The organism is Halorientalis pallida (assembly GCF_049605515.1).
Lineage (GTDB): Archaea > Halobacteriota > Halobacteria > Halobacteriales > Haloarculaceae > Halorientalis > Halorientalis pallida_A.
In genome coordinates this window covers 2576459-2795540 of record NZ_CP187158.1, presented here as the reverse complement: position 1 = coordinate 2795540, position 219082 = coordinate 2576459, and the positions used below count along the sequence as shown (strand labels likewise).

Below are 219082 nucleotides of genomic sequence, written 5' to 3'. Positions count from 1 at the left end.
TTTTCGGACGTGCCCGACGACGAGCGCGCGGCTATCGTCGCGGCCGTCGAGGACCGGCTCCGACCGGACCTGTTCGACGGCGAGACGTGGACGGCGGACTACCGCCGACTGCGATTCCGCGCCGTCCGCTCAGAGTGAGAGCAGTGTCAGGGCGTTGAGCGCGACGGTGAGCACGGAGATGACGGCGAAGCCGGTCAGGACGAGTTCCGCCGGCCGGTCCGGGAGGTAGTGCCAGGTGACCACGAGGACGACCAGCGCGGCGAACTTCAGCAGACCGATGCCGGCGTCGCCGTAGGTCGTCAGGAAGGCACGCGCGACCCGGTTGCCCTCCTCGAACCCGACCGAGAGACCCGCGAGCGTCGTCACCACGTCGAACGCCGCCGCGACGATGATGACCGTCCACAGCACGGCGTGGGATTCCGGTAGCTCCCGCTCGAAGCGTTCGAGCGCGTCGCGACTGTCGTCGGGCGGCGACCCCGATTCCGACCCCATCCTACCGGCGGAGAGACGGGCCGGCCACATAACAGTCCCCGCGGTGTCAGCGCGTGAGTCGTCCGGGCCGCCGCGTCGGCAGGCAATTCTTGATGGTGTAGTCCCTACTGCTGGTGACGGCACCGACCATGCCGCTGATCCCACCGCAGACCGACGAGATTCGCGCCGAGATGTCGAAAGATCACCGCCGCTTGCTCCACTGTCTCGACTGTGGCGGACAGGTCGTCGCCATCCGCCACGGCGGCTCCTGCATCCTCTGTAGCTCCGAGGCCGTCGTGGTCGAGGAGTGGGACTAATAGCCGTGCCGCTCAATCCCCGGGTCGATGCCCACGCGTGACACCGGCGACGACGGGGCCGACGCCGCCGACGCCCTCTCGGTGGTGGCCCACGAACTCCGCCTGGAGATTCTCCGGGCGCTCTGGGCGGCCGAGGGCCACTCGCTGTCCTTCTCGGACCTCCGGAGCGCCGTCGGCGTGCGCGACGCCGGGCAGTTCAACTACCACCTCTCGCAGCTGACCGGCCGGTTCGTCGCTCACGTCGAGGACCGCTACGAACTGCTCTACCCGGGCCACCGGGTCGTCGACGCGATCCAGAGCGGCGTCTTCCACCGGGATCTCGCCGGAACCGAGATCGACGTGTCCGGCACCTGTCCCGACTGTGCGGGGTCGCTCACGTTCACGTACGCGGAGTTCATCGCCCGGATCGAGTGTCCGGACTGCGGGGAGACGGTCCTGGGCTATCCCTTCGACCCGGGCGGGTTCGAGGGCCGCGACGACGCCGGCGTCGTCCGGGCCTTCGACCGCCGGACGCGGCGCTACTGGCTCTCGGCGACCGACGGCGTCTGCCCGGTCTGTGCCGGTCCGACGGACGCGGCGCTGGTGACCGACGCCACGACCCTCCAGGCGCTCGACCGGTACGACAAACACTTCGCGAGCGACCAGCCCGCCCTCGTCGCCACCGACTGCCAGCACTGCAGTTTCTACAGCTACGTCCCCAGCGGCGTCGTCTTGCTCTCACACCCCGCCGTCGTCGGCGCGCTGTACGACCGCGGCGTCGACGTGCGCGAGGAACGGCTCTGGACCCTGCCGTTCGTCGTCGAGGCCGACCGCGTCGCACTCGCCGGGTCGGACCCACTCGAAGTCACCGTCACCGCCGGCCCCGACGACGAGCCGATCACCGCCACGGTCGGCGCGGACGCCGCGATCGGGTCCCTCGACAGCTAGTCGCCGGCGGCCGGCGCGGGCGTCGACGGACAGTCCGGGTAGGCGGCGACGTTGGCGTACGCGACGAGTTCCCGCCCCAGTCCCGCGACGCGTTCGGCGACGGCGTCGTCGGCGAATGCTCCCGCGTCGGTCAGCGCCGAGTGCGAATCCGGGACCGCGACCTGGGTGGGGAGCGTCCACGCGTCCAGCGCCCGACAGACCGTTCGCAGGTGTTCGAGCGCCGGCAGGGGGAACCCGCCGCCCGAGACGGCCAGCAGGCCGACGGTCGTGTCCTCGAACTCGTCGAACCCGCAGTAGTCCAGCGCCGTCTTCAGCGGCGAGGCGTACGAGCCGTGGTACATCGGCGTCGCCAGCAGGACGGCGTCGGCCTCGCGGACCCGGCGACGCACCGCCGACGCCTCGCCCGCGTCGGGCCGGTCGGAGTCGAAGGTCGGCAGGTCCCACTGCCGGAGGTCGAGCAGGTCCGTGGTCGCGCCCGCACTGCGCGCGGCGTCGAGGGTCCGTTCGGCGGCGACTCGCGTCACGCTGTCGTCGGCCTGACTCCCGCAGATCGCGACGACGTGTGCGTTCTCAGTCATGTATCGAGTGTATCCAAACACACGCCCCACACCGAGATAAGCGATTGGTGAAGGCGTTTTCAGTAACGGAACTGATACTAAAGCGTGATGCAGACGGCCCCGGCGACGACGAGTGCCGCGCCGAGGACGAGGCCGCGCGTCACACGCTCTACGTCCCGGAGGAGGACGGCGGCGAAGACGGTGGTAAAGAGGGGTGCCGTCGCCGCGAGCGAGTCGACGATGGCGACCCGTCCGGCCTCCATGGAGAGCGCCGTGAAGAAGGATAGCAGGGCGACGGCCGTGATGAGGCCGCTCCCGGTGAAGTACGTGTACGACTCGCGGGGCGTGTCGAGCGGATCGGTGCCTCGCGTGACGAGCGCGTAGGCCGCGAGCGCCACGAGCGCCGCGGTCTCGTTGATCGCGACGGCCTGCAGGGGTGTCGCCGCGGTGTCCCCGAAGCCGAACCGCCGGAGGACGTTGCCCGCCGCGAACACGGCCGCCGCGCCGACCGGAAAGAGCAGGTCGCGGGGTTTCCAGCCCGACACGTCCCCGCCCTTGGAGTAGGTCAGGACCACGAGTCCCGTGACGAGGACGACGATGCCGACGCCCGTGAGCGGGCCCAGCGGTTCGCCGAGAAAGCCCAGCGCGAGCAGGGTCGCAAAGAGCGGGCGCGTGCTGATGCCGGCGCTGTTGATGCTCGCCCCGACCCGGTGGACCCCGGCGAACACGAGGATTCGGCCCATCGCGGTGCCAAAGAGGCCGGCGACCGCGAAGACGGCGACGAGATCGACCGTCAGCCCGGCGAAGGGGTCGGGCCAGGAGGTCACCAGCAACGCCAGCCAGTACAGCACCGAGTCCACGACCACGACGACGATGGCGGCCTGGGTCGCCGTCCCACCGGCGTCCATCCCGCGCTTGTCGAAGATCGGCCCGAGACCCCAGAGGACGGCCGGCAACAGCGCCAGCGCGTACACGACCAGCGGCGTCCCCGTCACCGACGATCCGCTCCTGTCACGCTCCCCGTTCGGGGTGGCCGCCCCAAGTGGCTTCCGTTCACTTCCGCCCCGCTCCCGTGTCCCTTTTGCCCCCACCCGGCCAAGCCGGTGGCATGTCCTCGAACCGGAAAGGCGACAGACGGGAGCGTGAACTCGTCAACGCCCTCGACGAGTCCGGGTTCGCGGTGATGCGCGCGCCCGCCAGCGGGAGCGCCACCGAGCGGGAACTCCCGGACGTCCTCGCCGGCGACGGCGAGGCCTTCTACGCCATCGAGGCCAAGTCCTCCAGCGGCGACCCCATCTATCTCGACGGCGAGGAGATCGAGGCCCTGCTGTACTTCGCCCAGAACTTCGGCGCGAAACCGCGCGTCGGCGTCCGCTTCGACCGCGAGGACTGGTACTTCTTCCACCCCGGCGACCTCTACACGACCGACGGCGGCAACTACCGCGTCAAAAAGGAGACCGCGCTCGCCGACGGCACCGACTTCGCGGAGTTCGTCGGCGACACACAGAAGGTCACGCTCGCGGAGGCGGCCGAAGCCGCCGAGGACGAGACGGACGAAGACGACGAGGCCGTCCGCGATGTCCTGGCGGCGCTGGACCGGGGCGACATCTCGGTCGAGGACGCCGTGGAGATGCTATAGAAGTTCTGCGTCCTCGACCTGCCGGAGTCGCGAGTAGGGGAACGCGTACACGCGGGGGTCGTCGTTGCGTAACTGATCGCCGAGGTAGACGGCTTCGACCACCAGGTCGTCGGCCGGGTAGTCCTCGTTCGTCTCGTGGTCGGCCACGGACCTGCCGGTGGCCTCGATCACGTGTTCGTCGGCGCGGTCCGGCAGGACCCGCCGGACGACGAGGGTGTCGGCCGTCTCGCGGTCGACGGCCACGTCGCCGTCGTCGAGCCGACAGTCCGCACACAGCGGGACCGCGGCGGTCTCGGAGACGAACGACTCGTGGCCACAGCGGGCGCAGTCGGCGCGGCGCTGGCCCGGGGCGGGGATGCGCTCCTGCGTGATCTCGATGGCGACCCGGCGGCGGTGCTTGCAGTGTGCGTGTCGGAAGTGGTAATCCGGACAGGTACAGCGGTGGCCGGGCACGTCGACGGTGTAGGTGTCGTCGTCGGTGTCGACCCGGTAACAGCCGCCGCCAAGCGGCGTGACGGCCATCGGCTCGGTCCATGCGCGAACGGTGCGCTCGTCACAGTCCCGGAGGTCGGGCGCGAGCGCGGTCTTTGTAGCTCGTGACATCGGCGATCAGGACGCTGCTAGTTTCCGGCGCGTCCGTCCGGTCGTAGGTGCCCGAGCCACCTAAGTGATACGCCCGATCCGGCCAGAATCCACGAGGGAGACGGGCTGTGGCGGCAGTTCCCGCCGTTCTCCAGCGGGGCGAAATCGCCGGCGTCCGGCGGCATCGAAGCCCTTTTGCACGGGCCGGTGAAAGCCGCGCACATGGATATCGAGCGGGAGACGGTCGTCGAAGCGGGCGTCTCGTTCGCGGCAGTACTCGTCTTCATCGCGGCCGTCATGGGCGTCGGCACGACGTTCGGCACCAACGGCAACCTCTCCGGAACCGGCGGCCTCGCCGTCCTCGGTGCGGTCGCACTGTTCATCGTCGTCATGACCCTCGTCGGCTACTGGCTCTCCTTCCGGGAGTGAGCGGCCCGAGCCGGTGACACGGGGCCGTCAGGCCGCGTCGCCGTCCTCGTCTTCGTCGCCTTCTCTCCAGTCCACCAGTTCCTCCTCGTCGGCGTCTTCCAGCCGGTGTTCGTAGTAGTTCAGCGGGTGTGACTCGTTGATCACGTCCTCGCAGATGTCGTCTTTGTTCACGCAGTCGCCGTAGGACTGCATCGTCGCACACGCCGGCGCGGAGTACTCGGTGGGGCTGGTCTCTCCCCGGATGTGATCGACCTGGTAGCGGGTGGCCTCCTCGCCGAACCCGGGGTTGACCTGGAACAGCTCGACGATCTCGTCGGTGGTCATCCCGATACTCGTCAGGAAGGCGGCGATGGCGAACCGGGAGTGGTGTTCGAGGTGCTCGCCCTTCTGGACCTTGTCCAGCAGGTGGCGCATACACGGCGGGAACAGGTCCGGAACGACCGTGTCGATGTCACGGGTCAGGTCCAGATCCGCGAGCACGTCGCGGACGTGCTCGGCCTCCTCGTCCAGTTCCGTGGCGATGGCGTCCGGCACGGAGAGCGGGAGGCCGTCCTCGACGCGGCGACGGACGGCCTGGCGGACGAGCAAGAGCAGTTCGTCCTCGTCGATGGGGACCTGGCCGTCGGCGAGCGGGCGGTTGACCAGCCGCCACTCGTCACCCCACTGGCCGGCCGTGTGTTCGAGGTAGGTGCCCACGTCCACCCGATACGCCTCGTCCTCGCCCGCGACCGCGTGGACGTGGCCGGCGAGATCGAATTCAGCGAGGAGGTCCCCCAGGTCCAGTCGTTCGGTGCGGGTACTCTGGAACTCCGCCGTCGCGGTCAACTCCTCGGAGAAGCGGTCGTAGGCCGTCGCCGCCTCCGCGCGGGCGTAGCGGCGCAACAGGATGTGTTCGTCGACCAGCGACACGAGGACTCTGGCGACCGGGTAGGAGAGCAACTCGACGCGGGTGCGGCGGTGTGGCTCGCCGACGGTGCCCTCGGTGACGGCCCACTCGACGCGCTCCAGACCGCGTTCGACCGCCGCCGAGTCGCTGGCGACCAGTTCGGCCAGGTCGACGCCGGCGGTCTCGACCGCCTCCCGGGCGGCCGACAGAAACGGGTAGCGGGCGTGGAGCGCCTTCATCGACGCCTTGGTTGCCGCCGGGTCCGAATAAACCCGACGGTCCGGGGAGTGAGTCGCCGCCGCTCACCGCTCGTGGCGGTGTTCGATCTCGGTCACCACGTCCTCGTTCTCGGGACCCCCATCCGCCAGCTTCGACCGGTACTCCTGCAGTTCGGCGGGCGTGACCTCCATGCGGCGGGTCTCGCCGCCCTTCTCGATCTCGAGCGTGACGGTGCCGTGAGGGTCGTTGCGCCGCCGGAAGTTCGCGACGGCGACGAAGACGTACCAGAGCGCGACGAACGCGCCGACGAAGTAGACGACGGCCGTCTCGAACACCAGCGGGTCGGCGGCGTAGAACCAGCGGTCGGGGTAGGCGACCGAGAACAGGTAGACGCCGGCGACCGAGACGAGCGATCCGGCGACGACCCCGAGTTGCTGGCGGCGCTTCGAGGGCAGGACGGCGACGACCCCGAGCAGGACGGCCGGGCCGCCCAGCCCCGCGAGAACACCACCCAGGTGTTTGGCGGCGATGGCGTCGGTGGCCCCGAGGAGGTCCCCGAGCGGCGTCGTCACCACGAGCAGGGCGGCGACGAGCGCGACCGCGCCCGACAGCGACACGGCCGCACCCAGCGCGATCCGGCGTGGATCACGCTTCCCGCGGTCCCGTCGGTCGGTGTAGGCCTCCGAGAGGCTCGGCATGGTTCCGTATGGTCGCTCCACCTACAAAACGATGCGTCAGACACGCGTGTGACGGGGCGAGAGAGCAGAGAGATCGACGCGATTCCCGGCCGGCTCAGTCGCTCTGGATACGGGGTGCGAGCATGTAGGTGACCGTCCCGTCGCCCTCCGCGATGTCGAAGTGCATCTTGACGGGGAACTCCTCGCCGAGTTCCATCTCGATCTCGGCGTCTTTCGGGATGGCCTTGTTCATGTCCTTCAGATAGTCGAGCGAGAACAGCGAGTGGGCGTCGCCCGCCACGAGGTCGATGAGGTCGTCCCGGCCGAGTTCGAAGTGAACGTCGTCGGTGTCGCCCTCGGCGTCGACGTAGAACACTTCCTCGTCGGCGTCGACACCGAGCGCGATGTGATCCGAGACCATGTCGGCGGCGGTGACCGCGCGATTGATGTCTTTCCCTTCGAGGACGACCGTCGCGGGCAGGTCCAGATCGGGCAGGTCGGGTTCCTGCCGGATCGAATCCGGATCGATCAGCGCCAGCGTCCCCTCCAGCCCGTCGATCTGGACGTGGAGCTTCCGGGTCTCCTCGTCGAGTTCCAGCTGGATCAGCTGGCCCGCGTCGGCCATGCCGGCGAACTCCTCCAGCCGCGAGAGATTGACACCGATGATCCCCCCGTCGGTCTCGTAGGACTCGAAGGCCGAGGCGTCGAGCCGCAGGTCGACCATCCCGACGTTTGCCGGGTCGACCGCCCGGATCTCGATGCCCTCGTCCGTGAGGTGGATCTTGCACTCGTCCACCAGGACGCTCACGGAGTCGAGCGTCGCCCGGAGCGTGTCTGCACTCACGATGGCGTTGAACATCTTGACCCGGGCTACGCCCCCATCTCTTAAAAAGTCCCGTCTTTCCGTTCCCGGTCGGCGGCGACCGGACGAACTGGACCGACGGGCCGACAGTCCGACCCCGGAGTCCACCGGTGCTTGCACGAGCAAGGCCAAGACTCAGGACCGCCGCCGGCCGAGCCACGACGATGGCACCGCACACGGGAGTCTCACGGCGGACGGTCCTCGCTGGGCTGGGGTCGGCTGGCCTGCTGGCGGCGACCGGAACGGCGGTCGGCCAGGCACAGTCGGAGGGGATCACGACCCGCGCGGCAGTACCCGAGGCCGAGGAGTACGACACCGCGTCCCTCGCGGGCTTTTTCGTCCACGTCGACACCGACCCGGACCCGATCCAGGCACCGCTCGCCGAGGAGTGTGGGTACGCGGACTGGCCGCGCGACGAGACGATGGCCTACGAGGTGCTGTTGATCGACCGCAAGGACACCGATCACTTCGCGACGGAGACGCGGGTGTACGTCCCGGACGACCGCTCGATCCCCAGCGGCGGGCTGTTCGTGATCAACGAGGTCGAACAGTGCCCCGGGAGTTACGTGGGCGTCGAACTCGAACAGATCGCGGCCGACGCGTCGGTCCTGGACGACGTGACCCCGGGCGGCGACGCGGCCGCGGACCCAGGTGCCACCGGGACCACGGCGGCCGACGGGCCAGGGCTGGGCGTTCTAACCGCTCTGAGCGGCTTGGCCGGGGCCGGCGCGCTCGCCCGGTGGGTGGACGGCGACGAGTGAGACCGCGCGTTTCTGATCACGAGCCCACCCCGGAAGTTTCGTGTCCAGCCACCGAATCGAGTGGCATGAGTGAACAGACACCACACGAGTTGATGGAGTCGTACGCGGAGCTGGCGGCCGAGGAGGCGAAATTCCGTCGGGAGAAAGGCGACGTGCTCGACACGGTGAGCGAGCGGCTGGCGGCAGGTGTGGCCGACGCGGTCGACGAGGCCGGGGTCAACGTCGAAGTGGCCCACACGTCTGCGGACGGGACTCACCATACCCTCCGGCCGCGGTTCGACCGCGCCGCGCTGGTCGCCGCCCTCAACGATCACCTCCCCGCCGGGTTCGTCGTCGAGCACGTCAACGAGGACGGGACACTGACGGTCCAGTGGGACGAACGCGAGACCGTCCGGGAGCGCCGCCATCACGGCGCGATCCTCAAAGCCATCGTCGCCGAGGAGACCGAGATCGACGGCGACGGCCTCATCGAGTCGGTGCCGAGTCGCGAGCGCGTGCTGGCGCGGGCGGTGGACCTCGGCGTGGCCGAAGACGCGGCCGCGGACCGGCTGGCGAGACTCGCCGATCTGGACGTGGTGGACCTCGCCGACGGCAAGGTCTACCCCGACACCAACTTCTCGAAGTTCTGAGCGAGCGCGAACGACACGGGTAAACGGCTCGGCGGGCTACGCCGAACAATCAGATGACACGCAAAGACGAGTACTACAACAATACTTGCCGAATTGTTATGAGTACTAATTCTCTCACAGCCCCGGTATTGCTCAAACGAAAAGATAGCTTTTAAATACAATCAGAAATCACAGTATCGTACGATTTTGGCACTCTGAAGCCTTCTAAGAAGCAAACGAGATGACGGGATTTATATACTCTTCAGGGCACAGTCCAATATGCAATGGCGATGTCAGAAACGGCGCATGGAACGGTGAATAGCGCGAAAGGATACCTGTACCGCGATAGGGAGTTGACGCGGCGCGTCCGCGACTACGCGAATAGTGTCGTGTACGGATTCGAGTGGCCAATCGACCGTACAGATGTTGACCTATCGAAAGTCGTGTTTGCTGTCAACGGTCACGCGACGTGGCGTCACGGTCAGGCAGGTGGCATCCCGAAGTATCGTGACCACAAGTACGACGACGCTCCGCGAGCGGCGAAGCAGTATCTTGAAATTTCGAAGAATACGATGCAGTACGACATTCGATGGCGGCAAACAGTCCGACATGAGCTGGTACATATTTATCAGCGTCAGACAGACGATGTCGAGACTGGTCACAGAGAGTCGTTCCGTGAGTGGGTTGAGCCCCTGAATTTGGACGGTCGCACTTCCGCCGCGCGTTACTATCTTACGCTTGAGCAGGCGGCGGAGTACTGGCAGTATCCGATGTACTGCATCACCTGTGACGAGTTACGACTTGGGAAGCATCGGTCTTGTCGGGCAGTGAGGTCGGCTGCGAAGGGATATCGCTCCTGTGGTGATTGTAGTTCGCCACTACACATTATGCGTGAGGATAGGGCGCTGCTGAGTCACGACCATGCGTCTTCGGTTAGCGATGTGGATAGCTGGATGGAGAGTCGTGACAAGACAGGTGTGTTTGACTACGCTCAGAAAAACCAAGCTCTGCAGTATTAACAAGGTGACAAAACATGACTGAACTAACAAACTGGACGCATATGAGCGAGAGGAGTCCTGAAGGTGTTATAAAATCGATGTGGGGTCTGAGTACATGGCGTCACAATGAAGCGCCTGTGCTACAGGCGATGTACACCCCAGAGGACCTACTGTTCCTAACCGTTGAACCAAAGGTACATCCCGAAGAAGGAGATGACGAGGGCTTCCCAGTCGAAGTCTTTCGGGATATCTCAGACGAAGACGAAGCAGAAGAGAAGCTGGCGGAAATCAACGCTGTCGAGGTGTTGGCAGACAGCTACGTCAGGGTAGTTCAGAAGGCGGCGGAGGGCGATTTTGACTGACGAATCGCAATCCAACTACCCAGCACCGTCTCGGTTCGAACACTCTGTTCTCTCGTGCTTCGTAACTTGTGAAAGGGTAGCAGGAACTGGTATCTGTTCTTGCTCGCCCTCGAAATCGACATAGACCTTGTGGCCGCAGCGGATGCAGCGATACCAGTTAGGGTCGTCTGGGTCTTGCTCGTAATGGTCGTTGATAGCGTCTATAACGTCGCTAGCGCTCCAGTTAGATTCAGATATATCAGACACATTATATATTATATTAATTTCTTGCTAAAGGTGTATGGAAGATTTTCTGACGCAGTTAAGTAGCAAAACCGTAGCGCGGGCGTATGGGTTCTGAGAACGACGATAACAGCGATAATGGTAGTTCTTCAGCGAACCGAAGCAGACCGAACGAGGTACGGCTACAGGCTGGTCGAATCGAAGTTGAGGTTCAGGGTTTCGCTTCGGAAGAGGAGTTGGTGGAACTGGCATCGGAGCAGATGCAAGACCAGATGCGGCAGTGGGTTGAGGTCGACCGTCAGGTGGTTAGCACCGAGCCAGAGACAGTGCTGTTTGGGGGTGAGCGATGAGTCTGTTCGACGACGATGAGCAACAGAACTGGTACTACGAAGCGGAGACGGAGTTCGATGAGAACGTCCTGAAACACGCGTCGCAGAAGGATATGCATGCGATGGTGTATCTACTTCGGACGATGGATGAAGCGCTGGAGACTCTGCAGCGGTTTTCTGAGCAAGACCCCCAGCTGAGTAAAGCCGATAGAATCGCAATCGAATCAGATGCCGAGGAAGCGTCTCAGGCGCTGTCTCGGGCGTGTAACATCATCCCAGAAAAGAATGACATCGACAACTAGCGTCAACTTCGGCTGTCCAGCCAGTGGCTGCGGTCGTACTCACACGGCTATCGTCAAGAGCAGTGGGCACGACCGAGCAGAGACAGCGTGCGCAAGCTGTAGGAATAATGTCATCGTGAAGCTCCACGATGGGGACCTCGTTTCGACGGAGGTATTGTGATGTTCGGAACCGACGACCCTACTCAGGTCGGGTATTTCAGTGCGGACTCGGAGTACGGTAAAGCTGTTCTGCGGCAAGCGCAACGCACTGACACGCACGTCTACCGTATACTCTCTGGTCGCATTGTGCTGGATGCCAGCCAGCTCAAAGAGTTCGTCTCACAGGATGATAGGTTAACTGGACAGACGCAGCAGCGCGTCGACCAGCGCTGGCGACTCGGGTCTAACGAAATGATGAACGTGTTTCAGCTGCTCCCTGACGCGGCTGACGAGTCCGATACGGTCGACAAAGTAGCCGAGGAACTGGTTCGAATGGATAAGCAATGAATCGACGCGACTACATCAAAACTGTCGCTGTCGGCGTAGCGACACCGTACAGTGTTATATCTCAGTCGCAGAGAGATAGTGACCTCACTGAAGAACGATATCTGACTGCTGTACTCGATAGTTACGCCAACGAGACGGGTCGTCTGCTGAAGTCGTACGAAGTCCATCACCAAGGTCAGACGCGCATTCAGTGGGCGCTGGAAACAGTCGACGGCGACACGCTGTTCGAGACTGAGTATCCACTGTCGCAAATAGCAGAGGAATACCACGATGACGCTGTCGTTCTGACCTACTACTCTGAGCCACCTGACCGCAGGACGCGAGGTCGTACGTATATCGACGTCTGGTCAGACCACGTCTATCATAAGCACATCCGCGGTCGGCAAGAAGTCGTCACGTATCGAGAGAATATCCATACAAATCAATACGAGAGGGTAGAATGAAACGACGCGACTACCTCCGAGCCGTCAGCAGCACCGCACTCCTACCAGTCGTCGCTACTGAGACATCCGAAGCAGCGGAGAAGCCACAAATCGATGAAACGTGGTGGAAAACATCGCTAGATGACACCAACCAAATTCTCACAATCACTACGACAGAACCAGTTGACAACGTAGAGCTGCGACGGTATACACTAAACGACCTACCAGCAGAACCGCGATACAAGCGCATCACCGACACGAAGCACGAGGTCATCTTCGAGAGCCCGACAACTCTCATCGGGATGCATGGGATAGCCAAGTACCGAGACGACAAGGTGGTCGCCGAAACCCTGCTCGACCTCACTCCTGACCTCATCACCCGCCACGTAGAAGTTGGGTCACCAAACACAGCTAGAGTTGCAGTTCGAAACAAGGGGACGGCCCCAGTCGCGGCTCAGAACCGAGCTGTCGTCACCGCCAAGAAGCAACAACCTGACTGGGGTAGCGTCGAGTGGTGGAACAACAAGCGCCACATCCCCATGTTAGCCGAGACGACCAGCTACGTACAGGCACACGTCACCGACGATGCAGAGGACGCGATGCGCAGGCATCAAACCGTGTGGGTGTGGGCGAAGACCGAGACTGGGGCTCTGCTCCCTGCAACTGTAGATTTCCGCAAGTACGACCCAGTCGAAGTCTACGACATCCACGGAATCAGAAGGTACTGATGTGTAGTGTTCTCGTTTATGTCGGCGCAATCGCAGGGCTGATATCGCTTATTGTCACTGTTAAGCGACTCTGAAGTGTTCGTAGATGCGCTCCGTGGTGGTGATTGAGGTATGTCGAAGTCGGTTTCTGACGTCGACCAACCGAGCGTTCTCTTCGGCTAACATTCTGTAAGCGACGCTGTGGCGGAGGTGGTGGGGTGTCAGGTCGGATGGGTCAGCTCGGCCTCCGTCCACTGTGTATGGCTGTATCCCTGCTCTCTCGGCCAGTTTTGAGACGACATTACGAGCTGCTTGGTTAGTTATTCGCGTTCCTTTCTGTGTGATGAAGAGTGCATCGTGCTCGTCGTCTCGTCGGTTCAAGTATCGACGGAGGGATGCAACTGCGCCTGTCGTCGACTCTGGGTCGATACTGATACGAGCGGGAGATGGGGAGCCACCTGTTGGATACTGTTTCTGAACGTGGGTTGGAAAGTAGTATTCGGCGTCGTCGAGTCTAACCATGCTATGGTTGAAGGATGTGGCTTCGTTGATACGTGCTCCTGAGTCGTACAGGAAGGTGACGAGGGCGTGGTCTCTATCCTGAAGATGGACGTGTGTACCAGATTCATATGCTGCGCCCTGAAGCTGCGAGAACTGGTTTGGTTTAATCCAGAGCTGTGCTAAATCGCTGTTAGAAACTTGGGAGTTTGTATCAGAGCTCATAGTGTGTTGGTGTAGATGCTGAGAAGCCCGAAAATAGGCTTCTGAGAGAATATAGGTAAGACAAGAACAAAGAAACTTTGGAGTCTGTGAGAAGAATCCAAAGTTATTCTGAACTACTAACACACTAGCTGTTCAGAGTCAGTCTGGCCGAAACCCTCTGAGGAGTACACGCGCGACATGCTTTTGATATTGAATCAACAAGCAAAACAAAATGCAAGGATTCCCGATATCCCCTGATGGCCTCGTCAACGCTGGCCAGTCCTTACTCGAAAATATCTGGAACACCGTACTCGATACTATCTGGAGTGTTGTCTCGCCAGCGCTCTCCCCACTATCTCAACTTGGCAAAATCGGGCTGCTGCTCGGTATCGGTGCTCTTGCCCTCATTGGCTTCCAGAGCTATCGACAGGGCTACGAGGGGCGAGTTACCCAAGCGACCGCGGTGATGGGCTTCGCCTCGACCTTCCTCGTGATTGCTGATTTCATCCCCCCACGAGTTCTCAAAGGCACTGTTGCGTTCATCGCGGTCGCTGGAGTCGTCGGTGTGTACAATATGAAAAGCTACGTCGCTGGCGACACCGAATCAACCGACTGGTACGACACGTATCAGCGACTCTTTGGCTCCCTCACCCTTGCTGCTATCCTGCTTGTCCTCACACTGGAGTATGTTGTTGGAGTAGACCTTCCTATACTGCCATAGTCTATCCAGAGAGGGTCGCAGGTGTTTGAGGCGTGGTTCTCGGGGTCTTGCAGAGGAGCTATTCGGCTTCTTCTAAAACGGGGCGAACACAACTGTTAATCCACTGAATAGCGAGGTCTCCATCCAATCGAGTATACCTGTCCACCTCACCCTCTTCCTCGTACTCTCGGCGGTATGCTTCGAGATTCTTTAGATGATGTTCAACATCGTCTTCTTCTGGGAAGATGTCATCGAAGTTTGCCCAGTGTGTTGTGATGATTGTTGAAGCTTCTTCTGCGGAGATATACTCTAATTGTTTTCTGTTTCCGATATCAGAGCCGTCCCCATTTATACGCTGGTTCACACTCTGGACGACGCCCGACGGGAGTACATCCCAGTATGAGTCTCCGTGTTCCTCCTGTAGGCGGTTATGTGCGACTTCCCTGACCATCTCTTCAGCTTCCTTCATTCGCTGCTCAGGCGTCTGGTCTTGGAAGTTGAGGTCTGCGGATTCGCCGACAAGTTCCTGTATTTCTTCCATAATGAGCGTCGCTCGCTGTTCGAGGAACTTGTCGTAATCGTTAGTCCAGATAGCGGATTCGTCTCCGTACGGGATAATGTGCGAGAACATAACGTCCTCAAAATCATCGCGTTCACGGAACTTCTCGAAGTATTCCGATGGGGCCGTACTTCCGATTTCGTTGTTGACCTTCTTTGGGAGGAAGGTAATATCAACCAGACTCTTTCGTTTGTCTTTGTCGACGTTGCGGTCGAGTAAGAAGCTGTTCGGGAAGATATGGTGTTTTTCGAGTTTGAAATCGACGAAGTGGTCGTTTTTTAGGTCGATGTCGGTTCCGTCTTCTGGGTTGAGTGGTCGCTTGTTTGCGAGAACGCAGAGGAAAGCATTCCTGACACTCGATTTTGAGCGTTTGATGTTCCCATTAATGAGTCGGTCTGGTGTGATTGCGAGCGGGAAATTCACATCCGCGTCATATCCAGCGATTATCTCGTCGATGATGTCTGTGTCCTGTCCTATCGTCGTTTGACGCATAGACTCCCAGTGGTCCGAGACAACAACTCGCCAGAAGTACTGGTCTACTTTCTCCTGATGTTCAGAGATGACTGTCTTAGTCTCAGCTTTGTACATATAGTACGTTAGAATAGCGATTAGACTCTCATACGGTAGAAATTCGACGCGCTGGATGTTGTAACGACCTCGGATATAGCGGACGGCATTGAGAAAGGCGTCTCGAAGGTCATCCCAATTCTGGCTGACTTCGTGTGCGTCGAGATTCTTCTGAACGTTCGTCGTACACTGACCTTCGAGACAGAGTGAAATGGCTTGAGCGACTGTATCTCGCTCTATCGTTCCGAAATCATTCTCTTCCAGTCGTTCGACAATGTCCTTATCAATCCGCTGACGGAGGTTGAAATCTCCCGTCCAGACGTTTGCGTTGACAATATCGAAGCGGTCGAGGTCGCGGCCTTTCTGGTTGATACGCTCGAAGATGTCGATGACGCTGTCGACCTCCTCGGACTCGACCTCGATGAGTGGTAGCTTGTAGTTCCGTAGTCGCGTCGAACACTGTTCGATACGTTGCTGTCTTTCCTGTGACATCCCTTCTGCGATATCGAAGAGGCTCTTGCTTTCGTCCCAGATATCTGCAACACTGATTAGATGGTCAGCACTGGCTTTCCCTAACGTGAACTCCTCAGCGTCGATATCAAAGAGGATTCGGGAGTAATCATAGTCCTTGAACTCCAATCCTTTCAGAGCGACATAAAGAGATGTGAGACGTTGTTGGCCGTCGAGAACGAAGCTGATTTGGTACGAAGTGTCTTGGATACTTGGCTGTCCCAAGTCCCGCATATCACGGAAGTAGTTGTTCATCTCTTCAGGAACTTCCCAGAGAAACAGGCTCCCGACTGGATAGCTATTATATATGCTGTCGAAGAGTTCGGTGACTTCGCTTGTTTCCCAGACATACTCGCGTTGGAACTCTGGGATTCGATATCTTCCTTCCTCCATACGACTGATTATCAGCGCGAGGTCGGCGTCGTCAACATTGAGATTGACCTTCTCAGACATAGTCACGTATGAGGGTGGAGGCGCTTTAAAAACAGGGGTGAGAAATGACAAGACGGTAGTCCCTGATTAATTCGAATCCATAGAACAGTCCATCACAGCATCAATCCGAACACTCACAAAACAGAAACCTACTATACCCATCCAAATGGTTGAGTTCTCGAAGGAGGACCTCATATTCCTTGCTGCAGCAGTTCTCGCTCAGGGATACATCACCCCTCGACTCCCAGACTTACCTGAAGGAGGCCTTCTTTCAATTCTGAACGACCCAACGACGCGGTCTCTCCTTATTATCGGAGTAGTCTTTCTCGTCCTACACAGTGCTTGGGAGTACGGTAAAGAACTTCTCTCGAAAGACGAGGAAGGAGGAGGTGTCGGTTTCGAAGTGTTTTCAGGTCCGCCATCAAAGACGCTCTACGCAGCCGCGATTAGATATCAAGATATCGATTGGGAGGGTCAATTTGGTACAAGCAGAGGGGATGAAGTGACCTATGTCGAAGGGCCGTACTGCCCGCGTTGCGAGACTGAGTTGAGTATTCAGAACAAAAGTCGAAGAATCAGGTCGAAACAGAAGTTGTGGCGGTGCCCATCCTGTGATTTCAGTACATCAAGGAAGACCGACACCCGAGACACTCAGCGGGATATGGTCGGGAAAATCATCGAGAACGAGGCTGATGATGCGATAACTAATCTACTCGCACAAGACGAACCCGAGATACAGGACACAATTGAGGAAATCGCTGAGGCCGCGGCTGAGAAAGAATCGGACGTTGAGAACTTTATAAACGACCCAAGCCCAGAGACCCACAGTGAGGAGGTTCAGGACGCGATTGAGAAGGCTGTCGAGGAGGTGGTTGGTGAGGAGAAAATCAGGCAGGACCCGACGTTGCGTGTTGTGCTTCGAAAGGGGCTCGGCTATTCTGTATCTGGCGACGACCGTAATTATGAGATTATGGACGAACAGGTGTTTGAAGATAAAGTGCGTCGACGTAGACGCTGGTAGGTGATATCCTCGCCCATTCAACCACGGCAAGTGTGCGCATAGGCTCGTATGACCGAAGTTTGTGTGGAGTGACTGCGTTGCCATCCTCTATTTCGATAGAGCAAAATTGGCTTTTTATACTGTATTGGCCTACCCGAGGGGTGTCGTAGGTGTGAAGAACAACAGATACACTACGGTAGTATAGACGGCCAATAGACCGATTGAGCGCTTGTTCGTCGTAATAAACTGGTCGAACCGCAGGGTTCCGAACGCGATATAACTGAACCCGACGATATGCTTAGTCACACGCATCGTCACGAGTGCCAATGCTAGCGACCCGAACGTTCCCAGTATCAGTGACAGACCCCACACAACCCCGCCGAAAACGGGTAACACGACAACCGCCGAGATAGCAAACGTCCCGACGATACCCAAGTTTCGGCCACCACTCTTCAGTTTCTCTACCTCCTGTACGAACTCGTGTAGCTCGTCAATGTACTTGTCTCGTCGGTCTGGAATCGCATTACGGAGTACGTAGTAACCAATCTCCAAATACATCCGCCCCAACACGGTAATGATGAGTAATCCGAACAGCGCACCGACGGACTCAATTCGTTCAATAACTTCTTCAGCTGAGTTTAAGTCGCCCATCTTTTCTGCTGCATTCCGATATCGGAGATAGAACAGCGAACCCCAGCCAAGCTGGTAGGTGTGAAATACCAATTCTACGAACACTATGAACACGACGGTACCGAGAACTGAAACTAGCGTCGTCGCCTCTGGTACTGATAGCGACGCTAACTGACTGATATTTTTTGCGCCGTAATGGAACAGCTGTACTACGCCGATAATCCCGCAGAGTTCGACGGGTCGAACTGTTTGTTCAATGAATAGCTCCTCGTTTGCAAAGCGACCAGTGAACGTGAGCCATCGGAGGAACGCCATTACAACCAACCCGACTACCGCCGCGATGATGATTGCACCCTGAATCCCATCTGGCGTCATTAACCCGACCACAGTAGCAAGCAGGGGTGCGAACCCAAGCTCAAACTGGAGCTGTTGCTTTCGGGAACGCTGGAAGATTATTTCCGTCAGGTATTTAGAATCATCATCTGGCATTCCTACACTAATATTATAATTTATCTCGAAGGTTTTCCAATCGGATTAGAAGCTCTCGGAGGTCTGCTGTCGACTCTGCGTCTTCATATAGTGTGGTTAGCTCCTCGTCCCAGATTCCGCGTTCGGCGAACCCATCTCGAACTTCAGCGAAGGAAGGCATCATAGATTTACCCTCAGCGTCTTCATATACCTTTTCGATGGTTTCGAGGTCGTGCTCTCGCTGTTCCAGAGCGGATTCAAGTGGATTCTCGGGGTCAATTACGGGGCGGTAGCTGGCCTCGTCACGGTTGTGAAGTCGACGTGCGAGAGTGGTGCAGAACTGCTCGGTGATATAGTCAAGCTCTTCATCGGAGATAGAGGTTTCAGATACAACAAGCTGTGAGGCGGTGATTTTGGAAGTGAGTTTGGTAGCAGCTTGGTCACCCAAACTGGTGACAACGCCTCGCAGAAACCAAATGACGCCGACAGTAAGAGCCCCAGCAACTGCGAATCCAAGGTTGCTGAGGGATACCATCACGAAAAGCTAATCCCGCGAGTCTTAAATATCCGAACGAAATTGTAGCAGCCACTGGACTATGGGTATATTTACCAGCAATAGCAGGAGTTATTCTCCGTCGCGGAGCTCGTGCATCAGTCGGTCGCGCTCGTTTTGATTGAGTATGAGTGCGATGACGCCGACTGCGAGGGACATGACGACGTACGCGCCGAGCAGTATGATGTCAGAGACCAGTTTGTCGGTATTATATTCGAATATTGATATTACGGGTTATGGTATAATAATAGCTCCCTAAACCATACCGCCCGTCAGACCAGCAAGAAGAATTGTTGAGCTGCTGTGCTGCTATCGATAGTAATTTCAGTTGACTATATGAATGCGAGAATAACTAACATGGTATCGCACAAGCTCGTCCCATACTGGTTTCGAATGCATGAGGCATACTACGCTGACGAGGACGATTACTGGAATCTTCAAAATCTGACCGACGAGTATGACGAGTTTGACGATGACTCCCTAATTGACATTCTAGACGGATTCTTCGACGAGTACAGCGATATCGACGACGATGACGACCGCAAGAGAACCTTCGAGGTTAACCGTTACGAATCTGATGGTGACGTTATCGAGGGAGAAATCAAGCTCGGAGAATACGGCATCGAGGCAGACGTCTACGATACTGTTGAGGGAGAACGCATTCACAGCCATCGAAAGGAGCATCACTCCGAGGAGACACCGTTCTATTTCCTCTTCTACGTACCGTCGACGGACAAGACCCGCGCAGTAGCTGTGCTGAAGCAGTATCGGGCGAGAGGGGTTATGGGTGAGCTGTTCCGTCGCCTCAAAGAGTATATTTCGCAGTACGATTCCGACGATGAGGATACGAACGACATCGTATGCGAGATGAAGCCCGTCTATACTCAGGATGCGGAGGAGAGAATTACCAGAGCAGACGACTTCAAGCGGCTGAAATTCGAGGGCACACAAGAACTGACGCCAGTTGAAGAGCATGCCGATAATGAGGGAGCAACTGACGTAGACCGTCAGAGAGTCAGCCGAACCTACGAAATCAAGCCGACATCCGAGAGTAGATGGTCGCCAGATTTCGTCCAGTCCTTTATGCCAGATGGGAACTGGAAGTACGGCGAACTGCAGAAGGACGAGTTCGATGACGTCAAGCTGGAGGTTGAGGAGGACGGGTCAACTATTACTTTCTCCCTGTGGAACGCTAACATACGAATGCGCAGGGAGCTCGACCCGAGCAATCTGAATATGAATGGTGGGCATCCAACTGCGGATTCACTTTCCCCCAAGGCCAGAGAGGTCGCTGATATCGTTTTACCGCCTGAATCTGATGGCCCAGACGACGGAACAATCCTTTGAGAACATGGTCAGAAGACCCATAACCAACAAGCTCGAAGTAATACACCCCTGAACCAGCGATGAGCATACTGAGAATCTTCAATCCAGCTCCCGTAATCCGCGACCATTACGGGACGCTGTGGTATGATTCTCAGCACCCGCTTGGATATATGCTCATCCTCATCGGTGTACCGCTACTACTGGCTGTCATCGTCGGACAGTTCCTGACTGTGACTCTCGGTATCGTTGGGTTCCTTACGGCCTTCTTCGGGGCTGTCTTGGCGCTCTCGGCTCGGTCTTGGTTCAACATCCCGAGCATCGGGGACGACGACGGTGAGCGAAAGAGTGCAGCCCTCAATCAGCTGCGACGCAGTGCGATGTACGCCGTTCTGTTAGGACTGGTTTCGTTTGGAGTGTCGGCTCTCATCGCTGCTGGCCACTTCATTACCCGACAGAATCCGTCGCTCATTACGGAGATACAGTCAGCTGTCTCGCAGCAAATTTTGTCTTTGGCTATGACTGCTGCTTCGACAGTCCTCATCTTCCTCTTCCTGCACTACCTGCTTACGCTCGGTGTCGTCCTCCGCTGGCTGTATCTGATGAGTGAAGCAGGTTCACTGTAATTCGTCTCTTTGAACTTCCCAAATCAGCGTATTTCCTGCCTCAGAAGAGGTTATGATGCCATCTTCCTCAAGCTCGGTGAGTCGCTCATGCGCAGTAGTCCGATGACAGTTGAGAGCGTCGGCTACCTCGGACGTCGATAGACGGGTCCCGCGAAGGGTGTCGAGGATATCGTCTCGGCTGTAGACCTCCTCGAAGAGGCCCGTTTCCTTGTCGCGTTTCCGCGGCACTATCGTCCAATTCGAGTCTATTGGTTGATAAACCCCCACAGCTCAAGATAGAAACACTTACAGTCCATCCTACGTAACGTAGGTTGGATACTGTCACCCGATTATCGACCTGTTCTGAACAAACGACACCGAACACTGAACAACTAAGACATGGCACCGATAACATCCGAACCAGAGAAAGATAGACTGATGAATGAGGATTCCGCCGTCACTACGCTAATCGACTCTGAGGCCGCTTATAATAGCGACCTCGGTTCCGCATTTCAGGGGGACAGCCGCGAGCTTCTAGAACAACTACCTGACAATAGTATCGACCTGATAGTCACTTCTCCGCCGTTTGCGCTCCAGCACAAGAAAGAGTATGGTAATGAGAGTCAGGAGGGGTACAACGACTGGTTCATGGAGTTCGTCCCCGAGGTGCGTCGGGTCCTCCAACCGCATGGGTCGTTCGTCGTTGAGATTGGCGGAGCGTTTAAACAGGGATACCCCGAGCGGTCGCCATACCAATTCCAACTGCTGAACCGCCTCGTCGACCCCGACGAGGGTGGGATGCACCTTGCGCAGGACTTCTACTGGTATAATCCCGCCAAGCTTCCGAACCCGATTGAGTGGGTGAACGTCCGCAAGATTCGGGTTACGGACGCTGTGACGCATATCTGGTGGTTGACGCCAGAAATCAACAAGGATTCGGCTGTTGAGGAGGGCGAGCATCCGCATCCAGAGGCGAACAATCAGCGCGTCCTTCAGGAGTACTCGGATTCCCAGAAGCAGTTGATGGAGTCGGGTGAGTTCAACGACGGCAAGCGTAGTTCAGGCTGGAATATCGACTCGGAGGCATTCGCCAACGACAACGACGGCTCTATCCCCGACAATCTGCTTGAAGGTTTCCAGTCAGGGGATATCCTCGACCGACTGGACGAGTTCTCCGCGAAGGAGTTCTTGGAGATGGTGTCCAACGAGGATATCGGCGACCTGTCGGCTGGTGAGATGCTTCGGATGCTCGGGATGGGTGGCAACACCGCTGACAACGTTATCGAAGCAAGCAACACTGCATCGAATACCCATTACCTGAAGATGTGCCGCGAGTTCGATGTAGACTCACATCCCGCCCGATTCCCGCGGCAGATTCCAGAGTTCTTTGTTGACTTCCTAACCCCGAATCCTCCCTATGACGACTGGGAGCAAGGTGCGCTCGACCGACCTGTTGTCCTCGACATCTTCGCTGGGAGCAACATCACTGGCCAAATCGCGGAACAGAAGGGTCGGTACTGGATGGCGTTCGAAAAGGAACAAAAGTATCTCGACGCTAGCCAGTTCCGATTCCTTACCGAAGAAGAAATCCGCAAGCGATACAACAGCGACCAGTCGGACTTCGGTGACTTCGCAACGTTGAGCGAGGATTAGCTAAAATCGCTCAGGTCGCCTTGTGACTCACCGCGAACGTCTTCGATTTCATCAGCGAACTCCTCCAGAGCCTCTTCTTCTCGCTCAATGAGGTCGTATTCCTCATCGCCCTCGACCTCCTGTCGGTCGAGGCGCTTGAGGTTATGAATACGACGAGCTTCTCCCCGCAGGACTGTCAGCAAGTGGTCGGCATCCTCATCTAAGCGTTCCACGTCTTCACCAGTGAGGAACAGGATTGCGATATTCTCGTGTCGCATCACCTGATTCGCGTACTGGCGTGCATCCGAGGAGACTCCGCCCCGAGCAATCATCAATATCGTGTTGGTCTGGAGGATGCGGGCAATCCCGACTTCCCGAGCGACGTACTTCGATTCCAACTGGCTTTGGATGTTCTTACACTGGATTTGCCAACGATTGAACGTGGTATCAATCTCGTCCATCACGACGTCAACCTCTGAGCCACCAGTCTTACGCCCTCGAACCCGCCACCCCACGAAATCCAACCCCAACAAGCGCCCCGTCTTGACAGCGAGCGTTTCCAGAGCGACACCTTTCTCGTGTGTCGAATCAGAATCGAGGTCTTCCAACACTCCCTCGAACGAGAGGCGAAGAACATGGCGAGGAACTCCCGTGCGTTCTGCGAGGTCGTCGAGAATAGCTTTCAGAATATCAGCATCAAATCCGTCGGTCACTCTGATGAGGTTCGGCTTGCCAGAGACGTGCTCCCACTCAATGTATCCTGCCTCCTCTAGAGGGTCGAGGGTTCGTCGGCTGATATTGGACTGGCTGATATCGACTCCATAGGCGTTCTCCGCGATTCGCTTGACTGTACGGCTTTTCACCTCGTCGTTTGGGTCAATGAGGGTGAGGGCACGAAGGAACGCCTGCTGCTGGTCATTGAGCCCGTCCAATTCAACGATATCCTCTGAGTCGACGCCAATCAGTTCCTCAATTCGAGCACGGTCAATATCGTAGTGATGAGTGCCCGTGTTCACGACTCCTGCTTCCGCCATCCACGCCCGCATCTGCGACCAATGATTCGAGGTCTCGTCAATATGGAAGCCGTACTGCTTCTGGAACTCCTCCTTCACGTTATCGTTGACTGGCTTCCTTCCCTCTGCCCGAAGGTCTTCAACGATTTCGATGCCCTTCAAGCCGTGTAGATTACGAAGAATGTGCTTTGCAAAGCGCTCGTAAAGCTCGTCAGGGTCATCACGAAGCTCGTACAGTTCCTCCCCAAGTTCTGTGAACTGAAAGTCCTCATCGGTGATGCCGTATCCATTCGGTTTCAGTCCTAAACGTACGTTCTTAGACCGCGTGGTGTCATCATGGTCAGGAAAGAATATCCGCCGCATCTCTTCATCGAAGGCATCTTGCTCCCCTTCGTACTCTTTCGCCTTCTCCAAAACTACGACCAGTTCTGGCGGTTCATCGTCATCGGTGTGTAGCTGTTTCGGAGAGAAAGCATCACCAAAGGGCAAATCTGTATCGTGACGGGCCATACTACGTATTGAGCTCAGAGCTCTTGCCGCACCAGAAAAAAGCTGGCGGTCTCTCTAACCCCTCTCAATCCATCCGAAATGGGTGAGAGCTTATTACTTACACAGATGGTGTATAGTCTACCTCAACTCTCAGATGATAAAGATGGCACCAGCTACAACTGCAAATACTACCATCGCCACGGTCGCTCGGAGTGACCACCGCAAGTGGGTATATTTTTTCTCTGCAACTTTGGCGAGAGAGTAGTTCTCCTTGTTTAGTGCCTCTATCGCTTCGTCATCATCAAGGGAGGTAATCGCCTCGTGAAAATCGTCATCAGAGCTGTGCTGAGTAATATTCCCCCAGTAAATGTATCCTTCAGAAGGACTCGGCGTACGCGGATATATTACGACGACAGCGAGCAGGACAGCAAGAACCCCGAAAACCGCCGTCGCAATCACGAACCAACGAAACCAACCAGTCGGAACTTGACTAAGGTTGCTCAACGCAGTCGCAGTCAGCCCGAGGAAAGCGAACTGTCCCGTAATCAGAATTGACGCCTTGCGGTCAGCAGCAATAATATACTCGTTGAGGTGGTCTTGCGTGCCCTCGGCCAACTCGGAAGAAGTGAAATCAGACATATTATTACAGGTTACTGCTCTCTGTATCCGCCCAAACCCCACTAAAACTGTAATAATGAGCATCCTCCCATCCGTCGGAGTCATTTCCCCACCGATAGCTCCCAAACGACCCCTCGTCAGTGAGATGGCTTGCCCACATGCTATCCCCCTCGTGAGCGTACTTATTGATTCCGTGGTTGACAAGATACTCGTTGCTGTCTGCCTTGTCTTCAAGCTTCGAAGCTACATTCGCTGTTGTACCGACAGCAGTCCGACGGTTGAGACTGTCCACACCGATGCGAGAAATATAGATACCACCTAATGAAGCGCCTGCCTTGATTGAAATCGGCTCAACTCCGAAGTCTTCCAGAGTCGGGTTCACATAGTCGGCTAATGTCGTTTTGACCGAGGCGATATATTCGAGGACAGTATGCGCGATGTCTGTATCATCGTCACCTGCACCAAAGTATGCGAGAATCCCGTCGCCAGTGTTCTTCTCGAAGTACCCGTCGTAATCACGAACGAGTTCCATCACTTCGGGAACAAATAAATTCAACATAAACAGAACGTCCTCATCATCCTCATTTCCAGTGTACTCCGTGAAGCCAGCAATATCGATGAATACCGCACCCAGACGGAACTCTTTGGCCGTCCCTATGGTCATATCTTCTAAATCTGGCATACTGTAGCTGTTCGGTATATGTTCTAATCTGTCCTCAACGTCGTCCGCACGGTCTTCTATTCGTTCTTGAACTTCATCCCTGCTGAACGACATACCATCACATTCGATGGGCCATCCCTAAACAATTGGTAAGTAGAGGTAGAAGCCAGACTCAGCGAGTATATGTCCCCGACACCCGACGAAATCGAAACCCGCGTTAACGAACAGGCGGCGACAGTCGAGGAACGTCTGGAACACATTCCAGACAGCTACAGCATGCCCGACTTGGAGGATATGACCCTCCACACAGCCAAGAAATTCGACCTTGGTATCGTCTTCATCGATATCAACGACTTCACCGACTACACAGACAGGAATGACTACGACGAAATTCTGTTCATGCTCAACATGTTCATCCCAGAGGCAATGGAACTCGTCCGCGACTACGACGGGTACTTCGAGAAGAACACAGGTGACGGTGTAATGGCCTACTTTGGCGCGGGAGAAGATGACGAAGAGACTGCCGAACTCGTCATTGAATACCTCTCAGCCCTCAAGTACGCCCTCGCCAATCACATCAACCCCAGTCTAAGCGACCACGGTATCGAACCAATCAGCATCAGCGCGGGCGCGACGATGGGGAAAGCCTACATCTCCCGTATCGGAGTCCACAGTCTCAACCGACGGACGGCTATCTCTGTCGCTGCGAACGTTGCGTCAAAACTAGAGAACGCCTCTAGTACAAACGAGTTCTACGTCGGGGAGGGAATCTACGAGTATACGCACGAATCTTTCGATGAGGACCCCTTCGAGAAACTCGGCCACTTCTCACCGTACGTCTGGGAGAACGAAGAGACGGGTGAACGAATGCCCTACCAGCATTACAACTTCGTCGGCGGTTGGGAGGGCACAAACTGGGAAAACCTAGAGCCAGCAGGATAGTTACTGTCTCACTCAAGCCCAGCTACGACGGTTCCACACTCTGAACACGCAATGTGGTTGGATTTGAACACAGGCTTCTTCTCTTCCAGATGCTCACCACACTCAGGACACTCGCCCTGAATCTCTGCTGCTGATGCGGTTGCCAGTACGTCGATGAACCTCTCAAGCTGGTCAATCTTCTCTTGCTGCTGTTCGAGCTGCGCTTCGAGCTCCTCGACGCGTTGCTCTGGAACAAGCCCGAACGCACTGGGCTGCTCAAGGATGTCGTGGACGAGTCCTTGTGTGTTCTTCGCGTGTTCACTCACAGGGATTGGGTCGTCGAGGTAGTCCACCGAAACCATCGGTTCAGCGCTTCTGCTGGTGTCGTCAGTGCCTGACGAATCGTGATTGTCTGGCTTCGTGATACGCATTTGTACTCGTATGGGAGGTGCGCGGGGAAGTGCCTAACCCTCGGTCGTGAGCCGCACGCTCGTATGCTGGTACACGGTCGCCACGCGTAAACTAGGCCGTACGTCACGAAATGAGAGGCTGATGAGCGAGATTGGATTTGGGGAAGTGCAAGGTGTACTAATCTGACGGCTCTCCTTCGACCCGAATTGTAGCCTCTGCATTTGGCAGCGAGAGTCGTCCCACTTCTGAATCTATAGCTACTTCATCAGCTTCCTCAAGTCGACGAAGAACACCAGCCAAATCCATACGGGAAAACCCAGTAAGCTTCCGTAACTCCTGCAGAGACACTTCAGAGCGCGATTCAACGATGTCACGAACCTGCTGAGTCAGTTCGCCCCGAATCAGACTATCATTCCCACTCATCTCTACCGCGCTCTCCACGTCTTCGACTGCGTCCCCAATGTCTTCGAGCTCCCGCCGAATCTGCTCCAGTTCGTCTTTCTGTTGCCACTCCATTGCCCCCGCGACACGCCCGTCAATAGCCCCAATGATATCGATATCCTCCTGAAACTCATGGGTGTTTCCGAGTGCATCCTCGCAAGTTGCCTCGTAGTGGAGAATACCATCCGAGTCCGCCAACTCATCGCGGAACTCCTGCTCCGCGTGCAGCATTCCCTCATTGCCCTCAGTCTCTTCATCATCCTCTATTCGGACAGCGAAATTGTGCTGTTTCTCTGGTGCAATATGCGGAATCGACCACGTACTGGTGTGTGGATAATCATTCATCTGCCACTCCGCCTCAACATCGTGAGCAGCTCCCTTTCCCGTGTTGACGATAGCGAAATCATAGTACGAGACGGGTTTGTAGACTATCGCACCCTTGAGAACAGGCCTAAATTCGGCCTCCCTGTTCTTACGCATCTCGGCAGTATGCTGCTTCGTTTCAGTGTAATACTGGTACGTGACATACGCGAGAACTCCCGCAACGACGACCGACGCGAGGCTGATAGCAATCTGAGCCTGTGCAGTCGTGACGACCATACGAACCCAGAGTGAGGCGAGATGTAAAAAACAGCATAAGAATGTGCTAAAACACCCTGTACACGCTTATCTGAATACTCCCATACAGGATGTTTATGGAAAATCAATCGACTGAGGATGTCCTAATCGCAACTTATTCGACTTCTGTCGCGCGTCGATTGACGCTGGATGTGTCACTCTCAAGGGAAGCCGAAGCACGGCGAACAGTGCAGGATTGGTTGGATAGGTACGAATCTTCAGACACTTAGTTGGTCAGTTTAATCTGCGTAGTGCCTGCTCCGTCCACGAAGTGAATTTCGACACGTCGGTATTCACGACCACGCGGTGGTTGCTGGTCCTCGCGGGTAGCCCGAACCTCAACCGTCTGTCCAGCCAGTTCGTTGGCGATATTGTTGACTGCAGCTCGTCTGAATCCCTCACCACCCTCACGGAATTGGATAATACTGGAGAGATTGAGGGCAAGCTTCCCGAGCACGTGACCAGCTGCGACGGTGTATTGTGGCCAGTCTTCAGTTCCAGCTTTGGTCACGATTTCTCTGTCATCCAGTCGAAGGCCACAGATACGGTTGCGATGCTTATGTTCAGCGTCTGCGACCACAGTTTCGGCCATTTTTTCGGCTGCGACATCGAGTTTGAGTGGCTCGCTTGATTGTCCGCTAGGTGAAAAGCCAACGGTACAGACGTTACCGATAGTTTGAGTACAACTGTTTTGAGTATCACCTCCACTAGTTTCTGGTTGGTTGGTGGATGTGCTGCCAGCAGAGCTTGTATCTGTCATAGCATCCTATCATATTTAGTACAATAATGAAGGTTTTCCGTCCACATTGGGTGGGGCATACGTCGGGTCTTGGATTGCTTGCTCCAGATTTTCCTTGAGCCTCATGAAATATCATTTCTACTGACAATTGCAAAAGCTCTGGTTCGAGCTATCATCTATCGGGAATGAGACAGCCAGCGTACCCGTGTTGTGTCTCATCCCCTGACTCATTAACGCAATACCACCCGATACGACTACACCGTTCACAACGGTATCGCTCAACCCACCATTCGTCGGCATCCTCTGGGTCTGTGCCATCAAGCAGAATAAGTGACGCTTCTATGCCACAGTATTCACACTTCACGACACATCACCCGCTTCGCGCTGCGCATCTGCCTCCTCTGAAACGAACTTACGGAGGTTGTCGAGACCTTCGGAGAACTGGATACTATCAACACCGACGATGTCGTCTGAGGCGTACAGTGGGACTCTGAAGTTGAAATGTGGCCCACCCATATCACAGACCCAGCTGACATCTCGTTCCCTGCCAGCAAACTCGATAGAACTGTACTCGGCCACGATTTCGTATCCTATCGCTGGAGGGATATTTGCGACAAGCGAGAGGGTTTCTGGCCGACTGACCTCCTTCTCAACAGCGATGGCCGCTGCACCTGCATTCACGAGCTGCCTCAGCAACGTCTCTAGATTAGTCGTCTGAGGCTCGATTGGGAATCTACTGGTCGGTGAGGCACTGAAATCGTAGTCTCGAAGATTAGTCAGGCCACGGTTTCTCTCAACTTGGTCAATCTCGGGAACGACCTTTCCAGATGAATACACGGGAACACGCGCCCCGAAGTGTGCCTTCATTGGCCTCATGTTGACGCCTCTTGTAAATGGTAGAGGATGACCGTCGACGGTCACGACATCGAGGCCCTGAAGATATTGTGTAATGGCCGAATCATCAGTGTCCCTTGATGCGAGCCAGACTATACTACAGATGCCGTAAGCAAGCAGGTCTTCGGGCACAGCAACAAACTCTGCCCCATTATCGATGAGATAATCTATGACCTCCTCTGCTGGGGCTACATTGCCAACAGACTCGGTAGACAGGTGCTGTGGTTCACGGTATTTTTCAATAAAGTCTGATACAGCCCCCACGGCGGTCGTAACGGTCTCAGCTCGTCTATACTCGACAGGGTACGGAACCATGCCGAAACTGCTAAACTCACGATGATGCGTCGCAACCACGGCTAATGTACCATCGTATCGAGGGCCAACCTGTATGTCGACAGCAGACGGCTCATCACGGGAGAGAACAGCATATCGGGAATCATCGGGTTGCTGTACATTCCAGTCTGGTGGTGTCGTTGACTGGAGGTTTTGAACAAGCTCTTTGTCCAGTTTCATAGTATCAGATAATATGATATTGGTTCGTAAAAATCTATTGAGCAGCCGCTTCAATCCGTAATGGGCTAATACAATAAAGTGGAATTTCTTATATTTCCGCTCGTGTGAAATCGATTCACAAGATGACCTACTGTGACCGTCTGTCAGTCACTAATAGGGTTTATTCGTATTCCTCAACCTCGCCGTATACCTCAACGCTCTCGTCAGTGATATCCTCAAAAGCGGCTTCAAGCCGACGAACGCGAGCGAGAACTTCGCGCATCCACGGAAATGCACCTTCCATCATGTCCTCTAACTCCACAATACGCTCAGATAACTCTTCGACCTGTTCTTCCGCCGTCTGTTCAATTTCCTCCTCGGCGGTCGCACCCTTTGCAATGATTGCTCGTCCCTTGTCCGTCAGCTCCGCGACCTTCATCGGACTGACGTTGACGGGAGTTCTGTCTTTGTCTCTGTGAATTTCTACCGTTCCGAGACGCTGATGTCGGTTGTGCCGATATCGTACTGCACGGTCATCCCAACTGTCGACTCGTTTGCGGAGTTCCCTCGTGCTTGCCCGTCCATCAAGTGCAGCAAGCGCTGCCAGATACTTTCGGTCACCATCCGTGAGACGTGTGCTATCATCCATAATATCTGATATAACATCATTCCCTATTGGGCTACTGGGGGCAACATAGCCCGACTACTGTACGCACACGCAGGCGGGAGTTCGCGGCCCGAGTTGTCGGCAACTGTAGGGGACTCACCGTTGCTCCGACACGGTTCCATTGGGACGGGGTGGTCAAATCCCGAGAGTAGAGAGAGTGCTGAACCTCTCTGTGAGATAGAAAGAGCGGGGAGAGAGGTGGAGCGAAGAAGACCGAGAGGCAAAGAGATAGGAAACACCGAAATCTGAAAAAGGAAACCAAGTCCGAAGGGGTCAGAATAGCGAAGGAGGCCTCAGGGCCGAGTGAGCGGCTGTCGGGCAGTTCAGGTCGACCGCACTGGCTACTGCTCTGTAGAGTGACGAACCCACTGTTGGACGAGTCGGTGTAGTTGCTTTTCAGCTACCCAGCTGCGACTGCACTCTCAAATCTGTTGCACTTCTCCACCAGCGTTTCCCGCCGCTCGTCTAATCCCATCTGTTCTGTTAGTGAGACGGCTTCCTTACAACACTTAATCGCCTGTTCAACGTGCCCTAGTCGCTCGTAGATAGTCGCCAGCTGTTCTAGTCCATCCAAGACGAAATCTTGTGCATTCGCTTCCCGAGCCTGCTCAACTGCTGCCTCTGTGTGTCGTTTTGCCTCTTCCAGTTCGTCCGTTTCCATTGCCACCTCACCCAGCCGACGCAATGCAGCAGCCTCTCGTCGTGGCTCCTCGTACTCACGAAACTTCTCCAGTGCCTCACTGAGCAGATTGCGGGCAGTGTCGTAGTCGTCGCGTTCGAGATGGACAATCCCGAGCGAGTGGATGTCTCGGTACATCCGCCGCGTATGGTCGGATTCTTTGCGCAACGTCCGTGCCTTTTCGAAGTACTCCTCAGCCGTGTCGAGGTCGCCTTGTTCACGGGCAGACTCGCCCAAATTGTGATACGATGCCGCCTGTCCGTTGGTGTCGCCTATCTCTTCGTAGATATTCGCTGCTGACTGCTGATACGAAATCGCTTCGTCATGCTCTCCAGCCATCGCATACGCACGGGCCAGATTATTGAGACTGTTCGCTTCCCGATGCGTGTCGCCGACGCTACGAGCGAGTTCGACACTCTGCTGGAACTGAGTGATTGCCGCGTCGAGCTGTCCTTGTTGTGCTGCGATGGTTCCCAAGGCGTTTCTACACCGTGCCTCGTCGTTGCGAGAGTTGAGACGCTGGAAGAGTTCGAGCGCAGTTTCAACCTGTTCGCGGCCCTGCTCTGGATTCCCTTGTCGATGCCGAAGGATACCGAGTTCCAGCAGGCACTCGGCCTCGCCACTCTCGTTTCCGAGCTCTCGATATATTTCAAGAGCCTCTTCTAATCGCTTTTGAGCGACGTCAAGTTCACCCTTCGTCTTTGGAATGTATCCTCGCTCAACGAGTGTATCTGCAACCCCTCTGGAGTCTTCCAGTTCTCGATATAATTCCTCAGCCTCAGCGAGCGCATTCATTGCGGCAGAGAGTTTCCCCTGCTCACTCAGCGTCCGACCAAGCCGATTGTGCGCATCAGCTTGGATACGCGAGCGTTGTTCTTCATCGATGCTCGCAGTCTCGACTTTCTCAATCAGATATTCGTATTCGTGCTGTGCGCGGTCAAAGTTGCCTGCCTCTTGATTCATCTTGCCACGCCACAGCGAACACCGCAGGCGGGTCTCCTCGGAGCAAGCATCGGGAAGCGAGAGGCGAGAGTAATCGGACTTTCCGAACAGGGGAGCGAGTGCGGGACGTTTCAGTCCGAGGCTAAACAGCTGTTCGACGATGGTATCGCACCACTCCGTCGGATTATCAGCAATAGCATCGAGGCGGTCTCGTCGTCCCTCGAAGAACCACTCAACATCGGCTCGACGCTCAGGCTCATCCGCTAACGACAGCACCGCTGACATACAGTCCGCGACGAGACGATGTGCGCGACGCGAGGACTGTGAGTCCAATAATTCAATCAAGAACTCTGCTGACCACGATTCGTGGACCGCTTCTCTCGGAGCGATACAACTGTCCGAGCCCTCTCCTGAAAAGAAGACTGACCCCTCTATGGCTTCCAACTGCCGTTCGACGGTTTCGTGGTCGTCAGCGTCGGCAACTGCGTGGATATACTCTGGATAGACGCCGATTTGGGCTGCGTTGAGTAGGTTTGTAAGGACGCCAATGGTGAGTGCGTATGGGGTGTCGTTGTTCTCTAGTCGCTGGTACGTGCGCTGTACGTCTTCCAACAAGGCTGTAGATGTGTGTTCATCGACATCGGCCGAAGGCTGGGCGTATCGTGCCAGTCGATGGAAGAGTAGCAGCACCTCTCCGCGACGTGTCTCACCGTCGTTGGTCTCGCGGCGAATTTCATCAAGCAGCTTCTCCGCGTCCGTCGGGACTGTTGTGGCAATGGTTTCTTCGAAGTGGTTCAGGAAACGCGCACACTCAATCTGGTCAAGTTCAGGGAGACGGACAGTCTGTAGCGCGCTTGCTCGATATGAATCCAGTCGCGCATCGACGGGGAGTGCGTCAGGGTTCTGCCACTCAGATTCCCGCGCGTCGAGCAGAAAGGTGACACTGTCGCTCCCGTCGAACTGCCGTGCGAGGGTAAAGATAGCATTAGCATCGGTGCGGACAGCATCTTCAACGACGACAAGCGTGTGCCCAGCCTGTTCCTCGATGGTTGCCTTGAGTTGCGCAACCGATTCGAAGGGGTCTGTTTCGCCACTCTCTCGATAGAAGACCCTACCCAGTCCCTGTTCGTACCATCGGCACCCGATGGACTTACAGACCGTACTCTTCCCAGCGCCCAATGGCCCGAGAACGATATGGTCTGTGCCATCTTGTAGGTCTTCGAACAGCGAATCAGTTACGTTGACCCGCTCTCCGTCCTGTTCACGCGTTCGGTCGACAGCGTACCCAGCGTTGACGTCAACGAGGCGAAGTCCCGTTCGCCAGCATGTCGCTGGGTCGTTCGCTTCTCGTTGCTCGAAGTAGTCCTGACACAGGTCTACGAACCCTTCCGCTTCGAGTTCGACAGGAAGTGCCGATGATGCGGGCGGTAAGGAGCCATCGGATGTGGCTTTGATAATAGTGTTACCGTCAGCGATTGGGGATTCAGGAGCCTCTGAGGCTGGTTCCACCTGATGGAATGACGACGTGACCTCCGTAGCATCGGTGAGAACGTCTTCGTACAACCCCTCAGCCCATCGGACTGCATCAAGCGTGCCTGTATGGACAACCGCATGGACGGAGCCAGTCTCCGTGTACACAACGACAGAAACCGTCGTGACGCCCTCATTATCGGCCAACAGCAGGCCGAATGGAGGGACTTCCGCCTCATGTGCAGCGAACGAGTCCTGTGTCGACATCTGCTGACAAATGGTGGGGAACTGCTCTCTTAGCCTGTCTGCTAACTCAGGAGAGACGACCATTTCGACATCCACCCCTTCTCGAATCCGATTCCGATACAGTTCGACGAAGCGAGAGTCAGCTATGTTCGGGAGAAGAGCTCGAATCTCTGTCGCATCTGAAATCGCAGATTCAACAGGCTGGAGAGCAGCATAAGGGCGAGGTTCCTCTGTGATACTAACCGATGCACCAACGACCATAGCAGGGTCGAGACGCGTATCTGGCGGGAGAGGACGCAGTGCCTCGTGAGCCGCGCGGATATCCGCCGATTTGTCGATGTGAGCGCGATATTGTTTCACCGCGAGGACGCCCGTGGCAGTTGTCTCGTACGTTCCATCCTCGTAACAGACGAGCCCAACGTCCTGTAAGTCAGCGAGTGCACGGTCGACTGTCGAACGCGATACGTCAAGGTCGTCGATGAGGTCGCGCTTCTGTGCGGTGTTCTCACACAGATATTCGAGGAACTCTGCTCGCTGCCCGACGAGACTCATATACTCGACAATTTCAGAAGGGCCTTCCTCGATATCGCCGCTATCCATCTTTGTCGATTTCCAAGGCTTCTACGGTATTTATGATTCGGATTATCTTTCAAATCTATAGAGTAGAAACTAACGCTAAAGCTACCACTATCAGGTGACGCTCACGGTGTGATGACGGAACGCGGGACGTGACCTATTGAAGGTCTACCTCCTATTCGTGGTATGCTCCGCACAGCGAACGACTCACAGGGTATCCACGGGTGAAAGGATGAGTAGGGTTGCATGCTCCCATTGCGGGCACAAGCACGATTTGGATGCGACAGAGGTTCTTGAGACGAGGACGGTTGGCGTCACTGACGATTGGGAGACATGGGAGACGCTCAAATGTGAAAACTGTGGTCAAGAGTTCATGTACCGTACGGAGTAGTTCGTCGCCGCCTGACCACAGTGTGCAAACCGTGGGTTCGACAAGTACGCGCTGAACCGTAGTAGCCACGGGATGTGGATACGGTTGTATGAGACGGCGCAAGATGCTCGCGGCCCTCGGGAGCGCTGGCTTGATTGGAATCGCTGGGTGCAGTAGCAATGGTTCGGAAACAAGTGGTCAGGATACGACCGACGAGACACCAACACCGACACCGACCAGCTCAAGCAGTGATGGCGGAACAACCCCTACCGAAACGCAGTCTGACGAAACAACACAGACGGCTACGGAAACAGAAACTGCGACCGACGTCACAGATAGTCCGACCAGTACCCCGTTGAATCTCACTAATTACCCATCCTGTGTCCCAGTAAACGACGAGGGGACAGCAACGGAGATTTATGACTTGTTACCAATCGGGAGAGAAGAGACTGGGGACTTTGCCGACATACAGAACAGCATCTCTGGTTTCGAGAATATCGAAACACCCGAGAGTAACGGTAGAACATACAGAGAGCCAAATGGGGAGGGGCTTGCTGAACTCAGCATTCTGAAATACTCTAGTCAAAACGTGGCTGAAGAAAATATTCAGCAGGTTCGACAGACGATGGCTAGTCGTACCACTGACTATCCCGCAATCGGTCTTCTTTTATCAAATAATATGGTGGTTGCAGTCGGAGCGTCGTCAGAATCAAGAGCAAAATCGCTAATTGACCTGTCTGGTATTGAATGTCCTGATAATTTTGTATTCGTCGAATAGATGCGACGCCCCCCGTGTTCATCGGACTATGAACACAGTGTGCAGGCAGTGAGTTCTGCGGGCCTGCGGTGAACTATCGGGGAATCCTGTCTTCATGATAGACCGTATGAGGCGTCGGAAGATGCTTGCCGTCATCGGGAGTATGGGCGCGACAACACTCGCGGGTTGTAGCGGCGGTAGTAGTGGAGATGAGTCGGATGGGAATGCCACAACTACAACAGGTGGAGATGGCAGTGGCGGAGGCGGTTCGGACGGAAGTGATGCAACTACGACAGCGGAAGAGTCCGATGTTGGAATGCCGATTTGGGGACAGCGCAAGGCGAATGCAGCAGGGACTGGAGCCGTCGACGCTCAAGCTATTACTACAGGAAACCCGTCGTCATACAGCGTTAGCCTTCCTGTCAACCGTGATGTCGAATATCACCCGTTCTACGACCCAGTATTCACGGGGAACGCGTTGATACACAGAGGGGAAATCCGTGACAAGTCAACAGGCGAGACCGTGCGAGAGCTACCTGCCACGGAAACAGCCACCCCTGCTCTCAGGGACGGCCGTCTCTACATGGTGGCTGGCGCAGATGTCATCGCAGTCGACATCGAGAGCAACGAAGAGCTGTGGCGCGAGACCACGGGTAAGAATGGAATAGGAATCGTGGCAACGAGTGACCACGTATTCATCGCGCTCGGGGACGGAATCACGGCGTTATCGGCGTCAGATGGCAGCAGAGAGTGGAACGTCTCAACAGGAGCGCTGAACGATAAGGAAAGAGGAATCTTTGCCGTAGCTGACGGTCGGTTATATGCCTCGACACCCCGCCAGCGTGGTACAACAGTCCACGATATCTCTGACGGGACACAATTGTGGTCAGTTGACGGGAGGGGCGTGTCGCAACTGGGGCCACAAGGAACGCTATATTTCAACGAAGGGGGCGCGGTCGATTCTGGCACGGTGACAAGATTCGACAGTGAGGGAAGTCAAATGTGGGAGACACGGCCGTCGGGGTCGACCTCCCCCGTCGCAGCCGAGGAGGACCGTGTATATTTGTCTGATAATGACTCACCGATGGTTACGACAGTCAGCGCCGAGGATGGGTCGGAGCAATGGACTACTGAACTACCACAAGGTATTGCCGACCTTGCAGTGGGTTCTGACCGAGTCTATGCCCTTGGAAGCGGAAGAGATGATACGACCCGCCTATTCGCGCTCAACAAGCAATCTGGGGAGCAAGAGAACATCTATGCGTTAGATTCAGATGCGTCGACGCCCCGTGGTGCTGGTGGGGTGACCGTTGGCGGCGGCGTAGTTTCGTTGATGCGCAGCAATATCAATAGTAACCGTATGCAGGTTCTCACAGACAACTAGCTGGTCGAGTATCTGGTTTTCCCACGAGTTATCCAGATACAAGCCAAGCACGATATCGTGTAGCCCTTCGGCTGTTATATCAATCAAGTCGAGTTCTGTTGTTGTACCCAGCCCGCTTCGCTGAACAGCTCTGTTCCCACGAACACTATCTCGTCTTGTTTTTTGTACAGCCACCAAGCCAAATCCGTAGCCTGCTCAATTGGTATGAGTGGGGAGTGGCGAGAACACTCAATAACATCATCATGGGAGGCAACCCAGTCCGCACCCGTGACCACCGCGACGTCTTTCCCGTCATACTGCCGACGCGCAGGCTTGATTACGACCGCTGAATCTGGAGTCTTGTCGCGGGGCTTGATACCGTCCTCAGTGAGTGTGACGTAGTCGTTATCCATTGTCCACCACCCCGTAGCCTGCTTGGTTACGCCAGAGAACGCCGTTCTGAACCGCGAGGTCGAGTGATTCTACAACCTTCGGCTGTGTCCATTCATCACCCAGTTGGTTCTTAGCAACCGTCCAAATCTGCTCCTCATCAACGGCATTCGAGGGAGCGAGCGAGAGTGCTTCCTCAACTAGTTCCTCAGCAACTTCAATCATCTCGCGTTGGTCAGCACTCGGCCCAGCAGTTAGGAGGTCAGCATCAAGTTCGTCGTCCTCTGAAATCATGCGTAGAGAGGTCTCAACGATATCCTTCCCCCGACGAACGTCCTGTACCTCAACCTCATCAGAGAGGCGTAGTCGAGCCGATGCCTGTGCCAGACGGTACATCGCGTCCTGATGCCGCGTCGTCACTGAAACCGTATCCTGAGACGATTCTTGACGGAGTTCGACCCATATGTCTTCGAGATGCTCGGCGGCACTCTCGGTCAACTCTGGGTCGTATTCGCGGGCGACAGCAATGTACTTCCGAACGAACTCCTCGGTGAACTCTGGCCCTTTGTTATTGCTGACTCTGTCTTTGAAACGGCTCGCTTTTTGTCGGTTAGCAACGTCATCAAGTGGGTCATCTTCGAAAGGTACGACGACATCAAACCGACTCCAGAGCGCATCGGGAATCGGAATCTGCTCCTTCAGGTCGCTATTCTTGTCGAACCGCTGCTTTTCAGGGTTACAGACAGCTAGAATGGAAGTCCGCGCTTCGAGGTCAGTATGGATATTCGCCTTGTCGATACGGACAATCCCATCCGACATCGGGCCATGCAGTGCCTTCGCGTCATCCGCATGCGCCTTATCAAGTTCATCAGCAACGACAATGCCACGGTTAGCGGACGCAAGCGCACCCGTACTGACAGTCCAACGGTTAGTGTCGAACTGTTCAACGCGCTGCACACTGCCTTTCAGTCCCACCGCCGACGCAGACTCCATGTCGACATACCGCGAGTTCGGAAAAATAGCATTCACTCGCCGCGCCAGCCGCGTCTTACCTGTCGATGGGTCGCCAGCGAACGCAATGTGAATCGTTCCTCGAATGTCTTGGTCGTCAAGATTCGTCTCATCGAGTGGTGGACGCAGGTTCGCTCCAGCCAGCTGGTGGAGAAGTGCCCTTCGGGCCAGCGTATACTCCTCACCACCTTTGATGTCAGGAGCGACGGACTCTGCGAGTCGGTCTACAATATCATCCTCGTTCGAGAGTTCCTCGATGCGCTGCCGCTCTCTATCACTCACATCTACCTCATCGAATCGTTCCTCGTCGCGGTCGTGACCGACAATCTGCAGGTAGTGTTGCGCTCGTTTTTCGCCATCTGACGTATCTCGCCTGACGACCGCCGCGATACGAACGCGCTCGCCAGCCTCGAACTCATGGATGTGGTTGGTGTTGACCTCGGCCGTCACCTGTTCCGTATTAGTGTGGCCAACGCGGCTCGGCAGGTCTTTCAGCAGCAGTTCCTGCTTGGTGTAGTACAGTCGCTCAATATCAGTGGTGGCCGTCTGAGCAGAGTGATTGTTGCACTCCTCGGGCTCGTCAACACTTGATGCAAATCTATCCTGCCAGACAATGGTCTGTTCGTTACAATTGTGATTATCACAGACCCCAACCACGCAGTAGCATTCGTCGTCCTTCTTCGACCGTGTATCGACCAGCACATCTACAACTACCAGTTCGCCTTCATCGCGGGCTCGGAGTGATTCGATAGTCCGAAGCTCGTCGTCTGGAAGGTCGGTTAAACTAAGACAAGCCCGCGGGTCTCCACTCTCAATCCGCAGTGCTTCTTCGGCGGTGCGTAGTGTGCCAAGCGAGTCATAATCGAGTTGTTCGAGAAGCCAAGGCCAGTTGTTTCGGAGTTCCTCGTAACTGACCTGACTTTCGTCCTGCTCGTTCCAGTACGCTATCCACTCTCGTAGGTGGATATTCTGAACATCCTCGCCTTCACCAAGGCCGACTTGGTCTTCAAGATACTCCAGATAAGCTACGTCAGCTACAGCGTCATTGAATGTTTTCAGGCGCTCTTCTCCGTATACTTCAGGCTCTGACGAGACTGGGAGTCTGGATACACTCGAATCAATGTCCGTTGTGTAGTTCTCGTATTCGCCGAGAGCGATACGGCCGATGTACCTGTTCTTTGGGATGTCAGCTGCGTCTACTTCTTGGAACTGTTCACTATTATCGTCACCCCCGTCTTGAGGGCTTGGGCTATCATTGGCCTGAGTCATGGTGACTCGCTCTAGAATTTGTCACCGATGTATAAACAAGTTATCCGAAGAATGATAGTTTTACCATACAACACAGCCAAGGCTTGTCGAAATTAGAACCCGATGAAGGAAAGGAGATGATGTCCGAGACTCAGGCCAATGAGCAGGAACATCACCCTGCATTCTATCATTAGCAGCACAGGAATTTAGTTGTTGCCTCCGCCAACACACCACCACAAACAGGGTATAAAAAGGGAAGGACAAAATTCTATCACCGTCTGTTGATTCCGCGGTTACGGGGGGTGGGGGGCCTATTCGAGAAAGAGGGTATCTATTGACTCTGTTGTTTGTATTGTACGTTTAGGATTTTGACCTATTTACTTCAGTTCCTTTCCCCCTCTCTTTCGAGAGGCCCCCCGCCCCCACCCCCTGAACACCGCATGGAATTTTTTCGGCGACGGGAAGGCGATACAAGATACGGCTTTTTATACTCTCTCAAATACCAGAGCCGTACTGTCCTTTTATCGGGCACGGTGTGTTTGGAGAACATATGACTGATGTTGAAGACGTCCAGATTCTGATTGACCCTCCGTCAAAAATCGATGAGCAAGCGAAGTACGACTACATCGGGACGGACTTCACCCGCATCGACGAGTACGACACTCCCATCACGATTTACCGCAGATACTCCGTCGATGTTGAGGAGCTGTCAGAAGAGAGTGCAGAGGTTCGCGTGGATATCGACGAAGAGTTCTACGAGGGCATGGAGGTTCGACTCAGCGTGGTTGATAACTTTACCCCGTTCAAGACGAACGAGTACGAACTGAACTTCGAGGTCGAGATTCCTGACTACGTCGAGTTCCCGTCGAAGGAGGTTCAGTCGTCGGCGCGTGAGCGTATTGAGGAGTGGCATGCTGAGAACCCGCCGACCTACGAGTAGAAGCGCATTAACGCGCATATCGTATAAACAAGAAATGCGTTAGAGTATGCCACCTATTGCTTCGTCAACGTTCTCTTCAGCGTATTCCTCTAGCTGGTCCTCGAAGTCGATGACGCATTGAATAGCAGTCAGCAATCGTGGGTCAGCGACTTAGATGGCGAAACTCGGGGCGCTGGTACACCGTCGATAGCATTTATTATACAATGATGGCCAGTCTACAGGAGGTCTTTCTGCTCAGCCATTTCCTGAAGTTGGTCGACTGTCAGTCCTAACGGATTGATATCTCCCTTGTCATTGTTTTGGCTGGCCAGCTGGTAGAGTTCTGGCTGTCTCGCGTAGTGTTCGACGTAGACGTCTTCGATGTCGCTGAGGATGTCTTCCCATATTTGATGCCCTTCCTCGACGCTACGAGTGTCCATATCCCACTGGTTGGCAAGCTTCTCTGCATCTTCGTGGTCGCTCGACAGTGCGTCTGCTTTCATAAGGATATCAGCGACGTGGTCGAGGCGTTGTTTGTTTAAATCTGCAAGCGGTGGCACTGCTGTCGGGACATCAGCGTATTCTTCCACAATAATATCTCCGTCAGGGGCGACTTCTCTGTAGTGATTGAACCAGTCTCTAACGGTGTCATCAAGGCGGAGGGTGCAGGTAGCGCAGTATTCACTATTTGGTAGATTCTCCGCACCGCACCGTGGGCATCGGATGTGTTCATCACCTCCATCATTCACGTCCTGACCTTGTGCTTTGGCCAGCGTCATCGCCTCTTCGCGGTTGGAGGCGTGGGTATATCGTTGGTGCATCGGGGTTTCCGAGACCCAGTCCATGACAGTCTCGATGTCTCCTTTGTCGTAGCGATTATCTGTGCGCATATTTGTCGCTCGGGTGTGTCTCAAGATATGAGGATGCACCTTGTCCTCGTCAATGCCCTCAGTACGCTTCGAGAGTCGGCGGAGCATCGTGTAGACCGAGTGGCTGCTGAGACGTTCGCCTTCGTCTTGTGGACGGATAGAGCAGAAGAGCGGTGCGTCGGGGTCGTCACCGTTGGGATGGGCAGTCAACCATCTGTCTAAGTGCCCTGCACTAAACGTAATTGGGATGATGTTGCCCGCAGCGGTCTTAACGCCCTGTCTATCGGGAATATAGATACGGTTCCACCCGCCCTCGGTTCTGTAATGTCGAACATCGAGTTGTATGAGGGCTGTGCGCCGCATCGCAGCTTCGTACATGACACTGAGCAGGGCTTTGTCCCTCTCGCGTGTCGCGGCGTTGATTAGCTTACCGACCTCAGCGGCGTCGAGTACGTCCTCGTCTTTGATTGCGTCATGGTTCACGGGAGGGGCGTCGATGTTGTCAGTATCGTCAACGGTAGAGTAGTCACGGTGTCGGCAGTAGGCACGGGCGGCGTAGCAGGTGTTGCGCTTGGTTCCATTGCCGATTCCGCGCTTGGCCGCTATTGCGTTGATTTTGCTGTTCCAGTCTTTTGCTGTCCAGTTGTCGGGGTCTTCATCGCGGTTTTCAGCGTACTCGAATATGATGCGAAGTTCGCGGAGGTAGTTTCGTGCGGTTGATGCCGCCATATCCCCCGTATCGTGCCTGCTGTAGATGAACGTGGTAAGCCGCTCGGCATACTCCTCGGAGAGCGACTCCTTCACTTTTTCACGCTGCTTCTCTAAGTACTCTTCATGATAAGTATCGAAATCGTCTGTTGCCATCGATATGGCACCTGTGGAGGCATTAGTATTCGTGTCAGGTAAAGACTCGTACTACAACCGGGCCAAACAGGAGGGGTACCGCTCCCGGTCGGCCTACAAGCTCAAACAGCTCGACCAGACGGCGAACCTGCTCCACGAGGGCGCGACCGTCGTGGACCTCGGGGCCGCCCCCGGCGGCTGGCTCCAGGTCGCCCAGCAGGAAGTCGGCGAGGCCGGCACCGTGGTCGGCGTCGACCGCCAGCGGATCGACGCGCTGGACGGCGTCGAGACGGTCCGTGGCGACATGACCGAGGATTCCACCAAGGACGAGGTTCGCGAACTGGTCGGGGAAGCGGACGTGGTCTGCTCGGACATGGCCCCGAACATGACCGGCGAGTACGACCTCGATCACGCCCGCTCGGTCCACCTCGTCCGGCAGGCGCTGGAGGTCGCGCTCGACCTGCTGGCCCCGGGCGGCGACTTCGTGGCCAAGGTCTTCGACGGCCAGGACCTCGACGACCTGAAAGCCGACATCGAACCGGAGTTCGAGTACGTCCGCGAGGTCCGACCCGACGCCTCCCGGGAGTCTTCCTCGGAACTGTTCCTGGTCGCGAAGGGCCGACTCACCGCGCCCGTCGCGGAGGGCGACACGGTGACCGTCGAGATCGTCGACACGGGCCACGAGGGGGACGGCATCGCCAAGGTCGAGGGTTACACGCTGTTCGTCTCCGGTGCAGAGACGGGCGAGGAAGTCGAGGTGCGGATCGACGAGATCAAGCCGAAATACGGGTTCGCACAGCCCGTCGAGTGATCAGCGGGGCTCGCTCCCGGCCGAGATGACTGGCGCGTCGCGCGACCGGACGAACCCGACGACGGCGTAGACGAACGGCGTGTCGACCAGCGCGATCAGGAGTTTCAGGAGATACTGCCCCACGATCAGGCTGACGATGGCGGGGAGCGGGAGGACGACGCCGACGCCGAGGACCGCGGGGACGACGAGAAAGCCGAGCGTCACGAAGATCACGGTGTCGAGCAACTGGCTGGAGGCCGTCGAGGCGATGTTGCGGAGCCAGAGTGCCTCGCCATCGGTGGCCTCCCGGAGCCGGTGGAAGACGATCACGTCCCAGTTCTGGCTGACGATGTAGGCCGCCAGACTGGCGATCACGATGTTCGTGCTCGCGCCCAGCACCTGCCGGAACTGGGTGGGGTCGATGCTGGTCGGGGCCGCCGGCGCGAGGATCGTACTCCAGACCAGCGCCAGCAGGACGAAGTTCATCACGAAGGCGACGTTGACCATCACCTGCGCGGCCCGTTTGCCGTACAGCTCGGCGTAACAGTCCGAGGCGAAGAAGGTCAGCGCGTAGGCCAGCGCCGCGCCGGGCAGGGAGAGCGTGGCCCCCGTCACCGGCAGGGAAACGGGGAGCGAGAACGCCAGAATCTTCGCGGCCGTCACCTGCGCGGTCACCAGCGCCGTGACGAACAGCGCGATCAGACCGACCTGCGGGACGGCGAGCGGCGCTGTTCGCTCACTCATCGTCGAGTCGACCCTGCCGCTGGTCGATCTCGTCCAGCAGGTCCAGCGTCTTCCGGATCGACGCCCGGATCGCCTCGCTCCGGTTGACGAACTTCCCGTCCTCGCCGACGTGATCGTCCAGATCCGTCAGCAACTCCTCGGGCACCTCGACGCTTATCTTGGGCATACTGTGATAATACCGCAAGCGCGGCTTAACGGTTTTCGTCGGTCACTCCGAGGGCAGGCCGTCGGCGATCTTCATCAGCGAGACGTTGCCGTCCTGATCGAGGGTGATGCGGTAGCCGGCGTAGGAGAAGGCGAGCTGGGCCTGTGCCTCCGGGGAGGGCGGGTTCTCGTACATCTTGGTCACGAGGTGGTCGATCCGGTCGTAGATCGGCGGGAGTTCGGTCACGTCGATCCCCTCGACCTCGGCGATCAACTGCAGGAGCCGGTAGTCGGCGTCGCCGGGTTCGGGTTCGATCCGCCGGTGAACGATCCGGTCGTCGCGGTCGTCTCCCTCGTCGCGATCCGCTCTGTCGTCACTGTCGGCCGGGTCGTCAGTTCCCATGCGAGGTGATTGTTCACGCCGATAAAAGTGGCAATTGTCGTGCTGGTTTCGGGATGGGGTCCCGAACTCCCGGATCTGCTTGCGGCTCACTCGACGCTTGCTTCCGGGGGTTGCGGGCGACCCCGACGGCCGCCGAGGGTGATCAGCCACAGCAGTCCCAGGCCGGCGAGATAGGCCAGCGCGGCGGGGATCGCCATCAACAGCATGGTGAACACGCCCCGCGGGGAGATGAACGCCGCCAGCGCGAAGATGGCGACGACGACCTCCCGCCAGTACTTGCGCTGGGTGTGGTAGGAGGCGATCCCGCCGACGTGGAACAGCGCCATCGAGACGGGTACCTCCATCAGCAGGCCGATCCCGACGGTCGTGTAGATGACCAGCCAGCCGAAGTTGTTGATCCGGTAGGCGATCACCATGTTGGCCTGGATGGCGTCGGCGGCCAGCCAGGAGATGACGGCGGGCGCGACGAAGAGGAAGCCGACGATGCTCCCGACGATCAGCCCGACGATCAGCGACCCACCCCAGACGAGCATCACGCGAGGGTCGCCCCGGACCCAGCCCCGCTCTTTCAGCGACGGCCAGGCGTAGTACAGCAAGAGCGGCAGTGTCGTCACGATGGCCAGCAGGGTCGAGAACTTGATCTGGAAGATGAGCGCCTCGACGGGGTGGAGCGTGACGATCTCGATGCTCCCGCCCACGTCGGCGGGCACCTTGCTGAAAAAGAGGTTCTTCACCGTCCGGATCCCGCCCTGGTAGAGCCAGATGAACGACCCGGCCAGCACGGCCATGAACAGGCCGACCAGCCGGAAGGCCTTCGAGGTCAACGACTCCAGAATGAAGGCGATGTCGTAGTAGTAGCCGCCGATGTCCTCCTCGGTGGTCTCGTCCTCGGTGAAGGCGTTCATCATCCCGGCGGCGGTCTGGGTGGCCGTGCCGGCGTCGTCCTCGTCTTCCTCGTCGGCCTCGGCCGCCTGCTCGCGGGCTTCGAGCTGTTCCTGCACCTCGTCGTATCGGTCGAGGATGGCCTGTGCCTTCTCGTGGTCGTCCTCGTCCATGGCGGCCCGGGCCTTGGCGACGGCGTCGTCCTCCGAGAGGTCGGCGAAGGCCTCGGGCGGGGCCGCTCGCACGCCGCCCGCGTCGAGCGTGTCGAGGCTGATATCGGAGGGCGCGCCGGCGCTGGCCGGAGCCGGGCCGGATCTGGCGCGGTCGGCCGCGCCCAGCGCCCGCGAGAGGAAGACGAGCAGGGCGACGCCGGCCACGAACAGCGCGACGACGAGGCCGAGTATCGCCGCCGCCACGTCGTCGGGGAGGCCGACGAGCTGGGAGGCCCGGGCCACGCGGAACGACGTGTCGAACGGCATCGACGCGATTGCTCGGTTGGCCGCACCGACGCCCCCGCGAGTGAAGAAGCCGTAGACGGCGACGCCGGCGACGAACGCCACGCCCGCCAGGACGTTCCAGTTGGCGCGGGCGACGCCGGGCACGTCGATCTCGCTCCCGCTCCGTTTGGCGATGACGACGATCTTCGTCAACTGGAGGGAGAAGGCATAGAGGATGATCAGCGGGATGGCCCACATGATCTGGGTGAACGGTTCGGGCGGCGAGAACAGCGCGCCGAAGATGAAGATGGCGACGACGGCGTGGCGCCACTTGTCGCGGAAGGTCTCGTAGGGGACGATCCCGGCGTAGGCCAGCGCGCTCATCGCCAGGGGCAACTGGGCCGCCAGGCCAAAGGAGATGGTGAGCAGGAAGACGAACTCGGCCCACTTGACGATGGAGTAGGTGGGCTGGAACCCGACGTTGTAGGCGTTGGCCGCCAGGAAGTCGAACATGACGGGGAAGAAGACGAAGTAGCCGTAGGAGACGCCGACGGCGAGCAACCCGACGGACATGAGGACGATCAGGGCGATCTTCCAGCGGGCGACGCGCTCGCCGGGCCACAGCCCGCGCTGTCGGAGGCCGTCCCGCGAGTACCAGAGGAAAAGCGGCAGGGCGAGCAGGATCCCGACGGCGAGGCCGATCTTCACCTGCAGGAGGATGACGTCGAAGGGCGTGCGGGCGACGATCTCGGTCGATTCGAAGGCTTCGGGATGCTTGGCTGCCAGTCGGGAGAACAGGTCCCGTTTCAGGATCGCCCAGCCGAACTCCCGGAGGGCGTAGATCGTCCCCATGAGGCCGAGGACGGCGACGATGAACACCTTCTGGAGGTGTGATTGGGCGGCCGACAACATCGCCCCGATGGTCTGCCGGCCGCTATTGACGGCTCGGCGGGTGTCGTCGTCGATCGCCCCGGACATTATCGTGCGGTGATTGCCGACAGCCCGTTATCAACCTTTTCGATGCGCGTGGCCGCGCCGGGGCCGGGAAAAGAAAGTTTACAACACCCCACCAGCTACAGGGCCCCACATGAGCGACGGCGAACCGGGGCTCTACTCGGAGATGGACATCGAGGGCCCAGACCGCCCGGAGCCGGACCCGACCCCGCCCGGTGGCGACCCGCCAGGCACGGGGACGGGCACCGGCACACCCGGTGCGCCCGACGACGAGGAGATGCCCCTGACGGAACACATCGAGGAGATGGTTCGCCGGCTGGGCGTCGTCGTCCTGGCCATGGCCGTCGTCGCCGGCATCGCCTTTCCCTTCGCCGACCGCCTGATCACGTTCCTCTGGTTTTCGTTCCTGCCGGGCGTGGCCTCGCAGTGTCCGCCGCCGGCGGGCGCGACCGCCTCGTCCTGTCCCCGGGTCTATCACCCGCTCTCGCTGATGATCGCACGGCTGAAGGTCTCGACGCTGGCCGGGTTCATCATCGCGCTCCCCATCTTCGTCTACGAGACGTACCTGTTCATGCGCCCCGGACTCTACCCCCGCGAACGGAAGTACTACCTCGCGGCGGTCCCGACGAGCCTGATCCTCGCGGGCGTCGGCGTCGCCTTCGCGTTCTTCCTCGTCTTGCCGGCCATCTTCACGTACTTCCTCTACTATTCTGAGAGCGCCGCCGTCATCGCCTTCGGCCTCTCCGAGACGTTCAACCTGATGGTGATGATGCTCGGCCTCTTTGCCTTCATCTTCCAGATTCCGCTGTTCGTGATGCTCGCGATCATGATGGGCATCACCACCCGCCGCTGGCTCGAAGCGCGCCGGCTCTACTTCTGGGGTGGCTTCCTCACCATCGCCTTCTTCTTCAGCCCCGATCCGACCGGGATGGCACCCATCCTCGTGGCGGCGACGATGGTCACGCTGTTCGAGGGGACGCTGGCCCTGCTCCGGTGGACCGGGACGGACTCGCGGACCGCCGCGGTCGATCAGGTGGCCGCCCTGCGCCCGCTCCTGTACACGGTCGTCGCCGCCGTCGCCTACGTCGTCAGCCCGGCCCCGATGCCGACGGGCTACTTCGGCCAGCTCCCGCCGGCCGTGATCGACGGGCTCGCCTATCTGGGACTGACCTCGGCCACACCGATCATCGTCGGCCTCGCCATCATCGGCGTCTTCGAGGGCATCAATCGCCTCGTCCGCCGGGTCACCTACGACTACCGCGTCCGGAGACTGCTGGCCCGCGCTCGGGTCCCGGTCTGGCTCGGCGCGGTCGTCGTCGGCTACCTCGCCAGCCCCGATCCGAGACTGCTCCAGCGGATCGACGTGACCTACCTCTCGACGACCGAGACGGCCCTCGCCGTCGGCGCACTGCTCGTTCTCTACGAGGGTGGACTGGTGCTGTGGCGCTGGCGGCGCGGTCGGTAGGAAACCTGTACACTCTTTTCGGCCCCCGTCGAATCCCCGGTCGATGACGACGGTCGTGGTCGTCCGACACGGCGAGACCGAGTGGAACCGCGAGGGGCGCATCCAGGGGTGGGCCGCCTCGCCGCTGAACGAGCGGGGGCGCCGCCAGGCCCGCGCCGTCGGCCGGCACCTCGCCGACAGCTACGACCTCGATGCCATCCTCGCCTCCGACCTCCGGCGCACCCGCGAGACGACCGCCCACCTCCGCTCCGCGGGCGAGTTTCCGGAACCCGAGTTCACGGAGGGCTGGCGCGAGCGGTCCTTCGGCGCGTTCCAGGGCCTGACCTACGAACAGGTGTTCAGCGAGTTCCCCGAACACCGGGCCTCCTTCGGCATGGTCGGCCTCGAAAACACGCCCGAGCGCGGCGAGAGCCTGCTGGCGGCCCGCGAGCGCGTCCTCGGAGCGTGGACGGACCTGCTGGAGGGGGCCGCCCCGGACGAGGAAGTGCTGGTCGTGACCCACGGCGGGCCGATCTACGTCCTGCTGGCCCACCTCCGGGGGCTGGACCTGCCGACGGCGCTGACGAACTTCTCGCAGAGCAACTGCGCCGTCAACGAACTCGAACACGATCAGGAGACCGGCGAGACCGAGATTCTGCGGGAGAACGCCGTCACGTACCGCGAGGCCTGAGGCGGCACGGCGAAATCGTTATTCCGACGGCCGCACTCGCTGGGCGTGAATGGGCACACAGCTCTGGCCGATCGAACTCCGCCTGTTCGCCGCGTTGCTGGCACTTCTGGGAGTCGTGAGTGTGATCTGGCCGATCCGGGTCAACCGGCCGTTCGCACGGGGCGGACTCGAACGCCTGCTGTACGCCGATCCGGGCGCGATCAGGGTGGCGCTCCTGCGCCTCTTTTTCGTGTACTGGACGGCCGTCTGGGGCTGGTTCGCCCTGTTCGGAGACGTGCCCCCGTACTTCCCGTAGTGACCGCCCGCCGGCTCACTCCCCGGTCGGGTAGTCGGCGTCGAACACGTCCTCGACCAGCGGTTCGTCGTCCTCCTCGTCGGGGCTGACGCTCCCAGTTCGATAGCCGTGGAGGTCCAGCGTCACGTGGTCGAACCCGAGGTCGCCGATGTGGTCGCGAGCGGCCCGCACGAAGTCCGGGTCCAGCGCCACGTCGAGTTCGTCCTCGGCGACCTCGATGCGGGCGAGGCCGTCGTGGTCGCGCACGCGGAACTGCTCGAATCCCCACGTGCGGAGGAGGCGTTCGGCCTTCTCGATGCGGGAGAGGCGATCCTCGGTGACCTCCAGGCCCGTGGGAATGCGCGAGGAGAGGCAGGCCATCGAGGGCTTGTCGGCGACCGAGAGGTCGTACTGGCGGGCGATCTCCCGGACCTCCGGCTTGGTGATGCCGTGTTCCAGCAGGGGCGAGTAGGCGTCGAGTTCCTCGACGGCCCGCAGGCCCGGACGATGCCCCTCGCCGGTGTCGGAGGCGTTGGTGCCGTCACAGACGACGCCGATGTCGAGTTCGCGGGCGTGATCGTACATCGCCGAGAGGCGCATCGACCGGCAGTGATAACAGCGGTCCTCGCCGTTGGCGACGAACTCCTGACTGTCGAGTTCGGAGAACTCGACGATCTCGTGGCGGATGCCGATCTCGTCGGTCACCCGGCGGGCGTCGTCCAGTTCCTCGGCGGGGAGGGTCTCGCTTTTGGCTGTGCAGGCGACGGCGTCTTCGCCCAGGGCGTCGTGGGCGAGCGCGGCGACGACGCTGGAATCGACGCCGCCGGAGAAGGCGATCAACACGCCGTCCATCTCGGCCAGGTCGTCGCGGACGGCCGCGATCTTGTCCGAGACCGCGTCCGCGTCGACACTGGTGTCCTCGGCTGCCATGGCCCCGCCTTCGCCGTCGTGGCGCAAAAGCCCGTTGTCTCGCGGCCGACACCGGCGACGCTACTTAAACTGCCGGCAAGTAACGGCAGCGCTTATATCAGCCGAGCGGATCGTGAAAGGAACGATGGGGGACGGTGTCTACGCGATCGCCGGCGGCAAGGGAGGCGTCGGCAAGACGACGACGGCGATCAACCTCGGCGTCGTACTGGGACAGGCCGGCTACGAGGTGGTCGTCGTCGACGCGGATCTGGCGATGCCGGACGTGGGTCGGCAGTTACACCTCGGCCGCGAGGGAGGGCTCCACAGCGTACTGGCCGAGGAGACGGCGGTCCGGGAGGTCGTCGTCGACGGGCCGGGCGGCCTCGCGGTGATTCCTGGCGACCGGGACCTCGCGTCGTTCGCCGAGGCGGACCCGGCACGGCTCCGGAAAGTCTTCAATCTGCTCGGCATCGCCTACGACGTGGTGCTGGTCGATACGGCCCCGGGGCTGCAGAACGAGGCGGTCATCACGTATCAGGAGGTCGACGGCGTCGTGCTGGTGACGACGCCCGAACCGAACGCCGTCGAGGACATGGAGAAGACGGGGCAACTCGCCGCCGACGTGGGTGCGGACCTGCTCGGTGCCGTCGTGACCCACGGCGAGGGACGACGGGCGAGAGAGGCCGCCAGCGAACTGGACGGCGACCTGCTGGGGGTCGTCCCGCACCACTCGACCGGGGGCCCGATCACGGCCGCCGCACCCGGCGACGCGGCCGCCGACGCGTACCGACGGATCGCGGCGGCCCTCCCCGCGGTCGACGCCGAGGCCGTCGTCCCCGACGGCGTGCCGGACGTGGCGCGGACCGAACCCGGTGCCGACGGGACTGTCAGCGCCGATTCCGACACTGACGACACCGACGCGGAGCCGACGGCGGCCGGCGCGAGCGAGAGCGACGGTCCCGACGCCGATACCGACGGCCCCGCCGGGACCGCGGACGACAGCGACGGGACCGAACCGGTCGTGGACGGGGACCGAGCCGGGTCGGCCGACGCCGAACCGGACGAGCGGGTGGAAGACGCGGACGGAGCCGACGCCGTCGCCTCTGGGACCGACGACGACACCGAGGGGGCAGATCCGGACACGGCGGAGACTCGACTGACCGCGGAGATTCCGAAGGCGACGGCGGTGGCCGGCGACGGCCCGGACGAGACGGACGGGAGTCCGACCGACGAGGGCGACGACGTGCTGGAACTCGTCGACGACGCGGTCGAGAAGGCCCAGGACGTGGACGTGGACCACGTCGACGAGGAGATCGAGTCGGCCGCGGAGACGGCCGACGCGGACGACCGGGGCACGGCTGCGGACCTGGACGACGAACCCGACGGTTTCGATCTCGGCTCGAACGGGTCCGGGTCCTGAGCGCGTCGCTGTCGTGCTGACCCGGGAACGCTTTTGCCTTCGGGTTCGGTAGGACGGGTCGATGGATCTGGAAGCGATTCCCGGGGTCGGCGCGAAGACGGCCGAGCGGCTGGCCGAACTCGACGATCCCGAGCGTGCGCTCCGGGAGGGGGACGTGGCCGCCATCGCCCGCGCACCCGGCATCAGCGAGGGGCGAGCGGCCCGGATCGCTCGCGGCGCGATCAGGCGCGACCACGACGATCCCGGCGGCTTCCTCGGGACCGACCGTGCCAGCGAACTCTACCGCGAAGCGCTCGCCTTGCTCCAGGAGCGGACGGTGACCGACTACGCCGCCCGGCGACTGGAGACGATCTACCCCAGCGCCACCGAGTCCCGGATCGAGGAGGTCCGGGCGTTCGCGACGGCGGCGATGGACCGCGACCCCGACCCCGCGGTCCGGGACGCACTCGCGGGCGTGGAACCGCTCGACGCACCCGGAGACGTGCGGATCCGCGACCGCTGTCTGGCGACCGGCGACGCCGAGACCTACGCCCGGGCCCAGGAGGCGATCCCGGAGGTCAGCGTCGAACTCGTCGACGACGCCCGGAAGCTGTCGGAACTCGCGCGGGGCTACGCCACCGTGATCGCGCTCGACGAGGACTTCACGGGCGTCGAGGTCGACGGCGACGTGCGCGTCGAGCCCACAGCGCTAGAAAACCCGGCCGAGGTCGTCCCCGAGCGCGTGCTGACCTTCTTCGCGCGCAACCGCGACAGCCTGCGAGCGGCCGCCACGGTCGCCCAAGAGGCCGACATCGAGGTCGACTGCGATCTGGACGCGCTGGAGGACGCCCTCGATCAACTCGACGACGACGGACAGGTCCGGGGCGACGAGGAACTCGACCGGCTGACGACGGCCGTCGACGACCTCGACGCCGCGGTCTCGACCGCCGAGTCCGTCGCCAACGACCGGCTCCGCGAGGCCATCGAGGAGCGGGACGTGACCATCGAGGGCGCGGACCTGCTCACGCTGGTCGAACGCGGCGCGGGCGTGGACTCGCTTCTGGGCCGGGAACTGGCCGACGAGTACGCCGACGCCGTGGCGGCCGCCCGGGACCACCTCGTGGACGCGCTCCAGTTGCGCGACACCGAGAGCATCGCCCGCCAGACGTTCCCGGACGAACCCACGTTTCCGGTCGAGCGCGACGAGTCCGTCGTCTCCCGGCTCCGCGAGGAGTTGACCGCGGCCCGCGACCGGCGGGCGACCCGGCGCAAGCGGGAGCTGGCGGGCGAACTGGCCGACGCGCGCCCGGCCGCCGAGGAACTGGTCGACGCCGCGCTGGATCTGGACGTGGAGCTGGCGGTCGCGCGGTTCGCCCGCGATTTCGACTGCACGATGCCGACGCTCTCGACCGATCCCGGCTTCGAGATCGAGGGCGGCCGGTCGCCGTTGCTGGACGTGCCCTTCGAGGCCGTCGAGCCGGTGGACTACGGCGTCGACGGCGTGACGCTGTTGTCCGGCGTCAACAGCGGTGGGAAGACCTCGACGCTGGATCTCGTGGCGCTGATCGTCCTCCTCGCGCACATGGGGTTGCCGGTGCCGGCGGAGGAGGCCCGCGTCGAGCGACTCGCCGAGTTGCATTACCACGCCAAGACACAGGGGACGCTGGACGCGGGGGCCTTCGAGTCCACGCTCCGGGAGTTCGGCGGCCTCGTGACCGGTGTGGGCGACGAGGACGGCGAGACGCCGGCCTCGGCCCGGAAACTCGTGCTGGTGGACGAACTGGAGTCGATCACCGAACCGGGCGCGAGCGCGAAGATCATGGCGGGCATCCTCGAAGCGCTGGACGAGCGGGGCGCGACGGCGGTGTTCGTCTCGCACCTGGCCCGGGAGATCCGAGCGGCCGCGGACTTCGACGTGCAGGTCGACGGGATTCAGGCCGTCGGACTCGAAGACGGGGAGCTTCGGGTGAACCGGTCGCCGGTCAAGGGCGAACTGGCGCGCTCGACGCCGGAGTTGATCGTGGAGAAACTGGCCGAGGACGGAGACGAGCGGTCGAGGGCGTTCTACGAGCGGTTGTTGGCGAAGTTTGGGTAGGGAGGACGAGCGAAGCGAGTCCTCCGAACGAGCGAACGGCGACCGCAGGGAGCCGTGAGCAGGGAACACGAGCGGAGCGAGACCACAGGACAACGAACGGATCAGACGAGATAGATACACGCGCCGAGTTCGAAGTCCAGGACGACGGTGAAGATCGCGCCGACGACGACGGGGAAGACGGCGCCGGCGGTGACCTGGAGCGCGCCGATCATGGCGCGTCGGCCCTGGCGCTGGCGGTCGGCGCGGGCGGAGCCGAGTTTGTCGAACGCGACCGTCGCGGTGATCGCACCCTTCACGATGTGGAAGACTGCGAGGGCGGCGATGGCGAAGGTGACGAGGTCGCCGACGCCGAGCTGGCACGCGACCGTCCCTACCTGATCGGCCGCGCTCGCGCTGGCCGGCCCGACGAACAGCGGGACGGCGACGACCGGTGCAGTCGCTCGTGCGGTCGTGCTCGCCCGGTCGCGAACGAGCGCACACAGTGCGATGCCGACGGCCGAAACGACGAGTTCCCAGTGCATTGCTCCCCCACGTCCCCCCGGACGTACTGTCGGGTATCGCCATCGTTTCGCCGTCGTCGTGTTAACTCTTTAGAAAATCGGCCGCGGCGCAGCTGTCCCCGGTTCGTGATCCTGTAGTATCGCGTTTCGAGCGTCGACGACGCAGGTGAACGACCTCGCCGACGGGACCGGGCGGCCCGTGCTCGAACCGGCCGAGCAGTAGCCGTCCGTCGGAACCCGGCGGCGTGGCGTCGGTCCGGAGCGTGCGGGCAAGTTGGCGTCCGAACCGGGCAAAAGCGTCATGTGCGGGATCGACGTAAGTCGCAAGAATGACGGGTGAGGTAGATTACCGGTCGCTCTTCGAGCACGCCGCCGACGCGCTCGTCGTCTTCGATCCCGATACCGGTGAAATTCTCGACGCCAACGATCGGTACTGCGAGTTGCTGGGCTACAGCAGGGACCGAGTGGACGAGGTGACGCTATCGGACGTGACGGCGCCGGACTGGGAGTGGCCGGCGGGCCCCGACGAACTCGTCGCACGGGCACGCGAGCAGGGGCCGACGACGTTCGAGTGGTACAGCCAGCACAGGGACGGCACACCCTTCTGGACGGAGGTCGCCCTCTCGATCATCGAGTCGGGCGACGGGGAAGCCGTCTGTGCCAGGGTCAGAGACATCTCGGACCGCAAGGATTCGGAGCGAGAAGCCACGCTCTACGAGACCATCGTCGAAAACGTGAACGACGGGGTGTACGTCTTCGACACCGACGGAACCATCGAGTACGTCAATCCGCGGATCGCCGCGGTGACCGGCATCGACCGGGAGCGCTGGATCGGGAACACGGTGCGCGTCTTCGCCGAGGAAGGGATCGCTGGCGAGGAACCGGTCGCGGAGTTCGAGCGGGCCTTCGAGGCGTTCGTCGAGGGCGGCGACGAGCGAACGCAGATCGACATCGAGTCGCCGACGGGCATCCTCGACGTGATCGACATCCGGCTGTCCGCGGTCCGGTACGGCGGGGAGTTACGGAAGGTCGTCGCGACGGTTCGGGACATCTCCGAGCGGGTCGAACACCAGCGACGGCTGGCCGAGCGGACCGAGCAGCTGGAGGTCCTCAACCGCGTCGTGCGTCACGACATCCGCAACGACATGACCGTCGTCCTCGCGTGGCTGGAGGCGCTCGAAGCCAACGTCGACGAGGCGGGCAGGGACGCTTTCGAACGGATCGAGCGGGCCAGCGAACACGTCGTGGAACTCACCGAGATCGCCCGGGACCACGTCGACGTCGTGGTCGGGGACAGGGAGATCGAACCCGAGCCGACCGATCTCGCCGACACGCTGGAGACGGAACTCGCGAAGCAGCGGGAGTCGTATCCGAACGCGACCGTCGAGGTCGAGGGCGAGTTACCCGATGCCCGGGTCGCGGCCGACGGGATGCTCCCGTCGGTGTTCCGGAACCTGCTGAACAACGCGGTCCAGCACAACGACGGGCCGTCACCGACGGTGTCGGTCGGGGCCGAGCGCGACGGCGACGTGGTCCGCGTTCGCGTGACCGACGACGGGCCGGGCGTCCCCGACGCACAGAAAGAGACGATCTTCGGGAAGGGCGAGAAGGGACTGGACAGTCCGGGGTCGGGGATCGGCCTGTACCTCGTGTACAGCCTCGTCGAGGGCTACGGCGGCGACGTGTGGGTCGAGGATCGGGCCGACGGCGAGTCCGGGGCCGTGTTCGTCGTCGAGTTACCGGTCGCCGAGGCCTGAGCGCTGGCGAACAATTAAGTCCTGTGGGGAGCGTGGTGAAAGTGATGACCGACGACCCCGAGGAGGGGATGCTCTCGTGGGACGAGTCGGTGTTCCGGAACGAACACGTCTTCGAGATCGACTACCTGCCCGAGACGTTCCACCACCGGAGCTCCCAGATGGAGAGCCTGAAGTACGCGCTCCGCCCGGCGGTCCGGGGTTCGCGGCCGCTGAACGTCATCGCCCGCGGCCCGCCCGGCACGGGCAAGACGACGGCCGTCCAGAAGCTGTTCACCGAGTTGCGCGCCGAGACCGCCGACGTGCGGGCGGTCCGGGTCAACTGCCAGGTCAACGGGACCCGCTATTCGGTCTTCTCCAGGCTGTTCGAGGGGATCTTCGACTACGAGCCACCCTCCTCGGGCATCTCCTTCAAGCGGCTGTTCGAGCAGGTGACCGACCGACTGGTCGACGACGAGGAGGTCCTCGTGGTGGCCCTGGACGACGTGAACTACCTCTTTTACGAGAACGAGGCCTCCGATACGCTGTACTCGCTGTTGCGCGCCCACGAGGAACACGCCGGCGCGAAGATCGGCGTCATCTGTATCTCCTCGGACCTCGATCTCGACGTGATCGAGGAACTCGACGGCCGGGTCCAGTCGGTGTTTCGCCCCGAGGAGGTGTACTTCCCGAAGTACGGCGAGGCCGAGATCGTCGACATCCTGCAAGAGCGCGTCGACCGGGGCTTTCACGACGGCGTGATCTCGCCGACGGTGCTGGATCGGGTGGCCGAACTCACCGCCGAGTCCAACGGCGACCTGCGGGTCGGCATCGACCTGCTCCGGCGGGCCGGACTCAACGCCGAGATGCGCGCCTCCAAGGAGGTCAGCGTCGACGACGTCGAGGAAGCCTACGACAAGTCGAAGTTCGTCCACCTCTCGCGGGCGCTCCGTGGGCTCTCGGACAGCGAAGCGGCCCTCGTCGCGGTAATCGCCGAACACTCCGGCGAGCAGGCCGGCGAGGTCTACGAGACCTTCCACGAGCGCACCGACCTGGGCTACACCCGCTACTCCGAGATCATCAACAAACTCGACCGACTCGGGATCATCGACGCCACCTACACCGACGTGGACGGCCGCGGTCGCTCGCGGGAGTTGACGCTGAACTACGACGCCGACGCCGTGCTGGATCGACTGGAGACGTGACCGCCCGAGCCGAGAACGGGTGCGGAAACGGCCGGGCCGGACCGCTCGCTCACGTCGCCGCAGAACGACCGAACAGCCGCCCCGCTACCGACCGGCCCCGCCTGCCGGATCGCCCGGCACGCGCCCCGCCGTGATCGGAGAGAGCCGGATTCTTCCGGGCGTATTTCAATATATCCGGGGAAATCTTCGGCCATTGATACCCGGTTTAATAAAAATTTAACCGGTATATTGGTGGAACTATCGAGTACGATGGTCGTCCCGAAGCCAGACAGCGGCATACTGAACAGGCTCTACGCGAACCTCGTCGGCGGGAACGGCGTCGTCTCGCTGGACGTTCCCGAGAAGGTGTTGAAGCGGCTGTACACGTACGGGAGTCTGACCAACACCGACGACGGCGTTCGCTTCGAGGTGAAAAACAGGTTGCAGGACGCGGAGTTCGGGGGCCTCGAACGGCTGGAGATCAACGGCGACGAGGTCATGCCCAGCGACGTGACCCTCGAAACCTCGGAGGGCGAGACCTACGCCCTCACCGAGGTCGACGAGGACGATCCGCTGGGGTTCCCGGTCGGGCGGACGGTGTACGTCACCGTCGCCGGGCTCGAACTCCCGACCGGCGACCACGACATCGAGATCGACTTCGTGGCCCACCCCTTCGGCTCGCTGTCGCTGTCGGTCACAGACACCATCCGCGACGAGGAGACGGTGCCCAGCGTCCCCCGCGACGAGGCCGACAACTACAGCGCCGAGGCCATCGAGGAACGCCACGAATACCTCGCCGAGCGGACCGACACGGAACTGGACCACATCAGCAGTTACTCCGTCGATCCGCAGGACCTGGAGGGCAACATCGAGAACTTCGTCGGCGTCGCCCAGATGCCCATCGGGCTCGCGGGGCCACTGAAAGTGAACGGCGAACACGCCGACGGCGAGTACCCCATCCCGCTGGCCACGACCGAGGGGACGCTGGTCGCCTCCTACAGCCGTGGGATGAAGGCGCTCAACCTCAGCGGCGGCGTCAAGGCCACCGTGGTCGACGACCGGATGAACCGCGCCCCCGTGTTCGTCTTCGAGGACGCCCGCACCGCCCGGGACTTCCGGGACTGGGTGTTCGACCACCGCGACACCGTCAAGGAGAAAGCGGAGGAGACCTCCAGCGTCGCCGAACTGGTCGAAATCGAGGACTACCTCACGAACAACCTCGCGTTCCTCCGGTTCGACTTCAAGACCGGGGACGCCGCCGGGCAGAACATGGTCGGGAAGGCCACCTTCGCGGCCTGTAACTGGATCCTCAGCGAGTTCCCCGGCTACGTCGAGAACTTCTACCTGGAGGGGAACTTCGCCACCGACAAGAAACACTCCCAGGTCAACGACATGATGACCCGCGGCAAGCGGGTGACCGCCGAGGCCACCATCCCGGAGGAGGTGTTCACGCACCACCTCGGGGCCGATCCGGAGAGTCTGGTCCACCACGGCGAGGTCGCCAACCTCGGGTCGATGCTGGCGGGGGCGAACACCAACGGCGCACACCCCGCGAACGGGCTGGCGGCGCTGTTCATCGCCACCGGGCAGGACGAGGCCAACGTCGCCGAATCCTCCGCGGCCCTGGTCAACGCGACGCTACTGGACGACAACTCCGTCCACGTCTCGGTCACCATTCCCTCACTCATCGTCGCGACCTACGGCGGTGGCACGGGTCTGCCGACCCAGAACGAGGCCCTGGAGATGCTGGACTGTGACGGCGCGGGCAACGTCAACAAGTTCGCCGAGATCGCCGCCGGCGTCGTCCTCGCGGGCGAACTCTCGCTGGCCTCGGCCATCTCGGCCTCGGACTGGGTGACCAGCCACGAGGAACTCGGCCGCAACCGCTGAGCCGTCCGGCGGGCCGATACGGCCCGAAGGAATATACCCGTCGTACCCGCCAGAGGGCCTAATGCGACGCTCACGACGACGGGTCCTCCGGACCGGCGCGCTGGCCCTGGCCGCGGGACTGGCCGGCTGTGGCGCACGCGACGACGGGAGCGGGAGTCCGACCGAGACCGAGGGGACCGCGGCCGACGGCCCCGCCACCGGGTGTCCCGTGGCTCCGGCACCGGCGGGCTGTGTCGTGACGGACAGCGCCGGGGACGTAGACCCGATTCCGACGGCCGTCGACGGGACCGCCGACGCGGAGACGACCCTCTCGGTCCGCTGGAACGCCCGGACGCAGCCGTCGATGTCGTCCTCGGATTCGGAGTTTCTCTCCTACAGCCCCGCTCGCGGTATGGTCTACGTCGTCTTCCGGCTGGAACTGTCGCCCGCCGTCGACCGCCCGGTCGAGGTCGATTCCTACGACCTGTTCGGCCTGCGGGCACAACTCTGTGACGCGGCGTGGTACCTGGAACCGCCGCTCCGGACGCTGGACGCCACGTTCGAGCCCGGATTCACCCTCTCACCCGGTGAGACCCGCTCGGGAATCCACAGTTTCGAGGTGCCCACCGAACTGGACGCGGCGACGCTGGTCCGGTACACCGACGCGGACGAGCGCCCCGACAGCGCCTTCGAGGCGACCTGTGACCGGGACCTCGACGTGGGAATCGACCCCTAGAAGTCCTCGACGTGCGGTCGCAGGTCGAGTTCCAGCGTCCACGCGCTCCGGTCCTGCTCGACCAGGTGCCAGTAGCTGTCGGCGATGGCGTCGGGATCGAGATAGTCCGCGTCGTCCTCGGCGTCGGGGGGCCGGATCATCCCGTCGAGGACGACGTGAGCCACGTGGACGCCCTCGGGGCCGAGTTCGCGGGCCATCGACTCGGCCATGCCGCGACAGGCGAACTTCGCGGCGGAGAACCCGACCGCCCCTTCTCGGCCCCGGACCGAGGTGGTCGCGCCGGTGAAGATCACCGTGCCGCCGCCCGAATCGAGCATGTCCGGGACGGCTTCCTGCGCGCAGTGGAGCGCGGCCTTCGGGCCGACGGCGAGCGCGCGGTCGAACGATTCGGCCGAGATGTCGGTGAGGCCGTCCCACGACGCGGCGCTGGCGTGGTTGACGAGGATATCGACAGGGCCGAACGCCTCGCGGACGGCCGCGAAGCCGTCCGCGATCTCGTCCGGGTCGGTGAGGTCCGTCGGGACCGTCAGCCCCGCGCCGGGGGTCTCGTCCAGGTCCGCGGCGAGATCGTCGAGGTACGATTCCGAGCGGGCGAACAGGCCGACGCGACAGCCTTCGTCGGCGAACCGTCGGGCGATCGACTCGCCGAGTCCGGGGCCGACGCCGGCGATCACGGCAGTTCGTGACATGGCCTGGGGTACGGCCGGGACCGGCAAAAGGCTGTGTCGACGGCCCGGCCCGATTGCAGTCGTGACAGCCGACCGATAGAGCGCGCGTGACGGTGGCCAGTCGGGCCCGACACGTCGCGGTGACAACATATCGGCAATCCGTTCCGGTAGCGAGCGGACTGGCCGTCCGTGGCGGTGTCCGAACGGTTCAGCGGTATGAGAGAGTCTTACAGGCACCACCCAAAGTTAAGACAACACCCTCCTATGCACCTGATGTATGCCGGAATGTCAGAACTGCGGCGCTTTTGTCACTGCCGCGTATGCACGTGTCTTCACACCGAACGGCATCCAAGCACCACGGGTCTGTCCACAGTGTGAGGACAAGATTCGCGACGGCGCTGACGTCCGGAAAGCGCGGTCGACGCGGCGCGGATAACCCACCCCCGGCGGGACGGTACGGCCCGCCGTCCGGAACCACACCCCTTCAACTTCTCGCGGTTTCCAGCAGGTCACGAGCGTCGGCGAAGATCGACTCGGCCCGCCCAGCCTCGCGTGCCTCGGCCGTGATCCGGACCAGCGGCTGGGTCCCGCTGGCCCGCAGGAGGAACCAGCCGTCGCCCAGGTCGACGCGCACCCCGTCCATCGTCTCGACGGCGTCGTAGCGGTCGGCCACCAGTTCCCGCACCCGGTCCATGACCGCGGCCTTGTCCTCGACCGCGACGCTGTCGCGGTGGATGGGGTACGTGTCGATCTCGGCGGCCCGCTCGGCCAGCGGGCGCTCTGCGGCGAGTTCGACCAGCCGACACGCCGCCAGCGGCCCGTCGGGGCACAGCGTCGCGTCGGGCCAGATCCACGCGCCGCTGGGTTCGCCACCGAAGGCCACGCCGTCCTCGGCGACGCGCTCGGCCACGTACACGTCGCCGACCTTCGTCCGCTCGACGGGCACGTCGATCTCGGCGAGGTGGTCCGCGACCGCGAGGCTGGTGTCGACGGGCGCGGCGACGCGCTGGCCCGCCTCGGCGGCCGCCCGGGCGAACAGGGCGAGCGTCACGTCCCCCGAGAGGTATGTGCCGTCCCCCGCGACGGCGCGCATCCGGTCGGCGTCCCCGTCGTGGGCGATCCCGAGGTCGGCGTCGGTCTCGGCCACAAGCGTCGCCAGCGACCCGCAGTTCTCGGCCGTCGGTTCGCTGGGCCGACCCGGGAACGACCCGTCCGGCTGGGCGTTCAGCGTCTCGACGGTACACCCCAGTTCCTGCAGGGCGTCGACGGTGACGCCGCCGGCCCCGTTGCCCACGTCGACGATGACGGAGGGAGGGTCGTCGATCTCGACGGCCTCGACCAGTGCCCGGACGTGACGCTCGCGGGCCTGGGCGTCCCGGCGGTCCCCGAGGCCGTCCCAGTCCCGGAGGTCGGCGGCGTCCTCGCGAACGCGCCGGCTGATGGTCTCGCGGCGCTCCGCGTCGAAGGCCTGGCCGCTCGCCTGCCAGAGTTTGATCCCGTTGTCCTCGGGCGGGTTGTGCGAGGCGGTGATCGAGACGCCGGCGTCGGCGTCCTCCCACGCCACGGCGCGGGCGACGGTGGGCGTGGCCGCCAGCCCCAGATCGAGTACGTCGGTCCCCGATTCGCGCAGGCCGGCCGTCAGCGCGTCGGTGAGCAACGCGCCGCTCTCGCGGGGGTCCCGGCCGACGACGACCCGCTCGGCGTCGACGCCGAGGGCGCGCCCGACCGAGAGCGCCAGGTCCGCGGTCACCGTCTCCCCGACCGGTCCCCTGATACCGCTGGTTCCGAACATACGCGGGCCGAGGAGTGTGACCCCCAAAAGTATCCGCCTCCTGGTCGGGCGATCCCACGGCTTTTTGTCCGCGGACGCGGTTTGCCCGGGCATGAAACGCGGTGGGAGCGACGAGGCGAAGCGACGCGCCGGCGAGGCCGCCGCCGAGGCCGTCGACGACGGGCAGGTCGTGGGACTGGGGACCGGCAGCACCGCGGCCCACGCCATCCGGGCGCTCGGCCGGGCGGCCGATTCCGGCCTCGACATCGAGGGCATTCCGACCTCCTACCAGTCGCGGGAACTCGCACGCGAGGCCGGGATTCCACTGACGACGCTCGACGACGCGACGCCGGACATCGCCATCGACGGGGCCGACCAGGTGGCCGACGGCGACCTGATCAAGGGGGGCGGCGCGGCCCACGCCCGGGAGAAACTGGTCGACGCCGCGGCCGACCGTTTCCTCGTGGTCGCCGACGAATCCAAGCTCGCCGACCGACTGTCGGTCCCGGTTCCAGTCGAAGTCGTCCCCGACGCCCGCGAACCGGTCGCCGCCAGCGTCCGCGAGCTGGGCGGCGACCCGGAGCTGCGAGCGGCCGAACGGAAGGACGGGCCGGTCGTCACCGACAACGGGAACCTCGTGCTGGACTGTGCGTTCGGGGAGATCGACGATCCCGCGGGGCTGGCGGCCGACCTCTCGGCACTGCCCGGCGTCCTCGAACACGGCCTGTTCGTGGACCTGGCCGACACGATCTACGTCGGGACCGAAGAGGGCGCGACGGTCCGGGAATCGTAGCCGAGACCTGCGGCTGGCGGCCGTGGTACCCGGTGAAAAAACGAATGAAATCCCCAGCCTACAGGTCGCGGGGCTGGACGGTCTTGCGGTCGTTCTCCTCTGCACGACGCGCGGCGTCCTCGAGCAGTTCGTCGACTTCCTCGTCGAGTGCGTCGTAGAAGTCAGATGCGACGTTCATATCATCGAGCGCTTCCTTCACGGCGGCTTTGACGATCAGGTCTGCCATACACGCGGTCTTTCCAGAGGGTGGTTTAAATACTTTCCCGTTTGTGCAGTTTCTCGCCGGTATTCACGGGGGTCTGAGCCGGTTTCACGGTCCTCCACTTATAAAGGCACTGGCCGGTATTTAACGGAAACCCTGCACCGACCCCTTTCGAACCGGCGAATTGGTCGTGTACACCCGTTAGCCGGTCGCTCGCGCGCGCTTTGGTCTAAAAGAATATATGTCATATTTCCGTCCCGTGTGCGGTCGAGTCGATGGGTAGGAGTGAGTCGAGTGTGGAGGAGGTGTATGCGCGAGTTGCTCGAAGCGGTCGCGGCGGGGGACGTGAGTCCCGCCGAGGCAGAGGCGGAACTCGCCGGGTACGCCACCGGCGAAGCCGGACGATTCGACGCCGCCCGGGAGACGCGGGCGGGCGTTCCGGAGGCGATTCTGGCCGACGGGAAGACGCCGGCCGAGGTGGCCGACCTGGCGGCCACGGCCGTCGAGACGACCGGCCGAGCCATCGTGACCCGACTGGACGCGGAGGCGCTGGCCACGGTCAGAGAGCGCCTGGACGCCTTCGAGGCCGAGGACACGTACCACGAGCGCGCCCGCGTGCTGGTGGCCCACACCGACGAGTTCGAGCGCCCGCAACTGGACGCGACCGTCGGCGTCGTCACCGCCGGTACGTCCGACGCCGAACCCGCGGGCGAGGCGGCTGTCCTCGCCCGGGAGATGGGCGCACAGGTCGAGCGCGTCGACGACGTTGGCGTTGCCAGCATCGTCCGCCTGCTCGACCAGTTGCCCGCGCTCCGGGACCTCGACGTGTTGATCGTCGCCGCCGGCCGCGAGGGGGCGCTCCCGACGGTCGTCGCCGGCCTCGTCGACACGCCGGTCATCGGCCTCCCGGTGTCGACGGGGTACGGCCACGCCGGCGAGGGCGAAGCCGCCCTCGACGGCATGCTCCAGTCCTGTACCGCCATGACCGTCGTCAACGTCGACGCCGGCTTCACCGCGGGCGCACAGGCCGCGCTCATCGCCCGCGCCGTCGACGCCGCTCGCGCGGAGTGAGAAGCCGAAACCGGCAGACGGCGCGGCCACGCGAGGATACCTTACTGGTCCGGTATGGAGGATATGTACACGCGCCGCCTAGGGGGAGTGTCGGCAGTCGGTCGCTGCCGGCAGTGACGAATGCCAGACTGTAATCACTGCGGCGCGCACGTGTCCGACCAGTTCGCTCGGGTCTTCGCGGACGAGTACGGCGAGGTCCACGCCTGCCCGAGTTGCTCGGCGAACGCTGGCATCGCCGAGGTCGCACGCGAGCGCGCTCACAAAGCGTGACGGCCACTGTGGCCACCCGAATCGTGGTCTAGACACCACGCGAAGCCCATTTCGACGGCACTGCTCCGGCAGCGGGCCGGGCGACACTGCCCTTTCGTGTCGTAACACTCACCGCCGAGTGCGTACTCCGTCCGGACGTGCCGGATCACTACGTCTACGTGTTGCGCTGTGCCGACGATACCCTCTACACGGGGTACACGACCGACGTACAGCGCCGGGTCGCCGAACACGACGCCGGCGAGGGAGCCAAGTACACCCGCGGACGCACCCCGGTCGAACTCGTCCACGTCGAGTCCTTCGACTCGAAGTCGGCCGCCATGTCCCGCGAGTACGAGATCAAACAGTGCTCCCGGGGCGAGAAGGAGCGACTGATCGAAGGGTGAGCGCCGGCGGGCGTGGAACCCCCACAGGATTGTCAGCAACCGTGACTTTTTGCAAGGCCACGAGCGAGAGGGCGTATGGATCAGATTTCGTTCGGCACCGACGGGTGGCGGGCTACCCTCGACACGTTCACCGACCGGCGCGTCCGGATAGTGGGGCAGGGCGTCGCCTCGGTACTGCGGGATGACGACGAGAGGACGAGTGACACCGTGGCGGTTGGCTACGACGCCCGCGAACACTCGCGGGGGTTCGCGGAGGAGCTCGCACGCGTCCTCTGTGCCAACGGGTTCGACGTGCTCCTTCCCGAGCGGGACTGCCCGACCCCGGTCACGGCGTGGACCGTCCGGGACCGGGACCTGGCCGGCGCGCTCGTGGTGACCGCCTCGCACAACCCGCCGGAGTACAACGGCGTGAAGTTCGTCCCCGCGGACGGGTCGCCGGCCCCCGCGGACGTGACCGACCGCATCGAAGCCAACCTGGCCGAACCCGAGGCGCTCCCCGAGGACGAACAGGGGGCTGTCGAGGAAGTCGACTTCGTCGGCCCGTACGTCGACCACGCGCTGAGCTTCGTCGACGCCGACCTCGACGGACTGACCGTCGCCTACGACGCGATGCACGGGAGCGGCCGCGACGTGACCGACCGTCTGCTCGACGCCGCCGGTGCGGAGGTCGAACGCCTGCGCTGTGGGACCGACCCCGAGTTCGGCGGCGAGTCGCCCGAGCCGAGCGCCGAGAAACTCGGCGACCTGATCGACGCCGTTCAGTCCGGCCCGGCCGACCTGGGGATCGCCAACGACGGCGACGCCGACCGGATCGGCGTCGTCACGCCCGATCGGGGCTTTCTGGACCCCTCCCTCTTTTTCGCCGCGGTGTACGACTCTCTGCTGGACTCCGAGTCGGGGTCGGCGGTCCGGACGGTCTCGACCAGCGCCATCGTCGACCGCGTCGCCGAGGCCCACGGCGAAAGCGTCGCCGAGACGCCGGTCGGGTTCAAACACGTCGCCGAAGCCATGGAAGAGACGAACGCCCTGATGGGCGGCGAGGAGAGCGGCGGGTTCGGGGTCCGGGGCCACCTCCGGAACAAGGACGGCGTCACGCTGGCCCTGCTGACGGCGGCCGCGGCCGTCGAGCGACCACTGGACGAGCGCGTCTCCGCACTGGAGGACGAACACGGCGAAGTCCACCAGGATCGGGTCAGCGTCGACTGTCCCGACGAGCGCAAAGCCGCGGTTATCGCGGATCTGGACGGGGCCCTGCCCGACGAGATCGCCGGGGCCGCCGTCGAGCGCGTCAACGACGTGGACGGGTTCAAGATCTTCCTGGCGGACGGGGCCTGGCTGCTGGTCCGGCCCAGCGGCACCGAACCCAAACTCCGGGTGTACGCGGAGGCGACCAGCGACGCGCGGGTCGCGGAACTCCTGTCGGCCGGCCGTGACCTCGTCGAACCCCTCGTCTGAGTCTGGTATCGAAGCCGTAAATTCCGGCAGTAAGAGGGCCCTACACACATTTTGCGCCCAAAGAGCTAAGGAAACGACTGGATAATACTACTCGCTATGGCGGCCAACGCGAGCCCGGAGCAACACCTCGATCACCTCCTCGATCTCTCGACGACCCTGTTGGATCCGGGAACTCCACTCGTCGACCGGCTGGGAGCGGCACTGGACCGAGAGCGCCGATACCTCGACCTGCCCTACGGCTTTCTGACCCACATCGACCAGCGTGCGGACCAGCAGGACATCGTCCTCACGTCCGGGACGGAGGGTCGCATCGAGGAGGGCGAGACACTCCCGCTCTCGGAGACGTACTGTCGGAAGACGGTCGAGACCGATAGGGGACGGCTGACGGTCGAAGTCGCCAGCGAAGAAGGCTGGGCCGACGATCCCGCCTTCAAGCGGTTCGGTCTCGAGAGTTACGTCGGCTCTGCCGTCGAGGTCGACGGCGACCGGCGAGGAACCGTCTGTTTCGCGAGCGAAGCGGCCCGCCAGACCCCGTTCGACGAGTTCGAGGTCGAGGTCGTCGCGCTGCTGGCACGCTGGGCGAGCTACGAACTGGCCCGGCGAACCGGTCGGGAGCCAGCGGAGCCGGTTCCCGACCGGCTCTCGTCGTTCCTCGACGGCGTCGATCCGTCGGTGGTCGACACGACGTTCGACCTGCTGGCCAACCGGACCCGCCGGGAACTGCTCTGGTATCTCGCGACGGCTGACGGTCCGACCACGGTCGACGAGGCCGCCGCCCACCTCGCGAACGCGGGTGGCATCCCCGGGCGCTCGGCCGCGCGGATCGAGATCGCGCTCGTCCACTCGCACGTCCCGAAACTGGCGAGCGAGGGCGTCGTCACCTACGACGAGCGAACCCGCGAGCTGGACTATCGGCCGGACGACGCCATCGAGCGTGTCCTCGGATGCGTCCGCCCGATGGAGGCCTGACTCAGTCACGGACACCCCGGTAGCGGTCCGGCTCGTCGGCGGCGTCGATCTCGAACCCGAGCGACGCCCAGAACGGTCGCACCCGCGGATCGAACTCGGCGACGAGCCGCTCCCGACGGTCGGCCGCGGCTTCGACCAGCGCCGTGCCGATGCCCTGATCCCGCCGCGCGCGCCGGACCGCGACCGCCTCGATCACCTCGCCGTCCAGCAGACAGGCCCCGAGAACGCGCCCCTCGGTCGCGGCCACGAGCAGGTCGCCCCGGTCGATGGCCTGCCGGACGGCGTCGACGTCGGTCGCCAGCATCGCCCCGTCGAAGACGGTCAGGACGGCCGGGAGGTCCTCGACCGTCGCCTCGCGGATGTCCATCGGTGGGAAGTAGTCGCTCCCGATCAAAAACTACCCGCCCTTGATCAGTCGCAGGACGCGGACGTGCTCGGCGTCGATTGCACGGTCCTCGGGGACGGGCTGGTCGTCGACCAGCACCGACACCTCGTGGGGGCTGTAGTCGACGGCCCGCACCAGATCCGCGTAGGTCGGATCGGTCCCGAGCGTCGCGGGGTCGATCTCGCGGGTCTCCTCGCCGACCACTTCGACCGTGACCATACCAGAAGAAGAACCCCGACCGGATTTGAGCGTGTCGCTCACCACCGGAGCCGCCGGTTCCGGACGGCGCTCACGAGGACCCAGATCGAGAGCGCGAGACCGATTGCGGTGACCAGGAGGGAATCCATCTCGCAGTCCATACCGACCGGCGGGACCGAGACGTGGTAGTTATCGAGGGCTTACCCGGGCTGGTTCGGCCCGCGCGCGACCGGTCCCGGGCAGTTTATGACGAGCCCACTCGTTGCCCGGACTATGAGCGAGGCCGACACCGAGTCGCGGGCCGGGCGGGACGAGATCTGGATCGAGAAGTACCGCCCGCAGACGCTCGACGAGATCGTCGGACAGGAGACCATCGTCGAACGCCTCCAGAGCTACGTCGCCAGGGACGACCTGCCTCACCTCATGTTCTCGGGGGAAGCCGGAATCGGGAAGAGTACCGCGGCACTCGCCATCGCCCGCGAACTGTACGGCGAGGACTGGCAGGAACACTTCCTCGAACTCAACGCCTCCGACCAGCGCGGGATCGACGTGGTCCGTGAACGGATCAAGAACTTCGCCCGCTCCTCGTTCGGCGGCGCGAAATATCGGATTATATTCCTCGACGAGGCAGACGCTCTCACGAGCGACGCCCAGTCTGCACTCCGCCGGACGATGGAGGAGTTCTCGAACAACGTCCGCTTCATCCTCTCGTGTAACTACTCCAGTCAGATCATCGACCCGATCCAGTCCCGCTGTGCCGTCTTCCGGTTCAACCCGCTCTCCGACGAGGCCGTCGAGGAGCAGATCCGGATCATCGCCGAGGAGGAGGGCATCGAGGTCACCGACGACGGGGTCGAGGCGTTGATCTACGCCGCCGACGGGGACATGCGCCGGGCGATCAACGGGCTGCAGGCCGCCGCGGTCACCGGCGACGTGGTCGACGAGGAGGCTGTCTACGCCATCACCTCGACCGCACGCCCGGAGGAGATCCACGAGATGGTCACGCAGGCGCTCGACGGCGACTTTCTGGCCGCTCGCTCGACGCTGGACGACCTGCTCACCAACGAGGGCATCGCCGGCGGCGACGTGATCGATCAACTGCACCGCTCGGTCTGGGAATTCGACCTGGACGACGAGGCCGCCGTCACCCTGCTGGACCGCATCGGCGAGGCCGACTACCGGATCACCGAGGGGGCCAACGAGCGCATCCAGCTGGAGGCACTGCTGGCCTCGCTGGCGCTGGACGAGTGAGAAACGGTGGGGACAGGGACCCACCGAACGCGGTCGTCAGGCGATACCGCTACCGTCTCCCTGCACGGCGGACGCGAATCCGGACCCCTCTTGCTGGCTAGTCTGGAGCGCGGCCCCAGTGCCGGCACCCTGGCCGGAATCGGCGAGTGACGTCGACTGGCCGGATCCGTCCTGTTTCTCGGCACTGACCGATCCAGCGCCGGCCGTGGCTGCGAACAGCACGAGCGACACGACGATCAACACACGGAGCAGTCGATATCCGTTCATCTGCACCTACCGCACGTTCTCTCGAACGTGCGTGTGAGTCGTTACCGTGGCTCCGGTGTAAGCGTATCTGGCGGCAGCGTTACTCGGTTACAGGTCGGTAACGGGGGCCGTTGCCGTCCGGCTCGCGGATTCGCATCGACGGCAGTGACGGTCCCGGGCGGTGACGCAGTTCGGCCACCGGGGTTCGCAGGTCGACAGTGTGGCGAAGCTGACCCACCCGGACAGGGCACAGCAACAGCGCCGACCGGCTCGCTCGCGAGGACGGCGAGGCGAGAGGGGGACCGGCGACGCGGGCACGTCGGGACACGGAAGGCCCAGACGGCGGCGAATCTCGCCGGCTGTTCGGAACTGTTTTACCGCCCGGTTGACCACAGTATGGCAACGAATGAGTGAGCTCGAGGAGGAGTACAAACTCCAGTACTTCGAAGACGAGGGGTTTCACCGGCTGGAGTGTTCGGCCTGTGGGGACCACTTCTGGACGCTCGACGGGAGTCGGGAGACCTGTGGCGAGCCCCCGTGTGCGGAGTACAGCTTCATCGACAATCCGGGGTTCGACGAGGCGCTGTCGCTGTCGGAGATGCGCGAGACGTTTCTCTCATTTTTCGAGGACCACGATCACGAACGGGTCGATCCCTACCCCGTCGCTGCGAACCGCTGGCGTGACGACGTACTCCTGACCCAGGCGTCGATCTACGACTTCCAGCCCCACGTCACTTCGGGGCAGTCGCCGCCGCCGGCCAACCCCCTCGTCGTCTCGCAACCGTGCATCCGGATGCAGGACATCGACAACGTGGGCAAGACCGGGCGCCACACCATGGCCTTCGAGATGGGTGGCCACCACGCGTTCAACGCCGCCGAGGACTCCGATTACGCCTACGAGGGCGAGGTCTACTGGAAGGAGGAATGTGTCGAGTACTGCGTCGAATTCTTCGAGTCGCTGGGCGCGGACATGGGCGAGTTGACGTTCATCGAGGACCCGTGGGTCGGCGGGGGCAACGCCGGCCCGGCCTTCGAGGTCATCTACCGCGGGCTGGAACTCGCCACGCTCGTGTTCATGTGCTTCGAGCAGGACCCCGACGGCGAGTACGAACTCAAGGACGGGAACACGTACTCCCGGATGGATCGCCGGGTCATCGACACCGGCTACGGCATCGAGCGCTGGACCTGGATGAGTCAGGGCACGCCGACCGTCTACGAGGCGATCTACCCCGACATGATCGACTTCCTGAAGGACAACGCCGGGGTCGATCTGACCAGCGAGGAGGCGGCCATCGTCCACGACGCCGCGCGGCTCTCCGGGAGTCTGGACATCGACGACGTGGACGACGTGGAGGCCGCCCGCGCGGACATCGCGGCCGAACTCGGGGTCGACGTGGACCGCCTGCGCGACCTCGTGGAACCCCTGGAAGACATCTACGCCATCTCGGATCACGCCCGGACCCTGGCGTACATGCTGGGCGACGGGATCGTCCCGTCGAACGTCGGGACGGGCTATCTCGCGCGGATGGTTCTCCGGCGGACCAAGCGCCTCTGTGACAACGTCGGCGTGGACGCCCCGCTGGACGAACTCGTCGACATGCAGGCCGAGCGGCTCGGCTACCGCAACCGCGACACGATCCGGGACATCGTCCGCACGGAGGTCGAGAAGTACCGCGAGACGCTCGACCGTGGCGGCCGGAAGGTCCGCCAGCTGGCCGATGAGTACGCCGCCTCGGGCGATCCCATCCCGACCGAGGAGCTGATCGAGCTGTACGACAGCCACGGCATCCAGCCGGACATGGTCGAGGAGATCGCCGCCGAGCGTGACGTGGCCGTCGAGGTCCCGGACGACTTCTACTCGCTGGTCGCGAACCGTCACGACGCCGAGACCGTCGAGGCCGACAGCGAGGAGTCGGTCCACGGCGAGCGCCTGGCCGACCTGCCCGAGACCGACCGCCTCTACTACGAGGACCAGGAGCGCATGGAGTTCGAGGCGATGGTGCTGGACGTGTTCGAGCGCGAGGACGACGGCTACGACGTGGTGCTGGACCAGACGATGTTCTACCCCGAAGGCGGGGGCCAGCCCGCAGACCACGGGACGATCACGACCGACGACGTGACCGCCGAGGTCGAGGACGTACAGATCGTCGACGGCGTCGTCCTCCACCGGGTCGACGAGGACCCGGGCAAAGGCGAGTTCGTCCGCGGGGGGATCGACGCCGACCGGCGACGCCGGCTCATGCGCCACCACACCGCGACCCACATCGTCGGTCACGCCGCCCGGGAAGTGCTGGGCGACCACATCCGGCAGGCCGGCGCGCAGAAACACACCGACAGCGCCCGGCTCGACGTGCGCCACTACGAGCCGATCACGCGCGAGCAGGTCAAGGAGATCGAGCGGCTCGCCAACGAGGTCGTGATGGACAACACGTCGGTCACCCAGGAGTGGCCCGACCGTCACGAGGCCGAAGCCGAACACGGCTTCGACCTCTACCAGGGCGGGATTCCGGCCGGCGAGCAGATCCGACTGATCCACGTCGACGAGGACGTGCAGGCCTGCGGTGGCACACACGTCGCCCGCACCGGCGACGTGGGCGCGATCAAGCTCCTGAACACGGAGCGCATCCAGGACGGCGTCGAACGGCTCACGTTCGCCGCCGGCGACGCCGCCATCGAGGCGACCCAGACGACCGAGGACGCCCTCTACGACGCCGCGGACACCCTCGACGTGAGTCCCCAGGACGTACCCGAGACCGCCGAACGGTTCTTCAGCGAGTGGAAGGAGCGGGGCAAGACCATCGAACAGCTCAAGGAGGAACTCGCGGAAGTCCGGGCGGCCGGCGACGACGGCGAGGAAGTCGACGTGGGCGGGACGCCCGCGGTGATCCAGCGGCTGGACGCCGACATGGACGAACTCCGGGCGACGGCCAACGCCCTCGTCGAGGAGGGGAAGATCGCCGTCATCGGGAGCGGGCAGGACGGCGCGCAGTTCGTCGTCGCCGTCCCCGACGACGCCGGGATCGACGCCGGCGAGGTCGTCGGCGAACTCGCGAGCAAGGTCGGCGGTGGCGGCGGCGGCCCACCGGACTTCGCTCAGGGCGGCGGCCCGGACGGCGACGCACTGGACGACGCGCTGGACGACGCGCCGGACGTACTCGAACAGGTCCTGAGCGCCTGAGCGAGGGGCCGACTAGTTTTTCGTGTCGGTCTCGGTGTCGCCAGCGGCGGCCCCGTCAACCCCCTCGGTGTCACGTGTCGGCGGCTGGACCCGCTCGAATCGTCCGGGGTCCAGCGCGAGCAGATCGGTCGCGTCGAGGCGCGCTCCGGCCCACCCGCGGCCGGCGGCGAGGACGAGCGCGACCGAGACGGGCCAGACGGTGACGTGGGCCTCGTTGAACAGCAACGTGGCGAGCCCGACGAGGGCGGCGAGCGTGGCCGCGAGTCGCGGGTAGCGATCCAGCCGCCACAGGACGATGGCCGGGAGTGTGGCCACCCCCGCGAGGACCGCGACGGCGAGGAGGACCGCGGCGACGAGCGCCCCGATCCGGTCGCCGCCGGCGTACCCCACCGCGAACAGCCCGACCGCGAGGGCGGTCTGGAGGGCGATTCCAGCGACGGCGATGCGTTCGGCGGCCGGGAGCCTGTCGAGCAGGGCTCCGAGTCGGCGGAGGTGTGTCGTGGGTGTCATAGGAGCCAGGTGAGGAGGCCGACGACCAGGCGGGCCGCACCGAGCGCGAGGTCGACGACGGCCCACTTGATCGCGGCGAGGGGGCCGACACCGCGGACCGTGATCTCCCCGGACGCGAACGCCTGCCTGAGCGCCGCGTCGGACTGCTCGGCCGTCAGGACGCGTCTGGCCGTCGGTTCGTCGACCGTGACGACCAGCGTCGTGTCCGGATGGGCGCCGGCCCGGAGGTCCCGGATCCGGCCGTCCTCGGTCGTCCGGAACGAGACGACGCCGGTGCCGCCGTCGGTCCGGTCGATCCGGAGGGTGACGCGTTCGCCGTCGACGTGGGCCCCGAGGACGCCGAGGTCGTAGCTCCCGGCGCTGGCGTTGTACGTCGCGACCGTGGTCGCGAGCCGACGATAGAAGCCCGCGCCGAAGCCGGCGGTGCCGCCGGGGTCGGCGGCGATCACGTCCGCGGCCCGGGACTGCACCGCGTCGATCCGGGCACCGGTGACGTTGGCCTCGCGGCGGACGGTGGCGTTCAGCCCCGCGGTCGCCGTCCGGACCCGCTGGACGCGTCTATCTATCGCCCGGGCACGCGCCGCGACCGGGCCGATCCGGGCCGCGTAGGCGTCGGCATCGAGCGTCCCCCGCTCGCGGGCGGCGCGCAACGAGTCCGTGCGGGCTTCGAGCGTGGTGAGGCGTGCCTCCGCGTCGTCGAGCGCGGCGGCCGCGACGCGGGCCCTCGCCGCCGGCGTCTCGGCGGCGGCCAGTCGGTCCCGGAGGTCGGCGGCGGCGAGATCGCCGTCGAGGTCGGCACGCTGTGTGTCGATGGCACCGGCGACGGCCGTGCCCGGGCCGGTCGCGTTGCGCTCGGGCGGCGTCGCCGCCAGCGCGCTCCCGGCGGTCGCGAGTGCCGCGAGGAGCGCGACGACGACGACGGCGCGACGGAGTCGAGTCATTCGTCGATCCACCTCTCCGGTAGGCACCCGACAGGGTTGAAAGGCACAGACGTTCCGGCCCAATCAGCGCCGTTTCGGAACCGTTCAACCGCCCGAGGGAGACGGGACGATGGGGAACGCGGCGCGCGCACGGTCATACCTCGATCTCCCCCGGGAGTGCGAGGACGTTCTCGCGGCCGAGTCGGTAGACCTCGATGCGCTCGGCCTCGTGCATCTCGTTGACCACGTCGCTGGCCTTCGTCCGCGACCAGTCGACGGCCGCGATGAGGTCCTGTTGTTTCATGCGACCCCCCTCGCCTTCCAGCAGTCGCAGGACCCGTTCCTCGTCGGTGAGCAGTTCCTCCGGCGGGTCGTCGGCGCTGTCCTCGGCAGTTCCGGGCCCGCTTCCCCCCGTCTCGTCTCCGCCGGCGTCGGCGGAGGCCGCCGTCGCCCCGCCGGCCGGGCCGTCGTCGGCCGTCGCCGACTCGCCCCACCACCGTCCGTAGCCGTACCAGCCGACGGCGAGGCCGAGCGTCAGGGCCGCGCCGCCGAGGGCTGGCAGTACCGGGTCGATACCGCCGACGCCGGTCGCGTCCAGCGCGACCGTCGGGTCTTCGGTCCGGAACTGCACGGGGCCCGTCCAGCGGACGGCGTGGGCCTGACTGGCGTCGGGTTCGGGCGTGACCGACGCTCGCTCGAAGGCGTCGGGCCACTCCATCCAGAGCGACTCGTTGGGGCCGAGCCGGAGGCCGCCGATGGCGTCGCCGAGGACGTACCGATCCGACGCGGGCGTCGCGGCGAAGTTCGTCCAGGTGAAGCGGTAGGTCACGACGCCGAACCGGCCGGACGGCACCGACCGGTGGGCCCGGACCGAGCCGTTCTGGACCGCCATCGACCGCCCCGTCTCCCGCTGGGCCCGGTCGACGGCGCGTCGCATCCGCCCCACGAAGACACCCGGCGGGTTCGAGACGTTCGTTCGTGCCCGCGCGAAGGCGCGACGCGCCGCCTGGTCGGTCAGTTCGTACCGGAATTCCACCTGCCAGTGGGCGTCCCCGTCGCGGTCGAGGTCGATCCGGGTCACGACGGCGTCGTAGCCCGACACCGGTGCCAGCGCGCCGACGGAAGACGGGTTCGATCCCGCTGACGCGGCCGTGCCCGCCGAGACACCGAGCGCGACCGCGACCAGAACCGTGACAGCCGCTCCGAGGGCGACCAGGCGAACGACTCGATCCCCGATGGCGCTGTCTGACATTCCTCACCCCGCACGACGCGTGTTCGATTCGGTCGTGTTCGTGAACCGACTTGATAGTGGGGGATCGTTCGAAACGACGCCACGGACCACCGGGGCAATCGACGGGAACTCACCGGCAGATATTCTGCTATTTAAAACCTTCTACCGTTTACGTCCTCGCACCGAGGTCGGAATATCGAATCGCAATACTGCAGTGGCGCTGATTGACGCGGAGCGTGGGTGAGCGTCGCTGATTGGCGCTGAGGCTGTGGGGTTTATACGGACATCCCGGCCCGAGAAGGGAGTGTGATGGCTCGAAACGACATCACGGACGGTTCGCATCGAGCGACGACCGGCCCGTCGATCGAGACGGTCGAACTCGCGACGGGCGGCGCGGTCGTCTACGACCGGGAGAACAGGGACGCCTGGATACAGGCCGAGACCACGACCGACCTCACGGAGGTGCGGTGAGATGTGCGTTCGCAGTCGACTCCGGCTGGGACTCGTCGTCGTGGGTGCAGTGTTGCTCACGCTGAGTCTCGTGCCCACGGCCGCCGCCAGCGGGGCGGGTAGCGGTGGCGGCGCACACGCGTCGGCCGCTGTGGACACGGACGAGTCCTCTGCGGTGACGGTCACGAAGTCGCTGTCGGCGGCCAACGGGAAGACGACCCTCTCCGGGACGGTCCAGTACCACGACACCGACGGCAATCCCCAGCCGGCCCGGCAGGTGACGGTCAAGATCCGACACGACGTGGTCGGTCCAGTGAATCCGGTGATCGCCAGGACGACGACCGACGATCAGGGGCGGTACTCGGTGCAGATCGACGTGGCGAAGTACGAGGCCGACGTGGATTTCGACAGGAAACTCCACCTGCACGTGCAGGCGGTCGCGAAGAACCCCGCGGTGAACGTCGTCAACTTCGGGCAGAACCTCGACACGGCCAACGGCAACACCTGGACGCTCAACCAGGAGGCGACGGTGAAGCGCGGCCAGGGCTCGGCGACGGTCGACCTGACCGCGACGGACGAGAAGCCCCGCCGGGCCTTCCAGGTCGCCAACTGGACGCTGGAGGGGTACCGATTCACCGAACGGGAGGCCGGCTGGACGCGCAACCGCGTGAAGGTGCTGTATCCGGCACCCAATCCCGACAACAACCAGTTCCAGTCGCCCTTCGAGAAGTTCGTCATCGGGAACAACGACTGGGGCGCGAGCAAGCGCCACACGGTCCACCACGAGTACGGGCACGCGGTCATGAGCGGCCTGTTCGAGTACAAGGGCTGGCAGATTCCCAAGCCTGCTAACTGGGGCTCACATTGCGTGTGGAGCGACACCGGCCGGATCACCGCCTGGTACGAGGGCTTCGCGGAGTTCTTCGAGGCCGCGGTCAACGATGATCCCCAGACGAGGAACATGTACCTCGAACAGCACCACTACTACAACGAGACCAACGAACACGGTCCGCAGTGTCCCGAGTCCCACGCCAACGACGGCTACGACGGCGCGAAGGTCGAGGGCGCGGTCGCGAACATCCTCTGGGACGCCTACGACCCGGCGGACGAACCCCACGACGAGATCGACGGTGACCTCGGGACGATCTTCGACGCCGTCAACGAGACGGACAACCAAAAGCGAGTGGCGCGACCGTTCAACAGCGACCGCACGACGGACATCCACGACTTCTTCATCCAGTACGTGGACAACACCGGTCGCCACGAGGAACTGCGGAAGATCTACTTCGAGTACGGCATCGTCAAGCCCGACCGCTTCGACTCCGCGACGTCCGCGTCGGGACCGCTCACCGACTGCTCGATCCACTACTACCCCTGCTCGAAGCAACCGAAACACGACTGGACGACGCTCGAACCGGACGCGAGCGTCGACGTGATGCTCCACGGGAGCGACATCGACAAGTACGTCCTCCAGCTGTCGAAGGGGGACACGATCAACGTGACCACGACGGCCCACGGCGGCGGGACCACCGCGGCGTTCGAGGTCTTCGCGGGCGAACCGCCGTGGAGCGGCGGACAGCCCTCACCGGCGGTCGCCGCGTCGACCGAGAGTGGAAACGTCCACTCCACCACGTTCACGGCCAGCCGGAGCGGAAAGTACACCGTGATCGTCCAGCCGCCGGAGGGCAGTTTCGAGCAGGTCACCGGCTACACCCTCTCCGTGACTCGCGCATCCGACTCGACGGATGGCGGGGCAACGGGGGACGACGGTCCGATCCTGGGCCCGGGCGACGACGATCCGATCCTGGGTCCGGACGGCAACCTGACCACCGATCCCTGTCCCGCGAAACCGAACGGCTGTGACTTCGAAGTCGACATCCCCGAGTTCGGAGACGACGGCAACGAGTCCGGGGACGACTCAGACGGGACGGCTGGTACCGATACCGCGAGCGGCTCCGGGTCCGGCAACACCGGCACCGGTGACTCCGGATCGGGCGGCAACGGCACGGCGGGCACTGCTTCCGGCAGCCAGTCGGACTCGGCGTCGAGTCGGGCGACCGGAAGTGACTCGAGCGACGGGACGACGGCCGACGACGCGGCGGCCGTCCCGGCGACCGAGGGCGGCGCCGACGGCTCCAGTACCGTCACGGACTCGACCCGTTCAGCTGGCGACGGCGACGCTGCCGACGATCCCGGGGCGACCGACTCGGACGGCGCGGACGACGGGATCGCGGGCAGTACTCTCGGCGTCGTGCTCGCCCTGCTCCTGGCGTTGCTCGCGGTGCTGATCGCGGTTCTGCGGCGCTGATCGCCGCTGGACCCGCACTGACTGACAGTTCTTTTCATCTCTCCGCCATCCGCAACAGCTAACTATTCGTTTCCCAACAGGACCAGCAGGGAACAGATGGGGGCATTCACGGACCGACTCCGGTCGGTACCGGCGGCGCTGTTCGGCATCGTCGCGCTCGCGGCCGGACTCAGACTGTACGACCTCGGGAACGAGAGCTACTGGCTCGACGAGATCGCGTCGCTGAACCTCGTGGCCGGGCGCACGCTGCCCGAGGTGCTGATCCAGATACCGACCGTCGACCGCCACCCGCCGCTGTACTACGCGATCCTGAAGGGCTGGACGGACCTGTTCGGGACGGCCGAGACGGTCACGCGGCTTCCAGCGGTGGTGTTCGGCGTCGCGGCCGTCGTCGTCATCTACGGCGTCGGCGCGCGCCTCTACGACCGGCGAGTGGGACTGCTGAGCGCGGCCGTCCTCGCGGTGGCGCGGTTCCACGTCGACTTCTCGCAGGCCACGCGGATGTACAGCCTGTTCGCCCTGTTGACGCTGCTGTCCTTCTACACGCTCGTGCGCGTCGTCGAGACGCCCACGCGCCGGACGGTGGCCGGGTACGCGCTGGCGACGGTCCTGCTGGTCTACACCCACGCGTTCGCGCTGTTCGTCGTGCTGGCTCAGAACGTCTTCGTGGTCGGCTCCCGGTGGCTCGACGACGAGGGGCCGGCCGTCCCGGTCCGGACGTGGCTCGCGTCACAGGTCGCCGTCGGACTGGCCGCGCTCCCGTGGGTCGCGGTGTTGCTCGGGCAGGCCCTCTCGTCGGGGGGCGGCGGCCCGACGGGGTTGACCTGGATCCCCGAACCGACGGTGCCGAGAATTCTCCTGACGTTCGGTGCTTACGTCGACCCCTGGAATCCGGTGATCGGCTCGCTGGCGCTGTTGCTCGTCGCGGGGTTCGTCGCCGTCGATTACGCCGACGAACGGACCGGCGAGACCAGTGAAACCGCCGAGACAAGAGGGGACGGCGGCGCGGCCAGCACAGGAGACGGCGTGGGCCTCACCGGCCGCGAGCGGCGAGCGTTGCTCGGCACCTGGATCGGGGTCCTCGTGGTCGTGCCCGTGGCGATCTCGTACCTGGTCACGCCGATATACGTGTACCGCTACACCGTCGGGGCGGCGATGGGGGTGTACGTCCTGTTGGCGGCGTCGATTCGGCTCGTCGACAGCGTCGAACTGCGCTACATCGTCGGGGGCGTCCTCGTGCTGGCCTTCCTGCTCCCACTGCCGGTGTACTACACCCAGGACCAGCACGCCCAGTGGGACGAGGTGTCAGAAACCGTGGGGACCGACGCGGCCGCGGGTGACGTGGTCCTCGTCAGCCAGCCCTCGTACGCCAGCCCGTTCGAGCACTACTTCGCGCGCGAAGACGTGGCCGTGAAACGACTCTCGGGGTCGGCGTCGGCCACGGAGATCCGCCGAGCGGTCCACGGGCACGACACCGTCTGGTTCGTCTCCGTCCACGTCCCACCGGACGGCCTGCGGCGCTACCGCGACACGCTCGAAGCGAACCGGAGCGACGCCGACGTGACGAAATTCAGGGGGCTGACGCTGTGGCGGTTCGACCCGGGCAACCGGACGGCGTGAGCGACCGAGGGTGTCCGGCCATTCCTGTTGGAAAATTTTAATATCGGCGACTGTGCAGGCTCCACAGAGATGGGCTATTGCGACGCGTGTGGGACGGAACTCGACGACGAGATGAACTACTGCTCGAACTGCGGGCAGTCGGTGAAGGCGCTGGGACCGGAGACGAACCCGGAGGGGAAGTCCCCGTTCGAGGGCGGCGTGTTCTCGCTTTCCCTCGGCTACTCGTTTCAAAACGACAAGCGGCCGCTGGTGATCGGGGGGTTGATCACTCTCGCCGGGATGATCGTGCCGTTCGTCGGGTGGATCTCGACGGGCTACGGGTTCCAGTTGTGTCGGGCGGTCGCACGCGGGCAGACCCAGCGGCCGGACTTCGACGACTACGGCGAGATGTTCATCGACGGAATGTGGCTGACGCTGGTCGTCCTCGTATACGGCGGCGCGTTTATGGCACTCGTCTTCGCGCTGGTGCTCGGGGCGACACAGGCCAACGAACCGGTCGCGCTGGCCGGCGTACTCGGCCTGCTCGTCCTGTTACTGTACCTGCTTCCGGGTGCGCTCACCGTCGTCGCCGCGACCGAGGAGATGGGGGCGGCGTTCTCGACGGAGTATCTCGTCCCGTTCGTGCTGTCGGGCACCTACCTCAAGGCGATGGTCCTCTGGACGGTCCTGTCGGTCGGGCTGTGGATCGCGCTGTTCCTGTCGATCTTCACCATCGTCGGCTTCCCCTTCGTCTCGGCGCTGTTCAACTACGTCGCCGGGACGTTCTGGGGCTACTTCTACCGGGAAGCCGCCGAGCGGGGCGACGTGCCCCCCGCGCCGGATCTGGCGGTGTGACAGGCGTCGGCAGCGAACGCAGGCCGACCGCACCCCGCCGGACCGGCGGCGATGACGGGGTTCTTGACGCTGTAGGAACTACCGGCGAGACATGCCGACCGCGACCAACGGCGACGTGGAGCTGTACTACGAGACCGCCGGCGCAGGCCCGACGGTCGCGTTCGTCGAGCCGGCCGGCTACGGCGCGTGGTGCTGGTCGTGGCTCGTCGACGCACTCGCCGGTCCCGTCGAGACGCTCGTCTGGGACCACCGCGGAACCGGGCGCTCCGACGCCCCACCGGGCCCCTACGACGTGGCGACGCTCGCCGCCGACCTGGAGGCCGTTCTCTCCGACCACGGCGCTCGAACCGTCCACCTCGTCGGCGCGGGACTGGGCGGGATGGTCGCGCTCCAGCACGCCCGCGAGTACGGCCGGGCGGCCACGCTGGCCCTGCTCGGGACGACGGCCGACGGGAGCCGCGTCGACGCCGACGCCCTGCGAGGCCTGCAGGCACCGCGTGACGACCCCGACGCGCTCCGGGATTCGCTTCGCGGCGCGTTCTCGCCCGGCGTCGTCGAGGGCCACCCCGAGGCAGTCGACCGGATCGTCGGCTGGCGGGCCGAGGACGACGCCGATTCCACGGGCTGGGCGGCACAGATCGCCGCGACGACCGGCTTCGCGATGTCGGACCTGTACGAGGTGACGACGCCCGCGCTCGTGGTTCACGGCCGCGCCGACGCCGTGGTCCCGGTCGAGGCTGGGCGTGACCTCGCCGAGGACCTCCCACGAGGGACCTTCGAGGGGATCGACGCTGGCCACCTCGTCGCCGCAGAGGAACCCACGGTCGTCGAAGACGCCCTGACGGGCCAACTGGACGAACACGCCGATCTCGACGGGTGAGCGCGGGGGCGGCAAGACGTGTCGAGACGGACGAGCCTTTCAGTCTGGAGTCGTTGCTAGTGAGTGATGACGCGGCCACGCATCGCCCTGTTGAACGCGGCCCACGACGGTGCAGACACCCGACGGAACTTCCGTCGCGAACTCGACGCGGATCTGGTCGAGTTCCACTGTCCGGAGGGTGAGGTGCCCGAGGGCTTCCGCTACGACGGGTTCGTCGTGACGGGCTCGCGGGCCTCCGTCTACTGGGAGCGGGAGTGGATCGGCCAGCTGAAGGCCTGGGTCGGCGACGCCATCGAGGCCGGCCTCCCCGCGCTGGGCGTGTGTTACGGCCACCAGTTGCTCGCGGATGTCATGGGCGGACGCGTCGAGGCCATGGACGAGTACGAGATCGGCTACCGCACCGTCGAGCAGGACGGCCAGAACCGCCTGCTCGACGGCGTCGACGACGACTTCACCGTCTTCACCACTCACTCCGACCGGGTGGTCGAGGCCCCGCCCGGCGCGACCGTCTTCGCCCGGAACGACTACGGCATCCACGGCTTCCGGAAGGACCGCGTGTTCGCCGTCCAGTTCCACCCCGAGTACGACATGGAGACGGCGGCGTCGGTCACCGAGGGGAAAGACGACCAGTTGAGTCAGGAACGCATCCAGCAGGTGCTCGACGGCATCCACGCCGACAACTACGACGCCGCCTGCGAGGCAAAGCGCCTGTTCGACAACTTCACCGCCTTCGTGCGCGAGGTGCAGGCCGACCGGACCGGCGGTGACTCGGGGACCAGTGCCGCCGACGACTAGGTGGAGCGGCCCGAACCGAACGATTCGCCCGTGAGAACTCCGCTCGGGTTCTCTCCGGCCGATAGACGAACTGGCACACTCGGCCCTTAACAACAGCCGTTCAGTTGAGTAGTGTTTTTACCACTGGAAACCTAGGCAGATGTATGCTCGATTACTACGGCGTGGAGGCGGACCTTTCCGAAGAAGAGCGGATGATCCAGGAGTCGGCGCGGGAGTTCGTCGACGAGAAGGTGCGGCCCGACATCGGCGAACACTGGATCGAGGGCACGTTCCCGAAGGACCTCATCCCGGAGATGGGCGAGATGGGCTTTTACGCGCCCAACCTCGAAGGGTACGGCTCGCCCAACGTCAGCGAGAAAGCCTACGGCATCCTGATGCAGGAACTGGAGGCGTGTGACTCGGGCCTGCGCTCGATGGCCTCCGTCCAGGGCGCACTCGTCATGTACCCGATTCACGCCTACGGCAGCGAGCAGCAGAAGGAACACTGGCTCCCCAAACTCGGCAGCGGTGAAGCCGTCGGCTGTTTCGGCCTGACCGAACCCGAACACGGCTCGAACCCCACCGCGATGGAGACCCGCGCCGAGGAAGCCGACGAGGGCTACGTGCTGAACGGCTCGAAGACTTGGATCACGAACTCCCCCATCGCCGACGTGGCGGTCGTCTGGGCGCGCGATCAGACCGACCCCGACACGCCCGTCCGGGGCTTCCTCGTCGAGACCGACCGCGACGGCGTCAGCACGAACAAGATCGACGAGAAACTCTCGCTCCGTGCGTCGATCACGGGCGAGATCGGCCTCAACGACGTGTACGTCCCCGAGGAGAACATCCTCCCCGGCGTCGAGGGCATGGGCGGTCCCCTCGGGTGTCTCACGCAGGCTCGCTACGGGATCGCGTGGGGCGCTATCGGTGCGGCCCGGGACGCCTTCGAGACGGCCCGGCAGTACGCGACCGACCGCGAGCAGTTCGGCGGGCCGATCGCCCGGTTCCAGCTCCAGCAGGACAAACTCGCCGAGATGGCCACCCAGATCACCCTGGCCCAGTTGCTCGCCCACCGCCTCGCGGACCTCAAGGAACGCGGCGACATGCGCCCCCAGCACGTCTCGATGGCCAAGCGCAACAACGTCCGCATGGCGCGCAACCAGTCCCGCATCGCCCGCGAAATCCTCGGCGGCAACGGGATCACCGCCGACTACTCCCCGATGCGCCACATGGCCAACCTCGAAACCGTCTACACCTACGAGGGCACCCACGACATCCATACCCTGATTCTCGGGGAGGATCTGACCGGGTTCGCAGCCTACGAGTGACGCTGTAGGCGGCGTGAGTTCGGTGCGAACGCGGGCAGCGACCGGGTTCGCAGCCTACGAGTGACGCTGTAGGCGGCGTGAGTTCGGTGCGAACGCGGGCAGCGACCGGGTTCGCAGCCTACGAGTGACGCTGTAGGCGGCGTGAGTTCGGTGCGAACGCGGGCAGCGACTGGGAGAAAGCACTTGGCGGGAGCGGCACACGTTTCGGCGATGCCCTCCAGACGCTCTCTGCTCCGAACCGGCGGGGTTCTCACCGCGCTGGCGGTCGCCGGGTGCCAGTCCGAGGACGGCGCACCGGGCGAACCCACGTCCGACCGCGGGCCGACGGTACGGCCGAATCGACTCCGGGCCACGCCGGTCCGTCCCGGAGCGGTCGAGACCGGATCGACGGTCGCCGTTCTGACGCCGGCGTTGCTGGAACTGGTGAGAGAGGCGACCGCGACGGACGGACGGGTCGATTTCCACGCCGAGCGGCCAGCGGACCCGCAGGACGGACGGCTCGTACTGGGCAGTTTCTCCGCACTGCAGTTCGACGGTGAAACCTACGCCGCGTCGGCCACGGCGGCGGGTTTCGCGTCCGAGGCGAGTTATCGGTACACCGTCGATGCGGTTGAAGCGTCGGCCGACGACGGCGACACCGTCAGGTACGGGAGTCTGAACGACGCCGAACGGGCGGTCGCGGACGCGATGCTCGACGACGGCTATTCGGTCGGGTTCCACGAGGAGAAGACGGCGGCAACGGACCCGTTCGACGAACATCAGTTTCTCCGGACAGACTCGGGGAGCTATCGTATCAGGGTCGTCGTCGGCGATTCGGCACCCCATCACATGTTGACGCTGACGCCGACGGCACCGGACGCTGGGACGCAGGTGGTGACCGTCGCCGACCGACCGGTCCCGGAGCGCGTTCGGGATGTGGTACGGCAGGCCGTCGGGGAGGGAGCGGTCGATCTAACGGACGGGAAACGACGAACACTGGCCTCGTTTTTCGAGGGGATCGGGTACGTGGCAACGGCGACGAGCGTCGCCGAAATCGAGATCGGTAGTGCCGGCGGCTAGTCGAACCGGCCAGTCTCCGCGCCACACTCGGCACAGATCGTCAGGAGGGCGTCGCGGTCGTCGGTGAGTTCCAGATCCTGTTCGGTCTGGCCGTCACAGTCGTCACAGTGGCGGAGCATCTCGGTCTCGCCCATATCCTGTGGTGCGCCCATGGCCAGTGCGACGACCCGTTCGTCGCCCTCGTTGGTGCCGAGTTGCCACTCGCCGGGGGCGAAGCGGACGCACTCGCCCGCGGTCGCCGTGATCTCGCCGTCTTCCGTGTCGAAGGTCACGGTGCCCTCGGCGATGTAGAACACTTCCTCCTGGTCGCTGTGGCGGTGGTAGCCGAAGCCGAAGCTGTCGCCGGGTTCGAGTTCGTAGTAGTTCAGCGCCATGTCGGTCGCGCCGAGGGCGTCCCCGACTTTGCGCTTGGTGTCGGCCGGTCCCATCCGGTCGTCGAGGTCGTCGACGGTGACTCTGTCCATACGCGGGCTTGTGGTGCCGGGGGGAAAAGTCTAGGCGCGGACGGCGCGACCCCAGAGAGCGCCGTCGAACGAACGAGCGGGGAGGGCGAGGTCTTCGACCTCGGCTCGAACGGCCGGAGTCCGTGAGAGAGACGACCCGCGAGGCGCGCTCGGCGTGTCGGTGGCCGGGGGTGGCCGAGGTTCACTCGTGGCCGTCGATGTCGAGTTCTTCTTCGAGGTTCGCGAGGGCGTCGCTGTCCGCGAGCGACTCCATCTGTTCGCGGAAGTGCGTCTCACACACGCCCACCTTGACGCCGTCTTTCTCGACCGCGATGTCCGCGTCGCGGTCGCAGTAGTGACACCGCATGCATCAGTCTAGAACGCCCGTGGCTTTGAACCCTGCGAACCCGTCAGCCGACCGTCTGACGGTCAGAGTGCGGCGAGCAATCGCTCGGTCGCCACCCGGTCCAGTCCGGCCCGGCCCAGCTGCTCGTCGTGGGCGTCGCTCCCGCCGGTCACGAGCAGGTCGTGGGCCTCGATGGCCCGCTCGACCGGCGTCGGATCGGCGTCGTGGGCGTAGGGATAGTAACGTTCCACGGCATCGAGGTCGGCGGTCAGGTCGAGCGCGGCGTCGGGGTCGTCGTACCGGAGCGGGTGGGCCAGGCCGACCACGCCGCAGGCCTCGGCCAGGACCGCGCGGCCGCGCTCGAAGGTCGGGATGTCGCGGGCGACGTAGCAGGGGCAGTCGTCGCCGACGAGGTGGTCGAACGCGTCCTGATAGTCGTAGTCGGCCGGGCTCTCCGCGACCGCCCGGGCGATGTGTGGGCGACCCAGTCCCGGCCGCGGCTCGACGCCGAGGTCCACGCCGAGGCGGTCCTCGACGCACTCGACGATAGCGCGGCCTCGCTCTGCACGGTCGCGCTGGATCGCCTCGACCAGTTCCGTGAGCGCAGGCGTCGGGTCGACGCCGTAGCCCAGCAGGTCGACCCGCAGATCCCCCGCGTCGACCCGGAGTTCGATCCCGTGGACGAGCGTGATCCCCTCGCGCTCGGTCACGGGCGCGTCGAGCGCGGGCTGAATCCGGTCGTGATCGGTCAGCGCCACGACCTCGACGCCGGCCGAGCGGGCCGCATCCGGCACCGCGTCGAGTGTCAGCGTCCCGTCCGAGCGCGTCGTGTGGACGTGTGCGTCCGCGACGACCATGCCGGCGCTGGGTCCCACGACCCCATGCCGCTTGTGGTCGTGACCCTTAATGCCACTAGAAGACTCGATAGAGAACGTTTATGAACGACCGTTAACGACTGGAAGGTATGCGTCTACTGAGTGGGCTGGACGACCGGATCGGTGCGCAGGCGTACCCCGCGACGACGGAGGAGGTCATCGAGGAGTACGGGGACATCGAACTCGAACTGCCCAACGGCGACGAACAGCTGGGGGATGTGCTGGGGCGACTCGAAACCGAGACGTTCGAGACGGCCGAGGACCTGCGGCTGGCGACGCTGTCGGCCGTCAGCAGCAACGCCATCGGCCGGGAGGGGTACAGCGACCGCGACCCGTCCTGTCTGGGCGAGGACGGCCACGAACAGGTCTCGTTCTGACCCGTCGAGCGTCGCCGACGGTCGCTCTGGCCGACTCGCGGCTCGCAGATTCGTCCGTTTCACCGGAGAGTCAAACGGCCGTTTGAGTCAACGATACGACCTTTATCGTAGCTACGGGAGTCGCCCGTATGGATCGAACCCGACTCCTCGGGGCGAGTCTCGCGGTCGTCGTCCTCGCCGTCGTGGTCGCCGGCGCGCTGGCGCTCGGCGGTGACACCACGCGCCCGCCGGCGGACGTGGTGAACGACAGCGACGACGAACGGGCCAGCAACGCGACGGTGGCACAGTTCGAGAGCGAAGCGGCGGTCGCGGCGTACGTCCAGCGCGGCCAGCGACTCGCGGCGGTCGACGCGCCGTTCCGGGTGCGGCGCGTCCGGTTCACGGCCCAGCCGACCACCGTCCGCGGCGAACCGGACGTCCAGCGGGAACTTCCCGCACGGACCGACGCGGTCGGGAGCAGTGCCGCGTCGGGCGGCGCTGGCGGCGAGAGCGCGCCCGAACGCGTCTCGAACACGAACGTCCAGGTGGCCGGCCTTCAGGAGCCGGACATCCTGAAAAACGATGGCCGGAACGTCTACTACGCGCCACAGCGCCAGCGGTTCGAGCCGTGGATGGACTCCCGGCGACCGGACCACAACGACGGCGAGACTCACGTCCTCTCTGCAACACCGCCCGAGGCTCCCGAGGAGATCGGGTCGATAGACGCGAGCGGTCAACTCCTGCAGGTCGACGACACGCTCGTCGTCCTGGAGGACGACACGGTTCGGGGCTACGACGTGAGCGACCCGGCCGCACCGACGCAGGTCTGGACCCATCCGCTCGAAGACGAGGTCGTCACCGCGCGCGAACGCGACGGGCGGCTCTACCTGGTCACGCGGTCGTCGGTGTCGGTCGACGACCCCTGTCCGGTGAAACCGCTGGGCGGCGACGCGGCCATCGCCTGTGACGATATCTATCGACCGACACGACAGGTGCCGGTCGACGCGACCTACTCGGCGCTCGCGCTCGACGCCGAGAGCGGCGCGGTCGGTGACGCGATCAGCTTCGTCGGTACGCAGGACGACACGGCGGTCTACGTGTCCAACCAGTCGCTGTACGTGACCTACACCGAACGGAGCGAACGCGGGGCGCTCCGCGTCGACTTCCTGCTGGAACGGCAGGGCGACCGGCTCCCGGCGTGGGCGGTCGACCGCCTCGAGGAGATCGAGAGCTACAACATCTCCGCGACCTCCAAAGAACGAGAGGCCAACCGCGTCCTGCAGCAGTATCTCGCCACGCTCGACCAGTCGAAGCGCGACCGTATCGCGAGCGAGATCAGCAACGACTACCGGTCGTACCTCGGAGATCACCAGCGCGACCTGCTCACGACGGGCATCGTCAGGGTCGGCGTCGACGGGACCGACCTCGCCGTCGAGACCGTCGGGACGGTCCCGGGCCGCCCGCTGAACCAGTTCTCACTCTCGGAACACGAGGGGACGCTCCGCATCACGACGACGGTGCCGGCCGCGGGCAACGCCCAGTCGGCCAACGACCTCTACACACTGGACGCCGACAGTCTGGACCGGCTCGGCGCCGCGAAGGGGATGGGCCTGAACGAGGAGGTGTTCGCCGTCCGCTACGTCGGTGACACCGCCTACGTCGTCACGTTCCGACGGGTCGATCCCTTCCACGTCGTCGACGTGTCGGACCCCAGCGACCCCGAGGAAGTCGGCCAGCTCGAACTCCCGGGCTTTTCCTCCTATCTCCACCCCGTCGACGGGAACCACGTCCTCGGGATCGGCGAGGAGGACGGCCAGGTCAAGGCCGTGCTGTTCGACGTGTCCGACCCCTCGGACCCGACCATCGACGACGACCACCTGTTCGGCGCGGGCTGGTCGGCCGTCTCGGACACCCACCACGCGTTCCTGCTCGACCGCCGCCACGGGGTCTTCTTCCTGCCGACCGGCCAGGGCGGGACGGTCGTCGACTACAGCGACGGCGAACTCTCCCTGAAGACGACGGTCGATACCGACGGCGCGGCCCTGCGCGCGATGTACGTCGACGACTACATGTACGTCTTCGGCCAGGACGAACTGGTCGTCGTCGACGAACGCACCTGGAACCGGACCCGAACCGTCGCCCTCGACGGCTCGTAACCGGCCCGACGAGCCCGCTAGCGCCCTCCTATCACTATTCTTATTATTTACCGTTACATTCATAGGCAGCTACCGCCTAGCGTGGGTGTGAGTAACAATGTCGATGGGAGCCTACGACGAGGAAGAGCACGAGCGCCGTGAGCGGAAAAACAGCGAGGTAGACGCTGACTTCGACGACGAGCGGACGAACTACCACGGCGAGGTCGAGTACGACAGCGGCGAGTCCGCGGAGGACCTGCTCGACCAGTTCAAGGAGATGAACTCGGAGTAGCCCTTTCTGTCCGAACCCGTAGCAGGAGTATCGACGCGCCGGTCACGACAGTGACGGCCACGACGTGCCCGAGGACGGCCGTCCGGAGAATCGGCGACGAGGCGAGAAACGGAACCAGCACCAGCTGGAGGACGCCAAAGCCCATCGTCTCCAGATCCGCCCGCTGGAGCGCCCGGGCCGTCCCGGGGTCGAACCGATAGCGAACCGACCGCCACAGCGCCACGACGCTGGCCCACCAGCCGGTCCCGATCCGGTAACACACGTCCCACAGCACCAGCAGGACCAGATAGACCACCAGGATCGGTGGATCGGGGCCGAACAGCGTGGTCAGCAGCGGCGTGCCCGACCGCGGGTCGTACACGAACAGGTGCGTGATCAGCGCGACGTACGCCAGCACCGAGAGGACGACCTCGACGCTGGACCCGAAGAGGAGGCGGCGGTAGCTCTCGGGGACGGCCTCGCCGCGGACGAGCTGGCTGATCCGGAGCATCTCGACGCTGCCCGCCGTCGCGACGACGACCGCGACGGTGCCCGCGGCCGCCGCCACCCAGAGGTCGTAGATCGCCGCCAGCACGAGGACTGCGACCTCGAAGACGAGGAACTGGATCAGGACGGCCGCCCGCGTCGACACGTCGATGCCCGGTAGTGCTCCGACGATGCTCTCGTAGGTCCAGGTCTCCCCGTATTCGACGTCCATCAGCGCTCCCCCGCGGCGACCGACTTCGGCTCGGGGGTGTCGGCACCATCGCCGACCGCCCGCCGCACCGCCGTCTCGAACGGCGTCAGCTCGATGGGCAGGTACTCCCGGATACTGTCGTCTTGCACCACGACCGCGTTCTTCAGCCCCAGGATCAGTGGATGGGCGACGGAGCGTGGCACGTCGGTCACGAGGTTCACCCAGTACGCGGAAAGTTTCGGCGTCAGGACGGGCACCGGGACGATGACTGGCCGCCGTCCCGTGACGATCTCGGCCGTCCGGGCCATCACCTCCTTGTAGCTCATGACCTCGGGACCACCGATCTCGACCGTTCGTCCGGCGAGTTCGGGCACGTCGAGGACCTCGACCAGATACGTCACCACGTCGTCGATGGCGATGGGCTGGCAGGGCGTGTCGACCCACTGTGGCGTGACCATCACCGGCAGGCGAACCGCCAACTGCCGGACCATCTCGAAACTGGCGCTCCCGTCACCGACGATGATCGCCGCCCGCAGACTCGTCAGGTCGAAGTCCGCGTCCGCGAGGATGTGTTCGACCTCCCGCCGTGACTGGAGGTGTTCCGAGAGCCGGTCGCGCTCCTCGCCCAGTCCGCCGAGGTAGAGTACCCGCTCGACGCCGGCGTCCTCGGCCGCGGCGACGAAGTTCGACGCCGCCCGCCGGTCCCGCTCGGCGTAGTCCGGCCCCGCCCGCATCGAGTGGACCAGGTAGTACGCCGCCTCGACGCCGTCGAGCGCGTCGTCGAAACTCCCGGGGTCGAGCAGGTCGCCCTCGAAGACCGACACCGCCTCCGGCCCGTCGTAGCCGTCACGATCCCGTACCAGCACCGACACGTCGTGGTCGGCCGCCAGAAGTGCCGGCACGAGGTGCCCGCCGACGAAGCCAGTCGCACCGGTCACCAGTACGCGCATACCACATGCAAGGCCCGCTGTCCCTTAACTGGTCCCCAGAGTCACCGTCAGCGACGACCGCTTCACCTACGGCTCGCGCAGGTCGCTGACACTGCTCACTCGTAATGTTGCTGTCTATCGCTCGTCTACGACTCGCGAAGGTCAGCAACATCACTCATCGCCTCATCCAACGGTTCCGCTCCACCGAGCCCGCGCGAGAGCGTCGCCGCGACGGCCTCCCGTGCCGCCGGAATCGGCTCGTGGGTCTCGACGTACGCCGCCAGCGCGAACGCGCGCTCGCTGGCCCCGGTCAGTTCCATCGCCTCGGTCCGGGACAGTTTCGCGTCCAGCCAGTCCCGGACGATCTCGCGCCCGGTCGGCCCGAGCGGCGAGACCTGTTCACCACACAGGTGCAGCGTCTTCGCAGCCGTCGTCGGCGCGACCTCGGCGACGCTGGCCGCCGTGTCGATAGAGCGCCCCTCGGCGTACACCTCGACGACGGTCGCCGCCACCGCCGGCGCACAGGGGAGCGCGTCGGCGTGGTCGGCCAGGCGCTCGGCGAGGTCCGCGTCCGTCTCGTCGACGGTCGCCACACCGCGGTCCCGCTGCTCCGTCGTCACTTCCACCCCCGCGGCGATGTCCGACAACCCCATACGCGGCGCTTCTGCCATCTCCCCAATAAATGTTCGTGGGACGGAACGATTGGGCACCCGTGTCGACGCCGCTCCACACCGCGACCGCGCCGAGAACGTACCGGTTACCGGTATGTACGTCCGGCCGGTTTCGGGCGGTTCCGGGTGGTTCGAGCGTTCTTTAAATAGTGATCCCGGGCCAACCTTCGACTGTAAGATGGCTACGTCAACGCAGTGCTGTCCGGAGTGTCAGGGTAAGCTCCGCGAGAGCGAGAGCGAAACGGTGTGTGGGGAGTGTGGCCTCGTCGTCGCGGAGGACAACATCGACCGCGGACCCGAGTGGCGGAGTTTCGCCGACGACGAGACCGAGAAAGAACGGACCGGTGCGCCGCTGACCCGGTCGCGTCACGACCGCGGCCTCACCACGGAGATCGGCCGGTCGACCCGTCTCAAGGGGCGCAAGCGCCGTCGGTTCGCCCGGATGCGCCGCCAGCACAGTCGATCCCGGATCAAGTCCAAGGCCGAGCGCAACCGGGTGTACGCCTTCGGCGAGATCCGCCGGCTGGTCAGCGCGCTCGACCTGACCGACCACGTCCGGGATCAGTCCTGTGTCCTCTTCGAGTCCGCCCAGAAGGAAGATCTCCTTCGGGGTCGCTCCATCGAGGGGTTCACCGCGGCCGTCGTCTACGCGACCTGCCGGACCGCCTCGGTCTCGCGGACACTCGACGAAGTAGTCGACGCCGCCCGGGCCTCCGAAGCGGAACTCACCGCGGCCTACGACGCCCTCAATCGCGAGCTGGGCCTCCCGACGGGGCCCATCGACCCCGCGGAGTACCTGCCCCGCTTCGCCAGCCAGCTCGACCTCCCGCAGGCCGTCGAGCGCCGAGCCAGCGCCCTCGTCGACACCGCCCGGGAGCGCGGGCTCGTCTCGGGCCGGGACCCCTCGGGCGTCGCCGCCGGCTGTCTCTACCTCGCGGCACGAGAGACAGAGTGCGACCTCACACAGGCCGAAGCGGCCGAGGTCGCCGGCGTGACCCCAGTGACACTCCGGTCGACCTATCAGGACCTCCGGGAGTGAGCGGGCCGTTCGTGCGGGGCCGGATCACTCGTCTTCCGGCTCCGACCAGTCCTCGAGCGACCGCTGGGCCGCGTCGGTCGGCGTGTCGCGCGACGTTTCGCCGAACTGCTCGAAGGAGACCTCGTACTCCCGTGGCAGGCCGGAGACGTCCACGCGGGCGTAGATGACCGGCGTCTCGCGGGCCGCGTACTCGATCAGTTCCCGCTGGGATCGTTCGAGCGAGCCGCCGCCCGTCTTGATCTCACAGCGGTAGCGTGCCACCGTCCGTCCGGCGATGTCAACCGACAGCGCACAGTCGGGCTGCCAGCGCCCGGGCGTCCCGGGTTTCGTGACCGCCGGCGGGGACTCGTCCACGTCTATCGACAGCGACGTTTCCGGGTCGAGTTCCAGATCGTGACGCACGTACAGCGCCAGCGGCCGCGCCGTCCCGTCGCCCGCGGTGAGCAGGGCTTCGCCCAGCGCGCCGTACTGGCTCGCGTCGACGCCGAACTGCCAGCCGTCGTCGGGCGCGGCCGCCGGGATCGACCCCCTGGTCCGACTCCCGGCGACCAGATACGCGTCGGCGTCGGTGTCGTCCTGTGGCGCGACCGCCTGGATCCGTACCGGACTCTCCCCGCGTCGCGTCAGCTCGGCTGCGTCCGCGCGAGCGTCCCCCTCACCCCCGTAAGAGAGTCGCTCGCCCGCGCTCGCGACCAGTTCCGCGACGGCGGAGTTCCGGTCGATGGCCGACGCCTTCACTTCGACCTGGAACTCGTCACCAGCCATGCGTGTGGCCGACACGGCCGGCCCGAATTAACCTCCCGGATTCGTCGCCGACCGAACGGTCGTCCGCACCCCCTCGGCGAGGGCCTCGATCCGCGCCGCCGCGGTACTCTCCGGCGCGACCTCGGTGACCGGCTCACCCCGAGCCTGTGCGTCGGCCATGGCGGTCGACTCCGGAAGGACCGTCACCGGCGCGCCGAGTTCACGTGCCAGCGCGTCGGCCGTTCCAGCCGTCCCAGCGCGGTTCAGGACGATCCGGGACAGTCCGGCGTCCAGTTCCCGCGCCAGCGCCCGGGCCCGCACCGCGTCGGCGACCGCCGGCTCGGCCGGCGTCGTTACCAGCACGCAGGCCTCGGCGACACAGAGCGCCAGCCCCACGTCCCCGCCAAGCCCCGCGGGACAATCGACGACCACCCGCCCGTACTCGGCCGCGACCGATTCGAGGGCCGAGACCAGCCGCGTCGGCTCGGCCGCCCGCGCGCCCGCCAGCGAGCGCCCACACGGGAGGATGGCGACGGGCGTCCCCTCCCGGACCGCCTCGACCGGATCGGCCCGACCGGCAAGCACGTCGTGAAGGTCCGGCCCGCGAGCGGCCGGCAGGTCGGCCATCCCCAGGTCCGCGTCGACGACCACGGCGTCCAGCGCGGCCGCCAGGTTGTACGCCACCGTCGACTTCCCGACGCCACCCTTCCCGCCGGTGACCGCCAGGATCATCGCACCCGGTCCAGCCGTTCGACCGGTACCGTCGCCGCCTCGGCACGCTCGGCCAGCTCCGACGCCCGGGTCGCCAGTCGCGACAGTCGCTCTGCATCACGGGAGAGCTGTGCCTCCAGATCGCGAGCGCCGGCGATGCCGCCGACCTCACGGAGCGCCTCGGCCGCGTCCGGAACCCGCGTCGCCGCCGAGAGCCGGTCGGCGGTCTCGACGCGTACCGCGACGGCATCCAGCGCCGCTCCGACCGGCGCGTCCTCGGAGTTGGGCTCGGCACTGTCGCGGGTCCCTCTGGTCCCGTCGCCGTCGGCTACCCCGACGACCGACGTCGGATCGGCGTCGTCCGACTCGGATCCCGTCGATTCCGTCTCGTCCGGTTCGGGCGACGAGTCACCGCTGGCTGTCCCGGGCGTCGGCACCGCGTCCCGCGGCGGGCGGGGCGCACCGAGCGCCCGGACGACACCGTCGGCCGTAGACTCGACGGACGGGACGGCCACTCGGGGTTCGACGCCGCCGTCGTCGGCGTCGACGGGGTCGGTCTCCGCGACGGTCAGCGGCGGGTCGGTCGGCGGTGCCGGACTCGCGAACCCCAGCGGCCGAACCTCGTCGGCTTCGAGGACACACTCGAACCCGTCCTCGTCCCACCCCTCGGCGGGCACGCCCTGCCGACGCGGCGGCCAGAGCGGGCCGTCGAGGCGACTCGTCAACCGGACGCGACGACGGTCGCCCTGATTCTCGACGCGACCGGTCACGAGCGTCACGCCGTTCTCGCGCGACGCAGTACAGGAGAGCGTCACCATGGGACGGGCTGGTCCCGGCTTCCGATATAAACTACAGGCGAAGGACCGCGGCCTCCAGCCAGTCGGCCGCCGTCGCCGGGTCGGGGAAGCGATCACAGGCGAGGACGACCGGCGCACGGAGGTCGGCGACCCGGGCCGCCGCCAGCGCCGCCGTCACGTCGCCGGCCTCGAACGGGTCGGCCGGCGTCTCCCACGGCGCGGCTGCGACGGCGTCCCGATACTCGTCGGCGAGGTCGTTCGCGAGGGCCTCGCGGGCCGCCCGCCGGAGGTTCGCCAGCCTGTCTTCCAGTTCCATCCGGCGTTCGCGGGCGTCCCGTGCCGCCCGGGCGGCCTCGGTCGCGGCCTCGTGGTTCTCGCGCGCGGCGATCAGGTCGGTCCGTGCCTCCGTGAGGTCCCGCATGGCCGCCGCCAGATCGGCCTCCACCGCGTCGGTCTCGGCGTCCCGTTCACGAAGTGCCTGCACCCGCCCGCGCAACTCCGCCACCCGTTCGTCGAGGCGCTCGACGGCGGCGGCCCGCTCGGCCACGTCTTCCCGGGCCGGTCGCGTCGACGCGTCCGGCACCGTCAGCGCTGCCAGTTCCGACTCGATCTCCGCGATCCGGTCGTCCTGTGGCGCGGTGTGACCCCGAGAGCGCGCCGCCGCCGCGAGTGCCCCCCGGATCGAGACGGACAGCTCCGGGTACACCTCGCCGACCCGCTCGTGAGCGGGGCCGGGATCGGGACACGCGACGGAGAGCGCCGCGGCGTCCCCCCGGATGGCCGCGACGGCGTCGGCCCGTGACAGGTCCAGATCACGCGCGTCGACGACACGTCCCTCCCGGACCGTCCTCCCGTCGTCGACCCTCATAGCTCGCTGTCTTTCATCGCCCCCGGGTCGGGATGGTCGTCACCGGCCGCGAACTTCGCGTACGGCGTGCTGGCGTGGTCCCGGTCGGCGTAGGCCCGGGCGGCCTCACGAACCGCGTCGGGGACCGCCTCGAACTCGTTGAGCGGTTCCGTCCGCTCGACCTGCACGTCGACGCCGTACTCCGCCCGGAGCCGCAGTGCCAGGAAGGCCCCGAACTCTGTCTCCTCGAACAGCGCCGCACGGCCGAGCCGGCGCACGACCGTCTCCTCGTGGGCCTCACACGCGTTCCGGAGCGTCTGCCGAGCCGCCCGGGAGTAGGTCACCACCAGTAGCACAGACGAATCGCCAGCCCAACACGTCAAAAAAGTATCTGAATCCGGCGATGGGTCACCCGACGAGGTTACGGGTCCGCACGTCGGCGGTCCCGTCCTCGGCGAGTCGCACTTCGGCGTCGAACAGCGACAGCAGGGTGTCGATGGTCTGCTGGTCGTGCGCGTTCGGGTCGATGTGGAAATGGGAGGTCGCACCGACCGAGTACAGTTGGCCGGTCAGGGCGTGGAGGAACTCGTAGGCAGTTTCCAGATCCACGTACTGCAACAGGGCGGTCAGCGAGTCGAAACAGACCGCGATCTGCTCGTCCCGTCCCGAGATGAACTCGCCGACCTTGATGCCGATACCGGTGAGGTCGCTCGCGTTCGAGATGGTCTGGACGGCCTGGGAATCGATGTCGGCGTTGCCGCCGCCACCGCCGACCGTCTCGCCGACGACGATCACACCAAAATCCGCCGGGTCCGTGTCGTGAGCCGACCGCCAGCGGTCGAGACAGGCTCCCGCCGGCTTGGTAAAGGACACCCACAGGACGCTCACATCGCCGGGTGCGTCCTGTGTGAGCAGGTCGACGCAGGTCCCGTCGGCCCCACTGCTCATCGATGGCGCGCCGAACATGACTGTCGTCGCGTCCCCGATTCGCTCGTTGATGTCTGACATCTCGGCTGTCACCGGCGCTCTGTCACCCTATTTGGGAGAGCCTGCTAAAACCCTTCGGGTGTTGTCTAGTCGCGTGACTGTCCGGCCCCGACGTCGGTGACGGGGTCGACCTCGACCGCCCCGTCTGCCACGCCGTCGAACAGCGAGCGAACCCGCTCGCGAGCCGCCGACTCACCGGTCGCCATCACGACCGCCCCTGCCGCCTCGTCGGGACTGCCGACCCGATAAGCCGCCAACTCGCCCTCGAACTCCGTCGCGTACGTCCGCAAGATACCACGCACGTCCCGCTCTAACCCTTCCAGATCGGTCTCCCCGTCCTCGAACGATTCGAGGGCGTCTTCGAGGTTCCGTAACGCCGAGATCCGGTCCATCTTAGGTCGTCCTGAGGTGGTCGTTGCGCGGTTCGTACACTTCGCCTTTCTGTTTGAGCTTGTCGATCTCGTGTTCGGCCTTGGACCGCTCCATCCCGGCTTCCTCGGCGCGTTCGAGCACGCGCTCGACCGGCGCACCCTCGTCGTACTCGTCCTCGATGTCGGCGATCAACGTCTTCAGGTTCTTGATCCGGTCGCGCTGGCTCTTGGAGGTCCCCGTCTCGATCACGTCCGCGTCGAGTTCGCCCGTCTCCGGGTCCATCCCGATGTCTTCGAGCGTGCGCTGGACGATCTCGATCACCCGCTGGGCGTCGGCCTGTTCGACCGTATCCGAGAGCCGGATGCGGGCGCTGGCCTCCGCCAGTCGCACCAGCGCCTCCAGCTTCCGGGCCGTCACCGGCACCGGCGCGTCCTCGTCGGTCCCCTGGGAGCGCAGGTCGACGTAGAACTCCCGAATCTCGGCTTTGGCCTCCTCGGTCATCGTCGGGAAGACGTTGCGCTTGGCGTAGGCCACGTACTTCCGGAGCAGTTCCGCGTCGATCTCCGGCGCGACCTCGTCTGTCACCCGTTCGACCTCCTCCTCCGTGTAGTCCGAGGCGCTCGTCTCCCGCCGATGGGTGTTCAGCTCCCCCGCGTAGTTGGTCGTCAGGATGTGTTCCGCGAGGTTCCGGTCTTCCTCCTCGTCGGGCTTGTCCGTCACCGTGAAGATCAGGTCGAACCGGGAGATCAGGGCGGGTTCGAGGTCGATCTGCTCGGCGATGGGCTCGTACTGGTCGAAGCGACCGTACTTCGGGTTCGCCGCACCGAGGAGTGAGCAACGAGATTTGAGGGTCGCGTTGATGCCAGCCTTCGAGACGCTGATGGAGTTGTGGAGGACGACGCCTTCGCTGACGAAGGTGTTCGTGGGTTCGACGGTCACGTCGTACACCCAGTCACAGGCGTACTCGCCCTCGTTGGGGACCGTCTCCACGTCCGTCACCCGGTAGTACCGGAGGTCACACCGCTCTTCCAGTTCGTCCGCTCGCCGTTCGAACTCGGTGAGTGTATCTTCGACGCCAGTGCGTGCGGCGTCGGTGAGTGCGCTGCGTTTCTCGGCGTCGTAGCCGCCATCTTCCGCGTAGTGGATCGTGCTCGCCGTCTCGCCGATCCGTTCCCCGAGTTCGCGTCCCGACCAGCCGACCACTTCCCGGATCTCGCCGAGCGTCTCAGCGTCGGCCAACTCGTCGCGCAGCTCGTCAGCCCGCTCCCGAAGCGCGTCGAGTTCGTTCTCCACAGTCTCGATCTGGACGCCGAAGCCCTCGTCGAGGTGCGGACGGAACTTGCCAGTCAGTCGAAGTCCGAGCAGGCTGCGTAGCTGTCGGATCTCCCGGGCCGCGCTCGTCGGGAGCACGTCGTGGTGGCGCCGGGTCCCGTTGCTCCGTTCGACGAACGCCCGAGCGTCGTCGTAGCGGTCGTCTGCCGACTGGACGACCTGCTCGACGAACCGCTCGGTGGAGTCGCCCATCACGTAAACTTTCCACGAGTCTTCGGCCGAGTCGTGGTGGATGCGCGAGGCGACACCGATCTTCGAGAGCGCGTCGGCGTAGTCCCGCGCCAGCCCCTCCGAAGCCGTGGAGAGCGACATCGCCTCGCTCTCGACACCCCCATCGCCAGCGAACGCACCGACGAGGAACCGCCGAATCGCTTCCTCGGAGGCCCCGAGAACTGACGCCGGGATCCGCTTGTCCCGCGCGGTGTGCATCACGCCCGGGAAGTTCCCCTCGAACCAGCGGTAGAGTTTCGTCGAGACCCAGCGCTTCGTGACGGTCCCGGCGGCATTCGTCGTGTCCGTACTCTCGATTCCGAACACGTCGTGCATCAGGTCGGCCGCCCGAGAGAGGAGTCGGTCGTCCTGATTCGAGAACCCGATCTCGTGTGCCGACCCCGCGTACGAGTGGCCCTCTGCGGTGAGTAGTCCGAGGATTTCGGCCAGATCGGGCGACAGTTCCTCGGGCAGGGACACGTCTTTCTCTCTGCCCTGCTGGAGTTCGGGATCGAGTGCCACCGGTTCGGCCGAGTTCGGGAGTTTCCGCGGTGCAGGGACGAACGTCCCCTCCTCGATGTTACTGGCATCGACCGTCCCGACCTCCCCGCCGTCGTCGACGAACATCGGATGCTCCGGCGTCACCAGCACGTCCCGGCCGTTCGAGAACGTCAAGCGGACGAACTCGTCGGGAGCCTCGTGTCTACTCACTCGGTCGACCGGTGTCTTTTCCACCTCGTTCGTGTCGAGGTCGACCGAGTGGACGCCCACGTCGTCCACTGGCAGAATCTCACAGTCCACACCGTCGACGACCTCGTCCGGTCGGTCGGCCATCCGCTCGTCGACGAACTCGCCGATGTTCACTCGCCGACCGTCTGCGAGAAATATCTCCGAATTCGGGTGGTATGACTGCTGTTCGAGGGCTTCGTGCATCGCGCTCCGATCTTCCGGTCGCATCTTGTCGAGTTCGTCCACAGCCGCGATGCCCTGATCGGCGAGTACGAGCGCCCCAGCCTCCAGTGTCCACTGCTGGCCGTCGCCGAAGTCGTCGCGGACGGCCGCCGCCGTAAGCCCTGCCGAGGACGAACCCTTCCCTGACGTATAGACAGAACGTGGTGCGATCTCTCGGATATATTGTAGCATCTGAGAGTTGTGGGAGACGACGCCCTCAGAGAGGTACGAGTGCGTGCCTGGAACTTCGAGATCGTAAACCCACTCGTATTCGGGTTCGATGGTGTCGATCGACTCGATCCGACTCCAGTGAACTGTCTTGCCGGTCGACCCAGACGAGTCGTTCGATGACCTCGCTCCGCCGTCAGCGAGAAGCGAACCCGGCGACACAGCGATCCGGTCGCCCGCCGAGAGACTCTCCGCCTTTCTCGCCTGGAGTCGGCCACCGCGATTCACAAACAGCGGATGGGACGGCGTCACCTCGATCTCGGATCCGGTGGCCACTTCGATGCGGTACATCTCCCCCGGCGCCTCGCGTTTCCAGACCTTCGTTGCCGTACCTGGAACAACGTCCCCTCGTGGTGTTACTGTGGGAAGGTCGATCGAAACCTCGTCGTAGAATCCGTCGTCGACCGGTTTCGGGTCGTCCAAGTTCTCCTCGACGAGTTCGCGAATCCGTCGCTCGTTTCCATCAGCCAGAGTAACCTTCGTATCTCCGCGGAGGCACTTTCCCGTACCCGGATCACCGATCAAGAGCATGTGCAGGTCGCCCCGAATCCGCGATTCGTCGGGGAGGTGTTTCGTGACGCCCGAAAAGAGCTGGAGGATCATCGCCAGCTTGGCCTGGCGGTAGCCGTAGATCGAGGGGGCGATGGAGTCGACCATCTGCTCGTAGATGTCGTCCTCCTCCGAGAGGGCGACGATCTCCTTTTTGTCCTCGTCGGTGATGTCCATGTCCTCGAACTGCTCGTCCTCGATCTCGACGGCCGAACCGTCCATGTACACGTCGAACATGGCCGATTTCTCCCCCTGGTTGCTCCGCTGATCGAGGTTGAGTTCGCCGCTGACCCGGACGTGGTCCCCGGCGGTCACCTGGCCGGTGATGTCGTCCTCGATGTTCACGTCGATGCTCTGGGGCGTCTCGCCGCCCCGGAGTCCTTCGGGGCTCTCCTGGACGCGGAGTTTCTGGGCGTCGACGAACTCCGATTGGTCGTAGTTGATGCGGAAGGGGCCCTGGCGTTCACAGCCCTGGCACTCGTGGGGTTCCTGGAAGTCGCCGGCGGACTGGGGAATGCGGGTGAGCGTGCCACACCGCTGGCACTCGAAGGCGGCGGTCGTCACCTTGGGACGTACGTCCGTGGCCTTGCGAACGATGCCGGTGACGGCGATCAACTTGCCGCGGTGGTCGGCGCGAATGTCGCGAATCCCGGTCGTCTCGGGCAGGTTCTGGACGCGGACGTGGGCCTGCCCGAGTTTCACGTCGACGGGGAGATCGTAGAGGCGCAACGCCTCCTCGGCGTAGTCTTGGAACTGGCTGGGGTGGTTGCGGTAGTCGTCGGCCAGATCGGGGTCGAACCGGTAGAGGTCCTGCCAGTCGACGTAGAGGGATTTCTGCTCGTTGGGGTACTTCTGGGCGAGTTCACCGATCTCGTTGCGGTAGTAGTTGCGGTAGAACTCCTCGAAGAGATCGATGACTTCGGTGTCCTCCGCGCGCGCCATCTGTCGTCACCGGGTTGTGCCCACTCGCCTAAGAAGGTTCGCAACGCGGGGTGGAAGTGAACGCCGGCCGGAATCACTGGCCCACCCGCAACCGACGGCCTGGACGGCGAACCGGTCGGATGGATAGAGTTAACACGCCAACCATACATCCCTGACGTGATGCGACGCCGTACCCTCCTCGCGACCGTCGGTGCCGGACTCGCAGCCGGTTGTTCGGAGTCGATTCCGTTGCTCGATCCGGAAGAAACCCCCTCCGAGACCGACGACGCGCCGCCAGGTCCCGACACACCGCCCGAATCGCCCCCCACGACGACCGACGAACCGACCGACTCCGAGCCGACCGACACGACCGAGCAAACGACGGAGGAGCCGACTCGGGCCGAGCGCGAGGCCGCCCAGCTCCTCGCGCGGGCCAGGACGAAACTCGGTGAGGCCCACGCGAGCTACGTCGGGTTCGCGGGCGGAGAGCGTGCGACCCTCCTCGACGTGACCGTCGCGACCGAAGTCAACGTCGCAGCGGTGACCAATCACGTCGGTGCGGCACAGGACGCCCTCGCGGACATGCCGCGTCGCGCGGGCGGTGACCAGATTACCGCCGCGCGACGCCTCCGTCGCCTCGCGGCGTTCTACCGGGAAGCCGTCCGCTGTCAGAACGCCCTCGGCGACGCGTACGGCGAGTTCGAGTTCGTCGTCGGCCGCCTGTTCGCCGACCAGACCGGACTCGTCAGCGACTCCACGGCGACGATCCGGGAGAATCGAGAGACAGCCGCCGGCCACCTCGACACCATCGAGGACGAGAGCACCGCCGAGGACGCGGCCGCACTCGATGCCCTCGACAGTGGAACCTACACGGCGAAAGTCGGGCAGTTCCGTCGAGCGATCTCGGCGTTCGGCACGCTCCCCGCCACGCTCGGACGCGTCAAACGCGGTTTCGACGCGTTCAGGCGCGGCGGTGACGCCTACCTCGACGAGCAGTACTTCGAGGCCCGGCGGGCCTTCGAAACCGTCGGCACGGAACTCGATCCCGCCAGCGACACCCTCTCGTCGCTGGATGCACCCGCACCGATGACCGACGCCGTCGACGATCTGACCGCCGTCTCGAACACGCTCGTCACCGCCGCCGTCGACCTCGAACTCGCCGCCGACGCCGGCACCCGTGGCTCCCGCGGCGACCGCCAGACCGCCTTCGCCGACGCACAGGCCCACCTGGAGGACGCGACAGTCGCACCCGACCGCCTCGAGATCGTCCGCCGCCTCCTCCGGCGGTGATCAGGCCGCCCCGACGAATTCTTCGAGTTCGTCCGCGCCGACGAACCCCTCTGCCTTCCGCGCGACCGGCTCACCGTCGTCGAACAGGACAAGCAGTGGCACGCTCTGCACCCGAAATCGGTCGATCAGTGGCGGATCGTCGCGGGGATTGATCAGTCCGACCGGTACCCCGGTCGCCCGCGCCACGTTCCCAAGCACCGGCTCCATGCTCTGACAGAGCGTACAGCCCTCGGTGTAGAACTCCACAAGCGCTCGGTCGTAGTCGGCCACGAACGCGTCCAGTTCCGCCTCGTCGGACAGGTGTACCGGCCGATTCTCAGTCTGTTCGCGCATACGCTACCGAGGGGTTCGAGCCGTTTAGCCTCCGCGGCCCGGTACCGTCAGGAGCCGACCTATCGAGACCCCGCTTCTGCCGGCCGACCGGCCGAACCCTGGCGGACTGAAAGGGAGATGCGCGCTTTCTACGCCGTCTGGCCTCCGATCCTGTCTCCGACACTGCTCTCGACCTGCACCTGCCGGCGGTCCGATCTTTGCCCGCGGCGACCGACCCTAGGTATGCCCCCTACCATCTCCGCCGTCGAAACCAGCGACGACTACGTCCACGTCCGCTACCGCGACCCCGACGCGTTCGACCAGATCCGGACCCCCGACTGGGCCGCAAAGGCCGCCAGATCCGTGGCCCAGGGGAGCGAAGTCCGCACCGGCGACCGCGAGGGCGACGACGACTGGTTCGTCCAGAGCGTCCTTGTGCCCCGCGACGCTGCCGCGAACGAGGGGGACGCCCGCGAGGTCGCCGAGGAAATCGTCGCGAAGATCGGGGAGTGACGGATTCGAGCGCAGGAATCCGCGCGAGGGAAGTGAGCGCGGTTCACTTCACGCGAGCACAGCGAGCGTGAAGGGAGTTTTCCCCACGTTTTTGCGAGGTTCACGAGAGCGGAACACTCGCGAGCAAACCAGAAATATCCGATTTCTGGTGTGAACGGTGCGCCTCTGGCGCACCCGACGAAGTAAAAAGTGGGAGTGGGACCGCCCGGATTCGAACCGGGGTCACGGGCACCCAAGGCCCGAAGTATACCAGGCTAACCCACGGTCCCGCGTGTAGATTTCGCTCGTGGCCAGAGGTAAGCGTTTCGTTGCAGTACGGGCCTGAACGTTTTTGCCACTCGACACCGACCACAGAGTATGAATATCGGTGAGGGCGAGTCGCTGGTCGACTACGACACGGGGGCGGCGCTGGAGGCGGCGACCGACCACGCGGGGGAGGCCCTCCTGGTCTGTGCGGAGTACACGCCGGAGGACTTCCGACTGGTGTACCTCTCGGATCGGCTTCAGGCGGAGTACGACGAGTTGGACGATATCGTCGAGGCGGGGGAGTTGTTCCACCACTACGGCCAGCTGGATTTCGTCGGCGAGGACCAGTTCGCGGAGTTCTATCCGACGCTCTCGGAGACACAGGCGTTCGTCACGTACACCGACTTCGCCATCATCGGCCGGGTGGTCGGGGCGAACGAGGCTTTCTATTTCTCCGTCGAGAACGGGACCGAAGTCACGCCGCTGGTCGACGCGGTGACCGAGATCGTCCGCTAGACGCCGAAGAAGAAGGCGATGCCGAGGGTGGTTGCGACGGCGAAGACGAGCTGGAGGGGTGCGCCGACGCGGATGTAGTCGGTGAACCGGTAGCCGCCGGGGCCGTAGACGAAAAGGTTGGTCTGGTAGCCGACGGGGGTCATGAACGCCGTCGACGCGGCGAAGGTGACGGCGAGGACGAACGCGAAGGCCGAGGCCCCGAGTTCGATGGCGACGGTCACCGCGACGGGAACCATGAGGACGACGCTGGCGTTGTTGCTGATGACGTTCGTCAACAGGGCAGTGACGACGTACAGCAGGCCCAGCACGGCGATTGTGGGGAGGGAGGCGGCCGCGAGGACGACCAGATCGGCGATGAGGGCCGCGCCGCCGGTCTGTTCCATGGCGATGCCCAGCGGGATGACGCCGGCCAGCAGGAAGATCACGTCCCACTGGACGGCCTCGTACACCTCGGGCGGGCGCAGACAGCCCGTCGCGACCATCGCCAGCGAGCCCGCAAGCGCGGCGGTGACGATGGGGAAGACGCCGACGGCGGCGAGGCCGACGACGGCGGCGACGATCCCGAGCGCGACGGGGATCTTCGACTCCCGGAAGTCGGGGCGTTCGATCTCGCCGGCGACGATGAAGTTGCGGTCCCGATCCAGCCGTTTCAGCGTCTCGGGGGCCGCCTGGACGAGCAGGGTGTCGCCGACCCGGAGCGAGATGCGGTCCATGCGTTTCCGGAACACCTCGCCGCCCCGCCGGAGCGCGAGGACGGTCGCGTCGAACTGCTGGCGGAACTCCGAACTCGCCAGCGTCTCGCCGACCAGCTGGGCGCCGGGGGCGACGACGATTTCGACGAGGTTCTGGCGCTCGTTGGCGGCCTCCAGTTCGGCCTCGTCCACGTCGACCTCGGGGAGCAGGTCGAACCCCTCGGCGTCGCTGACCTCCACCAGGGTGTCCCGGTCGGTCCGGATTGCGAACACGTCGCCGGCCCGGATGGTCTTCTGGCCGAGCGGTTCGAGGAAGATCTCCTCGCCCCGGATCAGCTGGATGATGTCAACGTCCACGTCGAGGGACTCCAGCGCGTCCCTGACCGTCTGGCCGATCACCGGCGAGTCCTCGCGGACGACGACCTCGGTGAGGTACTCGCCCATCTCGAACTCCTCGGTGAGGTCGTCCTCGGGCTTGATCCGGGCGGGCGTGAGCCACCGGCCGACGGTCATGAGGTAAGCCGCGCCGACGACGGTCAACACCAGGCCGAGCTGTGTGAACTCGAACATCGAGAACGAGTGCAGATCCAGCGTCGGGTACTGCTGGCCGAGCCGGCCGGCGATCTCGGAGGCCAGAATGTTCGTCGACGTGCCGATCAGCGTGAGCATGCCGCCGAACATCGAGGCGTAGGACAGCGGGAGGAGGAGTTTCGACGGTGAGTTCTTCCCCTGGTGGGCCAGGTCGGTCACCATCGGCAACAGGATCGCGACGGCGGCGGTGTTGTTGATGAAGCCCGAGATGGGACTGACGAAGCCGATGGTGGCCCCGAGCTGTCGGGCCTCGCTGTCGCGGGTGAACGCCGCGATCTTGCGGCCGAGGATCTGGATGATGCCCGTCCGCTGGACGCCGGCGCTCAGGACGAACATCGCCAGCACGGTGATCGTCGCCGGGTTCGCGAAGCCCGAGATACCGCGTTCGACGGCCGAGATGCCGCGTTCGGGATCGCTGAGGACGATCAGTGGATCGGCCAGCAGGCCGAGGTCGGCGGCGACCACCGAGAGCGGTTCGACGAGCAAGAGCGCGACCATCACGCCGATGGCGGTGATGTCGATGGGCACCGGCTCCGTCGCGAACATGACCAGCGCGACGAAGATCAGCGCGAAGACGAACACCATCCCGGGCGTGATCGGCGCGAGTGCCACGACCCACCTCTCTCGGGCGGGACAGGAAAAACTACAGGATTCCACCGGGCGTCGGACGCCCGCGACGGACCCGGCGCGAACCAGGACGCCGCGTCACGTACCCAGTCGGTCCCGGATGGCCGCGTAGGTCGCCGCGAACGAATCGTCGTCCCGGAAACACCCCGCCGCGACCCCGAGCGGGTCCAGCCGGGCGACGCCGTTGGCCCCCTCGACGACGAACTGCAGTCCGTCGTCGGTCCGCTCCCACTCGCCGCCGACGGTCCCCTCGATCACCAGCGCGAAGTAGCCGCCGGCCTCGGTCACGCGGTCGAGCTGGAACTGCGAGCCCGGGTCCGCGAGGTCGAAGTCCGCGAACGTCTCCGGATCGTACTCCGCGGTGACGAGGCGGTCGAGACGCTCCAGCGAGTCCGGCGAGAAGTCCAGGTCGTAGCCGGGGTAGGTCGCCGCGAACGCCTCGGCGTTGTCCGCGAGTTCCGCGGGCGTCGGCAGGGTCGGCCCCGATTCGGCCGGCCCGCTGTCGCTGATCTCCGCGGCCAGGGCCTCCCGTTCCGCGTCCTCGTCCGGGTCCGTCTCGCCAGCCCCAGCGTCGGGCGTCGCATCCGCCGAATCCCCGTCCTCGGCTCCTGCGCCGTCGGCCGGTTGTGCGTCGACCGGTTCGGTCGTCTCTGCGGCGTCGGGTTCGCCGTCGGGATCAGCCGCGGCGGCGGTACTCTCCCGCTCACCGGTGTCCTCGTCGTCGCGGTCGACCAGTCCCGCCGCGACCGTCTCCGCGATGGCGGTTTCGAGTGGCGACTTCCCCTCCGGATCGACCGTCGGTTCGGTATCTTCGCCGTCGGACTCGTCGTCGACGGATTCGCTGTCGGTGGTGTCGGTCACTTCGTCCGGTTCCCCGTCGACCCCGCCGTCATCGTCAGCACCGGTTTCGGTGGGTCCGGGTTCCGTTTCCCCGTCCGAGCCGTCTCCGGTCGCCGTGTCGTCCGCCCCGCCGACCACCGACGCGGCCAGGGGATCGGTGTCGTCTCCCTCCGCCGGGTCGTCGCCGGCCGAGTCCGCATCCGCCCCGGCGGTCTCGGCCACCACACCGCCGTCGACCGACTGCGCGTCGGCCTCCGTCTCGGCGTCGGCCACATGCCCAGGGTCGGCCGCGTCGTCGCCGGTCCCGGCGTCCGGAGCGGTCGCCTGGGTGTCCGCTTCGGTATCGACATCCCCCTCGTCTTCGCCGGTATCGTCGTCGGGTTGCACCGCGGTCAGGTCCTCGTCCGCCCGGTTCGTGGCGGCGGGCGTCTCCGTCGTTGGCGTCACGCCGGCCGTCGTCGCCACCTCGGGGACTTCGAGGTTCGCTCGGTCCGTGAGGTCGTTGAACCGCGTTGCGAACACCGACGGGCCGGTCAGCGAGTCCGCCGCGACCGAGAACACCGGGACGGGAACCGGCGGCGCGTTAGTATTTCCTTCGACGGCAACGACGATGTCGTCGTCCCGGCGGGTCCACTCGGCGTCGAGACTCCGGACCAGCGTCTCGCCGTAGTAACTGCCGAGTTGCTTGACCAGTTCCGTGAACATCCCCGAGTCCATGTCCGACGCGCCGAGTTCGGCGTCCGCGAAGCGGTCGTCGTCCCACTCGCTGTCGGCGAGTTCGTCCAGTCGGGCGAGCGAACGCGGCGAGAAGTTCAGGTCGTACCCGTCCCAGAACTCGGCGAGTTCCTCGGCGAGGGACTCCATGTCGCTCGTGTCGACGGGGTCCGGGTCCGGGTCCTCGGGCTGGTCGTCGTCGTCCTCTGTGAACCGGTCCGCGACCTCGCCGAAGACCGGTTCCTCGGCGAAGGAGTGGCCGGCCAGCTCGAACACGTCGACGGTGGCGGGGTCGCCCTCGTACTCGAGCGAGACCGCCCAGCGTTCGCCGTCTTCCACCCACTCGCCGCCGCGCTGGCGGACGAGTACCTCACCGAGGTAGCTCCCGGCCTGGATGGTGTAGCGAGTGTGCAGGTCGGCGACGGTGTCGTCGCCCTCGTCGTGCATCACGTCGAGTTTCGCGCCCTGCTTGGCGGCGAAGTCGTCGAGTCTGGAGAGCGAGTCGAGCGAGTAGTCCAATTCGTGGGCGTCCCAGTCGGCGACGGCGTCGGCGGCCTTGTTCCGGAAGGTCGTCGGCGTCGGATCCCGTCGCTCGGGCGCGGCCGCATCGGCGTCGTCCCCCGGCTCGTCGTCCCCCGAGACGAGTCCGCGGACGGAGTCGAAAAGCCCCATACTCCGGTGTCCGGTCGCGGCGTGAATATGTGTTACGGGCACCGGACACGGCCACCCGACGACCGGTCACTCCTCCTCGCGTAACTCCAGGTCCGCGACGATTCGCGCCGGGTCTTTCCCCTTTCTGATCCCGTCGAGCATCAGGAACGCCTGATCGGGCGCGAGGAAGTGCCGTGTCACCGCCCGCCCCAGCGGCGTCGGCGAGAGCCCGTCGATGAACTCGTACTCCAGCAGTTTCCCCAGCGCGTGTTTCGTCGGCACCTCCCCGACCATCCGGTCGTTGAGCCGCTTGGCTCCCTTTCCGGCGACCGTGACGTTGGCCAGCGTCTCCTCGACGGCGGCGCTCTCGTCGTAGCGGGTGATCACCGGCTCCATCTCCCCCTTGAGGAGTTTGAACGCCACCTCGTCCTCGGTCATCTCCATGCTGTTGTGGTAGACGCCGTCGGGCTCGACCAGCATGTACACCGTCCCCTGATCGTGGTAGTCCGGCCGCCCCGCCCGGCCGAGCATCTGCTCGAACTCCTGGACGGTGAGCCACTCGATCCCCATCGCCAGCGAGTCGAAGATGACCTGCGAGGCCGGGAAGTCCACGCCCGCCGCCAGCGCCGCCGTCGTCACGACCGCCGCCAGGTCCTGGTCGGCGAACTGTGACTCGACTTCTTTGCGGCGCTTGTAGTCCAGCCCCGCGTGATACGGCGCGGAATCGTACTGCAACTTCCGGGAGATCTCGTGACACCGCCGCCGGGAGTTGGTGAAGACGATCGTCTGCCCGCGGTAGCCCTTCGAGGACTCCTGGTCGAAGGCTCGCTTGACCAGTTTGTCCTCCACCTCGATCTTCTCCAGCCCGTCCGCGAAGGTGAGGTGGCGCTCGATGGGCACCGGCCGCTCCTCGAACTCGATCAACTGCGCGCGCAGTTTCTCGGCCAGCTGGCCGGGGTTGCCGACCGTCGCCGAGAGGTAGATGTACTGGGTGTCGGCGCTGGACTGGTCGCGCTCACGGGCGTCGCCCGTTCGCGTGTTCCGGGTCGACTGTGTCGACCCGCCCGTCTCCGTGTAGTGTTTCAGCCGCGAGATCAGCCCGTCCAGCCGGTGACCCCGTTCTTCCTCGCCCAGCGTGTGGACCTCGTCGATGACGACGGTGCCGATGTCCCCGAGATCCTTCCCAGTCCGCAGTGCGTGGTCGATGCCTTCGTAGGTACCGACGATGATGTCGGCCTCGGGGGAGAAGCGGTTGCCGTCGTCGTTGATGCGGCTGGCCCCGACACGGATCGTCACGTCCGCGATGTCGCCGTAGCGCTCCTCGAATGACTCGTGTTTCTGGTTGGCCAGCGCGACGAGGGGGACGAGAAACAGCATCTTCCCCTCGCCGTTGAGGACGCGGTCCAGCCCGGCCATCTCGCCGATCAGCGTTTTGCCCGTGGCCGTGGCGCTGACCACGAGTTGATCGCGCCCGTTCAACACGTCGTTCTCGACGGCCAGACTCTGGACGGGGAGCAGATCGTCGAACCGCCCTTCGAGTTTCGACTGGATGCCCGGATGGAGGTCCAGCGAGTCGACGGGCACTGGCTCTACGTCGTCCAGCGTCGCGCTGATCTCGTCGAACTTGGTGAGGTCGGGGTCGAGCCGCCCCTCCAGCAGGTTGGTGATCCGGTCCAGATCCTGCACCTCCAGCAGGAGTTCTTCGAGGCGCTCGCGGGCGCTGGCGCTCATCGACCCCTGCATCGTCACCTGCCGGTCGAGTTCCTCCTTCGCGCAGTCGGGACAGATCGACTCGTCGTCGGCCTCGATGGCCGTCTCGCTCGTGATCGGCGAGTAGCGGCCGTCGCGGGCGCAGAACCGACAGGTCCGGACGACCTTCGCGTCAAGTTGATAGCCGTCGAGCATCGCCAGCAACCGCTGGCGGCCCGACTGGGAGGTCTGCTGTGAGATACGGATGCGCGAGGCCCGCCGCGCGATGTCGACGAACTCGTCGGGACTGCGCGGTTCCTCGCTGGTCCCCTCCTTGATCCGGAACCGGCCCGGGCGGGGACCGGCGTCGGTCTCCTTGAGTTCGAGGACGGCCTGGAACAGTCGCTTGCCGTCCCGCTCGACGACCACCCGGTAGTCGTCGCCGGACTCGTGGAGGAACAGGGTATCGACCTGCGCGACCTGCCGTGACACGTCACCGAATAGACGATCAGGGTATTTGAGTCCAACCGTTCGGGGGCGAAACCTCGATATGGGTCGACACACCAACGTCGGCCGTGCCATCGCGACGGGCGATCGACGCGGCGAAAGCGGGGCCGACGATAGCCGCCCTCCTCGTCGTCACGCTCGTGGTGCTGTGGGTCGGCCTCAGCCTCGCCGCCGGCCCGTTTCTCACCCGCGATCAGCGGGCCGCGTTCGGTGGGGTGATCGTCGGGCTGTTCTCGCTGTCGGTACTCTACCAGGCGGTGTTCATGCTGCGATATCCGGACACGGCCGTCGAGGAGGAGATCACCCCGCCGACGACGCCGATACAGCGGAGGCTAGGGATGCGGGATCTCCTGACGCCGTCCTCACGGCTCGGGGCACGCGTGATCGGGCTGTTCGGCCTGCTCGGGGCGGCCTTCGGCTTCGCGTGGGCCGCGCTGTTTCTCGGGGCCGGCCTGGGTCTGCTCGGCTGATCAGTCCACGAGCTCGATCTCGTCGTCGCCGTTGGGCACCGCACAGACGAACGCGCCCGCCTCGTCGCCGTCGTTGCGGTACCAGTGGACGACGCCGGCGGGGATGAACAGCGAGTCACCCGCGGCGACCTCGTACTCCTCGCCGTCGATGCCCACGGTGTACTCCCCCTGCAGGACGTACTGTTCGTGCTCTACGTCGTTCGTGTGTTCGGGGATCTCGCCGCCCGGTGCGATGGTGAAGCGCCGGATCGCGAAGTTCGGTGCGCCGTGGCCCTCGTTCAGCAGGACGCCTTTTTCGACACCTTCGGCGGCGTCGACGGTCTCGTAGTCGATGTCCTCGGCCCGTCGGATCAGGGGATCGGGGTCGCCGTCGCTCATAGTATTCGGTACGGCCGGCAGTCCCAAATCGCCACTGGTGGCGTCCTCACTCCACGATGGGTTCGAAGTACTTCGGGAGCCGCTTGCGCAGGGCGGTGTAGACGCCAGCGCCGGCGACGAGCGCCAGGGTCAGCCAGCGGATCGGCCCGGCGAAGACGAGGACGACCGGCACCGCGAACGCGGCCGTGACGAGGAAGTCACGCGGCGCGCCGTCGTAGGGGACGACGTACCGGGCGCGGAGCCACCGCCCGGCGGCGTGGCAGTAGACGGCGTCGGGGTTGGTCCGCTCCCAGGGGCGCAGTTCCTCGCCGGCCCCCAGGGCGTCGCTGGCGGAGTGGACGGCCGCCGCGAGAAGGCCCACCGCGACCGCGACCGAGAGCGGCGTCGGTGCGACGAGCGCGAACCCGGCGGCCAGCGCCGCGGGGACGAACAGCAGTGCGGGCGCGTGCAGCGTCCGACGGTGCTGGCCGACGAACAGGTCCACGTCGGGCGCGGCGCCGCCGACTGCACCCCCGACCGCGGCGGCGGTCCCCAGCGTCGGCTCGACGGTCGCGACGGCGGCCCCGAGCGCGAGTCCGACCACGACGTGTGTCGGTGCCATCATGGCTGTCCGGTCCGGCCCGGCAGTTGGCACGGCGCGGTCATGATTGTTCCGCCGCTCGCGGCAGGTAGCCGGCCACGAGCAGGTAATCGCGGGCGAACAGCGCCAGCGACGGCGTCAGCACCGCGGCGGCGAGGACCGCGAGCGGGCCCACCGGGACGAGCGGGACCAGCGCGACGGTGACGAACACCATCTGCAGGCCCGACAGTTGCCGGCGGCGCTCGCTCGGGGGTAACTCGTGGACCGGCTGGCCGCGAACGCGCCGGAGCCCCCGCCCGGCCTTGAACAGGTACCGGGCCGCCGACAGTGACAGGTACCAGACCGGGAGCCGCCCCCAGACGACGGCGACGACCGGCGCGACGAGAAAGCCCAGCGTGTCGAACGCCATGTCGAGGCGTTCGCCGAGCCGCGTTCCCCCGCCCGTCCGGCGGGCGATCCGCCCGTCGAGCCAGTCGAGAGCGACGCCGGTGCCGTAACAGAGGGCCGGGAGCCACGCCACCACCGCCGTCGGCGACAGGACGGCGAACCCGGCGACGGCGGCGTAGAGCCACCCCCGAATCAGCGTGACGGCGTCGGCGACCCGCAGGGCCGGCCCCGCGGTCGGCACCCGGTCGCGCCGGGAGTGATAGAACCAGGCCTCGAAGCCGACGATGGGGGCCACGACGAGCGCCCACGCGGCCGCCCCAGCGGGATCGACCAGCCGTGCCAGCGCGGCCGCGCCGACCGTCGGCACCAGCACGGTCCCACAGCCGAGGAACAGCCACCGCCGGCGTCGCCGGGTCAGACGCGCGCGTTCGGTCCCGCTCATCGTGAGAACTCCGGGTCTTCGAGCGTCGCGATGCGCTCGCGTGCCTCGGCGTCCAGCCGCTCGCCGGCCGCCGCGAGGTTGGCGACGACGTGGGCCGCGTCGTTGCTCGACGGGATCGGCACGACTCCCTCGGTCACGTTCCAGGCGAGGACGACCGCGGCCGGCGACAACCCGCGTTCGGCGGCGATCTCGTCGAGGACCGGCTCGTCGAGGAGCCCCGGGGCCGACAGCGGCGAGTGGGCGATCACGCGGATACCGCGCTCGTGGCAGAACTCGACGAGGTCCGTCCGGGGCTGGTAGGGATGGCGCTCCACCTGCACGACCGCGGGTTTCACCGAGCCCGTCTCCAGGACGGTCTCGACCTGCTCGCTGGTGACGTTACAGAGCCCGAGCGTCCGCGCCCAGCCCCGGTCGTGGACCGCCTCCAGGTTGGCCCACGAGTCGGCGAGCGAGCGGTCGGTCGTCCGAATCTCGCCGCCCTCGTCCTCGGGGAAGGCGAGCGCCTCCTGCTCGGGGACGGGTTTCTCGGCGAGCCGTTCGAGCGGCCCCTGATACGCCCACGAGTCGGGCCAGTGCAGGGCGTAACAGTCGAACGTCTCGATCCCGAGTTCGGCGCGGCTCCCGGCACACGCCTCGACGACGTGGCCGTGGTTGGTGTTCCAGACCTTCCCGAACAGGAACAGGGACTCCCGATCCGGCGTCCCGGGGGCGGCCAGCAGGTCGCCGATCCGGTGTTCGTTACCGTACAGTTCCGCGGTGTCCAGCAGGCGGTACCCGGCGTCCAGCGCCGTCGCGATGGACTCCGCCCGGTCGACGTACTCGTCACCGCGGTAGCGCGAACAGCCGAAGCCGACGGGCGGGAGTCTGAGGGACCGGGTAGTCGGGTCGGCAGTTCCGCCACTCGCCGCTCCCGGCGGCCGAGCGGTCGGCCGCGAGGGGCGGGTCGGTGCCACGCCGAAATCCGGGACCGGACGGGAGCCGTCGGTGGTTCCCGCCGCGACGCGTTCGACGGCCGCACACACCGCGACGACGTGTGCGCCGCGGCGGGCGGTGTCCCGAGGCCGTCGCCCGTCGGCAACGGCGGCCGCGAGCCGTTCGACGCCGTCGAGGTAGGTCCCGGGGTGGGTCGGTCGCTGTGGGGCCATCGGGGTGTACTCGCGGCCCTGGCGGCCGAAGGTGACGGCACCGGGCTCGGCGTCGAGCGCGCCGGCGTCCCGGAGCCGCAACGAGCCGTCGTCGCCGTGGAGTTCGACGCCGTAGAACTCCCGGCTCCGGTGGGGCGCGTAGAAACTCGCGGTCAGGCGGACGACCGGCCCGGCGGCGAATTCGAGCGTCGTCTCGACGTGAGTGGGGGCATCGGGCGTCGCGGCCTCGCGGGCCGGCCACACGTCCAGCGCGTCGGCGGTGCGGACCCGCTCGACGGGGCCAAAGAGCGCCACGAGGACGGTGAGCGGGTAGACCGCGCCGTCGTACAGCGGCCCGACCGACAGGAAGCCGTCCGGACTCCGGTGCCACTCGGTGACCCGGCCGACGTGGGCGTAGGCGTAGCCCAGCCCGACTCGGCCGAGTCGCCCGTCGGCGACGGCGCGGCCCGCGAGTCGCTGTGCCGGACATCGCGGTGCGACCGGCGCACAGCCGAGCGCGCGGTCGCGGTCGGCGGCCAGCGCGAGCAGCTCGCGGGCGGTCTCGGCGTCGAGCGCGAGGGGTTTCTCGCTGTAGACGTGGCGGTCGGCGGCCAGCGCGCGCCGCGTCACGGTCGCGTGTGCGCCGTGACTCGTGAGGTTCACGACCACCGGGGCCCCGCAGGCGGCGAGTGCGTCGTCGAGGGCCGCGAACGCGGCGGCGTCGTGGCGGGCGGCCAACCGCTCGGCGCGGTCGGCGTCGGTGTCACAGACGCCCGCCAGGGTGAGCGGGCCGTCCGCGAGCCCGGCCGCGTACTGGTCGGCGACGGCCCCCGCACCCACGAACAGGCAGTTCACAGACCTAGACAGGGATTGAGAACAATAAATTCGTCCCCGGACGCGGCCAAACTTGAAGCCACTCGCGCCCGCACTACGACTATGGCAGAGACAGCCACGGGCGGACTCGCGGTCGACACGGCATCGCTGTCGCCGTTGCACTGGGCGGCGTTCGGTCTCGCGGCGATCACGGGCGTCCTCCACCTCTGGCTCGGGGTGCAGTTTCTCACGTCGCCGATGGGGATCAGCTTCCTGCTGGCCGGCATCGGATTCTTCGCGGGTGCGGCGCTCGTCGCGGTGGACTACCGCCGTCGGCTGATCTACGCCATCGGCGTCCCCTTTACCGCCATCCAGATCGTCGCCTGGTACCTGGTGAACGCGCCCGACTTCTCGCCGCTGGGCTATCTCGACAAGGCCGTTCAGATCGCGTTCGTCGTCGTGCTGGTGGTGCTGTACCGACGGGAGGGGTAGCCGGGCGATGCTCGCCGACGACGCGGGCCGCGGCCCGCTCCGGCGGTCGGTCCTCCGGGCGATCCAGGTCGTCGGCCGCCGGCTGGACTACGGTACCCCCGTCTACGACCACGAGTGGGACCTGTTGATCGTCCTCGATGGCTGTCGACCCGACGCGCTGGCGACCGTCGGCGCGCCGTTCCCGTTCGTGGACGGGATCGACCGGCTCCGGTCGGTCGGTAGCTGTTCCTCGGAGTGGCTGACCCGGACGTTCGGCGCGGACCGGGCCGACGCCGTCGCCGGGACGGCCATGGTGACGGGCAACACGTGGACCGACCGGTACCTCGACGCCGACGCCTTCGCCGCCCTCGACGAGGTGTGGAAGTACGCCTGGGACGACGACCTCGGAACGGTCCGAGCCGGCGCCGTCACCGACCGGGCCGTCGCCCTGGCCCGGAACCGGGACCCCGAGCGACTGGTCGTCCACTACATGCAACCCCACCATCCGTTCGTCCCGGACCCGGTCGCGGGCGACGCGGGCATGGCCCGGACCGGGAACCGGAGTAGCGACGCGAACCCGTGGGTCGCGCTCCGGCGCGGCGAGGTGTCCGTCGAGCGGGTGTGGCGGGCCTACGAGGCCAACCTCCGATACGTCCTCGAGTCGGTCGGCGTCCTCCTCGACAACGTCACGGCCGACCGTGCGGTACTCACCGCCGATCACGCCAACCTCCTCGGGGAGTGGGGGCTGTACGGCCACCCGATGCACGCGCCGGTGTCGGCGCTGGTGACCGTCCCGTGGGTCGAGACCGACGGGCGGGATCGGAGAACGTTCGACCCGATGCTGTCCCCACCGGAGCCGTTGCCGGTGGAGCGGGTCTACGGAACCGGCGACGCGACCGACCGGCTGGCGGCGCTGGGCTACCACTAGGCATTTATACGCACGACGAGGCGTCTGTCCTGGATTTCCGCCACACACAGCTTTTATCAGCTACAGCCCTTGGCAATGCCATGGCGATTCAGCCCCCGTCGACGTTCCGGACCGAGTTCGCGAATGGGATCGACGACCGTCGCTGCCCAGTCCGGGCGTGATCGACCGTGGCTGCACGCTCGCTGTACTTCACCGGACCGCGTGAGGTCACAGTTCGCGAACGGCCGGTCCCGGACCCCGACCCCGATCAGGTCCGCGTCCGGACCGAGCGCTCGGCCATCAGCCCCGGCACGGAGCTGTTGCTCTACCGGGACGAAGCACCGGCCGACATCGAGATCGACGAGACCATCGACGTGCTCGACGGAACCCTCTCGTACCCGCTCCAGTACGGCTACGCGGCCGTCGGACGCGTCACCGCGACCGGCGCGAACGTCGACGGTGACTGGGAGGGTCGCCGCGTGTTCGCGTTCCACCCACACGAGAGCCACTTCCTCGCGACCCCGTCGGAACTGATCCCGGTCGACCAGCCCGCCGAGCGAGCGACGCTGTTGGCCAACGCCGAGGCCGCCGTCAACTTCGTGATGGACGGCCGGCCACGCGTCGGGGATCGAGTCGTCGTCTTCGGCCAGGGCGTCGTCGGCCTGCTGACGACAGCCGTCCTGTCGGAGTTCCCGCTGGGCGAACTGGTGACCGTCGACCCCTACGAGCGACGGCGAGACCTCTCGGAGCGACTCGGCGCGGACACGACCGTAGCCGACGCCGCGGCGCTGGACGAGCGTATCGCGACCGACCACGTCGACGGCGCGGACCTGACTTTCGAGCTCTCGGGCAACCCGGACGCGCTCGACGACGCCATCGACGCGACGGGCTACGCCGGACAGGTGATCGTCGGGTCGTGGTACGGGAACAAGCCCGCGACCCTGCACCTCGGCGGTGAGTTCCACCGCAGTCACGTCCGGGTCCGGAGCAGTCAGGTCAGCCGCATCGACCCGGACCACGCCGGCCGCTGGGACAAGGATCGACGGCTCTCGCTGGTCCGTGACCTCCTGGCCGAGGTCGACGTGTCGGCGCTGTTCAGCCACGAGTTCCCCGTCGAGCGGGCCGACGACGCCTACGAACTGCTCGACGGCTCCCCCGAGCGCGCGCTGGGCGTTTTGTTGACATATCAGTGACGGCCGGCTCGACCAGCGGGAGAGCCGGCAGACGAGCGAGCGGGGAGTGCGCGTCTCCGACCGCGACTCGAACGGGCAACGCCCGTGAGCGGAACGATCCGCGAGCTTCGGGAGATGCGAGTGGCACGAGCATCTCCGGACGAGCGGCCCGAAGCGCCGCGAGACCCCACAGCAGCGGCGGGAGACTTAGGTGGCGACGGACCGTGGAACGTGTATGTACACAGTCACGGTGCTGGAGTCGTTCGTCGCACAGCACTTTCTCACTGTACCGGACGCGGGGCCGGAGGGGGAGCCACACTCCCACCGTTACGAGGTCGAACTCACCTTCAGGGGACCGGAACTGAACGAGTTCGACTACCTCGTCGACATCGACGACGTGGAGGCGGCGCTGGACGGACTCCGGAGTCGGTACGCCGACACGATGCTCAACGACTTACCGGAGTTCGAGGGCTACAATCCGAGCGTCGAGCGGTTCGCCCGGGTGGTCTGGGAACGGGTGACCGACGAGGTGACCGACGACACCGTGACGGAGCTGGCGGTGACCATCTGGGAAGACGATCAGGCGCACGCGGCCTACGAGGCGTCCGTTCCATGCGCGTCGGCCTGACGCTGTACGGGAGTCTCGACGACCAGTCGGGCGGGTTCCGGTACGACCGCCGACTCGTCGAGGGACTCCGCGACGCCGGCGACACCGTGGAGGTGATCGAACTCCCGCGCCGGCAGTACGCTCGCGGCCTGCTCGACAACCTCTCGTCGTCATTGCGCGACCGACTCGCCGTCGACGTGGACGTGATGCTCCAGGACGAACTCGCCCACCCGTCCCTGGTCCGGGCGAACCGCGACCTGCCGTATCCGGTCGTCAGCGTCGTCCACCACCTGCGGGCCAGCGAGGGCCGCCATCTCACCGGCCTCTACCGGGCCGTCGAACGCCGCTACCTCGGGAGCGTCGACGCCGCCGTCTGCAACAGCACCGCGACCCGGACCGCAGTGACCGAAACCGGCGGGCCTCCGGACGGTCGGACGGTCGTCGCACCGCCCGCCGGCGACCGCTTCGATCCCGACATCGACGCCGCGACCATCGAATCGCGAGCCCACGAGGGGCCGCTGAGAGTTGCCTTCGTCGGCAATATCGAACCACGGAAGGGGCTGGACACGCTCGTCGACGGGTTGGCCGAGGTCGACGAGCCCTGGGAGTTGACGGTGGTCGGGCGGGCGGAGAACCCGACGTACGTCCAGACGGTCGAGAACGGGATCGCCCGGAGCGGTGCGGGCGACCGCATCGACCTGCGCGGGCGGCTCGCCGACGACGAACTCGCGGCCGTCCTCCGGCGGAGCCACGTCCTGGCGATCCCCGCGCGCCACGAGGGGTTCGGCATCGCCTATCTGGAGGGGATGAGCTTCGGCCTGCCGGCGGTGGCATCGGCGGCCGGCGGGGCGAGGGACTTCGTGACGCCCGGCGAGACCGGGGCGCTGGTCGAGCCCGATAGTCCCGAGAGCGTGCGGCGAGTGCTGGGCGCACTCGCCCGTGATCGCGACCGCCTCGCCCAGATGGGGCAGGCGGCGCGGGAGCGATACGAGGCCCACCCCGACTGGTCCGAGACGACCGCGCGAGTCCAGGCGTTCCTCCAGACGGTCGCCGACGACAGGAGGGCCGCCGGATGACGGCCGACGACTTCCAGCGGTACCTCGACGCCAAGCGCCCCGTCGACGACCGGAGCCTGGACCGGCGGCTCTGGCGACAGCTCCGGATGAACCTCGCGACGGCGGCCGACGACGAGGGCCCGTTCCGCGTGCTGGAGGTCGGGGCCGGGGTCGGGACGATGATCGAACGCGCCGTCGAGTGGGACCTGTTTCCGGGGGATCGGGACGTGGTCTACACGGCCGTCGACCGGGACGAAGCGGTCGTCGAGACGATCCCGGACCGGCTCGCCGACTGGGCCGCCGACCGCCCCGTCGAGGTCGGCGAACGCGACGACGGGCTCGACCTCGTCTGGCCGGAGCGCACCGTCGCCGTGCGGCCCGTCACCGCCGAGGCAGAGGCCTTCGTCGCCGACGCCGACCGGTCCTGGGACCTGCTGGTCGGCCTGGCCGTCCTCGACGTGATCGGCCTCGACGCACTGCCGACGCTCCTGTCGGGGCTCGCGTCCGGCGGCTACTGGTACTTCCCGATCACGTTCGACGGCGGGACGCGGTTCACGCCCGACCACCCGGCCGACGAGGCCGTCGAGCGCGCCTACCACGACCACATGGACGCGAAACCGGGGGGAGACAGCCGCGCGGGCCACCACGCGCTGGCGCGACTCCGGGACCTGGGCGGGGCGAGCGTCTCGGGCGTCGCGGGGTCGGACTGGGTCGTCTACCCCGACGAGAACGGCTATCCGGACGACGAGGCGTACTTCCTGCGGTACGTGCTAGGCACCATCGAGGGCGCGCTCGGCGAGGTCGACACCGGCGAGGCCCTCGACGACGACAGCCTCGACGACTGGCTCCGGACGCGCCGCGAGCAGGTCGCCGACGGGACCCTCGTCTACGTGACCCACCAGCTGGACCTGCTCGGCGAGTGGACGGGCGGCGGGTGATCGGTCGGGCGGCCGACCGCTCGGCCGAACTGACCGGCTCGCGGTTCCACCGTCACCGCTCGCTCGTTCGTCGCCTCTCCCGCCGGTCGAGCCGACCGGCTCGCGGTTCCACCGTCACCGCTCGCTCGTTCGTCGCCTCTCCCGCCGGTCGAGCCGACCGGCTCGCGGTTCCACCGTCACCGCTCGCTCGTTCGTCGCCTCTCCCGCTGGTCGAGCCGACCGGCTTCCAAAGAACAATACTACTCTACCCCGTACACCGGGTGTCGTGACAAACACGCAGGTTACGCTGATCCAGATCGACAACTACGGGCCCTGGACAGTCACGCCGACGCCGCGCCGGGAGGTCGACCTCCAGACGATGCAGTCGCGGCTGTACGCCGACGTGTCACAGCTGGTCGGCAACCGCCAGGGGTACGCCTTCTTCGGCCGGTTCGACAACATGGTCGCCGTGACCAACGGACTCGACGTCGAGGACCTCGCGCTGGTGCAGGAGTCAATCGGCAACCGCTACCCGGTCACCGCGAGCGTGAGCGTCGCGGTCGATTCTTCACCGGTCGCCGCGCTGGGCCGCGCCTCGGACCGCCTCCAGGACGCCGGGAGCGCCCAGGACGAGAGTCGCCGCGAGATCCTTCGGGGAGAGACGCTGGCCGAAGACGAGCGCACGGACGACGACGTGCAGATCGCGCACTTCGACGTGAACGACGCGACGGGCAAGTACACGGACGAACTCAACGAGTTCGACACGTTCATTCGGATCGAACAGGGCTACGCCGAGTTGATGCGGTACATGCGGCAGGCCCACGAGTCGCTGTCCTTCTTCGTCGGTGGCGACAACGTCATCGCGGTCTGTGCCGACCTCGACGCGGCCGACTACCGCGACGCCATCGACCACGTCAACGACGCCGTCGACGTAGACCTCAAAGTCGGCGTCGGACAGTCGGGCGTCGCCCAGGCCGCCGGGATGGGCGCGAAACACGCACTGGAGGCGTGTCGCGAAGACGGGACGGCAGTCGAGTTCGCCGACCGGCCGGCGGTCGCCGCCGACGACGATTAGTCGTCCCCGTCGCGGGGCTCCTCGTCCGCGTCCACTTCCTCGGCCAGCCACGCAGTCGCGGCGTCGACCTGTTCGGGGTCGTCACCGGTTACCTTCAGGCGGTTGTGTCCCGCGTCCCGATCCGGGTAACAGCCGACTGTCACGTCGAACTGCGCGCCCGCGTCGGTCAGCGCGTCGACGAGGTTGGCCTCCGGTTTCTCCGTGTAGAGGAACTCCGAGACCGAATCACCCTCGAACTCGTCCTCGATGTCCTCGAACATCGTCTTCATCTCGTCGGGGATGCCCGGGAGGACGTAGACGTTCTCGATCACACACCCGGGCGCGAGTCCGCCGCGGTTGATGAGGGGACGGCTCCCCGCCGGAATCGTCGCCTCGGCTCTCGCGTCGACTTCGAGGTCGGGATAGTCACCGGCGATGGCTTCGAGCGTCTCCTCCACGTCGGCCAGCGCGAGGTCGTCCACCGCGAGGTCCCGGTCGAACGCGTCGGCGACGGCCGCCATCGTCACGTCGTCGGGCGTCCCCCCGAGCCCCCCGGTGACGAGGACGGCGTCGTAGGCCTCGCTGTAGGCCCGCACGCGCTCGGCGATCTCGGCGCGTTCGTCGGGCACGACGAGGACGCGCCGGACCGACACGCCCCGCTCGGCGAGCCTGGCGGCCAGCCACGAGGCGTTCGTGTTCACCGTGTCCCCCGCGAGCAACTCGTCCCCGACCGTGACCAGTGCGACCTGCATTCACTGAAGCGTCGGACCGGTCCCCATTAGAGGTACCGGGGCTTGACAGTCCGCGTCACCAGCAGGACTAACGCGCCCTTACCGGAGCCCGAACCGGGTCGGCGTGCCGGCTCGCAGTGCGGCGAGTGACCCGGCCCTGACACGACGGGACCGACCTTACTCCGCCGGCGACGACGGTGGCCGGTTCATAACTACGGAAGTCGGGGCCGTCCGTTCCACCATGGCATCCGAACCAGAGACACAGCACCGCATGGGCGTCGACCTCGACACCTATCACGAGTTCGTCGCGTGGGTCGCCGACGAACCCGACGAAGCGAAGATGGCGTTCTCGGCCCGCGGCGAGAGCGAGGACACCGCGGCCCGGACGACCGCGAGCGTCGGCGAGTGGACGCTGGGCGGTGACCAGATGGGCGAGGAGCGCCACCACGAACTGCACTACGGCGTTCCCCCCGAGATCGAGACCGAGATGGGCTTTGCCGACCCCGCCGACCGCATCGAGGCCGTGGAGACGGCGCTCTCGGCGCTGACCGCCTGCATCAACGCGACGGTCACCTACAACGCGCTCGAAGCGGGGATCGACATGGACGACGTGACCACCAGCGCCAGCCTCTCGGTCGACCCACGATACCTGCTGGGCCAGACCGACGAGGCCGAGGGGATGCTCGGCGACCCCGAGATCGAGGTCGACATCGAGAGCGACGGCCTCGACGACGCCGACCGCGAGAGACTGGCGTCGTTCTACGAGCGGTCGCCGGTGTACCGCATGCTGACCGACTCACACCCGAACGAGCCGTCGGTGACCGTCCACGAGGACTGATCGGCTAGATCAGAATCTTCCCGACCAGCGGGACGAGCCCGTCGTTCACCAGCGACCCCTGTTTCTCGATGGCCGCCGCCGAGAGCCCGCCGGCCAGCCGGACCGACTGCGTGGCCGCGAACAGCGGGAGCGAGACCAGCGACGCCGCGGGCACGTCGTTGCGAGCGTGGCCGAACGGCTGGTAGTGTGGATTGACGCGGTCGAGCGACACGACCCACCGATCCCGGTACTCCTTGAGCTGGAGGTGTTCCCCCGGACTGTCCTCCCGATAGACCCGGAGCGCACCGCTGTGAATCGACCACGGGAAGTTGGACGGCCGGAGGTCGACCGTCTCGGGCAAACTCGGCTCGGCCGCCTTGGACACGACGACACGGTTCCCGTGCCCCACCTGTCGCGCGCGAGCCAGCGCCTCGTCCCACCCCGCCGCCTCGTAGGTCTCCACCATGTGAGAGGGTTGTCACGAGGGCAGATAAAATGCTCCGTCTGCGGTCGGCCGGAGCCGACGGAATCGGTGTCAGGGACGGGAGCGTGGCCAGATCGAACGTATAAACCTTGTGGCCAGTGTGCTGGCTCAGAAACTCCGCGAGAGGGACATGTGGGTCGTGTGTGTAGACGGGAACGAACCATGACACCACCACTGCGGAGCCGACACCGGCGCGCGTTACTCGGCGTCGTCGGTCTCGTATTCGTGACGGCCGGCTGTCTCGGGGCACCCGGGACGGAGGTCGACGATCCGTCGGCCGTCGCCGATCAGGTCGAATCGCGGTACGAACGACTGGACGGATTCCAGGCGACCATGATCCAGCGGGTCACGGTCGAGAACGACACCGAGACCGCACGGGCGACCGTCACCTTCGACAAAGGTGACTCGCTCCGGATCGCCTACGAGACCGGCCCGAAAGCCGGCGAGGTCGCCGTCATCGAGAACCCGTCGGCGAAGCTGTTCGCCGGTGACGCCGAGACCGACGCCGAGGCCAGCGCGCGCTTCGGGACGGTCGCCGCCGACCTCGTGCGCGAAAACGAGGTCGTCTTCGAGGGCACCGAGCGACTCGACGGTCGCACGACGGCGGTCTTCTCGATCACCCCGCCCGAAGACGCCGCCACGACCCAGCCGGAACGGCGCGTCTGGGTCGACGCGAAGCAGGTCGTCCCCCGCCGGATCGAGTCGACCTGGACCGACGACGGACAGCGCGTGAACGAGACGATCCGCTTCGAGAACGTCTCGCTTGGCGACCCCGGCACGATGCCCGCCGGTTCGTCTCCGGTAGCGGGAGGTGGGGCGGCATGAACCGCGACCGCGGCCTCCTCGACCGCATCGGCGGCCCGGTCGTCGTGTTCGCCGTCGTCGGCCTGCTCGTCGGCGCTGCACTCGTCCCCTACGCCTGGGGCGCGTCGACGGGACCCGACGGCACCGTGGCCGTCGTCGAAGTCCACGGGACGATCAACGGCGACACCGCCGCGGCGGCGATGGCGGATCTGCGTGAAGCCCGCCAGAACGACTCCATCGAGGCCGTCGTGCTGGACGTGAACAGCCGCGGCGGGCTGGCGTCGGTCAGCGAACAGCTCTATCTGGCAGTGAAACAGACCAGCGAGCAGATGCCGGTGATGGTCGCCGTCACCGGCTCGGCGCTGTCCGGTGGGTACTACACCAGCGCACCGGCCGACGAGATCTACGTGACGCCGGCCAGCACCGTCGGCAGCGTCGGCGTGCGGGCTGTCGTCCCGCCACAGGGCGCACCGGACAATCAGATCACCACCGGCCCCGACAAGACGACGACCGCGACCCAGGCCGAGGCGCGCCGCCGCGTCGAGGCCCTCCGGCGCGCGTTCGTCGGGAGCGTCGTCGCGGAGCGCAACACCAGCCTCTCCGCGTCGGAACTCTCCTACGCCAAGGTGTACTCGGGCACCAGCGGCGTCGAACTCGGGCTGGCCGACGAGGTGGGCGGCCTCGACGCCGCCATCAGCGCGGCCGCCGACGAAGCCGGCCTCTCGGACTACGAGACCGTCCGGATGGAGTCACCGACGGCGAGCCCGCTGAGCCAGATCGGCCTGAACGCCTCCGGCGACGACACCGTCGACGTCGACACCACCCAGTACTTCATGTTGCACGGACAGCTGGACGTCTCCGACTCTGCGACCCAAATCGAGGTGACAATCAATGGCACGAACTGATCTGTTGAAAGGCGTCGGCGTGTTCGCGGTCGTCGTCGTGGTGATCGTGGCCGCCACCGTCGCCACCGGCACGCTCCTGTCCGACTCGTCGACCGACGCCAGCGTCGACGCACCAGCCTACGACGACCAGTTACTCCCGACCGCCGTCAACGACGACGGCAGCGTCGGCGCACCCGACGGCGACGAGACCAAGACCGTCGTCATCGACAAGAGTCACGGCAACGCGCTCAGCGAGAGCGAGATGCAACCGTTCGTGGACGCGCTGGTCCGAGACGGCCACGACGTGCGGTTCTACACCGGCGGCTCCGGCGGGAGCGGCGGCTTCTCCGGCGGCATCTCCAGCGGATCGTCCGGGCTCAACGCGACGCTACGCTCGGCCGACGCCTTCGTCGTCGCCAACCCCGCCAGCACGTACACGACCGGCGAGATCAACGGCCTCGACGCCTTCGCCGAGGCCGGCGGCCGCGTCCTCCTGCTGGCCGACCCGGTCGACCCGAGTTCGTCCGGGACCTCGATCAGCCTCCCCATCGGCACGTCGACCGGCAGCACCGTCACGCCCGGCCAGCCGACGAACCTCGCCGCGAACTTCGGCGTCTCCTTCGGCGCCGGCTACCTGTTCGACATGACGGACAACGCCAACAACTTCCAGCGGATCTACGCCCAACCCAGCGGCGATAGCTCGCTCACCGAGGGCGTCGACCGCCTCGTCTTCGACGACGCGACGCCGCTGGCGACCAGTAGCGACAGCACGGCTGTCGTCGAGAGTCAGGACGCCCTGCTCTCCTCGACCCGCCGCGGCAGTACCTACACGGTCGCGGCAAAGACCGGCAACGTCGTCACTGTCGGGGACACGAACTTCCTCGAACCGGCGAGCGCGACCGTCGCCGACAACGACGCGTTCGTCACCAACCTCGCCGACTTCCTCGTCAGCGGCGACAAGGAACCCGGCGCTCCGGAACCCGCGGGCCCGTCGACCGGCACCGGCTCCGGCGACTTCGGCGGCCCGAGTCAGCCCGGCACCACGCCCACGGTCCCGAGCAACGGCACGTCCTTCCCGACCGGGAACGGCACCAGTCCGTAACCGGCCCGGTCACTCGCCCGCCGTCTCGACTCTGACTTCGGCCCGGGCGAGCAACGCCTCGCTCAACCCGCTCTTTCGATGTTCGATCAACAGGTGGCGGTACACGTCGGCTTCCGATCCCGCCCTGCCGTCACAGACCGGACACCGGAATCGAAGGTCGCTGTCCGCGTCGGTCGCTGCCACGTCGGCCGGTTCGAGCCCCAGGTCGAGCAACTGTGTGCTCATGTAGCCCCGGCTACGGAGAGGACGCACAAGGTCGCTTCTAGGAGCCGTCCCATCCCCTCGGTGAAATATATAGAGCCCGCACAGAGTCACTGCACCGGACGCTCGGGCCGCTGTGCCCACCGGGTTCCGCTCTCGACGCGCGCCGCACCCTCCGGGAGGGCCACGTGCGGGCCGTACTTCGTCCCCGCCGGCACGTACGACAGCAGCCGCGCCTTCGGAATCACGCCGAAGTCGGCCTTCCGGTGGCACTCGATACACAGCGACACCACGTTCTCCTTGTAGTGAGCGTCTTCCTTCGTGAATCCCCGAGCCTCCGCGAACACGCGCACCGGGACGATGTGGTGTACGTCCGGATTCCGTCCGATCTCTTCCTTGGACTTCCCGCAGTGGGTACACTCGTAGCCGTCCCGCTCCAGTGCGAGTTTCCTGATGCGATTCCAGCCTTTCCCGTAGTTGCCGGTGTCACCACCCTCCCAGTTGGGGTGTCCCTCGCCGGTGAACGACTCGGAGAGCCATTCCCGTCGACAATCTTCGCCACAGGCGACGATTTCACCGGTCACTCTGCCGGGATAGCGTTCGACTGTATCGCCACACACGTCACACTCGAATTCCTGCTTCCCACCGTTCCACCGTGGGTTGTTCTCACCACTGATGTCTCGTTTCGGCCGCCAGTCTTCTGATTCGACGCAGGGTGGACAGTAGAGCCCCTTCTTTTCCGACGGATAGTATTCGAAGGTTCCGCCGCAGATCTCACACTCCGTTTGGGTCTTCCCACCGCTGTAGTTCGGATTGTTCTTTCCCTCGTACGAGACCGCTGCATCCCGGCAGTCATCCGAACAGTATCTTTTCTCGTGTTTGCAGTGAAATGCCGTCCCACACTCGGCACACTCCCGGTTCGGTAGTTTCTCGCCGTGTACCTGACTGTGATGAACACCGAGTCCACGGCGACTGTCAAATCCCCGACCACAGGTCGGACAACTGTGTTCTGACATCCAGACAACTGTTCTGCGGTTTGGTAATTAAATTCGAGTCGTCCGGAGTGAAAGTAGAGCGGTGGCTCGCGGGTTAGTTTATGTAAAATAATTTATGAGTCCGGGCGCGGGAATCGAACCCGCTTCCCAGCCACCACAAGGCTGGAGGATACCAGTACCCCAGCCCGGACGCGCTCGACACGAAACTGTAGGCCGCCTGCTCCTGAAATACGTTACGACTCCCGGGACGCCCTGCAACGGGATGACAGGGCACTCACCAGTCGTTCCGGCGGTCAGTCCACGAACTGGCCGTCCCGGAGTTTCGGCACGACCGAACTCGTATCGAACGTACAGAGGTCCTCGACTTCGTTCTCGAAGCCCAGGCCGCCCAGCCACTCGGCGGTGCCGCTCTCGCGGACCTGGGCGGCGAGGTCGTCGGGCGTGAAGTTCGCCGCCTCGTCGGCGTAGTGGCGGCGGATCAGCTCGACGCCGGCCGAGTCTTCGGGCGTGCGGTCGCCCTGGCGGCCGGCGGCGACGAGCCACACGTCGCCGTCTCGCTCGCGCAGGTGGTCGGCCACGGCGGCGGCGTTGACGGTACTGCCGATCAGGATCGGTGCGTCGGCCCCGATCCTGTGGACGGCGCGGGTCCCGTTTGAGGTGAGGATGCCCACCGGCCGGTCCGTGAAGTCCCGCTGGGCGATCAACGAGGGGAGCGGCGAGCAGTCGAAGCCGTCGACGGGCTGGCCGCCCTGCTCGCCGACGAGGAGGGCGTCCGCCGTGTCGGTCTTGAACGCGCGGGCGGCGTCCGCGTCGGCGAACGGCCGGACGTAGCGCGCGCCCGCCTCCAGCAGGCGGACGATGCTGGTCGAGGAGATGATCACGTCGACGACGACGAAGGTCGCGTCGGGCGCGGGGTCGGGCACGTCCTCCAGTCGGTCGACGGTGTGGACGGTCATCAGAGGGGGCGCTCGCCCTCGATGATCTCGACGGCGTGGTCGGCCATCGTCGGGACGCCGTCTTCCATCATCTGGTAGAGCGTGTTGTCGGAGTTGCCCATCAGGTAGCGAGCGAAGAACATCTCCCCCAGGGCGGCCATCTTGTACACGGCGAGAACGCGGTAGAACCGCTGGTTCTCGACGGTGACACCGGTCCGGTCCTCGTAGCGTTCGACCAGTTCACCCCGAGTGAGGTAGGCCTCGTCCTGGGTGAACGTGGGTGCCATCGTCTGCATCAGCGGCGTCAGGTCGTCTTCGGGGTCGGGCCAGAAAAAGAGCAGCCAGCCCAGATCACAGAGCGGGTCGCCCAGCGTCGACATCTCCCAGTCGAGGACGCCGCCGATCTCGGGCGGCGATCCCGGGGCGAATATCACGTTGTCGAGTTTGTAGTCGCCGTGGACCAGCGCGTGAGCCGACTCGTCGGGGACGTTGTCGTCGAGCCAGTCGCCGATACGGTGGATCTCGGGGACCTCTCGCTCGGCCGTGGTCTCCTCGAAGGCCCACTCGAACTGCTCGGTCCAGCGGTCGACCTGACGCTGGGCGAACCCTTCGGGAGTGCCGAAGTCGCCGAGACCAACGGCCTCTACGTCGACGGTGTGGATAGCCGCGAGGGTGTCGACCATCTCCTCGCCGATCCGTCGGCGCGCGTCGGCGTCCGAAAAGCGATCCAGTTCGACGAAGCGCATCACGTCGCCCTCCAGGCGCTCCATGACGTAGAACGGACAGCCCATCACGTCGGTGTCCTCGCTCTCGGCGACGGTCGTCGGGACGGGCACGTCGGTGTCCTGCAGGGCGTGGACCACCTCGTACTCCCGGAGCACGTCGTGGGCGGTGTCGGCGGTCTCGCCCGGCGGCGGGCGGCGGATGACGAGGTCGCGGTCACCCCAGGTGACAAAGAGCGTCTCGTTGGAGAATCCCTGATCGTGTCGTTCCACGTCGAAGGTGTCGGTCTCGCCCAGCCGCTCCGCGAGGAAGGCCCGCAGGCGGTCGCGGTCGACGAGATCGGTTTCGTCTGGCATTGCCACGGAGTAGCGTGGTCTGCAGTAAATGCGTTGTCATCCCCCTGGCACTATCCGAGGGGGTTAAATAAGCCTCGGTAGGGCGGCAGTGCAACTAACCCCCCGGTTTCACACTGTTAGGGTATGGAGCTCACGTACCAGGATTCCGAGCGAGCGCGCGAGGTGGCCGAGCGGACACGCGCGTTCGTCGACGAGGAAGTGCTGCCCAGAGAGCGGGAACTGCTGGGGCAACGGGACGCTTCGAGTGACGCCGACCGCCAGGAAGAGGGACACGAGCTGATGGAGGACCTGCGGGAGATCGCCCGCGAACGTGACGTGTTCGGTCCGCAGATCCCCGAGGAGTACGGCGGCCTCGGCATGGACTTCGCGGACCTCCTGCCGGTCTTCGAGCAGGCCGGCCGGTCGATCTTCGCGATGGGAGCGATGCACGTCGCCGCGCCCGACGAGGGCAACATGGAGATTCTCGAACAGGCGGGCACCGAGGAACAGAAGGAGGAGTACCTCCGACCCCTGGCCGACGGCGAGGTCTCCTCGGGTTTCTCGATGACCGAACCGATGGACGGGGCCGGGTCCGACGCGAAGAACCTGAAGACGACCGCCGAGAAGGACGGCGACGAGTGGGTCATCGACGGCCACAAGTGGTGGACGAGTTTCGGGCACAGCCAGCCGGACTTCCTGATCGTCGTCGCCCGGACCAACGAGGACGCCCACCCCTACGTCGGCACCTCGGCGTTCATCGTGGACGCCGACGCCGACGGCGTCGAGTACGTCCGTGACATCCCCCACATGGGCGAGTCCGGCATGGGGCACGCCGAGGTCGTCTACGACGGCGTGCGCGTACACGAAGACCAGCTGCTCGGCCCGGAGGACGGCGGCCTGGCCGTCGCCCAGCAACGCCTCGGGAAGGCACGGCTGACCCACTGCATGCGCTTCATGGGCATGGCCGACCGGTCGCTGGACATCGCCAAGGCCTACATGGACGAGCGCTCGGCCTACGGCGACACACTGAGCCAGAAGCAGGCCCTGCGGTTCGACATCGCCGACGCCGAGATGCGCCTCCACGCCGCCCGGACGATGGTACGCCACGCCGCCCGGACCATCCAGGCGGAAGGCCAGGCCGACACGGAAGTCTCGATGTCGAAGGTGTTCGCCGCCGAGACCGTCCAGGACATCGTCGACACCTGCGTGCAGGTGTGTGGCGGCAACGGCATCGGCAAGGACCTCCCGCTGGCGGACTTCTACGAGAACGTCCGCTGTTTCCGCATCGTCGACGGGGCCGACGAGGCACACCTGCGCTCCATCGCCAAGGGAGCCTTCGACGACGACGAGATCGTGCCCGAAGAACTGGAGTACGTCACCCGCTTCGGGGAGCCACAGCGATGAGCGCGCTCGAGAAGTTCCGACTCGACGACGAGGTCGTCCTCGTGACGGGGGCGGCCTCGGGCATCGGGAAGGCCATCTCGGAGGCCTGTGCCGACGCTGGCGCGCGGCTGGCGCTGGCCGACAAGGACGTGGAGGGCGTCGAGGCGGTCGCCGCCGACCTCGACGCGGAGACGCTGGCGATCCCGGCGGACGTGTCCGACCACGACGAGGTCGTCGCGATGGTCGAGGAGACCACTGCGGAGTTCGGCGGGCTGGACGTGGCCTTCGCCAACGCCGGCATCGGGCGGCTGGGCGCGACCGTCGACGACTACGACATCGACCAGTGGCACCAGGTGATGGACGTGAACCTCGACGGCGTGTTCTACACGATCCGGGAGGCCGCCGCGGTGATGGAGGATGGCGGCCGCATCGTCACCACGGCGTCGGTCCTCAGCCAGATCGCCTCTGATTTCCCCGGCGTCGCGGCCTACGTCGCCTCGAAGGGCGGCGTCGCCCAGCTGACGAAACAGGCCGCCGCGGATCTGGGCCCGGAGGGCATCCGAGTCAACGCCATCGCGCCGGGCTGGGTCCACACCGGCATCGGCGGCGGGGCCTTCCGCAAGGACTCGGGCATGGACCACCTGCACGAGCGGATGGAGGAGGAGACGATCATGGGCCGGCTGGGCGAGCCCGAGGACCTGAAGGGGGTCGCGCTCTTTCTGGCCAGCGAGGCCTCCGCGTACTGTACCGGGAGCGTGCTGACCGTCGACGGCGGCTGGACGACGATCTAGCCGGCCCGGTTCGCGTTCTCCCCGTCGGCTCGCTCGTTCTGCTCGGCGACCTTTCCGAGGACGAAGGGGGTGACGATGGCATCCAGCACCGCGATGCCGTACGCGACCAACTGCACCGTTCCCTCCAGGAAGAAATACGCCACGAGGACGACGACGAGCGCACCGCTCAGGCCGATGGCGCCACGAATTCGTCTGTCCGCGAGTGGATTGGTTTCGGACATGGGTACGTCGAGAACGAGGACGTGTCGTCGACTTCACTCTTTCTCCCCGTTTCAGACCGGGAAGGCGGCCACACCACTTTTCCGAGAGACTTTTGCGCGTCAGCGGTCAAGTAACGGCCACGCGTGGCCATCACGGACAAGATCTACGTGAAGAACCACCGGCAGATCGCCTCCCAGCTAGAGACCTCCATCCCGAAAGGAGCGTTCTCGGGAGCGACGCTGGACATCCTCTATCAGGGCGACGGGCTGGCCAAGCTCGACGACGCCACCCGCGACCGGGTGCTGGAGTTCGCCGAGGACTTCCTGGACTGTGACTGTGAGGCCAATCCCCACTGTGGCCACCCCGAAGAGAAGTTCGTCGACTACCTGCTGGAGTTGCGCGCCCAGGGGCTGGGTCCCGACGCCATCGTCGACGTGATGGGCGACGACTACATGCTCTATGCCTATCCGGGCGACATCCTCTCCTTTCTCGACGATTCGGTGCGGACGCTGGAGGCAGTCGAAGCACTCGCGGACGTGGACGACGCCCCGGAGATGGCCGACCGGGCGCGACGGCTCCGCCAGGATCTGGTGCGGTAGCTACTCCTCGTCGAGCAGTCCGAGATCGTCGACCACCAGATCCGCGAGGTGGTCGGCGATGTCGGGGTCGACCTGCGCGATCTCCTCGCCGTCGTGGAGCTGGTCGTTGTGTCGCTCGATGGCCTCGCCAACGTCGTCCAGCGGCACTCGGGTCGTGGTCCCGCAGTCGTCACAGAAGACCGGAACGGACGGCTCGTCGTCTGACATCGATACGTAGTACTCGCCAAGCCGAGGGTATAACGGGGTCGGTTCAGGCCTGTTCTGCATCGCCGTCGTGGACGATCACCAGGCTCTCGTCTTCGAGGCGGACGATGCGGGCCTGCACGGCGACCGTGTCGCCGTCTTTCCGGCGGGCGACGCACTCGCCGGTCCAGCGCCAGTCGTCCGCGACGGTCGGGAGGACCGACGAGGCGATCCGGTCGGCCTCGGCGTCGGTGTAGCAGTCCTGCCACGGTCGCCCCTCGATCTCGTCAGGGTCGTAGCCCAGCCGCGTCGCGTAGACGGTGTTGGCGAACTCGACGGTCCCGTCCGGATCGACGATGACGATGCCTTCCTGTGCGGCCTGGGCCGCCGCCAGCCCCCGCTGGGCCGTGGTCGTGGTGGCCTGGTGAGCCACGAGTCGCCGGACGCGCTGACCGAGCAGTTCCAGCGACCGGAGGCCGTTCTTCTCGAGGTAGTCGGTCCAGAGCCCGTCGAACGTGGTCGCGGGAACGTCACGGAGCGATTTGACGGTAAAGAGGACGAACGGGAGCGTCTCGTCCCGGTCTCGAACGGCCGCGAGCAGGTCGTCGCCGTCCGGGGTCGAACCGTCGAGGTTGCTGACGACGCAGTCGACGCCGTCGAGGTGTTCGAGTGCCGTCTCGACCGAGCCGGAGGTGACGACCTCGAACCCCTCCTCGGTCCCGAGTGTCGCGTCGACCAGCGAGGCGAACTCCGCGTTGTCGTCGGCGTAGAGGACCCTGATCGGCGTGGACGGGACAGCCAGATCCGGGCCCGGAAGCTGGTCCGGTGCCGGTCCCGCCGCCGTCGCTTCGTGCCAGTGCCTGCTCATGGTTCGACGGGACAGGTGACGTCCGATTGGATCCAGGCGTGTTCGTTCTCGCTGTCCGAGATCATGGCGACCGTGACCGATCCGAGTTCGTACTCCTCGTAGGTGTCGCCCATCCGCTGTCTGAAGTCGTCGTACATGGTATCAGGCCTCGTAGACCGCGCTGCCGACCTCGATACGGCCGTCGCCCCGAACGGTCACCGTCGTCCCGTCGTACGTGAACGTCACGACGAGGCCATCCGTGTCACTCGCACAGAGCCGATCCAGTGCTTCGAGGTCGATCTCCCAGTACAGCGGCACGTCGAGGTCGGTCGGATCGACGCCGCGTGCGTCCGCTATCGACTCGATCACTCGCGTGCTGATCCGTTCGACCGCCGCCTGTCGTGAGTGCGCTTCCATACACATTCGAAGGACGTTCGTCGGCATCCGTTTCTCCGACATATGCCGAGCCATCGGCCCGATCCGGACGCTATGTGTATAGCCCCGTCCAGCCGATCACCGTGCAGTCGGTCGGTTTTCCGGTGTCCCTGACCATCGTGATCGATTCGCATACCCGGCCGCCACCTGCGCGACGGCTCGGTCTATCGGTTGCCACTTTTGAGCGACTTCGTGTCGACTCCGTTCAATAATCGTGTAGGTTTTTCAACCTGCTGTGCATAGCTAGCCGAGTGCGCGTTCGCGTCCCCCGTCGCCCGGTCGGTCGGGACCGGCCGGGCCGAAGATGGCACTGGGCCCTGGCGGTCACACTCGTGGCCGTCGGGAGTGTGCTGCTGGCGGGCACCGGCGGCGCGTGGCTCCGGACGCTCGCCGGGATAGCCGGTGGTGACGGCGTCGTCCCCGTACTCGTCGTCGGACTCGCGGTCGACCACGACGCCGACGGCGTCATCGACCGCCTGATCGAGCAGGTGCGACGGCTCGAGGACGGCGATTACGACATCGACGTGCCGACGGACCGGGGCGACGGACTCGGTGAACTCGCGACCGAACTCGACGCGCTGGCAGCGATGCTCGCCGCCGCCGACGATCCGGACGTGTCCACCGGGGGCGAGACACCAGCGCCACCACGGGGTGGGAGCCGGTTCGAGGCCGTCTTCGAGGACCCGGGGATGCTCGTCGGGCTGTTGGACCCCGACGGAACCCACCGGCGGAGCAACGAGACGGCGATGTCCTACATCGACGCAGGCCCGGACGACGTCGCCGGCGTTCCCTTCTGGGAGACGCCGTGGTGGGCCGGTCACGAGGACGCACAGGCGATGATCAAGGAGAAGGTCGAGCGGGCAGCGACCGGCGAGTACGTCAGTTACGAGGCGGATCTCACCGACGCGGCCGGCGAGCGGTTCAGCAGAGAGGGGACGATTCGCCCCGTCACCGAGGACGGTGAGGTGGTGTCACTGGTCGTCTCTGCCCGTGACGTGACCGACCGCAAGGAGCGCGAGCGAGACCTCGAACGGTACCGCGGGCTGGTGAACGCGATGCGTGACTCCGCCTGTATCTACGACGCGGACGGGCAGTTCGAGGTCGTCAACCAGGCGATCGCGAACTTCTATCGAACGACGCCCGAGGACCTCGAAGGTACGCAGAGCCACCTCGTCGAACACGTCCGCGAGTCGGGGGCGGACGGGACCGACCCCTACCAGGAACTGGTCGACGGCCACCGGGAGGAGATTCGCGGGGAGTACGAATCGACGTACCCCGAGGCCGGCCACGCGGTCGTCGAGTACCGGATGACGCGTCTGACCGTCGACGGCGAGTTCGGCGGCATCGTCGGCGTCGCACGCGACGTGACCGAACGCAGAGACCGCGAGCGCCAGTTCAGAGCGATCGTCGAGAACACGATCAACCCCATCTACATCAAAGACCGCGAGGGGAACTACCAGTTCGCCAACGAGGCCAGCGCGGAGTTCTTCGGGCTCGACCGGGACGAACTCGTGGGCAAGACCGACCACGATCTGTTCGACGATGAGAGTGCCGCCTCGATCCGCGAGGACGACCGGACGATCCTCGAAACCGGCGAGTCCATCGTCGTCGAGCGGACCCGGCGTATCGACGGCGAGAAGTCCGTCTTCCTCGACAACAAGTATCCGTTCCGCGACGAGAACGGCGAAATCGTCGGTATCATCGGCATCAGCCGGGACATCACCGAACGCACGGAGAAAGAGCGGGAACTCGAACGCTACAAAGAGTTCACGGACGACATCCTCGACGCCATCGACGACGTGTTCTACGCGCTCGACCGGGACGGCAACCTGACGCGGTGGAACGAGAGCCTCCCGGCGGTAACCGGCTACGACGACGCGGAGATCGCCTCGATGCACGCCACCGACTTCTTCACCGAGGCGGATCGGCCCGACATCGAGGCGGCCATCGACGACGTGTCCGAAACCGGGCGGACTCGCGTGGAGGTGGATTTCCTGACCAAGGACGGCGAGTCGATCCCCCACGAGTTCGTGGCGACACGGGTCCAGACCCCGGACGGCGACCCGGCCATCGCCGGCATCGGCCGGAACGTCAGCGAGCGCAGGGAGCGTGAAGAACAACTCCGGGAACGCGAGCGTGTACTCTCGACGCTGATCGGTAACATCCCCGGAATGGTCTATCGCTGTGCGAACGAACCGGACTGGCCCTTCGAGTTCGTCAGCGAGGGGTGTCGCGCTGTGACCGGCTACGACCCGGAGACGATCGAGGACGGCGACGTAGTCTGGGGGGAAGACGTCATCGACGACGACAACGACGAGATCTGGACGACGGTGCAGGACGCCGTCGAGAACCGCGACCCCTTCCAGCTCACCTATCGGATCGAAGACGCGGACGGCGAGCGACGCTGGCTCTGGGAACAGGGCCGCGGGGTGTTCGACGACGGCGGGAACCTCCAGGCGCTGGAGGGCGTCATCATGGACGTCACCGACCAGAAGCGCCGCGAATTGGCGCTGCAGTCGCTCCACGACGCGGCCCGCCGCCTGCTGGGGACCGAAACCGAGAGCGACGTGACCGAACTGGTCCTGGACGTGGCGACCGAGGTCGTCGACACGCCTGCGGTCGGCATCTACCTGCTCGACAGCGAGACGAACACGCTCGAACCGACCGCGTTCACCGACTCCTTCGCCGACCTCTACGACGGACCGCCCGCGGTCACCGTCGGCGACGCCGACTCGCTGGTGTGGAACACCTTCGTCACCGAGACCCGGACCATCGTCGAGGACGGCGAGGCGACCGACGGCACCGGGCTGTTCGACGATGGCGTCCGGAACGGCGTCCTCGTGCCCATCGGCGACCACGGCGTCTTCGTCGCCCTCTCGCGTGACGGGGGACTCGACGCCACCACCCGACAGCTCGTCGAGACGCTCGTGGCGACGACCGAGGCCGCGCTGGACCGACTGGACAGCGAGGCCACGCTCCGCGAACGCGACGCCGAACTCAAAGCCCAGAACGAACGGCTCCGTCGACAGATCCAGATCAACGAGATCATCCGCTCTATCGACCAGTCGCTGATCGGTTCGAACACCCACGAACAGATCGAGCGCGCCGTCTGTGAGCGACTGGTCACCGACGACACCATCAGCTTCGCCTGGATCGGGGCGCTCGACCCCGACGGGGAGTCCGTCACCGCTCGCCAGTGGGCCGGCGAGGGTGAGAGCTACCTCGACGCCATCGCCGCCGACGGCACCGCAGCCACCCCGGAACCGGCCTGGCAGGCCGCCCGGACCGAATCCCCCGTCATCGTCGAGAACGTCGTCGACGACCTCCAGCGGGAAGGGTGGCGCAAGCCCGCACTCGCACACGGCTTCCACTCGGCCGTGGCCGTCCCCCTCGTCTTCGACGAGTACTCCTACGGCGTCCTCGCCGTCTACGCGACCGAACCCGGCGCGTTCGGCGACCTCGAACGCTCGGTGTTCGCCGAACTCGGCGAGTCCATCGCCAACTCGATCACCGCCGCCAAGACCCGTCAGGCGCTGCACGCCGAGACCCTGCTCGAACTCGAACTCCGGTTCGAGGACGCCGACGACCTGCTGGCCCGCATCGCCCGCGAGGCCGACTGCCGCGTCGAGTACGAGGGGCTGGCCAGCGTCCCCGACGACGACGACCGCGTCTTCTTCGTCGCTCACGAGACCGACCCCGACGCCGTCCGCGACGTGCTGGGCGGCCTCGTCTCCGTGACCGACACCCGGCTGATCAGCGACGCCGACGGCTCCCTGTTCGAGGTGACGACCGCCGCCCCGCTGGTCGCCGCGAAACTCGTCAGCCACGGCGGCCGCCCCCAGTCCATCACCGCCGACCACACCGGCATGGATGTCGTCGTCGACCTCCCGACCGGCACCGACGTGCGCGAGTTCGTCGAGATGCTCCAGGAGGACCACCCCAGCGTCGAACTCGTCGCCCGGCGACACGTCGAGCGCAGTACCCACACCAGACGGGAACTCGTCACGACGCTGTTCGAGGCGCTCACCGACCGCCAGCGCGAAGTGCTGGAGACCGCCTACCTCGCGGGCTTTTTCGAACAGCCCCGCGAGACGACCGGCGAAGAACTCGCCGCGATGCTGGGCGTCTCACAGCCGACCGTCAATCGCCACCTCAGACTCGCCCAGCAACGGCTCATGGAACAGCTGTTCTCGACCGAATCGGGAGACAGTCAATAGGTTCGAGACGGCCGGGTCAGATCGACTCGTCGAAGCTACTGCCGATCCGATAGGACGGTTCGTCGTCCTCGTCCTCGTCGCCGTCCAGGTCTTCGAGCTGAATGACCTCCTCGCCCTCCTCGTGGGCGTCGAGTTCCTGCCGGAGCTTCGTCACGTAGCGTTTGTGTTCTTCCAGCTGTTCCCGGAGGTGTTCGGCCTCCAGTTCCAGTCGCTCGTGTTCGCGGACGAAGCTCTTTGGCACCTCGACCTTCGGCGGGAAGCTCGTCCCGCTCGTGTCGGTACTGTCGGTCAACTCGTGTTCCGGGACGACCTCGACCTGGCCGTCGTGGGCAACGAGCAGGTCCACGTAGTCGCGGAAGACGGCCGAGAGCGAGAGATCCCGCTCCTCGGCGATCTCGCGGAGCGTCTCGAATTTCTCCTGGCTCACGCGAAAGGAGATCGTCTTGTTCTTGTTGCCCATCGTACGCCCAACTCGTCACTACTCCTACTTGAAGGTTTGTCAGACGCTCGCACGTTCGCCGTGGCGGGTGAAAGAAAGTCGAGCGCGACCGGACCGCGTCAGGGCGAGGCTTCGACCTGCTCGTCGTCCGCTTCGAGGCTCTCCAGGGCCTCGGTGACGGCCCGACGGTAGTTCTCGACCGGCAGGTCGTACTCCTCGCGAGCCATCCGGACGTACTCGTCGACGGCCGCACCGTCTTCCTCGTCGGCCGCAGTGAAGCGCTGGATGCGGTCGATGGTCCGCTCGGCGGTCTCGACGACCCAGCGGTCGCGGGTGGCCTCGTCCACAGTGGTGATGGATTCGGGCCGGACCGAGACGTTCACCTCGCCGTCGTCGGTCTCGTAGGTCCGGGGTTTGCCGACGACGGAGACGTAGGCCGGGGGCTCCAGTTCCCGGAGCATCGAGGCGGCGTCGGGCTGGTACTGCCCGGCGTACATGAAGAACGTGTCGCCGTTCGGGTCGACGACCCGTCCCTGCCAGTACTCGCTGTCCTCGCCAACGTCCTCGGTCTCCGTGAGCGTGCCCACCAGGAAGATCCGGTTGGCCCGCTCGCCCGTCGGGAGCAACAGATAGACCGGGGCGCGTTCGTCGTCCGATTCCTTGAACGTGTAGCTCGCGTCGTTGAACTCGCGGGCGAACACGCGCCGTGCGACCTCGCGGGATGGGACTGCTGCCATGTTAGATCGACCTCGCTTTGATGAGCGTCTCCTCCGCATCCACCGCCCCGTCCAGTTCTTCGACCTCGTCGGCCAGGACGTACCGGCTGAACGTCGGTCCCGTCACCCGGTAGTACCGACCCAGCGTCTCCTTGCGCATCTTGTCGGCCACGACCGTCGTGTCCAGCGCGTCCATGGCCATCTCTTTGGCTTCTTCGAGCGTGATCCCCGTGAAGTCCTCCGTGGCCTCCTTGTCGAAGATCACTTCGTGCACGTCCTCGCCGTCGTCGAGCACCCCCTTGATCCGGAGGTCGAACTCGCCTTCGGCCTCGCCGTGTTCGGAACAGCGCCCGTTCTGGAGGACGCGCGTACAGTCCTCCTCGGGACAGCGCTTGATCAGTCCGGACCCGCTCTGGATGTCCACCAGCGCGCCCTCCACGGTCGTGTCGTCGTCGCCGACCTCGATGTCCTCGTCGGCGTCCTCGATGACCGTCGTCCGGTTGAGCTTGACCGAGAACCGACCCTGGTACTCGTCGGTCACGACGTTACGCAGGTGGTAGACCTCGCCGTCTTCCAGTTCCGGGAGGTCCGACTTCGACCACTTCGTGAACTTGATCGTGCCCGTCTCGTCGCCGAGCAGGCCGACCTGTGCGACCGCGTCGCTGTTTGGCTCCCACAGCTCGACGACCTTCGCCGTCAGGTCGATCCACTCCTCGGCCGCGTCCACGTCGCTGACCTGAACCTGCTCGTTGCCGCCACCGCCCGACAGCTCCTCGCGGTCCATGTCCGCCTCGTCGAGGTACGTGCTAGTGACGCTCCGGCGCGCCTCGTCGAGTGGTACCTTGTACTCCTCGACGAGCGTCTCCAGTCGCTCGTGGACGTCGTCGACCGAGATCTCTAGCTGATCGGAAAACTGCTCGTGTATCTCTTCCGCCTGGGTACGCAAATCTGTCATTGCTCTCACTGCCTCCGCGTCGTTTTCAATGGGAGGCAAGTGAGCGTTGGTCGGCTTCGGTGATAAAGGCTCGGCCCACCCGGAGTGAAAGTGAAACCGCCAGACAGCGGCGGGACGCCTCGGACTCGCTGCGGCGGCCACGGCCGCCGGCACGGGGTCCGTAACCCATATATGAACAGTTGTTCAGATACTCAGGTATGAGCGAGACCGAGCGGATCGAGCGGCTCATCACCGAGGAGTCGGGCGAGTGTTGCGCGGCCGACGTGGCGGATCGACTGGACACGCTCCGTGAGTACCGGTCGTCGGGCGCGGACGACTACGCGACCGATCTGGACGCGCTGAAGACGCTGGGTAACGACACGCGCTACGAGATCGTGCGGCTGCTGACGGCGGCCGGGCGGGAACTCTGTGTCTGTGAGATCGACCCCGTGATCGACGTGAGCGACAGCGCGATCAGCCACGCCCTCTCGGACCTCCGGGAGGCCGGCCTCGTGACCCGGCGAAAAGACGGCACCTGGCGGTACTACGAGGCGACCGAGCGGGCCGAGGCACTGCTCGCCGCACTGGACGACACGCGGGGTGAGCGATGACCGTCCGGATCGCGTTCGTCTGCGTCCAGAACGCCGGGCGCTCCCAGATGTCGACGGCCTTCGCGGAGCGGGAACGTGAGGAGCGCGGGCTCGAAGACGACGTGGCGATCCTGACGGGCGGGACCCACCCCGCCGACGCGGTCCACGAGGAAGTTATCGAGGTCATGGGCGAAGTGGGATTCGACCTCTCGGACCGGGAACCCCGCGAGATCGACACCGCCGAACTGAACGCCTGTGATTACGTCGCGACGATGGGCTGTTCGACCCTCGAACTCGACGCGGACGGCCCGGACGTGCGCGACTGGGCGCTCGACGACCCGGACGGGCAGGACCGCGACGCCGTGCGGGCGATCCGCGACGAGATCGAGGGTCGCGTCAGCGACCTCTTCGACGAGATCGAACGGGAGGCCTGACCGTGGCGCTGTCGGAACTGTGGGCGCTGGAGATGCTCGTCGCGGCGTTCGCTGGCGGCGCGTTCGGCGCGGCCATCGGCGCGCTCCCCTCGTTCGCGCTCGCGGGCCTGTTCGTCGTCGTCGGCGAACTCTACGCGCTGGCGGCCCGGACGGTCGGCGTCGAGACACTGCCGGTCGACGTCACGGGCTCGGTCGCGTTCGGCGTCGTCCTCGGCCCCCACGTCGCCTTCGGCGGCGGCGCGGCGGCGCTGGCCTACGCCACGAAGCGCGGCTATCTCGACACCGACTTCGAGTACCACCAGGCCAAGGAGGTGACCCGCGGGCTCGGGAGCGATCCGGACGTGCTCGCGGTCGGCGGCCTGTTCGGCGTCGTCGGCTACTGGATCGCGACCGCCTCGGCCTCGCTCGCCGTCCCTGTCGACCCCGTCGCGCTCGGCGTCGTCGGCTCCGCACTGGCCCACCGCGTCGCCTTCGGCTACAGCCTCGTCGGTGCCGGGCCGCGCCGGTGGTTCGACATGCGCCCCTACGAGCGAGCCGAGGAGGGACAGAGCGAGACGCTGGCGGACGGCGGTGAGCGAAGCGAAGCTCCCCGATCCACGTCGGACACACAGTCCGACGGTGGTCCCGCGAGTGGCGCGAGCGGGGCCTCGTCGGACACACAGTCCGACGGTGGTCCCGCGAGTGGCGCGAGCGGGGCCTCGTCGGACACACAGTCCGACGGTGGCGTCCGGCGCGTCGAGCCGTGGCTCCCCTACCAGTATCGCTGGCCCAACGTCGCGATGCTGGGGCTGGTCGTCGGCGTCCTCGGCGCGTACGTGGCCTACCTGACCGCCAGCCCGTTCCTCGCGTTCGGGCTCAGCGTCGTCGCGCTCGTGTTCCTCAACGCCGACGTGGCCGAGATCCCCGTCACGCACCACATCGCGCTCCCGGCCAGCACCGCCGTCCTGGCGCTGGTCGAGCCGACTGCGGGACCGCTGACGCCCGGGCTCGTCACGGGTGCCGTCCCGCTCGGACAGGCACTCCTCGTCGGCGCGCTGTTCGGCCTCGTCGGCGCACTGCTGGGCGAGGTGACACAGCGGATCTTCTACGCCCACGCCGAGACCCACCTCGACCCGCCGGCGGCGAGCATCGTCCTGACCTCGCTGTTGATCGGCCTGCTCGCCATCGCGGGCGTCCTCCCCTCGGCAGTGTGGATTCCGACGCCCTGAAACGCGGGCGAGCGGGTTCGACGCCGGTCGAACTCGCCGGTCTTTTTGTCCGTTCCCGAGAAGGAGGGGTATGGACATCGGGACGGCGGTGAGTTGGCGACGCGTCGGGTTGCTCGCGGCAGGCCTGTGCCTCACGATCGGCGGCATCGTCCTGGGCGTGGGCGTGCTGTTCGCCCTGATGGCCGTTCTCATCCTGGGTCTCGGACTCGACCTGTCGAATCAGAGCCTCCTGATCTTGAATCTGATCGCCGTGCAGGGTGTCGGCTTCCCCGTCGTCGGCTACGCGTACCTCCGGTATCGAGGCCGGCGCGTGTGGGAATTCGTCCCGACCGCGATCCCGAACCTCCGCCAGATCGGCGTGATCGTCGGCGGCTGGCTCGGAGCGCTCGTCCTCGTCAGCATCGCCGGGGTCGTGATCCAGGTCACCGGGACGACCGCCGCGGAGAACCAGGCCGGGCAGGTCGTCGCCGAGAATCCCGGGTTCGTCCCGTTCCTGCTCCCCTTCGTCTTCCTGCTCAACGGCCCCGGCGAGGAGTTCCTCTTTCGGGGCGTCATCCAGGGCCGGTTCCGGGAGGAGTTCCACCCGGCCGCCGCCATCGTCCTGGCCACGCTGATGTTCGCACCGATCCACGTCTTCTCCTTCGTCGGTGCCACGCCACAGGCGGCGCTCGTGACGATCAGCATCCTCACCGTCCCGAGTCTGGTCTTCGGCGCAGTCTACGAGATCACGGACAACTTCACCGTCCCGGCACTCGTCCACGGCCTCTACAACGCGACGCTGTTCGGCAGTATCTATCTGGCCGACACCGTGGCACTGGCAGGCATATGACCGGATCGAGCGCCGTCTCTTAGTAGCCGGCCCCCCAACTGCGGGTATGGACGAGGACGGGCGACTCCGCCGGTTCGTCGAGAACCTCCGGTCGGCCGGCGACCAGTTCGCCGAGGCGAAACGCGCCTACAGCGACGCCAAACGGGCCGCGCTGGCAGACCTCCCCCAGGACGAGCGGGGCCGCGCGAAGCTCGTCTGTCGCCGCTACGCCGAGAAACGCGCCGTCGCGCTCGACGACGCTGGCCGCCCCGCCTGTTTCGACCCCGACCACCGCGATTGCCAGGGCTGTGTCGAGGACGTGCGCGAGGGCGTCGTCGAGACCTGGTAGGCTTTTTCCCCCGAGCGGCCGTCACGCCGGTATGGACCGTCCGCTCGTCGCCGTCGTCCTCGCCGGTGGCACCGGCACCCGGCTCTACCCCGCCAGCCGGAGCCACCGGCCCAAGCAGTTCCAGTCGTTCGACGGCGAGCAGTCGCTGCTCTCGGCCACCGTCGACCGCGCCGGCTTCGCCGACGAGGTGTACGTCCTCACCCGCCCCGAATTCGCCGAATCCGTCCGCGAGCACGCGCCACAGGCCGCCGTCCTCACCGAACCCGAACCGCGAGACACCGGCCCCGCCATGGTGTACGCGGCCCATCGCATCCGCGACCAGTTGAGCGAGGCCGTCATGGTCACCCTGCCAAGCGACCACCGGATCGACGGCGACTTCGCCGGCACCGCCCGCACGGCCGCGCAGGTCGCCGACAGCACCGGCGGCCTCGTCACCGTCGGCGTGGAACCCACCCGCCCCGCGACGGGGTACGGCTACATCGAACCAGGGGAAAGACGGGACGGCTACCACACCGTCGCCTCCTTCACCGAAAAGCCCGACCGCGACACCGCCGAACGGTACGTCGAGCAGGGCTACTACTGGAACGCCGGCATCTTCGCGTGGACGCCCAACGCCTTCCTCGGCGAGGCCCGACAGTCCTCGCTGGGCCCGCTCGTCGAGGCCATGGACAGCGGCGACCCCGACCGCGGCTTCGCGGCCGTCGACCCCGTCAGCGTCGACTACGCCGTCCTCGAACGCACCGACAAGGCCTACGTCGTCCCCGCGAGTTTCGAGTGGGACGATCTCGGCTCGTGGGACGCCGTCGAACGCCTCCTCGACGCCGACGAGGCGGGCAACGTGGTGCTGGGCGACGCTCTACTCGAGGACGCCACCGACAACGTCGTCGCCACCGACGGCCACGTCAGTCTGGTCGGCGTCTCGGATCTAGTGATCGCCAGCTACGGCGACCGGACGCTGGTGATCCCGAAGGATCGCGCGCAGGAGGTGCGCGACATCGTCGCGCAGTTGCGTGCCGACGGCCTGTACTAGCTCCGCAGACTCCCGCCGTCGACCGGCACCGCCGCGCCGGTGACGTAACTCGCCGCCTCACTGGAGAGCCACGCGACCGTCTCGCCCAGTTCCTCGGGGTCGCCGATCCGTTCCAGCGGGATGCCGTCCGACCAGTCGTCCAGCCCTTCGTCGTAGCTCTCGTACTCGCCGCGGTCGATGTTCTGCTCGATCAGGTCCTCGATGCGGCTTGTCTCGTGTGCCCCCGGCAGGACCGCGTTCACCCGCACGTCGGGCGCGAACTCCCGCGCCTGGGTCTTCATCAGCCCGATGACCGCCCGGCGGACCGAATTCGAGAGGACCAGTCCGTCGATGACCTCCTGCACCGACCGGGAGGTGATGTTTACGATGGTCCCCGCGTCGCTCTCTTGCAGGTGTGGGTAGGCTTCCCGGGTCGTCCGCACCACGCTCATCACCAGCAGATCGTACGCCGAGTAGAAGTCCGCGTCGTCCATGTCGAGGAAGGGGCCGCTCGGCGGGCCGCCCGCGCTCGTGACGACGTGATCCAGCCCCCCGAACGCGTCGACGGTCTCGCCGACGAACCGCTCGATGTCGTCGGCGTCGGTGATGTCGGCCTCGACCGCAAGCACGTCGCCGTCACCGAGTTCCTGCAGGGCGGCCTCGGCCTCGTCGAGCCGGTCGGGCGAGCGGCCACAGATCGCCACGTCCGCGCCCTCCCGGGCGAACGACTCGGCGCTGGCCAGACCGAGGCCGCTGCTGGCTGCCGTACACAGTACCGCGTTCCCGTCGAGTTCGAGATCCATGTCCGGGCCGACGGCGGCCGCCGCCTAAAGGCTCACTCCTCGGGCCGCTGGCGCACCCGCACCGCGCCGTCGCTGGTGACGCCGACGAACAGTCGCCGCTCGACGTTGCGCCCGACCACCGCGTCGCCGGCCTCGTCGCTGATCCGCTTCATGAGTTCCGGGGCCGTGTGGTTCACCTTGACCCCGACCTCGTCACACTCCGCGAACACCCGCGCCGGCACGTCGTAGAGGTCCGTCCCCGCATCGAGGGTGATCCGAACCGGCGCGCGCAACGTCTCCGCGAACGCGATGGTCTCACGCGCCTTCGAGACGTTGTCGCGGGCGCTGGACTCGACACTGGAGACGTTCGCTCGCGACGTGCCCAGCAGGTCGGCGATCTCGGCCTGGGCCAGTCCCCGCTCGCGCAGTGCCAGCACTTCCGCCTGTCGCCGCGTCAGGACGTTCGCCGCGGGATCGAATCCCGCCCGCTCCAGAATCCCGTCGACGTCGATCTCGTCGTCAGTCATTCGTGTGTCCCACGTGTCCGTTGCACAGCGGTAACACCGCCCGCGCGAAAAACCCACCGTCCGAACGCCCGGTGACAGCCGTCAGGTTGGGGCACCGAGAGTCTGGATTGTCCACAGTCCTGCCGGTCACGACCCCCCGAGCCGCTTCAACTGCCCCAGAAGTTGTCCCGACTCCCGAGGTGTGGCTTGTCCTCGTCCTCGTCGTCGGCCTCGGCTTCGTCGGCATCGGCATCCGCCGCCTCCTCGGCCTCGACTTCGTCGTCTTCGTCCGCTTCCTCGGCCTCGTCTTCGAGCGGGAGGCGCTCGACCTCCTCGGCCTTGGCGTGATTCGAGTGGACGCGCGTGATCTGGACGCGCGCCCGGGCCTCCGGCAGGACGCCGTCGACCATCACGATGAACCCGTCCTCCGTGCGGCCGACGCCGGCCCCGCTCTCGTGGATGTCCTCGACCGTCACGACGACTTCCTCGCCCGGCTGGACCGGCTGTTCTTTCAGGTCGCGGATCGGCTGGTTGTAGTGGCTGCACCACTCCGCGCCGCCGCGGTCCCCGTAGTGCTGGCACCCCATGCCTTCGATTCGTTCGCTAAAACTGGGGCAGTCGTCCGCCAGTGGACAATCCGGCATACTGAGGCGTACTCACAGCGGAGATTAAACGCTTACGACCCACCTTTTTACTTCGGGGGGTGGCGGCTCGCCGCCACCCTCGCTCGCAGAAACGTGGGCGAAAAAGGCGCGAGCGCGGCATCGCCGCGCTCGCGTAGAACCGCGCGCCGCAGGCGCGCGGATGCTCGACAACTTCCGCACCGCCCCCGCTACTGCACCACCTCCGCGAACCGCCTGACTTCCGTGGCGACCTGTGACGGGTCCGAGAAGATCGCCGTGTGGCCGACACCGTCCATCTCGACCGTCTCGGCGTCGGTCAGCCGGTCGTCCAGTTCCCACACCGCGTCCCGGAGATGTGTCGGCCCGCGCTCGCCCGTGAGCAGGAGTGTCGGCTGTGGGAGTGTGTGGTCGTCGGCGAGTCGGTACTCCTCGACGGCATAGTTCTCCCGCACGACCGTCTCCGCCAGGTGGAAGTTGACCCCCTCGGGCCAGAACTGGAGCCGTTCCGGGTCCTCGACCTCCCCCGAATCCCGGAAGAATTCCGCCATCGCCTCGCGGCGCTCGCCAGCATCGAGGTGGGCGTCCATCCGCGCCGCCAGGTCGTCGCCGCGATGCTCACCGACCAGTATCGCCGGCTCGTAGAGAATCGCCCCCGCGAGTCCACCGTCTCTGGCGACTTCCAGCGATACCAGCCCGCCGAAGGAGTGCCCGAACAGGATCGGCTCGCCGTCGACCGCCTCGACGACCGCCCGCACGTCCGCGACCTCCCGGTCGAGGCTGTAGTCGTCCGCATCGCCACTCTCGCCCCGGCCGCGCCGGTCGGGGGTGACGACTGCGAACTCGTCGGTGAGGTGGGGCACCAGCGCGTCCCAGCTGTGGCGCGTCCCGGACCCACCGTGGACCAGCACGAGCGGCTGCCCGTCGCCTCGTCGTTCGCACGCGATCTTCGTCCCATCCGCTGATTCGACTGTGAACATGAACGGACCCCCTCGTTGTGGGGTGGCCGAGATAACCCCTTCTCTCAGTGCTGGGGGTATTCAAGTACCCCCACCGTTCACGCGAAGAACTCCCGGATCGGGTCGATCTGTTCGGGCGTGTTCAGTGCCGGCGCGTGGCCGCAGTCGATCTCGACCGTCTCTGCCTCGGGTTGGGCCTCGCACATTCGCTCGTAGGCGTCTTCGGGCAGGATGTCGGAGTCGACTCCGCGGAACAGCAGGATCGGCACGTCGATGGCCGCCCACACGTCCCACGGGTCGGGGCCCTCGTCGCCGTCCTCGCCGGCGAGGATGCGCGGATCGTAGTGTGTCGTGACACGACCGTCGTCTGTCCGCCGCGCCGAGGTCCTGGTCAACCGCCGGTACTCGGCGTCGGTCATCTCGCTGAACCGCCCCTCGTACAGGTCCCTGAAGTACGCCTCCAGTTCCGTCACCGTCTCGACCGTCGGCGGGTCGGGGACGTACTCCATGATCCGCCCGAGCGCCTCGGGCGCGGAATCGGCCTCCGGATTCGGCGGCATGTCGTTGATCACCAGCCGCTCGATCCGGTCGGCGAGCGGCCCCCCGGCCAGCGCCATGCCAAGCCCGCCGCCCATCGACGTGCCGACGTACCGGAGCGAACCCAGGTCGAGTGCCTCACAGAACCCGACCAGTGTCTCGACCATGGCCGCGTTGCTGTAGCGCTCCGCGGGGTCGTCGGCCCACTCGCTCCAGCCCCGTCCCGGCATGTCCGGGCAGACCACGTGGTAGTCGGCCTGCAGTTCGCGCGCCAGTGGATCGAAGTCCCGCCCGTTCCGGGAGAGGCCGTGAACGCACAGCACTGTGGAGTCGGCCGGGTCGCCCCACGCCGAGTAGTGGATCTCGATCCCGTCGACGGTGACGAACTCGTCGCGTCGTGCCATGCCCCCGCTTGGTCGGGCCCGCTCAAAAGTCCCGGTGGCGTGGTGGGCAATCACATCCACGCCGCGACCAGACCGGGGGGATTTTACTCCGGGAGTCTCTGGGGAGGAACACAATGGGCTTTGGAAGCTACGACGAATCCGAGCAGAAGGATCAGAACGTCGACACCGACGAGGACGAGGCCGTCAACGTCCACGAAGACCACGACACCGGCGACGTCGAGTTCCAGTCCGACAAGGACACCGAGGAGCTGGTGGACCAGCTCCAGCACATGAAAGACTAAATTTTTACTTCGTCGGGTTCGCGCGAAGCGCGAACCACTCCTCGCAAAAATTTAGTATAAAAACTGTCCGGACGCTCGCTTCGCTCGCGTCCGGTGAACCGGCGCGCGGAGCGCGCCGGATGCTTCTGGTCCGCACAGACGGTGTGGTCGATTATTTGATATTCGAGAGGTTAATGAAAGAGGGACAACAGCTACACGTGTGCGCCGACGCGTCTACGTCTCGTCGCTTCTTGCGGGTACTGTCGGGGTCGCTGGCTGTCTCGAATCCACCAGTTCTGACACGTCCTCCAATACCGCCCCATCGAGTGCAACACGTCCCGAGGAAGGGGCAGAACTGACAGGAAGCGTCCACACGGCGACTGTCGATGACGGGAAACGAATCCGCTATACGCTCAGCATGTCCGAACCTCCGGCGGATTTCGATGGGGACTCTCCACCAACTATCGAGTTCGAAGGCGATGGAACACGGATCACCGTCTCGGGTGGGATGTTGTACGGGTCGAGTACCTGTGACGAAATCGCTGTGCAGGACCTCGCAATGACTGTCGGACCCGAATTACGGATCGTGATCGGCGCAGCAACGAGGGGTGACGCACCGCGAACCTGTACCGCTGACATGGCGTATGCCCTGTACGACCTCGTGCTGGAAACGGACGGCATCTCTCCGAGTAAGGTAACCGTGGTCGAGAACCCTGAGGGTGAAGATCAACAGCAATGGAGTGCGACACCACCAGAGTGACACGTTGGCATGGTCACTGTATCGGTTGTTTCACTGGCCGTCGCCCGAAGCTAGCATCCGCGCGACCAGGGCGGGACCGACGGTCCCGCTGGCAGTCGGCGCGAGGCGACGCCGAGCGCCGAGAAAGTTTTTATACTAAATTTTTGCGAGGAGTGGTCGCCGAAGGCGACCCGACGTGGTTCGAGAGAGCTTCGCTCTCTCGTCATGTCGCCAGACGTCGAAGACTTCTGGCTGCTAACCAGAACGCTCCGCGTTCTGGTAATGCCGAAAGAGGGCGGGGCGCTCTTTCGTAGCAAAGTAAAAATTTAGTTCACTGCCCGCCGTCGCCGACCGCGGGTTTCGAGCCCGTCGCGTCTCGACTCCCCGGTTGGACCGTGAACGCCGACAGCAGCGACTGCAGGTCCTCGGCGCGGGTCCGCAGCGTCGAGACGGCGGCCTCGACCTCGGAGATCGACGCCGACTGCTCCTGAGCGACCGACGACACCGTGTCCGTCTCCTCGGCCGTCTCCCGGCTCAAGTCCGTCACTTCGTCGATCATCGCGACGGCTTCCTCCGTGGACGCGGCCTGTTCGTCGACCGTGTCGCTGATCTCCTGGACACCGCTGTCGGTTTCGGCGGCGTTCTCCGAGACGTCCTCGAACGCCGCCACGGCGTCCTCGATCGCATCGATGCCCTCGACGACGCTCGATTCGGCCTCCTGTGCCTTCTCGACTGCCTCCTGACTCTCCGCCCGGGTGCCCTCGATCAGCTGTTCGATGTCGCCCGCGGCCGACCGGGTCTCCTCGGCGAGGTTCTTCACTTCGTTCGCGACGACGGCGAACCCCTCGCCGGCGTCCCCGCCACCGCCGTTCCCGGCGCGGGCCGCCTCGATGTTGGCGTTCAGCGCGAGCATGTTCGTCTGCTCGGCGATGTCGCCGATCAGCTCGACGATCTCGCCGATCTCGTCCATCTGCTCGTCCAGCGACTCGACGCGCTCGACGGTCGCCTCGATGGCCGTCCGAACGTCCTGGGCCTGCTCGCGTGCGCGGTGGGCGGTCCGTTCGCCGCGGTCCGCCACGTCGGCCGTCGCCTGTGAACTCTCGGCGACGGTCTCGGCCGAGGCGGCCACCTCCTCGATGGTCGCCGATAGGTCGGTCATCTCGTCGGCCGTGGCTTCGAGTTTCTCGCGCTGCTGGTCGGTCGCGGTCGTGATCCGCTGGACGGACTCGGTGAGCGACTCGGAGGCCGTCCGTGCCTCGGCGGCCTCGGTCGAGACCTGCTCGCTCTCGGTCGCGACCTCGTCGGCGAACGTCTGGATCTCCTCGACCGTCGACTCCAGTTCGGCGAGCATGCCGTTGAACGCCGTCCCGATCTCGCCCATCGCGTCGTTCTCGTCGTCGATCTCGACGCGGACGCTCAGGTCGCCGTCCGCCGCCCGATCCATCTGGGCCCGGTAGCGGTCGGCGACCCGTTCGAGGCGCTCGTTTCGCTCGCGGACCTCGGCCATCTTGCGTTCGGCCTCGGCCTGGGCCTCCTCGGCCTCCTCCCGTTTCCGTTCGATCTCGGCCTGTTTGGCCTCCAGATCGTCGATCTGCTGGGCGCGGTCCCGAGCCTGTGCCAGCTGTTCGCGAGCCTCCTCGCGGGAGCGTTCGGTCGACACCCAGTTCGACATCAGTGCGAGCGCCAGAAAGAGGACGAAGATGCCGTGGATGAGGCCCCAGACCCACGGGTTGTTGATCGCGGCCGTGTGATTGTACACGCGACTGGCCTCGATGGTCCCGAACACGCCGTGGGTGAAGACGACGTAGCCCAGGCCGAGCGCGAACGGAAGCCAGTCCTCGTAGGTCGCGACGACGGCCATCGCGACGAAAAAGTGGAAGTGTGCCTCGATGTACCCGCCCGAGAACTGCACCAGGACGACCGACGAGGCCAGCAGACTGGTGATCGCCAGCGCGGTCCGGACGCGCCGCGAGAACGGGCCCGCCCAGGCCGCCGCCGCGAGCGCGAACACGATCCCGATCTCCAGAAAGATCAGCGGGAGCGGCGTCGCCGGAATGCGCGCCTCCGCGATAGGCGTCGTGCCGCTGTAGATGCCCAGCAGGAACCACAGCGGTAGCTGTAACAACGTCGCGACGATCACGTTTCGGTGGCGCGCCCGCCACGTCGACTCGGGAATCGTCGTCCCGTCCGGGATGTACGACACGAAGGTCGCGAGCGCGTCCCGGAGACTCTCGTCCCCTGGCGCACTCGTCCCGGCTGTACCAGATGCCCCTGACATAGCTTCAACTCGGTCAATGGCGCTATGAATCTTTGCCCGAAAGACTCAGCCGTGATAACAGTGGTTTCGGGCCGTGAGGCCACGAAGCGGCCCGTCGCTCGCGTCAGGCCACCGGCGTGCGCTCGACGACCTGCCCGTCGTAGGACGGATACTGCTCGACGATCTCGCCCTCGTCGAGGTCGCCGTCGGCGACCATCTCCTCCAGCAACCACCACGCCACCTCGACGTGGTCGGATTTCACAGTATAGTACTCCTCGGGCACGCCCAGCGCCTCGAAGCGCTCGGGGTCGGCCCAGGTCTTCCCGTAGACAAGGGTGCCGTCGTCGGTCACCTCGTCGAACGGGCGGCGGATCGTGCGGGCCATCCGCTTGAGCCGGCGGCGATGCTGGGCGGCGTCCTTGAAGACGGAGGTACAGAAGTACACTTTCTCGTGGTCGCCCATGACCTCCAGAATGTCCTCGCGTGAGTTCTCGACGGCGCTCATGTGGCCCTCCTTCCGCTCGTAGCCTTCTTCCTGCATCCGCCGGTAGTTGCCGTCTGACATCTCGAACTCGTTGATGTTACAGAAGTCGGCCGCGCCCTCGTCCAGGAACTCCAGGAACTCCGTCTCGGGCCGGATGCCAGGAATCTCGAAGGCCGGCGTCAGCCCTTCCTCGCGGGCGATGTAGAGGATGTCCTCCCACTCGGTGCCGTGCAACTCGCCCCACTGCTCGAACGGCGGGTGGAAGCGAATCTCGTCGAGGCCGGCCTCGCTCAGGCGGCGCATGTTCTCGCGACCGCCGGTGATACCGGTGTAGAGGTGGGTGTGGAAGTCCTCGCCGTACTCGTCTTTGAGCAGGGAGAGATAACGAGTCGTTCGTGCCATGGCCTCCTGGGGTTCGCCGCCGGTGATCGAGGCCCCGAGCGCGTCCATGCGCTCGGCCTCCTCGATCACGTCCTGGTCGTCCTCGACCTTGCGCTCGTTGGCGTACACGTCGGTGACGTTCTTGCGGTTCTCCCCGAGCGGGCAGTAGAAACAGTCGCGCTGATCGCAGTACCCGTAGACGAACAGGACGAGCTTGCCGCCCTCGGCGCACTGTTCACAGCCCTTCGAGATCATCGGTTACCCCTTCTTTCCCGTCGAGCGGCAAAAGCCGTGCGATAGGCGACCGAGGCGACCCAAGACCGATTGTGACCGAGTCACTAGCCGTGGTATGGCCGAGCGCCCGGAGGAGGAGGGAGACGACTCGGACGGAGCGACGGTGGAAGCCGACTCGCCGCGGTTACCGAGCGGGTCGTCGGGGTGGGTCGAACAGGTCGTCGGCTTCTCGGAACAGGTGATGCAGTGGGTCGAACTCGTCGCCGGGTTCGTGCTGGTGGCGCTGTTCGCCATCGGCGTCTTCGATCTCGGCCTGCAGATCTACCAGGAGATCCAGTCGGGCGACATCAGCGATCCGCTCGTCGTCATCGGGTTCATCGACACCGCACTCCTGCTTTTCATCATCGTCGAGGTGTACCAGACGGTCGTCGCCTACGCCCGCTCGGACGAGACCGCGCGCATCCTCCGACTGGTCATCTTCACCGGCGTCATCGCGCTGGTCCGGAAAGCCATCGTCTTCCGGGCGGGCGAGTACGGCGACAAGACCGACGCCTTGCTGGTCGCGGTGGCCTACGGCATCCTCACCGTCGCGCTGGCCCTCCTGCTGTACGTCAGTTACCAGTACGTCGGCGGCCGCGAGGACGAACCGGTGGAATACTGATGCCCAAAAGCAGATAAGCGACAGCGGCGAAGTGGCGAGTAATGCTGCTGGTCCTGTGTGTGGACCTCGACGACGACCTCGGACGCAAGACCGGGATGGACACCCCGGTGATCGGCCGCGACGCCGTCGAAGAGGCCGCCGTGGCGCTCGCGACCGCGGACCCCGAGGACTCCGACGTGAACGTCCTGTTCGAGGGGCTCCACATCCAGAAGTCCATCGAGGACGAGGACGTCGAGGTCGCCGCAGTGACCGGGGTCGACGGCAAGGACGTGGCGGCAAACCGCAAGGTCGGCGAGGAAGTCGACACCGTGCTGGCGAGCATCTCCGCCAGCGACGACGTGCGCGCCATCGTCGTCACCGACGGCGCACAGGACGAGAGCGTCGTCCCCGTCATCCGGTCGCGCGTCTACATCGACGGCGTCCAGCGCGTCGTCGTCCGCCAGGCACAGGACCTCGAATCGATGTACTACACCATCAAGCAGGTGCTGGACGACCCCGAGACCCGCGGGACCATCCTCGTCCCCCTCGGGATTCTCCTCCTGATCTACCCGCTGGCGATCATCGCCGACCTGCTGGGCCTGCCGGGCGCGGTCTTCGGGATCACCTCGGGCCTGCTCGGCCTCTACATCCTGGGTCGTGGCCTCGGCGTCGAGCGGGCGCTGGACTCGGCCATCGACCGCCTCCGGTCGGTGTTCTACGCCGGTCGCGTGACGCTGATCACCTCCGTCGTGGCCGCCGCTCTCCTGCTCATCGGCGGCGTCGAAGGCGTCCAGTCCCTGGAGACCGCCCAGACCAGTCGCGGGACGCTGGGCGCACTCGAAGTGCTGGCGGCGCTCGTGATCGGGGCCGTCCGCTGGTTCGCCGCCGCCGGCATCACCTCCAGCCTCGGCCGCGTCACCGACGAGTACCTCGCCGGCGAGTTCGAGTGGCACTACCTCAACGCCCCCTTCTACGTCGTCGCTATCTCGGCCGTCCTCTACGGAATGAGCGCCTACTTCCTCGAACTGGTCACCCTCTCGTTCCTCGCGGCGACGCTCACCGGCGGCACCATCCTCGGACTCGTCAGCACGCTCGCCTTCGCCGTCGTCGAATCCCACGTCCAGAAGAACCGACCACCAGCCTGAGCCGCGACTCGAAACCGCCCGGCGGCGTGACCACAGCCGAGTTCGACAGAACGCTTATTCCACCCACGGTCGTAGGCCGTGGTATGTCTAGCCGGGAGATCCGTCTCATCGAAGAAGCCGACGGCCAGTGGTCCGCGGTCGACGTCGAAACCAGCGTCGTCACGCAGGGCGAAACCCGCCAGCAAGCCCTGGAAGTCCTCGACGAAGCCGTCGCCCTCTACACCGACGACGACGGCACGGCCATCGGCGACGAAGTGGCCTACCTCGAGGATCACGGGATCGACCCGGCCGAGGTCACAGATCCCCGGGATCTGCCCGACTTTATGCAGTAGGAGGGTGACCGAAGGGAGCCCTCAGTAATTACGAACGGCGACCAGCGGGAGCCGTGAGTAGCGAGGACGAGCGAAGCGAGTCCTCGAACGGTCGAGCGGGGAGGGACGACCCGCGAGACGGCGAGTCCTCGGAACAGCGAGCGGCTCCGCCGCTCGCTCTCCGCGGCCTCACTTCGTTCGGCCGCCCACTCACCGCTCACGGACTGCGTTCGCGGCTCACTTCGTTCACCGCTCACGGACAACCACGAACTCCGCCAGATCCTCGAGATACGCCAGGGCCTCGGAGTCCTCGGCGTCGACCGTCGACAGCGACGCCAGCGCCTCGTCGGACATCTCGCGTGCGCGCTCGTTGGCCTCCTCCGGGGTGAGATCGGTCACCTGCACGAGCGACGGCCGATCCATCTCCGCGTCGTGACCCGTCGGCTTCCCCAGGTCGTCGGCCTCGGCGGTCGCGTCCAGCACGTCGTCGCGCATCTGGAAGGCGATTCCGACCCGCTCGGCGTACTGCCCGAACGCCTCGACCGTGTAGGCGTCGGCGTCGGCCGCGATAGCCCCCAGCTCGGCGGCGGCGCGGAACAGCGCGCCCGTCTTCCGGCGAGCCAGTTCCATGTACTCGGCCTCGTTTTCCGGCTGGGCGACCAGTTCCGTCGCCTCCCCCTCGCCGAGTTCGACCATCGACTCCGAGACGGCCTGCATCGCCCGCTCGTCGCTGGAAAACAGGGCGAACGCCTCACCGAGCAGGCCGTCCGAGGCGATGATCGCCGGGCCGAAGCCGAATTCGGCCCACGCGCTCGGGACGCCCCGCCGGACCTCCGAGTCGTCGATGATGTCGTCGATCACCAGCGAGGCGTTGTGGACGAGTTCGATGCCCACGGCGAAATCGACCGCGTCCGCCGGGTCACCCCCCAGCGTCTCACAGACCAGCACCGTCACCGTCGGGCGGACGCGCTTCCCGCCCGAGAGCGTGACGTGGCCCAGCTCGTCGGCCAGCTCCGCCGGCTCGACCCCGTCGAGGACCGCCTCCAGCCGCTCCTCGACGCGCGCCCGTCGGCGCTCCAGATACTCCATTACCGGGCAGTTAGGACCAGGGACCAATGAGGTTGACGAAGCGACGCGTCGGCGTTCCCCACCGGTCGCCCCGCCGCGACGACCCTCAGAACGAGTCGACGACCGGAATCCCGTCCGTCTCGAAGTCGGTCATCGCCGCCAGCTTGTCCGACACGTCTTCGAGTCCGACGGTCTCGGATACCACCGCGCTCGGATCGATCTTGCCCGTCGACACCATCCGGAAGATCTCGTCGTACCTTGAGACCGGCATCCCGTAGGACCCGAGGAACTCGATCTCCTGCATCACCATCGCGTCGGTCGGCTGTGGGATCGACCCCTTCTCCTCCTCCGTCGTCAGCCCGATCTGGAGATGTTGCCCACGGTTCCCGAGGCTCAGCACCGAGTTCCGACTCGTCTCGGCCACGCCGAGGGCGTCGACGCTGACCGCCGCGCCGCCGTCGGTGAGCCCCTTGATCGCCTTGGGGACGCGCTCGGTCTCGGCCGCGTTGATCGTCTCGACCGCCCCCAGTTCCTCGGCCTGGCTGAGCTTGTCGTCTTTCAGGTCGACCGCGACCACGTTCGCGCCCAGTGCGTCCGCGATGTGGACCGCCGAGAGTCCCACGCCGCCACAGCCGTGGACGGCCACCCAGTCGCCCGCCCCCACGTCCGCGCGGTGCGCCAGCCCGTGGAAGGATGTCATGAACCGACAGCCCAGGCCCGCCATGTCGACCGACGTGACCCCGTCGGGCAACTGGACCGCGTTGAAGTCGGCGAAGGGGACGTGGACCTGCTCGGCGAACGCGCCCTGGGCCTGCTCGACGAAGCCCAGCGGAATGCCGTTGTCACAGGTGTTCGAGTGACCCGTCCGACACTCCGGACAGGTACCGTCGCCCAGGCTGAACGGAATCGCGATGTGGTCGCCCTCCCGGACCTGTTCGACCTCGTCGCCGACCGCGATCACGCGGCCGGCCGGCTCGTGGCCGAGGATCTGCCCTGCACCGGCGTCGATCCCCAGCCAGTCCCAGTCGCCCTGCCAGACGTGCCAGTCACTCCGGCAGATCCCGCAGGCCTCCGTCTCGACGACGACTCCGTGGGGGTCCGGTTCCGGCGCGTCTACGTCCTCGATAGCCAGTGGCTCCCCGTGCTCCTCGATGACAGCTGCGCGCATATCGTCTCGACCGTGGAGTGGTGCGGGGATAAGTGTTGACGCGGGCGTGTGAACCACACTAAGTGGCCGGCCAAAGCGGGCGACGGAGCGGGGACGACACCGGCGACGAAGCGCCGCCGCTCACGCCGTTCGCGACCGTCGAAAAAACGAAGCGAGTTGCCCCGATTTACACGTCCGGCACTTCGCCGCCGAACTCCTCGATGAGAGCCGGCACGACCTCGAAGAGGTCGTCTTCGATGCCGTAGTCGGCGAGGTCCCAGATGGGTGCGTTGGGGTCGGTGTTGATCGCGACGATGGTGTCTGCGCCCTTCATCCCGGCGACGTGCTGGACTGCACCGGAGATGCCGATGGCGATGTACACGTCGGGCGTGACGACCTTCCCGGACTGGCCGACCTGCCGGTTGGCGGGCAGCCAGCCGTTGTCGACGATGGGGCGGGACGAGGAGAGGGTGGCGTCGGTCGCCTCGACCAGCGCCTCGATCAGCGGGAGGTTCTCCTCCTCGTCGATCCCGCGGCCGATGGAGATCAGGAAGTCCGCCTCGCTGATGTCCACGTCGCCGCCGGCGACCTCCTCGAAGCCGGTGACGGTGGACTGGATCTCGCTCTCGTCGATGTCGGCGTCGAACGCCTCGATGGCGGCGTCGCCGTCACCCTCGGCCTGGGGCCACTCGGCCGGCCGGATCGTGACTGCGGCGTGGTCTTCCTCCACGTCGATGGTCGTCTCGACCTTGCCACCGTACTGTTCGCGAGTGACGGTGAGTCCGCCGTCTTCCTCCAGGTCGACCGCGTCGGTCACGAGCGGCAGGGAGAGGCCCTCGGCGACGGCCGGGGCGTAGTCCATCCCGTTGACCGAGTTGGGGGCCAGGAGGTACTGCGGGTCCAGCTCGGCGTAGAGCTGTTCGATGGCCTGCGTGTACACGTCGTGGTTGAACTCCTCACCGTACTCGACGGTGTGGATGGCGTCGACGCCCTCGCGGTTGACCTGCTCGGCGTAGTCGTCGACGTCGCCGCTGATGACGGCCAGGTGCAGGTCGCCGCCGGTCTGGTCGGCCAGGTCGCGGCCGGCCGTGACCATCTCCAGGCTCACGTCGCGCAGTTCGCCACGGCGGTGCTCGGTGACGGCGAGAACGTCGCTCATCCCTCGACCACCCCCTTGTCGCGGAGGAATTCAGCCAGCTGCCCGGCCGTCTCCTCCGCGTCGCCGCTCCAGACCGTCGCGTCGCCCTCGGACTCGGGCTCGTACATGTCGGTCTGGGCCAGCGGGCTCTCGAGATCGTCGGCGGAGAGGCCGACATCGTCGAGCGTCTGCACGTCCAGCGGCTTGCTCTGCGCCTGGCGGATACCGCGCAGGCTCGCGTAGCGGGGCTCGTTGATCCCGGACTGGATCGTCAGCACGGCGGGACTCTCGACCTCGGTGAGTTCCTCGACGCCGCCTTCCAGTTCGCGGTGGACGTTGGCGACGCCGCCCTCGATGTCGAGGTCGAGCTGGTTGACGACGGCGGCCCACTCGAAGCCGATCTTTTCGGCCAGTGTGACGCCCGTCGCGCCGTTGGACTCGTCACCGGCCTGGACGCCGGTCAGGACGAGATCGGGGTCTTCCTCCTCGACGACACCCGCGAGCAGTTCGGCCTTGGTTTCGACGTCGAGCTTGCCCGCACCCTCGATGTCGTCGTCCCACACGCGGATCGCGCGGTCGGCACCCTTGGCCAGCGCCATCCGGATGGTCTCCTCGGCGCGCTCCGGACCGATGGTCGCGGTGACGACCTCCACGTCGTCCTCGGCCTCGCTGATCTGGACGGCCTCCTCGACGGCGTAGTCGTCCCATTCGTTGAGGTCGTATTCGAGATACTGCTCGGCGATATCGCCGCCGGAGATCTCGAATTCGTCCTCGACTTCCGCCACCTCCTTTACCGTTACGAGAATCTTCATGCTCACCCGAACCTGTGGATTACTCCCCGTTAAACGTTTCCGAACGCCGGAACCGCAGACAACTGTTCATCCCGCAACCCGACGGTGGTGGCCGAGGGCGCTCGGCAGCTCTATCCGCCGTTTTCCGGCTCCTCGCCGTTCGTGTCCGTGATGTCTTCGTCGGGGAACGAGATGAGGTTCTCCCGGCCGATCCGGAGTTTGTCGATGCGGCCCTCGTCGTCCATCGAGGAGAGCAGCTGGGACACCTTCGCGTTCGACCAGTCGGTCTCTTTGACGATGTTCGCCTGTTTCATGCGCCCGCCGTTCCGTTCGAGCAGGCGCTCGATCCGTTCCTCGTCGCTCAGCAGTTCCTCGTCGATCTCGTCGTCGCCAGCCTCGGCGGCCCCGGCCGCCGTCCCGCCGTCGGTCGTCGAGGCGGCTGTCCCGGCCGCTGCGGGCGGATCGTCACCGTCGCTGCCGCCGTCACCAGTGTCGGTCGGTGCGGCCGGTGACGGCACGTCGAAGTCCCGTGTCGCGAGCAGATACGCGATGACGACGGCGACGAACAGCGCCGCGATGCCGACGAGCAACAGCGGCGAGATACCGCCGGACTGCGGCCCGGGCGTGCTGGCGTTGGGCGACGTGGCGTTCCCGCTTCGCTGGTAGACGACCGACGGCTGGCTGACCTCGAAGGTCCCCTCCTGGTCACCCTCCCAGCGGAGCGACGCGTTCGTCACCGAGTAACCCGGTGGAGAGGCGCTGTACAGGTCGTAAGCCCGCGGTGGAACGATTGTGAGCGTCTGGTTGGCCCCCAGGGTCGGGAACCACGTCCCGTTGGGCGAGAGGAACACGTCGTCGACGTAGAGATACGTCCCGGACTTGCGAGCGAACCCCGTCCAGGTGAACTCGAGGACGAGTTCCCCGGTATCGCCCGTGATGGTACTCCGTCGGGTCACACCCGTAATCTCCATCGGCCGACCGGTCGCGGCGCTGGCGCGCTCGCTGGCAGCCCGTGCCGTTCTGATCGTGTCGAGCCCCGAACCGCTCTCGAAGTCCCGTGCGACCGAACTGAACGCCGCCCGCTTTGCCTCGGTATCGACCGTGTAGTTCCGCCTGATCGTCCACACCGCGTCACCGTTCGACCTGATCCCGACGGTGAACGTCGTGTCGGTCCGGTTGAGTTCCGTGTCCTGTGTCTGGAGGGAGACACCGCTCGAGACGGCTGGCTGGTGAGCCTCGGCCCCGTCGGCGAGCGCCGGGGCAGCCACCGGACCTGCGGTCAGGAGGAGGGCGAGTGAGGCGAGCAGGGCGGCGTGTGCCCGCGTCAACATTAGTCCTCTCTGTTCGCGCCTCGGGGAAAACACTTTCCATCAGGTAAAAAAACGTCAGGAGCGGCTGTGAAAGGTCTAAGCGGCGCTCATACGCCGACAGAAAGGTAGCCTGTCCAACAGGATCGGCGTGTGACAGCGAGAGTCGGTCGGGTTTTTTGTAGTCCCGTCTCCATGTAGCAGGTACCCGCCATGCGATATTCACTCCCCGTATTGATGGGCGTGCTCGTCGTCACCGCGACGGTGACCGTCGGCACGCCAGCCCTCTCCCCGGGACCGGCGACACCCGAGGCGGATCGCGGTGCGGCCGACGCCGTCGTCGCACCGATCGTCTCCACGCAGAACTCGAGTAACTACCTCGCCATCCCCGAGAGCGGGAACGAACGCACGCGATTCGGCAACGCCTCCCTCGATTTCGGCGCGACGGTCGCGGTCGATAGCGCGCGCCTCCAGGAGTCACTCGCCGGCCAGAGCGCCGTCGAGGCGTTCAGAGCCGCTCCCAACACCTCGGCGAAGACAGCCGTCCTCCAGCGGGCCGTCGCGGACCTCGAGAACCGGACGACCGCACTGTTCCAGCGCCAGCAGCGATCCGTCGAGAGTTTCAACGACGGCCGCATCTCGGCCGAGTTGCTGTTCAGACGAGTCGCAGAGATCGACTCGCGCGCCCGAGCGATCTACTCCAGCGCCCGACGGATAGAGCGAGTCGCCGGGAACACCGAGGGCTACGTCATCTCGTTCGACCTCTCGACCCGGTTCAACAACGTCGAACAGCGAACCGGCCTGTTGTCGACGGAAGTGCGGAGCAACGTCGTCGACTCGCTGGCTGGCACACGCGATTCGCGGCGATACCTGATGACCGCCTCGAACGACGGGTTCGTCGTCGCCGGCGTCGATCAGGGGCAGTACGTCCGTGAAGCGTACATCGACAGCCGGTACCAGCGGAGCGGGAGCGACCGGTTCGACGGCGACCTCGGGGCCGCCATCGACTACGTGTACGAACTGTACCCGTGGGCCGAGAACAACCAGCGACGGCCGTACCCGGACATCGAACCGATCGTCAGCAGTATCTACCGGGCCACGATCAACCACAAACACGGCCGGCTCGTGACGTACCTCGACGGGTCGAACGGCGAGATCTTCTTCGAGACCCAGGAGAAACGGCTGTCGACGCTCCCGGTCACCGGAACCGCCACCGCACGGAACGCCACCGCCGACCTCGCCGCGCGTGTGAACATGTCACACCCGACCGGACCGATGGAGATGACCGTCCGGGACACGACGAGCGGGGACGCCGTCGATGCCCGGATCGTGGTCGACGGTCAGTTCGTCGGCACGACCGGTGCCGACGGTCGCCTCTGGACGGTCCAGCCGGGGGCAAACACTCGGATCGAAGTGATCGCCGGTGACGACCGGCTCACGTTCAGCACCATCCACACCGGAGGTTGAAGTAGGAGACCGGGACCACCGACCGGCGTGTCGACCCGCGCGCTCAGCTCCGTCGTCGGTGTCGTCCTGTTGCTCGCCGTCGCCGTGCTCACAGCCGCCGCCGTCGGTGTGACCGCCCTCGGCGCGGCACCGCCCGACACCGGCCCGACTCGGGCCGCCTTCGAACTCCGGGCCGACGCCGACGCGGATCGACTGACCCTCCTGCACCGCGGCGGCGACCCCATCGCCGTCTCCGCGCTCCGGGTCCGCGTCCGGATCGACGGCCGCCCGCTCGCGCACCAGCCACCGGTCCCCTTCTTCGCCGCTACCGGCTTCGAGTCCGGCCCGACCGGCCCGTTCAACACCGCCGCCGACGGCGAGTGGCAGGCCGGCGAGCGTGCGAGCGTGCGACTGGCGGGTACGAACGACCCCGAGATAGCGCCGGGGTCGCAGGTGACGGTCGAACTCTACCTCGACGGGCAGAAACTGGCGGCGCTGGAGACAACCGCCTGAACGGCCCGGACGCGGTCGCTACTCCGGCACCGTCGCGACCCCACCTTTTTCATCGTCGGGTGGCCTCGCTCCGCTCGGCCACCTCTCCTCGAAAAACGTGGGCGAAAAAGCCGAGCGCTCCCCGCGGTCGCGCTCGGCACAGATCCTCTCTACTCCGGCACCGTCGCGACCGTCGTGATCGCGATTTCGGGGTTGTACTCCGGTCCGGCATCCACCTTTTGTTCCTCGGGTTGCTCGCGGCGCTCGCAACCACTCGTCACAAAAGCTGGACCAAAAGCGGGCCGCTCGCACGCTCGCGGCCCGTCACTCCGGCACCGTCGCGACCGTCGTAATCGCGATTTCGGGGTTGTACTCCGGTCCCATCGTGTGGTGTTCGAAGTCGACGAAGCCGGCTTCCCGGAACATCCGGTCGGCCTCGCGCTCGTCGTAGAAGAGCATGATCGCGTCGGCGAGTCGCTGGAACACCGACGAGTTGGGGTAGTTGGGGCCGACGATCAGCACCTGCCCGCCGGGTCTGGCGACGCGGCGACACTCCGCGAGGGCGTCGACGGGGTTGGGCCAGTACTCGATGGAGCCCGAGGACCACACCACGTCGAAGGTGTTCTCGCGGAAGGGGAGCCGTTCGGCGTCGCCGAGGTGGAAGTTCACGGGGCCGTCCCGTTTGCCGAACTTCTCGTAGGCTTTCTCCAGCTGGTGTGGGCTCTGATCGAGGCCGTAGACGGTGTCGACGCGGTCGAGCAGGCCCTCGGTCGCGAAGCCGGTGCCACACCCGATGTCGAGGACCCGGTCGTCGCGCTCGATGTCGAGGAGGTCGATGGCCGCCGTGCGCATCTCCTCGTTCCAGATGAAGGGGTTGATCTGGTCGTACACCTTCGAGAGGTACTTGTAGAAAAGCCGGGCCCGGGACTTGTTCTCGAGGACTCCCATTGGGTTGGTGTAGGGCGCTGGAGGTGATAATTCCCCGGATTTCCGGCCGCCAGCGGAACGGGCCGGGGGAGCCGAGCGGCCGTGAACGTGTCACACAGCTACGAACACCGGATTGTGGCGGCAAACTTCGCAACTACCATATAGCCGCTTCTGTAATCTCCGGATGATTCAAATGCCAAGGCCAGAGGTTCTCGATCGGATCAAAGAGACCGAACAAGAGGCCGACGAGATCGTCGCCGAGGCCGAAGAGGAGGCCGAAACGACGATCTCCGAGGCCCGGGAGGAGGCCGAGGAGATTCGCCAGCAGGCCCGCGAGGAGGCCGAGGAGATGGCCCAACAGCGCCTCGAGGACGCCCGCGACGAGATCGAGGCCGAACGGGAGAAGATCCTCGCGGAGGGAGACGAACAACGCGAGGAGCTGGAAAACCAGGCCGAGACGCAGCGCGACGAGGTGATCGAACACGTAACAGACCTGTTCGAGGAGGCGGTGCATGCTCAGACCTGAGCAAATGAGTCGGGTCTCGGTGACCGGCTCCAAACAGGTCATGGAGTCGGTCGTCGAGACCGTACACGACCTGCGTCTGGTCGATCTCAGCGACTACGACGGCGCGTGGGAGGGCTTCGAGCCCGGCACGCCCGCCGAAGGCGGCGACGCGGCCTCCGAGAAGCTCGTCACCGTCCGCTCGCTGAAGTCCATCCTCGACGTCGACGAGGCCGACGCCGGCCCGACGCGGCTGGTGACCGAGGACGCCCTCGACGAGGAACTCGAAGACATCCGCGAGGAGGTCAACGAACTCGACGACCGCCGCGAGGAGTTGCGGGACGAACTCCGGACGGTCGAAGAGCGCATCGACAGCGTCGAACCGTTCGCGGCGCTGGGCATCGACCTCGACCTCCTGACGGGCTACGACTCGCTGGCCGTCGGCGTGGGCGAGGGCGACGCCGAGACCATCGAGGCCGAACTTGCCGGTGACGACAGCGTCGCCGCCTTCGAGGTGTTCTCGGAGGGCGACGCGGTCGCCGTCTTCGTCTACCCCGAGGCGACCGACCCCGTCGAGGAAGGTGTCGACGCCTCGGTCCAGGACCTGCTCGTCGGGGCCAACTTCCAGGCCTACGACGTGCCCGAGGCCGAGGGCAGTCCCGAGGAGTACATCTCCGAGCTGAACCACCGCAAACAGCAACTCGAGTCCAAACTCGACACGGTCGAGGACGAACTCGAAGACCTCAAACTCGACGTGGCCGGCTTCCTGCTGGCCGCCGAGGAGACGCTGGCCATCGAGGCACAGAAGGCCGAAGCGCCCCTCTCGTTCGCGACGACCGAGAACGCCTTCGTCGCAGAGGGCTGGCTCCCGACCGACGAGTACGAGCGCCTCGAATCGGCGCTCGCCGACGCCGTCGGGGACCACGTCGAGGTCGAGGAACTCGAACGCGCCGACTACGACGGCGAAGGGCACGCGACCCACGCCGAAGACGTGACCGAGGGCGCGCCCGCCGCCGGCGGCGCGACCGAGGCCGACCTCGGCGCGAGCGTGAGTGCGGACGCGACCGACGGCGCTGAGTCGCCCGCCGAAGCCGAGGCCGAACAGGAGCAGGAGAAAGAGACGGTTGCCGACGGTGGAAATGTGACGATGGGCAATGACTCTCCGCCGGTCATCCAGGACAACCCCGGTGCGGCCAAGCCCTTCGAGGCGCTGGTCGAAGTCATCAACCGGCCCAAGTACACCGAGTTCGACCCGACGGTGCTGGTCTTCCTGACCTTCCCGGCCTTCTTCGGGTTCATGATCGGTGACCTGGGCTACGGGATCCTCTACATGGGACTGGGCTACTGGCTCTACAGCAGTTTCGACAGCGACGTGATCCGGAGTCTCGGTGGCGTCGGCATGTGGGCCGGTGGCTTCACCGCCATCTTCGGCGTCCTCTACGGCGAGATATTCGGACTCCACCTGATCTCGTCGTACCTCTGGGAGGGCGCGCTCGGTATGGGCGGGTCGCCCCTGCACAAGGGTCTCCAGCCCAAGTACGGGAGCTACGCCATGGGCTGGCTCGTGTTGAGCCTGCTGGCTGGCGTGGTCCACCTGGCCATCGGCTGGGTGCTCGACTTCATCGAGAACCTCGAACACGGCTTCATGGACGCGCTCGGTGAGAGTGGCTCCTGGCTGATGATGATGTTCGGGATGTGGACCTGGATCTTCGCCGGCGCGTTCGGGAGCGCGCCGCCGATCCTCTACGGCTCCGAGAGCGTCTTCGCCGGGAACCCGCTCCCGCTCGGCTTCACCGGCTTCAGCCCGACGGTCGGGCTGGCCGGGCTCGCGGTGTTCTTCGTCGGGCTCGGACTCCTGACCTACACCGAACCCATCGAGTTCGTCGAGTTCCTGAACGTGCTGGTCAACGTCCTGTCGTACACGCGACTGGCCGCAGTCCTGCTGGCCAAGGCGGGGATGGCCTTCGTGGTCAACCTGCTCTTTTTCGGCGTGTACGTCACCGGCGACGGTGCCTGGCACTTCGGGATCGGCCACTCGCCCGCCCACATGCTGGAGAAGGGAACCTACCACGGCCACGAAGTGACGAACGTGATGTTCCCCGGCATGATGCACATGGGCATCGCGGCGCTCGTGGTCGGCCTGCTCATCCTCGTCGTGGGCCACCTGCTCGTGCTGGCGCTGGGTGTCACCAGCGCCGGCCTGCAGGCGGTGCGTCTCGAGTACGTCGAGTTCTTCGGGAAGTTCTACGAGGGCGGCGGTCGCGCGTACTCGCCGTTCGGCTACGACCGCGAGTACACGACCGAAGACTGACGGCTCCCGCATTTTTTGCCGAGCGAGCGTGGCGCGGCCGGCCGCGTCCGGTTAGTTGCCCGAACCGTGAGACTGTCTCTCACCGGGTTTTCACGCGCTGACGACGGCATTTGGGAAGTTTTATGAAGCCCGTAGAGCCATATCCGGATGTTCGGAACGAGCGAATCCCGGAACCCAAATCATGATCGAAACATTCACCGCGGTACTGACCGCACTCGGACCGGTTCTTCAGGAAGGTGGCGCACAGACGATCAACCAGGCACCCGCGATCCCCAACAAGGCCGCAGCCGCCCTCGCAGTCGGGCTAGCGGCGTTCGGCGCGGGCTTCGCGGAGCGTGGCATCGGTGCGGCCGCGGTCGGCGCGATCGCCGAGGACGACGACATGTTCGGTCGTGGGCTGATCCTCACGGTCCTGCCCGAGACGCTTGTCATTCTGGCACTGGTCGTCGTCTTCGTCGTCCCGCAGTAACTCTCCCACCCTTCTACCAATGAGTCTTGATACGGTCGTAGAGGACATTCGGGAGGAAGCCCGCGCGCGTGCGGAGGAAATCACGTCCGAGGCGGAGGCCGAAGCCGAGGAGATCGTGGCCGAAGCGGAACGTGACGCCGAGGAGATCCGCAGCGAACGCGAGGCAGCGGTAGCATCGACTATCGAACAGGAGCGTGAACAGCGCCTCTCCAGTGCCAAGCTCGAGGCCAAGCAGAAGCGTCTCGAAGCGCGCCGGAACGTCCTCGGCGAGGTCCGCGAGGCCGTCGAAGACGAGATTGCCGGTATCGAAGGCGACGACCGCGAGGAGCTGACCCGCGAACTGCTCGTCGCGGCCACCGAGGAGTTCGACGCCGACGACGAACTCGCGGTTCACGGACACGCCGACGACGAGGACCTGATCGAGTCACTGCTCGACGAGGAAGGACTCGACGGGCACTTCGCCGGCGAGTACGACTGCCTCGGCGGCGTCGTCGTCGAGAGCGAAGGCTCGCGGATCCGTGTGAACAACACCTTCGACTCGATCCTTGAGGAGGTCTGGGAGGACAACCTCGGCGAGATCAGCGACAGACTGTTCGAGCAATGAGTACGGAACGAACCGCGGGCGGCAGCAACTACGAGTACGTGATCGCGCGAGTCCGCTCGCGCCGCGCCGCGCTGTTCGACGACGACGACTACCGGAAGCTGATCCGGATGGGGCCGGGCGAGATCGCCCGGTTCATGGAGGAAAGCGAGTACGAGAGCGAGATGAACGCCCTTGGTGCGCGCCACTCGGGCGTCGACCTCATCGAGTACGCGCTGAACCGCAACGTCGCCAAGCACTTCGACGACCTGTTGCAGTGGGCCGACGGCCAGCTGTACGACTACGTGGCTCGCTACCTCCGGAAGTTCGACGTCTGGAACGTCAAGACGATCATCCGGGGGCTGTACGCCGGCACCGACGCCAGCGACGTCGAGACGGACCTGATCCGGGCGGGCGAGTTCGACGACGCCTTCCTCGACCAGTTGCTCAACGCCGGGTCCATCGAGGAGCTCGTGGAACTGCTCGAACCGACCCGCTTCGGTGACCTCCTCGCCGAGGCGTACGCGGTCTACGAGGACGAGGGCGTCCTCGTGCCGCTGGAGAACGCCCTCGACCGGGCCTTCTACGAGGACCTGTTGACGGGCCTGTCGGGCGAGCAGTCCCGGGCGATGGAGCTGTACGTCGAGTTCCTCAGCGCGGAAGTCGACTTCCGGAACCTCCGGAACGCCTTCCGGCTGGCCCGCAGTGGCGCGGATCTCGACCCCTCGGAGTACTACATCGAGGGCGGCAAGCTGTTCGACGAGGACGAGATCCGCCAGCTGGCGCGCAACCGCGACCAGCTCGTCGAGTTCGTCCGGTCGAGCAAGTACGGCGACGACCTCGAAGCGGGGCTGGACTCTCTGGAGGCGGCCGACAGCCTCATCGAGTTCGAGCGCGCCCTGGACGCGGCGCTTCTGGAGTACTCGGGGCGGCTGTCCAACCGGTATCCGCTGTCGATCTGTCCGGTCCTGGCGTACGTGCTGGCCAAGGAGCGTGAGGTCGACAACATCCGCGCCATCGCGCGCGGCCGGGAGGGCGGCCTCTCACAGGACGAGATCGAGAACGAACTGGTGATACTATGAGCCAGGAGATCGCTGTCATCGGGAGTCCGGACTTCACGACCGGCTTCCGGCTGGCCGGCGTCCGCAAGTTCGCGGACGTGCCCGAGGACGACAAGGCGGCCGAGCTGGACGACGCAGTGGAGGGGATGCTCACCGACGACGACGTCGGCATCCTGGTGATGCACGAGGACGATCTGGAGCATCTCTCGCGAGGCGTCCGTAACGACGTCGAGACCAGCGTCGAACCGGTGCTCGTCACCCTCGGCGGCGAGGGTGCCGGCAGCGGCGGCCTGCGCGAGCAGATCAAACGAGCTATCGGTATCGACCTCATGGAGGAAGACTAACAACGAATGAGTCAAGCGACAGAATCCGACGTCCGCGAAGACGGACAGATCGAGAGCGTAAGCGGTCCCGTCGTGACGGCGACAGACCTCGACGCGAAGATGAACGACGTGGTCTACGTCGGTCACGAGGGACTGATGGGCGAAGTCATCGAGATCGAGGGCAACATCACGACCATCCAGGTCTACGAGGAGACCTCCGCGGTCTCCCCGGGCGAACCCGTCGAGTCGACGGGTGCGCCCCTCAGCGTCGACCTCGGACCGGGCATGCTCGACGCCATCTACGACGGCGTCCAGCGCCCGCTCGACGTGCTCGAGGAGAAGATGGGCAGTGCGTTCCTCGACCGCGGTGTCGACGCACCCGGGATCGACCTGGAGAAGACCTGGGAGTTCAACCCCGAGGTCGCCGAGGGCGACGAAGTCGGCCCCAACGACGTGGTCGGCATCGTCCCCGAGACGCCCAGTATCGACCACAAAGTGATGGTGCCGCCCGACTACGAGGGCGGCGAAGTCGTCGACGTGAAATCCGGCGACTACACCGTCGAGGACACCGTCGTCGAACTCGACAACGGCGAGGAGATCCAGATGCGCCAGGAGTGGCCCGTCCGCTCCCAGCGCCCCGCCGACGAGAAGCAGACGCCGGACACGCCGCTGGTTTCGGGCCAGCGGATCCTCGACGGCCTGTTCCCGCTCGCGAAGGGTGGGACGGCCGCGATTCCCGGCCCCTTCGGTTCGGGCAAGACCGTCACCCAGCACCAGCTCGCCAAGTGGGCCGACGCGGACATCGTCGTCTACGTCGGCTGTGGCGAGCGTGGCAACGAGATGACGGAAGTGATCGAGGACTTCCCGGAACTGGAGGACCCGACGACCGGGAACGCGCTGATGGACCGGACCTGCCTCATCGCGAACACCTCGAACATGCCCGTCGCCGCCCGTGAGTCCTGCGTGTACACGGGCATCACCATCGCGGAGTACTTCCGCGACATGGGCTACGACGTGGCGCTGATGGCCGACTCCACCTCGCGGTGGGCCGAGGCCATGCGGGAGATCTCCTCCCGGCTGGAGGAGATGCCCGGTGAGGAGGGGTACCCGGCCTACCTCGCCGCCCGCCTCAGCGAGTTCTACGAGCGAGCCGGTTACTTCCAGAACATCAACGGCACCGAGGGCTCCGTGTCTGTCATCGGGGCCGTCTCGCCGCCGGGCGGGGACTTCTCGGAGCCGGTGACCCAGAACACGCTGCGTATCGTCAAGACGTTCTGGGCGCTGGACGCCGACCTCGCCGAGCGCCGGCACTTCCCGGCGATCAACTGGAACGAGTCCTACTCGCTGTACCGCGACCAGCTCGACCCGTGGTTCGAGGACAACGTGGCGAGCGACTGGTCCGAACAGCGCCAGTGGGCCATCGACACGCTGGACGAGGAGGACGAACTCCAGGAGATCGTCCAGCTCGTCGGGAAGGACGCCCTGCCCGAAGACCAGCAGCTCACGCTGGAAGTCGCACGCTACCTGCGTGAAGCCTGGCTCCAGCAGGACGCCTTCCACGACATCGACACGTACTGCGAACCGGCCAAGACCTACGCCATCCTCGGTGCCATCAAGACCTTCAACGACGAGGCCTTCGAGGCGCTGGAGGCCGGCGTCCCGGTCGAGGAGATCACGGCCGTCGACGCCATCCCCCAGCTCAACCGGATCGGCGTCCAGGACGAGTGGGAGGAGTACGTCGAGGAACTGGAAGACGACATCACCGAGCAGATCAGGGAGCTCTACTAATGCAGAAAGAATACCAGACCATCACGGAGATCAGCGGTCCGCTGGTGTACGCCGAAGTAGACGAGCCCGTCGGCTACGACGAGATCGTCGAGATCGAGACCCCGGACGGCGACACCCGCCGCGGCCAGGTGCTCGAATCGACGAGCGACTTCGTCGCCATCCAGGTGTTCGAGGGGACCGAAGGGATCGACCGCGATTCCTCGGTGCGGTTCCTCGGTGAAACCCTGCAGATGAAGCTGACGGAGGACCTGCTCGGGCGCGTCCTGAGCGGGTCGGGCGAACCCATCGACGGCGGACCCGAAATCGAACCGGACGAGGAACGACCGATCGTCGGCGAGGCGATCAACCCCTACTCCCGGGAGTACCCCGAGGAGTTCATCCAGACCGGCGTCTCGGCCATCGACGGCATGAACACGCTGGTTCGGGGCCAGAAGCTCCCGATCTTCTCGGGATCGGGGCTGCCCCACAACGACCTCGCGCTCCAGATCGCCCGGCAGGCGACCGTCCCGGAGGAAGACGAGGGCGGCGACGACGAGGGCTCGGAGTTCGCAGTGATCTTCGGCGCGATGGGGATCACGCAGGAGGAGGCCAACGAGTTCATGGACGACTTCGAGCGCACCGGTGCGCTGGAACGCTCGGTCGTCTTCATGAACCTCGCGGACGACCCCGCAGTCGAGCGGACGGTCACGCCGCGACTCGCGCTCACCACCGCCGAGTACCTGGCCTTCGAGAAGGACTACCACGTCCTGGTCATCCTGACGGACATGACCAACTACTGTGAGGCACTGCGCGAGATCGGTGCCGCACGGGAGGAGGTCCCGGGTCGCCGTGGCTACCCCGGGTACATGTACACGGACCTGGCCCAGCTCTACGAGCGGGCCGGTCGTATCGAGGGCGAGGAGGGGTCGGTGACGCAGATTCCGATCCTGACGATGCCCGGCGACGACGACACCCACCCGATCCCGGACCTGACGGGCTACATCACCGAGGGGCAGATCTACGTCGACCGTGACCTGAACAGTCAGGGGATCGAACCGCCGATCTACGTCCTGCCCAGCCTGAGCCGGCTGATGGACGACGGGATCGGCGAGGGCCTGACTCGCGAGGACCACGCCGACGTGTCCGACCAGATGTACGCCGCGTACGCGGAAGGTGAGGACCTCCGTGACCTGGTGAACATCGTCGGTCGCGAGGCCCTGTCGGAACGTGACAACAAGTATCTCGACTTCGCGGACGACTTCGAGACGGAGTTCGTCCAGCAGGGCTTCCGGACCAACCGCTCCATCGACGAGACCCTCGATCTGGGCTGGGAACTGCTCTCCCAGCTCCCCAAGGAAGAGCTCAACCGTATCGACGAGGAGCTCATCGAGGAGAAGTACGTCGAAGACGAGGGCGAGACGGTCGAAGCCGAGGAGTAACGCCGCCTTTTCCTTTCGCTGTCGGTCCCGAGTCGCAGCTACAGCTCCGACGAGCCGGCGTCGTCCCCGAGCGAACGGGCGCGGTACTGCGTGACGGCGTAGAACCCGGCGGCGTAGATGCCGACCGAGAAGATGCCGATGGAGAAGATGCCGATGGAGAACACGCCGACGGAGAACACGCCCGCGGCGAAGATACCGACCGAGAAGATGCCGGTCGAGAGGACGCCGCCGCTGAAGTTCCCCGCCGCGAGGTAGCCGATCGCGGTGTCGCCGGCCGCGAGCACCTCGAAGCCGGCGAGCGTTTCGACGCCGGCCACGGTCAGTCCCAGTGCGACCACCAGGAGGCCGACGACGACGAGTCCGGTCACGTCTCCCCAGTCGATGTCCATACGCCCACTTTTCGGTGCCGGATCTTGTAATCGGGCAGTACTTCTCACTCAGTGAGAACGTCCGGCGGCGTAGCCGGGACCGAAGTGAGAGGGCGGTACGGATGGTTCTGTAAAGAGTTAACCGCCTGGGCCGGTAACCGTCGCCCAATGGCTAAGGACGTCAAACCGACCCGGAAGAACCTCATGGCTATCGAGGACCGGATCGAACTCTCCGAGCGGGGCCACGACACGCTGGAGAAAAAGCGCGACGGCCTCATCATGGAGTTCATGGACATCCTGGATCAGGCCCAGGACGTGCGGTCGGACCTCAACGAGAACTACGACGAGGCCCAGCGCAAGATCAACATGGCCCGTGCGATGGAGGGCGACGTGGCCGTGCGGGGCGCGGCCGCCGCGCTGAAGGAACACCCGGAACTGACCACGGAGTCCAAGAACATCATGGGCGTGGTCGTCCCCCAGATCGAGTCCTCGAAAGTCCGTAAGAGCCTCGACGAGCGGGGCTACGGCGTGCTGGGCACCAGCGCGCGCATCGACGAGGCCGCCGAGGCCTACGAGGAACTGCTGGAGACGATCATCCTCGCGGCGGAGGTCGAGACGGCGATGAAGAAGATGCTCGACGAGATCGAGACCACCAAGCGCCGCGTCAACGCCCTGGAGTTCAAGCTCCTGCCCGAACTCAAGTCCAACCAGGAGTACATCGAGCAGAAACTCGAAGAACAGGAGCGCGAGGAGATCTTCCGGATGAAAAAGATCAAGGCCAAAAAGGAAGAGGAGGAGAAAGCCGAGCGGGAAGCCGCCGAGCAGGAGGCCGAGGAGGCCGAGGCCGTCACTGCGGACGACTAGGCACCGACTCGGAGCCGACGGTCGTCGCGGGATAGTCTTTTCCGGTGGCCGCTCGTTTTGTGCGTATGAACTGTCCACACTGTCAGACGCCGCTGTTGCGGTTCCCAGTGGCCGACGAGTGGCGGCCACACCTCCCGGAGGACTCGCCGGGCGCGGCGATCTGTCCGACCTGTCTCGCGCTGGAACCGGACCCCGATCCGCCGTCGACGACGCCGGCGTTCGGGGAGATCGGTGAGCCGTTCCCCGAGGGCGAGGCCGCAGTGCCGATGGCCGTCGCAATCGGCCTGCTGGATTCGCTGGCGCTCAACCGCTCGGAAATTTCCGAGCTGTTCGCGGCCGTCGAAGAAGCGGGGACCGATCCACTGCTGGTACTGGATCGACTCGCGACGACGGGCAGCGTCGACAGCCGCGTCGATCTGCAGGGGCGGCGACAACAGTTGGAGCAGTTGCTGGAGTGAGGCAGTCAGGTCTGGGATCTCCACGGGTGAGTGTACTCGCTCCCGGTCGGTGTCAGGAGAGCTGTGCCGTACTCACGGACGAGTCGGCGACTGTGTCGGCCCCCACGTTGCCGAAGACGAAGCGGGCACCCGGCGCGGATGCGTCCAGTTCGACCTCCCAGCCGTGTGATTCGGCCATCGTCTCGACGATACTGAGTCCGAGGCCGGTCCCCTCGTCGGTGGTCGTGTATCCGTACTCGAAGAGGTCCGCCCGGTGTTCGTCGGGGATCCCGGGGCCGTCGTCTTCGACGTAGAACCCGTCGGCGGTGGGACCGACTTCGACGGTGACGCCCCCAGGACCGTGTTCGACGGCGTCCTCCTGAGCCTGGGAAGGAGGGCTCGTTGAGCCATGCTCAACGGCGTTCCGAAAGAGGTTCTCGAAGATCGTCAGGAGTTTGCTCCGGTCGGCCCGGAGCCGTCGGGTGTCGGCGATGTCGAGGGACGCACTGTCGGTATCGACGTTGGCCCAGGCGTCGCGTGCGACGGCGTCCAGCGCGACCGGTTCGGTCTCATCGACGGTCTTGCCCTCGCGAGCGATGGTCAGGATGTCCGAGATGATGTCGGTCATCCGGTCGTGGGAGCGCTGAACCTTGTCGGTGTACTGTTTGGCTCGCTCGGCAGCGTCGGGGTCGGGGATCTCCTCGTCGGCGATGTCGTCCAAGAGTTCCGCGTAGCCATCGGCGACGTTGATCGGGTTCCGGAGGTCGTGGGAGATAGTCGACGCGACCTTGTCGAGTTGCTCGTTTTGCTTGCGCAGTTGCCAGCGGGACTGTTCCAGGGCGGTGACGTCCCGGAGGAGCAGCGAGAGCCAGTCGCGGCCGTCCCCGGCGTCGCCGACGCGGGAGATGTTGACGGAGTAGTGTCGCTCCTGCCCGTCGACGGCGAGCGTGAGATGCTCGGGCGAGTCCAGGTCCGGGTCGTCGAGGTCGACCGCGGCGGCCAGATCGGGACAGGCCGTCTCGAGGGGCTGCCCGACCGCGGAGTCGATGTCGGGCCAGAGGGCCTCGCTGGCGGTATTGTGGTCGACGACGCGCCGCTTCTCGTCGAGGACGACGACCGGGTCCCTGAGGTTCTCGACGACGGCGGTCCGGGCGACAGGCTGGACGTCGAGCAGGTCGAACCGGAACAGCGCGACGGTCGTACAGATCGAGAACGCGAGCATCCCCCACATCTCGTGTCGGTATCCCGGCGCCGACGGGAGCAGCCCGGCCGACGCGGCGACGTACAGCAGGACGGCCGGGACGAGACCGAGGGCGAGGAGGAGGAGTTGCGTCCCCGACCCCTCCGCGGTCGAGAGGAGGTGCTTCGCGAGTACGTACACGCTGTACCACCAGAGGACGGCCAGGGGCGTCCCGAGGAGTGGCTCCGCGAGCCCGTTCTGGACCCCGAGATACTGGACCGGCTCGGCGTACAGCGTCGCCTCCGCGACGATGAGGTCGTGCAACGGGGACGTCAGGACGAGCGCCACGTACGCGACGACGGTCACGACCAGGACCGCCCGCCAGTGGCGGCGGCGGTGGAAGTCGGTACCCGTGTAGCGTGCGACGAAGACGGCGAACGCCGGGATGCTGAGGACCGACCCGGTCGCCGCGATGTGGTAGAACACGGTCGCGACCGCCTGCCCGGGCGCGGCCGACTGCAGGAGCGTGAACAGCGACTGGCCCCCGATGAGCAACAGCATCGCCACGAACCACTTCGCACCCGGCTTGTCCCAATGTGTCCGGTAGATCCACGCCGAGATGGTACTATTAAATATGAAAATAGTGAGAGGGATGGCCAGGTAGAGGAGAGAGACTGCAGACCGAGCTAGAACGGCCATACAGATATAATATCGGTCGAGAGTTATGTACTCTTCTCCCGATTTCAGTCAGTGATTTTCGGGAGGGGCAGAGAGGCGAGCGCGGGTGTCCTCGGCGGTCGGGTTGGCGGACACGGGCGAAACGACCGCCTGGGTCAGAGAGCGGCCCTCACACGCCCGTGTCGTACCGGAGGATGCCGGCGACGCCGCCGAAGGCGTTCAACAACTGCTCGCCTTTCTCGAAGTCGGTGGAGATGAACTTCGTCTCGGTGCCCCGCTGGTTGGCGATCTCCATGAGGTGGTCGATGAGGTCCTCGCGCTCGGCCTCGTCGGCGTCGACGGTCTCGCCACAGCGCGAACAGTCGTGATCGGGGGTGTCCTCCCGGCGGTCGACGATCTCGCGTTCCTCGTGGCCGTTGGGACACTCGTAGGAGATCACGTCCCGGCGCATGTCCTCGGAGATGAGCAGGCGGTCGACCGCACCCATGACGAGGTTCTCGCGGGTGGCCTCGAACCCGTAGGTGGCGAGGTCGCCGTCGTGGAGTTCCTTGAAGAACTCCTCCATCTCCGATTTGTCCTGCATCACCTCGTGTTCGTCCAGGATGTCCTGGGCGGCGTCGACGAGGTCGTAGAGGCCGGACTCGTCGGTGTAGGACACGTCGAACTTCCCCAGCACCATGTCCCCGAGTTCGTGGTGGAGGTAGTCGCCGTCCAGAAATTCGTCTTTGGTCGGGGAGGGACCGCCGACGAGGATGCCGTCCATCTCGTGGCGCTGGTCGACGAACAGGTCGTCGGCCATCCCGGCGACCTCCTGGTAGAAGTTGTCGATGGCCTCCAGGCGCAGGCGGGCGAATCGCTGTGCGGACTGGCCGCCTTTGCGCTGTTTCCCGGGGACCAGCGACGAGGCGGACTTGACGGGTTCGACCCGTTTGCCCTTGAGCCAGCCGACGTTCGCCTCCCGTCGGTCCAGTACGATGAGGCCGAACAGCCCCTTGTCGCCGAGCATCTCCTCCAGCGGTTCGGTGAGGAAATCCGAATCGCAGTGATAGCGGAACGACTCGATGGGCTGGGGCGGCGACTCCAGCACCTTCGTCACCATGTCGGTGCGGCCGCCACCGGTGTCGATGGCCCCGGAGAAGATGACCATGCCGTTGTCGGGCGGATACACGTCGTAGTAGCGCAGGCGGTCCTTGATCGAGGTCAGCGCGTCCTGGACGGCCGTCCGGGTCTGCTTGGACTTGATGTTGGACGCCTCGCTGTGTTCCTGGGTGACGTGTTCGACGACGGAACTGATCTGTCGATCCTCGGGGATGTAGATGGTGACCAACTGCGTCCCCGAGCCCTCGTACTCCCGCAGGTCCTCGATGACCTTCTTGAACTCGTATTTTTGTTTGTCCGTCTGATCCTGCTCGGAGCTACTCATTACTCCTGTATAGCCGAATGGGCGGTAAGTAACTGTTGACCGGGCGGGCCGTCCACGGGAGTTCGTCACATACCTTCACATGATCACGTATTGAAATGGACCGTGGCGCTTTTCAACCATTGCGGGCGTGTATTCACCTAGCAATCGTCCGGGTGTCGGTGGCGGCGGTTCCGTTGTCCCGGGCGGGGCGCGGTCGGAGACGAGGGATAAAGCCCGTCAGACGCACGGGTTTATATGTTTCCCTTGTCTGTACCAAGTTAACAGGAAGTATGACGGGATACGTCTACACAATCGCAGGCGGGAAGGGCGGCGTCGGGAAGACCACGACGGCGATCAACGTCGCCGTGTCGCTCCAGGACGCCGGCCACGACGTGGTCGTGGTCGACGCCGACCTGGGGATGGCGAACCTGGGGGCGATGCTCGACGTGGACCATTCACCGAGCCTCCATCAGGTACTCGCCGGCAAGGCGGCCGTCAGCGACGCGATCATCGAGGGACCGGGCGGGATCACCGTGGTCCCCGGTGAGCGCAACCTGGAGGCCTTCGCCGACGCCGACCCCGCGAAGCTCCGGAAGGTCGTGAAGGCGCTCTCGACCGCCTACGAGATCGTCCTCATCGACACCGGGGCCGGGTTGAGCCACGAGACGACCGTCCCGCTGGGGCTGGCAGACGGCGTCTTGCTCGTCACCACCGCCGACGAGGTCGCTATCGGCGACACGATCAAGACCGCACAGCTGGCCGAGCGGATCGACGGCGACGTGGTCGGCGCGGTGCTGACCCGAGCCGACGACGACACCAACGTCTCCGAGGTCGCCGACAAACTCGACATGGAGATGCTCGCGGTCGTCCCGGAGGACCAGGACGCGACCCGGGACGAACCGCTGATCATCAACGACCCGGACAGCTACGCCGCCGAGGCCTACCGCCGACTCGCCTCCACGCTCGAGGAGATCTACGAGGCAAACACCGAGGGCGGCGTCACGCCCGAACAAGAGTTCGAGCCGAGCGCGACGCCCGACACGGACGAGGACACGCTCGACGAGAGCGAGGGCGGCGACGGCGACGACGAAGACGACGAAGACGACGAAGAAGGCGTCTTCGGCCTGTTCAACTGATCAGTCGCGGCCGTCACTCCCGTCAGGACCGCGCGCCCGTTCTTTCGAAGCGGTACATCTAAACCGTCCCTCCTGCCACGTCTCGGTATGGCAGACGACTCGATCCGACTGAGCTGGGTGCTGATCTTCCTGCTGTTGGCTCTCGGTCTCGGTCTCGCGGCGATCCAGTTCGCCGGGGGATCAATCCTTCCGACCCTGCTCCCGGTGTAGTCACATCGACTCGGGCGCAGCGACACCGAGCACGCCCAGGGCGTTCCCCACAGTGTGGCGTGCAGCGGCCACCAGCGCGAGCCGTGCGTCCCGTGTCTCGGCGTCGGCATCGAGCACCGGACACTCCCGGTAGAAGGCGTTGAACGCCTCCGCGAACTCACGGGTGTACGTCGCGACGACGTGTGGATGGTGGTCCGCGGCCGCGTCCTCGATCACCGCCGGGAACCGCGCGATGGTCGCGAGCAACTGGCGCGCTTCCGGCGTGTCCAGCGCGTCGGCGTCCAGGTCGGCCGGGGCGGGGACCGCGTGGCCTGCCTCGCGGGCTTCGTCGAGGATCCCGCAGGCGCGCGCGTGAACGTACTGGACGTAGGGCGCGGACTGGGCCTCGAAGTCCAGTGCCCGGTCCCACTCGAAGGTGATGGCCTTCGCGGGCTGTTTCGAGACGATGTCGTACCGGACCGCACCGATCCCGACCTGGTGGGCGATCCGTTCCACGTCCTCGGGATCGAGGTCGTCGTTGCGGAGCCGATCCTCCAGACGGTCCTCGACTTCCTCGCGGGCGCGGTCGATGGCCTCGTCGAGCAGGTCGTCCAGGTCGATCCCGGTTCCCTCGCGGGTACTCATCTTCCCCTCCGGGAGGTTGACGTACGAATAGAGGACCTGATCGAGCGGTTCGGTGTCGTGGCCCAGCAGGTCGAGGGTGGTCCGGACCTGCTCGGCCTGGAGTTTGTGGTCCTCGCCCAGGACGGTCACGGCGCGGTCGTAGTTGTCGAACTTCCACTCGTGGTGGGCCAGGTCCCGCGTGGCGTAGAGGCTGGTCCCGTCCGAGCGCAGGAAGACGAGGTTCTTGTCGATGTCGGGGAGATCGAGTTGCCAGGCGTCTTCCTCGTAGACCGCTTCGTCGAGGTCCTGGAGCCGGTCGACCAGGTCGTCGGTCGCGCCGTTGCGCATGAAGCGGGTCTCCTTGACGAACTCGTCGAACTCCGCGGGCAGGCGGGCCAGACACTCCCGCATCCCGCCCAGTACGGTGTCGACGACCTCGCTGACCCGCTCGTAGGTCTCCTCGTCGCCCGCCTCCAGTCCCTGCATGATCGACTGGATCTCGGCCTCGGCGGCCTCGACCTCGTCCTCGGGGGCCTCGTCGAGGAAGGTGTTGCCCCGGCGGTAGTACCGGACCATGTCGTACTCGGCGCGGTCCCGTTCCGGTTCGGGGAGGTCGCTCTCGTCGAACGTCTCGTAGGCCCAGGTGAACACGGCCATCTGGCGGCCGGCGTCGTTGACGTAGTAGTGCCGATCAACGTCGTAGCCGGCGAAATCGAGGACGTTCGCCAGCGCGTCGCCGATGATGGGATTGCGCGCCCGGCCGACGTGGACCGGCCCGGTCGGGTTGGCGCTGGTGTGTTCGACGGCCACCGAGGTCCCCTTCGGGTCGAGGCGGCCGTACTCGTCGTCCTGGGCGGCTTCCAGCGTCGCCGCGAAGTAGGCGTCGCTGGGCAGGAAATTGAGGTACGGGCCCTGCGTGGTCACGTCGCCGACGTACTCGTAGTCGGCGGGGTCGATCTCCGCGGCGATGTCGGCGGCCACCTCGGGCGGGGCGGCACCGACCTCGCCGGCCAGCCGGAACGCGACGCTGGATGCGAGAATCGCGTCCACGTCGTCCGGCGGCTCCTCGATCCCGAGGTCGTCGGTGGGGAGGTCGAGTGCGTCGAGTGCGGACTCGACGGCGTCCTGGACCTCCCGGCGCGCGGCAAGGAACATACCCACCCGTTTTCGAGCGCCGGGTATAGGCGTAACGAGTCGGAGTCGACCGGTACCGGAGTGGCGCGGACGGAACCGAACGGCCCCGGATCGCGGTGTTGCGGCGTCAGCCGGTCGACTGGATGTCGGCGGCGATCCGCTCGCCCACGCCCACGTCGGGCACCTGGTAGTTGCAGTGGCTGTCGATCTCGTCGGTCACGTCCACGTCGACCCAGTTCTCCGGCGGGGACCCGTCCGAGAACCACCCGCCACAGTCGATGCCGCTACAGCCGATCCCGTCCCGGAAAGTCTGGAGGTCGTAGAACACGCAGATCGTGTTGTCCTCCTCGGAGTGGTAGTTGTACACCGCTTGGGCGGTCGCCTCGACGGCGTCGGCGTCGAAGGCCGCGTCGTCGTCGGCACAGATCTGGTCGTTGTCGACCGACGCGCCGAACAGCGACACCGAGGCGACGGGCACGTCGCCGTCGAGGTCGTCGAGCGTCGCCAGCGGCGGCCGGCCGCCAAGCGACAGCCCCGCCAGCCTGATCGTCGTGTCCGGGTTGCGCTCGTGATACCCGCGCAGGAACTCGGCGAACCGCCGGCCGTCGCGGTCGGCGTTGTCCTCGCCGGTCGAGAACAGCGTCGTCTCCGCTTCCCACTGCACGGTGACCACCGGCTGGTCGTAGCCGTTGGACCGAAGCGTCTGCTGGAGTGTATACGCCTGATCGTCGCCGATCTGGCCCTCGCTGGTCCAGCCGATGAAGTAGAAGACGACCTCGTCCGGGTCGTCCGGCAGGTTCCGCGTCGTCGGCTCGGACTGCCGCACGTCCACCCGCGGGAAGTCCGCAGGCGCGCTCTCCCAGACGGTCGCGCAGTTCGAGAGTTCGAGCGGCGTCGGATCGGCAGCTGCCGGCTGGGTGGCACCGATCCCCAGCGCGCCCGCGCCAGCCAGCGTCCCGGTCGCACGGAGTACCGACCGCCGACGCAGGTCTGTTAGTTCGTCGTCACTACTGTCCGTCGTTCGTTCATCCCCCATGGCGAGTTTATTTACGGGATTAACAGGTTTGTATTCATATCTTCACACGTTAAGTTGTTTATAATTGTCTGGAGAATTGGCCGCGGGACGACCCGGGACTGGTTCCGAGCGCCGTTCGCGGCTCGGTCCGTCTACCGGAAGTCCTCGACCACGAGGTCCACGATGCCCTCGTCGGGTGTCTGGTAGTCGCAGTGGCCGTCGATGCGGTCGGAGACGTCCACGTCGTGCCAGTTCTCCGGCGGCGACCCGTCCGAGAACCACCCCTCGCAGTCGACGCCCTCACAGCCGACGAGATCGTCGAAGGACAGCAGCGGGATCAACGAGCAGGTCGTACTGTCCTCGGTCGAGTGGTAGTTGTACACCGCGTCGGCCGTGCGCTCGATGGCGTCGGCGTCGTACCGTTTGCTGTCCGAACAGATCACGTCGTGTTCGATCGTCCCACCGAACAGCGACACCGACGCCACGGATACGTCGCCGTCGAGGTCGTCCAGCGCCGCGATGGGCACGCGGGCGCCCATCGACAGCCCCGCCAACCGGACGGTCGTGTCGGGGTTGTCCTCGCGGTACGCCCGCAGCCAGTCCGCGAGGCGGGTCCCGTCGCGGTCGGCGTTGTCCCGGACCCCCCAGAAGTTGAACGAACTCGACTGCCACTCGGCGGCGACGACCGGATGCTCGTAGCCGGCCTGTTCGAGCGCCCGCTCCAGTGTGTAGGCCTGGTCGTACCCCGACTGACCCTCTGCACCCCAGCCGATAGCGTAGATCAACAGTTCGTCGGGGGCCGACGGCAGGTCACTGGTCGTCGGCGTCTCGGACCGGAGGTCGACCCGCGGGTACCCGTCGGGCGCTGACTCCCAGTCGTTGCGACAGTCCGAGGCCAGTTCCTGTACCGCGTCCGGGAGCGACTGCGCACTGGCGGGTTGAACTGCCGTCGCTCCAAGAATCCCGGCGCCAGTCGTCGCACCAGTCGCTCGCAATACCTGTCGCCGATTCAGTCCACCAGATCGCTCGTTCTCGTCGTGCGTCACGTTCCCATCCCCTCCACCACATTGATACACACAAATCCTATATGGAATTTTTTTATTTCTGGCGTGGAGACAGGGCTGGGGTTCGGACCCAACTTCGGGACGAGTCGCTCAGTGCGCCCGGGAGTGGGTGGAATGTCGCGCGGCCGCTCACCAGAGGTTCTCGGCGTCGCCCGAGACCGCCGGGGTACGGCGTCGAACGCCGTCCGTCGCGGCTTCGAGGCGAGCGAGGCCGTCCTCCACGCTGTGGTGGTCACCGTCGAGCCAGCAGGGGTAAACGCCCGTGAGCCGGCCGCGCCGTCTGATCGTGAGACAGACCACCGGGAACACGATATCGCGTTCGCCGCCGTCCCGGGACCCGTCGGTCAGATCGGCCGCCTCGACGGAGTCGAGCGTCTCGTGTTCCTGGAAGAACGGGTGGAGGCGGCCGCCCGCCTCGTCGACGGCGGCGCGCAGTTCCTCGTAGAGGGTGACCGCTTCGACCGCCGCGCTGCCCTCGGCGGCGGGCACCCGGACGCGGTCGCTCCAGTGGCCGGTCCGGAGTTCCGCCAGATCGTCACCGTTTGCACCCTCGGCGACCGTCTCCAGTCGTTCGGTGAGGCGTTGCTGTCGGCGTCGTGCGACCGACGACGGGTCCGAGCGGCGTCGTAGCGTCACCGTCATCGGCCCGTCCGGAATCTGTGATGCGACTTCGGATTTGCGTGCTGTCATGGTCTCCGGCTCTCCGTCACAGTCGCTCCGACGATCCAGTCACCCACTCAGAGGTTCTCCGGGTCGCCCGGTTCCGTCGCGAGCGCTTCGAGGCCGTCCTCCACGCTGTGGTGATCACCGTCCTTCCAGCAGGGGTAAAGACCTGTGAGGTCGCCGTCTCGGCGGACGGTCAGACAGACCACCGGGAACACGATGACCCGATCCGTGGGCGGTCCCGCCGAGAGCAGGCCACCGACGGCCTCGCGGGTCTCGAAGAACGGTTCCAGACGCGCGTCCGCGCGCTCGGTGGCGGTCTCGAACTCCTCGTACAGCTCGACCGGTCCCTGTTCGCTCTCGTCACCCTCGGAGGGGACGGTCACCTTCGAACTCCAGCGCTCGACCCGAAGGTCCGGGACGACTCCGTCGGACGCGAGCGACCGCAACCGGTCCAGTACGGTCCGTTGCCGCCGCGTCGCCGCCGCCGGTGCCGAGGCCCGCAGGTGTAGCGTCACCGTACAGTCGGCCTCGACCGCCGTCTCCGGTTCCGATTCGGTCGTGCGGTCGGTCTCTCCCTGCTCGCCGCCGCGTTCGTTCACGACGTTGGTAGCCATACACGGACTTTGGGAAATAACACTAATAGTCTTTACCCACAACAGTCGTAGACTTCTATGGACTTTTCTGCCGTGTTTGTATTACTAGTCAGAGTTTTTGGAGACAGACGCGGAGCGTGGATCGGGGCGTCGAACCGACGTGACACCCGGATGCTTTTGCCCGCGCACCCGAAACGTGGGGGCAACATGAGCGACTCAGAGTCCGGGAGCGGGGGCCCGAAGCAGGTCTCGAATCCAGATTACCACAGCGAGAACCACACCGCGGCTCAGACCTGCGGGTGGACCAAGAACGCGCTCCGTGGGGAGGGAAAATGTTACAAGAAGATCTTCTACGGGATCGAATCCCACAGATGTATCCAGATGACGCCGGTCGTGAAGTGCAACGAGCGGTGTGTCTTCTGCTGGCGGGACCACCAGGGCCACGCCTACGAGATGGACGAGGTCGAGTGGGACGATCCCGAGGCCGTCGTCGACGCCAGCATCGAACTCCAGACGAAACTCCTCAGCGGTTTCGGCGGCAACGACGAGGTGCCCCGCGAGATGTTCGAGGAGGCGATGGAGCCCCGCCACGTGGCAATTTCCCTCGACGGCGAACCGACGCTCTACCCCTATCTACCGGAACTCATCGAGGCCTTCCACGACCGGGACATCACGACCTTCCTCGTCTCGAACGGCACTCGCCCGGAAGTGCTGGCCGAGTGTGACCCGACGCAACTGTACGTCAGCGTCGACGCCGCCGACCGGGCGACCTTCGACGAGACTGTCAAGGCCGTCGAGGACGACGCCTGGGAGCGCTTGATCGACACCCTGGACGTGCTGGCCGGGAAGGAGGAGACCCGGACGGTCCTGCGGACGACGTGCATCCAGGGCCTGAACATGCACCACCCCGAGTGGTACGCCTCGATGTTCCAGCGGGCCGACCCGGACTTCGTGGAACTGAAAGCGTACATGCACGTCGGCCACTCCCGCGGCCGGCTGGATCGGGACTCGATGCCCGACCACGAGCGCGTCGTCGAGTTCGCCGAGGACGTGATGGAACACATGCCCCACGACGTGCTCAAGCAGGTGCCGGCCTCACGGGTCGCCCTGCTCGCCGAGGACCGGAACACCCTCGTCCCGAAACTGCAGCAAGACAGCGACTTCTGGGAGTAAGGGACGCGAGTGCAACGAGCGTCCCGGACAAGCGAGCGGGGAGGCACGACCCGCGAGCCGCGGGAATTGACGATCTCCCCGAGAGGAGCGTTTTTGCATCGCCCCTACGTGGCCGTGACATGGAGATCGCCATCCTGCTGTTCGAGGGCTTCGACGAACTGGACGCCATCGGCCCGTTCGAGGTGTTCGAGAACGCCGCGGACGCGGGGGCCGACTGCGAGACGACACTTCGTTCCCTCGAAGGCACCAGTCCAGTGACGGCGAGTCACGGGCTCGACGTGGGGGTTGACGGTCCGCTGGACGAGGCGGACCCGGACCTGCTCGTGGTTCCCGGGGGTGGCTGGAACGACCGGGACGGCCCGGGCGCGTACCGGGAGGCCGAGCGCGGGGCGGTTCCCGAAGCCATCGCCGCACACCGCGAACGCGGCGGCTCGGTCGCCGGGGTCTGCACGGGTGGACTGTTGCTCGCCAGGGCGGGCGCCCTCGACGGTCGGCCCGCGGTCACGCACGCGAGCGCGCTGGAGGACCTCCGGGCGACCGAGGCCGAGGTGGTCGACGCGCGCGTAGTCGACGACGGCGACGTGCTGACCGCGGGTGGCGTCACCTCGGGACTGGATCTGGCCGTCCACCTCGTCGAGCGCGAGTTCGGGGCCGAGGTCGCGGCGGCCGTCCGGACCGAGATGGAGTACGAGCCACGGGGTCGGGTCCACACGGCCTGACCCGAACGCCTTCGGAACGACGGCTTTACGTTGGTAGCCCCAAACGCTGAGTCAGGAAACACTGTTTCCGTTTCTTCGCGTTCCAGAGTCGTTACGCATTCCATATTCGTTACGCTTATCCCCGAGACCGCCCAACAGTGAGACATGGCACAGGCGAGCGAGGGTGCGGTCGGATACGACGAGCTGGCGACGCTGAAACTGCTGGCGCTCGAGGGCGCACTGGAGGGCCAGGAGAAGGTGTCGTGTTCGGCGCTGGCCGACGACCTCGACGCGTCGAATCAGACGGCATCACGCCGACTCCAGCGGCTCGACGATGCCGAGTACGTCAAGCGGGAGATGGTCAGCGACGGGCAGTGGATCACGATCACGCCGGCGGGCGAGTCGGCCCTCCGTCGCGAGTACGCCGACTACCGGCGGATCTTCGAGCGCGACGCGGCCATCGAACTCCAGGGCTTCGTCACCAGCGGGATGGGCGAAGGCCGCCACTACATCTCGCTGCCGGGCTACATGGAGCAGTTCATCGAGAAACTGGGCTACGAACCCTTCGCCGGCACGCTGAACGTCGACCTCACCGACGAGAGCGTCCGGGCCCGCGCCGGGATGGCGTCGCTGGAACCGGTCACCATCGAGGGCTGGGAGGACGACGAACGCACCTACGGCCCGGCGTTCTGTTACCCCGCGAGCGTGGAGGTGGGCGACTCCATCTACGAGCCGGCCCACGTCATCGCCCCGGAGCGGACACACCACGACGAGGACCAACTTGAAGTGATCGCCCCGGAGAAACTCCGCGAAGCGATCGGACTCGAAGACGAAGACGAGGTCATCATCAATGTCACGGAGCGATAAGATGCACACCGAATCCCGGACCGGCGTCGAGGCGGCCCTGGCGGCCTTCCGCGATGGCGAGCCAGTCCTGATCCACGACGCCGCCGACCGCGAAGGCGAGACCGATCTGGTGTACCCCGCGGCGGCTGTCACGCCCGAGGCCGTCGCCCGCATGCGCAACGACGCGGGCGGGCTGATCTGCACGGCGTTGAGCGACGAGGTGGCCGAGGCCTTCGACCTGCCCTTCCTGCAGGAGGTCATCGACCACCCCGTCGCCGCCGACCACGACCTGGACTACGACGAACGCTCCTCGTTCTCGCTGACGGTGAATCACCGGGACACGTTCACCGGCATCACCGACGATGACCGGGCGCTGACCATCACGGAACTCGCCCGGGCCGCCAGCGACCCCGAGACGGCCGATTTCGCCGAGGAGTTCCGCGCACCCGGCCACGTCCACCTGTTGCGCGCCGCGCCGGACCTGCTGGCGGATCGCCTCGGCCACACCGAGCTGGGCGTCGCACTGGCGGCGGCCACCGACCAGTCACCCGCCGTCGTCGTCTGTGAGATGCTCGACGACGAGACCGGCGAAGCGCTCCCACCCGCGGCCGCCCGCGCCTACGGCGAGCGCAACGACATCCCCTACGTCGAAGGCAGCGAGATCGTCGAACGCCTTCGTTGAGCCGCTTTTCGCCCTTTTAGACGTGTCGTCGCTCTTGCCCCACTCGGCGTAGGCTGGTCGTCGATTCCACGCGATAAACCAAATACCGCGATATAGAAATGGCGACGGGGCGCACAGCACGGCCTGAAGACGGGCGGTTGGGTGCGGTGTCTTCGTGCGGAACTGCGACCGGCCCATCCCGAGATCGCTCCTCACGCTCCAGCGACAGGTCGATTCTTTGTCAAAACCACAAGACACTTACTAGCCAGTGGTCCAGTCCGGGACAGTGCCACGAGAGCGTCCCGGGGGACCCCGATGGCTCGCCCGGTGTGTCCTCGGGGTAGGGATCCTCCTCGGGTTCGGCTACCTGTGCTATCGGACGGCAGTGACGCCGGACGGGCTCGCACTGGACTTCGAGATCTACCGGGCGGCCGCCGCGGATCTCTGGAACGGGGAGCCAGTCTACGGCAGTTCGCCCATCGGAGTGCCGGGGCTCACGTACCGCTATCCCCCACTCCTGTTGCTGTGGTTCTCGCTGTTCCTGGGCCTGCCGCCAGCGCTCGGATTCGTCCTCCACACTGCCGTGGCTCTGTGTCTCGGCGGCGTTCTCGGGTGGGTCTCGATCCGCCGGATCGAGCGATACGGGCCCGACCTGTCTCGTCTCGACCGTGGCCTGATCGTCGGCTTCGTCGCGGCCAGTCCAATCGGCGCGCCGTCGTTGTTTTTCGGGAACGTGAACCACTACATTGCGGTCGCGATGGGGCTCGGGCTCGTCTGGCTCGACGACGGGAAGCAGAGCCGTGCCGGTGTGGCGCTCGCGCTGGCGGCGCTCCCGAAGGTGTTCCCGGCGGCGGTGGGCATCTGGCTCCTCTGGCGACGTGCGTGGCGAGCGGTGGCGGCGGCCGTCACGACGGGCGTCGGCTGTCTCGTCGCCGGTGCAGTTCTGTTCGGACCGGCGCGAACCCGGAACTACGTCACGAGCGAACTGCTCCCGCGCTCGGCACCCGACGTGTTCGCCGGCGGGTTGCCGCCGTCGAGCGTCTACGTCTCGCTCCGTCGGCCACTGTCGGTCGTCGCTCCCCGGGCGACGGCACTCGAACTGACCGTCGGCGCGGTACTCCTCGTTACCCCCGTCCTCTACTACACGTACACCCGGAGCCGCGGCCCGGTAGATCGGATGGTCGCGTTGCTCGCGACGCTGAGTGCCGTGCTGTTGGTCGTGCCGTCGTACAGCATGTACTTCCTGCTCCTGTTCTATCCACTGATTCCGCTGTTGTATCTGCTCGACCGGCCGGAATCGACCGTCTTCGCGGCCGGGACGGCCCTCCTGACGCTCACGCTGAAACTCGACGACGTGGTACAGCTACTCGAATTCGCCGGACTGCCGGACCCGGCCAGGGCCACCGTCCTGGCCGGCGCACGGGCGATCTATACGCTCGGGACGCCCGTTCTGTGGGGGACGCTGTGTCTGCTCCTGGCGGGAATCTGGCGATTGCACGGCCGACACCGACACAGCGGCGAGGCCACGGAGAGAGCGAGCGGCGAACGCTGGTCGCCGCGGGAGGACTGAGTGGGCCCGACCCGTTTCTATATCGCGAATAGTGATTTATCGCCCGTCGTCGACGGGGTCGACCGGGGAGAGCGAAGTAGCGCTCGGGCTCCGGACGCGAGGTCTCGGCGGCGGTTGGCGTCCCTCGGTCGCCACGTGAGTCGTCGGCACGGCACGAAAACTGTTAAGAGCGGATTGGGCCAACCAGATACCAATGGGATTCGACGAGATGGACGTCGACACGATCTGGCAGGACGGTGAGTTCGTCGACTGGGAGGACGCACAGGTGCACGTTCTCACACACGGACTCCACTACGGCACCGGGATCTTCGAGGGGGTCCGGTGTTACGACACGGAGAACGGCCCGGCGATCTTCCGCTGGGAGGACCACCTCGAACGGTTCTACCAGTCGGGGAAACCGTACGACATCGACATTCCGTTCAGCCGGGAGGAGTTGACCGAGGCGACCAAGGAGTTGATCCGCCGGCAGGACCTGGAGTCCTGTTACATCCGGCCGGTCGCGTTCTACGGGTACGAGGAACTCGGCCTGAACCCGTCGAACTGCCCCGTCGAGGTCGCCATCGCGGTCTGGCCGTGGGGCGCGTATCTCGGCGAGGAGGCGCTGGAGGAGGGCGTCGACGTGTCGATCTCCTCGTGGCGCAAGTACGGGTCCGATCAGATCCCGACCAACGCCAAGACGACCGGGCCGTACGTCAACAGCGTCCTCGCGAACCTGGAGGCGACGGGCAACGGGTACACCGAGGCCATCGTCCTCAACGGCGAGGGCAACGTCGCCGAGGGACCGGGCGAGAACATCTTCCTCGTCCGGGACGGCGAGATCTACACGACCGGTCTGGCAGAGTCGATCCTCGACGGCATCACGCGCCAGTCGATCATCACCATCGCCGAGGACCTGGGCTACACCGTCCACGACGACGCGACGATCTCGCGGGGCGAGCTGTACACCGCCGACGAGTTGTTCTTCACGGGGACGGCGGCGGAGGTCACGCCGATCCGGAGCGTCGACGACACGGAGATCGGTGCCGGCACGAAGGGGCCGGTCACCGACGAACTGCAGTCGAAGTTCTTCGAGGTCATCGAGCGCCGGACCGACGAGTACGCCGAGTGGTTCGACTACGTCTAGCGGTTCTGGATCATCCGCTCGACGGAGTCGATGACGCCGCTGCGTCCGGTTACCCGGTCCAGCAGGCTCCCCATCCGTCGCTGCTCGAAGTAACTCGCGAACGCCAGGAACGTCGGCGGCCACAGCCCGACGAACAGCCCCATCTCCTTGTTGTCACGGAGGAAGAACTCGTACCACGACAGGATCACCGACGCGCCGGCGGCGATGACCCACGGGTCGGTCCCGGTCTCCTGTGCCACGTCGGTGACTTCCCGTTCCGGAGTGCTCGTTGCCATGCCCGCGAGGGTTGTGTGAGGACGGGTTTAGTTACCCACTGCGTTGGGCGAGCCACGGCGAGTAAGCCCGGCCGCTGTGGGAGTAAGGTCGGCTTAGTCGTCGGCGTCCCCGTCGCTGGACAGTTCGTCGGTGACGCTGATCGCGACGCTGTCGTCGCGGGACTCCCCGAAGCCGGCGCTCAGGATACGCGTCAGGGCGTCCTCGACGCGTTCGTCCATCTCCTCGTACTCCTCGGGTTCGACTTCGATGACGAACCCGGTCGTGATGTTGGGCGCAGTCGGGAGAAAGAGTACGTCGCGGCCGTCGTCGGTCGTCTTGCCGGTCTTGAACGCGGTCATCCGCAGGCCGTTCCAGGTCTCGATCTTCACCGGTTTCTGGAGGTCGTCGGTGCCCGAGACGGCGGTTTCGACGGCCATCTTCGAGGCGTTGTAGACCACCCGGAGGCCGGGCAGGCGGTTCATCAGGTTGTCGAGAATGTCCTCGAAGATGTCGCCGAAGGCCGTCCGGCTGAGATAGCCCACCGACAAGACCAGCAGGAAAAAGACGATCAGCGTCGTCAGCACGCGGACCAGCCCCAGTGCCTGCCGTGGCACTCCCAGTTCCGTCAGCACGGCGAGATTGATGCCGAAGACGGCCGTCGAACTCGCGATGATTCCGTAGAGGTACGCGATGACGTACAGGGTGACGATGACGGGCAGCAAGACGATGAGTCCGCTCGCGATGTCCCGCTTCCAGGAGGCCATAATGCGGTACGAGGAGGTTCTTGTGCCTCCCTTTACTAGTTGACGATTGCCCGCAAGGCGAAGGTGAGATTCTCCCGACGTTCGGCGACGCGCCGGTAGAAATACGACAGCCACTTCTCGCCGTAGGGGACGTATTGCCAGACCTCGTGCTCGGCGGCCAGCCGTTCCTGGGCCGGTTCGCGCACGCCCATCAGCATCTGTATCTCGAACGGCGTTCCGTACTCCTCGTGGAGCCGGTCGGCGGTGGCGATCATCGCCGGGTCGTGACTCCCGACCGCGATGCCGCCCTCGCGCTCGGCGAAGGCCTGCGCCAGCAGGTCCCGGTAGGCGTCGTCGACCTGCTCGCCCGGGAGCGCCACCTCTTTCGGCGGGTCGTACGCCCCCTTGACCAGCCGGATTTTCCCGGGACAGTCGGCCAGCCGCGAGAGGTCCGCCGGGGTCCGCCGGAGGTTCGCCTGGAGACAGACCCCGACCCCGCCGTCGTGGGCGCGGGCCTCGGCCTCGAAGGCGTCGAGGGTCGCGTCGGTCGTCGTGTGATCCTCCATGTCGAGCCAGACGAACACGCCCGCCGCGTCGGCGTGGTCGACGATGCGCGAGAGGTTCTCCCGGAAGACCGCCTCGCTCACGTCCAGGCCGATCTGGGAGGGCTTGACCGAGATGCAGGCCCGGAGGTCCGTGCCGGCGATGTCGTCGAGGAGCCGACAGTACGTCTCGGTGTCGGCGTCTGCTGGCCCGCGCTCGTCGTAGTGTTCGCCCAGGTGATTGCAGATCGTCCCGATGCCCCGCTCGTCGAGTCGCCGCGCCCGTTCCAGGGCCGTGGCCTCCGTCTGGCCGGCGACGAACCGACTCGCTATCGGCGGGATCATACTGGCAAATATTGCCTCCGCGATACTGAGTCTGTCGCTCAGTTCGGGACCCTTAAGGACGGCGCTGACCCAGCATGCCCCACGAATGGACATCGTCGGCGTACTCGCGGTGGCGTTCTGGGCCATGTTGCCCGCGTACGTGCCCAACAACGCCGCGGTGCTGGTGGGTGGGGGGCCACCGATAGACGGCGGTCGGACCTGGAACGGGCGACGACTGCTCGGCGACGGGAAGACCTGGCTGGGGACCGCCGGCGGGATCGCGGCCGGCGCGGCGCTGGCGCTCGGACTGAACGCGATCCGCCCGGCGATTACGGATGCGGTCGCGGGACTGCCGGAGTTCACACTCGTCGCCGCGATCACACTCCCGGCGGGCGCGTTGCTGGGCGACATCGCGGCCTCGTTCCTGAAGCGCCGGACGGGCCGGGAACGCGGGGCGGCCTTTCCCGGGCTCGACCAGCTGGACTTCGTGGTCGGGTCGCTGGGACTCACGGTCCTGCTCGCGCCGGAGTGGTTCGTCGCGACGTTCACGCTCCCGGTGCTCGCGGTCGTGCTGGTCATCACGCCCGTCCTGCACGTCGGGACGAACCTCGTGGCCTACATGCTCTCGCTGAAAAGCGAGCCGTGGTAGGGCGGAACTGATGTACTTTTCACGCCAGGCCGACGAGGGGCGGGTATGACCACAGACAGGACGCTCCGGCTGGCGACCCGGGGGTCCGACCTCGCACTCAGGCAGGCCGCCACGGTGACGGAGGCACTGGCGAGCCGGCGGCAGTCGGTCGAACTCGTCGAGGTCGAGACCACCGGCGACCAGATACAGGACGAACTCATCCACCGCCTCGGCAAGACCGGGGCCTTCGTCCGCAGTCTCGACCAGCAGGTACTCGACGGCGAGGTCGACGCCGCCGTCCACTCGATGAAGGACGTGCCCACCGAGAGCCCCCCGGAACTGATCGTCGCGGGCGTCCCCGAACGCGGCCCGGCCGGCGACGTGCTCCTGACGCCCGACGGTACCTCACTCGACGACCTCCCCGAGGGCGCGACCGTCGGCACCGCCAGCCTCCGGCGGGCGGCCGAGCTTCGGGCCGAGCGGCCGGACCTGGAGATCGAACCGCTGCGGGGCAACGTCGATACGCGCGTCGAGAAGTTGCTCGCCCCCTCGCTCCAGCGGGAGCACGAACGGCGGCTGGAAAGAGCTGTCGGGGAGCAAAGCGACGACGAGGACGAGGACGTGGACGCCGACGACCTCGACCCCGAGAACCTCTCGGACGCCGTGCTGGCCGAGATCGATGAGTGGTTCGACGGGCTCCACGAGATCGAGCGCCGCGCGACCGAGCGCGACGTGGAGACCGAGTACGACGCCATCGTCCTCGCCGAGGCGGGGCTGGACCGGATGGGCCTGCTCCACGCCGTCGAGTTCGAGCGTCTGCCGACGGACACGTTCGTCCCCGCACCCGGACAGGGCGCGCTTGCGGTGACGGCACTGGACGACGACGTGGGGACCCAGATCCACGACCGCCTCGATCACCCCCCGACGCGGGTGGCGACGAGCGTCGAGCGGATAGTATTGGACGAGCTGGGCGGGGGCTGTGTCGCGCCCATCGGCGTCCACGCCACGGTGCAGGGAGCGGTCGTCCACACGGTCGTCCGCGTCCTCAGCCAGGACGGGACCGAGGAAGTGGCCGCGTCACGCGATCTCCCCGTCGAACGTCACGCACGGGCCGCCGGCGACCTGGCCGACGACCTCCGCGAGCAGGGGGCCGCCGACCTGATCGAGCGGGCCAAACGCGAGGACCCCGACGAGCGGAAACGGGAGGACTCTTAATCGGGGGCACGAAAGGCCGCTCATCATGACAACCGACGCCGACATCGCACCGGGAAAGGTCTACCTCGTCGGGAGCGGTCCCGGCGATCCCGACCTCCTGACGGTCAAAGCGAAACGCCTGCTGGACGAGGCCGACGTGGTCCTCCACGACAAACTCCCCGGCCCGGACATCATCGGAATGATCCCCGAGGAGATCCGCGAGGACGTGGGCAAGCGCGCCCGCGGCGAACGCACCTCTCAGCAGTACACGAACGAACGGCTGGCGGAACTCGCCCACGACGGGAAGACGGTCGTCCGGCTGAAAGGCGGCGACTCGTTCGTCTTCGGCCGCGGCGGCGAGGAGATGGTGTATCTGGCCGAACACGGCGTCCCCTTCGAGGTCGTCCCCGGCGTGACCTCCGCCATCGCCGGGCCGGGCGTCGCGGGGATTCCGGTCACCCACCGCGACTACGCCTCCTCGGTGTCGTTCGTCACCGGTCACGAGGACCCGACGAAGGAGGACTCGGCGGTCGACTGGGACGCGCTGGCCGCCACCGGCGGCACCATCGTCGTCCTGATGGGCGTCGGCAAGCTCCCCGAGTACACGCGCGAACTCCGTGAGGCCGGCATGGACCCGACCACGCCCGTCGCGCTCGTCGAACGCGGGACCTGGCCCGACCAGCAGGTCGCCACGGGGACGCTCGACACCATCGTCGAGGCCCGCGACGACGCCGGGATCGAACCGCCAGCCGTCACCGTGATCGGCGACGTGGCCCGCGAGCGCCAGCGCGTCGTCAAGTTCCTCCGGAACGGGGCCGAGGAGTCGTGACCGACCGCCCCCGCGTCGCCGTCTTCCGGCCCGACGACGAGCGCATCACGGAGGCAGTGGCGTTGCTGGAGGAACTGGGTGCCGATCCGGTCCCGGATCCGATGCTCGAAGTCGCCCCGACCGGCGCGAGCCCTCGCGGCGACGCCGACTACGCCGTCTTCACCAGCAAGACCGGCGCGGAGTTGATCGCCGACGCGGGCTGGACCCCCGGCGAGACGACGGTCTGTGCCATCGGCGACCCCACCGCGGCCGCGCTCGAATCGGCGGGGTACACCGTCGATCTGGTGCCCGAGGAGTTCTCCTCGTCCGGGCTGGTCGATGCCCTCGAAGGAACTTGCGACGGCGCTCGGATCGAGGTCGCCCGGAGCGACCACGGGAGTTCGGTGTTACTCGACGGGGTGAACGACGCCGGCGCGTACGTCCACGAGACGGTGCTGTACCGGCTCACCCGGCCCGACGGGGCCGGCGAGTCCGCGGAGCTGGCGGCCGCCGGCGAGCTGGATGCCGCAGTCTTCACCTCCTCGCTGACCGTCGAACACTTCCTGGCGGCGGCCGACGACCGGGGGGTCCGGGACGAGGCGGTCGCAGGGTTGGCCGAGGCGGTGGTCGCCGTCATCGGCGAGCCGACCGCCGAGACGGCCCGCGCACACGGGCTCTCGGTCGACGTGGTTCCCGATCAGGCCGAGTTCGAGGAACTGGCCCGCGACGCGGTCGCGGCTGTCGGGCAGGATTAATTCCTTCGAGAGAAATTCACTCCTCGACCGTCAGTGAGACGTTTCGCGCCCGGAAGGCGCGGCCTTCCTCGAAGACGGCCATCATCGGTTCGGCCTCGAAGGGGCGGAACGTGATGTGGTACCCCTGGTGTTCGTTCTCGCCGGCGATCCGGTAGCGGCCGTTCCGGTAGCCCGCGGTCGTGATCCGCACGTCGTGGGTCGCCCCTTCGAGTTCGAAGGCGAGGCGGTCGCCGGGTGTGGCGGCGAGCAGACGGGCGCGGTCGGGTTCGAGCGCCAGTACGTCCTCGGCACGGTAGTCGTGGCAGTCCTCGCCGTCGACGAGGGTCGCTTCGATGCCGTCGTTCGCCCGGTGGAGGGTGACGCCGTAGTCGGCGGCGGGGTTGTGGAGGTGGATGGCCAGGCGGTCGCCCGAAGGTGGGAACCGTGGGGCGGCGAACCACTCCTGGCGCGTCTCGAAGTCCTCGCGGCGGACGCCGTGGGACGCCATCGCCGCCTCGTCGGTCGCGGCGTAGTCCCGGACGACGCTGGTGGTCGTACCGACGAGAAACGGCGTGTCGTGTCGCTCGGCCCGGGCGTCGGTCGCGGCGCCGTCGTCACCCGAATCCGGGTTCACGGTCTCGATTCGGACGGCGGCCCAGGTCCCCAGGGTCGCGCTCTCGAAGACGGACTCGGGGACGGCGGGGTCGGTGTGGGTCGCGGCGGCCGCTCTGGCGGCGCGCGCGCGTTCCCGAACCAGTGGGTGGCTGTCCGCCCGGGCGCGTTCCCGGAGCGCCTCGTCGACCCAGGACTGGTCGGTAGCGGCGGCCACCCGGCAGGCGGCCTGACGGACGCTGGCCACCTCCGCGGTGACGAGTTCGTGGAGCCGGTCCGACACTACATCACACAGGCCGGGATAGGCGCGTTCGAGCGGTACCAGTGCCCGCAGGACGGACACCTGCACGGGGTAGTGGTCGTCGAGCAACGCCCGGGTGAGTTCGTCCGCGTGGGGTTCGAGCAGTTCGGGATAGTACGGCGCCAGCGAGGACAGGGCCCAGGCGACGTTGCTCCGGACGCTTTTCACGTCGGAAAGCGGTGCGATCAGCGCGGGGACGGCAGACCGAACGCGTCGCGGGCGTTCGGCGGCCAGTTCCGCCAGTGGGCGCGCGACGCAGGCCCGGACGGCGGTCACCTCGTCGGAAAGCGCCGCGACCAGCGGGTCGGCCACGGGCGCGACGGCTGTCGGGTCGGCGACGCCGACCTCGAACAGCGCGTTGGCTACGTCCCGGCGGACCGACTCCTGCTCGTCGCCGAGCGCGTCGACCAGTCGAGCGAGCGACCCCTGCAACCGTAACGGTTGCTCGGCGGCCGCCTCCCTGATCGTCCGGGCCGCGAGCCGCCGCTCGGTCTCGCTGCCCTCGCTCAACGCCCGTAGCGGGAGGTCGGTCGTCATGCCAATCCGTGGTACCTGGTCCCACCACACGAGCCTAAGTCTTCCGGAAATCGGGTAAAACCGCCCGACAGCAGGCCGATCCGTGGTCGACACGACGACTCGCGGACCGGAGGTTTAAACCGGAGACCGCGATAAGAAACGCGCGATGGCCGGCCCAGTGCAAGCGCTCGAAGATCGTGCCGTGGCGTGTGCAAACCACCTGAAAACCGCCGAGCGAGTGGTGCTCGCGTCACACATCGACGCCGACGGACTGACGAGCGCGGGGATCGCCGCGACGGCGCTGGAACGGGCCGGGATCGAGTTCGAGGTCGTGTTCAAGAAACAGCTCGACGACCACGAGATCGCCACCATCGCGGCCCGCGAGGAGGAGACCGTCCTCTTTACCGACTTCGGGAGCGGCCAGCTCGACGCCATCGCCGACCACGAGGCCGCGGGCGATTTCACGCCCGTCATCGCCGACCACCACCAGCCCGCCGACGCGGAGACCGAGTACCACCTCAACCCCCTGCTGGAGGGACTGGACGGTGCCTCGGAACTCTCCGGTGCGGGCGCGAGCTACGTCCTCGCGCGGGCGCTCGAACCCGAGGACGTGGACAACCGCGACCTGGCCCGGCTGGCGGTCGTCGGTGCCGTCGGCGACATGCAGGCAGTCGGGGGCGAACTGGTGGGAGCCAACCGGGAGATCGTCGCCGAGGGCGTCGAAGCGGGCGTCCTCGAAGAAGGGACCGACCTCGCGTTCTACGGGAAACAGACCCGGCCGCTGCCCAAGCTACTCGAATACGCCAGCGAGATCCGGATTCCGGGAATCTCCAACGATCAGAACGGGGCGATCAGGTTCCTCGACGGGCTGGGGCTGGACCTGAAACGCGACGGCGAGTGGCGGCGCTGGGTCGATCTCGACCACGAGGAGCGCCGGACCGTCGCCAGTTCGCTCGTCCAGCAGGCGCTCAAGAAGGGGGTTCCCGCCGACAAGGTCGACGGCCTCGTCGGGACGACCTACACCCTGCTGGCCGAACCCGAGGGAACGGAGTTGCGCGACGCCAGCGAGTTTTCCACCCTGCTGAACGCGACCGCCCGCTACGAACGGGCCGACGTGGGCCTGGCGGTCTGTCTCGGCGACCGTGCCGACGGGTTAGAGCGGGCGCGCAAACTCCTCCGGAACCACCGCCGGAACCTCTCCGAGGGGCTCCAGTGGGTCAAGGAGACGGGCGTCACCCAGGAGGAGAACCTCCAGTGGTTCGACGCGGGCGAGGAGATCCGCGAGACCATCGTGGGCATCGTCGCGGGCATGGCCGTCGGCGTCGACGGCGTCGACCGCGACCGCCCCATCGTCGCCTTCGCCCGGAAGAACGAGGAGGAGACCAAGGTCTCGGCACGAGGTACCGGCCGCCTCGTGGCCCAGGGGCTGGACCTCTCGGCGGTGATGGGCGAGGCCAGTGCGGAAGTCGGCGGCGGTGGCGGCGGGCACGACGTGGCCGCCGGCGCGACCGTCCCCGCGGGCCGGGAGCAGGAGTTCGTCGAACTGGCCGACGAACTCGTCGGCGAACAGTTGGGGTAGGGTTCGGGCCGCCCCGGAATTCGATATAGCGGTCTGTGATTTATCGCGGTGGTGGCGGTGGACTGTCGGTTCGGACGAGAACCGACGTATTCGTCGCCGAGACAGCCCCCACTGTATTCATTCACCGACGAGAGGGGGGTATGGACATCGACGCCGTCGCCGAGCGCGCCAGCGAGTCCCTTCGTGCCGAATTTGGCGGGGCGATTCTGGCGGTCGGTCGCTACAGCAAGGCCGCGGACCAGCAGGCACGGACGGTCTACACCGCCGCCGCGTTCGAGCGGTCCCACGGCGAGAACACCTCCGGAAGCGTCCTCAAGGACGCGCTACTGGAGACCATCGCCCGGGGTGCCTACGAGACGAGCCACGACGAACGCCTGACCGCGACCGTCCGGATCTACGAGACGCTCGTCGACGTGATCGTGCCGCTGGCCGATGGCAGAGGTGTCGTCGTCGCGGTCGAGCGGGGGATGGACGCGGCCGTGACCGACGTGATCGGGACGGTCCAAGCGGCGGAATAGCGGGGAGAACAGGGAGTGGGGAATGGTGTTGGGGGATCGGGGGGATCGAGTCGGGGCGTCACCCGGTCACAGGATCGCGTCCGCGAGGTCCTCGCCCACGGCGGCGTCGCCCAGATACTCCAGGTGGCCGCCGACGCTCGCGGTCACGTCCACGTCGGTGTAGTTGCTCGCGCCGGGGCAGTTCGCGCCCTCGGTGCCCAGCGCGGTGTCGCCGAAGCCGCCGTAGGCTCCGCCGACCGTCGAGTCGTTCTGTGAGTAGTAGTTGCGCACCTCCTCGGCGTTGTCGACGAGTCCGTCGTACCACTCGCCGCCTGGGCACACCTGCGAGCCGTCCGCGGCGGCACCCAGCGGCGCGATGGTCTCGATGTCGTAGCCGTCGTCGATCTTGTTGGCCGTCCAGCAGACGACCCGGCCGCCCAGCGAGTGGCCGACCAGTCGGACGTTCCCGCCGCCGGCGTCGTAGAAGTCGGCGATCAGGTCGGCCACGTCGGCACCCACGTCCTCGGTGTCGGACTCGGCGTCGGTGTAGATGAAGTTCGTCGCGTCCCACTCGATGGCCACGTTCGCGTCGGCGAAATAGCCGCCGCCGGCCAGCGAAGTCGCCACGTCCTCGGCCTGACTCTCGACGGTCGTATCGCCGAACCAGCCGTGGACGAACACGAACAGTTCGTCGACCACGGGCAGGTCGTTGCCGAAGCCGAACCAGCTGCTCACGTCGACGACCTCGTCGATCTCGACGCCCACCTGTGCCGACGCCGACCCGGACACCGCCGTCAGTCCCGCCCCGGCCGCGGCCGTCGTGCCGATACCCCGGAGGACGGATCGTCTGTCGAGTTCGCGTCCGCTTCGATTCGCCTCTCGTGTGCTGTTACGGTCTGCCATGCGACGGCCGAACAATGTTGTGTTCGCGGGGAATGTATTCTTACGGTCATAAGCATATTTTTATAAGGATCGACTAATATGGATGTTTTCAGGTCCGACGGACTGGGACACCATGTGGGAAGTCGCCTTCACCATGACGCCGGAGCGCGGGTACTTCGACCGCGGGGAGCGGGCGCTGTGGGAGGCCGGCGTCTACCTCGAGACGGTGCGATCCCTGGAGTTTCTCGCGGACGGGACGGTGCTGGTCGTCTACGAGATCGACGGCACGGCGGCGGCGCTCGAGGAGTGTCTGGCCGCGGCCCCGGAGAAGGTCGTCGACGCGACGGTCACCCAGCGCGGTGAGCCGCTGGTAGCCCAGCTACGCTTTCACCCCGACGAGACCTTCGAGCAGTTGCTCTCGGTCCACCAGTCGTTCGGCGTCTCCGTCGACTTCCCGATCCACTACGTCGAACACGAGCCGGCGACCGTCGAACTCGTCGAGACGGGGAGCCAGGAGGCACTCCGGAACCGGATCGCCGAGACCCGGGAGCTGGCGGACGTTCACGTCAAGCACGTCCACCAGCACGAGCCGACCACGCGACGACAGTTCCGCGAGCTGACCGACCGTCAGCGCGAGGTGCTGGTCGCCGCCGTCGAGTGTGGCTACTACCGAAATCCACGGGAGGCCACCCACGAGGAGATCGCCGCGGAACTGGGCTGTTCGGCGAGCGTCGTCGGCCAGCACCTCCGCCGGATCGAGCAACAGCTGGTGTCCGCGACCGTCCCCGAACGGCTGGACGACGCGACCATCGAGAGCCCGGACGCCTGAGTTCCGCGGGACCTGTGGCGTGGTAACGGCCACCAGAGCTAAGCCGGTCGAACCCCCAGTAGGGTGCCATGACCGATTCAGACGCCGACGAGGCCACCGAACGGGAGCGGCTCATCTTCGGCGCGGGCTTTGCCTTCGGCGTGATGTTCACCATGTCGATCCTGGCGGTCGTGGTCGCCACGGTCGTCCCGCGACCGGTCGGGCTGGCGAGCCTGCTCACCTCTGCGGTCGTCCTGCCGATCATCGCGGCGGTCCTGCTCGCGGCCGTCGCTGGCGTCGCGCTGTACACGTTCGCCCTCCCCGAACACGGGTTCGGGCTGGCCGGCGTCACGCTGTTCGGCGAGGCCGACACCGAGGGCGAGTAACGGATTGTTTTAGGCCTGGCTCGCCGAGAAGCAGGTATGGCCGACTTCGACCCCGAGCAGTTCGAGGACAAGTACGCGAACTACTTCACGGAGCTCCAGCGGGCGTACAAGAACGCCTTCGAGACCATGAACGACCGGTTCGATTCGGAGTTGATCCACGGCATCGACCAGTTCGTCCTCTCGGAGAGCGAACCCTTCTACGAGGGGGATGGTCAGTTCCGGATCGAACTCCCCGACGACCCCTACGACCGGCTCCAGGGCGTCGTCGTCGGCGAGGAGAAGTTCGAGGAGATCATGGACCGGTATCTCGACGAGATCGAGACGGAACTCCAGCGCGTGTTCGGGTTCGACACGAGCGAGTGAGCGAGCGGGTGGCTATTTTTCGGTCGCGCGTGACTGATCGGTATGAACCGACAGCGCGTCTCGTCGGGCACCGAGTGGGAAGAACGGGTGGGCTACTCGCGAGCCGTCCGAACCGGTGACCGGGTCGTCGTCTCGGGAACGACTGCGACGGACGACGACGGCGAACCCGTGGCCGTCGGCGACCCGTACGAGCAGGCCAGACGGGCCCTCGAAATCGTCGAGTCGGCGCTGGAGGAAGCCGGTGCGACCACAGACGAGGTGGTCCGCACGCGCACGTACGTGACCGACGCCGAGGACTGGCCGGAGATCGGCCGCGCCCACCGGGAAGTCTTCGGCGCGGCCGGCCCCGCCGCGACGATGGTGCAGGTCGAACAGCTGATCGACCCCGACCTCTGCGTCGAGATCGAGGCCGAGGCCGTCGTCGGGTCGGCCTGAAACCGACGCACGACGGACGTGATTTCTATCTGTCACCTGAGAGGACCGGTCAGTCGAGCGTCAGTCCGGCGTGGGCCGTTGCGCGGGTGAGTCGGTCAGTTTCGCTGGCCATCGGGAGCGGTCGGGGCCGAGGTGTTGTCGATCAAACACTACCTCAAAAGTAATACTAAACACCCTGGGGGAGAACGTTGGCGACAACACAGCATGTCCGACGGACCGGCGGCCGACGACGTAGCGACGGACGGGGGCCAGGACTCCTGGTTCGCGAACTACTTCGGCTTCGCGGAACACGGGACGGACCTGCGGACGGAGATCGTCGCGGGGATCACGACCTTCCTGACGATGAGTTACATCGTCGTCGTGAACCCGGCGATCATGACGCAGTTCCCGGGGCCGAACGGCAAGCCCGGCATCGCCATCGAGGGGTACACGCCGGGCGAGGTCCAGCAGATGCTCGCCGTCGTGACGATCCTCGCGGCGGCGGCGGCGATCTTCGTGATGGCGTTCTACGCCAACAGGCCCTTCGGGCAAGCGCCCGGTCTCGGCCTGAACGCCTTCTTCGCGTTCACGGTCGTGGGCGCGATGGGAATCCCCTGGCAGACCGCACTCGCCGCGGTCGTGACCGAGGGGGTGCTGTTCATCGTCCTGACGGCGGTCGGCGCGCGGAAATACATCATCGAGTTGTTCCCCGAACCCGTGAAGTTCGCGGTCGGGACCGGTATCGGACTCTTTCTGGCGATCATCGGCCTCGAAGCGATGCAGATCGTCGTCGACGACCCGGCGACGCTACTGACGCTCGGCCCCATCGCCACCGATCCCGTGGCGATCCTCTCGGTGGTCGGCCTGTTCCTGACGCTGATGCTGTACGTGCGCGGCATGAAGGGCGCGATCATCGTCGGCATCCTTGCGACGACGATCATGGGTGCGGTCGCGACGCTCGCTGGACTCGTCGAACCGGGCGTCGCCGCCGCCGAATTCGTCCGCAACGGCGGTCTCGACATGAGTCGGATGACCGCGGCCCAGTACGACATCACCCCGCTGGTCGGTGCCTTCCTCGACGGGTTCGCGAACGTCGACGCATTCGCGTTCTCGCTGGTCGTGTTCACCTTCTTCTTCGTGGACTTCTTCGACACCGCCGGGACGCTGACCGGTGTCTCCCAGATCGCGGGCTTTCTCGACGACGAGGGGAACCTCCCCGAGATCGAGAAACCGCTGATGGCCGACGCCATCGGGACGACCGTTGGCGGCATCCTCGGCACCTCGACCGTGACGACCTACATCGAGTCCTCGACCGGCGTCGAGGAGGGCGGCCGGACCGGGATGACCGCGCTCGTGGTCGGCCTGCTCTTTCTCGCGGCGCTGATCGTCGTCCCGCTCGCGGCGGCGATCCCACTCTACGCCTCCCACATCGCGCTGGTGGTCGTCGCCCTGCTGATGCTCCAGAACGTCACGGACATCCAGTGGGACGACCTCACCCACGCCGTGCCGGCTGGCATGACCATCCTGATCATGCCGCTGACCTACTCGATCTCCTACGGCATCGCCGCCGGGATCATCAGCTATCCCCTGGTGAAGGCCGCCCAGGGCGAGTGGCGTGACGTGCACGTCGGCCAGTGGCTGCTGGCGGTCGCGTTCGTCGTCTACTTCGCCGTCCGGACCAGCGGCGTGCTGACGACGGTCGCCTGATCCCAGCGGTTCGCGAGCCGACAGATATATTATTCGAGTTATTCAGTGTGAAAATAACCGGCGGGCAACCGCCGGGTACAGACAATGCAATTCCGCAAGCCACTCGCCATCGTGTTCGCGGCACTGCTCACGATCACGTTGCTCAGCAGCGGCGCAGTCGCGCAGACCAGCGGGTCGGACGGGCCGAGTGACGGCTGTACAGTCGTGATCGACGACGACCAGACGATCCTCGACCTGCTCGGTGGCGGCGACGGTGGGATCGTCGTCACCACGCAGAAACTGTTCGAGATCGTGATCCAGCTCATCACCGGAAACTGCCTCTAGAGCCGATTCCGGGCTTTTTTCGCGGGGAGCGCGACGATTCGGGGGTCGCGAGTCCGTGCGCGATGGCCGAACGGGTGAGACCAAAAGCCTAAGCACGGTGAAAGCGTAATCGAAGACACCATGAGTACCGAAACCGAGGGCGGCGACGACGACCTCCGCGAGCAGGTGACGAACTTCCTGCGCCGGAACTTCCCGCAGATCCAGATGCACGGCGGGAGCGCGGCTATCGAGAGCATCGACCGGGAGACCGGCGAGGTCTCCATCCAGCTCGGCGGCGCGTGTTCGGGCTGTGGCATCTCCCCCATGACGATCCAGGCGATCAAGACCCGGATGACCAAGGAGATCCCCGAGATCGAGACGGTCCACGCCAACACCGGCGGCGGCATGGGCGGCAGCGAGGGCATGGCCGGCGGTTCCACCAGCCCCTCGTTCCCGGGCCACGAGTCCAGTAGCGGCGACGACAGCGACGAAGGCCCCGAAGCGCCGTTCTGAGCCGGGTTCCGCGTTTTTTCTCAGGTCCGCGAGCGACGGCACCGCGTCGCGACGGCAGCGTCCGCGTCCAGCCAGTCCAGCAGGTCGGCGGCGACCTGTTCGGCTCCGTTGTCGAACTCCGGGTCCGGCGGCGGGTCCGCGACGTGGGCGAGAACCTCGTCGGTGGAGTGGGCGGTGGCGACGCCCCGGACGCCGTAGCGGTCGATCCGCTCGGCGATCCCGCGCTGACAGTCGATGAACGGGCGGACGACGGCGGGTGTCCCGGCGACGGCGGCCTCGGCGATGGCCGAGAAACCCGCACAGACGACCAGATCGGCGGCCGCGGCGTAGGGTGTCATCGCGGGCACGGTCTCCCACCCGGGACCACCGACCAGTACCACGTCGTGGCCCGCCGCTCGCAGGCGGTCCGCGACGCGTGCCGACCCCGTCGAGAACGTGCTGGGAACGACGAGGACGTCGAAGGGCTCGACCGGTTCCGGATCGTCGGGCTGGTAGGCGAGTGGGTCGACCGGTCGGAGGTTCGCCGCTCGGGGCGGCAGCGACGCGTCCCAGAGGCGGGTGTGGAAGAAGCCCTCACCGGTCCGGAGCGAGTAGCCGTTGAACAGGCGAAAGGCGGCGCGCTCGACCAGCGCGTCGTAGCAGGCGACCGTCGAGTGGTCGAGACGGAAGAAGGGGACGCCGCGGGCGCGGGCGGCGGCGACCGCGAAGGGATCGTCGGCCAGCAGGACCGCGGGGTCACACTCGCCCAGCCACGCGTGGAAGTCGCGGAGTCGGCGGACCGCGGGCGAGACAGCCCCGGCCAGCGCACGCAGGACGGCCCCGTTCCGGCGCGGCCCGATGAACTCCACCGAGGTGGGTTCGAAGACCGTGAACCCGTTCGTCCGGAGGAAGTCGGTCCCCGGGCCGCCGCCGGCCAGCGCCACGTCCACGCCGGCGGCGTCGAGTTCGGCCGCCACCGCGAGCATCCGGGTCGCGTTGCCGGCCCCCTCCGGTGCGTGTGCCAGTGCGACGGTCCCCATCGTCCTCAGGGTAGCGGTCCCGCCACTAAAGCGTTCGAGAAGCGGGCAGCGTGACGGTCCCCCGATGTTTCGGGTGGGAGCCTCCCGGGCGACCCGAACCGTTCCGGCGGGTATTAGTCCCGTCGGCCCGGGAAGTCCGACATGGCCAATCAGGAGCTCATCGACGCGCTCAGGGACGCCGACGCCGTGAAGTTCGGCGAGTTCGAGCTGTCCCACGGCGGCACCTCCAACTACTACGTCGACAAGTACGTCTTCGAGACCGACCCCCGGTGTCTGGAACTGATCGCCCGGGCCTTCGCCGACCGCGTGGGCGACTCCAAACTCGCCGGCGTGGCGCTGGGGGCGGTCCCGCTGGTGGCCGTCACGAGCGTCGAGACCGGCCAGCCCTACGTCATCGCGCGCAAGCAGGCCAAGGAGTACGGCACCGGCAACCGCATCGAGGGCGAACTCACCGAGGGCGAGGAGGTCGTCGTCCTCGAAGACATCGCGACCACGGGCCAGAGCGCCGTCGACGCCGTCGAGGCGCTCCGTGAGGCCGGCGCGGTCGTGGACCGGGTCCTCGTCGTCGTCGACCGGCAGGAGGGCGCGGCCGAGCATCTCGCCGACCACGACATCGAACTGGAGTCGCTGTTGACCGCCGAGGACCTGCTCGAGGACGCCGAGGGACTCGACGGCTGAGGGGAGCATGCGCGAGGAACCCCCGGGCCCGGAGAACGCGGACGGCTTCTTCGACCGGTTCGTCCACCCGTGGCTGGCCCGGGCGGCGGCACTCGGGTTCGGTCTCTGGCTCGTCGCCTTCCTGCTGGCCGCGGGCGGCCTGGCGGGCAACCGCATCCCGGGCGACCAGTACGAGGTCCTGCTCTTTCTCTACTCGGGCGTGATCGGAACGCTCGGCATCGTCGTCCTCGGCGTCTGCACGCTCGTCCTCGCGGGGTTTTTCGTTCGCAGAGAGTGGCGGGGCGGGCGGTGAGTCAGTCGGCGGGTTCCAGAAAGATCGTCCCGCCGCCGATCAGGAGACCGGCGAGGCCGGCCACGAGCGACCACTGCCCGAGCGAGCCCTCCAGCGCGGCCGCGAGCAGGAGGAGGCCGACCAGTTTGCTCACGCGGTCGAGCCAGCGGAGACCACGCGGCGAGAGTGGGACCTGCATCTACCCGGCGATGCGGCGCTGTCGGCGTTTGAGGAGGGCGTAGACGATCAGCGTGTAGAGGATCGGCACGACGACGGTCATCGCGATCAGGTAGGGGTACAGCGCGTCGGTCGTAGTGCCCAGCACCTGTGCGACCGTGCCGCGCATCCCGTCGATGGAGAGGACGATCGTGAGCATGATCGCACCCACGCCGAGCGCGGTCTGTGCGGGGCGATCCAGGGGATCGACGGTGAAGTGTTTCGGTTCGTCGGTGTTGTCGATCAGCGGCCAGACGATCATGGCGCCGATGATCACCATCGGGACCACGATCCCACCGATGAACTCGGAGGGGATCATCTTCAGCGACCCGAACACCCACATGAAGAACCAGTCGGGGCTCGGGTGGGACGGCGACTCCAGCCCGATGGCGGCGATCCGCTGGACCGGGAAGAATGCCGCCAGGAAGGAGATGGTCGCGGCCGTCAGCAGGAGGACGACCGTCGACAGCAGGAACTGCTGGGGGAATAGCGGCGATCCGACGACGAACGAGTCGTCGTCGGCCGCCGGCGTGCGGTCGTCACTCCGGGAACTGGGCGCGTGTTCGGTGTGTTTCTGGCGCATCAGGACCATCATGTGGAGTCCGATGATCGCCACCAGTAGCGCCGGGAGCAAGAAGACGTGCAGGAAGAACATGTGCGGGATCACCTGGTCGGCCTGGCCGGGGAAGGCACCGCCGAAGGCCAGCGCCTGCAGGAAGCCGCCGATCACCGGCACCTCGCCGGTCATGTTGAACCCGATGATCGTCGCGGCCTTGCTGAACCCGTCGAGCGGGAGCGCGTAGCCGAAAAAGCCCTCGGCGAGCGAGAGCAGGAGCAGGACGCTCCCGATGAACCAGTTCGGTTCGTGGGGGTTGCGGTAGGCACCGCTGAAGAAGACCCGGAACATGTGCAGGGCGATGGCGGCGATGAAGATGTACGCCGCCCAGTGGTGGGTCATCCGCAGGAACATGCCGAAGGGCGTGTCGTACGTGATCTCCAGCACGCTCGCGAACGCGCCGGGCACCTGCTGACCGGCCCACTCCGCGGCGTTACCTTCGTAGGTGACTTCCCGGGCGACCGGTTCGTACATGAGTCCGAGGAAGGAGCCGGTCAGCGCGAGGAAGATAAAGGAAAAGAGGGCGATCTCGCCGAGCAGGAAGGAGCCGTACTTGTCCTCGGGGAAGGCCTTCCCGAGGATGTCGTGGTTCAGCTCCAGCCGGTCGTCGAGCCAGGTGAACAGGCGGTTGTTCGGGTACTTCTGTCTGGTCTCGATGTGTCGGCCCTGGACCGGTTCCCCGCCGGGAGCGCCCTCGTGGTGGCCGCTGCCGTCGGTCGCTGGTCGGTCCGTCGCGTCCGGATCGTCGTCGGTGTCGGTGTCGCGTGTCATGATTACTCGGGACCGACCGGTCCCTCGAACTCGCCGGTCGCCAGGAGCAGTTGTTCGTCGTCACTCTCGGAGACGCCGATGGGGAGCTGTGGGAGCGCCCGCGGCGCGGGGCCGTCGGTCACTTTCGCCCCCTGGAGCGGATCGAAGACCGAGCCGTGGCACTGACACTTCAGCTTGGCCTGGTTCTCCACCGTCCCGTCGACCAGACAGCCGAGGTGGGTACACACCTTCGAGTAGGCGGCGTACCCCTCGACGGTCCCGTCGACGTTCGTCGGGTCCTGATAGCTGTCCTCGGGGAACCGGACGAGCAAGACGTTGCCGCGGTCGTCTTTGATCGCACCGCCGCCCTCCTTCTCGGGGTAGACCGTCGTCGGCTCCAGCGAGTCGTTCTGGGGGATCGCGTCCGAGACGGTGAGGGGATTGCCCTCGCCGTCGACCAGTCGGACGCCCTCGACGAACAGCGGTTCCGGCGGGACGATCTTGCCCGACTCGCCGAGGCCGGCCAGCGCGGAGACGCTGAACGCACCGACGGCTCCGGCCCCGCTGACCGCCGCCAGTACCTTCGCGACCTGCCGGCGTTCGATCTCGATCTCCTCGTGTGGGTCCTCGGGTGGCGTGTCCGTTGGCATGTCAGTGATCCCTCCGTTCGGCGACGGTGATCGAGGGGGTGAAGAAGACGGCGTAGACCAGCACCGTGGCCGCCAGCGAGAGGAACAGCATCCCGGCGTAGACCCCGATGAACTGGTTGCGCGCCTGCCCGAGCCCTTCCAGCCCCAGCAGGGCGGCGAAGACGATGGTACTCCAGGACAGGCCCGCGAGCGCGATCAGGCCCGTCCGGTTGGCCGGCGCGGGCCAGTAGTCGACGATCCAGCGGGTGTCGGTCTGCAGGTAGGGCGGCACCTTCACGACCGGTTTCCCTCCGTCAGAGCGAGGCTCTGACGAGGCCCCGCTCGTATCACTCGCGGGACCACCATCGGACCGTGGCTCTGACTCGGTGACCGACGGCCGCGTGTGCCCGAGTCGGTCGATGAACCGTGCCGCCCCGGACATCCCGGCGACGGTCACGAGGAGGGCGACCCAGGTGACGACCCCGGACTGGTTGGGACCGACTTCGACGGGCGTGGGGAGGAACTTCCCGGTCGGGTCGATCGGTGCCGACTGGTTGACCGGGATCGGGTCCTCGCCCTTCCCGAGACCGATACCGCTGCCCTCGGTGCCGCTGGTGAGCGCGACGTACCACATCGGGAGCAACACCGACGCGATCAGCAAGACGATGATCACCGTCTCGCGTCTCATCCGTGATCACCGGCGACGGGCCGTCGGACAGTCTGGAACGTGCCAGTGTGTACTGTGTAACTCATAAGTAGCGGAGGACCTCCGTGTCACCGACCCACACACCGTGGCGACGAACTCCGTCCGGTGCCAGCGCCGTCGCCAGTACGGGCCGGAACATTACCAATTCGAAAATGTTCGTGTCTGGTTTATGCGTCTTCCGTTCGCGTCCGGCCCGTTGTCGCGAGTTGTTCCCCGTTGTTCGGGGTTTCCGCGGCACCATTCCGACAGACATACTACCGGGACGCCGGGAGCTTTGGACGAACGGTTCGGCCCGAACCATGAATCGACGCACCTACCTCCGACGGCTCGGGGCCAGCGGTCTGGCGGGGACCGCCCTCACGGCTCCGGCGGCCGCCACGACCCAGGAGAACGAACCCAGCGCCGGGAACCAGACCGCAGCCAACGGAACCGCCGGGAACGGGACCGACTCGGGTGGCCGGCCGACCATCCCCGCCGACGGCGAGACCTACGAGGTCCAGATGATCACCGAGAGCGGGAGTTACTACTTCGATCCCGTCGGGTTGCACGTCCAGCCGGGCGACACGGTCACGTTCGTCAACGCCTCCGGCTCCCACAGCGCGGCCACCTACTCGACGGACAACGACCGCGCCGAGACCCGGCGCATCCCCGAGGGCGCTCGAAGCTTCAACAGCGGCGTCTTCAAGGAACAGGGCGCGACTTTCAGCTACACCTTCGCCACCGAGGGCACCTACGACTACTACTGTTCGCCCCACAAGTCGCTGGGGATGGTCGGGCGCATCGTCTGTGGCGAACCGGGCGGCCCCGCGACCGAGGGTTCGATCCCCGACGCGCCCGGCAGCGGCATCATGCCCGACAGCCAGAAGATCGTCGAGGAAGGGTCCATCGCCTACCCGTTCGTCCCCAGCGGGCTGGAACCCCTCCCCTGGCAGTTCTGGGCCGGGGCCGGCGTGTTCGGCACGATCTTCGCGTACCTCCTCTCGAAGTACGACCGCGAGTCCGACCGCTACAGCGTCGAGAACGCCGACAACCAGATATAGGTCCCCTCGTGCGTCGCGGGAGCGACTGCCGCCGCGGTGTCGCTGTCTTTCTCCCAGCCGGTGTGGACTGGCTTCGGACCGAAGCTCCCCGTCAACAGCTGTACGCGACCCGCACAGCACCGTGGGGCCTTTGTGGCTGTACGTCTTACAGAAGCCGATGGCAAACCTGGAACTCTACGAACTGGAGGGCTGTCCGTACTGTGCGAAGGTCATCGAGAAGCTGGACGAACTGGACCTGGACTACGAGTCCCACATGGTCCCGCGAAGTCACGACGAGCGGACCGAGGTGAAGGAGGTCAGCGGCCAGACCGGCGTGCCCGTCCTCGTCGACCCGGACAACGGCGTCGAGGGGATGCCCGAATCCGACGACATCGTGGAATATCTGGAAGAGACGTACGGGCACTGAATTTTTACTGCCTCGGGTGCCGCGCTCCGCGCGGCACCGCTCGTTGCAAAAATTTAGTACAAAAACTCGCTCGACGCTCGTTTCACTCGCGTCGAGCGAACCGCGCGCCTTTGGCGCGCGGATGCTGGCAGTGACCGCCACCGCGCCGGTTCCGCGTCGTCAACGTCTAGGCCGGCGTCTCGTCGGCCCGCTCTTTGATGAGGTCCTTGAGGTCCTCCACGTCCCGGATGTTCTCGATCTCCTCGCGTTCGATGAGGGCGGTGCCGTCGACCGATTCCTGCCGGGCGCGGTCGACGACGTAGATCGAGGTGGTTCGGGTGACTCGACCGACAGAGGACATGATCCGGGCACGCTTCTCGGCGGTTTCGGTGAACTCCGAGTGGCCGGTGAGCATGCGCTGTTCGCGGTCTTTCTCCTCGCTGATCGTCTTGAACGGCGCGCGGTCGGTGGGGTGGACGTCGAAGCCGACGCGGGTGAGAACGGCGACGACCGGTTCGTCGTCGGGGTCGACCTCCGGATCGTCGGGCATCGGTTCGTCCTCGCGGACCTCGTCGGCCCCATCGATCACGTCGACGGGCGAGGTGAGCGGGGCCTCGAACAGTTCTTCGAGCTGGGTGGCCACCTCGACGGAGGCGTCCATGCCGTCCTCGTACTTGGATACTGTGCGGCGGGAGACGCCGAGTTCCTGGGCGAGGCGACCCAGCGACCAGTCCCGGTCCTCGCGGGCGTCCGCGAGGACCTCGCTGTCGATGTTGACGTACAGGCCGCCGGGCGCGGCGTAGATCAGGGGCGGCACCTCCTCGACGAACAGGTCCATCGCGGTATCGGGGGAGAGGACGGGGACGCCGTGCCGGAAGTAGACGACGCCGGGCTTGAGGTCCTCGTCGCGAGTCCGTAACCCGATGACGACCGGCGTCGCCCGCAGGTACTCGCCGAGACGGCGCATCTCCGCGCCGGTCTTGGCGTCGAAGGCGTCGATGTTGCCGAGAATCTTCACCAGTACCGTGTCCTCACCGCGGCGGGCCGCGACGTCGAAGCTCTTGGGCCGGATCGCACACCGGTCGCTCACGAGAAAGCCCGCGTCCCGCAACATCGCGGTGACGTTACCGACCAGTGCGGATCGTGACATCAGCAGTGTATTAGTAAGCCATCGCATAAAACGTTTGTGACGGCGGGACAGGCCGCGTCCGGCGGTTTTCGAAGTCTTTCGGCGATAGATTCATATACGAAGATTTGGCGAAACGCGTTACTCCGCCGACCCTGAAAGGGCGGTCGTGACTATCGTCGGGCTGGACGACACCGACTCCCGGACGCGGGGGATGTGTACGACCTACGCCGCCACACGACTGGCCGAGCGGGTCCGCCGTGTGGGCGGCCACGTGGAGCGTCTGCTCCTGGTCCGGCTCAACCCGGCCGTCGAGTACAAGACGCGGGGCAACGCCGCGCTGGCGGTCCACTGTGATCTCGGCGTCGACGAGGCCTTCGACCTGGCGACCGATCTCGTGGACGAGACCGCCGAGACCGCCGACGACCGGACCAACCCGGGCGTCGTGGTAACCGACGACGACCTCGGCGCGAAGCCGGACTGGCTCCGGACCCTCCCCCGGCGAGCGACCCGTGAAATCCTCGATCCCGAGTCCGACGTGCGCGACCCCCTCGAATCGGGCGGCTATCGCCACCGCGGTTGGGGGAACGGTCGTGGGCTCGTGGGCGCGAGCGCGGCCGCCGGCGCGTGGGCGGGACTGGGTAATGCAGACACTGTCGACTGGACCTACGAGTGTCTGACCTACCGCGAGCGCGACCGCTGGGGGAGCGACCGCGACGTGGCCTCCGAGTCGGTCTTTTCGGTGGCCGAGGAGTTCTACCCCGACATCTGGGACACCGTGGACCGCGGCGAGGGGGAGGCGGTCTGCGTGCCGAACACGCCCGGTCCCGTCCTCTACGGAATCCGCGGCGACGACCGCGAAAGCGTCGAGGCGGCCGCCGAGGCCATCGAGAGCGAACCCGTCGCGCGCCGGGCGACGTTCGTCACGAATCAGGGGACCGACCAGCACCTCCAGACCGTGGACCCGGACGGCATCGCCGAGGACCGGGCCGTCCGCGTCACCGGCGAGGTTGCCGAGGCTCCCGAAACCCGGGAGGGCGGCCACGTCTTCCTCGGGCTCGGGTTCCCGGATTCGGCCGCCGACCCCCTCCAGTGTGCGGCTTTCGAACCGACCAAGCGATTCCGTGACCGCGTGCGCGCGCTCCGAGTGGGCGACCGCGTGACCGTCTGCGGGGAGGTTTCGGATGGCACCTGCAAGCTGGAGAAGTTCGCGGTCCGAGGGCTGAACCGGACCGAACTCGTCACGCCGGACTGTCCCGACTGCGGGCGGTCGATGGAGAGCGCCGGCGCGGACGCGGGGTATCGCTGTCGGGACTGCGGGACCAGTGCCGAGGGGAAAGTCGAGCGCACGGTCGAGCGCGACCTCGAAGTGGGCTGGTACGAGGTGCCGCCGTGTGCGCGGCGGCATATCGCGAAGCCGTTAGTGAGAGGTGGGTTCGACGGGCCGACGCATCCGGAGCGGTGAGAGTGGTCAGTCCTCGGCAGGAGGGAGGTCCGCGGTTCGCCGCTGGTACGCATCGAACGCGACGAGAACGATTCCGGCCACGACGCAGGCGGCTCCCGCCATCCCCAGCGGAAGCAAGACGAGCATCGCGGGGAACCAGAGGAGTCCCATCCCGGGCCCCTCCCGGTGCGTCGTGATCTCGTAGGCACGGCCGGTACGCTGGATAACGTACCGGCCAACGCCATCGTCGATGTACATGAACTCGGGTGCGGTCTCGCCCTCACGTTCGACGACGTACTCGCCGCGTTCGATGGTTCGGTCGACGACCGTCTGCCCGCGTTTCGAGAGGTTCGCGTAGTGGAGGTGCCCCTCCGTCGAGGCGTCGAACGCCGCGGAATCGTTCCGGAGTTCGTGGACGTACTCGGAATCGAAGACGACGAAGCCGCCGCCAGCCGCGACGGCGAGCATGACAGCTCCGACGGCCACCAGCCACGTCCCCCGATCCCAGTCCATGCGGGTGCTGTAGCTGTCAGCGGTAAGTACTTTCTGCGCGGTGCAGGGCGGTTGCGGCCGTCACTCCACGTCGTACCGGACGCGAGCCGCTGGCTCGCGTCCGGCAGTTTTTCCCCAAGTTTTTGCGATGGGGGGTTCGCGCAGCGAACCCCCCGACGTAAAAAGTGGGTATCTAGTAACTGTCCACGTCAGTCCCGACCGAGCAGACGTACTCGCCGGTGGCGACCTGCGGGAGGCGGCGGGTGCGCCAGAACACGCCCTGGGAGTCGGCGGTGACTTCGGCCTTGGACTGGCCGAAGGCGTCGGTGATCTCGAACAGGGTGTCGTTGCGGGCGACCCGGTCGCCGAGGTCCTTGTGGAAGGTGACGAGACCGCCGGCGGGCGCGCCGTATTGCTCGAAGCCGCTGGCCCGGGTTTGCGGTTCGGGGACGTGAGTCTCGTCGGTGAAGCCGTAGTACGCGAGGACGTTCTCGACGCCCTGGACGCCGACCTCGATGGAGTGGTCGTCCCAGCCGACACAGCCCCCGAGTTCGGGGTCGATGGTGGGAACGCCGTCGTCGGGACCGGCGCGGGCGAGCTGGCCGTCGGGGCCTTTCTGATCGAGGATGTAGCCACAGCCGAAGACTTTGGCGAGTTCGAGACACTCGTCGTGCAGGCGGTGGCGCGGGCCACAGCGGACGCGGCACTCCTCGATCATCCGGGAGGTCGAGCCCTGGTGGAGGTCCAGCGCGAGGTCGGCACGGGTGGCGGCCTCGAAGGTGGCGGCGGCGATGCGCTCGCTGGAGGTCCCCCGTTCGTCGCCGGGGTAGGTCCGGTTCATCTTCGTGTCGTCGACCGGGTTGCGGTGTTCGGCGACCTGGAAGGCGTGGTAGTTGACGATGCCGACGATGAGGATGGTGCCGGCGATCTCGTCGGGGTCGAGTCGGGGGACGAGGCGCTGGATCACGCCGACGCCGTTGAGTTCGTCGCCGTCGCTGGCGGCCTGCACGTAGAGCGTCTTCCCGCTGTCGGCACCGTTGACGACCGCGACCGGCAGTCCGACCTCGGTGCCGTCACGAGTCTCGCCGACGAACAGCCGCCCGGTGTCGATCTCGCCGGGGGCCGCAGTCGCCGTGCCGAGGCTGGTCATTATCATCAACGCGCGGTTGCACGGTCTTAGGACGTTCGATATGTTCCACGCCCTGCCGGAACTCGGGCGGGGTGGACCGACGCGATTTTTGCCCGGGAGCCGCTAGTCGAGGTGTGACAGACGACGGTGACGCGACCGCGAGTCCGGACAACCCGCCGGCGACCGGAGCGGGGAGCGACGGCCGCCCCGACCGCCCGGGCGGTGCGGCGGCGATGATGGAGGCGCTGAACGTCCGGGACAACGCCCTCCGCGGGTTCATCTTCGGCTTCGTGTTCACGACCGCGGTGTTCACGTTCTTCGTCGTGGTGCCCGGTGTGAGTCGGTCGCCGCTGTACTACGTGGCGCTGGCGTTCGTCCTCGCGACGGGACTGGGCGCGCTGGTGACGGCGGCGCTGGTGCTGCGCGACGCGTATCGACTCTCGAAGACGCTCTAGCCGTCCTCGGGTTCGTCGCCAGCCAGATCGGCCAGGCGGTCGGCCCCCGAACGGGTGCCCTTGGCGATCAACACGTCGCCGGGGTGAAGTTCCGTCTCCGGGCCGGGGGAGATGACCCAACTCCCGCCCTCGCGGCCGGTGCGTTCGCTCTCGGCGCGGGCGCGTCGGACCGCGATGACGCGCATCCCGGTTTCCGTCTTGACCATCTTCTCCCCGAGCGTGACGCCCGCGAGGTCGCTGTCGGGCGCGACGGTCAGCCGGACGATCACCTCGTCGGATTCGCGGACGGCCTCGGCGACGACGGGGTGGGTGCCCAGCCCCCGCAACACGCCCTCGCTGATCTCCAGGGCGGCGTCGCTGATGACCTCGGTGGCGCTGGCGAGCTGGACGAGTCCCCGGAGGTCCACGGGGTCGTCGACGCGGCCGGCGGCCTGGAGGGTCCAGGCCTCGAAGCGGGACTGGAGGGCGTCGACCTCGGCTTCCAGTTCCAGCACTTCCTCGGCGACGGCGTCCGAATCGAACAGCACCGCGCCGTAGGCCAGATCCACGGCGAGTTCGCTCATGTTTTTCATGTGGACGATGGAGTCCACGGCGCGTTCGAGGTCGTCGATCCCCGGCTCGGGGGGTTCGGGCGGCACGTACGCCTGGCCGGTGGCGTCCTCGTAGACGCCGGCGATGCCTTCCTCCGAGCCCCGGAAGATGACCACGTCGTCGGGGCGGAGCGTGGTTTCGGGGCCGGGGTTGAACAGCCACTCGCCCTCGCGGCGGATGGCGATGGCGCGCACGCCGGTCTCGGTTTCGAGGTTGATATCTTCCAGCGTGCGGTCGGCGAACGGCGAGTCCGGCACGACGACGGCGCGCACGACCGTCTCGACGGCTTCGGGGAGGGCGGCCCGCATCGCGTCGGGGAGGCCGATGTCTTCGAGGACGATCTTGGCGATGTCGCCGGCGGCGTCGGAGACTTTCTCGGCGGCCCCGACGACCCCGAGGACGGGGGCGAGCGCCTCGGCGTCCTCGGGGTTGCGAGCGGCCATGAGCAGGCCCATCCGGGCACGCAACTGGAGGACGTCCATCTTGGCTTCCAGTTCCAGCACCTCCTCGGCCACCTCGTCGGAGCCGAGCAGGACCGCCGAGTACGAGAGGTCGATCAGCAGTTCCGCGGTGTCTTTCATCTCGGCCAGCAGTTCCTTGACGCTGACCGGCTCGTACTCGACGTCGTCGACTGCCATACCCGAGGCTCCTCGTCGCCGAGGGAAAAGCGTTGCCCGGCGACAGCCACCGCCGCGGTCGGTGTCAGGTACCCAACCAAAGCGGGCGGCGCGCGGGCCCGAAGTGGTGGGTGGCCCGCGTCGGCCGCAGTCCAATTACCCAACCTCAGCGCTCGGAGGTGGATAGTTTTAACATTTCAGCGCGGATTTTATTCGCTCGTCCACCGGAGGGCCGGCGGGCGGATTGCATGTCCCGGCCAAAAGATAATGCTTTTCCCGGCAGGTAGAGAACCGGGGGGTATGTCCGACGAGCTCAAGAAAGGGCTTGAGGGTGTCCTGGTCGCCGAGTCGGAACTGAGTTACATCGACGGTGACGCCGGCGAACTCATCTACCGGGGCTACTCGATCGACGATCTGGCGCGTGACGCGAGCTACGAGGAAGTGCTGTACCTGCTGTGGCACGGCCGCCTCCCGAACAGCGAGGAGCTCGCCGAATTTACCGAGGCCATGAGCGCCGAGCGGGACCTGCACGACGACGTGTACGACCTGGTGCGCTCGCTGGCCGAGGCCGACGAGAACCCGATGGCCGCGCTGCGGACGGCCGTCTCCAGTCTCTCGGCACACGATCCCGACGCGGAGGCCGACCCGCAGGATCGGGAGGCGAACCTCCGGAAGGGGCGGCGCATCACCGCGAAGATCCCGACGATCATCGCGGCGTTCACCCGGATTCGCGACGGCGAGGAGCCGGTCGCGCCCCGGGAGGACCTCACCCACGCCGAGAACTTCCTGTACATGCTCAACGGCGAGGAGCCCGACGAGGTGCTCGCCGAGACCTTCGACATGGCGCTCGTGCTCCACGTCGACCACGGACTGAACGCCTCGACGTTCTCCTCGATGGTGATCTCCTCGACGCTCGCGGACCTGCATTCGGCCATTCCGGGCGGGATCGGCGCGCTCTCCGGCTCGCTGCACGGCGGTGCCAACCAGGACGTGATGGAGGCCCTGCTCGAACTCGACGAGTCCGGCAAGGAGCCGGTCGAGTGGGCCAGAGACAAGCTCGAAGCCGGCGAGCGCGTCCCCGGCTTCGGCCACCGCGTCTACAACGTCAAGGACCCCCGGGCCCGCATCCTCTCGGACAAGTCCAAGGCCCTCGGCGAGGCCGCTGGCTCGCTGAAGTGGTTCGAGTACTCCACGTCCATCGAGGACTGGATGAAGGATGAGAAGGGCCTGGCCCCGAACGTCGACTTCTACTCGGCGTCGACGTACTACCAGATGGGCATCCCGGTCGACATCTTCACGCCCATCTTCGCGATGAGCCGCGTCGGCGGCTGGATCGCCCACGTCCTCGAACAGTACGAGGACAACCGGCTGATCCGCCCGCGCGGTCGCTACGTCGGCTCCACGGACGAGGAGTTCGTGCCGGTCGACGAACGATAGCCGAGCGACGCGTCCGTCGCTCGTTGCGCGGTTTTTGAGGTGATGTGTGCGGGCGCGCGTGAAATCGACGACCGGTCAGAGCCAGCTTTCGATCTCGTCGGCCAGCGGGCCCCGCCTGTGAATCTCGCCGCCTTCGACGTCGACGACGGTACTGCCGCCGCCCGGAGTCTCCCCGCCGTCGAGCAGGACGCTGGCGGCATCCCGAATCGGGTCGCCCAGTTCGTCCAGGTCGCGGACGCTCCCGGTGCCGCTGACGTTGGCGCTCGTGGCGGTGATCGGGTGGAATGCGTCGAGGAGTTCGAGCGCCATCTCGTGATCGGGCACGCGCACGCCGACCTTCTGGCCGCCGGCGGTGAGTACGTCCGGCACCACGGCTCTGCGATCAACGAGGACTGTTACGGGCCCGGGCAGGAACTCGTGCATGAACGCGCGTTCGTCGGCGGTCGGCGCGGTGTACTCCAGCGCGGTCTCGATGTCGGGTACCGCCAGCGAGACGGGCTTGTCGCGGTCCCGGCCCTTGGCCTCGAAGACGCGCTCGACGGCGGCGGCGTCGGTGGCGTCCGCGCCGAGGCCGTAGACGGTCTCGGTGGGGTAGACGACGAGGTCGCCGTCTTCGAGTGCCGCGGCGGCGCGCTCGATGTCTCCGTCGGTCATGGTCGTGAATGAGCCGGCAGCGATCAAAAGTCCTCTTCCATCCGGACGAACAGGGCAACGTGGTACCCGAGGGACAGGGTCAGGGCGACCGCAGCCGCGAGGACCGTCGCGCCGAGGGCGCGCTCGACTGCGAAGACGAAACAGCCGGCGACGCCTCCGGCGACGACGACACGGAGCAGCGTCCGGTCACGCCAGATCCGCATGAACCCAACCGAGCGGCCGAGCGCGAGATTCAGTCCCCCGACCAGACCGCCGACCGCGGCCCCACTCAACAGCGATTGGGGTCCCGGCTCGGGTGTTTCGAGCACCCATAGCGCGGCGAGAGCGAGCAGGGCGATAGATCGAAGCGCGGCGTTGAGTGCCAGGTTCGCTCGCGTCTCGGGTGTGAGCGCGCGGTTCCACCGGTCGAGCAGGTTCATGGATAGTCGGCAACACGGCGAGTAAAGGCAACTGTTGCGGCGACTTGCTGCGCCGGCAACCGGGGGCAACGTTTATTCCGACAGGTCGTCGATTGCGGCCTCGATCTCGTCGTAGTCGGGGAACTCGGGCCACTCCTCGGCGACCCAGGCGTACTGGATCACGCGCTCGGAATCGAGCAGGAAGACGGCGGGCCGTGGTTCGCTGACGCCGGCCATCCCGTCCAGATCGTGGGCGATGTCGTACTGCTCGGCCACGCCGTTTTGCGGGTCCGAGAACAGGCGGTAGTCGGCGTCCTCGATCCCGCGCGCGTCGATGGTCGCCTTGTGTTCGTACGGCGAGGAGACCGAGAGGCCGACGACGGTCAGGTCGTCGTCACTGCCCCGGTGACCCCAGCCGCGGTCCCGAATCTCGTTCCACATGTAGGTCGTCGGGAAGGCCCCGTCCATGGTGTGAAAGAGCAGGAGGACCGGGCCGTCGGCGGTGAGGTCCGAGAGGGCAGTGTCCTCCCAGTACTCGGCGTTGACGAGGGGGCGTTCGAAGTCGGGAGCCTGCTCGCCTTCTTCGGGGTGGTCGGTGTCGGGGAGGTCGACGACCTCGAAGTCGAGTCCCATCGCCATCAGGCGGCACCTCCGGTCTCGTCGGCGTCACCGTACGTGCGGTCGAGGTAGTCGACGATGTTGGCGCTTTCCGACATCGTGACGCCGGTGGATTCGTCGACCATGGCGGGCACGGTTCGCTTGCCCGAGATGCGTTTGACCACGTCCCGGTCGGAGTGCATCGGTTCGACGAACCGCGACCGGTAGTCGAGGTCGTAGGCCTCGAGCTTTCGGACGACGCGTTCACAGAACGGGCACGCCTGCAACCGGTAGAGTGTGATTTCCGGGTCGCTCATCGGTGAGCCTTTGGGACGAGACCCGGGTAAGCCCTTCGGGAACTTGTACTGCGACCACACGGCCAATCTAGCGGGAGCGCCGGAGATGCCGTCGAAATCGCGGGATGGCGCGCATTACGGCGATGACAAGTCTTAATCCCGCCGACGGCAAAGTCAGCGGGTAATGGGCGCAGCCTCGGCCGTCGCGCCGCTGATCGAACCCCTGCCCGTCGCAGCACAGGTGCTGGGCGTGCAGTTGACCGACAGTGTCGTCACCGGTGTCGGGGTCGCGGTCGTCTTCCTCCTGCTCGTGCTGTCGGCGTTTTTCTCCTCGTCGGAGATCGCCATGTTCTCGCTGGCGGCTCACCGCGTCGACGCGCTCGTCGAGGACGGCGTTCCCGCGGCGAAGACGCTCGAGAACCTCAAGGCCGACCCCCACCGACTGCTCGTGACGATCCTGGTCGGGAACAACCTGGTCAACATCGCGATGACCTCGATCACGACCGGGTTGCTGGCGATCTACTTCAACCAGGGCGTCGCCGTCGCCATCTCGACGTTCGGGATCACGGCGCTGGTCCTGCTGTTCGGGGAGAGCGCTCCCAAGAGCTACGCGGTCGAGAACACCGAATCGTGGGCGCTGACCATCGCCCGCCCGCTGAAGTTCGCCGAGCGCGTGCTGTGGCCGCTGATCGTCGTCTTCGACTTCCTCACCCAGCAGGTCAACCGCGTCACCGGCGGCCAGACCGCCATCGAGACCTCTTACGTCACCCGCCAGGAGATCCGCGACATCATCGAGACCGGCGAGCGCGAGGGCGTGCTGGACGAGGAAGAACGGGAGATGCTCCAGCGCACGCTCCGCTTCAACAACACCATCGCCAAGGAAGTCATGACGCCGCGGCTGGACGTGGACGCCATCTCGAAAGACGCCACCGTCGAGGAGGCCATGGAGCAGTGTGTCCAGTCGGGCCACGCCCGGCTTCCCGTCTACGAGGGGAGTCTCGACAACGTCATCGGCGTCGTCCACATCCGCGATCTGGTCCGGGACCGCAACTACGGCGGGGCGGCAAACGGTGACCTCGAACTGGAGGACCTGATCGAACCGACCCTGCACGTCCCCGAGTCGAAGAACGTCGACGACCTGCTGGCCGAGATGCGCGACGAGCGCCTCCACATGGTCGTCGTCATCGACGAGTTCGGCACCACCGAGGGACTCGTGACGATGGAGGACCTCACCGAGGAGATCGTCGGCGAGATCCTCGAAGGCGAGGAGGAGGAGCCCATCGAGTTCGTCGGCGACGACAGCGCCATCGTCAAAGGCGAGGTCAACATCGAGGAGGTCAACGAGGCGCTCGACATCGACATCCCGGAGGGCGAGGAGTTCGAGACCATCGCCGGCTTCATCTTCAACCTCGCGGGCCGCCTCGTCGAGGAGGGCGAGGAGATCGAGTACGACGGCGTGGAGATCCGCGTCGAGCAGGTCGAGAACACCCGCATCATGAAGGCGCGGGTCACCCGCAGACAGCGAGACGAGGACGAGGAAGAACCCGAACCGGAAGACGCCGCGGCGGACGACTGAGGGGCGACCGGACGGCACAGCTTATTTTGGCTCGTTGCCACAAGGACCGAGTATGCCCTCCTTCCGGACGAAGCGCGGTCGGTGCCACCTCGACGGCGACACGCTGCGTCTCGAATCGAGTATCCGCGGGTACGCCCGCCGGCTCCGCGAGGGGAACCGGCTCCTGTTCTGGGGGTACGTCGTCGCCATGCTGGTCGCGGTCGGGACGCCGCTCTGGCTGATTCTCTCGGGCGAGTCCCA

General features: G+C 65.6%; 237 protein-coding genes and 2 tRNA genes (2 of these 239 cut by a window edge). 123 read left to right on the top strand and 116 right to left on the bottom strand.

Annotated features, from left to right (window positions below; translation table 11 throughout):
• A protein-coding gene (locus ACOZ4N_RS16040; RefSeq protein WP_424017371.1) for a class I SAM-dependent methyltransferase crosses the window boundary here: on the top strand, positions 1-138 show its 3' end. It extends 651 nt beyond the left edge of the window; the window shows 138 of its 789 coding nt (coding positions 652-789); its start codon lies beyond the left edge, outside the window; its stop codon occupies positions 136-138.
• Here the strand turns inward: ACOZ4N_RS16040 and ACOZ4N_RS16035 are convergent.
• Positions 130-492, bottom strand: coding sequence for a DUF5658 family protein (locus tag ACOZ4N_RS16035; protein WP_424017370.1), 363 nt, complete (start codon positions 490-492; stop codon positions 130-132). The genes ACOZ4N_RS16040 and ACOZ4N_RS16035 overlap by 9 nt on opposite strands.
• 113 nt (positions 493-605) lie before the next feature.
• Here ACOZ4N_RS16035 and ACOZ4N_RS16030 point away from each other — a divergent pair, with 113 nt between their 5' ends.
• Entirely contained in the window at positions 606-788 is a 183-nt protein-coding gene (locus ACOZ4N_RS16030; protein ID WP_092688234.1) for a hypothetical protein, read from the top strand.
• Positions 789-815: 27 nt separating this feature from the next.
• The gene (locus ACOZ4N_RS16025) at positions 816-1715 is read left to right on the top strand and encodes a DUF7351 domain-containing protein (RefSeq protein WP_424017369.1); all 900 of its coding nucleotides are present in this window, start codon (positions 816-818) and stop codon (positions 1713-1715) included.
• Here ACOZ4N_RS16025 and ACOZ4N_RS16020 read toward each other — a convergent pair.
• Together ACOZ4N_RS16020 and ACOZ4N_RS16015 are read right to left on the bottom strand one after the other, a co-directional pair.
• Positions 1712-2293 (bottom strand): NADPH-dependent FMN reductase, encoded by a 582-nt coding sequence (locus ACOZ4N_RS16020; RefSeq protein ID WP_424017368.1) that lies wholly within the window; start codon positions 2291-2293, stop codon positions 1712-1714. The two genes, ACOZ4N_RS16025 and ACOZ4N_RS16020, sit on opposite strands and share 4 nt — an antisense overlap.
• A gap of 77 nt (positions 2294-2370) precedes the next feature.
• Positions 2371-3267: an EamA family transporter gene (locus tag ACOZ4N_RS16015; RefSeq protein ID WP_424017367.1), complete on the bottom strand. Its 897-nt coding sequence runs from the start codon at positions 3265-3267 to the stop codon at positions 2371-2373.
• Between the two features lie 113 nt (positions 3268-3380).
• Between ACOZ4N_RS16015 and hjc the strand changes: the two genes are divergently transcribed.
• The gene (gene hjc, locus ACOZ4N_RS16010) at positions 3381-3911 is read left to right on the top strand and encodes a Holliday junction resolvase Hjc (protein WP_424017366.1); all 531 of its coding nucleotides are present in this window, start codon (positions 3381-3383) and stop codon (positions 3909-3911) included.
• On the opposite strand, the gene ACOZ4N_RS16005 is transcribed toward hjc, so the two are convergent.
• Entirely contained in the window at positions 3906-4514 is a 609-nt protein-coding gene (locus tag ACOZ4N_RS16005) for an SWIM zinc finger family protein (protein ID WP_424017365.1), read from the bottom strand. The two genes, hjc and ACOZ4N_RS16005, sit on opposite strands and share 6 nt — an antisense overlap.
• A 201-nt stretch (positions 4515-4715) precedes the next feature.
• Here ACOZ4N_RS16005 and ACOZ4N_RS16000 point away from each other — a divergent pair, with 201 nt between their 5' ends.
• Entirely contained in the window at positions 4716-4922 is a 207-nt protein-coding gene (locus ACOZ4N_RS16000; protein ID WP_424017364.1) for a DUF7472 family protein, read from the top strand.
• Positions 4923-4949: 27 nt separating this feature from the next.
• On the opposite strand, the gene priL is transcribed toward ACOZ4N_RS16000, so the two are convergent.
• The 3 genes from priL to ACOZ4N_RS15985 form a co-directional block, all read right to left on the bottom strand.
• Entirely contained in the window at positions 4950-6047 is a 1098-nt protein-coding gene (gene priL / locus ACOZ4N_RS15995) for a DNA primase regulatory subunit PriL (RefSeq protein WP_424017363.1), read from the bottom strand.
• 63 nt (positions 6048-6110) lie between these two features.
• Positions 6111-6725: a DUF7139 domain-containing protein gene (locus ACOZ4N_RS15990; protein ID WP_424017362.1), complete on the bottom strand. Its 615-nt coding sequence runs from the start codon at positions 6723-6725 to the stop codon at positions 6111-6113.
• 94 nt (positions 6726-6819) lie between these two features.
• Positions 6820-7563: a DNA polymerase sliding clamp gene (locus tag ACOZ4N_RS15985; RefSeq protein WP_424017361.1), complete on the bottom strand. Its 744-nt coding sequence runs from the start codon at positions 7561-7563 to the stop codon at positions 6820-6822.
• A 167-nt stretch (positions 7564-7730) separates the two neighbouring features.
• Between ACOZ4N_RS15985 and ACOZ4N_RS15980 the strand changes: the two genes are divergently transcribed.
• The 6 genes from ACOZ4N_RS15980 to ACOZ4N_RS15955 all read left to right on the top strand — a co-directional run bounded on the left by ACOZ4N_RS15980 (position 7731) and on the right by ACOZ4N_RS15955 (position 12784).
• Positions 7731-8327 (top strand): hypothetical protein, encoded by a 597-nt coding sequence (locus ACOZ4N_RS15980; protein WP_424017360.1) that lies wholly within the window; start codon positions 7731-7733, stop codon positions 8325-8327.
• A 65-nt stretch (positions 8328-8392) separates the two neighbouring features.
• The gene (locus tag ACOZ4N_RS15975; protein WP_424017359.1) at positions 8393-8956 is read left to right on the top strand and encodes a hypothetical protein; all 564 of its coding nucleotides are present in this window, start codon (positions 8393-8395) and stop codon (positions 8954-8956) included.
• A 1012-nt stretch (positions 8957-9968) separates the two neighbouring features.
• Positions 9969-10295, top strand: a complete 327-nt coding sequence (locus ACOZ4N_RS15970) for a hypothetical protein (RefSeq protein WP_424017358.1) — start codon at positions 9969-9971, stop codon at positions 10293-10295.
• A gap of 568 nt (positions 10296-10863) precedes the next feature.
• A complete protein-coding gene (locus tag ACOZ4N_RS15965; RefSeq protein WP_424017357.1) occupies positions 10864-11148 on the top strand; it encodes a hypothetical protein in 285 nt (94 codons plus the stop codon).
• Between the two features lie 159 nt (positions 11149-11307).
• Complete coding sequence (locus ACOZ4N_RS15960) at positions 11308-11634, top strand: hypothetical protein (protein WP_424017356.1); 327 nt, start codon at positions 11308-11310, stop codon at positions 11632-11634.
• A gap of 439 nt (positions 11635-12073) precedes the next feature.
• A complete protein-coding gene (locus tag ACOZ4N_RS15955; RefSeq protein WP_424017355.1) occupies positions 12074-12784 on the top strand; it encodes a hypothetical protein in 711 nt (236 codons plus the stop codon).
• 60 nt (positions 12785-12844) lie between these two features.
• Here the strand turns inward: ACOZ4N_RS15955 and ACOZ4N_RS15950 are convergent, their stop codons facing one another.
• Positions 12845-13486: a tyrosine-type recombinase/integrase gene (locus ACOZ4N_RS15950; RefSeq protein WP_424017354.1), complete on the bottom strand. Its 642-nt coding sequence runs from the start codon at positions 13484-13486 to the stop codon at positions 12845-12847.
• A gap of 211 nt (positions 13487-13697) precedes the next feature.
• On the opposite strand from ACOZ4N_RS15950, the gene ACOZ4N_RS15945 reads away from it, so the two are divergent.
• Positions 13698-14186 (top strand): hypothetical protein, encoded by a 489-nt coding sequence (locus tag ACOZ4N_RS15945; protein WP_424017353.1) that lies wholly within the window; start codon positions 13698-13700, stop codon positions 14184-14186.
• A gap of 58 nt (positions 14187-14244) precedes the next feature.
• Here the strand turns inward: ACOZ4N_RS15945 and ACOZ4N_RS15940 are convergent, their stop codons facing one another.
• Entirely contained in the window at positions 14245-16254 is a 2010-nt protein-coding gene (locus tag ACOZ4N_RS15940; protein ID WP_424017352.1) for a GmrSD restriction endonuclease domain-containing protein, read from the bottom strand.
• A 145-nt stretch (positions 16255-16399) separates the two neighbouring features.
• On the opposite strand from ACOZ4N_RS15940, the gene ACOZ4N_RS15935 reads away from it, so the two are divergent.
• Positions 16400-17254: a hypothetical protein gene (locus tag ACOZ4N_RS15935; protein WP_424017351.1), complete on the top strand. Its 855-nt coding sequence runs from the start codon at positions 16400-16402 to the stop codon at positions 17252-17254.
• A gap of 129 nt (positions 17255-17383) precedes the next feature.
• On the opposite strand, the gene ACOZ4N_RS15930 is transcribed toward ACOZ4N_RS15935, so the two are convergent.
• Together ACOZ4N_RS15930 and ACOZ4N_RS15925 are read right to left on the bottom strand one after the other, a co-directional pair.
• Complete coding sequence (locus ACOZ4N_RS15930) at positions 17384-18352, bottom strand: hypothetical protein (protein ID WP_424017350.1); 969 nt, start codon at positions 18350-18352, stop codon at positions 17384-17386.
• A 13-nt stretch (positions 18353-18365) separates the two neighbouring features.
• On the bottom strand, positions 18366-18866 hold the full coding sequence (locus tag ACOZ4N_RS15925; RefSeq protein WP_424017349.1) for a hypothetical protein: 501 nt from the start codon (positions 18864-18866) through the stop codon (positions 18366-18368).
• Positions 18867-19241: 375 nt separating this feature from the next.
• Between ACOZ4N_RS15925 and ACOZ4N_RS15920 the strand changes: the two genes are divergently transcribed.
• Entirely contained in the window at positions 19242-20231 is a 990-nt protein-coding gene (locus ACOZ4N_RS15920) for a hypothetical protein (protein ID WP_424017348.1), read from the top strand.
• Positions 20232-20290: 59 nt separating this feature from the next.
• Positions 20291-20833: a hypothetical protein gene (locus ACOZ4N_RS15915; protein ID WP_424017347.1), complete on the top strand. Its 543-nt coding sequence runs from the start codon at positions 20291-20293 to the stop codon at positions 20831-20833.
• Here the strand turns inward: ACOZ4N_RS15915 and ACOZ4N_RS15910 are convergent.
• Positions 20825-21061 (bottom strand): helix-turn-helix domain-containing protein, encoded by a 237-nt coding sequence (locus ACOZ4N_RS15910; protein WP_424017346.1) that lies wholly within the window; start codon positions 21059-21061, stop codon positions 20825-20827. The two genes, ACOZ4N_RS15915 and ACOZ4N_RS15910, sit on opposite strands and share 9 nt — an antisense overlap.
• Before the next feature lie 189 nt (positions 21062-21250).
• On the opposite strand from ACOZ4N_RS15910, the gene ACOZ4N_RS15905 reads away from it, so the two are divergent.
• Positions 21251-22465 carry a DNA-methyltransferase gene (locus tag ACOZ4N_RS15905; RefSeq protein WP_424017345.1) on the top strand — a complete coding sequence of 405 codons (1215 nt, stop codon included), beginning with the start codon at positions 21251-21253 and terminating at the stop codon, positions 22463-22465.
• On the opposite strand, the gene ACOZ4N_RS15900 is transcribed toward ACOZ4N_RS15905, so the two are convergent.
• The 3 genes from ACOZ4N_RS15900 to ACOZ4N_RS15890 form a co-directional block, all read right to left on the bottom strand.
• Positions 22462-23967, bottom strand: a complete 1506-nt coding sequence (locus ACOZ4N_RS15900; RefSeq protein WP_424017344.1) for a restriction endonuclease — start codon at positions 23965-23967, stop codon at positions 22462-22464. The two genes, ACOZ4N_RS15905 and ACOZ4N_RS15900, sit on opposite strands and share 4 nt — an antisense overlap.
• 129 nt (positions 23968-24096) lie before the next feature.
• Positions 24097-24585 (bottom strand): Pycsar system effector family protein, encoded by a 489-nt coding sequence (locus tag ACOZ4N_RS15895; protein WP_424017343.1) that lies wholly within the window; start codon positions 24583-24585, stop codon positions 24097-24099.
• Between the two features lie 4 nt (positions 24586-24589).
• Positions 24590-25339, bottom strand: a complete 750-nt coding sequence (locus tag ACOZ4N_RS15890; protein WP_424017342.1) for an adenylate/guanylate cyclase domain-containing protein — start codon at positions 25337-25339, stop codon at positions 24590-24592.
• A gap of 69 nt (positions 25340-25408) precedes the next feature.
• On the opposite strand from ACOZ4N_RS15890, the gene ACOZ4N_RS15885 reads away from it, so the two are divergent.
• A complete protein-coding gene (locus tag ACOZ4N_RS15885) occupies positions 25409-26167 on the top strand; it encodes an adenylate/guanylate cyclase domain-containing protein (RefSeq protein WP_424017341.1) in 759 nt (252 codons plus the stop codon).
• Positions 26168-26175: 8 nt separating this feature from the next.
• On the opposite strand, the gene ACOZ4N_RS15880 is transcribed toward ACOZ4N_RS15885, so the two are convergent.
• From ACOZ4N_RS15880 to ACOZ4N_RS15855, 6 genes are all read right to left on the bottom strand, one after another.
• Complete coding sequence (locus tag ACOZ4N_RS15880; RefSeq protein WP_424017340.1) at positions 26176-26499, bottom strand: hypothetical protein; 324 nt, start codon at positions 26497-26499, stop codon at positions 26176-26178.
• A 235-nt stretch (positions 26500-26734) separates the two neighbouring features.
• Complete coding sequence (locus ACOZ4N_RS15875) at positions 26735-27598, bottom strand: hypothetical protein (RefSeq protein WP_424017339.1); 864 nt, start codon at positions 27596-27598, stop codon at positions 26735-26737.
• Between the two features lie 244 nt (positions 27599-27842).
• Positions 27843-28376 carry a hypothetical protein gene (locus tag ACOZ4N_RS15870; protein ID WP_424017338.1) on the bottom strand — a complete coding sequence of 178 codons (534 nt, stop codon included), beginning with the start codon at positions 28374-28376 and terminating at the stop codon, positions 27843-27845.
• Between the two features lie 339 nt (positions 28377-28715).
• Positions 28716-29762: a hypothetical protein gene (locus tag ACOZ4N_RS15865; RefSeq protein ID WP_424017337.1), complete on the bottom strand. Its 1047-nt coding sequence runs from the start codon at positions 29760-29762 to the stop codon at positions 28716-28718.
• A 160-nt stretch (positions 29763-29922) separates the two neighbouring features.
• Positions 29923-30390: a hypothetical protein gene (locus ACOZ4N_RS15860; protein WP_424017336.1), complete on the bottom strand. Its 468-nt coding sequence runs from the start codon at positions 30388-30390 to the stop codon at positions 29923-29925.
• A gap of 418 nt (positions 30391-30808) precedes the next feature.
• The gene (locus ACOZ4N_RS15855) at positions 30809-34345 is read right to left on the bottom strand and encodes a tetratricopeptide repeat protein (RefSeq protein WP_424017335.1); all 3537 of its coding nucleotides are present in this window, start codon (positions 34343-34345) and stop codon (positions 30809-30811) included.
• Positions 34346-34800: 455 nt separating this feature from the next.
• Here ACOZ4N_RS15855 and ACOZ4N_RS15850 point away from each other — a divergent pair, with 455 nt between their 5' ends.
• On the top strand, positions 34801-35469 hold the full coding sequence (locus ACOZ4N_RS15850) for a hypothetical protein (protein WP_424017334.1): 669 nt from the start codon (positions 34801-34803) through the stop codon (positions 35467-35469).
• A gap of 121 nt (positions 35470-35590) precedes the next feature.
• Complete coding sequence (locus ACOZ4N_RS15845) at positions 35591-36832, top strand: PQQ-binding-like beta-propeller repeat protein (protein ID WP_424017333.1); 1242 nt, start codon at positions 35591-35593, stop codon at positions 36830-36832.
• An 83-nt stretch (positions 36833-36915) separates the two neighbouring features.
• Here the strand turns inward: ACOZ4N_RS15845 and ACOZ4N_RS15840 are convergent, their stop codons facing one another.
• Positions 36916-37224, bottom strand: a complete 309-nt coding sequence (locus tag ACOZ4N_RS15840) for a hypothetical protein (RefSeq protein ID WP_424017332.1) — start codon at positions 37222-37224, stop codon at positions 36916-36918.
• Positions 37217-39481, bottom strand: coding sequence for an ATP-binding protein (locus ACOZ4N_RS15835; protein ID WP_424017331.1), 2265 nt, complete (start codon positions 39479-39481; stop codon positions 37217-37219). Before ACOZ4N_RS15835 ends, ACOZ4N_RS15840 begins: the two co-directional genes overlap by 8 nt.
• Before the next feature lie 529 nt (positions 39482-40010).
• Between ACOZ4N_RS15835 and ACOZ4N_RS15830 the strand changes: the two genes are divergently transcribed.
• The gene (locus ACOZ4N_RS15830) at positions 40011-40400 is read left to right on the top strand and encodes a hypothetical protein (protein ID WP_424017330.1); all 390 of its coding nucleotides are present in this window, start codon (positions 40011-40013) and stop codon (positions 40398-40400) included.
• Between the two features lie 215 nt (positions 40401-40615).
• Here the strand turns inward: ACOZ4N_RS15830 and ACOZ4N_RS15825 are convergent, their stop codons facing one another.
• Positions 40616-42112, bottom strand: coding sequence for a tyrosine-type recombinase/integrase (locus tag ACOZ4N_RS15825; protein WP_424017329.1), 1497 nt, complete (start codon positions 42110-42112; stop codon positions 40616-40618).
• 31 nt (positions 42113-42143) lie between these two features.
• Between ACOZ4N_RS15825 and ACOZ4N_RS15820 the strand changes: the two genes are divergently transcribed.
• On the top strand, positions 42144-42902 hold the full coding sequence (locus ACOZ4N_RS15820) for an SAM-dependent methyltransferase (RefSeq protein WP_424017328.1): 759 nt from the start codon (positions 42144-42146) through the stop codon (positions 42900-42902).
• Here ACOZ4N_RS15820 and ACOZ4N_RS15815 read toward each other — a convergent pair whose 3' ends face one another.
• The 4 genes from ACOZ4N_RS15815 to ACOZ4N_RS15800 all read right to left on the bottom strand — a co-directional run bounded on the left by ACOZ4N_RS15815 (position 42903) and on the right by ACOZ4N_RS15800 (position 46469).
• Entirely contained in the window at positions 42903-43625 is a 723-nt protein-coding gene (locus tag ACOZ4N_RS15815) for a queuosine precursor transporter (RefSeq protein WP_424017327.1), read from the bottom strand. It abuts the gene before it with no gap.
• Complete coding sequence (locus ACOZ4N_RS15810; RefSeq protein ID WP_424017326.1) at positions 43618-43791, bottom strand: ribbon-helix-helix domain-containing protein; 174 nt, start codon at positions 43789-43791, stop codon at positions 43618-43620. Before ACOZ4N_RS15810 ends, ACOZ4N_RS15815 begins: the two co-directional genes overlap by 8 nt.
• A 42-nt stretch (positions 43792-43833) precedes the next feature.
• Positions 43834-44172 carry a HalOD1 output domain-containing protein gene (locus ACOZ4N_RS15805; protein ID WP_424017325.1) on the bottom strand — a complete coding sequence of 113 codons (339 nt, stop codon included), beginning with the start codon at positions 44170-44172 and terminating at the stop codon, positions 43834-43836.
• Between the two features lie 86 nt (positions 44173-44258).
• Complete coding sequence (locus tag ACOZ4N_RS15800; protein WP_424017324.1) at positions 44259-46469, bottom strand: twin-arginine translocase subunit TatC; 2211 nt, start codon at positions 46467-46469, stop codon at positions 44259-44261.
• A gap of 109 nt (positions 46470-46578) precedes the next feature.
• Here ACOZ4N_RS15800 and tatC point away from each other — a divergent pair, with 109 nt between their 5' ends.
• From tatC to ACOZ4N_RS15785, 3 genes are read left to right on the top strand one after another with little or no spacing between them, the layout of a single operon-like run.
• Entirely contained in the window at positions 46579-47910 is a 1332-nt protein-coding gene (gene tatC / locus ACOZ4N_RS15795) for a twin-arginine translocase subunit TatC (protein WP_424017323.1), read from the top strand.
• A 43-nt stretch (positions 47911-47953) separates the two neighbouring features.
• Positions 47954-48580 carry a histidine phosphatase family protein gene (locus tag ACOZ4N_RS15790; protein WP_424017322.1) on the top strand — a complete coding sequence of 209 codons (627 nt, stop codon included), beginning with the start codon at positions 47954-47956 and terminating at the stop codon, positions 48578-48580.
• 49 nt (positions 48581-48629) lie between these two features.
• On the top strand, positions 48630-48875 hold the full coding sequence (locus tag ACOZ4N_RS15785; protein WP_424017321.1) for a hypothetical protein: 246 nt from the start codon (positions 48630-48632) through the stop codon (positions 48873-48875).
• A gap of 15 nt (positions 48876-48890) precedes the next feature.
• On the opposite strand, the gene larE is transcribed toward ACOZ4N_RS15785, so the two are convergent.
• On the bottom strand, positions 48891-49784 hold the full coding sequence (gene larE, locus ACOZ4N_RS15780; protein ID WP_424017320.1) for an ATP-dependent sacrificial sulfur transferase LarE: 894 nt from the start codon (positions 49782-49784) through the stop codon (positions 48891-48893).
• 124 nt (positions 49785-49908) lie between these two features.
• On the opposite strand from larE, the gene ACOZ4N_RS15775 reads away from it, so the two are divergent.
• Both ACOZ4N_RS15775 and ACOZ4N_RS15770 read left to right on the top strand, forming a co-directional pair.
• Entirely contained in the window at positions 49909-51183 is a 1275-nt protein-coding gene (locus tag ACOZ4N_RS15775) for a P-loop NTPase (protein ID WP_424017319.1), read from the top strand.
• Between the two features lie 61 nt (positions 51184-51244).
• Positions 51245-53257, top strand: a complete 2013-nt coding sequence (locus tag ACOZ4N_RS15770) for a helix-hairpin-helix domain-containing protein (protein WP_424017318.1) — start codon at positions 51245-51247, stop codon at positions 53255-53257.
• Between the two features lie 101 nt (positions 53258-53358).
• Here the strand turns inward: ACOZ4N_RS15770 and ACOZ4N_RS15765 are convergent, their stop codons facing one another.
• Positions 53359-53778, bottom strand: a complete 420-nt coding sequence (locus ACOZ4N_RS15765) for a hypothetical protein (RefSeq protein ID WP_424017317.1) — start codon at positions 53776-53778, stop codon at positions 53359-53361.
• 308 nt (positions 53779-54086) lie between these two features.
• On the opposite strand from ACOZ4N_RS15765, the gene ACOZ4N_RS15760 reads away from it, so the two are divergent.
• From ACOZ4N_RS15760 to ACOZ4N_RS15745, 4 genes are all read left to right on the top strand, one after another.
• Positions 54087-55514, top strand: coding sequence for a PAS domain S-box protein (locus ACOZ4N_RS15760; protein ID WP_424017316.1), 1428 nt, complete (start codon positions 54087-54089; stop codon positions 55512-55514).
• 44 nt (positions 55515-55558) lie between these two features.
• Positions 55559-56695 carry an ORC1-type DNA replication protein gene (locus ACOZ4N_RS15755; protein WP_424017315.1) on the top strand — a complete coding sequence of 379 codons (1137 nt, stop codon included), beginning with the start codon at positions 55559-55561 and terminating at the stop codon, positions 56693-56695.
• 249 nt (positions 56696-56944) lie between these two features.
• Positions 56945-58564 carry a hydroxymethylglutaryl-CoA reductase gene (locus tag ACOZ4N_RS15750; protein ID WP_424017314.1) on the top strand — a complete coding sequence of 540 codons (1620 nt, stop codon included), beginning with the start codon at positions 56945-56947 and terminating at the stop codon, positions 58562-58564.
• 61 nt (positions 58565-58625) lie between these two features.
• Positions 58626-59279 carry a hypothetical protein gene (locus ACOZ4N_RS15745; RefSeq protein ID WP_424017313.1) on the top strand — a complete coding sequence of 218 codons (654 nt, stop codon included), beginning with the start codon at positions 58626-58628 and terminating at the stop codon, positions 59277-59279.
• Here ACOZ4N_RS15745 and ACOZ4N_RS15740 read toward each other — a convergent pair.
• Positions 59276-59968, bottom strand: coding sequence for an SDR family NAD(P)-dependent oxidoreductase (locus tag ACOZ4N_RS15740; protein WP_424017312.1), 693 nt, complete (start codon positions 59966-59968; stop codon positions 59276-59278). The genes ACOZ4N_RS15745 and ACOZ4N_RS15740 overlap by 4 nt on opposite strands.
• Before the next feature lie 256 nt (positions 59969-60224).
• Here ACOZ4N_RS15740 and ACOZ4N_RS15735 point away from each other — a divergent pair, with 256 nt between their 5' ends.
• Positions 60225-60383 carry a DUF7563 family protein gene (locus ACOZ4N_RS15735; RefSeq protein WP_422653630.1) on the top strand — a complete coding sequence of 53 codons (159 nt, stop codon included), beginning with the start codon at positions 60225-60227 and terminating at the stop codon, positions 60381-60383.
• 48 nt (positions 60384-60431) lie between these two features.
• On the opposite strand, the gene glmM is transcribed toward ACOZ4N_RS15735, so the two are convergent.
• Positions 60432-61739 (bottom strand): phosphoglucosamine mutase, encoded by a 1308-nt coding sequence (gene glmM / locus ACOZ4N_RS15730; RefSeq protein WP_424017311.1) that lies wholly within the window; start codon positions 61737-61739, stop codon positions 60432-60434.
• 91 nt (positions 61740-61830) lie between these two features.
• Here glmM and rpiA point away from each other — a divergent pair, with 91 nt between their 5' ends.
• Positions 61831-62511, top strand: coding sequence for a ribose-5-phosphate isomerase RpiA (gene rpiA / locus ACOZ4N_RS15725; protein ID WP_424017310.1), 681 nt, complete (start codon positions 61831-61833; stop codon positions 62509-62511).
• 58 nt (positions 62512-62569) lie between these two features.
• Here the strand turns inward: rpiA and ACOZ4N_RS15720 are convergent, their stop codons facing one another.
• Positions 62570-62737 carry a DUF1931 domain-containing protein gene (locus ACOZ4N_RS15720; RefSeq protein WP_129070577.1) on the bottom strand — a complete coding sequence of 56 codons (168 nt, stop codon included), beginning with the start codon at positions 62735-62737 and terminating at the stop codon, positions 62570-62572.
• Positions 62738-63022: 285 nt separating this feature from the next.
• Here ACOZ4N_RS15720 and larB point away from each other — a divergent pair, with 285 nt between their 5' ends.
• The 5 genes from larB (at position 63023) to ACOZ4N_RS15695 (ending at position 66861) form a co-directional block, all read left to right on the top strand.
• Positions 63023-63784: a nickel pincer cofactor biosynthesis protein LarB gene (gene larB, locus ACOZ4N_RS15715; protein ID WP_424017309.1), complete on the top strand. Its 762-nt coding sequence runs from the start codon at positions 63023-63025 to the stop codon at positions 63782-63784.
• A gap of 120 nt (positions 63785-63904) precedes the next feature.
• Positions 63905-64054, top strand: a complete 150-nt coding sequence (locus ACOZ4N_RS15710) for a DUF7563 family protein (RefSeq protein WP_170845344.1) — start codon at positions 63905-63907, stop codon at positions 64052-64054.
• A gap of 137 nt (positions 64055-64191) precedes the next feature.
• The gene (locus ACOZ4N_RS15705; RefSeq protein ID WP_424017308.1) at positions 64192-64437 is read left to right on the top strand and encodes a GIY-YIG nuclease family protein; all 246 of its coding nucleotides are present in this window, start codon (positions 64192-64194) and stop codon (positions 64435-64437) included.
• Positions 64438-64512: 75 nt separating this feature from the next.
• Positions 64513-65892, top strand: coding sequence for a phosphoglucomutase/phosphomannomutase family protein (locus ACOZ4N_RS15700; protein WP_424017307.1), 1380 nt, complete (start codon positions 64513-64515; stop codon positions 65890-65892).
• A gap of 96 nt (positions 65893-65988) precedes the next feature.
• Positions 65989-66861 (top strand): winged helix-turn-helix domain-containing protein, encoded by an 873-nt coding sequence (locus ACOZ4N_RS15695; protein WP_424017306.1) that lies wholly within the window; start codon positions 65989-65991, stop codon positions 66859-66861.
• Between the two features lies 1 nt (position 66862).
• Here the strand turns inward: ACOZ4N_RS15695 and ACOZ4N_RS15690 are convergent, their stop codons facing one another.
• Together ACOZ4N_RS15690 and samp2 are read right to left on the bottom strand one after the other, a co-directional pair.
• A complete protein-coding gene (locus ACOZ4N_RS15690) occupies positions 66863-67228 on the bottom strand; it encodes a GNAT family N-acetyltransferase (protein ID WP_424017305.1) in 366 nt (121 codons plus the stop codon).
• A 30-nt stretch (positions 67229-67258) separates the two neighbouring features.
• The gene (gene samp2, locus ACOZ4N_RS15685) at positions 67259-67465 is read right to left on the bottom strand and encodes a ubiquitin-like small modifier protein SAMP2 (protein WP_424017304.1); all 207 of its coding nucleotides are present in this window, start codon (positions 67463-67465) and stop codon (positions 67259-67261) included.
• A 252-nt stretch (positions 67466-67717) separates the two neighbouring features.
• Here samp2 and ACOZ4N_RS15680 point away from each other — a divergent pair, with 252 nt between their 5' ends.
• Complete coding sequence (locus ACOZ4N_RS15680) at positions 67718-68695, top strand: replication factor C small subunit (RefSeq protein WP_424017303.1); 978 nt, start codon at positions 67718-67720, stop codon at positions 68693-68695.
• 36 nt (positions 68696-68731) lie between these two features.
• Here the strand turns inward: ACOZ4N_RS15680 and ACOZ4N_RS15675 are convergent, their stop codons facing one another.
• A complete protein-coding gene (locus tag ACOZ4N_RS15675) occupies positions 68732-68968 on the bottom strand; it encodes a hypothetical protein (protein ID WP_424017302.1) in 237 nt (78 codons plus the stop codon).
• Between the two features lie 379 nt (positions 68969-69347).
• Between ACOZ4N_RS15675 and alaS the strand changes: the two genes are divergently transcribed.
• Positions 69348-72119, top strand: coding sequence for an alanine--tRNA ligase (gene alaS, locus ACOZ4N_RS15670; protein WP_424017301.1), 2772 nt, complete (start codon positions 69348-69350; stop codon positions 72117-72119).
• A gap of 12 nt (positions 72120-72131) precedes the next feature.
• On the opposite strand, the gene ACOZ4N_RS15665 is transcribed toward alaS, so the two are convergent.
• The 3 genes from ACOZ4N_RS15665 to ACOZ4N_RS15655 all read right to left on the bottom strand — a co-directional run bounded on the left by ACOZ4N_RS15665 (position 72132) and on the right by ACOZ4N_RS15655 (position 74801).
• Positions 72132-72629: a hypothetical protein gene (locus ACOZ4N_RS15665; protein WP_424017300.1), complete on the bottom strand. Its 498-nt coding sequence runs from the start codon at positions 72627-72629 to the stop codon at positions 72132-72134.
• Positions 72626-73570, bottom strand: coding sequence for a hypothetical protein (locus tag ACOZ4N_RS15660; RefSeq protein ID WP_424017299.1), 945 nt, complete (start codon positions 73568-73570; stop codon positions 72626-72628). The genes ACOZ4N_RS15665 and ACOZ4N_RS15660 overlap by 4 nt, the downstream gene beginning before the upstream one ends.
• Before the next feature lie 133 nt (positions 73571-73703).
• Complete coding sequence (locus ACOZ4N_RS15655) at positions 73704-74801, bottom strand: helix-turn-helix transcriptional regulator (RefSeq protein ID WP_424017298.1); 1098 nt, start codon at positions 74799-74801, stop codon at positions 73704-73706.
• A gap of 288 nt (positions 74802-75089) precedes the next feature.
• On the opposite strand from ACOZ4N_RS15655, the gene ACOZ4N_RS15650 reads away from it, so the two are divergent.
• From ACOZ4N_RS15650 to ACOZ4N_RS15615, 8 genes are all read left to right on the top strand, one after another.
• Positions 75090-75251, top strand: coding sequence for a DUF7331 family protein (locus ACOZ4N_RS15650; RefSeq protein ID WP_424017297.1), 162 nt, complete (start codon positions 75090-75092; stop codon positions 75249-75251).
• A gap of 1 nt (position 75252) precedes the next feature.
• Positions 75253-77538 (top strand): hypothetical protein, encoded by a 2286-nt coding sequence (locus ACOZ4N_RS15645; protein ID WP_424017296.1) that lies wholly within the window; start codon positions 75253-75255, stop codon positions 77536-77538.
• Positions 77539-77634: 96 nt separating this feature from the next.
• Positions 77635-79158, top strand: coding sequence for a glycosyltransferase family 39 protein (locus ACOZ4N_RS15640; protein WP_424017295.1), 1524 nt, complete (start codon positions 77635-77637; stop codon positions 79156-79158).
• Positions 79159-79227: 69 nt separating this feature from the next.
• Positions 79228-79992, top strand: a complete 765-nt coding sequence (locus ACOZ4N_RS15635; RefSeq protein ID WP_424017294.1) for a DUF4013 domain-containing protein — start codon at positions 79228-79230, stop codon at positions 79990-79992.
• 91 nt (positions 79993-80083) lie between these two features.
• Entirely contained in the window at positions 80084-80872 is a 789-nt protein-coding gene (locus ACOZ4N_RS15630; protein WP_424017293.1) for an alpha/beta fold hydrolase, read from the top strand.
• Positions 80873-80938: 66 nt separating this feature from the next.
• Positions 80939-81667 (top strand): type 1 glutamine amidotransferase, encoded by a 729-nt coding sequence (locus tag ACOZ4N_RS15625; RefSeq protein WP_424017292.1) that lies wholly within the window; start codon positions 80939-80941, stop codon positions 81665-81667.
• 143 nt (positions 81668-81810) lie between these two features.
• Complete coding sequence (locus tag ACOZ4N_RS15620; protein ID WP_424017291.1) at positions 81811-82974, top strand: acyl-CoA dehydrogenase family protein; 1164 nt, start codon at positions 81811-81813, stop codon at positions 82972-82974.
• 210 nt (positions 82975-83184) lie between these two features.
• The gene (locus ACOZ4N_RS15615) at positions 83185-84033 is read left to right on the top strand and encodes a hypothetical protein (RefSeq protein ID WP_424017290.1); all 849 of its coding nucleotides are present in this window, start codon (positions 83185-83187) and stop codon (positions 84031-84033) included.
• Here the strand turns inward: ACOZ4N_RS15615 and ACOZ4N_RS15610 are convergent.
• The 3 genes from ACOZ4N_RS15610 to ACOZ4N_RS15600 all read right to left on the bottom strand — a co-directional run bounded on the left by ACOZ4N_RS15610 (position 84030) and on the right by ACOZ4N_RS15600 (position 85679).
• On the bottom strand, positions 84030-84497 hold the full coding sequence (locus ACOZ4N_RS15610) for a cupin domain-containing protein (protein WP_424017289.1): 468 nt from the start codon (positions 84495-84497) through the stop codon (positions 84030-84032). The two genes, ACOZ4N_RS15615 and ACOZ4N_RS15610, sit on opposite strands and share 4 nt — an antisense overlap.
• Before the next feature lie 181 nt (positions 84498-84678).
• Positions 84679-84843: a DUF6757 family protein gene (locus ACOZ4N_RS15605; protein WP_175452767.1), complete on the bottom strand. Its 165-nt coding sequence runs from the start codon at positions 84841-84843 to the stop codon at positions 84679-84681.
• Positions 84844-84905: 62 nt separating this feature from the next.
• Complete coding sequence (locus ACOZ4N_RS15600; RefSeq protein ID WP_424019965.1) at positions 84906-85679, bottom strand: PHP domain-containing protein; 774 nt, start codon at positions 85677-85679, stop codon at positions 84906-84908.
• A gap of 107 nt (positions 85680-85786) precedes the next feature.
• On the opposite strand from ACOZ4N_RS15600, the gene ACOZ4N_RS15595 reads away from it, so the two are divergent.
• From ACOZ4N_RS15595 to ACOZ4N_RS15585, 3 genes are all read left to right on the top strand, one after another.
• Entirely contained in the window at positions 85787-86074 is a 288-nt protein-coding gene (locus ACOZ4N_RS15595; RefSeq protein WP_424017288.1) for a DUF5789 family protein, read from the top strand.
• Between the two features lie 128 nt (positions 86075-86202).
• Complete coding sequence (locus ACOZ4N_RS15590) at positions 86203-88209, top strand: beta-propeller domain-containing protein (protein WP_424017287.1); 2007 nt, start codon at positions 86203-86205, stop codon at positions 88207-88209.
• 97 nt (positions 88210-88306) lie between these two features.
• Positions 88307-88480, top strand: a complete 174-nt coding sequence (locus ACOZ4N_RS15585) for a DUF5786 family protein (protein ID WP_175452766.1) — start codon at positions 88307-88309, stop codon at positions 88478-88480.
• Here the strand turns inward: ACOZ4N_RS15585 and ACOZ4N_RS15580 are convergent.
• The 3 genes from ACOZ4N_RS15580 to ACOZ4N_RS15570 all read right to left on the bottom strand — a co-directional run bounded on the left by ACOZ4N_RS15580 (position 88458) and on the right by ACOZ4N_RS15570 (position 90738).
• Positions 88458-89177 carry a DUF7530 family protein gene (locus tag ACOZ4N_RS15580; RefSeq protein WP_424017286.1) on the bottom strand — a complete coding sequence of 240 codons (720 nt, stop codon included), beginning with the start codon at positions 89175-89177 and terminating at the stop codon, positions 88458-88460. The two genes, ACOZ4N_RS15585 and ACOZ4N_RS15580, sit on opposite strands and share 23 nt — an antisense overlap.
• A complete protein-coding gene (locus ACOZ4N_RS15575; RefSeq protein WP_424017285.1) occupies positions 89177-90106 on the bottom strand; it encodes an NAD(P)H-binding protein in 930 nt (309 codons plus the stop codon). The genes ACOZ4N_RS15580 and ACOZ4N_RS15575 overlap by 1 nt, the downstream gene beginning before the upstream one ends.
• Positions 90107-90231: 125 nt before the next feature.
• Positions 90232-90738 carry a hypothetical protein gene (locus ACOZ4N_RS15570; protein ID WP_424017284.1) on the bottom strand — a complete coding sequence of 169 codons (507 nt, stop codon included), beginning with the start codon at positions 90736-90738 and terminating at the stop codon, positions 90232-90234.
• Between the two features lie 196 nt (positions 90739-90934).
• Here ACOZ4N_RS15570 and ACOZ4N_RS15565 point away from each other — a divergent pair, with 196 nt between their 5' ends.
• A complete protein-coding gene (locus ACOZ4N_RS15565; RefSeq protein WP_424017283.1) occupies positions 90935-91795 on the top strand; it encodes a transcription initiation factor IIB in 861 nt (286 codons plus the stop codon).
• Between the two features lie 24 nt (positions 91796-91819).
• Here ACOZ4N_RS15565 and ACOZ4N_RS15560 read toward each other — a convergent pair whose 3' ends face one another.
• From ACOZ4N_RS15560 to ACOZ4N_RS15525, 8 genes are all read right to left on the bottom strand, one after another.
• Positions 91820-92560: a hypothetical protein gene (locus tag ACOZ4N_RS15560; RefSeq protein WP_424017282.1), complete on the bottom strand. Its 741-nt coding sequence runs from the start codon at positions 92558-92560 to the stop codon at positions 91820-91822.
• Positions 92561-92587: 27 nt separating this feature from the next.
• Complete coding sequence (locus ACOZ4N_RS15555; protein WP_424017281.1) at positions 92588-93271, bottom strand: MinD/ParA family ATP-binding protein; 684 nt, start codon at positions 93269-93271, stop codon at positions 92588-92590.
• Positions 93268-94068 carry a hypothetical protein gene (locus tag ACOZ4N_RS15550; protein WP_424017280.1) on the bottom strand — a complete coding sequence of 267 codons (801 nt, stop codon included), beginning with the start codon at positions 94066-94068 and terminating at the stop codon, positions 93268-93270. Before ACOZ4N_RS15550 ends, ACOZ4N_RS15555 begins: the two co-directional genes overlap by 4 nt.
• A gap of 31 nt (positions 94069-94099) precedes the next feature.
• The gene (locus ACOZ4N_RS15545; RefSeq protein WP_424017279.1) at positions 94100-94915 is read right to left on the bottom strand and encodes a hypothetical protein; all 816 of its coding nucleotides are present in this window, start codon (positions 94913-94915) and stop codon (positions 94100-94102) included.
• Positions 94912-95250, bottom strand: a complete 339-nt coding sequence (locus ACOZ4N_RS15540; RefSeq protein WP_424017278.1) for a hypothetical protein — start codon at positions 95248-95250, stop codon at positions 94912-94914. Before ACOZ4N_RS15540 ends, ACOZ4N_RS15545 begins: the two co-directional genes overlap by 4 nt.
• 52 nt (positions 95251-95302) lie before the next feature.
• Positions 95303-95902 carry a DUF7504 family protein gene (locus ACOZ4N_RS15535; protein WP_424017277.1) on the bottom strand — a complete coding sequence of 200 codons (600 nt, stop codon included), beginning with the start codon at positions 95900-95902 and terminating at the stop codon, positions 95303-95305.
• A 65-nt stretch (positions 95903-95967) separates the two neighbouring features.
• Positions 95968-96273: a hypothetical protein gene (locus ACOZ4N_RS15530; RefSeq protein ID WP_424017276.1), complete on the bottom strand. Its 306-nt coding sequence runs from the start codon at positions 96271-96273 to the stop codon at positions 95968-95970.
• 1 nt (position 96274) lies between these two features.
• Positions 96275-100465: an LAGLIDADG family homing endonuclease gene (locus ACOZ4N_RS15525; protein ID WP_424017275.1), complete on the bottom strand. Its 4191-nt coding sequence runs from the start codon at positions 100463-100465 to the stop codon at positions 96275-96277.
• A gap of 159 nt (positions 100466-100624) precedes the next feature.
• On the opposite strand from ACOZ4N_RS15525, the gene ACOZ4N_RS15520 reads away from it, so the two are divergent.
• Positions 100625-101734 carry a hypothetical protein gene (locus ACOZ4N_RS15520; RefSeq protein WP_424017274.1) on the top strand — a complete coding sequence of 370 codons (1110 nt, stop codon included), beginning with the start codon at positions 100625-100627 and terminating at the stop codon, positions 101732-101734.
• Here ACOZ4N_RS15520 and ACOZ4N_RS15515 read toward each other — a convergent pair whose 3' ends face one another.
• Complete coding sequence (locus ACOZ4N_RS15515) at positions 101735-102067, bottom strand: thioredoxin family protein (protein WP_424017273.1); 333 nt, start codon at positions 102065-102067, stop codon at positions 101735-101737.
• Between the two features lie 222 nt (positions 102068-102289).
• On the opposite strand from ACOZ4N_RS15515, the gene ACOZ4N_RS15510 reads away from it, so the two are divergent.
• Positions 102290-102559, top strand: coding sequence for a hypothetical protein (locus ACOZ4N_RS15510; RefSeq protein WP_424017272.1), 270 nt, complete (start codon positions 102290-102292; stop codon positions 102557-102559).
• Between the two features lie 196 nt (positions 102560-102755).
• Here the strand turns inward: ACOZ4N_RS15510 and ACOZ4N_RS15505 are convergent.
• Positions 102756-102828, bottom strand: a tRNA-Pro gene (locus ACOZ4N_RS15505).
• Between the two features lie 88 nt (positions 102829-102916).
• Here ACOZ4N_RS15505 and ACOZ4N_RS15500 point away from each other — a divergent pair.
• The gene (locus ACOZ4N_RS15500) at positions 102917-103321 is read left to right on the top strand and encodes a hypothetical protein (RefSeq protein WP_424017271.1); all 405 of its coding nucleotides are present in this window, start codon (positions 102917-102919) and stop codon (positions 103319-103321) included.
• Here the strand turns inward: ACOZ4N_RS15500 and ACOZ4N_RS15495 are convergent.
• The 3 genes from ACOZ4N_RS15495 to ACOZ4N_RS15485 form a co-directional block, all read right to left on the bottom strand.
• The gene (locus tag ACOZ4N_RS15495; protein WP_424019964.1) at positions 103318-105189 is read right to left on the bottom strand and encodes an SLC13 family permease; all 1872 of its coding nucleotides are present in this window, start codon (positions 105187-105189) and stop codon (positions 103318-103320) included. The two genes, ACOZ4N_RS15500 and ACOZ4N_RS15495, sit on opposite strands and share 4 nt — an antisense overlap.
• 120 nt (positions 105190-105309) lie before the next feature.
• A complete protein-coding gene (locus tag ACOZ4N_RS15490; protein ID WP_424017270.1) occupies positions 105310-107457 on the bottom strand; it encodes a hypothetical protein in 2148 nt (715 codons plus the stop codon).
• A 66-nt stretch (positions 107458-107523) separates the two neighbouring features.
• On the bottom strand, positions 107524-109617 hold the full coding sequence (locus ACOZ4N_RS15485; protein ID WP_424017269.1) for a DEAD/DEAH box helicase: 2094 nt from the start codon (positions 109615-109617) through the stop codon (positions 107524-107526).
• Positions 109618-109700: 83 nt separating this feature from the next.
• On the opposite strand from ACOZ4N_RS15485, the gene ACOZ4N_RS15480 reads away from it, so the two are divergent.
• Positions 109701-110102, top strand: a complete 402-nt coding sequence (locus ACOZ4N_RS15480) for a hypothetical protein (protein ID WP_424017268.1) — start codon at positions 109701-109703, stop codon at positions 110100-110102.
• Here ACOZ4N_RS15480 and ACOZ4N_RS15475 read toward each other — a convergent pair whose 3' ends face one another.
• The 4 genes from ACOZ4N_RS15475 to ACOZ4N_RS15460 are packed head-to-tail and all read right to left on the bottom strand — an operon-like array spanning position 110103 to position 113868.
• Entirely contained in the window at positions 110103-110480 is a 378-nt protein-coding gene (locus ACOZ4N_RS15475; protein WP_424017267.1) for a cupin domain-containing protein, read from the bottom strand.
• 46 nt (positions 110481-110526) lie between these two features.
• Entirely contained in the window at positions 110527-111084 is a 558-nt protein-coding gene (locus ACOZ4N_RS15470) for a metal-dependent hydrolase (protein ID WP_424017266.1), read from the bottom strand.
• A 37-nt stretch (positions 111085-111121) separates the two neighbouring features.
• On the bottom strand, positions 111122-111889 hold the full coding sequence (locus ACOZ4N_RS15465; protein ID WP_424017265.1) for a CDP-alcohol phosphatidyltransferase family protein: 768 nt from the start codon (positions 111887-111889) through the stop codon (positions 111122-111124).
• Complete coding sequence (locus ACOZ4N_RS15460) at positions 111886-113868, bottom strand: aldo/keto reductase (RefSeq protein WP_424017264.1); 1983 nt, start codon at positions 113866-113868, stop codon at positions 111886-111888. Before ACOZ4N_RS15460 ends, ACOZ4N_RS15465 begins: the two co-directional genes overlap by 4 nt.
• An 81-nt stretch (positions 113869-113949) precedes the next feature.
• Between ACOZ4N_RS15460 and ACOZ4N_RS15455 the strand changes: the two genes are divergently transcribed.
• The 7 genes from ACOZ4N_RS15455 to ACOZ4N_RS15425 all read left to right on the top strand — a co-directional run bounded on the left by ACOZ4N_RS15455 (position 113950) and on the right by ACOZ4N_RS15425 (position 120030).
• Complete coding sequence (locus tag ACOZ4N_RS15455; protein ID WP_424017263.1) at positions 113950-114318, top strand: DUF7475 family protein; 369 nt, start codon at positions 113950-113952, stop codon at positions 114316-114318.
• Positions 114319-114325: 7 nt separating this feature from the next.
• The gene (locus ACOZ4N_RS15450) at positions 114326-115225 is read left to right on the top strand and encodes a hypothetical protein (RefSeq protein WP_424017262.1); all 900 of its coding nucleotides are present in this window, start codon (positions 114326-114328) and stop codon (positions 115223-115225) included.
• Positions 115226-115392: 167 nt separating this feature from the next.
• Positions 115393-116397: a zinc-binding dehydrogenase gene (locus ACOZ4N_RS15445; protein ID WP_424017261.1), complete on the top strand. Its 1005-nt coding sequence runs from the start codon at positions 115393-115395 to the stop codon at positions 116395-116397.
• 214 nt (positions 116398-116611) lie between these two features.
• A complete protein-coding gene (locus tag ACOZ4N_RS15440) occupies positions 116612-117004 on the top strand; it encodes a 6-pyruvoyl trahydropterin synthase family protein (RefSeq protein ID WP_424017260.1) in 393 nt (130 codons plus the stop codon).
• Positions 116989-118059 (top strand): glycosyltransferase family 4 protein, encoded by a 1071-nt coding sequence (locus ACOZ4N_RS15435; protein WP_424017259.1) that lies wholly within the window; start codon positions 116989-116991, stop codon positions 118057-118059. Before ACOZ4N_RS15440 ends, ACOZ4N_RS15435 begins: the two co-directional genes overlap by 16 nt.
• The gene (locus ACOZ4N_RS15430; protein WP_424017258.1) at positions 118056-118976 is read left to right on the top strand and encodes a hypothetical protein; all 921 of its coding nucleotides are present in this window, start codon (positions 118056-118058) and stop codon (positions 118974-118976) included. The genes ACOZ4N_RS15435 and ACOZ4N_RS15430 overlap by 4 nt, the downstream gene beginning before the upstream one ends.
• 265 nt (positions 118977-119241) lie before the next feature.
• Positions 119242-120030, top strand: coding sequence for a GTP cyclohydrolase III (locus ACOZ4N_RS15425; RefSeq protein WP_424017257.1), 789 nt, complete (start codon positions 119242-119244; stop codon positions 120028-120030).
• Here the strand turns inward: ACOZ4N_RS15425 and ACOZ4N_RS15420 are convergent.
• The gene (locus ACOZ4N_RS15420; protein WP_424017256.1) at positions 120027-120761 is read right to left on the bottom strand and encodes a competence/damage-inducible protein A; all 735 of its coding nucleotides are present in this window, start codon (positions 120759-120761) and stop codon (positions 120027-120029) included. The genes ACOZ4N_RS15425 and ACOZ4N_RS15420 overlap by 4 nt on opposite strands.
• Positions 120762-120981: 220 nt before the next feature.
• Here ACOZ4N_RS15420 and ACOZ4N_RS15415 point away from each other — a divergent pair, with 220 nt between their 5' ends.
• Positions 120982-121578 carry an OsmC family protein gene (locus ACOZ4N_RS15415; RefSeq protein WP_424017255.1) on the top strand — a complete coding sequence of 199 codons (597 nt, stop codon included), beginning with the start codon at positions 120982-120984 and terminating at the stop codon, positions 121576-121578.
• 4 nt (positions 121579-121582) lie between these two features.
• Here ACOZ4N_RS15415 and ACOZ4N_RS15410 read toward each other — a convergent pair whose 3' ends face one another.
• A complete protein-coding gene (locus ACOZ4N_RS15410) occupies positions 121583-122023 on the bottom strand; it encodes a hypothetical protein (protein ID WP_424017254.1) in 441 nt (146 codons plus the stop codon).
• A 180-nt stretch (positions 122024-122203) separates the two neighbouring features.
• Between ACOZ4N_RS15410 and ACOZ4N_RS15405 the strand changes: the two genes are divergently transcribed.
• The 3 genes from ACOZ4N_RS15405 to ACOZ4N_RS15395 are packed head-to-tail and all read left to right on the top strand — an operon-like array spanning position 122204 to position 124831.
• On the top strand, positions 122204-122866 hold the full coding sequence (locus tag ACOZ4N_RS15405; protein ID WP_424017253.1) for a LolA family protein: 663 nt from the start codon (positions 122204-122206) through the stop codon (positions 122864-122866).
• Complete coding sequence (locus ACOZ4N_RS15400; protein WP_424017252.1) at positions 122863-123750, top strand: S49 family peptidase; 888 nt, start codon at positions 122863-122865, stop codon at positions 123748-123750. Before ACOZ4N_RS15405 ends, ACOZ4N_RS15400 begins: the two co-directional genes overlap by 4 nt.
• Positions 123737-124831, top strand: coding sequence for a hypothetical protein (locus ACOZ4N_RS15395; RefSeq protein ID WP_424017251.1), 1095 nt, complete (start codon positions 123737-123739; stop codon positions 124829-124831). The genes ACOZ4N_RS15400 and ACOZ4N_RS15395 overlap by 14 nt, the downstream gene beginning before the upstream one ends.
• Positions 124832-124840: 9 nt before the next feature.
• On the opposite strand, the gene ACOZ4N_RS15390 is transcribed toward ACOZ4N_RS15395, so the two are convergent.
• The 5 genes from ACOZ4N_RS15390 to ACOZ4N_RS15370 all read right to left on the bottom strand — a co-directional run bounded on the left by ACOZ4N_RS15390 (position 124841) and on the right by ACOZ4N_RS15370 (position 128041).
• Positions 124841-125056: a hypothetical protein gene (locus ACOZ4N_RS15390; RefSeq protein ID WP_424017250.1), complete on the bottom strand. Its 216-nt coding sequence runs from the start codon at positions 125054-125056 to the stop codon at positions 124841-124843.
• 86 nt (positions 125057-125142) lie between these two features.
• Positions 125143-126048: an HNH endonuclease gene (locus tag ACOZ4N_RS15385; protein ID WP_424017249.1), complete on the bottom strand. Its 906-nt coding sequence runs from the start codon at positions 126046-126048 to the stop codon at positions 125143-125145.
• A gap of 98 nt (positions 126049-126146) precedes the next feature.
• Positions 126147-126217 (bottom strand) — tRNA-His (locus tag ACOZ4N_RS15380).
• Positions 126218-126320: 103 nt separating this feature from the next.
• The gene (locus ACOZ4N_RS15375) at positions 126321-126983 is read right to left on the bottom strand and encodes a 2-phosphosulfolactate phosphatase (RefSeq protein WP_424017248.1); all 663 of its coding nucleotides are present in this window, start codon (positions 126981-126983) and stop codon (positions 126321-126323) included.
• Positions 126983-128041 carry a phosphotransferase family protein gene (locus ACOZ4N_RS15370; RefSeq protein WP_424017247.1) on the bottom strand — a complete coding sequence of 353 codons (1059 nt, stop codon included), beginning with the start codon at positions 128039-128041 and terminating at the stop codon, positions 126983-126985. The genes ACOZ4N_RS15375 and ACOZ4N_RS15370 overlap by 1 nt, the downstream gene beginning before the upstream one ends.
• 123 nt (positions 128042-128164) lie before the next feature.
• On the opposite strand from ACOZ4N_RS15370, the gene ACOZ4N_RS15365 reads away from it, so the two are divergent.
• Together ACOZ4N_RS15365 and ACOZ4N_RS15360 are read left to right on the top strand one after the other, a co-directional pair.
• Positions 128165-129424: an acyl-CoA dehydrogenase family protein gene (locus ACOZ4N_RS15365; RefSeq protein ID WP_424017246.1), complete on the top strand. Its 1260-nt coding sequence runs from the start codon at positions 128165-128167 to the stop codon at positions 129422-129424.
• Positions 129421-130194 (top strand): SDR family NAD(P)-dependent oxidoreductase, encoded by a 774-nt coding sequence (locus ACOZ4N_RS15360; protein WP_424017245.1) that lies wholly within the window; start codon positions 129421-129423, stop codon positions 130192-130194. Before ACOZ4N_RS15365 ends, ACOZ4N_RS15360 begins: the two co-directional genes overlap by 4 nt.
• On the opposite strand, the gene ACOZ4N_RS15355 is transcribed toward ACOZ4N_RS15360, so the two are convergent.
• On the bottom strand, positions 130191-130415 hold the full coding sequence (locus ACOZ4N_RS15355; RefSeq protein WP_424017244.1) for a hypothetical protein: 225 nt from the start codon (positions 130413-130415) through the stop codon (positions 130191-130193). The genes ACOZ4N_RS15360 and ACOZ4N_RS15355 overlap by 4 nt on opposite strands.
• Positions 130416-130538: 123 nt before the next feature.
• Here ACOZ4N_RS15355 and ACOZ4N_RS15350 point away from each other — a divergent pair, with 123 nt between their 5' ends.
• Positions 130539-130994, top strand: coding sequence for a DUF5814 domain-containing protein (locus tag ACOZ4N_RS15350; RefSeq protein ID WP_092658599.1), 456 nt, complete (start codon positions 130539-130541; stop codon positions 130992-130994).
• On the opposite strand, the gene ACOZ4N_RS15345 is transcribed toward ACOZ4N_RS15350, so the two are convergent.
• The 4 genes from ACOZ4N_RS15345 to ACOZ4N_RS15330 are packed head-to-tail and all read right to left on the bottom strand — an operon-like array spanning position 130995 to position 132441.
• Positions 130995-131201, bottom strand: coding sequence for a hypothetical protein (locus ACOZ4N_RS15345; protein WP_424017243.1), 207 nt, complete (start codon positions 131199-131201; stop codon positions 130995-130997). It abuts the gene before it with no gap.
• Positions 131202-131244: 43 nt separating this feature from the next.
• Positions 131245-132045, bottom strand: coding sequence for a PAS domain-containing protein (locus tag ACOZ4N_RS15340; RefSeq protein ID WP_424017242.1), 801 nt, complete (start codon positions 132043-132045; stop codon positions 131245-131247).
• A complete protein-coding gene (locus tag ACOZ4N_RS15335; protein WP_424017241.1) occupies positions 132042-132182 on the bottom strand; it encodes a hypothetical protein in 141 nt (46 codons plus the stop codon). The genes ACOZ4N_RS15340 and ACOZ4N_RS15335 overlap by 4 nt, the downstream gene beginning before the upstream one ends.
• A gap of 4 nt (positions 132183-132186) precedes the next feature.
• Positions 132187-132441, bottom strand: a complete 255-nt coding sequence (locus ACOZ4N_RS15330; RefSeq protein WP_424017240.1) for a HalOD1 output domain-containing protein — start codon at positions 132439-132441, stop codon at positions 132187-132189.
• Positions 132442-132791: 350 nt separating this feature from the next.
• Between ACOZ4N_RS15330 and ACOZ4N_RS15325 the strand changes: the two genes are divergently transcribed.
• Positions 132792-136676 (top strand): PAS domain-containing protein, encoded by a 3885-nt coding sequence (locus tag ACOZ4N_RS15325; protein WP_424017239.1) that lies wholly within the window; start codon positions 132792-132794, stop codon positions 136674-136676.
• A 16-nt stretch (positions 136677-136692) separates the two neighbouring features.
• Here the strand turns inward: ACOZ4N_RS15325 and ACOZ4N_RS15320 are convergent, their stop codons facing one another.
• From ACOZ4N_RS15320 to ACOZ4N_RS15310, 3 genes are all read right to left on the bottom strand, one after another.
• Positions 136693-137136, bottom strand: a complete 444-nt coding sequence (locus ACOZ4N_RS15320) for a CopG family transcriptional regulator (protein WP_424017238.1) — start codon at positions 137134-137136, stop codon at positions 136693-136695.
• Between the two features lie 98 nt (positions 137137-137234).
• A complete protein-coding gene (locus tag ACOZ4N_RS15315) occupies positions 137235-137852 on the bottom strand; it encodes an RPA family protein (RefSeq protein ID WP_424017237.1) in 618 nt (205 codons plus the stop codon).
• 1 nt (position 137853) lies between these two features.
• Positions 137854-138786, bottom strand: a complete 933-nt coding sequence (locus ACOZ4N_RS15310; protein WP_424017236.1) for a replication factor A — start codon at positions 138784-138786, stop codon at positions 137854-137856.
• Positions 138787-138983: 197 nt separating this feature from the next.
• Between ACOZ4N_RS15310 and ACOZ4N_RS15305 the strand changes: the two genes are divergently transcribed.
• The 6 genes from ACOZ4N_RS15305 (at position 138984) to ACOZ4N_RS15280 (ending at position 143184) form a co-directional block, all read left to right on the top strand.
• Positions 138984-139376, top strand: a complete 393-nt coding sequence (locus ACOZ4N_RS15305; protein WP_424017235.1) for an ArsR/SmtB family transcription factor — start codon at positions 138984-138986, stop codon at positions 139374-139376.
• The gene (locus ACOZ4N_RS15300; RefSeq protein WP_424017234.1) at positions 139373-139789 is read left to right on the top strand and encodes a low molecular weight phosphatase family protein; all 417 of its coding nucleotides are present in this window, start codon (positions 139373-139375) and stop codon (positions 139787-139789) included. The genes ACOZ4N_RS15305 and ACOZ4N_RS15300 overlap by 4 nt, the downstream gene beginning before the upstream one ends.
• Before the next feature lie 2 nt (positions 139790-139791).
• Positions 139792-140997 (top strand): hypothetical protein, encoded by a 1206-nt coding sequence (locus ACOZ4N_RS15295; protein ID WP_424017233.1) that lies wholly within the window; start codon positions 139792-139794, stop codon positions 140995-140997.
• A gap of 70 nt (positions 140998-141067) precedes the next feature.
• Positions 141068-141826 carry a lysostaphin resistance A-like protein gene (locus ACOZ4N_RS15290; RefSeq protein WP_424017231.1) on the top strand — a complete coding sequence of 253 codons (759 nt, stop codon included), beginning with the start codon at positions 141068-141070 and terminating at the stop codon, positions 141824-141826.
• Between the two features lie 46 nt (positions 141827-141872).
• Positions 141873-142154, top strand: coding sequence for a DUF7091 family protein (locus tag ACOZ4N_RS15285; RefSeq protein WP_424017230.1), 282 nt, complete (start codon positions 141873-141875; stop codon positions 142152-142154).
• Positions 142155-142185: 31 nt separating this feature from the next.
• A complete protein-coding gene (locus ACOZ4N_RS15280) occupies positions 142186-143184 on the top strand; it encodes a mannose-1-phosphate guanylyltransferase (RefSeq protein ID WP_424017229.1) in 999 nt (332 codons plus the stop codon).
• On the opposite strand, the gene ACOZ4N_RS15275 is transcribed toward ACOZ4N_RS15280, so the two are convergent.
• From ACOZ4N_RS15275 to ACOZ4N_RS15255, 5 genes are all read right to left on the bottom strand, one after another.
• Positions 143181-143966 (bottom strand): SDR family oxidoreductase, encoded by a 786-nt coding sequence (locus tag ACOZ4N_RS15275; protein WP_424017228.1) that lies wholly within the window; start codon positions 143964-143966, stop codon positions 143181-143183. The genes ACOZ4N_RS15280 and ACOZ4N_RS15275 overlap by 4 nt on opposite strands.
• Before the next feature lie 32 nt (positions 143967-143998).
• A complete protein-coding gene (locus tag ACOZ4N_RS15270) occupies positions 143999-144472 on the bottom strand; it encodes a Tfx family DNA-binding protein (RefSeq protein WP_424017227.1) in 474 nt (157 codons plus the stop codon).
• A 146-nt stretch (positions 144473-144618) separates the two neighbouring features.
• Positions 144619-145095 (bottom strand): TRAM domain-containing protein, encoded by a 477-nt coding sequence (locus ACOZ4N_RS15265; RefSeq protein WP_424017226.1) that lies wholly within the window; start codon positions 145093-145095, stop codon positions 144619-144621.
• A 188-nt stretch (positions 145096-145283) separates the two neighbouring features.
• Positions 145284-146051 (bottom strand): alpha/beta fold hydrolase, encoded by a 768-nt coding sequence (locus ACOZ4N_RS15260; RefSeq protein WP_424017225.1) that lies wholly within the window; start codon positions 146049-146051, stop codon positions 145284-145286.
• Between the two features lie 77 nt (positions 146052-146128).
• The gene (locus tag ACOZ4N_RS15255; protein WP_424017224.1) at positions 146129-146971 is read right to left on the bottom strand and encodes an alpha/beta fold hydrolase; all 843 of its coding nucleotides are present in this window, start codon (positions 146969-146971) and stop codon (positions 146129-146131) included.
• 113 nt (positions 146972-147084) lie between these two features.
• On the opposite strand from ACOZ4N_RS15255, the gene ACOZ4N_RS15250 reads away from it, so the two are divergent.
• The gene (locus ACOZ4N_RS15250; protein ID WP_424017223.1) at positions 147085-147252 is read left to right on the top strand and encodes a DUF5786 family protein; all 168 of its coding nucleotides are present in this window, start codon (positions 147085-147087) and stop codon (positions 147250-147252) included.
• Positions 147253-147451: 199 nt separating this feature from the next.
• On the top strand, positions 147452-147991 hold the full coding sequence (locus ACOZ4N_RS15245) for a hypothetical protein (RefSeq protein ID WP_424017222.1): 540 nt from the start codon (positions 147452-147454) through the stop codon (positions 147989-147991).
• Between the two features lie 310 nt (positions 147992-148301).
• On the opposite strand, the gene ACOZ4N_RS15240 is transcribed toward ACOZ4N_RS15245, so the two are convergent.
• Both ACOZ4N_RS15240 and ACOZ4N_RS15235 read right to left on the bottom strand, forming a co-directional pair.
• On the bottom strand, positions 148302-150248 hold the full coding sequence (locus tag ACOZ4N_RS15240) for a methyl-accepting chemotaxis protein (RefSeq protein ID WP_424017221.1): 1947 nt from the start codon (positions 150246-150248) through the stop codon (positions 148302-148304).
• A 103-nt stretch (positions 150249-150351) separates the two neighbouring features.
• Positions 150352-151347, bottom strand: coding sequence for a radical SAM protein (locus ACOZ4N_RS15235; protein ID WP_424017220.1), 996 nt, complete (start codon positions 151345-151347; stop codon positions 150352-150354).
• A gap of 94 nt (positions 151348-151441) precedes the next feature.
• Between ACOZ4N_RS15235 and ACOZ4N_RS15230 the strand changes: the two genes are divergently transcribed.
• The 3 genes from ACOZ4N_RS15230 to ACOZ4N_RS15220 all read left to right on the top strand — a co-directional run bounded on the left by ACOZ4N_RS15230 (position 151442) and on the right by ACOZ4N_RS15220 (position 153443).
• Positions 151442-151987, top strand: a complete 546-nt coding sequence (locus tag ACOZ4N_RS15230; RefSeq protein ID WP_424017219.1) for a phosphate-starvation-inducible PsiE family protein — start codon at positions 151442-151444, stop codon at positions 151985-151987.
• A 41-nt stretch (positions 151988-152028) separates the two neighbouring features.
• Positions 152029-153111, top strand: coding sequence for a DUF373 family protein (locus ACOZ4N_RS15225; protein WP_424017218.1), 1083 nt, complete (start codon positions 152029-152031; stop codon positions 153109-153111).
• A gap of 83 nt (positions 153112-153194) precedes the next feature.
• The gene (locus tag ACOZ4N_RS15220; RefSeq protein WP_424017217.1) at positions 153195-153443 is read left to right on the top strand and encodes a type II toxin-antitoxin system HicB family antitoxin; all 249 of its coding nucleotides are present in this window, start codon (positions 153195-153197) and stop codon (positions 153441-153443) included.
• Between the two features lie 225 nt (positions 153444-153668).
• Here ACOZ4N_RS15220 and ACOZ4N_RS15215 read toward each other — a convergent pair whose 3' ends face one another.
• From ACOZ4N_RS15215 to ACOZ4N_RS15195, 5 genes are all read right to left on the bottom strand, one after another.
• On the bottom strand, positions 153669-154511 hold the full coding sequence (locus ACOZ4N_RS15215) for a polyprenyl synthetase family protein (RefSeq protein WP_424017216.1): 843 nt from the start codon (positions 154509-154511) through the stop codon (positions 153669-153671).
• A gap of 85 nt (positions 154512-154596) precedes the next feature.
• Entirely contained in the window at positions 154597-155658 is a 1062-nt protein-coding gene (locus ACOZ4N_RS15210; protein ID WP_424017215.1) for a zinc-dependent alcohol dehydrogenase family protein, read from the bottom strand.
• 166 nt (positions 155659-155824) lie between these two features.
• The gene (locus ACOZ4N_RS15205) at positions 155825-156796 is read right to left on the bottom strand and encodes an electron transfer flavoprotein subunit alpha/FixB family protein (RefSeq protein WP_424017214.1); all 972 of its coding nucleotides are present in this window, start codon (positions 156794-156796) and stop codon (positions 155825-155827) included.
• Positions 156793-157587: an electron transfer flavoprotein subunit beta/FixA family protein gene (locus ACOZ4N_RS15200; RefSeq protein ID WP_424017213.1), complete on the bottom strand. Its 795-nt coding sequence runs from the start codon at positions 157585-157587 to the stop codon at positions 156793-156795. Before ACOZ4N_RS15200 ends, ACOZ4N_RS15205 begins: the two co-directional genes overlap by 4 nt.
• Positions 157588-157697: 110 nt before the next feature.
• Positions 157698-158897: a helix-turn-helix transcriptional regulator gene (locus tag ACOZ4N_RS15195; protein ID WP_424017212.1), complete on the bottom strand. Its 1200-nt coding sequence runs from the start codon at positions 158895-158897 to the stop codon at positions 157698-157700.
• A gap of 189 nt (positions 158898-159086) precedes the next feature.
• On the opposite strand from ACOZ4N_RS15195, the gene ACOZ4N_RS15190 reads away from it, so the two are divergent.
• Together ACOZ4N_RS15190 and ACOZ4N_RS15185 are read left to right on the top strand one after the other, a co-directional pair.
• The gene (locus ACOZ4N_RS15190; RefSeq protein ID WP_424017211.1) at positions 159087-160340 is read left to right on the top strand and encodes a DUF7096 domain-containing protein; all 1254 of its coding nucleotides are present in this window, start codon (positions 159087-159089) and stop codon (positions 160338-160340) included.
• Between the two features lie 27 nt (positions 160341-160367).
• Positions 160368-160832, top strand: a complete 465-nt coding sequence (locus ACOZ4N_RS15185) for a type IV pilin (protein WP_424017210.1) — start codon at positions 160368-160370, stop codon at positions 160830-160832.
• A gap of 303 nt (positions 160833-161135) precedes the next feature.
• Here ACOZ4N_RS15185 and ACOZ4N_RS15180 read toward each other — a convergent pair whose 3' ends face one another.
• Entirely contained in the window at positions 161136-161759 is a 624-nt protein-coding gene (locus ACOZ4N_RS15180) for a methyltransferase domain-containing protein (protein ID WP_424017209.1), read from the bottom strand.
• Positions 161760-161931: 172 nt separating this feature from the next.
• Between ACOZ4N_RS15180 and ahaH the strand changes: the two genes are divergently transcribed.
• The 8 genes from ahaH to ACOZ4N_RS15140 all read left to right on the top strand — a co-directional run bounded on the left by ahaH (position 161932) and on the right by ACOZ4N_RS15140 (position 170190).
• A complete protein-coding gene (gene ahaH / locus ACOZ4N_RS15175) occupies positions 161932-162264 on the top strand; it encodes an ATP synthase archaeal subunit H (RefSeq protein WP_424017208.1) in 333 nt (110 codons plus the stop codon).
• Positions 162251-164551, top strand: coding sequence for a V-type ATP synthase subunit I (locus tag ACOZ4N_RS15170; RefSeq protein ID WP_424017207.1), 2301 nt, complete (start codon positions 162251-162253; stop codon positions 164549-164551). Before ahaH ends, ACOZ4N_RS15170 begins: the two co-directional genes overlap by 14 nt.
• A 181-nt stretch (positions 164552-164732) precedes the next feature.
• A complete protein-coding gene (locus ACOZ4N_RS15165; protein ID WP_424017206.1) occupies positions 164733-165020 on the top strand; it encodes a F0F1 ATP synthase subunit C in 288 nt (95 codons plus the stop codon).
• 19 nt (positions 165021-165039) lie between these two features.
• A complete protein-coding gene (locus ACOZ4N_RS15160) occupies positions 165040-165624 on the top strand; it encodes a V-type ATP synthase subunit E (RefSeq protein ID WP_424017205.1) in 585 nt (194 codons plus the stop codon).
• The gene (locus ACOZ4N_RS15155; protein ID WP_424017204.1) at positions 165621-166682 is read left to right on the top strand and encodes a V-type ATP synthase subunit C; all 1062 of its coding nucleotides are present in this window, start codon (positions 165621-165623) and stop codon (positions 166680-166682) included. The genes ACOZ4N_RS15160 and ACOZ4N_RS15155 overlap by 4 nt, the downstream gene beginning before the upstream one ends.
• The gene (locus ACOZ4N_RS15150) at positions 166679-167005 is read left to right on the top strand and encodes a V-type ATP synthase subunit F (RefSeq protein ID WP_424017203.1); all 327 of its coding nucleotides are present in this window, start codon (positions 166679-166681) and stop codon (positions 167003-167005) included. Before ACOZ4N_RS15155 ends, ACOZ4N_RS15150 begins: the two co-directional genes overlap by 4 nt.
• 6 nt (positions 167006-167011) lie before the next feature.
• Complete coding sequence (locus ACOZ4N_RS15145) at positions 167012-168772, top strand: ATP synthase subunit A (protein WP_424017202.1); 1761 nt, start codon at positions 167012-167014, stop codon at positions 168770-168772.
• Complete coding sequence (locus ACOZ4N_RS15140) at positions 168772-170190, top strand: ATP synthase subunit B (protein ID WP_424017201.1); 1419 nt, start codon at positions 168772-168774, stop codon at positions 170188-170190. Before ACOZ4N_RS15145 ends, ACOZ4N_RS15140 begins: the two co-directional genes overlap by 1 nt.
• A 38-nt stretch (positions 170191-170228) precedes the next feature.
• On the opposite strand, the gene ACOZ4N_RS15135 is transcribed toward ACOZ4N_RS15140, so the two are convergent.
• Positions 170229-170579 carry a hypothetical protein gene (locus ACOZ4N_RS15135; RefSeq protein WP_424017199.1) on the bottom strand — a complete coding sequence of 117 codons (351 nt, stop codon included), beginning with the start codon at positions 170577-170579 and terminating at the stop codon, positions 170229-170231.
• A 147-nt stretch (positions 170580-170726) separates the two neighbouring features.
• Between ACOZ4N_RS15135 and ACOZ4N_RS15130 the strand changes: the two genes are divergently transcribed.
• Positions 170727-171422, top strand: a complete 696-nt coding sequence (locus ACOZ4N_RS15130) for a V-type ATP synthase subunit D (RefSeq protein ID WP_424017198.1) — start codon at positions 170727-170729, stop codon at positions 171420-171422.
• A gap of 65 nt (positions 171423-171487) precedes the next feature.
• Positions 171488-171880 (top strand): DUF6276 family protein, encoded by a 393-nt coding sequence (locus ACOZ4N_RS15125; protein WP_424017197.1) that lies wholly within the window; start codon positions 171488-171490, stop codon positions 171878-171880.
• A gap of 52 nt (positions 171881-171932) precedes the next feature.
• Here the strand turns inward: ACOZ4N_RS15125 and ACOZ4N_RS15120 are convergent, their stop codons facing one another.
• Positions 171933-173738: a histidine kinase N-terminal 7TM domain-containing protein gene (locus tag ACOZ4N_RS15120; protein WP_424017196.1), complete on the bottom strand. Its 1806-nt coding sequence runs from the start codon at positions 173736-173738 to the stop codon at positions 171933-171935.
• Positions 173739-173886: 148 nt separating this feature from the next.
• Positions 173887-175140: a peptide chain release factor aRF-1 gene (gene prf1 / locus ACOZ4N_RS15115; RefSeq protein WP_424017195.1), complete on the bottom strand. Its 1254-nt coding sequence runs from the start codon at positions 175138-175140 to the stop codon at positions 173887-173889.
• A gap of 269 nt (positions 175141-175409) precedes the next feature.
• Between prf1 and ACOZ4N_RS15110 the strand changes: the two genes are divergently transcribed.
• Both ACOZ4N_RS15110 and ACOZ4N_RS15105 read left to right on the top strand, forming a co-directional pair.
• Entirely contained in the window at positions 175410-176255 is an 846-nt protein-coding gene (locus ACOZ4N_RS15110) for a MinD/ParA family ATP-binding protein (RefSeq protein ID WP_424017194.1), read from the top strand.
• An 87-nt stretch (positions 176256-176342) separates the two neighbouring features.
• Positions 176343-176465: a hypothetical protein gene (locus ACOZ4N_RS15105; RefSeq protein WP_281186987.1), complete on the top strand. Its 123-nt coding sequence runs from the start codon at positions 176343-176345 to the stop codon at positions 176463-176465.
• Here the strand turns inward: ACOZ4N_RS15105 and argS are convergent, their stop codons facing one another.
• The 5 genes from argS to ACOZ4N_RS15080 all read right to left on the bottom strand — a co-directional run bounded on the left by argS (position 176466) and on the right by ACOZ4N_RS15080 (position 181561).
• Entirely contained in the window at positions 176466-178223 is a 1758-nt protein-coding gene (argS, locus tag ACOZ4N_RS15100; protein WP_424017193.1) for an arginine--tRNA ligase, read from the bottom strand.
• 106 nt (positions 178224-178329) lie between these two features.
• Entirely contained in the window at positions 178330-179238 is a 909-nt protein-coding gene (locus ACOZ4N_RS15095; protein WP_424017192.1) for an alpha/beta hydrolase, read from the bottom strand.
• A 131-nt stretch (positions 179239-179369) separates the two neighbouring features.
• Positions 179370-180263 (bottom strand): twin-arginine translocation signal domain-containing protein, encoded by an 894-nt coding sequence (locus ACOZ4N_RS15090; RefSeq protein WP_424017191.1) that lies wholly within the window; start codon positions 180261-180263, stop codon positions 179370-179372.
• A gap of 147 nt (positions 180264-180410) precedes the next feature.
• Positions 180411-180971, bottom strand: coding sequence for an HTH domain-containing protein (locus ACOZ4N_RS15085; RefSeq protein ID WP_424017190.1), 561 nt, complete (start codon positions 180969-180971; stop codon positions 180411-180413).
• 47 nt (positions 180972-181018) lie between these two features.
• Complete coding sequence (locus ACOZ4N_RS15080; protein ID WP_424017189.1) at positions 181019-181561, bottom strand: HTH domain-containing protein; 543 nt, start codon at positions 181559-181561, stop codon at positions 181019-181021.
• A 186-nt stretch (positions 181562-181747) separates the two neighbouring features.
• Here ACOZ4N_RS15080 and twy1 point away from each other — a divergent pair, with 186 nt between their 5' ends.
• The 6 genes from twy1 to ACOZ4N_RS15050 all read left to right on the top strand — a co-directional run bounded on the left by twy1 (position 181748) and on the right by ACOZ4N_RS15050 (position 187611).
• Complete coding sequence (twy1, locus tag ACOZ4N_RS15075; RefSeq protein WP_424017188.1) at positions 181748-182713, top strand: 4-demethylwyosine synthase TYW1; 966 nt, start codon at positions 181748-181750, stop codon at positions 182711-182713.
• Positions 182714-182832: 119 nt separating this feature from the next.
• Positions 182833-183432, top strand: coding sequence for a DJ-1/PfpI family protein (locus ACOZ4N_RS15070; protein ID WP_424017187.1), 600 nt, complete (start codon positions 182833-182835; stop codon positions 183430-183432).
• Positions 183433-183576: 144 nt separating this feature from the next.
• Positions 183577-184278: a DUF120 domain-containing protein gene (locus tag ACOZ4N_RS15065; RefSeq protein ID WP_424017186.1), complete on the top strand. Its 702-nt coding sequence runs from the start codon at positions 183577-183579 to the stop codon at positions 184276-184278.
• On the top strand, positions 184262-184939 hold the full coding sequence (gene ribB / locus ACOZ4N_RS15060; RefSeq protein ID WP_424017185.1) for a 3,4-dihydroxy-2-butanone-4-phosphate synthase: 678 nt from the start codon (positions 184262-184264) through the stop codon (positions 184937-184939). Before ACOZ4N_RS15065 ends, ribB begins: the two co-directional genes overlap by 17 nt.
• Before the next feature lie 265 nt (positions 184940-185204).
• On the top strand, positions 185205-186488 hold the full coding sequence (locus tag ACOZ4N_RS15055) for a glycosyltransferase family 87 protein (RefSeq protein ID WP_424017184.1): 1284 nt from the start codon (positions 185205-185207) through the stop codon (positions 186486-186488).
• A 193-nt stretch (positions 186489-186681) separates the two neighbouring features.
• A complete protein-coding gene (locus ACOZ4N_RS15050) occupies positions 186682-187611 on the top strand; it encodes a branched-chain amino acid transaminase (RefSeq protein WP_424017183.1) in 930 nt (309 codons plus the stop codon).
• Here ACOZ4N_RS15050 and ACOZ4N_RS15045 read toward each other — a convergent pair.
• From ACOZ4N_RS15045 to ACOZ4N_RS15035, 3 genes are all read right to left on the bottom strand, one after another.
• Positions 187608-187886 carry a hypothetical protein gene (locus ACOZ4N_RS15045; protein ID WP_424017182.1) on the bottom strand — a complete coding sequence of 93 codons (279 nt, stop codon included), beginning with the start codon at positions 187884-187886 and terminating at the stop codon, positions 187608-187610. The two genes, ACOZ4N_RS15050 and ACOZ4N_RS15045, sit on opposite strands and share 4 nt — an antisense overlap.
• Positions 187887-187979: 93 nt before the next feature.
• On the bottom strand, positions 187980-188630 hold the full coding sequence (locus ACOZ4N_RS15040; protein WP_424017181.1) for a DUF502 domain-containing protein: 651 nt from the start codon (positions 188628-188630) through the stop codon (positions 187980-187982).
• Positions 188631-188665: 35 nt separating this feature from the next.
• Entirely contained in the window at positions 188666-189496 is an 831-nt protein-coding gene (locus ACOZ4N_RS15035) for a proline dehydrogenase family protein (protein ID WP_424017180.1), read from the bottom strand.
• Positions 189497-189581: 85 nt separating this feature from the next.
• Between ACOZ4N_RS15035 and ACOZ4N_RS15030 the strand changes: the two genes are divergently transcribed.
• Genes ACOZ4N_RS15030 through ACOZ4N_RS15015 form a run of 4 tightly spaced genes read left to right on the top strand, consistent with a single transcriptional unit; the run spans position 189582 to position 192860 of the window.
• Positions 189582-190124 carry a CDP-2,3-bis-(O-geranylgeranyl)-sn-glycerol synthase gene (locus ACOZ4N_RS15030; protein WP_424017179.1) on the top strand — a complete coding sequence of 181 codons (543 nt, stop codon included), beginning with the start codon at positions 189582-189584 and terminating at the stop codon, positions 190122-190124.
• Between the two features lie 45 nt (positions 190125-190169).
• Positions 190170-191318 (top strand): hydroxymethylbilane synthase, encoded by a 1149-nt coding sequence (hemC, locus tag ACOZ4N_RS15025; protein WP_424017178.1) that lies wholly within the window; start codon positions 190170-190172, stop codon positions 191316-191318.
• 25 nt (positions 191319-191343) lie between these two features.
• Positions 191344-192126: a uroporphyrinogen-III C-methyltransferase gene (cobA, locus tag ACOZ4N_RS15020; RefSeq protein WP_424017177.1), complete on the top strand. Its 783-nt coding sequence runs from the start codon at positions 191344-191346 to the stop codon at positions 192124-192126.
• Complete coding sequence (locus ACOZ4N_RS15015; RefSeq protein WP_424017176.1) at positions 192123-192860, top strand: uroporphyrinogen-III synthase; 738 nt, start codon at positions 192123-192125, stop codon at positions 192858-192860. The genes cobA and ACOZ4N_RS15015 overlap by 4 nt, the downstream gene beginning before the upstream one ends.
• 16 nt (positions 192861-192876) lie before the next feature.
• On the opposite strand, the gene ACOZ4N_RS15010 is transcribed toward ACOZ4N_RS15015, so the two are convergent.
• A complete protein-coding gene (locus tag ACOZ4N_RS15010; protein ID WP_424017175.1) occupies positions 192877-194289 on the bottom strand; it encodes a HEAT repeat domain-containing protein in 1413 nt (470 codons plus the stop codon).
• A gap of 145 nt (positions 194290-194434) precedes the next feature.
• Here ACOZ4N_RS15010 and ACOZ4N_RS15005 point away from each other — a divergent pair, with 145 nt between their 5' ends.
• Positions 194435-195847, top strand: coding sequence for a DHHA1 domain-containing protein (locus ACOZ4N_RS15005; protein ID WP_424017174.1), 1413 nt, complete (start codon positions 194435-194437; stop codon positions 195845-195847).
• A 140-nt stretch (positions 195848-195987) separates the two neighbouring features.
• Complete coding sequence (locus tag ACOZ4N_RS15000; RefSeq protein ID WP_424017173.1) at positions 195988-196365, top strand: hypothetical protein; 378 nt, start codon at positions 195988-195990, stop codon at positions 196363-196365.
• Positions 196366-196431: 66 nt separating this feature from the next.
• On the opposite strand, the gene ACOZ4N_RS14995 is transcribed toward ACOZ4N_RS15000, so the two are convergent.
• The gene (locus ACOZ4N_RS14995) at positions 196432-197247 is read right to left on the bottom strand and encodes an alpha/beta hydrolase (RefSeq protein ID WP_424017172.1); all 816 of its coding nucleotides are present in this window, start codon (positions 197245-197247) and stop codon (positions 196432-196434) included.
• Positions 197248-197329: 82 nt separating this feature from the next.
• Between ACOZ4N_RS14995 and ACOZ4N_RS14990 the strand changes: the two genes are divergently transcribed.
• The 7 genes from ACOZ4N_RS14990 (at position 197330) to ACOZ4N_RS14960 (ending at position 201720) form a co-directional block, all read left to right on the top strand.
• Positions 197330-198055: a helix-turn-helix domain-containing protein gene (locus tag ACOZ4N_RS14990; protein WP_424017171.1), complete on the top strand. Its 726-nt coding sequence runs from the start codon at positions 197330-197332 to the stop codon at positions 198053-198055.
• A gap of 68 nt (positions 198056-198123) precedes the next feature.
• The gene (locus ACOZ4N_RS14985; RefSeq protein ID WP_424017170.1) at positions 198124-198420 is read left to right on the top strand and encodes a hypothetical protein; all 297 of its coding nucleotides are present in this window, start codon (positions 198124-198126) and stop codon (positions 198418-198420) included.
• Positions 198421-198456: 36 nt separating this feature from the next.
• Positions 198457-198783 (top strand): DUF5783 family protein, encoded by a 327-nt coding sequence (locus ACOZ4N_RS14980; protein WP_424017169.1) that lies wholly within the window; start codon positions 198457-198459, stop codon positions 198781-198783.
• Positions 198784-198825: 42 nt separating this feature from the next.
• Positions 198826-199218 carry a RidA family protein gene (locus tag ACOZ4N_RS14975; protein ID WP_424017168.1) on the top strand — a complete coding sequence of 131 codons (393 nt, stop codon included), beginning with the start codon at positions 198826-198828 and terminating at the stop codon, positions 199216-199218.
• Between the two features lie 204 nt (positions 199219-199422).
• Positions 199423-200904 (top strand): NCS2 family permease, encoded by a 1482-nt coding sequence (locus ACOZ4N_RS14970; protein ID WP_424017167.1) that lies wholly within the window; start codon positions 199423-199425, stop codon positions 200902-200904.
• 84 nt (positions 200905-200988) lie between these two features.
• Entirely contained in the window at positions 200989-201228 is a 240-nt protein-coding gene (locus ACOZ4N_RS14965) for a hypothetical protein (RefSeq protein WP_424017166.1), read from the top strand.
• A 120-nt stretch (positions 201229-201348) separates the two neighbouring features.
• Positions 201349-201720, top strand: coding sequence for a NifU family protein (locus ACOZ4N_RS14960; protein WP_424017165.1), 372 nt, complete (start codon positions 201349-201351; stop codon positions 201718-201720).
• A gap of 20 nt (positions 201721-201740) precedes the next feature.
• Here the strand turns inward: ACOZ4N_RS14960 and ACOZ4N_RS14955 are convergent, their stop codons facing one another.
• Positions 201741-202739, bottom strand: coding sequence for a hypothetical protein (locus ACOZ4N_RS14955; RefSeq protein ID WP_424017164.1), 999 nt, complete (start codon positions 202737-202739; stop codon positions 201741-201743).
• A 141-nt stretch (positions 202740-202880) separates the two neighbouring features.
• On the opposite strand from ACOZ4N_RS14955, the gene pyrE reads away from it, so the two are divergent.
• The gene (pyrE, locus tag ACOZ4N_RS14950; RefSeq protein WP_424017163.1) at positions 202881-203417 is read left to right on the top strand and encodes an orotate phosphoribosyltransferase; all 537 of its coding nucleotides are present in this window, start codon (positions 202881-202883) and stop codon (positions 203415-203417) included.
• 7 nt (positions 203418-203424) lie between these two features.
• Complete coding sequence (locus ACOZ4N_RS14945; RefSeq protein WP_424017162.1) at positions 203425-203709, top strand: hypothetical protein; 285 nt, start codon at positions 203425-203427, stop codon at positions 203707-203709.
• Between the two features lies 1 nt (position 203710).
• On the opposite strand, the gene ACOZ4N_RS14940 is transcribed toward ACOZ4N_RS14945, so the two are convergent.
• Genes ACOZ4N_RS14940 through ACOZ4N_RS14925 form a run of 4 tightly spaced genes read right to left on the bottom strand, consistent with a single transcriptional unit; the run spans position 203711 to position 206587 of the window.
• Entirely contained in the window at positions 203711-203887 is a 177-nt protein-coding gene (locus tag ACOZ4N_RS14940) for a hypothetical protein (protein ID WP_424017161.1), read from the bottom strand.
• Positions 203888-205291, bottom strand: coding sequence for a cytochrome b (locus ACOZ4N_RS14935; protein ID WP_424017160.1), 1404 nt, complete (start codon positions 205289-205291; stop codon positions 203888-203890).
• Between the two features lie 2 nt (positions 205292-205293).
• A complete protein-coding gene (locus ACOZ4N_RS14930) occupies positions 205294-205920 on the bottom strand; it encodes a ubiquinol-cytochrome c reductase iron-sulfur subunit (protein ID WP_424017159.1) in 627 nt (208 codons plus the stop codon).
• Position 205921: 1 nt separating this feature from the next.
• Positions 205922-206587, bottom strand: a complete 666-nt coding sequence (locus tag ACOZ4N_RS14925; protein WP_424017158.1) for a hypothetical protein — start codon at positions 206585-206587, stop codon at positions 205922-205924.
• Positions 206588-206904: 317 nt separating this feature from the next.
• Here ACOZ4N_RS14925 and ACOZ4N_RS14920 point away from each other — a divergent pair, with 317 nt between their 5' ends.
• Together ACOZ4N_RS14920 and ACOZ4N_RS14915 are read left to right on the top strand one after the other, a co-directional pair.
• Complete coding sequence (locus ACOZ4N_RS14920; protein ID WP_424017157.1) at positions 206905-207645, top strand: plastocyanin/azurin family copper-binding protein; 741 nt, start codon at positions 206905-206907, stop codon at positions 207643-207645.
• 157 nt (positions 207646-207802) lie between these two features.
• The gene (locus ACOZ4N_RS14915; RefSeq protein WP_424017156.1) at positions 207803-208051 is read left to right on the top strand and encodes a glutathione S-transferase N-terminal domain-containing protein; all 249 of its coding nucleotides are present in this window, start codon (positions 207803-207805) and stop codon (positions 208049-208051) included.
• 166 nt (positions 208052-208217) lie between these two features.
• On the opposite strand, the gene ACOZ4N_RS14910 is transcribed toward ACOZ4N_RS14915, so the two are convergent.
• The gene (locus tag ACOZ4N_RS14910; RefSeq protein WP_424017155.1) at positions 208218-209180 is read right to left on the bottom strand and encodes a transcriptional regulator; all 963 of its coding nucleotides are present in this window, start codon (positions 209178-209180) and stop codon (positions 208218-208220) included.
• A 145-nt stretch (positions 209181-209325) separates the two neighbouring features.
• Between ACOZ4N_RS14910 and ACOZ4N_RS14905 the strand changes: the two genes are divergently transcribed.
• Positions 209326-210621, top strand: coding sequence for a TiaS agmantine-binding domain-containing protein (locus ACOZ4N_RS14905; protein WP_424017154.1), 1296 nt, complete (start codon positions 209326-209328; stop codon positions 210619-210621).
• Positions 210622-210627: 6 nt separating this feature from the next.
• On the opposite strand, the gene ACOZ4N_RS14900 is transcribed toward ACOZ4N_RS14905, so the two are convergent.
• Together ACOZ4N_RS14900 and ACOZ4N_RS14895 are read right to left on the bottom strand one after the other, a co-directional pair.
• On the bottom strand, positions 210628-211113 hold the full coding sequence (locus tag ACOZ4N_RS14900; RefSeq protein WP_424017153.1) for a hypothetical protein: 486 nt from the start codon (positions 211111-211113) through the stop codon (positions 210628-210630).
• Positions 211114-211285: 172 nt separating this feature from the next.
• Complete coding sequence (locus tag ACOZ4N_RS14895) at positions 211286-212242, bottom strand: succinylglutamate desuccinylase/aspartoacylase family protein (protein ID WP_424017152.1); 957 nt, start codon at positions 212240-212242, stop codon at positions 211286-211288.
• 113 nt (positions 212243-212355) lie between these two features.
• Here ACOZ4N_RS14895 and ACOZ4N_RS14890 point away from each other — a divergent pair, with 113 nt between their 5' ends.
• Positions 212356-212676, top strand: a complete 321-nt coding sequence (locus ACOZ4N_RS14890; protein WP_424017151.1) for a DUF7536 family protein — start codon at positions 212356-212358, stop codon at positions 212674-212676.
• Here the strand turns inward: ACOZ4N_RS14890 and ACOZ4N_RS14885 are convergent.
• Positions 212673-213905, bottom strand: coding sequence for a potassium channel family protein (locus ACOZ4N_RS14885; protein WP_424017150.1), 1233 nt, complete (start codon positions 213903-213905; stop codon positions 212673-212675). The genes ACOZ4N_RS14890 and ACOZ4N_RS14885 overlap by 4 nt on opposite strands.
• Positions 213906-214184: 279 nt before the next feature.
• On the opposite strand from ACOZ4N_RS14885, the gene citZ reads away from it, so the two are divergent.
• A complete protein-coding gene (citZ, locus tag ACOZ4N_RS14880) occupies positions 214185-215321 on the top strand; it encodes a citrate synthase (protein WP_424017149.1) in 1137 nt (378 codons plus the stop codon).
• Positions 215322-215396: 75 nt separating this feature from the next.
• On the opposite strand, the gene ACOZ4N_RS14875 is transcribed toward citZ, so the two are convergent.
• The 4 genes from ACOZ4N_RS14875 to ACOZ4N_RS14860 all read right to left on the bottom strand — a co-directional run bounded on the left by ACOZ4N_RS14875 (position 215397) and on the right by ACOZ4N_RS14860 (position 217287).
• Positions 215397-215975, bottom strand: coding sequence for an L-threonylcarbamoyladenylate synthase (locus tag ACOZ4N_RS14875; RefSeq protein ID WP_424017148.1), 579 nt, complete (start codon positions 215973-215975; stop codon positions 215397-215399).
• 23 nt (positions 215976-215998) lie between these two features.
• Entirely contained in the window at positions 215999-216394 is a 396-nt protein-coding gene (locus tag ACOZ4N_RS14870; RefSeq protein WP_424017147.1) for a hypothetical protein, read from the bottom strand.
• Positions 216395-216466: 72 nt separating this feature from the next.
• Positions 216467-217006, bottom strand: coding sequence for a redoxin domain-containing protein (locus ACOZ4N_RS14865; protein WP_424019963.1), 540 nt, complete (start codon positions 217004-217006; stop codon positions 216467-216469).
• Positions 217007-217011: 5 nt separating this feature from the next.
• Positions 217012-217287: a glutathione S-transferase N-terminal domain-containing protein gene (locus tag ACOZ4N_RS14860; RefSeq protein WP_424017146.1), complete on the bottom strand. Its 276-nt coding sequence runs from the start codon at positions 217285-217287 to the stop codon at positions 217012-217014.
• 163 nt (positions 217288-217450) lie between these two features.
• Between ACOZ4N_RS14860 and ACOZ4N_RS14855 the strand changes: the two genes are divergently transcribed.
• Entirely contained in the window at positions 217451-218842 is a 1392-nt protein-coding gene (locus tag ACOZ4N_RS14855; RefSeq protein ID WP_424017145.1) for a hemolysin family protein, read from the top strand.
• A 52-nt stretch (positions 218843-218894) separates the two neighbouring features.
• Positions 218895-219082 carry the 5' portion of a hypothetical protein gene (locus ACOZ4N_RS14850; protein ID WP_424017144.1) on the top strand. Its footprint extends 301 nt past the window's final position, so only the first 188 of its 489 coding nucleotides appear in the window; its start codon is at positions 218895-218897; its stop codon lies beyond the right edge, outside the window.

Coding starts and splice junctions, on each gene's coding strand:
- ACOZ4N_RS15920 (WP_424017348.1), top strand. CDS start 19,242: ATGGTATCGCACAAGCTCGTCCCATACTGGTTTCGAATGCATGAGGCA.
- ACOZ4N_RS15230 (WP_424017219.1), top strand. CDS start 151,442: ATGGCCGAGCGCCCGGAGGAGGAGGGAGACGACTCGGACGGAGCGACG.
- ACOZ4N_RS15585 (WP_175452766.1), top strand. CDS start 88,307: ATGTCGATGGGAGCCTACGACGAGGAAGAGCACGAGCGCCGTGAGCGG.
- ACOZ4N_RS15435 (WP_424017259.1), top strand. CDS start 116,989: ATGCGCGTCGGCCTGACGCTGTACGGGAGTCTCGACGACCAGTCGGGC.
- ACOZ4N_RS14960 (WP_424017165.1), top strand. CDS start 201,349: ATGAGTACCGAAACCGAGGGCGGCGACGACGACCTCCGCGAGCAGGTG.
- ACOZ4N_RS14910 (WP_424017155.1), bottom strand. CDS start 209,180: ATGTCACGATCCGCACTGGTCGGTAACGTCACCGCGATGTTGCGGGAC.
- hemC (WP_424017178.1), top strand. CDS start 190,170: ATGACCACAGACAGGACGCTCCGGCTGGCGACCCGGGGGTCCGACCTC.
- ACOZ4N_RS14900 (WP_424017153.1), bottom strand. CDS start 211,113: ATGGACTGGGATCGGGGGACGTGGCTGGTGGCCGTCGGAGCTGTCATG.
- ACOZ4N_RS15620 (WP_424017291.1), top strand. CDS start 81,811: ATGCTCGATTACTACGGCGTGGAGGCGGACCTTTCCGAAGAAGAGCGG.
- ACOZ4N_RS15950 (WP_424017354.1), bottom strand. CDS start 13,486: ATGAGCTCTGATACAAACTCCCAAGTTTCTAACAGCGATTTAGCACAG.
- ACOZ4N_RS15170 (WP_424017207.1), top strand. CDS start 162,251: ATGCTCAGACCTGAGCAAATGAGTCGGGTCTCGGTGACCGGCTCCAAA.
- ACOZ4N_RS15280 (WP_424017229.1), top strand. CDS start 142,186: ATGGACCGTCCGCTCGTCGCCGTCGTCCTCGCCGGTGGCACCGGCACC.
- ACOZ4N_RS15710 (WP_170845344.1), top strand. CDS start 63,905: ATGCCAGACTGTAATCACTGCGGCGCGCACGTGTCCGACCAGTTCGCT.
- ACOZ4N_RS15590 (WP_424017287.1), top strand. CDS start 86,203: ATGGATCGAACCCGACTCCTCGGGGCGAGTCTCGCGGTCGTCGTCCTC.
- ACOZ4N_RS15890 (WP_424017342.1), bottom strand. CDS start 25,339: ATGTCGTTCAGCAGGGATGAAGTTCAAGAACGAATAGAAGACCGTGCG.
- ACOZ4N_RS15305 (WP_424017235.1), top strand. CDS start 138,984: ATGAGCGAGACCGAGCGGATCGAGCGGCTCATCACCGAGGAGTCGGGC.
- ACOZ4N_RS15310 (WP_424017236.1), bottom strand. CDS start 138,786: ATGACAGATTTGCGTACCCAGGCGGAAGAGATACACGAGCAGTTTTCC.
- ACOZ4N_RS15755 (WP_424017315.1), top strand. CDS start 55,559: ATGACCGACGACCCCGAGGAGGGGATGCTCTCGTGGGACGAGTCGGTG.
- ACOZ4N_RS15740 (WP_424017312.1), bottom strand. CDS start 59,968: ATGTCACGAACTGCCGTGATCGCCGGCGTCGGCCCCGGACTCGGCGAG.
- ACOZ4N_RS15225 (WP_424017218.1), top strand. CDS start 152,029: ATGCTGCTGGTCCTGTGTGTGGACCTCGACGACGACCTCGGACGCAAG.
- ACOZ4N_RS15555 (WP_424017281.1), bottom strand. CDS start 93,271: ATGATCCTGGCGGTCACCGGCGGGAAGGGTGGCGTCGGGAAGTCGACG.
- ACOZ4N_RS15285 (WP_424017230.1), top strand. CDS start 141,873: ATGGACGAGGACGGGCGACTCCGCCGGTTCGTCGAGAACCTCCGGTCG.
- ACOZ4N_RS15010 (WP_424017175.1), bottom strand. CDS start 194,289: ATGACGACCGACCTCCCGCTACGGGCGTTGAGCGAGGGCAGCGAGACC.
- ACOZ4N_RS14955 (WP_424017164.1), bottom strand. CDS start 202,739: ATGGGGACCGTCGCACTGGCACACGCACCGGAGGGGGCCGGCAACGCG.
- ACOZ4N_RS15275 (WP_424017228.1), bottom strand. CDS start 143,966: ATGGATCTCGAACTCGACGGGAACGCGGTACTGTGTACGGCAGCCAGC.
- rpiA (WP_424017310.1), top strand. CDS start 61,831: ATGAAACGCGGTGGGAGCGACGAGGCGAAGCGACGCGCCGGCGAGGCC.
- ACOZ4N_RS15270 (WP_424017227.1), bottom strand. CDS start 144,472: ATGACTGACGACGAGATCGACGTCGACGGGATTCTGGAGCGGGCGGGA.
- ACOZ4N_RS15390 (WP_424017250.1), bottom strand. CDS start 125,056: ATGAGCACACAGTTGCTCGACCTGGGGCTCGAACCGGCCGACGTGGCA.
- ACOZ4N_RS15785 (WP_424017321.1), top strand. CDS start 48,630: ATGGGCACACAGCTCTGGCCGATCGAACTCCGCCTGTTCGCCGCGTTG.
- ACOZ4N_RS15605 (WP_175452767.1), bottom strand. CDS start 84,843: ATGCGGTGTCACTACTGCGACCGCGACGCGGACATCGCGGTCGAGAAA.
- ACOZ4N_RS14940 (WP_424017161.1), bottom strand. CDS start 203,887: ATGCAGGTCCCACTCTCGCCGCGTGGTCTCCGCTGGCTCGACCGCGTG.
- ACOZ4N_RS15370 (WP_424017247.1), bottom strand. CDS start 128,041: ATGCCAGACGAAACCGATCTCGTCGACCGCGACCGCCTGCGGGCCTTC.
- ahaH (WP_424017208.1), top strand. CDS start 161,932: ATGCCAAGGCCAGAGGTTCTCGATCGGATCAAAGAGACCGAACAAGAG.
- ACOZ4N_RS15250 (WP_424017223.1), top strand. CDS start 147,085: ATGGGCTTTGGAAGCTACGACGAATCCGAGCAGAAGGATCAGAACGTC.
- ACOZ4N_RS15160 (WP_424017205.1), top strand. CDS start 165,040: ATGAGTCTTGATACGGTCGTAGAGGACATTCGGGAGGAAGCCCGCGCG.
- ACOZ4N_RS15400 (WP_424017252.1), top strand. CDS start 122,863: ATGAACCGCGACCGCGGCCTCCTCGACCGCATCGGCGGCCCGGTCGTC.
- ACOZ4N_RS15415 (WP_424017255.1), top strand. CDS start 120,982: ATGGCATCCGAACCAGAGACACAGCACCGCATGGGCGTCGACCTCGAC.
- ACOZ4N_RS15745 (WP_424017313.1), top strand. CDS start 58,626: ATGCGACGCTCACGACGACGGGTCCTCCGGACCGGCGCGCTGGCCCTG.
- ACOZ4N_RS15840 (WP_424017332.1), bottom strand. CDS start 37,224: ATGGATAACGACTACGTCACACTCACTGAGGACGGTATCAAGCCCCGC.
- ACOZ4N_RS16025 (WP_424017369.1), top strand. CDS start 816: ATGCCCACGCGTGACACCGGCGACGACGGGGCCGACGCCGCCGACGCC.
- ACOZ4N_RS15155 (WP_424017204.1), top strand. CDS start 165,621: ATGAGTACGGAACGAACCGCGGGCGGCAGCAACTACGAGTACGTGATC.
- ACOZ4N_RS15595 (WP_424017288.1), top strand. CDS start 85,787: ATGCGTCTACTGAGTGGGCTGGACGACCGGATCGGTGCGCAGGCGTAC.
- ACOZ4N_RS14965 (WP_424017166.1), top strand. CDS start 200,989: ATGCAATTCCGCAAGCCACTCGCCATCGTGTTCGCGGCACTGCTCACG.
- ACOZ4N_RS15030 (WP_424017179.1), top strand. CDS start 189,582: ATGGACATCGTCGGCGTACTCGCGGTGGCGTTCTGGGCCATGTTGCCC.
- ACOZ4N_RS14945 (WP_424017162.1), top strand. CDS start 203,425: ATGCGCGAGGAACCCCCGGGCCCGGAGAACGCGGACGGCTTCTTCGAC.
- ACOZ4N_RS15050 (WP_424017183.1), top strand. CDS start 186,682: ATGGGATTCGACGAGATGGACGTCGACACGATCTGGCAGGACGGTGAG.
- ACOZ4N_RS15410 (WP_424017254.1), bottom strand. CDS start 122,023: ATGGTGGAGACCTACGAGGCGGCGGGGTGGGACGAGGCGCTGGCTCGC.
- ACOZ4N_RS15300 (WP_424017234.1), top strand. CDS start 139,373: ATGACCGTCCGGATCGCGTTCGTCTGCGTCCAGAACGCCGGGCGCTCC.
- ACOZ4N_RS15520 (WP_424017274.1), top strand. CDS start 100,625: ATGCGACGCCGTACCCTCCTCGCGACCGTCGGTGCCGGACTCGCAGCC.
- ACOZ4N_RS14980 (WP_424017169.1), top strand. CDS start 198,457: ATGGCCGACTTCGACCCCGAGCAGTTCGAGGACAAGTACGCGAACTAC.
- ACOZ4N_RS15495 (WP_424019964.1), bottom strand. CDS start 105,189: ATGGTGTTCGTCTTCGCGCTGATCTTCGTCGCGCTGGTCATGTTCGCG.
- ACOZ4N_RS15865 (WP_424017337.1), bottom strand. CDS start 29,762: ATGAAACTGGACAAAGAGCTTGTTCAAAACCTCCAGTCAACGACACCA.
- ACOZ4N_RS15365 (WP_424017246.1), top strand. CDS start 128,165: ATGGAGCTCACGTACCAGGATTCCGAGCGAGCGCGCGAGGTGGCCGAG.
- larB (WP_424017309.1), top strand. CDS start 63,023: ATGCGCGAGTTGCTCGAAGCGGTCGCGGCGGGGGACGTGAGTCCCGCC.
- ACOZ4N_RS15070 (WP_424017187.1), top strand. CDS start 182,833: ATGGAGATCGCCATCCTGCTGTTCGAGGGCTTCGACGAACTGGACGCC.
- ACOZ4N_RS15375 (WP_424017248.1), bottom strand. CDS start 126,983: ATGACCGTCCACACCGTCGACCGACTGGAGGACGTGCCCGACCCCGCG.
- ACOZ4N_RS14975 (WP_424017168.1), top strand. CDS start 198,826: ATGAACCGACAGCGCGTCTCGTCGGGCACCGAGTGGGAAGAACGGGTG.
- ACOZ4N_RS15665 (WP_424017300.1), bottom strand. CDS start 72,629: ATGACACCCACGACACACCTCCGCCGACTCGGAGCCCTGCTCGACAGG.
- ACOZ4N_RS15930 (WP_424017350.1), bottom strand. CDS start 18,352: ATGCCAGATGATGATTCTAAATACCTGACGGAAATAATCTTCCAGCGT.
- ACOZ4N_RS15925 (WP_424017349.1), bottom strand. CDS start 18,866: ATGGTATCCCTCAGCAACCTTGGATTCGCAGTTGCTGGGGCTCTTACT.
- ACOZ4N_RS14895 (WP_424017152.1), bottom strand. CDS start 212,242: ATGACCAGCCTCGGCACGGCGACTGCGGCCCCCGGCGAGATCGACACC.
- ACOZ4N_RS15960 (WP_424017356.1), top strand. CDS start 11,308: ATGTTCGGAACCGACGACCCTACTCAGGTCGGGTATTTCAGTGCGGAC.
- ACOZ4N_RS15560 (WP_424017282.1), bottom strand. CDS start 92,560: ATGGCTGGTGACGAGTTCCAGGTCGAAGTGAAGGCGTCGGCCATCGAC.
- ACOZ4N_RS15095 (WP_424017192.1), bottom strand. CDS start 179,238: ATGGGGGATGAACGAACGACGGACAGTAGTGACGACGAACTAACAGAC.
- ACOZ4N_RS15085 (WP_424017190.1), bottom strand. CDS start 180,971: ATGACAGCACGCAAATCCGAAGTCGCATCACAGATTCCGGACGGGCCG.
- ACOZ4N_RS15770 (WP_424017318.1), top strand. CDS start 51,245: ATGGATCTGGAAGCGATTCCCGGGGTCGGCGCGAAGACGGCCGAGCGG.
- ACOZ4N_RS14885 (WP_424017150.1), bottom strand. CDS start 213,905: ATGGCAGTCGACGACGTCGAGTACGAGCCGGTCAGCGTCAAGGAACTG.
- ACOZ4N_RS15580 (WP_424017286.1), bottom strand. CDS start 89,177: ATGGACGTCGAATACGGGGAGACCTGGACCTACGAGAGCATCGTCGGA.
- ACOZ4N_RS15575 (WP_424017285.1), bottom strand. CDS start 90,106: ATGCGCGTACTGGTGACCGGTGCGACTGGCTTCGTCGGCGGGCACCTC.
- ACOZ4N_RS14875 (WP_424017148.1), bottom strand. CDS start 215,975: ATGACCGACGGAGACATCGAGCGCGCCGCCGCGGCACTCGAAGACGGC.
- ACOZ4N_RS15210 (WP_424017215.1), bottom strand. CDS start 155,658: ATGCGCGCAGCTGTCATCGAGGAGCACGGGGAGCCACTGGCTATCGAG.
- ACOZ4N_RS15550 (WP_424017280.1), bottom strand. CDS start 94,068: ATGGTGACGCTCTCCTGTACTGCGTCGCGCGAGAACGGCGTGACGCTC.
- hjc (WP_424017366.1), top strand. CDS start 3,381: ATGTCCTCGAACCGGAAAGGCGACAGACGGGAGCGTGAACTCGTCAAC.
- ACOZ4N_RS15045 (WP_424017182.1), bottom strand. CDS start 187,886: ATGGCAACGAGCACTCCGGAACGGGAAGTCACCGACGTGGCACAGGAG.
- ACOZ4N_RS14935 (WP_424017160.1), bottom strand. CDS start 205,291: ATGACACGCGACACCGACACCGACGACGATCCGGACGCGACGGACCGA.
- ACOZ4N_RS16000 (WP_424017364.1), top strand. CDS start 4,716: ATGGATATCGAGCGGGAGACGGTCGTCGAAGCGGGCGTCTCGTTCGCG.
- ACOZ4N_RS14855 (WP_424017145.1), top strand. CDS start 217,451: ATGGGCGCAGCCTCGGCCGTCGCGCCGCTGATCGAACCCCTGCCCGTC.
- ACOZ4N_RS15430 (WP_424017258.1), top strand. CDS start 118,056: ATGACGGCCGACGACTTCCAGCGGTACCTCGACGCCAAGCGCCCCGTC.
- ACOZ4N_RS15405 (WP_424017253.1), top strand. CDS start 122,204: ATGACACCACCACTGCGGAGCCGACACCGGCGCGCGTTACTCGGCGTC.
- ACOZ4N_RS15450 (WP_424017262.1), top strand. CDS start 114,326: ATGCTCGCCGACGACGCGGGCCGCGGCCCGCTCCGGCGGTCGGTCCTC.
- ACOZ4N_RS15655 (WP_424017298.1), bottom strand. CDS start 74,801: ATGTCAGACAGCGCCATCGGGGATCGAGTCGTTCGCCTGGTCGCCCTC.
- ACOZ4N_RS15510 (WP_424017272.1), top strand. CDS start 102,290: ATGCCCCCTACCATCTCCGCCGTCGAAACCAGCGACGACTACGTCCAC.
- ACOZ4N_RS15515 (WP_424017273.1), bottom strand. CDS start 102,067: ATGCGCGAACAGACTGAGAATCGGCCGGTACACCTGTCCGACGAGGCG.
- ACOZ4N_RS15150 (WP_424017203.1), top strand. CDS start 166,679: ATGAGCCAGGAGATCGCTGTCATCGGGAGTCCGGACTTCACGACCGGC.
- ACOZ4N_RS15600 (WP_424019965.1), bottom strand. CDS start 85,679: ATGGTCGTCGCGGACGCACACGTCCACACGACGCGCTCGGACGGGACG.
- ACOZ4N_RS15490 (WP_424017270.1), bottom strand. CDS start 107,457: ATGGGGCTTTTCGACTCCGTCCGCGGACTCGTCTCGGGGGACGACGAG.
- ACOZ4N_RS15735 (WP_422653630.1), top strand. CDS start 60,225: ATGCCGGAATGTCAGAACTGCGGCGCTTTTGTCACTGCCGCGTATGCA.
- ACOZ4N_RS15980 (WP_424017360.1), top strand. CDS start 7,731: ATGGCACCGCACACGGGAGTCTCACGGCGGACGGTCCTCGCTGGGCTG.
- ACOZ4N_RS15040 (WP_424017181.1), bottom strand. CDS start 188,630: ATGGCCTCCTGGAAGCGGGACATCGCGAGCGGACTCATCGTCTTGCTG.
- ACOZ4N_RS14915 (WP_424017156.1), top strand. CDS start 207,803: ATGGCAAACCTGGAACTCTACGAACTGGAGGGCTGTCCGTACTGTGCG.
- ACOZ4N_RS14870 (WP_424017147.1), bottom strand. CDS start 216,394: ATGAACCTGCTCGACCGGTGGAACCGCGCGCTCACACCCGAGACGCGA.
- ACOZ4N_RS15475 (WP_424017267.1), bottom strand. CDS start 110,480: ATGAGCGACGGCGACCCCGATCCCCTGATCCGACGGGCCGAGGACATC.
- ACOZ4N_RS15240 (WP_424017221.1), bottom strand. CDS start 150,248: ATGTCAGGGGCATCTGGTACAGCCGGGACGAGTGCGCCAGGGGACGAG.
- ACOZ4N_RS15500 (WP_424017271.1), top strand. CDS start 102,917: ATGAATATCGGTGAGGGCGAGTCGCTGGTCGACTACGACACGGGGGCG.
- larE (WP_424017320.1), bottom strand. CDS start 49,784: ATGGCAGCCGAGGACACCAGTGTCGACGCGGACGCGGTCTCGGACAAG.
- ACOZ4N_RS15680 (WP_424017303.1), top strand. CDS start 67,718: ATGAGCGAGGCCGACACCGAGTCGCGGGCCGGGCGGGACGAGATCTGG.
- ACOZ4N_RS15315 (WP_424017237.1), bottom strand. CDS start 137,852: ATGGCAGCAGTCCCATCCCGCGAGGTCGCACGGCGCGTGTTCGCCCGC.
- ACOZ4N_RS15875 (WP_424017339.1), bottom strand. CDS start 27,598: ATGGTCGTCACGACTGCACAGGCTCAGATTGCTATCAGCCTCGCGTCG.
- ACOZ4N_RS15080 (WP_424017189.1), bottom strand. CDS start 181,561: ATGGCTACCAACGTCGTGAACGAACGCGGCGGCGAGCAGGGAGAGACC.
- ACOZ4N_RS15660 (WP_424017299.1), bottom strand. CDS start 73,570: ATGACTCGACTCCGTCGCGCCGTCGTCGTCGTCGCGCTCCTCGCGGCA.
- ACOZ4N_RS15320 (WP_424017238.1), bottom strand. CDS start 137,136: ATGGGCAACAAGAACAAGACGATCTCCTTTCGCGTGAGCCAGGAGAAA.
- ACOZ4N_RS15110 (WP_424017194.1), top strand. CDS start 175,410: ATGACGGGATACGTCTACACAATCGCAGGCGGGAAGGGCGGCGTCGGG.
- ACOZ4N_RS15525 (WP_424017275.1), bottom strand. CDS start 100,465: ATGGCGCGCGCGGAGGACACCGAAGTCATCGATCTCTTCGAGGAGTTC.
- ACOZ4N_RS15965 (WP_424017357.1), top strand. CDS start 10,864: ATGAGTCTGTTCGACGACGATGAGCAACAGAACTGGTACTACGAAGCG.
- pyrE (WP_424017163.1), top strand. CDS start 202,881: ATGGCCAATCAGGAGCTCATCGACGCGCTCAGGGACGCCGACGCCGTG.
- ACOZ4N_RS15190 (WP_424017211.1), top strand. CDS start 159,087: ATGCGATATTCACTCCCCGTATTGATGGGCGTGCTCGTCGTCACCGCG.
- ACOZ4N_RS15530 (WP_424017276.1), bottom strand. CDS start 96,273: ATGGACCGGATCTCGGCGTTACGGAACCTCGAAGACGCCCTCGAATCG.
- ACOZ4N_RS14925 (WP_424017158.1), bottom strand. CDS start 206,587: ATGAGACGCGAGACGGTGATCATCGTCTTGCTGATCGCGTCGGTGTTG.
- ACOZ4N_RS15800 (WP_424017324.1), bottom strand. CDS start 46,469: ATGTCCGGGGCGATCGACGACGACACCCGCCGAGCCGTCAATAGCGGC.
- citZ (WP_424017149.1), top strand. CDS start 214,185: ATGTCCGACGAGCTCAAGAAAGGGCTTGAGGGTGTCCTGGTCGCCGAG.
- priL (WP_424017363.1), bottom strand. CDS start 6,047: ATGAAGGCGCTCCACGCCCGCTACCCGTTTCTGTCGGCCGCCCGGGAG.
- ACOZ4N_RS15850 (WP_424017334.1), top strand. CDS start 34,801: ATGAGACGGCGCAAGATGCTCGCGGCCCTCGGGAGCGCTGGCTTGATT.
- ACOZ4N_RS15630 (WP_424017293.1), top strand. CDS start 80,084: ATGCCGACCGCGACCAACGGCGACGTGGAGCTGTACTACGAGACCGCC.
- ACOZ4N_RS14930 (WP_424017159.1), bottom strand. CDS start 205,920: ATGCCAACGGACACGCCACCCGAGGACCCACACGAGGAGATCGAGATC.
- ACOZ4N_RS15145 (WP_424017202.1), top strand. CDS start 167,012: ATGAGTCAAGCGACAGAATCCGACGTCCGCGAAGACGGACAGATCGAG.
- ACOZ4N_RS14985 (WP_424017170.1), top strand. CDS start 198,124: ATGACCGATTCAGACGCCGACGAGGCCACCGAACGGGAGCGGCTCATC.
- ACOZ4N_RS14995 (WP_424017172.1), bottom strand. CDS start 197,247: ATGGCAGACCGTAACAGCACACGAGAGGCGAATCGAAGCGGACGCGAA.
- ACOZ4N_RS15565 (WP_424017283.1), top strand. CDS start 90,935: ATGGCTACGTCAACGCAGTGCTGTCCGGAGTGTCAGGGTAAGCTCCGC.
- ACOZ4N_RS15900 (WP_424017344.1), bottom strand. CDS start 23,967: ATGGCCCGTCACGATACAGATTTGCCCTTTGGTGATGCTTTCTCTCCG.
- ACOZ4N_RS15200 (WP_424017213.1), bottom strand. CDS start 157,587: ATGAAGATTCTCGTAACGGTAAAGGAGGTGGCGGAAGTCGAGGACGAA.
- ACOZ4N_RS16005 (WP_424017365.1), bottom strand. CDS start 4,514: ATGTCACGAGCTACAAAGACCGCGCTCGCGCCCGACCTCCGGGACTGT.
- ACOZ4N_RS15335 (WP_424017241.1), bottom strand. CDS start 132,182: ATGTACGACGACTTCAGACAGCGGATGGGCGACACCTACGAGGAGTAC.
- ACOZ4N_RS15065 (WP_424017186.1), top strand. CDS start 183,577: ATGGCACAGGCGAGCGAGGGTGCGGTCGGATACGACGAGCTGGCGACG.
- alaS (WP_424017301.1), top strand. CDS start 69,348: ATGAGTGAGCTCGAGGAGGAGTACAAACTCCAGTACTTCGAAGACGAG.
- ACOZ4N_RS15885 (WP_424017341.1), top strand. CDS start 25,409: ATGTCCCCGACACCCGACGAAATCGAAACCCGCGTTAACGAACAGGCG.
- ACOZ4N_RS14990 (WP_424017171.1), top strand. CDS start 197,330: ATGTTTTCAGGTCCGACGGACTGGGACACCATGTGGGAAGTCGCCTTC.
- ACOZ4N_RS15385 (WP_424017249.1), bottom strand. CDS start 126,048: ATGTCAGAACACAGTTGTCCGACCTGTGGTCGGGGATTTGACAGTCGC.
- ACOZ4N_RS15845 (WP_424017333.1), top strand. CDS start 35,591: ATGCTTGCCGTCATCGGGAGTATGGGCGCGACAACACTCGCGGGTTGT.
- ACOZ4N_RS15195 (WP_424017212.1), bottom strand. CDS start 158,897: ATGTTGACGCGGGCACACGCCGCCCTGCTCGCCTCACTCGCCCTCCTC.
- argS (WP_424017193.1), bottom strand. CDS start 178,223: ATGTTCCTTGCCGCGCGCCGGGAGGTCCAGGACGCCGTCGAGTCCGCA.
- ACOZ4N_RS15985 (WP_424017361.1), bottom strand. CDS start 7,563: ATGTTCAACGCCATCGTGAGTGCAGACACGCTCCGGGCGACGCTCGAC.
- ACOZ4N_RS15765 (WP_424017317.1), bottom strand. CDS start 53,778: ATGCACTGGGAACTCGTCGTTTCGGCCGTCGGCATCGCACTGTGTGCG.
- ACOZ4N_RS15990 (WP_424017362.1), bottom strand. CDS start 6,725: ATGCCGAGCCTCTCGGAGGCCTACACCGACCGACGGGACCGCGGGAAG.
- ACOZ4N_RS16035 (WP_424017370.1), bottom strand. CDS start 492: ATGGGGTCGGAATCGGGGTCGCCGCCCGACGACAGTCGCGACGCGCTC.
- ACOZ4N_RS15640 (WP_424017295.1), top strand. CDS start 77,635: ATGGGGGCATTCACGGACCGACTCCGGTCGGTACCGGCGGCGCTGTTC.
- ACOZ4N_RS15805 (WP_424017325.1), bottom strand. CDS start 44,172: ATGGGAACTGACGACCCGGCCGACAGTGACGACAGAGCGGATCGCGAC.
- ACOZ4N_RS15610 (WP_424017289.1), bottom strand. CDS start 84,497: ATGGACAGAGTCACCGTCGACGACCTCGACGACCGGATGGGACCGGCC.
- ACOZ4N_RS15465 (WP_424017265.1), bottom strand. CDS start 111,889: ATGAGCGGGACCGAACGCGCGCGTCTGACCCGGCGACGCCGGCGGTGG.
- ACOZ4N_RS15760 (WP_424017316.1), top strand. CDS start 54,087: ATGACGGGTGAGGTAGATTACCGGTCGCTCTTCGAGCACGCCGCCGAC.
- ACOZ4N_RS15695 (WP_424017306.1), top strand. CDS start 65,989: ATGGCGGCCAACGCGAGCCCGGAGCAACACCTCGATCACCTCCTCGAT.
- ACOZ4N_RS15645 (WP_424017296.1), top strand. CDS start 75,253: ATGTGCGTTCGCAGTCGACTCCGGCTGGGACTCGTCGTCGTGGGTGCA.
- cobA (WP_424017177.1), top strand. CDS start 191,344: ATGACAACCGACGCCGACATCGCACCGGGAAAGGTCTACCTCGTCGGG.
- tatC (WP_424017323.1), top strand. CDS start 46,579: ATGAGCGACGGCGAACCGGGGCTCTACTCGGAGATGGACATCGAGGGC.
- ACOZ4N_RS14970 (WP_424017167.1), top strand. CDS start 199,423: ATGTCCGACGGACCGGCGGCCGACGACGTAGCGACGGACGGGGGCCAG.
- ACOZ4N_RS14860 (WP_424017146.1), bottom strand. CDS start 217,287: ATGAGCGACCCGGAAATCACACTCTACCGGTTGCAGGCGTGCCCGTTC.
- ACOZ4N_RS15810 (WP_424017326.1), bottom strand. CDS start 43,791: ATGCCCAAGATAAGCGTCGAGGTGCCCGAGGAGTTGCTGACGGATCTG.
- ACOZ4N_RS15545 (WP_424017279.1), bottom strand. CDS start 94,915: ATGAGGGTCGACGACGGGAGGACGGTCCGGGAGGGACGTGTCGTCGAC.
- ACOZ4N_RS15360 (WP_424017245.1), top strand. CDS start 129,421: ATGAGCGCGCTCGAGAAGTTCCGACTCGACGACGAGGTCGTCCTCGTG.
- ACOZ4N_RS15905 (WP_424017345.1), top strand. CDS start 21,251: ATGAATGAGGATTCCGCCGTCACTACGCTAATCGACTCTGAGGCCGCT.
- prf1 (WP_424017195.1), bottom strand. CDS start 175,140: ATGAGTAGCTCCGAGCAGGATCAGACGGACAAACAAAAATACGAGTTC.
- ACOZ4N_RS15895 (WP_424017343.1), bottom strand. CDS start 24,585: ATGTCTGATTTCACTTCTTCCGAGTTGGCCGAGGGCACGCAAGACCAC.
- ACOZ4N_RS15125 (WP_424017197.1), top strand. CDS start 171,488: ATGAACTGTCCACACTGTCAGACGCCGCTGTTGCGGTTCCCAGTGGCC.
- ACOZ4N_RS15180 (WP_424017209.1), bottom strand. CDS start 161,759: ATGGGAGTCCTCGAGAACAAGTCCCGGGCCCGGCTTTTCTACAAGTAC.
- twy1 (WP_424017188.1), top strand. CDS start 181,748: ATGAGCGACTCAGAGTCCGGGAGCGGGGGCCCGAAGCAGGTCTCGAAT.
- ACOZ4N_RS15330 (WP_424017240.1), bottom strand. CDS start 132,441: ATGGAAGCGCACTCACGACAGGCGGCGGTCGAACGGATCAGCACGCGA.
- ACOZ4N_RS15130 (WP_424017198.1), top strand. CDS start 170,727: ATGGCTAAGGACGTCAAACCGACCCGGAAGAACCTCATGGCTATCGAG.
- ACOZ4N_RS15120 (WP_424017196.1), bottom strand. CDS start 173,738: ATGGCCGTTCTAGCTCGGTCTGCAGTCTCTCTCCTCTACCTGGCCATC.
- ACOZ4N_RS15855 (WP_424017335.1), bottom strand. CDS start 34,345: ATGGATAGCGGCGATATCGAGGAAGGCCCTTCTGAAATTGTCGAGTAT.
- ACOZ4N_RS15775 (WP_424017319.1), top strand. CDS start 49,909: ATGGGGGACGGTGTCTACGCGATCGCCGGCGGCAAGGGAGGCGTCGGC.
- ACOZ4N_RS15955 (WP_424017355.1), top strand. CDS start 12,074: ATGAAACGACGCGACTACCTCCGAGCCGTCAGCAGCACCGCACTCCTA.
- ACOZ4N_RS15165 (WP_424017206.1), top strand. CDS start 164,733: ATGATCGAAACATTCACCGCGGTACTGACCGCACTCGGACCGGTTCTT.
- ACOZ4N_RS15220 (WP_424017217.1), top strand. CDS start 153,195: ATGTCTAGCCGGGAGATCCGTCTCATCGAAGAAGCCGACGGCCAGTGG.
- ACOZ4N_RS15470 (WP_424017266.1), bottom strand. CDS start 111,084: ATGATGGCACCGACACACGTCGTGGTCGGACTCGCGCTCGGGGCCGCC.
- ACOZ4N_RS15260 (WP_424017225.1), bottom strand. CDS start 146,051: ATGTTCACAGTCGAATCAGCGGATGGGACGAAGATCGCGTGCGAACGA.
- ACOZ4N_RS15135 (WP_424017199.1), bottom strand. CDS start 170,579: ATGGACATCGACTGGGGAGACGTGACCGGACTCGTCGTCGTCGGCCTC.
- ACOZ4N_RS15000 (WP_424017173.1), top strand. CDS start 195,988: ATGGACATCGACGCCGTCGCCGAGCGCGCCAGCGAGTCCCTTCGTGCC.
- ACOZ4N_RS15815 (WP_424017327.1), bottom strand. CDS start 43,625: ATGAGTGAGCGAACAGCGCCGCTCGCCGTCCCGCAGGTCGGTCTGATC.
- ACOZ4N_RS15635 (WP_424017294.1), top strand. CDS start 79,228: ATGGGCTATTGCGACGCGTGTGGGACGGAACTCGACGACGAGATGAAC.
- ACOZ4N_RS15940 (WP_424017352.1), bottom strand. CDS start 16,254: ATGTCTGAGAAGGTCAATCTCAATGTTGACGACGCCGACCTCGCGCTG.
- ACOZ4N_RS15915 (WP_424017347.1), top strand. CDS start 20,291: ATGAGCATACTGAGAATCTTCAATCCAGCTCCCGTAATCCGCGACCAT.
- ACOZ4N_RS15215 (WP_424017216.1), bottom strand. CDS start 154,511: ATGGAGTATCTGGAGCGCCGACGGGCGCGCGTCGAGGAGCGGCTGGAG.
- ACOZ4N_RS15420 (WP_424017256.1), bottom strand. CDS start 120,761: ATGCAGGTCGCACTGGTCACGGTCGGGGACGAGTTGCTCGCGGGGGAC.
- ACOZ4N_RS15105 (WP_281186987.1), top strand. CDS start 176,343: ATGGCAGACGACTCGATCCGACTGAGCTGGGTGCTGATCTTCCTGCTG.
- ACOZ4N_RS15860 (WP_424017336.1), bottom strand. CDS start 30,390: ATGGATGATAGCACACGTCTCACGGATGGTGACCGAAAGTATCTGGCA.
- ACOZ4N_RS15720 (WP_129070577.1), bottom strand. CDS start 62,737: ATGGCAGACCTGATCGTCAAAGCCGCCGTGAAGGAAGCGCTCGATGAT.
- ACOZ4N_RS15235 (WP_424017220.1), bottom strand. CDS start 151,347: ATGATCTCGAAGGGCTGTGAACAGTGCGCCGAGGGCGGCAAGCTCGTC.
- ACOZ4N_RS15340 (WP_424017242.1), bottom strand. CDS start 132,045: ATGAGCAGGCACTGGCACGAAGCGACGGCGGCGGGACCGGCACCGGAC.
- ACOZ4N_RS15535 (WP_424017277.1), bottom strand. CDS start 95,902: ATGTCAGACATCAACGAGCGAATCGGGGACGCGACGACAGTCATGTTC.
- ACOZ4N_RS16020 (WP_424017368.1), bottom strand. CDS start 2,293: ATGACTGAGAACGCACACGTCGTCGCGATCTGCGGGAGTCAGGCCGAC.
- ACOZ4N_RS15005 (WP_424017174.1), top strand. CDS start 194,435: ATGGCCGGCCCAGTGCAAGCGCTCGAAGATCGTGCCGTGGCGTGTGCA.
- ACOZ4N_RS15870 (WP_424017338.1), bottom strand. CDS start 28,376: ATGACAGATACAAGCTCTGCTGGCAGCACATCCACCAACCAACCAGAA.
- ACOZ4N_RS15395 (WP_424017251.1), top strand. CDS start 123,737: ATGGCACGAACTGATCTGTTGAAAGGCGTCGGCGTGTTCGCGGTCGTC.
- ACOZ4N_RS15790 (WP_424017322.1), top strand. CDS start 47,954: ATGACGACGGTCGTGGTCGTCCGACACGGCGAGACCGAGTGGAACCGC.
- samp2 (WP_424017304.1), bottom strand. CDS start 67,465: ATGGTCACGGTCGAAGTGGTCGGCGAGGAGACCCGCGAGATCGACCCC.
- ACOZ4N_RS15140 (WP_424017201.1), top strand. CDS start 168,772: ATGCAGAAAGAATACCAGACCATCACGGAGATCAGCGGTCCGCTGGTG.
- ACOZ4N_RS15625 (WP_424017292.1), top strand. CDS start 80,939: ATGACGCGGCCACGCATCGCCCTGTTGAACGCGGCCCACGACGGTGCA.
- ACOZ4N_RS15830 (WP_424017330.1), top strand. CDS start 40,011: ATGACTGATGTTGAAGACGTCCAGATTCTGATTGACCCTCCGTCAAAA.
- ACOZ4N_RS15970 (WP_424017358.1), top strand. CDS start 9,969: ATGACTGAACTAACAAACTGGACGCATATGAGCGAGAGGAGTCCTGAA.
- ACOZ4N_RS15345 (WP_424017243.1), bottom strand. CDS start 131,201: ATGTCAGACGACGAGCCGTCCGTTCCGGTCTTCTGTGACGACTGCGGG.
- ACOZ4N_RS15935 (WP_424017351.1), top strand. CDS start 16,400: ATGGTTGAGTTCTCGAAGGAGGACCTCATATTCCTTGCTGCAGCAGTT.
- ACOZ4N_RS15455 (WP_424017263.1), top strand. CDS start 113,950: ATGGCAGAGACAGCCACGGGCGGACTCGCGGTCGACACGGCATCGCTG.
- ACOZ4N_RS15975 (WP_424017359.1), top strand. CDS start 8,393: ATGAGTGAACAGACACCACACGAGTTGATGGAGTCGTACGCGGAGCTG.
- ACOZ4N_RS15650 (WP_424017297.1), top strand. CDS start 75,090: ATGGCTCGAAACGACATCACGGACGGTTCGCATCGAGCGACGACCGGC.
- ACOZ4N_RS15750 (WP_424017314.1), top strand. CDS start 56,945: ATGGTCGTCCCGAAGCCAGACAGCGGCATACTGAACAGGCTCTACGCG.
- ACOZ4N_RS15440 (WP_424017260.1), top strand. CDS start 116,612: ATGTACACAGTCACGGTGCTGGAGTCGTTCGTCGCACAGCACTTTCTC.
- ACOZ4N_RS15835 (WP_424017331.1), bottom strand. CDS start 39,481: ATGACTCAGGCCAATGATAGCCCAAGCCCTCAAGACGGGGGTGACGAT.
- glmM (WP_424017311.1), bottom strand. CDS start 61,739: ATGTTCGGAACCAGCGGTATCAGGGGACCGGTCGGGGAGACGGTGACC.
- ACOZ4N_RS15290 (WP_424017231.1), top strand. CDS start 141,068: ATGGACATCGGGACGGCGGTGAGTTGGCGACGCGTCGGGTTGCTCGCG.
- ACOZ4N_RS15255 (WP_424017224.1), bottom strand. CDS start 146,971: ATGGCACGACGCGACGAGTTCGTCACCGTCGACGGGATCGAGATCCAC.
- ACOZ4N_RS15615 (WP_424017290.1), top strand. CDS start 83,185: ATGCCCTCCAGACGCTCTCTGCTCCGAACCGGCGGGGTTCTCACCGCG.
- ACOZ4N_RS15945 (WP_424017353.1), top strand. CDS start 13,698: ATGCAAGGATTCCCGATATCCCCTGATGGCCTCGTCAACGCTGGCCAG.
- ACOZ4N_RS14865 (WP_424019963.1), bottom strand. CDS start 217,006: ATGGGACTCGACTTCGAGGTCGTCGACCTCCCCGACACCGACCACCCC.
- ACOZ4N_RS15570 (WP_424017284.1), bottom strand. CDS start 90,738: ATGGGGTTGTCGGACATCGCCGCGGGGGTGGAAGTGACGACGGAGCAG.
- ribB (WP_424017185.1), top strand. CDS start 184,262: ATGTCACGGAGCGATAAGATGCACACCGAATCCCGGACCGGCGTCGAG.
- ACOZ4N_RS15700 (WP_424017307.1), top strand. CDS start 64,513: ATGGATCAGATTTCGTTCGGCACCGACGGGTGGCGGGCTACCCTCGAC.
- ACOZ4N_RS15205 (WP_424017214.1), bottom strand. CDS start 156,796: ATGAGCGACGTTCTCGCCGTCACCGAGCACCGCCGTGGCGAACTGCGC.
- ACOZ4N_RS15690 (WP_424017305.1), bottom strand. CDS start 67,228: ATGGACATCCGCGAGGCGACGGTCGAGGACCTCCCGGCCGTCCTGACC.
- ACOZ4N_RS15265 (WP_424017226.1), bottom strand. CDS start 145,095: ATGCCGGATTGTCCACTGGCGGACGACTGCCCCAGTTTTAGCGAACGA.
- ACOZ4N_RS14920 (WP_424017157.1), top strand. CDS start 206,905: ATGAATCGACGCACCTACCTCCGACGGCTCGGGGCCAGCGGTCTGGCG.
- ACOZ4N_RS15825 (WP_424017329.1), bottom strand. CDS start 42,112: ATGGCAACAGACGATTTCGATACTTATCATGAAGAGTACTTAGAGAAG.
- ACOZ4N_RS15355 (WP_424017244.1), bottom strand. CDS start 130,415: ATGTCCGAAACCAATCCACTCGCGGACAGACGAATTCGTGGCGCCATC.
- ACOZ4N_RS15035 (WP_424017180.1), bottom strand. CDS start 189,496: ATGATCCCGCCGATAGCGAGTCGGTTCGTCGCCGGCCAGACGGAGGCC.